Below are 230686 nucleotides of genomic sequence, written 5' to 3'. Positions count from 1 at the left end.
CGGGTTTCTTCCGTCAGCTGCTCGTCGCGTTTGGCAGCGTCTGCACTGCGCAAGTCGATCAGTGCCAGCGGCAGCGTGCCGGCGGGCTTGATCCACTGCTCCGCATTGCCGTCGGCGGCAGCGCTGAACACCGTGCGCAGCGATTCGTGGCGCATGACGAGGTCATCGAGCGCCGCGCGCAAGGCATCGGTGTTCAACGCCCCGGTGAGGCGAAGCGCGCCGCTCACATGGTAGGCCGCGCTCCGGGGATCGATCTGCCAGAGGAACCACTGGCGCTCCTGCGCGTGCGAGAGCGGCATCGGCAGCAGCCGGCGCTCGGCCGACAGCACCGGGATCGGTGCGGGCTGCGGGCGCGGACCTTGTGCCTGCAGCTGCCGGATGGCCGCTGCGCAGGCATGCAGGCGCGGCTGCTCGAACAGCATGCGCGTCGGAAAGTCGATCTGCCAATGCGCCGAGATGCGCGCGGCCGCCTGCGTCGCCGTGAGGGAGCTGCCCCCACGGTTGAAGAAGTGCGCGTCGCGTCCGAGCGGACGGTCGTCGCCCTGCTTCCAGACCTCGCGCCAGATCGCGGCGATGGCCTGCTCGACCTCATCCAGCGGTGCCTCCGGCGCCGCTTCGCTCGAGCCGCCTCGCACGAAAGCGCCGTACTGGTAGATCGCATACGCATCGGCGCTGCCGTCGATCCAGCCCGCGCGGCAGGCGCTGCGCTGCAGCTTGCCGCTCGTGGTCTTCGGCAGGCCGCCGGGGTTGAGCAGGAGCACGACCGACAGCGGCTCGCCGAACACCTCGCTGACGGCAGCGCCGAGCGCTTCGACCAGCACCTGCGGCGGCACCAGCTTCTGCATGCTGCGCGACACCTCGGCGGCAACGCCGATGCCCTCGCCGTCCGCCCCCTGCACGGCGAAGACCGCGACACGGCTCTTGCGCACCGCGTCGACCTCGGCCTCGATGAGCCGCTCGATGTCCTGCGGATAGATGTTGTGGCCGCGGACGATGATCAGGTCCTTGATCCGGCCGGTGACGTAGAGCTGGCCTTCGTGCATGAAGCCGAGGTCGCCGGTTCGCAGCCAGCGCTGGCCGTCGCGCAGGGCGAAGGTTTCGCGGGTCTCGCGTTCCTTGCCCCAGTAGCCGAGGCAGATGCTCGGGCCGCTGGTCCAGATCTCGCCGATCTTTCCGGGGGCCGCGGCCGTCAGCGACCCGGCGTCGACGATCTCGACGCGATGGCCTGGAGCCGCAAAGCCGCAGCCGACCAGCATCGAGCCCTCGTCGGCCGCCGCCCCTTCGCCTCGGGCCAGGGCATCGGTGGAGAAGGTGCGCGCCACCATGCCGCTGCCGGTCACGCCACCGGTGACGAACAGCGTACCCTCGGCCAAGCCGTAGCAGGGATAGGCCGCGCGCGGGTCGAAGCCGGCGGAAGCAAAGCGTGCGATGAATTCGGCTTCCGTGTCGGCGCGCACCGGCTCCGCACCCGTGTAGGCCACGCGCCAGCTCGACAGGTCGAGCTGTGCCAGCCGCGCATCGTTCACGCGTTCGAGGCAGAGGCGAAAGGAGAAGTCGGGCCCCCCGCTATGAGTCGCGCGATGGCGCGAGATCAGCTCGAGCCAGCGCACCGGGCGTTCGAGAAAATAACCTGGCGAGGTGAGCACCAGCGGAATGCCGTTGTAGAGCGGCAGCAGCAGTCCGCCGATCAGGCCCATGTCGTGATAGAGCGGCGCCCAGCAGACGAACTTGTCTTCTGGGCCCACGCCCATGCCGTGCGTCATCGCTGCTTCGTTGGCCATCAGGTTGCCGTGCGTCACCATGACGCCCTTCGGCGCGGAGGTCGAGCCCGAGGTGTACTGCAGGAACGCGATGTCGCCGTCGGCGGGATCGAAGGGCGCCCATGCATCGGCAAGCTCGGTATCCACCGCATCGACGGCGACGATCTCCGCGTCTCCAAACTGGCCGGAGTTCGCATTCAGCGCGCTCGAAATGGCGATGGAGGTCAGCACGCAGCGCGCCTCTGAATCGGCGGCAATGCCGGTGAGCCGCGCCAGATGCTGCGGCCGCATGGACTCGGGCGGGAACACCGGCACCGCGATCACGCCGCTGTAGAAGCAGGCCAGCATGCAGACCGCATAGTGGTCGCCGTTGTCGAGCATGACCAGAGCCCGCTCGCCCTTGGCGAACTGCTGCTGCAGCCGGGCCGCAAGGGCGCGCACGCGCCGCTCAAAGACGCCGTAGCTGATCGGGTCTTCCTGGTACTCGCCATTCACCATGCCGGCCACGGTGAGCCAAATGTCGTCAGGCCGCGTGCGTGCCAGCGCGCGCAGGTGGGCAACAAAATTCTTCGGCTGCGGGTTTGCCTTTTGCGGCATCTCGGTCATGTCGTTTCTTCCTTTGCGCGCCAAGCGAGCGCGGCTGCATAGCCGATCGGCGCCCTGAGCGCCGCGGCTTGAAAATTCGTCCATTCGGGAACGGCGCATTCGAGGGCGAACTGTCCGTTCGCGCCGGGGCGGATGCCGATCGTCTTGAGGTGTTTGGCCACGCCGACGCCGATGGCTTTGAGCACCGCTTCCTTGCCCACCCAGCGGGTGTAGAGCGCATGCAGCCGATCGGCGGCATTGCGCACTTCGCCGCATTCGCGGGTAGTGAATGCCAGCGAGGAGATGGCCTCGACGTCGACATTGGCCTTGCACGCTTCGATGTCGATGCCGATCTCGGTCACAGTCCGTGCATCGCCCAGCGCGATGAGTGCATGCGACCCGGAGTGCGAGACGTTGAACTGCGGCGCATTGCCGCCTGCACGCTCGATGAACGGCTTGCCATGCAAGCTCGCTGCAAGCGGCACCTCAACGGGCTCGCAGCCCACGCGCCCTGCAAGCAGATTGCGAAGCGCACTACGTGTTGAGGTGAAGCGCACGCGGTCGGCCGTTCTAGCGAACCTGTCGGCCTTTGCACGCTCGTCGGACGTCAGCACCCGCCGCGCCGCCGTTGCTTCGATGGTCAGGTCGAAGTCGAGGCGATACACCTCGATGCCCGCGGGCAGCGGGTCAGGCCAGGGCGTGAGATGCATGGCGATCCCGTGCGTCGACCTTGCCGAGGCGCTGCGAGAGCGCCGCCAGAAATTCCGTTTCCTGCTGGCGGATGAAGAAGTGCCCGCCGCCAAACCAGTCGAGCGAAAAGGCACCCCGCGCCTCGGCCGACCACGCGTAGATGCGCTCGGCTTCGATGTCGTCGTCGCGTCCCGCGAAGACGTGCACCGGCATCGGCAGGAGTGCCTCGCCGGCGTATCGAAAGCCTTCGCAAACGCGGTAGTCGGCGCCGAGCACGTCGAGCGTGATGCGCATCAACTCGGCGCTGGCAAACACTTCTTCCGGCGTTCCACCCTGCTTGCGCAAGTCGGCGATCAGTGAGGCGTCATCGGTCTTGTCCGCGAAGCGATCAGGATCACGCCGAGACGGCGCGGCGCTGCCCGAAGCAAGTAGCGCAACAGGCAATGCGCGCCCCATCGACCGCAATCGGCAGGCCATGCCGTAGGCGAGCAATGCGCCCATGCTGTGGCCGAAGATCGCGAACTCGCCGCGCATGGCTTCGGCCTGCTCCACGCAGAGTTGCGCAACGAGGCTGTCGAAATCCTCCACCGGGCTTTCGGCCAGCCGGCTCCCGCGGCCCGGCAGCTCCACGGGCACGACGCGGATCCAGCGCGGCAGCAGGCGGCACCAGCGCAGGTACATCGTGGCGCTGGCGCCCGCGCACGGCAGGCACAGCAGCGAGACGCTCGTCTCCACGCGCGTCAACCGGCCGCGGCTTGCGTGTTCGTCGGATTTTTTTCCTGCTGCGCCATCCACTCGCGCAGCGAGCGGGGTCGCATGTCGGTCCACGCCTCTTCGACGTAGGCGAGCACGGTCTTCTTGTCGCCCTTCACGCCGTCGACCGCGTTCCACCCCTTTGGCACGGCCTTCCAGTGGGGCCAGATGGAATACTGGTCTTCGTGGTTGACCAGAACAATGAAGGTCTCGTCTTCGCGATCGAAGCAGCTCGTCGACATGGATACGTCCTTATGCGGTTGAACAGAAAGAGCGAGCCAGAGGCCCGGTGGGCCATTTGTTCGCTCCTGCTCAACAAGACGTTTCAGTACGGGATCTGTTCACTCCGAAGCGGAAGGCGGCACCAGGCCGGCCAGCAGCCACAAGCGGGCTGCCTTGTCGTAGGCCTTGCGATGCAGAGGGTCGGCAACCAGCCAGGCCGTCATCTCGGCGCGTGCGGCCGCATCGAAGTTCTCGCGGTCGTGCTCGCGTTGCACCCATTGCCATGCGGCGCTCCAGAGGGGGTCGTCCTGCTCTTGTGTCATGCGTGAAGGGTGTGTGGCATTGCGCCGCCCGCACGATGCGAGGGCGCTAAGGCTTTTACCTTAAACCAATCACGCGCGCGTCCGGTCGCGCTCAATCATCCACGAGCAGGCGGCCGCATTCCTTGATGGCTTGCGCCGCTTCGGCGATGAGCCCGTTCACCAATCCGAGGGCGCACCCCAGGCGCAATGCAATCTCGCGCTGCGTGAGGCCTTCGAGCCGGTAGAGCTCGAACACCAGCCGCGTTCGCGCGGGCAGCGCTGCCAGCACCTTGTCGATCGCATGGATCGCCTGGCGCTCGCGCATCAGGCGGTCCGGCGCCGGGGGGCCGGCCACGTCCAGTGTCTCGACATCGATATCGAAGGTGCGGTAGCTGGCCTCGACCGTGTGGCGACGGCAGCAGTCGAGCGCGACGTTGCGCACGACCTGGCAGCAATAGCCGATGGGCCGGTCGGCCTTGCGCACGCAGGGGCCGTCAGCAATCTTGAGGTACGCGTCCTGCATCACATCGTCGGCGAGCTCCGCGGTGCGGACGATTCTTCTCGCCACGCGCAGCAGCTGCGGACGGTTCGCGATGAAGACCTCCGCGAGCGTGGGTTCGGACACATGCAGCGCCATGTCGATGGGTTCTCTCATCATGCGAGGCAGGGCGCAGGCCGCCCGGAAGAACGTCGGCAAAGGTGCAGACCTGTGAACATGAACGCGATACTCCTGAAGTGCTCAATACAAATGAGAATTATTACTACTTGTGGATACAAAAAAGCCCCATTTCCCAACCCTTTCATGCTCCATACCCAGTAGACGTTTGAACACGCCAAAGCGAGACAGCCGGCGTGAGGAATTCAGGCAACCAAACGTTCGCCGATGGGGGCGGCCTAGAATTCCGCCCCTTTCCCCGCTCCCTTGCCCATGAACATCGTCGTCAACGAAGAACTCAAAGCCTATATCGATCCATTGACTCCGGAGGAACACGAGGCGCTGGAGCGCAGCATCCTCACCGAGGGCTGCCGCGACGCGCTGGTGCTGTGGGGCGACGTGCTGGTGGACGGCCACAACCGCTATGGCATCTGCCAGAAGCACGGGCTGCCGTTCCAGACGGTGCAGAACACACGCTTCAAGACCATTGAGGACGTGCACCTCTGGATGATCGACCAGCACCTGGGCCGGCGCAGCATCTCCGATTTCTTGCGCGGCGTGCTCGCGCTCCGAAAGAAAGACATCGTCGACGAGCGCCGCGCACGCGCATTGGCCGAGACAGCTTCATCGGACGACGACGCGCCATTCGATGCCGACCCGCCCGCTGCCGGACCGTCCGCTGCTGCCAACGCTTCCGCCCTGCCCCCGCCCGCGCCTCTGAGCAGCCGCGAAGCCATTGCCCGCGCCGCGCGGTTGAGCAGCAACCAGGTGGTGATGATCGAGAAGATCCAGAAGCAGGCCTCGCCCGAACTGGTGGCAGCCGTCAAGTCCGGCGTGATCTCCATCAACACGGCAGCGGCCGTGGCCAGCCTGCCCGCCGAAGAGCAGGTCTTTGCGGCCAACGCGGGCAAGGACGAACTCAGGCAGGCCGCCAAGCGCGTTCGCGAAGCCAAACGCAAGCCCCGCGAAGAGTCGGCCGAATCCGCGGAATCGAACGCCGCCGGCCAGCCGGCAAAGCAGCCCGGCGCCGTGCAATTGCTGGAGCAGCGCGTCGCCGAACTGACGGCCGAGAACGATGCCCTGCGCAGGCAAGTCGCCGAGCTGGAAGCGCAGCTCGTGAACTGACCCGCCGGCCAGGGCGATGGGATGCTACAGCCGGATCTCGCTGATCTTCGCGCCCGAGATCGAGACGCCGGCTTCGAGGCCAACATTGGTCAGCACGAAGCCGACCACGGGCTGCTGGATCGTGTTGGTGTCGATGCTGCCGTTGGCGCCGAAGGTTGCGGCCGCCACCGTGGCATCGGCGCCGGCCGTCCAGCCCTTGCTGCTGCGGAACTTGTCGAGCGCGGCCTGCGTTGTGAACACGTAGATCACCGCCTTCGACTGCGCGCCAGCCTGGAAGCCGATCGAGCCCGCGGTGGTGCTGTAGTAGGCCTGGGTGCGTCCGCCCGCGCGCAGCGCGCCGCGGCCGTACTCGGCGCCTATGCCCATGCTGGCCCCGACCACGGCAGGAAACACCAGCACGCCCTTCGACGAGGCAACCAGTTCGCGCGAGCCCCTGGCGGAGTCGTACAGCTTGGACAATGCGGCATCGACCTGGGCATCGATCGAAGCGCGCGACGATGCGGTGCTGGCCTGGTCCTGGGGCCGCGTGGTGGTGCAGCCCACGACCGCGATGCCACCGACTGCGACGGCACACGCGAGAGCAAGGCTGCGGAAATGAATGGATCGCATGGCGCTCTCCTTTGCAAGTAAACGATAAAAGCCGAGTGCTTTCATGCCGCTCGGCGGCCTGCTGTTCGACCCATGCTAGTTCCGGAAAGTCCTCTGGGAACCGACTTGCGAAATCGGCCTACGTGAAGTCGCGCCCTCGAAGAACTCCGACAGGCGCCGGGCCGACGCAGAACGGTCCTTGCTTCAGCGCTGCTTTGCCGGCAGCTTGCCAAGCGACTCCTCGAAAGACCGGAGAAGCGCCTGCACGCGCGCCGCGCGGCCTTGGCGCATGAGCACCAACATTCAGCCGGGCTTAACGATTGATGCAGTTTCACTAAACCACGCAAGCCCCTCGAATCCCTACAGTACGGCGCATGCACACACCATCGCACCCCATGGCGCTCAACACGCCGGTCGCCCTCGTCGACCTGCCGCGCATGCAGCACAACATCGATCGCATGCAGGCGCGCATGAACGCGCTCTCCAAGCGCTTTCGACCGCACGTGAAGACCACCAAATGCACGCCGGTCGTGCGCGCGCAGCTTGCCGCGGGCGCACAGGGCATCACCGTTTCCACGCTCAAGGAAGCCGAGCAATTCTTTGCCGACGGCATCACGGACATCCTCTACGCCGTCGGCATGGCGCAGCATCGTCTGCCGCAGGCGCTTGCCTTGCGGCGCAAAGGCTGCGACCTCAAGATCATTACCGACAGCGCGGCCTCGGCCGCCGCCATCACCGAGTTCGGCCGTGCGCAAGGCGAGGCGTTCAAAGTCTGGATCGAGATCGACACCGACGGCCACCGCTCCGGCATCAAGCCCGACGAAGCGGCGCTGCTCGAGGTCGGACGCACCTTGCATGCGGGCGGCATGCGGCTGGGCGGTGTGCTCACGCATGCGGGCTCCAGCTATGACCTCGACACGCCCGAAGCGCTGGCCGCCATGGCGGAACAGGAACGCGCGCGCTGCGTGCATGCGGCCGAGCGCCTGCGCGCGGCCGGCCTGCCCTGCCCCGTGGTCAGCGTCGGCTCGACGCCCACTGCGCTGTCGGCAGAGCAACTGGACGGCGTGACCGAGGTGCGCGCCGGCGTCTACGTGCTGTTCGACCTGGTGATGAAGAACATCGGCGTCTGCGACACGTCGGACATCGCGCTCAGCGTGCTGACCACCGTGATCGGCCACCAGGCCGACAAGGGATGGGCCATCGTCGATGCGGGCTGGATGGCGATGAGCCGCGACCGCGGCACGCAGAAACAGAAGCGCGACTACGGCTACGGCCAAGTTTGCGGCATCGACGGATCGGTGCTCGACGGCTACGTGCTGAGCGGCGCCAACCAGGAGCACGGCATCCTCTCGCGCGAAGGCACGCCCGACCCCGATATTGCGGCGCGCTTTCCGATCGGCATGCAGCTTCGCATCCTGCCCAACCACGCCTGCGCCACCGGCGCGCAGTTTCCCGAGTACCACGCGCTCGCGCAAGACGGAACGCTGGCCACCTGGAGCCGGCTGCACGGCTGGTAAGAGAAACCATGAGCACAAGCATTCAACCCATTGCGCCGGCGGGCCTTGCCAAACCGGGCGGGCACTACAGCCACGCCACCGTGGCGAACGGCTTCGTCTTCGTCTCCGGGCAATTGCCCATCATGGCCGATGGCACCCGGCTGGCCGAGGCCTCCTTCGAGCAGCAGACGCGCCAGGTGCTCGACAACGTGAAGGCGGCTCTGCTGGCGGCGGGGAGCGGCATCGATCGCCTGGTGCAGGTGCGCGTCTATCTCGATGCCATCGAGAACTGGCCGGCCTTCAATGCGATCTATGCCGAGTGGGCCGGCGATGCCCGGCCCTCACGCGCCATCGTGCCGACGGGGCCGCTGCACTTCGGCTTCAAGGTCGAGGTCGAAGCCGTCGCGCTGGGCTGAACGCGCAAAAACCCCGGGCAAATCGGAGGTTCCGCAAGATCTCTCCCAATTCTTAATTGATAATGATTGCTATTTACTTTTAGAGATAGCACGTGTTGTCGACCTCAAGACTCAAGGGCACGGCGCCGGCCGGCGCCCGCCCTGCACCAGGAACCTCCTCCCTCCCTCCTTTCCGGAAAACGACCCTCAGCCTCGGTACCGGCGCCACGCTGCTGGTGTTGTGCGCCGCCACCCAAGGTGGTCGCGCCTACGCCCAGGAAGCCACCGACAAGGCCGCTGCGTTGCCGACAGTCACCGCCACCGCGGCGGAAGAAACGCCGCAGCATCTCGGCGCTAAGGTAAGCAGCGGCGCCCTCGGCGCACGCAGCCAGCTCGAGACGCCCTTCTCCACCACGGTGGTCAAGAGCGAAGACCTGGCCGAGCGCCAGGTGTCCAAGCTGGGCGACGTGTTCGCGCTCGACGCCTCGGTGTCGGACAACAGCGGCGCCTACAGCAGCTGGGCCAGCTACATCACCGTGCGGGGCCTGCCGCTGGACTGGCAGAACGGCTACCGGATGGACGGCAAGCCCTTTCTGAGCTACGCCATCACCCTGCCCTACGAGCACTTCGAGCAGATCGAACTGCTCAAGGGATCGACCGGCTTCATGTACGGCTTCGGATCCCCGGGTGGCATCGTCAACTACGTGACCAAAAGGCCGACGGATCAGCCGGTGCGAAGCATCGACGTGGGCTACAAATCGAACAGCGTGTGGAGCGAGCACGTCGACCTGGGCGGACGCTTCGGCGCCGACGACCGGTTCGGCTACCGGCTCAACGCCACGCATGAAGAAGGCAAGACCTTCAACGACGGCGGTATCCGCCGCGATTCGGTGTCGCTGGCGCTCGACGCCAGGCTGACGCGCGACCTGACCTGGAACTTCGACGCGCTGTACCAGAAGCGCAAGTCCACCGACCAGACCCCATCGATCTCCACCAGCGCCTATACGGGCAACCGCTTGCCCACCGCCGTGCGCGGCGACGATCAGCGGCTGCTGGGCCCGGGGCAGCATCTCACCACCGATCTGCAGCTCTACTCGACCGGGCTCCAGTACAAGCTGACACCCGACTGGACCTTCCGCACCAGCTACAGCCACAGCACCTCCAAGCGCAGCCGCAACGAAGGCATTCTTTATCTGCAGGATGCCAGCGGCACCTACGACGACTACCGCTCCGACACGCGCGAAGGCCATCGCTTCGACCAGTGGCAGGCCATGGCCGAAGGCAAGCTGCGCACGGGGTCGATCGAGCATCAGCTGACGCTCGGCGCGTCGTGGCAAAAGCAGGTGAACGACTACAGCAGCAACAGCATCTACCAGTGGATCGGTACCGGCAGCATCTTCGGGCAGAACACCAATGCCTACGCCAGCACGACCGACCTCACGCTCTACCGCAACAGCGACATCACGCAGCGCGCGATTTTCGCGAGTGACACCCTCAAGTTGTCGGACCACTGGTCGGTGCTGGCCGGCCTGCGCAGCACCAACTACGAACAGAGCGGCTACGGCACCGACGGCATCAAGACTTCGGCGTACGCCAAGAAAGGCGTGCTGACGCCGACGCTGGCGCTGATGTTCAAGCCCGCGCCCGACACCACGCTCTACACGAGCTATGTCGAATCGCTCGAGCAGGGCAGCTCGGTCAGCAGCCTTTATGCGAACAACGGCGAGCTGCTCAAGCCGCTCAAGAGCAAGCAGTACGAGCTGGGCATCAAGACCGGCCGCGAGCGCTGGAGCGCCACGGCCGCGCTGTTCCGCATCGAGCGCGGCGCCGAATACGCCAACAGCGCCAACGCACTGGTGCAGAACGGCCAGTCGATCTACCAGGGCCTCGAACTTGGCGCCTCCACGCGCCTGGGATCGCAGTGGCAGGTCGGCGCCAACCTGATGTTCCTCGACGCTTCGTACAGGCGCGGCAACGACAACATCGGCAACCGCGTGGCGGGCGCCCCCAATTTCGTGGCCACGGCGCAGGTGTCTTATACGGTGGCGCAGGTGCCGGGCCTCAAGCTCTCGGCCGACGCCAAATACACCGGCAGCACCATGCTCAATGCGTCCAACAAGCTGAGGCTTCCGGGCTACGCCATTGCCAACATCGGTGCGAGCTACGCCACGCGCATCAGCGGCCATGACACCACGTTCCGCGTGGCGGTGAACAACCTCACCAACAGGCGCTACTGGGAATACCAGTACGACAACTACATCAAGCCCGGCGACCCGCGCACCTTCAGCCTGAGCGCCAAGCTGGACTTCTAGGCGCCGCCGAGGCGCGCGGCCCGGCAGGATGGAAGAATGAGCCCCTCTCTCCCAACTGCCTGAGCCCGCGCTCTGGACGCCATGCCCCATTCCACTGAAACCCCGATCAGCGAAGCCGCCATCGTGGAGGCCGCCCATGCGTTGCGCGGGCGGGCGGTTCGAATGCTCGAAGAGCTCGTCGCGCATCCTTCGCTGCTCGGGCATGAACAAGGCGCGCAGGCCTTCATGGCGGAGACCTTCGCGAGCCTGGGGCTGCGCGTCCACCAGTTCGAGATCGACGAACAAAAGATCCGCCAGCATCCGGGCTACTCTCCTTCCATCGTTCCCTACCAGGGGCGCACCAACGTCGTCGGCATTCATCAGCCCGACGGGCCGCAGAAGGGACGCTCGCTGATCTTCAACGGCCACATCGACGTGGTGCCGACCGGTGCCGAAGTGCTCTGGAAGCATCCGCCTTTTCAGCCGACGATCGAGGGGGACCGGCTCTACGGCCGTGGCTCGGCCGACATGAAGGCGGGCATTGCCGCCTACACCATGGCCTATGCGGCGCTGCAGTCGCTGGGGCAGGCGCCGGCATCGCCGGTGTACTTCCAGTCGGTGGTGGAAGAAGAGTGCACGGGCAACGGCGCGCTCGCCTGCCTGGTCGAGGGTTACCGCGCCGACGCGGCCATCATTCCCGAGCCGCTCGGCGGCGTGATGACCTGCCAGATGGGCGTGTTGTGGTTCGCGCTCGAAGTGCTCGGCAAGCCAGTGCATGCCTCGGTGGCCCAGACCGGTGTCGGCGCCATCGACTTCTCGCTCTATCTTTTTTCAGAACTCAAGAAGCTCGAGCAGCACTGGAACGAGCCTGCCAATCGCTACCGCAGCTATGCGCACCACGCCCATCCGGTCAACTTCAATCTGGGAAAGATCCAGGGCGGCGAATGGGCCTCGTCGGTGCCCTCGGCCTGCCGCAGCGACATACGCATCGGTTTTTATCCCGACATGAACGTGGCCCGTGCCAAGGCCGAAGTCGAAGCCGCGCTGGCTTCGGCCTATGCCGCGCATCCGGCCCGCGAGAGCCTCAGCTACCGGCTGATCTATGAAGGCTTTCAGGCCGACGGCTTCGATCTCGACCTCGACTCGCCGATCGTGACCGAACTCTCGAAGTGCTACCAGGACATCGTCGGCGAGCCGCTCGAGCCCCGGGCCTTCACCGGCACGACCGACGCGAAGTTCTTCAACATCTATGGGCAGACCCCTGCCGTCTGCTACGGTCCGACGGGCTCCAGCATCCACGGCATCGACGAGTGGGTTTCCATCGACAGCCTGATGCAAGTGACCGCCGTGCTGGCGGTGTTCATGGCACGCTGGTGTGGCGTCAATCGGATCACCCCTCCGGCAGGAATTTGAAGTATTCGCGCGGAGGCTTCTTGTCAGGCAGGACGTAGATCACGCCAGGCGCATTGCCAAACAAAGGCTTCACGTGAGCGTCGTAGAACGCTGCGGGAACATTGATGCACCCATACGAGATACGGTGATCTTCGGCACGGGTGGAAGCAAGTCGCTCCAGCCGCCGCTCTTTCTTGTTGCTTGTTCGAACGCGATGCATGGACACTGCCGCGTCGTAGTCGATCCAGACAATGTCTTCGCCCTGCAAGTTGACGCCGGGCTCCGAGATAAAACGCCCGGCCGGCGTGGTGCGCTCTTCGGGCCGTATCTCGGACATCTTCCGCTCCCCGATTCCTGGCACTGAGTCGTCCCCCTGCGCAAGCCCCAGCAGCACGGGAGATGCGCCTTGCAAGGCACCGTCTGCGCCATAGATGAAAACGCGCGCCCTCTTCTTGTCGACGATCGCGAAAGGCAGTCCCTCGCTGTCGCGCGTGCCAACCGCTGCTTGGGCGAGCTTGCGGACGTTGGCCGGTTCTGCTTCAACACTTTGGGCTGCCTCGGCGGCACCAGAGGCTTGAAGAAAAGTTGCAGCGCAAACGACGATCAGGGAAAAGACCCACGCGTTTTTCATGAACGAAAAAGGTTTCGCGGGAGCCCTGGGGTCGACTCTGCGCGCAAGGAAAAAGAAAACACGCGGCCGCCGGGAATGGCAGCGGCCGCGTAGGCCTGCGATGGCGATTAACCCCGGTCGGCACGGGCACGGCGTACGGTCGGCCGGCGTGCAGGTGCAGGTGTGGGTGCAGGAGCGGCCGCCACAGCAGCGGTACGAACCGCTGGCGGTTGGGGGGTCACTGAAGAAGGTGTTCCGGCTTGCATCGTCGTACCGGTTTCACCCATAGGGCCGCCGGTCTGGTTTTGTTGCCCCGCCGGCATCTGCACATTGCCGGAAACCGGAGGCATGTCTGCCTTTTTCCCCGGTGCAACACCTTGCGCGATTGCCGGTGCAATTGCAAAAGCCATGGCGCTGGCCACCAGGATGCGGGACATCGAGCTTCGAATCTTCATGAGATCTCCTTGGGTTTCAAATCGACTGCGCCCACCGGGAGATTCCGGCGCAAGCGCAGTCTGAGATTGAGAACGCCTGAGGGCGCGCAAGTAACCTACAAGGCAATGCACTCCAGATTCGGTGGCTGTGACATTTGACGCACTTCAACGATCCGCTTGATCCGGCTCCCCGATTGAATTGCTACTTCGTTCATTGCAGACGAAGACTCAAGCGTAGCGCCCGCGCTATGCGCGCTTGACGAGCCGGACGATGAACAGCAGCACCACGGCACCCACGGTTGCCACGACGAGACTGCCGACAAGACCTCCGCCACTGGAGATGCCAAATGTGCTGAACATGAAGCCCCCAAAGACGGCGCCGATCACACCAACGATGAGATCACCGATGAGGCCAAAGCCGCCGCCCTTGACGAGCATGCCGGCCAACCAACCTGCAACCAGACCCACAACGAGAAACCACAACAAACTCATTTATCTACTCCCTTGATTGGGCCAATGCGGCCATGAAGCGGCAAGCGTAGTCGCCACGCGTTCGCGAAAAAACAAAGTCGCAATCAGCCTGTGATTTTTTCCTCTTGTTGAAGAACTTTTTGCTTTTTGTTTTGCAGTGCGTCACCTCGGTGGCGTCTGGCCGGTGATGTCCACCACAACCCGGCGATCCGGTTGCAGACATGTGATCAATTCGGGCGTGCGGACCGTCCCCCTGCAATTCATGGTTACGGGCTCGCGCGCACCGCTCGAGCCGACCTGCATGGGCACCCGAAGACCCGATGCCTTCAGGTAGTCGCGTACCGTGCTTGCACGGCGAAGCGCCAGCTCCTGGTTGTAGGCTTGACTGCCAAGTCGATCTGCGTGGCCGGTGATCTGCAGGCCTTGAACTTCCACCCCTTGCCGATGCAGAGCTCGGGCAAGTTCATCCAATTCAGCGCGCCCCTTGGGCAGCATGTCATTGGCAGCCGACCGGTCGAACGCGAACAGAGCATCCGCGCTCAACGTGATGCGCTTTGGCATGACGGGAGCGGGCGCGGGCGCCATTGCCACAGGAGCAGGCGGCTTCAGCATCGCTTCGCAATCCGCTCCCTTCCAGTGGAAGTCCTGGCTTTTCATGTCCTTGTCGAAGTGCACCATGTACTGGCACGTGATGAACTCGTGGCCCTTGCCCGTGCGAAAGTTGAAGATGTAGTTCCACTCGCGCGGACCGAACAGGCCCTCGCTGAAGTGCGGATAGCTGATGAGTTCGCGCACCTGGTTCTTGCTCATGCCCGGACCGATGCGGCGCAACTGCTCCACGTCGACGAACGTGCCGTCCTTGAGCCAGGCCTTGCCCATATCGGGAAAGTTCACCGAATGCTCGTCCGAGCCGGCCGTAACGGCCGGAGAGCCGTTCGTCGATGCACAGCCAGCGGCGACTGCCAGCACCACCGCCGACAGGAAGAATTGAATTGCTTGTTTCATGCGATTGCTCCTCAATGCTCGATCAATCGAACGAAAAACCGAAACCAACGCGAACGATTGCCTTGCCCCCGCCGGAGCCCCAGCCCACGCCACCATGCAAAGTGGTCTGTCCGTTGTCGGAACGCTTGAGCAGGTTGATGCCTATCGCCGCTTGGCCGTTGTAGCCGGCGACCGCGCCGCTCATGTGATAGCGGCCCGGTTCTACTGGCGTGACCACGGCCATGGCAGCGGATGCGGCGATGCCGCCCGACAGCATCTTGGTGTTGCGTTCGATGGTGTTCTGCAGGCTGTTCACCCGGTTGTCGGTGTACGCGTTTGCCGCGGCAATCCCGCTGTTCAACTGGTTCACGTTGACGGCATCGGTGCCGGCCACGCCGGGCGCGACGTTGCTGATCTTCACCGGGCCGGTCGAGCTGTTGCCGCCCATGGTCACGCTGTTGTAGTTGGTCGTGCCATCGGGGTTGGTGTCGTACTTGACCGCCGACTGGTCGATCGAGGCCACCGTGCCTTGCACCGCCTTCAGTTGAGAGACGTTCACCGCGTCACTATCGGCAGCGCCCGCGGCCACGCCCGTGATCTGGCGAAACTGGCCGCTGGCCGCGTCGCCCACCGACACCGCCCCGAGCGTGCTGGTGGTTGCTCCAATGGCTGCACGCTGCGCGGCCGTGGCGGTAGGCGGAACATAGCCTGCCACGCCTGCGGCTGTCGAAGAGATCGCGCCAGCGCCGAGCGCGACACCCCCGGCTTGGGTGACGCTCGTTCCCGCACCGATGGCCACGCCCTGAACGGCCGCGGCCGACGACTGAGTGCCCAACGCAATGGAGTCCGCCATGTGCGAAGTGGCTCCCTGTCCGATGGCAATGCCGCCGGGCGCGCTCTGCTGCACCACGGCACCGTTGCCAATGCCAACCCCGTTGTTGCCGTTGACCACCGTCTGAGGACCCACGGCCACCGACTCCGCACCGATGGCCAGCGAATCCGCGGCGCTGGAGTTCGCGTGGAAATACAGGGTGGGGGTGACGGCAAAGGACTGCAGCGCACTGGACAACTGCCGGATCGTGACGGCATCCTGTGCCTGCGTTCCGTCGGCCACATTGGTGATCTGGCGGTAGCTGGTGGCATTGCCGACGGAAACCGCACCGAGGAGCGTTCTGTCGGTGGTGTTGTAGTCGATGAGGGAGCTGCCGGCTGGAATGGTGCCCGTTGTGGGTGCGATTGCACGATCGGAGATGGAACCCGCGCCCAACGCCACTGCGCCGGCCTGGCTCGCCTGGCTCAACGCACCCAGCGCCAAGCTTTGGTCCGCAGTGGCTCTCGCGCCTGACCCATTGGCCGTCGCCAGCGCGCCCGACGCCTGCGTGTCTACGAAACCGTCGGACGCGGTCGCAAACCCGACCCCTGGGGTGTAGGTGCTGTTCAGCGGAGCACCGTTGAGCATGTAGACCCGTCCCCCCGTGGCCGTCGCATAGTTGCCGGTGGCAGTGGCCATCGACCCAACGGATGTCGCCGCGATGCCCGACGCCACCGAGTTGGCGCCGAGGGAAGTGGCTCGCACGTTGCTCGCATTCGCCAGGCGCCCCATGCTGACGGCGTAGTCATTCGTGGCCACTGCACTCTGGCCCAATGCCACCGTGGAGAACGCACTGGAAGTCGTTGCATCGCCGATGGCAACGGCACCGTTACCAGCAGAGTTAGACGCAAAGCCAATGGCGATGCCCAGCCGGACGCTCGCCGTCCCGCCAATGGCGATCGTGTTCTGGGCAAGCGATTGGGCACCAGCCCCGATAGCCACCATGCCGCCATTGCTCGCTTTGGCATTGATGCCCAGCGCAACACTGTTGTCGGTAGATGCCGTCGCGGAATAGCCCACGGCCAATGCGTTGGTGCCGGAGGCCACCGCTTGGGGGCCGATTGCGGTGGAGTTGGCGCCGGTGGCACCTGAATTCGCCAAGGTCGAATTGCCGACCAGGTTGGAGTTGGTGTGGAAGTACGGCGTCTCGTCCACGCTGATCCATTGGCCGTTCTTCCACACCGCCAGGCCTTCCTGTAGGCCGTTGACGCCCGTCGTTGCGGTGCTGTTGTAGACCACCATGCCGTCGACCGGCTGGTTACCGTTCAGGCCCCAGGTATTGCGGTCGGTCAGCGCGATGCGAGGGAGCAGAGCGCCGCGGTTGGTACTTTCGAGTTCCAGCAGGGAACCCGGATTGATGGTGATGGGGTTGTCACCGATCTTGACCTGCGCCTGCGCGGCAGATGCGGCCAGCAGCATCAGTGCAGTGCTTACCGCGCGCTTGGTCAACTGACCTCGGGTTGTGCCTGAATTAGTCCAATCTGTTCTCTGCATCGCTACCTCCTTGTTTGGGTCTCGGGTGGCCTTGTCCCGGCAATACAGCCGTAGAACTTTCTTAGGCCTCAAAACCTTTATGGTGTCGAGCGAGGTGCGAGCGAGAGGGGCTTTCGCGAGGTTTAGCGAGAATTGAGTTGAATCGATCCAAAGGAATGTGATCTAGTTATCAGATCAGAGTAGTTTGGTATTAAGAGACCAACCAATCTACACAACCCGAACGCCGTCAGCTCAGGTCCGATCGGCAGGGAAATGGCGAGGCAAGTCCATCACGAAGGTTGTGCCCACGCCGGGCTCGCTATGGCCGTCGAGCCGTCCGCCGTGTCGATCGACCACGGCGCGCACAATGGCCAGGCCGACGCCATGCGAACGCGTAGCAAACCCGCTCGATGCAGCGGCATCCATATCGCCGCCCCTTGCCGGCATCACGCCTTCCGCGTCATTGCGCAGCAATGCCTCCAAGAGCTCTGGTGACATGCCCGAGCCTTCATCGCACACGGCAATCAACACGCGTTGAGACGCTGCCTCGCCACCCACCGATACGCACAGCCGAATCGACGCGCCTGAAGGGCTGTGACGAATGGCGTTGTTCAGCAGGTTGACGACGGCGCGCGTGAGCAGCGGCGCATCCGTCCACAGCTCGACGTCTTCTTCCGTCGGCACCTCGGCAGAGAGCTTGACGCCGCGCTGCGCTGCGTGAGCCCACACCTGGTCAACCGCGTCCAGCGCGATGGCTCCTGCAGGCATCTGCACGAATCGATAGCTGTGCATGCGGGCCTTCAAGAGATCGACGAAGTCGTCGGCGAGCCGCAGCGACCGCTCGGCCTCGCGGCGCAGGCTCTCGGTCAACAGGGGCTGGTCGAGCCAGTCGGCACCGTGAGCGCGCAGATCGAGCAGGCTCAGAATGTTGACCTGCGGAGTGCGCATGTCGTGCGACATGAAGCTCAGCCACTGCTCGCGCTCCTGCTCGGCGCGCCGCTCGGCGGTGAGGTCGTGCAGCACCACCAGCCAGGACGTGTCGCCCATGCTGAGCCGGTTCAGCGCTGCAGCCTGTGCGCGCAATACCTTGCCGTCGAGCGTCGTGCGTTCGACGCCAATGCCTTCCGACCAGTGCCGCATGGCGCCGCAGTCGAAAGGATCCGCGGGCTCATCGCTGCTCGTTTGCGCAAGCAAGGCCTCGACTGTGCGGCCGCGCAACGGATCGTCCGCTTCGGCCTCGCACGCCGATTGCGCGTTCAGCAGCGCACGTGCCGCCGCATTGCTGGTTGTGATCGTGCCGTCGTCACGGCAGGCGAGTAGCGCCACCGGCATTTGCCACAAACTCATGCTGAGCAGCGTACGAATCTGCGCAATGCGGTCGATGGCGTCGTCGAGCATGAGCGTATGCGCATGCAAATCGTCCCAGGCTCGCACGGGCGCACGGCGCTCCGGATCGAAGGCACCGCTTGGCACCGCGTTGAGCGCCGCAGCGCTCTGCTGGAAAAACTGAAACAGTGCGTCCAGCCTCCGCCAGCTCCACAGCATGTAGCCCAGAACAATGCCCAGCACGGGCGCAGAAGGCGGAAGCCACAGGTGCGCCGCGCCGAAAATACCAAGGCTGAAGCCCACGCAAATTGCGACCAGCGCAAGGGCCACGGTCCACGCCTTGCGGGCAAACCGGCGAAAGAGCGCCAACGCCAGCCAGATGGGAACGGCGATCCACGCCGCCAGCCATGCTCCGTCGACAAAGTGCACAGTCGTTCCGTGGCGCAGGGCGTCGATCGCGTTGGCGTGCAGCTCGATGCTTGGAAGCGAGGTGACTGCTCCGGCGCCGGCCACCGACAATTCATCTTCCAGCCGCGAACTGGCCACCGCACCGACGAGGATCACCTTGTGGCGCAGCAGCTCTGGCGGCACCTCGCCTCGCAGCACGCTCACGTAGGGCACTGTGCGCCAGCTGCCCGCAGGCCCGGCCAGCGGAATGCCGAACTCGCCTTGCATCTGCCAGCCGCCTGAGCGCTGCCGCAAGGGCGGGCTGTCGGTATCGCGTGCCGCAGCGTGGCCCGCCATGTACGCACCCAGATAGTTTTGCAGTTTTCCTTGCCGTCCCTCACGCAAGAACATCCGGCGTGCGACGGCATCACCATCGCGAGTGATGTTGACGTGGCCGAGCGCCTTGGCGCTACGCACGAATTCAGGCAAAGGCTCCTGGAAGCCAGGTGCATCGTCGGGCGCCGTGTTGCCAGGCCCCGTGAAGTGCAGCGGCAAATACACCGGAACCCGTGCCATGGCTTGCGCCAGCAAACGGTCCTGCTCGGGGTCCACCGATGGCATGTCTAGAAACAAGTCGAGCAGCACGCCCTTGGGGTCCATGGGCGCCAGCCGCTCCAGCAGCTGCGCATGCACGCTGCGCGGCCAGGGCCAGGGGCCCAAGGCGTCGAGGCTGCGTTGATCGATGCCCACCACCAGAATGTCCGGCGACGGGGTGGCCTGCGCCCGGCTCATCACATGGTCATACACCTTGAGGTCAATTTGCGCCAGGTCGGACGAGCGCTGCAGCCACCACATCGCCGAAGGCAGCAACGCCATCATCAGCAGCCATTCGGCGTGAAAACGGCGCCACACGGTTCAGCGGTTCTTCAGTGGTGGCGCGGGAACGTCGAAGCTACCCTCGAAGACCATGGCCTCGGCGCCGGGCGTTGCGATCTCGCGGCTGCGCCAGTGATAGCGCCCCGGCACGTCGAGTGGGCCCACCAATGCGCCGCCGCCATACAGTGCGGGCTCGCTCACCAGCGCAGGCGCAAAGGCCGGCGTGCGCGCCAACTCGAAGGCATAGCGTTGGCCCGGCCGCGCGGGCCAGCTGATCTCGTAGCGGCCATCGTCCATGCGACGTACGCCGGCCTGAGCGGCGCGCACCCCGACATAGATGATGCTGTCGCCGGGCATGCCCTCGAGTTGCCGTGCATCGAACGCCGTGAGCCGCAGGTGATAGAAGCCGGGCTGCAAGTCCGTCGGCAATGCAAATTCGCCTTGCTGCGATCGCGCCTCGTAGGCCAGTTGCAGAAAGCGGTCGTCGCGCGCCAGCTGCATGCGATAGCCGGTCGCCCCTGTCACCGGCACCACGAAGGCCTGGGCACCGCCCTGCTGCGCATTTTGCGGCGGTGGCAACAACGGCTGCGCCTGCAGCGCATCCGGGCCCTCCAGCACAGTGCCGCTTGCCGCCGCGAGCAGAAGGGCCGGCCGGTCCGCGCTGGACACAGCCACCTCTCCCTCGATCACCTCCGCCGTCGTCACACCTTCTTCGTTGCGCGCGCGGAAGTACGTGCCGCGCACCGCCAGCCCCGCCGTGCGGTTGCGGATCTCGAATTCACGGCCACGCTGTTTCTCGACATGCGCCTCGACGCGCCCATCCAGCAGCTGCAACCGCGTAACGCGGCCATTGGCCACCAAGACCTGGACCGCACTGCTCGAAGGCATGACCAGGCGGCTGCCGTCGCCCAAACCCAGACTCAGAAAGGCGCCGCGATCGGTCACCACCACGTCGTTGGCCCGGACCGCAGCGCCTTGCGCCAGCGCGCGCGGCGCTGCGTTGCCTCTTTTGAGCCATGCGTTGCCTGCCAGCTCCACCACGGCTGCGACGGCAGGGCTGCCGCCAAGCAGCAGTACGTGCCCCGGCTTCAGATGCTCGGGCACCGGCACGGCATTGCCGCGCTGCAGTTCGGGCCAGCGCAGCGGCGTATTCATGTGCTGACGCGATATGTCCCACAGTGTTTCACCGGGCCGCACCACGTGAGTGGACTGTGCCCGCGCGCCCCCGGACAGGAGCGTCAAAGACAGCACAGCGAGCAACGCAAGGCTGCTGCTGCTGCTTGACCGCGGCCGCTTAGACCGGCCCGCTGGCCGCATGCTCATTGCCATGCGAGGCCTCCAGGCGATAGCCGTGTCCGTAGACGGTATGCAATTGAAGCCCATGCGCAACATTCAAACGTAGCTTGATACGCAGCCGATAGATCTGGCTGTCGAGAGCGCGGCTGGGCGTTTCGCCCTCGCGTCCGGCGCACTCCAGCAGGTGCGCGCGCGAGACCGGCCGGCCCAGGTTTCGAAACAGCGCCAGTGCCATGCGAAATTCGCTGTCGCTCAGCGCCACCCGGCGCGCCGGCTCCGCGCCTGCCGCGCCAATTCCCACGCTCGACGAGATGCGGTCGAACACCCAGGCGCCGAAGTGCTCCAGCGCGCTTGCCGCCGCGAGATGCCTCGACTTCAGAAGGCGCTGGATCCGCGCGGCCAGCTCGAGCGGGCGAAACGGCTTCACCACGTAGTCGTCGGCTCCCGTGCCAAGGGCGCTTGCCACATCGCGCTCGGAATGGCGCGAGCTCAGCATCACAACCGGAACCGTGCTTTCCCTCTGCTTGCGCAGCCAGGCCAGCAGTTCCACGCCATTGAGGTCGGGCACGTTCCAGTCCAGCACCAGCAAGTCGAAGCTTTCGGCGCGCAGCGCCTCCCGCAAGGCTTCGCCACTGCTGAAAGGCACGCACACCACCGGCTCCTCGACGATGAGCAAGCGGTGCTCGAGCATGTCGACCAGCAGGTTCATCTGGGCCGGCTCGTCTTCGAGTACAGCAATACGCATATGGATTTGGCGTGGGTGAGAAAACCAGAGCGCTCAAGACGATATGCTTTATTACTAAAGTTACATTATGTCTTGGTAAGGGGCACGAGGATGGCCGATCGATACGAAGTGGCATTGGTGCAACGAAAACATCGCACCAAGCCAACGCTGACTTGCCTGGGGCGCGTGCGCCCCTCCTCGGCTCTTGAAGGCGGCGTACTTGCTTACTGATCGCCGGCCACTTCAATGTCCACGCGGCGATTCGGCTGCAGGCAGCTCACCAGCGCCGGGGTCTTCGCGGCCCCCGGGCACTGCGCTACCGGCTGCCGGGCACCCATGCCTGCGGTGCGGATGGCGTTGCGGTCGATGCCCTGTTGCGCCAGCAGTTCACGCACGGTGTTGGCCCGTGCCAGCGACAGCGCCTCGTTGTAGCTGCCGGTGCCCAGCCGGTCCGTATGTCCGGTCACGGCGATGGAGTTCACGCGCTTGAAATTGCGCTTGATATCCGCGGCCAGGCGCTCGACCTTGGCGCGGCCTTCGGGCATCAGGTCGCCCAAGGCACCACCGTCGAAGCGGAACAAACCATCGGCGCCAAGCGTCACCTTCTGCGGCGGCGTCACCACGGCCGCAGCCATGGGAATCGGCTTGACCTGTGGCGGATCGACCAGCATTGCGCAGTCCGGGTCCTTCCAATACATGCCTTGGGTCAGCCTGTCGCCGTTGTAGCGCACCATGTACTGGCACGTGACGAACTCCGAGCCCCGGCCGGTGCGAAAGTGGAAGATGTAGTTCCACTCCTTGACCCCCGCCAGGCCCTCGCTGAAATGCGGCGAGCCGAGCAGTTCGCGGACCTGGTCCTTGCCCATGCCTGTGCGCATCATGCGCAGCGCTTCCAGGTTTGGGAAAGCGCCCTGCTTCCACTTGGCCGAATCGGGCTTCGGAAAGTCCTCGGCCTTCGGCGGTGGCGGCATGTCCTTGGCGGCACTTGCCTGAGCTTGCGGCTCGAGGGGATAGCCGGGGCTGGCGCAGCCGCTCAGTGCGAGCACGCACAGCATGGCAAGCAGGGGCGGCAGGCTGACCAGCGTCATCACCAGCAGCGTGGCGCGTTGTTGCAGTTGTTTTTCCATGATCGTTGTTCCTTGAATCAATCGAAGACCCACTCGGCACCCACAGTCGCCGCAGCGCCCGCGCGGCTCATGCCCACGCCGCCCGTCAGGCTCCAGCCGTTGTTGTCGGCAGTGCGGCGGAAGCTGATACCCACGGCGCTTTCGCCCTTGAAGGTGCCGTAGCCCACGCGCATCACCGTCTTGCCCGGCAACGACTGGCCCGGCATCTGCACGGCCATGGCAGCTGCCACACCGGCGTAGGCATTGCGGCCCACCTTGTTGATCTGGTCGCCCAGTGCATTGACGCGGTTGCTCACGCCGTTGAGCTGGTTGACGTTGACGGCATCGGTGCCCATGACGCCAGGCGCCACGTTCGAAATAACGGTTCCGTTGGGTGCCTGCCCGTTGCCCAGCACGATCTGGTTGTAGTTGGTGGTGCCGTCGACGTTCGTGCTGTAGCTGATGGCGCCGTCCTTCACTGCCTGCAACTGCCGCACGTTGACCGCATCGGTGGCTGCCGTACCGCCGGCCACGTTGGTGATCTGTCGCTCCCCGCCCGCGCTGCCGACCGACACTGCGCCCTGCGCGGAAGACACCGAGACATTCGAGAAGGCTTCGCGCTGCCCGTTCATGCCGGCTCGAGTCGCCGTGGACCCGGCACCGAGCGCCACCCCACCCGCACTGGCGACAGCGCCCGCGCCAATCGCGATGCTGTTGCCCCCGGTTGCTACGGAGTTGAGGCCCACCGCAATGCCGCCCGCGCCGTTGGCGCTGGCCCCCACGCCGCTTGCCAGCGAGTTCACACCCGTGGCGCCGTCGTTGTTGTAGTTGGCCTGCTGCACACCGCCGTCGTTGACGCTGTAGTAGTGGGTCTGGGCCGCGGTAACGGCCGTACCCAGGTTCGAGATGGCGGTGTTGGTGGCGTACAGCTGGCTGCCATTGACCGCATCGGTGCTGGTGGCGGTCAACTGCCCTGCCGCCACGTTGGTGACCTGGCGCTCGGCGCCAGCGCTGCCCACGCTCACCACACCCGTGGGCGCCGTACCCGCAAAGGTGTAGCTGGTTCCACCGATGGTCGTGCCCGATACGGCGGTGGCGGTGCCCGTGGTGCTGTCGTTGCCCAGCGCCACGCTGTTGGCCGTGGTCGCGGTGGCTCCGGTGCCAACGGCCACGCTGTTGGTTCCGCTGGCCGTGGAGCCCGAGCCCACTGCCGTGGCGTTGGTGCCCGTCGAGACGGGTGCCACGTAGACCGTCGGCGAACCGGTGATCCACATGTTGGCCGCCGTAGAGGTCGCCGTGTTCAACTGGCTCAGGTTGACTGCGTCGGTCAAAGCAGTGCCGTTCGCCACATTGGTGATCCGGTTGCTATTCATGTTCAGCGTGTCACCGGCGCCCATCGTGATGCCGCTGCTGTTGATGGTCGGCCCGCCGTTGATCGTCAGGCTGTCGGCCACCAGATCGGGCGACGTTGCCACCGTGATGGTGTTGCCGGTGTGCGTGAGCAGAATGTTCTGCCCGTTCACAAACTCCACAATGCCGCCCGGCGCCACATTGGTAGCCGTGTCGCCATTGGCCCGCAGGTTCCAACCCATGTTGGCTGTCGTGCTCACCGCGTTGAGTTGGTTCACGTTCACCGCATCCGTACCGGCCGTGCCGGCGGTCACGCCGCTGATGATGCCCGTGCCACCGGCGTTGATCGTCGTGGCGCCAAACACAGGCGAGTTGGCCATCTGCAGGTTGATCGCACCCGTGACCGGATCGGTCACCGTCTTCAGATTGCCGCCCGAGTAGCTGCCGGCCGTCGTGGCCGTGCCCTGGATCGCCAGCGTGGCGCCGAGATCCCGGTGCACCACCCCCGCGGTCGCATCGTTGCCCGTGAAGTTCAGGCCGGCAGCGGTCAGCGCATTGGTCGCACCAGTGATCTGGCCCACGTTCGCCGCGTCGGTCGGGTTGATGCCGGTCCCCACGTTGGTGATGACGTTGCTGCCCATGTTCACCGTGGTGCCCCCAACCACATTCAGGGTGCCCGTGGGGCCGCCGATGATGGTGTTGCCAGTAGCTGTCAAGTTGGTGGTGTTCACGCTGGTGAAGGTCGGCGTCATGCTGGTGGCAATCTGCACATTCGCGCCGGCTTGCGTGATGGCGATGTTGTTGCCCGCCGTGTAGGTGGCCGTGTCGCCCGGTGCAATTTTCTGCGTCGTGGTCCCCGTAACCGTGCCGGTGCCGGTTGCCGCCGTCGTCACATTCCACCCCATGTTGGCTGTCGTGCTGACTGCGTTGAGCTGGGTCACGTTGACCGCATCCGTGCCGGCCACACCGGCGGTCACGCCGCTAATGATGCCCGTGCCACCGGCGTTGATCGTCGTGGCGCCAAACACCGGCGAGTCGGCCATCTGCAAGTTGATCGCACCCGTGACCGGATCGGTCACCGTCTTCAGGTTGCCGCCCGAGTAGCTGCCCACCGCCGTGGCCGTGCCCTGGATCGCCAGCGTGGCGCCGAGATCCCGGTGCACCACCCCTGCGGTCGCATCGTTGCCCGTGAAGTTCAGGCCGGCGCTGGTCAGCGCAGTGGTGGCCGTGTTCATCTGGCTGACGTTGACCGCGTCGGTCCCGGCCACGCCGGTTGCCACATTGGTGATGACGTTGTTGCCCATGTTCACCGTGGTGCCCCCAACCACATTCAGGGTGCCCGTGGGGCCGCCGATGGTGGTGTTGCCAGTGGCCGTCAGGTTGGTGGTGTTCACACTGGTGAAGGTCGGCGTCATGCTCGTGGCAATCTGCACATTCGCACCAGCCTGCGTGATGGCGATGTTGTTGCCCGCCGTGTAGGTGGCCGTGCCGCCCGGCGCGATGTTCTGCACCGTGGTGCCCGTCGCGGTGCCAGTGCCCGTCGCCGCCGTGGTCACGAAGAAGCCCGCGTTGGCCGTTGCACTCACCGCATTGAGCTGGTTCACGTTCACCGCATCGGTACCGGCCGCGCCGGCGGTCACGCCGCTGATGATGCCCGTGCCGCCGGCGTTGATCGTCGTGGCGCCAAACACCGGCGAGTCGGCCATCTGCAGGTTGATCGCACCCGTGACCGGATCGGTCACCGTCTTCAGGTTGCCGCCCGAGTAGCTGCCCACCGCCGTGGCCGTGCCCTGGATCGCCAGCGTGGCGCCGAGATCCCGGTGCACCACCCCTGCGGTCGCATCGTTGCCCGTGAAGTTCAGGCCGGCGCTGGTCAGCGCAGTGGTGGCCGTGTTCATCTGGCTGACGTTGACCGCGTCGGTCCCGGCCACGCCGGTTGCCACATTGGTGATGACGTTGCCGCCCATGTTGACCGTGGTGCCCCCAACCACATTCAGGGTGCTCGTGGCGCCGCCGATGGTGGTGTTGCCGCTGAGCACCGTCGGGCCGGTGGCCGTCAGGCCGCCGGTCGTCACGCTGGTGAAGGTCGGCGTCATGCTCGTGGCAATCTGCACATTCGCACCAGCTTGCGTGATGGCGATGTTGTTGCCCGCCGTGTAGGTGGCCGTGCCGCCCGGTGCGATGTTCTGCGTCGTGGTGCCGGTGACCGTTCCGGTGCCCGTCGCCGCCGTCGTCACGAAGATGCCCTTGTTGGCGGTGGCGTTCACCGCATCGATGGCGCTGTTGGTGGCGAACAGTTGGCTGCCGTTGATGGCGTCCGTACTGGTGCCGCTGATGCGGCCTGCCGCCACGTTGGTGATGGTGCGCTCTCCGCCCGCGACGCCGGTGCCGACGCTGACCGTGCTCGTCGGCGTGGTGCCGGCGAAGTTGTAGGTCGTGCCTGCGATCACCGCACTGGCGGTGCCCACGGGCGCTGCGGCCACGGAGCCCGAGCCCAGTGCCACGGCACCCTCGTTGTTGGCAGTGTTCGCCTTCGTACCGATCGCCAGGCTGTTCAATCCCCAAGCAGTGGCGTCATTTCCGATTGCCGTCGATCCATCACTGATCGAATCGCTATCGGTTCCAATCGCGATGCTGTTTGCCCCCGTAGCGATGGAACCTGACCCCATGGCGGTGGCACTATTGCCATAGGCGTGCGTATTGAAACCGTAGGCGGTTGCGCGGGTGTTTTCGGCAGTGGAAGAATAGCCGACGGCGGTGCTGATAAAGGCGGAAGCAGTCGAATTCGCGCCGATTGCCACCGCGTTGGGCCCTGAGGACGTGCTCAGCAGGCCCAACGCCACCGAATTGTCGCCGCTAGCGGTGGAGTGGTTGCCGACCGCCACCGCGGCTGGACGTGACGCCAGGGCGTCGGAGCCGATCGCGATGGCTCCGGCTCCTCCGGTCGCTCCGTCGTTGTTGTAGTTGCCGTCCGGCGTTCCGCCGCTTGTGTTGGTGATGCTGACGTAATGCGTTTTGGACCCGGCCACGGTGTTGTTGAGCTGGGTCAAGTTGACTGCGTCTGTGCCTGCCACGCCCGTCCCCACGTTGGTGAGGACATTGCCTCCCATGTTCACCGTGGTCAAGGGGTTCAACGTCAGGCTGCCGCCAATGGTGGTGCCGCCAGTCAGCGTGGTGCCGCCGCTCAGCGTAGTCGGGCCGCTCAGCGTAGTCGTGCCGGTGGCCGTCAGGTTGGTGGTGTTCACGCTGGTGAAGGTCGGCGTCATGCTGGTGGCAATCTGCACATTCGCGCCGGCCTGCGTGATGGCGATGTTGTTGCCTGCCGTGTAGGTGGCCGTGCCGCCCGGTGCGATGTTCTGCGTCGTGGTGCCGGTGACCGTTCCGGTGCCCGTCGCCGCCGTCGTCACGAAGATGCCCTTGTTGGCGGTGGCGTTCACCGCATCGATGGCGCTGTTGGTGGCGAACAGCTGGCTACCGTTGATGGCGTCCGTGCTGGTGCCGGTGATGCGGCCTGCCGCCACGTTGGTGATGGTGCGCTCTCCGCCCGCGACGCCGGTGCCGACGCTGACCGTGCTCGTCGGCGTGGTGCCGGCAAAGTTGTAGGTCGTGCCTGCGATCACCGCACTGGCGGTGACCACGGGCGCTGCCGTCACCGACCCTGAGCCCAGCGCCACGGCGCCTGCGTTGCTTGCCACGGCCGTGTTGCCCAAAGCCAAGCTGCCTGGGCCCGAGGCCGTCGAGGCGTTGCCCACGGCCACCGAGCCCACGCCGGTTGCCGTATTGGCGTTGCCGATGGCGACCGCGCCTTGACCGGTTGCCGTGTTTTGGAAGCCGATGCCGACCGCGCCCTGCGCCGCCGTGCCGGCCGTGTCAACGGCCTGGCCGCCGCCGCCCACCATGTTGGTGTGGCCCATGGCGACCGCGCCGTTGCCGGTGGCCGTATTGTCCAGGCCGGAGGCGTTGGCGCCGTCGCCAGTTGCGGTGTTGGGATCACCGATGGCGACCGCACCTGCGCCGGTCGCAATATTGCCGGCACCGATGGAGACGGCGGAGCCGGTCCCCGCCACGCCCAGAGCAGTGGCCCCAGAGCCGATTGCGACATCGCCCGCCACGTCTGTGTAAGCGCCATCGCCGATGGCTACAGACTTTGCGCCCTCGGCATCCGCAATTCTGCCGATCGCAATCCCGCCGGTGTCACGGACAAATGCACCGTTGCCCAGTGCCACCCCGGAAGCTCCAAGTGCGGTTGTGTCCATACCGGCTGCGAACGAGCGGTATGAGGAAGCCGTTGTCTGAAAGCCCAGGGCAGTCGACTCCTGACCCAAAGCCTTCGCGGTGTTGCCAACCGCCGTTGCGACAGAGCCCGTAGCTTTTGCAGCGATCCCGATCGCCATCGCGTTGGTGCCAGCAGACGCTCCATCGTTGTTGTAGTTACCGAAGATGGTGACGCCGCCATCGGGGAGGCTGACGTAATGCGTCTTGGACCCCGCCACGGTACTGTTGAGCTGGGTCAGGTTGACCGCGTCCGTGCCTGCCACGCCCGTCCCCACGTTGGTGATGACGTTGCCGCCCATGTTGACCGTGGTGCCCCCAACCACATTCAGGGTGCTCGTGGCGCCGCCGATGGTGGTGTTGCCGCTGAGCACCGTCGGACCGGTGGCCGTCAGGCCGCCCGTCGTCACGCTGGTGAAGGTCGGCGTCATGCTGGTGGCAATCTGCACTTCCGCACCGTTCTGCGCAATGGCGATGTTGTTGCCCGCCGTGTAGGTGGCCGTGCCGCCGGCAGCAATGCTTTGGACGCTCGTTCCGCTCACCGTGCCCGTGCCCGTGGCGGCCGTTGTCGCTTTCCAGCCCGACGAGACGCTTAATGATTCGATCGCCTGGTTGGTGGCATAGAGCTGGCTGCCATTGATCGCGTCCGTGCTGGTACCGTTGATGCGGCCAGCCGCCACATTGGTGATGGTGCGCTCTCCGCCCGCGATGCCGGTGCCGATGCTGACCGTGCTGCCCGGGGTCGTGCCGGCAAAGTTGTAGGTGGTGCCGTTGATCGTTGTGCTGGCTGTGCCGACTGCCGCGGCCGTCACTGAGCGAGCGCCCAGTGCCACGGCATTGGCGTTGTTCACAATCGCACCGGTGCCAACGGCGAGACCTTCCGTGGCCCCCGCGATGACATTTGCCCCGTTGCCGAGGGCTGTTGCACCCGCGGCAAGAGCGGTGGCGGCTTGGCCGAGAGCCGTTATGCCGTCACCACCTTTGGCCTTGGCAGATGCGCCAATGGCAACATTTCCGTTGTCGAGGCCAGCCCAACTGGCCTCTGCGTTTTGACCGATGGCGATCGGACTGCCGCCACCCCCTGTGATGGCCAAGGCGCTCGGACCGATGGCGATCGCAGCGGCGCCGCCCGCCACGCCGCCGTCAACCGCGTATTGCGCCATGGCGGCGCCGGACATCAGCAATCCGCCCGCGAATGCCAACGCGGTGACCGTATGGCCAACTCTGAAATTCGAAGGAGCCAGCACGCCGTGCGCCGCAGCAACGGGTGCGCTCGCCGCCTGCTCGCCGCCGGACTTCTTGCCGCATGCCCGTGCCGTTTCCGGCGCCGCGACGAATGCCCCCAACGCCGCATTCCAGATCGAACGATATGTCTTGTTCATTCCATGCTCCCCTTGCTTAGTTCTTGCCGTTGATCGAAGCGCCGGCAAAGCCGAAAGTGGCTTGCCTCTGGCGTTGTTGCTGCTGCCCATTCGCCGCAAAGGCACGCGTGGTGCCTTTGCTGCCCAAAACTCGGTGGTGTTCTTTTGTCATGCGGTCCTCTTCCCAATCCGTGCGAATCGATAGCTGAAAGGGCTTGAGGCCCCGTGAGGCAGCATCGGCAGCGGCGGCGGGGAACTTTTGGTGGCCCGAAGTGCTCTGCGTTGCGTGCGAAATGGATCGTGCCGATGGGCCCCAGTGGCCGTGAGAATCGCGCGAGGTTTTGTCAGAATTGAGTTCACGCGGGTACGGAAAAGCGGACTTAATGCGCACCTTTAGGCTGTCCGCTGCGCGTATGGCCGGGGCCATTCAGTACCGGCTGCTTCTTCTGGCGGCTGGGGGACTGCTCTTGCCGAGCCTGTAGCCTTCTCCGCGAATGTGAACAAGCCGCCATTCGCAGCCGCGAGAGACGCCAAGGTTGAGCTTGTCGCGTAGCCGTGCAATGCAGGCGTTGAGCCACCGGCCCGACTCGCTGGGCGCGAGGGCGGAGGCCATGCCCAGCAGGTACTGGCGCGACAGCACCTTGTCGACGTTGTGGAAGAACTCCAGCGCAAGCTCGAATTCGAGCGGTGAAAGGCGGATTTCTTCTTCGTCCACCATGACGGATTTAGTGGACGGCTTGAAGCGATAGCCACCCCACTCGAGGCCGGGGCCGGTGGGAGCCAGGGCGTGCCGTGCCATGCAGCCTTCGAGGCCGACGTAGACATCAGAAAACGACGAGGGCGCGGCAACCAGCAGGTCGCCCTCGTCGCAGCCGAGCGATTGCAGCGGCTTCAAAAGATTCTCCCGCGTGAGAAAAAGCAGCGGCACGTCGGGCCCGACGGCGTTTCTTGCGCCGCTGATCCACCTGGGCAGATCGGCACGCCTTCGGGGCAGGCCGATGCACATGGCCGAGCAGCGGAGCGAGGCGGTGGGCAAGAACAGCAGTTCCTGCAGGTCTTCGAAGACGAGAGGCGCATGGCCGAACGCGCGGATGGTGCGGCGCATGTGTTCCCTGGTGCGAAACACGGGGTCGAGCACTCCCACGCGTTGGTGCGGTGGCTGCTTGCTGGCTGACATGGTGTGGACTCCTGTGGGCTGGCACCAAGCCCCGCGCGTAGGCGCTTTTTTCAGCGCCGCGCAGCGATGTAAGACTTAGTGCTAAAGATGGTGCCCACCGAGGGCGCGCGGCACGGCCGCGTTGCGAGAGTCCGCGAGAATTGAATTCGTGGATGAGGCGGTTCCGCGAATTTGTTCACGCCGCGGGGGTCAGGTCGGCCGCAAGTTCCTGGGATTGGGGGATGGCCGCGTGCCCACCGTGTTCGCAAAACTCCAGGCGATAGCCCTGACCATAGACGGTGTGCAGCCGAAGCCCGTTTTCGACGTCCAGGCGCAGCTTGGTGCGCAGCCGGTAGATCTGGCTGTCGAGCGCGCGGCTCGACGGCTCGCCCTCGCGCCCGACGCGCTCCAGCAGGTGAGCGCGCGACACGGGCCTGCCAAGGTTGCGAAACAGTGCCAGGGCCATGTGAAATTCGCTGTTGCTCAGCGACACCCATCGCGCGCGCTCGCCGGCCTTCAGCTGCAACTGCACACTCGACGCGCTGCGGTCGAACACCCAGTTGCCAAATCGCTCCTGCGCGCCCTTGGCGGTGGACTGAGCCGGTGCCAAGAGACGGCGCAGGCGCGCGGCCAGTTCGAGGGGGCGAAAGGGCTTGACGATGTAGTCGTCGGCGCCGGCATCGAGCGCGCACACCGCGTCTCGCTCGGAGTTGCGCGCGCTCAGCATCACGACAGGGACGGTGCTTTCGCGCTGCTTGCGCAGCCAGGCCAGCAGCTGGATGCCATCGAGGTCGGGCACGTTCCAGTCGAGCACCAGCAGATCGAAGCTTTCGGTGCGCAGGGCGCTGCGCAAGGCTTCGCCGCTGTGGAACGGCACGCACGACACGGGCTCGTCGAGGTTGTTGAAGAGGCGGTTCTCGAGCATGTCGACCAGATGGTTCATCTGGGCCGGCTCGTCTTCAAGGACAGCAATGCGCATGATGGTGTGGGCCTGAAAGGGTTGGGGAATTGGCTTTTCTGTTCATTGCGCGCTGCGGGGCACGGCTTGCAGCCACGCCTCGAATTCGCGTTTCCAGAACCTGGCTCGCGCGGTGGTGCCGTGGCCCACGGTGTCGGCACTCGCGGGGATCAAGAGGGCGCTGCCCTTCTTGACGCGCTGGATCTCGCGCTGCAGCACGCCAAGGGCCGGCGGGTTGCGCTCGTCGTCGGCCGAGTTGATGGCCAGGAGCGCGGCTTCGATCTTCTCCAGGCCGGGCGAGGGGTTGTAGTCGCGCGAGGCCTCCCACTGGTAGAGGTGGTCGTTGGCGTCGCCGCGAAACGGCGCCTTCAGTCGCTGGTCGAGCACGGCATCGGCCTTTTCGCGCGAGGGCGCGAGCTTGAACAGGCCCTGGTCGCCTCCGTTGGTGCCAATGGCGAAGAAGACGGAGGCAAAGCGCAGGCTGGGCGGCTGCTCTGTGTACTGGCCGTTCTTCCAGGCCGGATCGCCGCGGATGGAGTCGATGACCAGGCGCCGCATCATCCAGTTGCGGCCGGACATCTCGGTAGGCAGCGATGCCATGGGGGTGGCCGCATCCATGAAGCCGGGGTACTTCTGGGCCCAGATCCAGGTCTGCATGCCGCCCATGGAATTGCCCAGCACCAGCCGGAGGTGGCGGATGCCAAGGTGCTCGGTCAGCAGCCGGTACTGGGCCGCGACCATGTCGTTGTAGTTGTAGCGCGGAAACGCGGTGCGCAGCCCATCGGAGGGCTTGGACGAGGCGCCGGTACCAATGGCGTCGGGCAGGATGATGAAGTGCTTTGCCGCGTCCAGCGGCTGGCCGGGGCCGAAGAGCTCGCCGGCGAATTCAGGCGTGAGCATGCTTGCGGCGGAACCTGTGGTGCCGTGCAGGATGAGCACGGGCTCGCCGGCCGGATCGCCCACGGTGGTGTAGGCCAGGCGCAGCTCGGGCAGCGTCTCGCCGCTTTCGAAGCGAAAGTCCCGCGCCACCCAGTGGCCCTCGCGGGGCTTGGGAAAATCGGCGGCGTTGGCGCCCGGTGCCAGCAGGCATGGGAGCAGCAAGAGGCAGGCGCAACGCGCGAGCCCGGCCAGCCAGGAGGTGATGGTGCTCTTCATGAGAACGTTCTCCCTCTCGGTCAGCGATTGACCAGATTGGCGGGCGTTCTGAGCACCGCAAAGGCCCCTATCACCAGCATGCCGGCCAGCACATACATGCCGGTCTGCGTGCTGTGCGTCGTGTCCTTCAGGTAGCCGATGAGATAGGGACTCACGAAGCCGGCAAGGTTGCCCACGGAGTTGATGGCAGCAATGCCCACAGCGGCGGCAGCGCCGGAGAGGAACGACGTGGGCAGCGACCAGAAGAGCGGCGCGCAGGTCAGCACGCCGGCCGCGGCCAGCGAGAGCGCAGCCACGGAGACGATGGTGTTGTGCGAGTAAGAGGCCGCAACGACGAAGCCGACCGCGCCGAACAGGGCCGGCACGATCAGGTGCCAGCGGCGCTCACGGCGCGCGTCCGCGCTGCGCCCGACAAGGTTCATGGCGACGATCGCGCAGCCGAACGGAATTGCGCTGAAGAGCCCGATGTTGAGGTTGCCCGTGACGCCGGTGGACTTGATGAGCGTGGGCATCCAGAACGTGAGCCCGTATTGCCCCATCACAAAGCAGAAGTAGATGAGGCACATGAGCCACACGCGCTTGTCGCCAAAGATGGCGCCGATGGCGTGCTTGCTTTGCGTGCCCTTCTGGTCGGTGGCAATCTCGGACTCGAGCAGCTGCTTTTCGCCTTCGCTCAGCCACTTGGCACTGCGAATGCCGTTGTCCAGAAAGGCCAGCACCACAAGGCCCATCACCAGCGCCGGCACGGCCTCGATGATGAACATCCACTGCCAGCCGTGGAAGCCGCTGGCGCCATGGAAGAGATCCATGATCCAGCCGGACAGCGGGTTGCCGAAGATGCCGGCCACGGGAATGGCGGACATGAACAACGCAATGATCTTGGCGCGGCGCTGCGCCGGGTACCAATACGTCAGGTAGAGGATGACGCCGGGATAAAAGCCCGCCTCCGCAATGCCGAGCAAAAAGCGCATCACATAGAAGGTGGTGGGCGTCTGCACCCAGGCGAAGGCGGCCGACATGACGCCCCAGGTGATCATGATCCGGGCGATCCAGACCCGCGCGCCGACGCGGTGCAGCAAGACGTTGCTCGGCACCTCGAACAGAAAGTAGCCGATGAAGAACAGGCCTGCACCCAGGCCGAACACGGTTTCGCTGAAGCCCAGGTCCTGCGACATCTGCAGCTTGGCGAAGCCGACGTTCACGCGGTCGAGGTATGCGACCACGTAGCAGAGCATGAGCAGCGGAACGATGCGCCAAAACACTTTTGAATAGGTGCGATCGGTTTCGGCGGCGAGGCCGTCGCCCTCCCCGGCTGGCTTTGTCAACGAGACTGACGAGGTGTTCATGAGGTCTCCTGGAGTTATCGGGATCTACTTCGCTTTGTTTACGCTAACATCATGTTGTTTGCGCTAACAATTGCTATCTTCGCGGATTGTTTGCGCAAACAACCTAGGGGAAACCCTGCGCAAATTGAAATCTTTAGGCTTAAGCGACTGCGCGGGCCGGCCGCTATGCTTGGTTGGCACAGAGCCAGCGGCGACAGAACAAGAAAGCAACCGACAAATGAACGAGCAATCCGAAACCACGTCCTCCATCACCCTGGAGGAAGTGGCGCGCCTCGCGGGCGTCAGCGGCATGACTGTTTCGCGGGTGCTGCACGACCACGCCAACGTCTCCGACCAGACCCGGGCCAAGGTGCAGGCCGCCATCGCCACCCTGGGCTACGTGCCGAACAGGTTGGCGGGCGCGCTGGCCACGGCGAAGAGCCGGCTGATCGCGGTGATCGTCCCGTCGCTGAGCAACATCGTTTTTCCGGAGGTCTTGCGGGGCGCCAACGAGCGCTTTGGGGCGGCGGGCTACCAGGCGGTCATCGGTGTTTCGGACTACGACCTCGCGAAGGAGGAAGAGGTCATTGCGGCCATGCAGTCCTGGCGGCCTTCGGGCTGGATCCTGGCGGGGCTCGAACACACGCCGCGCGCGCGGCAGATCCTGCGCGAGGTGCGCAGCCCGGTGGTGGAACTGATGGACATCGACGGAGAGTCGATCGATATGTCGGTGGGCTTCTCGAACCGGGAGGCAGGCCGCGACACGGGGCGATTCTTTGCCGACATGGGGCGGCGCCGGATCGGCTACGTGGGGGGCGACCTCAGCCGCGACTTGCGCGGCGCCAAGCGCAAGGAAGGCTTCGAGCAGGGCCTTGCGGAACGCGGGCTCCAATTGCAGGGTGAATTCACAGCACCCCAGTCATCGTCTCTGCTGCTGGGCCGCGCGGGCCTCGCGCAACTGCTCCAGTCCCATCCAGACCTCGACGCCGTCTATTTCTCGAACGACGACATGGCCGTGGGCGGGCTGATGCATTGCATGGCCACGGGCATCGATGTTCCCAGCCGACTGGCGCTGGCAGGATTCAACGGACTGGAGATCGGCGAAGCCCTGCCGCTGCGGCTGACGACGGTCAAGTCACCGCGCCATCACATCGGCGAACTGGCCGCCGAACAGATCCTCGCAAGACTGGCCGGCCAGACGCCGCCGCTCAGGCACGACGTGGGCTACGAGTTCATCGCCGGGCAAACAACGTGACTTGAAGAGCCTGCGTGCGCAAGAGCGCGGCACCGCAACAATGTGAACTAGTGCACAACTGACCAGTCCTTTTGCATTCGAATCTGACGAACTCTCGCTAGATTCTCTCGCCATTTAAGACTTCCAAGCAGGATCAGAGCTCAAGCCCGGTGGATGCCCGCCGGTTCGCTTGGTGACCCATTCTGGTCGGAGGTCCTTGATGAGAAACAATGTGTTGAAAGCCTGGTGCGCCGAGTTCGCAGGCACGTTCTGGCTGACCCTGGGAGGCTGCGGCAGCAAGGTACTCGCGGCTACGGCCGTCGGATCTCTGAGGGGCGTGTGATGCGAATTGCCGTACTGGACGCCGATGGCGAGCAGCTTGCCCTCATCACGGGCATTCTTCGAACTCTCGGGCATGACTGCCATGCCTTCACCAGGGGCAGCGCGTTGCAGCACGAACTGCGGCAAGAAAGCTTCGATCTCCTGGTGCTTGACTGGCAACTGCCGGACACCACGGGTCCGGAGTTTGCGCGGTGGGCCCGCACCACGCTGAAAGAGCGCGTGCCAATGCTCCTGATGACCCAGCGGTATCAAGAGGAAGACATCGTGGAAGGGTTGGCTGCCGGCGCGGACGACATCATCGTGAGTCCGATCCGGGTGGGCGAACTCACCGCGCGAGTCCGGGCCCTGATGCGACGCGCCTACGCACAGCAGCCAACCGATGACCAGACCTGGGGCCGCTACCACTTTCTTCCCGCCCACCAGCGCGTGGAGGTCGATGGCGCGCCAGTTTTTCTGACGCAGAAGCAATACAACCTCGCGCTCCTCTTGTTCCGCAACATGGGGCGCGTGCTCTCGCGACGGTATCTGCTGGAGTCGATCTGGGGCATCAACAACCCGATGGGGCCCGAGCAGGTGTCGCGCTCGCTGGACACGCACGTCTCGCGCGTGCGCGCTGCGCTCGGGCTGCGGCCGGAGAGCGGCTACCGGCTCGCCGCCGTCTACGGCCAGGGTTATCGTTTCGAGGCCGTCGAGGTCGATGCGAGCAGTCTTGCCTGAAGGTTGGGCGGCTGCACCCTCACCCCAGCCCTCTCCCGCAAGCGGGAGAGGGAGTCGAATCCGCGCAGACCTCTAGCGGGCGTCGCTGCGCACGGTGTAGCCGCTCGCACGCCAGGTGTTGTCCTCATCGAGCCGGAACGAGACCAGTTCGCGCACGGTCTTGGTTCCCCCGACCAACGATTCGAACTCGACGCTGCTGTACATCCCTGCCGGAATAGACGATGTGCCTTGCGCTTGCTGGCGCGAGACTGTGACCCAGTAGCGAACTCCGGGAGTGCCCAGCGACTGGCGCGAGCGCGCGGTCGCCTCCGTGAAGTCCTTGCGCGAGACGCGCTGCTTGACCGCGGCGGACATGCCATCCCACACGGCCGCGGCACGCCCCTCGTCGATTTGCTGGACGGTGGCTTGCGCGGCTTTCACCAGCGCCCCGGGGTCCACGTCTTGAGCGGAAGCCGCCGTGCAGTAGGTGGCGAGCGTCAACAGGCAGGCGGCAATAGGTCTGATTTTCATGAAAGGATTCCTTTGCAGCGAATACTGCCGTCCCCTCCCCTTGCATGAGAGAGTTTTGCGAGAATTTGTCAGATTCAAAGGCAATCGGGCCCGAAAAGCGCGGACTAATGCGCACTTGCGGCGCCGTTATTTCTGGATGTCGCCCAGGCAGAGGTACTTGATCTCGACGTAGTCGTCCATGCCGTGGTGCGAGCCCTCGCGGCCCAGGCCCGACTGCTTCACGCCGCCGAAGGGCACGTGCTCGGTGGCGATCACGCCGGCATTGATGCCGACCATGCCGTATTCCAGCGCCTCGGCCACGCGAAAGATGCGGCCCACGTCGCGGGTGTAGAAGTAGCTGGCCAGCCCGAACTCGGTGTTGTTGGCGGCGTCGATGGCGTCCTGCTCGGTCTTGAAGCGGAACACGGGTGCGAAGGGGCCGAAGGTTTCCTCGCGCGCGCAGAGCATGTCGGGCGTGGCCTCGGCGATCACGGTGGGTTCGAAGAACTGGCCGCCGATCTTGCGCCCGCCCGCCAGCACCTTGCCACCCTTTGCCACGGCATCGTCGACGTGGCGCTGCACCTTGTCGATGGCCGCATCTTCGATCAGCGGGCCTTGCATCACGCCTTCGTCGAAGCCGTTGCCGACCTTGAGTGCCTTGACCTTGGCCGCGAATTTTTCGACGAAGCTGTCGTAGATGCCGTCTTGCACGTACAGCCGGTTCGCGCACACGCAGGTCTGGCCCGCGTTGCGGTATTTGCTGGCCATGGCGCCTTCAACCGCTGAATCGACATCGGCATCGTCGAACACCAGGAAGGGCGCGTTGCCGCCGAGCTCGAGGGAAAGCTTCTTGACCGTCGGCGCGCACTGGCTCATGAGGATGCGGCCGACTTCGGTGGAGCCCGTGAAGCTCAAGTGGCGCACGACGTCGCTCTCGCACAGCTCCTTGCCGATGGCGATGCTGTTCTGGCTGTCGGCCGTGAGCACGTTGAGCACGCCGGGCGGAATGCCCGCGCGCACCGCCAGCTCGGCCGCGGCCAGTGCGGTGAGCGGTGTGAGTTCTGCCGGCTTGATGACGACCGTGCAGCCGGCAGCCAATGCCGGCGCCACCTTGCGCGTGATCATCGCCAGCGGAAAATTCCACGGCGTGATGGCAGCGCACACGCCAATGGCCTGCTTCATCACCAGGAGGCGCCGGTTGTTGTCGAACTGCGGCAGCACTTCGCCGTTCACGCGCTTGGCTTCTTCGGCAAACCATTCGATGAAGCTTGCGCCGTAGGCCACCTCGCCCTTGGCCTCGGCAAAGGGCTTGCCCTGCTCGGCGGTCATCAGGCGGCCCAGGTCTTCGGTGTTGGCGACCAGCAGGTCGAACCACTTGCGCAAGACGATGCTGCGCTCCTTGCCGGTCTTGCCGCGCCAGGCGGCGAGCGCCTTGTTGGCGGCGGCAATCGCCAACGCCGCGTCCGCACGCACGAGGTTGGCGACGTCGGCCAGCTTCTGGCCGGTGGCCGGGTCGTTCACGTCGAAGCGGCTCGCGCCCTTGATCCATTCGCCGGCGATCAGCGCATCGGTCTTGAGCAGGGTCGGGTCGTTCAGCAATGCGAGGGGGGATGTCTTCGTATTCATGATGTTCTGTCGTCTTGGAAATATCAGACTGGCCAACAGCCAGCCGCATGCATCAGCGGTAGGGCACGCCGGGCAGCACGCAAAGCATCTCGTAGAGAAGATTGGCGCCCAGCAGCGCGGTGTTCCCGCTGGGGTCGTAGGGCGGGCTGACCTCCACCAGGTCGGCGCCCACCACGTTCAGGCCGCGGCAGCCGCGCACGATCTCCAGTGCCTGCGGCACGGTGAGGCCGCCGATCTCGGGCGTGCCCGTGCCACCCGCGAACGACGGATCGATGCCGTCGATGTCGAAGCTGATGTAGACCGGGTGCGTCGGGCCGATGCGCTCGCGCACCTGCGCCATGAGCGGGGCCAGCGACTGGTACCAGACCTCGTGGGCCTGCACCACGGTGAAGCCTTGCGCACGCGGCCAGTCGAAATCATCGGCCGCATAGCCGGTGCCGCGAAGACCGATCTGCCAGACTTTGTCGCAGGCCAGCAAGCCTTCTTCCACCGCGCGGCGAAACGGCGTGCCATGAGCGATGCGCTCGCCGAACATGTCGTCGTTCACGTCCGCATGCGCGTCGACATGCACCAATGCCACCGGGCCGTGCTTGCGTGCCAGCGCGCGAAGAATGGGCAGCGCAATGGTGTGGTCGCCACCCAGCGTGAGCGGTGCACAGCCGGCGGCCAGCACCGTGTCGTAGAAGGCCGAGATGATGTCGACCGACTTCTCGAGCGAATAGGTGTTGATGGGCACGTCGCCCAGGTCGGCCACGTTGAGCCGATCGAACGGCGCCGCGCCGGTGGCCATGTTGTAGGGCCGCAGCAATGCCGACTCGGCGCGTATCTGGCGCGGCCCGAAACGCGCGCCCGGCCGGTTGGAGGTGCCGATGTCCAGCGGCACACCGATGAAGGCCGCATCCAGCCCCTCGGCAGACGTTGCAACGGGAAGCCGCATCATCGTGCCCGGGCCGGCAAAGCGCGGCATGGAGTTGCCGCCGAGCGGCTGGTTCGGTGTGTCAGGAGGCATGGCGCAGGGGATTCAGCGACGCCGGCCGCGCAGCCATTCGAGCGCGAGCAGCAGCGCAGTGGTGAAGATGATGAGCAGTGTTGCCACCGCAGCAATGGTCGGCGAAATGTTCTCGCGGATGCCGGTGAACATCTGGCGCGGCAGCGTGACCTGGTCGGGCCCCGCGAGGAACAGCGTAACCACCACTTCGTCGAACGACGTGGCAAAGGCGAACAGCGCCCCCGAGATCACGCCCGGCGCAATCACTGGCAGCGTGATGCGCATGAAGGTTCTGAACGGTGTCTCGCCCAGGCTCAGCGATGCGCGCACCAAGTTGTGGTTGAAGCCGGCCAAGGTGGCGAGCACGGTGGTCAGCACGAAAGGTGCGCCCAGCGCGGCATGCACCACGATCAGACCGAAGTAGGTGTCGGCCAAGCCGATGGGCGCGAAGTAGAGGTACGTTGCAACACCCACCACCACGATGGGCACCACCATCGGCGATATCAGCACGCTCATGAGCAAGCCCTTGAAGGCAAAGCTCGTGCGCGACAGGCCCACCGCCGCCAGCGTGCCCAGCACGGTGGCCAGCACCGTGGCGGCAGGCGCGACGATGAAGCTGTTGCGCGCCGCGCGCGCCCACTCGGGCGACTCGAACAGGTTGCGATACCACTTGAGCGACCAGCCCGGGATCGGGTAGGCCAGAAACGAACTGTCCGAGAAGGACAGCGGAATCACCACGAGGATGGGTGCCAGCAAAAACGCCAGCACCGCGACGCAGCCGACGCGCACCAGCCACCAGCCGAGCTTGTCGGCGAAGGTGGCATAGGCCGGAAATTGAGGAAGCTTCAGCATGCTTTTCTTTCTTCCTTGCCGCTCAGCCGAGGCTCAGCTCGGCCTTGCCGATGCGGCGGTACACGGCATACAGCAACAGCGTGGCGACCAGCAGCACGGCGCCCAGCGCGCAGGCCATGCCCCAGTTGATTTCTACGTTGGTGTAGCGCGCGATGTAGTAGCTCAGCATCTGGTCGTCAGCACCACCGAGCAGCGCCGGCGTCACGTAGTAGCCGATGGCCAGGATGAAGACCAGCAGCGCACCGGCACCGATGCCCGGATAGGTCTGCGGCACGTACACGCGGAAGAACGCCGCCAGCGGCGAGCTGCCGAGCGAGACGGCGGCGCGCAGGTAAGTGGGCGGCACGCTCTTCATGACGCTGTAGAGCGGCAGAATCATGAACGGCAGCAGGATGTGCACCATCGCGATGATCACGCCGGTGCGGTTGAACAGCAGCGCCAACGGATGGTCGATGAGGCCGATGCCCATGAGCCCGCGATTCACCAAGCCTTCGGACTGCAGCAGCACGATCCAAGCCGCCACGCGCACCAAGATGGATGTCCAGAACGGCACCAGCACCAGGATCATCAGCACGTTGGCCTTGCGCGCCGGCAGCGTCGACAGCCACCAGGCCAGCGGATAGGCCAGCAGCAGGCAGAAGAAGGTGACCACGGCGCTGATGTTGAAGGTGCGCAGCAGAATGCCGAAAAATGCGCGCTGGTCGGTGGGCATGCGCTCCACCTCGCCCGCGACGTCGCGCCGCAGGTCGACCGAGGCGAGCAGGTAGTCGGGTGTCCAACGCGATCCGTTCTTCGCGATGGCCTGCCAGTACGGCACCTCGCCCCAGCGCGGATCGATCTCCAGCATGCGCGCCTTGATCTCGTCCGGCGTGCCGGCGATCGGCAGCGCCCGGAAGGTGCCCATCACGAGCGACCGGGCGCCCGCGATCTCGGTATTGAGGCGGCGCGCGAGTGCGCCCGCATCGGAACTGTCAGGCAGCTGGCCAAGGTCGCCCGCCATCGCGGCATAGGCCGCGGGCGCGGGCGCCTCCTTGCGGTTCCAGCCGTCGAGCGCACGCACGGTGCGCGGCAGCGCATTGGCCACCTCGGGGTTCTCGACCGCGCGCTGCAGCAGCGCCACGATGGGCACCAGCAGCGTCAGCAGCAGGAAGACCAGCAGCGGCAGCGTGAGCGCAAAGGCGCGCCATTTGCGGCGCGACTCGGCGCGCGCGAGCGCACGCCGGAGCTCGCCGGGTGGCGCCTCTACCGAGGCCAGGGGGACAGACATTGCCGCGTGCATGGCCTCTTCCTCTTGCGTGCTTACTGCGTGGCCCAGGATGCGAAGCGCTTCTCGAGCGCCTCGCCCTGGTCAGCCCAGAAGGCGACGTTGAACTGCAGCGCATCCTTGGCGTTGGCCGCCGAGGTCGGCAGATCGGCCAGCACCTTGGGGCTGAGCGCAGCCAGGGCCTTGGTGTTGGTCGGGCCGTAGGCGATGTTCTGCGCGTAGACGGTCTGGTTGGCAGGCTGCATCGCAAACTGGATGTACTTCAGCGAAGCCTCCTTGTTCGGTGCGCCCTTCGGAATCACGAGGTAGTCGAGGTCATAGATGCCGCCCGGCCAGTAGATCTTGAGGTCGCGGCCTTCGCGGTTGGCCGCGTCGATGCGGCCGTTGTACACGGTGGTCAGCACCACGTCGCCAGCGACCAGGAACTGCGGCGGCTGGGCGCCGGCTTCCCACCACTGGATGTTGGGCTTGAGTTCGGTGAGCTTCTTGAACGCGCGGTCGGCGCCTTCCTTGGTGCCCAGCACCTTGTACACATCGGCCGGCTTCACGCCGTCGGCCATGAGCGCGAACTCGAGGTTGTAGCGCGCGCCCTTGCGCATGCCGCGCTTGCCGGGGATCTTCTTCACGTCCCAGAAGTCGGCCCAGCTGGTGGGCGCGGTCTTGAGCTTCTCGCCGTTGTAGGCCATCACGGTCGACCACACGAACAGGCCAACGCCGCAGTCGGTGACCGCGGCCGGCAGGAAGTCGGCCTTGTTGCCGATCTTCGAATAGTCGAGCTTCTCGAACAGGCCTTCGTCGCAGCCGCGCGCGGCGTCGGGCGATTCGACCTCGACCACGTCCCAGGTCACCTTCTTTGTCTCGACCATGGCCTTGATCTTGGCCTGCTCGCCGTTGTATTCGACCGGGATGATCTTGGTGCCGGTCTTCTCGTAGGGCTCGTAGTAAGCCTTCTTCTGCGCGTTGGCGTTGGCGCCACCGAAGTTGACCACGGTGAGCTGCTGCTGCGCGAAGGCAGGCAGTGCGAAGCTGGCCGCGACGGTGCAGGCAAGGAGAGTCTTTTTCATGGCGGGTATCTTCCTGGGTGATGAACGGAAACGAGAAACGGGACTGGGTTCAGAGCGCATACATGCGCGCATGCGCAACGGGAAATTCGAGTGCCACCGATTCGCCGGCCTGCGGCGTGGCGGTGCCACCCACGCCGGTCAGCGGCAGCTTCACGGTGGCCTCGGCCTGGCCGCCGCCCACGCTGCAGAGCAGCCGCAGGTGATCGCCGAAGTAGATGACGCGTGCCACTATGGCGTCGAGCATGTTGGCGCCCTGCGCATCGGACTTGCGGTGCAGCACCACGCGCTCGGGGCGGATGCAGGCCTCGACGGCCGTGCCCGCGGCCGCGCCGCTGACGTTGAGCCCCTGCAGCACGCGGCCGTCGGGCAGCTTCATTTCAGCGTGCTCGCCACCGCGGCTCAGCTGGCCCTTGAGCACGGTGTTGTCGCCGACGAAACCGGCCACGAAACGGTTGGACGGCGTCTCGTAGAGCCGGCCGACGGTGTCCAGCTGCTGGATCACGCCTTCGTTGAACACAGCCACGCGGTCGCTCATGGTGAGCGCCTCGCCCTGGTCGTGCGTCACGTAGACGAAGGTCACGCCCAGTTGGCGGTGCAGGTCCTTGAGCTCGATCTGCATGTGCTCGCGCAGCTGCTTGTCGAGCGCGCCGAGCGGCTCGTCCATCAGCACCAGCTGCGGTTCGAACACCAGTGCGCGCGCCAGCGCCACGCGCTGCTGCTGGCCGCCCGAGAGCTGGCCGGGCAGGCGGTCGGTCATGCCGCGCAGCTGCACCATGTCGAGCGCGCGCTGCACGCGGCGTTGCTGCTCATCCTTGGACACCTTGCGCACGGTGAGCGGATAGGCCACGTTCTGGCCCACGCTCAGGTGCGGGAACAGCGCGTAGTTCTGGAACACCATGCCGAAGTGGCGCTTGTGCGGCGGTGTGCCGGTGATCGGCTTGCCGTCGAGCAGGATCTCGCCCGAGGTGGGCGACTCGAAGCCGGCCAGCATCATCAGCGTGGTGGTCTTGCCCGACCCCGAAGGCCCGAGCAGGCTGAGGAACTCGCCGCGGTGGATGTCCAGATCGAGCTGGCGCACCACCAGGTGTTCACCGTCGTAGGTTTTCTGGACGCGCTGGAAGCGCACCAAGGGTTCTGCTGTGGTCATGGAGGAGCTCAAGAAAAGGGACCGTTCAGCGCAGCGCGGCGAAGCTGTCCGCGAGAAGCGCCAGGCCTTCGTCCACAAGCAAGTCGGATGCCGTCAGCGGCACCAGCACGCGAATTACATTGCCGTAGGTGCCGCATGACAGCAGGATTAACCCGCGCCGCGCGGCTTCCGCCACTACTTTGCGGGTCAGCGCGGCATCGGGGCGCGCGGAATCGCCCTCTTCGAACAGCTCGATGGCCACCATGGCGCCGAGCCCGCGCACGTCGCCAATGGCGGGCTCGCCGGCCGCGATGCGGCGCAGACCGGCCGTGAGCCGTTCGCCCAGCGCCCGGCTGCGCGCCAGCAACTGCTCATCGTCGAACACCTTGAGCACCGCCAGCGCCGCGGCGCAGCCGATGGGGCTGCCGGCGTAAGTGCCGCCCAGGCCGCCGGGCGCGGGAGCGTCCATCACCTCGGCGCGGCCAACCACGCCGGAAATAGGAAAGCCGCCCGCCATCGACTTGGCGGTGGTGATCAAGTCTGGCGCCACCGGCCATTGCTCGCTGGCAAACCAGGTGCCCGTGCGGCCGGCCCCGGTCTGCACTTCGTCGGCAATGATGAGGATGCCGTGGCGGTCCGCCAGCGCGCGCAGGCCTTCCACGAAATCGTTAGGCGCCACGTAGAAACCGCCCTCCCCCTGCACCGGCTCCAGGATGAACGCCGCCACGCGTTCGGGTTCGATGTCGTTCTTGAACAAGAGCTCGACCGAAGCCAAGGCGTCGTCCACGCTGACGCCGTGCAGCGCATTCGGGTAGAGCGCATGGAACACCTCGCCCGGAAACGGGCCGAAACCGACCTTGTAGGGTGCGACCTTTCCGGTCAGGCCCAGCGTCATCATCGTGCGGCCGTGGTAACCACCCGTAAAGGCGATGACACCTGGCCGGCGCGTGTAGGCGCGGGCGATCTTCACCGCGTTCTCGACCGCCTCGGCGCCGGTGCTCAGGAAGATCGATTTCTTGGCAAACTCGCCGGGCGCCAGCGCATTCAGGCGCTCCGCAAGCTCCACGTAGGGTTCGTAGGCCAGCACCTGGAAACACGTGTGCGAATACAGATCGACCTGCGCCTTGACCGCGGCGCTGATCTCCGGATGACAGTGGCCGGTGTTGAGCACCGCAATGCCGCCGGCAAAGTCGATGTAGCGGCGGCCCTCGACGTCCCAGACCTCGGCATTGGCGGCGCGGCTGACGAAAATTTCATGGGCCTGGCCCACACCGCGTGCCACTGCCGCGCTGCGGCGGGCCATGAGGGCGGCGTTGCTGAGATGGGGTTCGCGCTGCATGGATTCGACCTGTGCCTGAATGAAGAAGCAGGCACTTTAGGTTTCAGCTCCGGCTGCAGCCATGTACAAGGGATGCGATGATTTTGAGGACTGTGCTGGTCTTGTATCCTGTACATACTTTCCTCAATATGGTGCAGATCGGCCTGCCGGGATTCTCGCGATGCTCATTCTTCACCCCGAACAGCCGACTCCGCTCGTGAGTCAGATCGTGGAGGGACTGCGCGGGCTGATCGGCGCCCAGAAACTCCGGCCCGACAGCAAACTGCCCTCCATTCGGGCCTTTGCCGCGGCCCATGGCGTCAGCGTGTTCACGGTGGTGGAGGCCTACGATCGGCTGGTTGCGCAAGGCCTTCTGGTGTCGCGGGCCAACGCGGGCTTCTTCGTCAAGCGGCGAAGCGACGACAACCCCGCCGGCAGCGGGTCCAAGGCGCCCCAGCCCGACCCGCGCTTCGATGCGCGCTGGTACCTCAGGCAGATCTTCGAGAACCGCAACCTGCCCCTCAAGCCGGGCTGCGGATGGCTGCCGCACGACTGGTTGTTCGAAGACGGCATGCGCCGCAGCCTGCGCAGCCTGGCGGCCGGCGGCACCGACATCGGCGGTTACGGTCTGCCCTTCGGGCACATGGCCCTGCGCATGGCGGTGGCCGATTCGCTCGTCGAACGGCAGATCGCGGTCGAGGCGGGCCAGGTGCTGCTCACCCAGGGCTCGAGCCAAGCGCTCGACCTGGTGGCGCGCCAGTTGCTGAAGCCCGGCGACGAGGTGCTGGTGGACGACCCCGGCTATCCCAACCTGATGTTCATGCTCCGCTTTCTGGGCGTGCACATCATTGGTGTGCCGCGCACGCCCACCGGCTATGACCTGCCCGCGCTGGAGGCGCTGCTGGCGCTGCACCGGCCCAAAGCCTTTTTCACGCAGCCGCGGCTGCAGAGCCCCACGTGCTCGCTGGCGTCGATGCCGCAGCTCGTGCGCCTGCTCCAGCTTGCGCAGGAGCATCAGTTCGCGCTGGTCGAGAACGACATCTACGCCGACATGGACGCCTCTTCGCGGCCCTCGCTGGCAAGCCTCAGCCAATTGCGCCAAGTGGTCTATGTCGGCAGCTTTTCCAAGACCATCTCACCGAACCTGCGAGTCGGCTATGTGGTGGCGCAGCCCGAACTGATGGAAGACCTGGCCCAGCTGAAGATGGTGTCGGGGCTTACCTCTTCGGACATCACCGAACGGCTGGTGTTCGGCGCCGTGACCGACGGGCGCTGGCGCAAGCACCTGAAGTCTCTGCGCGAGCGGCTCGCGCAAGCGCATTCGAACGTGGCAAGGCGATTGGAAGCCCAGGGCTTCGAGATTTTTCACGAGCCCGCGGCGGGCCTGTACCTGTGGGCGCGCCATCCGGACATCACCGATGCCGCGGATCTGTCGCGGCTCGCCGCCATGGAGGGCATCATGCTCGGCCCGGGTCAGTTGTTTTTGGTGATCCCGCGCCCCACGGGGTGGCTGCGCTTCAACGTGGCCTTCAGCGAGGACGAGCGCCTTTGGCAGTTCCTCGCGCGCAGCATCGAGGAGCGTAAAGGGGAATGAGCGAGTGAGGCAGGGCTCGAATGCGAGCCCGAAAAGACAAAAGGGTTAGCAGACGTTAATCTGCTAACCCTTGTCGGAACTGGCGGAGTGGACGGGACTCGAACCCGCGACCCCCGGCGTGACAGGCCGGTATTCTAACCAACTGAACTACCACTCCTGGTAGACAACGTTCACTCCTTGCGGAGCCAAGTGCTGACGACTTGTGCCTGCTTCACTTGCGCGAAACTGGCGACCCTACGGGGATTCGAACCCCGGTAGCCACCGTGAAAGGGTGGTGTCCTAGGCCTCTAGACGATAGGGTCAAAACCTTAGGAACCGTGCTGCGATCAGCACTTATCTTCTCGACACTTTGATGGTGGAGGTAAACGGGATCGAACCGATGACCTCTTGCATGCCATGCAAGCGCTCTCCCAGCTGAGCTATACCCCCGTGTGGGTGTCGAGCCTCAAATTATAGCCTGAAAAATCAGGCCCTTTTCAAACGCTCGATGACTTTTTCGCGAGAAAAAATTGCGAGCACTGAATCGAGGGATGGTGTCTGCGCAGTTCCCATCACGAGGACGCGAACCGGCATGGCCAACACAGGCATTTTCACAGAATGTGCGGCCAAAACTTCCTTGATGCCTGCAGCAATCGAAGTTTTTTCCCAGCTCACGCTCGCGAGCTTTTCGGCCAGCGTGGCGATGACGGGCTTCACCGCGTCGGTGATGTGCTGCGCGCGATCGGCTTCGCTCACGGTCACGTCGGCATAGAACGCCGCAGCCCAGTCGGCGAGTGCGACCGTGGTCTCGCAGCGGTCCTTGAAGAGCGCGCAGATCGCGGGCAGTCGTTCGTCGGCGGTGAGGCCGCGCTTCTGCAGTTGCGCTGCCACGAGCGGTGCGAGTTCATCGTCGGCCTTGGCCTTGATGTATTGCGCATTCACCCACGACAGCTTGGCGGCGTCCCACTGGGCGGGGCTCTTCGACAGGTGCGACCCATCGAACCAGCTCACCATCTGCTCGCGCGTGAAGAGCTCGTCGTCGCCATGGCTCCAGCCGAGGCGCGCAAGATAGTTGAGCATGGCTTCGGGCAGGTAGCCGTTCTCTTCATAGGCGGTGACGCTCACGGCGCCGCGGCGTTTGGAGAGCTTCTGGCCGTCGTCGCCAAGGATCACCGGCACATGGCCGAACGCAGGCAACGGCGCGCCAAGCGCGCGAAAGATGTTGATCTGCCACGGCGTGTTGTTGATGTGCTCGTCGCCGCGGAACACGTGCGTGATGTTCATGTCCCAGTCGTCGACCACCACCGCGAAGTTGTAGGTGGGCACACCGTCAGGCCGCAGGATGATGAGGTCATCGATCTCGCGGTTGTTGATGGTGATCTCGCCCTTGACGAGGTCGTTCCACGTCACGTCGCCTTCGGGCGGATTGCAGAAGCGCACCACCGGCGGCACGCCTTCGGGCACGGGCGGCAGCACCTTGCCGGGCTCGGGGCGCCAGCGGCGGTCATACAAGGTCTTTTCGCCGCGGGCGCGCTGCGCTTCGCGCATTTCGTCGAGCTCGGCCGGCGTGCAGTAGCAGTGGTAGGCCGTGCCGGCCGCAAGCATTTGCGCAATGACTTCGCGGTAGCGCTCCAGGCGCTGCATCTGGTAGATCGGGCCTTCGTCGTAGTCGAGGCCGAGCCAGTGCATCGACGCAAGAATCTGGTCGGTCGAGTCCTGCGTGGAGCGGGCCACGTCGGTGTCCTCGATGCGCAGCACGAACTCTCCGCCATGGTGGCGCGCATAGGCCCACGAGTAGAGCGCGGTGCGGGCCGTGCCCAGGTGAAGAAAGCCGGTGGGAGACGGAGCGATGCGGGTGCGAACTTTGCCGGTCATTGGATCGATCAGAATTTCAGGGTGCCAAGGCCGCGAAGCAAGTCGGCCTTGATGTCGTCGATGTACTCGAGACCGACCGCGACGCGAATGAGCCCCTGGCCGATGCCGGCGGCCTGGCGCTGCATTTCGGTCAGGCGGCCGTGCGACGTGGTGCCGGGGTGCGTGATGATGGTCTTGGTGTCGCCCAGGTTGGTGGCAATGCTCACCACGCGCGTGCTGTTGATCACGTGGAAGGCATTGGCACGCGCCGTCTCGGGATCGTTGCCGACCACGTCGAACGACACCACCGCCCCGCCCTGCCCCGACTGTTGGCGCATGGCCAGGTCGTGCTGCGCGTGCGAGGCAAGGCCCGGGTAGTAGACGCGTGCAATGCCGGGCTGCGTTTCGAGCCACTGGGCCACGGCCAGCGCATTGGCGCACTGCGCCTGCATGCGGATGCCGAGCGTTTCCAAGCCCTTGAGCACCACCCATGCATTGAACGGCGACAGCGCCATGCCGGCGGTGCGCACGATCGGGCCGAATACGTCGACGATGAGCTTCGACGGGCCGCAGATCGCGCCGGCCATCACGCGGCCCTGGCCGTCGAGGTACTTGGTGCCGGAATGGATGATGAGGTCGGCGCCGAGTTCGGCCGGGCGCTGCAGCGCGGGGGTGCAAAAGCAGTTGTCGACCGCGAGCAGCGCGCCTGCGCCGTGCGCCAGGTCGGCCAACGCGCGGATGTCGCACACCTCGGTCAGCGGATTGGTCGGCGTTTCGGCGAACAGGAGTTTGGTGTTGGGCTTCACGGCCGCACGCCATTCGGCCACGTCGGTCTGCGAGACAAAAGTGGTCTCGACGCCGAACTTGGCAAACTCCTTGCCGAACAGGTTCAGCGTGGAGCCGAACACCGAGCGCGAGCAGATCACGTGGTCACCCGCCCTCAGCAGGCCCATGCACATCATGAGGATCGCGCCCATGCCGGTGGAGGCGCCGATGGCGGCCTCGGTACCTTCCATCGCCGCAAGGCGCTGCTCGAAGCTGGTGACCGTGGGGTTGGAAGTGCGCGAGTAGGTAAAGCCCGCTTCGGTGCCGGCAAAGCGGCGCGCCGATGTTTCGGCATCGGGCTGCACGAATCCGCTGGTCAGGAACAGCGCTTCGGAGTGCTCGCCATGCTGGCTCGGCGCCAGGCCGGTGCGCAGCGCGAGCGTGTCGCGATGCAGTCCGGGCGGGAGGGTTCGTTCGTCGGCAGTCAATTCAGCTCTCACTCGCTGTGATTGGGAAGCGCGAGGCGCGAAGAATCTTCTTCGGTCTCTTCGATGCGGGGACGGTTGCCGTTCATGCGCGAGATCGCTTCGGTGTCGATGTCGCCAGTCACGTACACGCCGTCGAAGCAGGAGGCGTCGAAGCCGTCGAGCTTGGGGTTGAGCGAACCGATGGCGCGCTTCATGGCGTCCACATCCTGGTAGATCAGCGCGTCGCAACCGATCAGCTCGCGGATCTGCTCGATGGTGCGGTCGTGCGCCACCAGTTCGTCCTTGGTGGGCATGTCGATGCCGTAAACGTTCGGGTAGCGCACCGGAGGCGCGGCGCTGGCGAGGTAGACCTTGCGCGCGCCGGCATCGCGTGCCATCTGCACGATTTCGCGGCTGGTGGTGCCACGTACGATGGAGTCGTCGACCAGGAGCACGTTGCGGCCCTTGAACTCGCTGGCAATCACGTTGAGCTTCTGGCGCACCGACTTCTTGCGCACGCCCTGCCCCGGCATGATGAAGGTGCGGCCCACGTAGCGGTTCTTCACGAAGCCTTCGCGGTACGGCACACCCAGCAGGTGCGCGAGCTGCGTGGCGCTCGGGCGGCTCGATTCGGGAATCGGGATGATCACGTCGATCTGGTTTGGCGGCACAGTAGACACCACGCGCTTGGCCAGCGTCTCGCCCAGGTTCAGGCGCGCCTGGTACACCGAGATGCCGTCGAGCACCGAGTCCGGACGCGCCAGGTACACGAATTCGAAGATGCAGGGGTTCAGCGTGGGCGCCTCGGCGCATTGCATGGAATGCACGTTGCCCTGCAGGTCGATGAACACGGCTTCGCCCGGCGCGATGTTGCGCTCGAACACATGGCCCGAACCTTCGAGCGCCACCGATTCGCTGGCCACCATGACGGTGCCGTCAGCGCTGCGGCCCATCGACAGCGGACGGATGCCGTACGGATCGCGGAAGGCCAGGAGGCCGTGGCCGGCAATCAGCGACACCACGGCATACGAGCCGCGCAGGCGCTTGTGCATGTTCTTGACCGCGGCAAACACCTCGGCCGGATTCAGCGGCACACCGCGCGATGCGCCCTCGAGTTCGTGCGCGAGCACGTTGAGCAGCACCTCGGAGTCGCTCTCGGTGTTGGTGTGGCGATGGTCGGTGGAGAACAGCTCCGAACGCAGCGCATGTGCGTTTGTCAGGTTGCCGTTGTGCACCAGCACGATGCCGAAGGGCGCGTTGACGTAGAAGGGCTGAGCCTCTTCCTCGCTGTAGGCGTTGCCCGCCGTCGGGTAGCGCACCTGGCCCAGGCCCACGCTGCCCGGCAGCCCGCGCATGTTGCGCGTGCGGAACACGTCGCGCACCATGCCCTTGGCCTTGTGCATGAAGAACTTGCGTTCGAGCAGGGTGACGATGCCGGCCGCGTCCTGGCCGCGATGCTGCAGCAGCAGCAAGGCGTCATAGAGCAGCTGATTGACGGGTGCGTTGCTGACAACGCCGACGATTCCACACATGAACGATTCCTCTCAGGGCAGGTAGCTTGCCAACTTTTCAGGCAGCGCGGGTTTCAGGCCCTGCAATGCCGCATCGAGAACAATGGCGCTGCGCGATTCGTGCCACCAGGCACTGTCGCTCAACGCCAGCAAATGAACAATGACCGCCAGCACGAGCAGGGCAACCGCACCCCGCGCCGCTCCAAAGGCCCCACCCAATAGCCGGTCCACCGGCCTGAGGCCGACAGCCGCAATCAACTTTCGCGTCAGCGCCGCCACCAGGCCCACGCCGAACGCCACCGCCACGAACACCAGCACGAAGGCCAGCGGATAGCGCCAGGTGGCCTGCGGGTCGCCAAACGGCAGCCATGCCGCCACACCCGACGCCAGCCACTGGGCGGCAATGAATGCAGCCACCCAACCCGCCAGCGAAATCACTTCGAACACCAGGCCTCGCCAGAGGCCGAACAGCATCGACACGACGATGAGCGCGACGGCGATCCAATCGAGCAGGGCCACGGCAACGGGCGATGGCTACTACAACGTGAGGATGGCGGCCGACAAAGACAAGCCCTTGACCTTCTCCGCGGCCTTGTCCGCCTCGGCGCGCGAGCTGAACGGACCGACACGCACACGCGTGCGCTGTTCGCCGTCGGACGTCTTGGCCACGTTCACATAGGTCTTGAGGCCCGCCTTCTCGAGCTTCTGCCGCACTTCGCGGGCCTTGTCGGCATCGGCGAAGGCACCGACCTGCACCACGAAGCGGCCGCCATCTTCGGCGGCGGGCTTGGTGGTGCTGGTGTTGGAAGGCTTGCCTTCGAGCAAGGCGCGCGCGCGGTTGCCGTCCTCGGCCGCAGCCGGCTTGGGCGCTGCGGGCTTGGGTTCGGGCTTGGCTTCCGCCTTGGGCTCCGGCTTTGGCTTCGGCTCGGGCTTGGGTTCGGGTTTGTGTTCCGGCTTCGGCTCGGGCTTGCGTTCCGGCTTGGCTTCAGCGGTGGGCCGCGTCTCGGCCGGAGGGGTGCTGGCGGCCGGCTTGCCGGGTGTGATCTCGGTGCCGTCGGCGGTTTCGGTGATCATGCCGCCGCTCGATGCCGAAGGGGGTGCCGCCGCCACGCGGGCGCCGCTGTCGACTGCGCCAGTCGTAGGCGCGGCGGGTGCCGGCGTTGCAGGCACTGGCAATGGCTTGACCTTGTTGCGGTCGGGAATCTCGATGGGAATGTCGACCGAGACCGGACGCGGCTGGGTGTCGAACAACAACGGAAATCCGATGACGCCAAGCAGCACCAGAACGGCCGCGCCCACCAACCGGTGCCGCGCGCGGCGGCGCATGGTTTCGACACTTTCCGCGGGGACGGCAGCTGGTGCGCTGCGTCCTTCGTTGCCTTGCGGGCCGCGCGTGCGGAACTTGAAAAACGCCATGAAGTTCGATCCCTGAAGGAGTGCAGCGAGGTGGGTGCCAGATGGTGCGGACGGCCCGGCGATCAGCCGCCGGGCAGCAGGTGTTTGGCTTGCAGCCGGGGAGTGCCGTGCTCCAGCACGCCACCCACGGTGAAGAACGATCCGAAGACCACGATTCTATCAGCGGGGTCCGCGTGCTCGATGGCCGCGCGGAGCGCTTCCATCGGTCCCGCATGCGTGCTGCCGGAGGCATCGGCGCGCGTGTTTTGCGCCTGCCAGCTCGCGAGCAGATCGCTCGCCTTGGCGGCGCGCGGCGTCGGCAGATCGGTGAAGTACCAGCGGTCGATCATCGGGCCGATGCGCGCAAGGATCGGGGCCAGGTCCTTGTCGGCCATGACACCGAACACGCCGTGCGTGGTGGGGTAGAAGCCCATCGCGTCGAGGTTCTCGGCCAGCGCCGCGACCGCATGGGCGTTGTGCGCCACGTCGAGCACCAGCGCGGGTTCGCCCGGGATGATCTGGAAGCGGCCGGGCAACTCGACCATGGCAAGCCCCGTGCGCACGGCCTGCGCGGTGATCGGCAGTTGCGGCCGCAGCGCTTCGAGCGCCGCAAGCACGCCCGCGGCATTGAGCAGCTGGTTGGCGCCGCGCAGCGCCGGATACGCCAGACCGCTGTAGCGCCGGCCGCGGCCCGACCAGCCCCACTGCTGCTTGTCGCCCGAGACATTGAAGTCGTGGCCGAAGCGCCAGAGGTCGGCGCCGATGGCCGCCGCGTGGTCGATCACGCTTTGCGGCGGCATCGGGTCGCTCACGATGGCGGGCTTGCCCGGGCGCAGGATGCCGGCCTTCTCGAAGCCGATGCTTTCGCGGTCGGGTCCGAGGTAGTCCATGTGGTCGAGGTCGATGCTGGTGATGACCGCGCAATCGGTGTCGATGATGTTGACCGCGTCGAGCCGGCCGCCGAGCCCGACCTCGAGAATGGCCACGTCCGGCTTTTCTTCGATCATGCAGCGCAGGATGCCGAGGGTGGTGAACTCGAAGTACGTCAGCGGCATGTCGCCCCGGGCCACTTCCACCGCCTCGAAGTTTGCTATTAATTTTGAAGCATCGACCGCTTCGCCCGCCAGTCGCAGCCGTTCCTCGAAGCGCACCAGGTGCGGCGACGTGAAGACCGCCGTGCGGTAGCCGGCATGCCGGAGGATCGATTCGAGCATGGCGCAGGTCGAGCCCTTGCCGTTGGTGCCGGCCACGGTGATGACCGGGCAGTCGAAGCGCAGGCCCATGCGGGCGGCCATCTCTTTGGCGCGCTCGAGGCCGAGCTCGATGTTCTTCGGATGGAGTTGCTCGGCGCGTGCGAGCCAGTCGTTAAGGGTTTCCATGGAGGCCGGCATTGTCGCCGACCCGGAATGCGCCCGGCGCCCCGCGTTTTATCGGCATCATTGGCGACCATGACAACCCTCTACGGAATACCCAACTGCGACACCGTCAAGCGCGCCCGCACCTGGCTCGACGAACACGGCGTTGCCTACACCTTCCATGATTTCAAGAAGCAGGGGGTGCCCGAGGCCGAGCTCGACCACTGGCTGAAAAAGCCGGGCTGGGAGGCTTTGGTCAACCGACGCGGCACCACCTGGCGCAAGCTCGACGAAGCCACCCGCAACGCGGTGGTCGATGCCGCTTCCGCCCGCGCCGCATTGCTGGCCAACCCTAGCCTCATCAAGCGGCCGGTGGTCAACTGGGGGGCCAAAACCGGCGTTACGACAGGGTTCGACGCCGACGCCTGGGCTGCTGTGAACGCCGTGTAAACCCCGGAACCCGTCTCGCCGGCCGGCCTCCAACCCCAATCTGCAGGAGAGAACATCATGAACAGACAAGTGTTTCGCGCCCTCACGGGCCTTTCCGTGGCCGGCCTGCTGACGGCGGGCGCCGCCGGCGTAGTCCAGGCCCAGGAGGCATGGGCGAGGGTGATTTCCGCCACCCCCGTCTACGAGACCACCGGCAGCAGCCCGAGCTACAACGTGACCTACGAGTACGGAGGCCGCCAATACACCACGCGCATGAACAGCCGGCCGGGCGCAACCATCCCGATCCAGGCCAGCGCCTATGGCGTGACGACGGCGCCGGTCGCGCCCCAGCCCCAGTTGCAGCCTTATCCGGCCGAAGCCGACAACGGCCAGCAGCAGTACCAATACCAGCAACCCCCGCAATACGCGCAACCGGGCGGATCGGCATGGGATAGCGTGGTGCCCGAGCCCGGCGTGGTGGTCTCGAACGCGCCGCCGGCACCGGTCTATGCGCAGCCGGCGCCGGTGTACCCGGCCCCCATCTACGCGCAGCCGACCTACGTCTACCCGCAACCCTACGTCTATCCGCCGGTCGGCATTTCGCTGAACCTGGGGTACTCCAGGGGCTGGAGCGGCTATCGCGGATACGGCTACCGCCACTGGCGCTGAACTGCGCGATACGGCAGTCGGGCTGGCAATGTCGGCCAAGCCCTAAAATCGAGGACTTTTCCAACCCCCAAGGGGTGCGCCGCCGCGGTGGCGCGTCCTCGACAAGCCGACCGCGCATGCGCCGGCGCCATCCAATGACGACGACTACCGACACTCTCAACAGCGCCGCAGTGGCGACCAAGGCCAACGTGTATTTCGACGGCAAGTGCGTGAGCCACAGCCTCACGCTCGCCGACGGCACGAAAAAATCAGTCGGCGTGATCCTTCCGTCCACCCTGACCTTCAAGACCGGCGCGCCCGAGATCATGGAAGGCACGTCCGGCAGCTGCGAATACCAGCTCGAAGGCACCACCGAGTGGATCGCCGCGGGCCCTGGCCAGAAGTTCAACGTGCCGGGCAATTCAAGCTTTCAGATCCGGGTGACCGGCGAGCCCTACAGCTACATCTGCCACTTCGGCTGAACCGCGAACCGGACACCCACATGTCGACCATTCTTCAAAACGTTCCCGCCGGCCAGAAGGTCGGCATTGCCTTTTCGGGCGGCCTGGACACGAGCGCCGCGCTGCACTGGATGAAGCTGAAGGGCGCGATCCCTTACGCCTACACCGCCAACCTCGGCCAACCCGACGAGCCCGACTACGACGAGATTCCCCGCAAGGCGATGCTCTACGGCGCCGAGAACGCGCGCCTGATCGATTGCCGCGCGCAGCTCGCCAACGAAGGCATTGCCGCGCTGCAGGCCGGCGCCTTCCACGTCACCACCGCCGGCGTCACCTACTTCAACACCACGCCGCTCGGCCGCGCGGTGACCGGCACCATGCTGGTGTCGGCCATGAAGGAAGACGACGTTCACATCTGGGGCGACGGCAGCACCTACAAGGGCAACGACATCGAGCGCTTCTACCGCTACGGCCTGCTCACCAACCCTGCCCTCAAGATCTACAAGCCCTGGCTCGACCAGCTGTTCATCGACGAGCTCGGCGGCCGCGCCGAGATGTCGGCCTTCATGACCAAGGCCGGCTTCGGCTACAAGATGTCGGCCGAGAAGGCCTACAGCACCGACTCCAACATGCTCGGCGCCACGCACGAGGCCAAGGACCTGGAGAACCTCGACAGCGGCATGCAGATCGTGCAGCCGATCATGGGCGTCGCGTTCTGGAAGGACGAGGTCGAGGTCAAGCGCGAAACGGTCAGCGTGCGCTTCGAGGAAGGCCGCCCCGTCGCACTGAATGGCGTGGAGTACGCGAACCTTGTCGACCTGATCCTGGAAGCCAACCGCATCGGCGGGCGCCACGGCCTGGGCATGAGCGACCAGATCGAGAACCGCATCATCGAAGCCAAGAGCCGCGGCATCTACGAGGCACCCGGCCTCGCGCTGCTGTTCATCGCCTATGAGCGCCTGGTGACCGGCATCCACAACGAAGACACGATCGAGCAGTACCGCGACAACGGCCGCAAGCTCGGCCGCCTGCTCTACCAGGGCCGCTGGTTCGACCCGCAGGCCATCATGCTGCGCGAGACGGCCCAGCGCTGGGTGGCGCGCGCCATCACCGGCGAAGTGACCGTCGAGCTGCGCCGCGGCAATGACTACTCGATTCTCAACACCGTCTCGCCCAACCTCACGTACCAGCCCGAGCGCCTGAGCATGGAAAAGGTTGCCGGCGCGTTCACGCCGCTGGACCGCATTGGCCAGCTCACGATGCGCAACCTCGACATCGTCGACACGCGCGAGAAGCTTGCGATCTACACCCGTACCGGGCTGCTGTCCCCGGGCCAGGGCACCTCGGTGCCGCGGCTCTCGAACGACGACGAGACCAAGTAAGCCGACACGCTTCTTGCAATGACAACGGGCCCCTCGGGGCCCGTTTTGCATGGTGCGCGGTGCGTGCGTGCCGGTCAGTCGCCACCGCCCCCGCCGCACCCACCACCGCAGCCGCCCCCGTCACCGCCGGAAGAATCCCCTCCTCCGCCGCCGTCACTGCTGCCGCTCGATTCGCTGCCGCCAAAGCCGTTGGCATCGCCCGAGCTGCCACCATCCGATGAGGACGACGAGTCGCCAAAGCTGGTGCCGCAATGGGCGTCGGAGCCGTTGTGCCGGTCGACGGCTTTGCAGTCGGGCACGTAGTCAAAGCCGCCCGGAATGCTGAACTTCACATCGAGCGCAAACAGGAGCGGCAAGCGCGCCGGCGTGCGCGGATCGATGCTTTCTTCCTTGCAGGCCCAGTACCAGCTGCGGCGCAGGCCGTCGTTACGCTTCGGGTCCTTGCCCAGCACTTCGGCAGGGCTGTGGTGCAGCATGCCGCCGAAGGCCGCCTTGCACCAGTTCTGGTAGCCCTGCGTGTGCAGGATGAACTCGTGCCACGCGGTGTCGACCACCTTGGACGGCATGGCGACGAACTTGCGGCCGCTGCGCAGATGGGCCATGAAAAACTGGCGCAAGCCGCGCAGCACCAGTTCGGCGTCGCGCACGCTGAGCCCGGGGTGTGCGGCGCGCAGCTTGCCGATGAGGAAGGGCGGCATGCGCGCCTCGCGGATGAACTGGCGGCGCAGGCTGGATTCCATGAAGCCCAGCGTGGCGGCAAGAAGCCATCCACCCAGGACCAGCGGGACCAGCACAAATCGGCCGCCACTTCGGAAGGTGAAGAACACCGCGACGATGGCGCCCAGCACAATGGCCCGGCGGGCCCAGATCAGGGCAGCAATTCGCCGCCGGTAATTCAAGTGCAGGAAGTCGAGATCCATCAGACGACCACCGGCTCCGGCTCCAGCCGAATGCCGAAGCGCTCGTACACGCTCGTCTGGATGGCCTTGGCCAGCGTCATCACCTCGCCGCCCGTCACAGGGTTTTCGAGCCCGCCCCGGTTCACCAGCACCAGCGCCTGTTTCTCGTAGACGCCGGCATTGCCGACCGACTTGCCCTTCCAGCCGCAGGCGTCGATGAGCCAGCCGGCCGCGAGCTTGATGCTGCCGTCGTCCATCGGGTAATGCACGATCTTGGGGTCACGCGCAATGATGTCGGCGCACTGCTCCGGCGTGACGGTCGGGTTCTTGAAGAAGCTGCCGGCATTGCCGAGCACCCGCCAGTCGGGCAGCTTGGCACGGCGAATGGCAACGATCCAGTCGAACACGTCGGTGGCGCTGGGCGTGAAGTTGCCGGCCTCCTCCATCTTGCGTTCCAGGTCGAGGTAGCCCACCACGGCCTTCCAGGGCTTGGGCAGGCGAAAGCGCACGCGGGTGATCAGCGCCCGGCCCGAGAGCCCGAAATCATTCGGCCCGCTGCGCACGTGCTTGAACACCGAGTCGCGGTAGCCGAAGGCGCATTGCGCGGCGTCCAGCGTGAAGCTGCGCCCGGTGTCCAGGTCGATGGCGTCGAGCGAATCGAAGCGATCTTGCAGTTCGACCCCGTAGGCGCCGATGTTTTGAACCGGCGCACCGCCCACCGTGCCCGGAATGAGCGCCAGGTTCTCGAGCCCCGGGTAGCCGTTTGCGAGCATCCATTGAATGGCGTCGTGCCAGACTTCGCCCGCGCCGGCCTCCACGATCCAGGCGCGCGGAGTCTCTTCGACCAGCCGCAGCCCCTTGATCTCGACCTTCAGCACCAGCGGCTTCACGTCGCCGGTGAGCACGATGTTGCTGCCCCCGCCCAATACGAAACGGGGTGCGTCGCGCCAACGGGGATCGGCCCGCAGCTCGGCCACGTCCCCCTCGCTGGCGATGCGCACCAGGTTCTGCGCGCGCGCGACGATGCCGAAGCTGTTGTACGGCTGCAGCGGGACGTTGTTCTCCACGATCATGGGAGAATTGTCGCATCCAGCACCCGCGATTCCAGGAGGAGCCCAATGCCGTCTTTCGATACCGTCTGCGAACCCAATCTGCCCGAAGTGAAGAACGCGGTCGAAAACACCGCCAAGGAAATCGCAACGCGTTTCGATTTCAAGGGCACGGCCGCCGCCGTCGAGCTCAAGGACAAGGAAATCACCATGATCGGTGACGCCGAGTTCCAGCTTGTGCAAGTGGAAGACATTCTTCGCGCCAAGCTCACCAAGCGCAGCGTCGACGTGCGTTTTCTCGACAAGGGCGACGTGCAGAAGATCGGCGGCGACAAGGTCAAGCAGGTCATCAAGGTCAAGAGCGGCATCGAGTCCGAGCAGGCCAAGAAGATCACCCGCATCATCAAGGACAGCAAGCTCAAGGTGCAGGCCGCCATCCAGGGCGATGCGGTGCGCATCACCGGCGCCAAGCGCGACGACCTGCAGGCGGCCATGGCACTCATCAAGAAAGACGTGCCCGACATGCCGCTGTCGTTCAACAACTTCCGCGACTGAGCTCCGAATGAAATCCCTGGTCGTCGCAGCGCAGCTTCTGGCTGCCGCTGCAGGGGCGCATGCGGCAAGCTCCGTCATGCTGACCGGCACCATCGGCAGCCGCGCGATCCTGATCGTCGACGGCGCGGCGCCCAAGACCGTGGCCATTGGCGAGACCTTCCAGGGCGTCAAGCTCGTGTCGCTGCAGGCCGAGCAGGCGGTGGTCGAGCTCGAGGGCAAGCGCCTCAACCTGCGCATGGACACGCCCGTGAGCATCGGCGGCGGAGGGGGAACGGGCGGCGGCAGCCGCATCGTGCTGCCTGCGGACAGCCGCGGCCATTTCATGACGCAAGGCGCCATCAACGGCCGCCCCGTCACCTTCATGCTCGACACGGGCGCCACGTCGATCGCGTTGTCGGCCGCCGATGCGCAGCGCATCGGGCTGGACTACAGCAAGGGCCAGCGCGTCCAGATGAACACCGCCAACGGCGTGTCGCAGGGCTACAAGCTGCGGCTGCAGTCGGTGCGCGTGGGCGACGTCGAGGTGTACGACATCGACGCCATCGTCTCGCCGCAGCCCATGCCCTTCGTGCTGCTGGGCAACAGCTTCATCAACCGCTTTTCGATGCGCCGGGACGCGGACCAGATGGTCTTGGAAAAGCGGTACTGAACAGCGAGCGTCAGGCCTGCGCGGCCGTGACCACGATTTCGATCTTGTAGGCCGCATTGGCCATCTTGGCCTGCACCGTCGCGCGCGGCGGCGTGTTGCCGGCGGGAATCCACGCATCCCACACTTCGTTCATGGCCGTGATGTCGTTGATGTCGGCCAGAAAGATCTGCGTCATGAGGATGCGCGACTTGTCGCTGCCGGCCTCGGCCAGCAGGCGGTCGACCATGTCCAGCACCTGCGTGGTCTGGCCTCGGATGTCCTGCGTGGTGTCGTCGGGCACCTGGCCCGCGAGGTAGACGGTGCCGTTATGCACGGCCGTTTCAGAGAGGCGCGGGCCGACGTGGAAGCGGGTGATGGATGCCATGGTTTTCTTTCTCTCAAGCTTTTTTCTTGGAGCCGAGCTTCGACTCCGTGCCGGCCGCGAGCCGGCGGATGTTTTCGCGGTGCCGCCAGATCAGCAGCAGGCTCATGATGATGATCGCAATCAGCACCGTGCGGTCGAGCGGCCACGCAATGTTGCCGCCCAGAAGGTAATACGCCGGCGCAAAGAAGGCCGCCACCAGCGACGACAGCGACGAATAGCGGAAGAACACCGCAATGATGAGCCAGGTGGCGCCGGTGGCCAGCCCCAGCCAGGGCGCAATGCCTACCAGCACGCCCGCCGCGGTAGCCACGCCTTTGCCGCCCTGGAAACCGAAGAACACCGGGTACAGATGGCCCAGGAAGGCCGCTAGGCCCGCCAGCGCGGCCACGCCCTCACCCAGCCCCCACTGCGCGCCGAAATGACGAATCAGGAACACCGGCAGCCATCCCTTGAGCGCATCGAGCAGCAAGGTGGCCAGCGCCGCGCCCTTGTTGCCCGAGCGCAGCACGTTGGTTGCACCGGGGTTGCCGCTGCCGTAGCTACGCGGGTCGGCCATGCCGAGCGACTTGCTCACGATGACCGCGAAGGACAGCGAGCCGATCAGGTAGGAGGCCACGATGGCCAGGAGGGAAGGCAAATGAAAGCTCAAGGCGGCGCTCCACGAAGGATGGATGTTCTTATTCGCTGATTCGGACAGAGGGGCATGCCGCCGATCTCAGGCCGGCGGGCCGGCTATTCTGCCAGCGCGCACTGCACTGGCTTGGCCGCCAGCAAGGTGACGCACACCTGCGGGTCGATGCCCACCAGGTAGCCGCGCCGCCCACCGTTGATCACGATTCTGGGCAGCTCAAGGATGGTCGACTCGATGTAGACCGGCATCTGGCGCCGCGTGCCGAAGGGCGAGGTGCCGCCCACCATGTAGCCGCTGTGGCGCTGCGCCACCTCGGGCTTGCAGGGCTCCACCGACTTGGCACCGATCTGCCGCGCCAGGTTCTTGGTCGACACCGTGCGGTTGCCGTGCATCAGCACGATGAGCGGCCGGGCGTCCTGGTCCTGCATTACCAGCGTCTTCACCACGGTGAACGGGTCGAAGCCCAGCACCTCGGCGCTGTGCTGCGCGCCGCCGTGCTCCAGGTACTCATACGGATGCTCGGTGAACGCGACCTTGCTCGCGCGCAGCGCCTGCGTGGCCGGGGTTTCAGAGACGTGGGCCTTCTTGATCACGCCGCCGGATCCCGGATCTCCCACCGGATCCTGTCGATCTCGGCCAGCACCTCGGGCGAGAGCGTCGTGCCGTAGGCATCGATGTCTTCGTCCAGCTGCGCCAGCGTGGTCACGCCGATGATCGTGCTTGCCACCTGCCACTTGGTGTAGCAGAAGCCCAGCGCGAGCTGCACCGGCGTCAGGCCGTTGTCGCGCGCGAGCTGGTTGTACAGGCGCGCGGCCTTCAGCGCGTCGGGGCGGCCCCAGCGTTGCTTGCGCACGGACTCGTAGCTCGAAATGCGCGCGCCCTTGGGTGCGTCCGGCCCCTCGATGCCGCTCTGGTCGTACTTGCCGGTCAAGAGGCCGAAGGCCAGCGGCGAATACGCCAGCAGCGACACGCCCAGCCGGTGCATCGTCTCGTCGAGCCCGTTCTCCAGGCCGCGGCTCGCCAGGTTGTAGACGTTCTGCACCGCGGCCACGCGCGGCAAGCCGTGCTGCTCGGCCAGCCGCACGAATTCGTGCACGCCGTAGGGCGTCTCGTTCGAGAGGCCGATGGCGCGCACCTTGCCGGCCTTCACCAGCTTGCCGAGCGCTTCGAGCTGGTCGTGGATGGGCGTCTTCGAGCTTTCCTTGGCGGGGTCGTAATAGATGTTGCCGAAGGCCGGCACGTGGCGCTCGGGCCAGTGGATCTGGTAAAGGTCGATGACGTCGGTCTTCAGCCGCTTCAGGCTCGCGTTGCACGAGGCCTCGATGTCTTCGGGCGTCATGCCGCTGCCTGCGCGCACCCAGGGCATGCCGCGCGACGGGCCGGCCACCTTGGTGGCCAGCGTGATCTTCTGGCGTGCACCGGGGTTGGCCGCAAACCAGTGGCCGATGATGGTTTCGGTGACGCTGAAGGTCTCCTGCCGCGTGGGCACCGAGTACATCTCGGCCGTGTCGATGAAATCGACGCCGCGCTCGAGCGAGCGGCTCAAAATGGCATGGGAAGTGGGTTCGTCCACCTGTTCGCCGAAGGTCATGGTGCCCAGGCAGATCGGGGTGACGTGCAGGTCGCTCTGGCCGAGTTGGATTTTTTTCATGCGCGGGATGCTACCGCCCTCCCCCGCAATGCGCTGGCCGCGGGCCAAAAAGCCGAGAGAAGGGCTGTCCTGTGCCGGACTGCGCGCCGGCGCCGGGCTCCTTATCATCGACGCCCATGTACCAAGCCCTCCGTCCCTCGCGCAGCGAATTCGTGCCCGTGCGCAACCTCAGCTACCACGTGCGCCTCTGGGGCGAGCCCTCGGCCGCACGGCCGCCGCTGGTGCTTCTGCACGGCTGGATGGACGTGGCCGCCTCCTGGCAGTTCGTGGTCGATGCGCTGGCCGAAGAGCGCTTCATCGTCGCGCCCGACTGGCGCGGCTTCGGCCTCACCGACGGCGGCGGTGTCGACAACTACTGGCTGCCCGACTACATGGCCGATCTCGAATGGCTGCTCGACCACTACGCGGGCGAAGGCGACGCGGCGCGGCCGGTCGACCTGGTCGGCCACAGCATGGGCGGCAACGTCGCCATGCACTACGCCGGCGCAAGGCCCGAGCGCATCCGCCGCCTCGTCAACCTCGAAGGCTTCGGCATGCCGGCGCGCAAGCCCGAGGAAGCGCCCGTGCGCTACGGCCAATGGATCGACGAGCTCAAGCGACTGCACCGCGGGGAGATGGCGCTGGCCGGCTATTCCGCCGTGGACGGCGTGGCGCGGCGGCTCATGAAGACCAACCCGCGACTCACCCCCGACAAGGCCAACTGGCTCGCCAGCCATTGGTCGGCATTGCAGGTGCAGGCCGACGGCAGCGAGCGCTGGCAAATCCTCGGCGACCCCGGGCACAAGATCATCAACGCCAACATCTTCCGGGTCGATGAAACCCTCGCGCTCTATGCGCGGATCTCGGCCCCCACGCTGATGGTCGAGGCCTCGGACGACAGCCTGCAGGGCTGGTGGAAAAACCGCTACACGCTGGACGAATTCCACCAGCGCCTCCAGTCCGTGCCTTCGGTGCGCATAGAGCGGCTCGACGACGCGGGCCACATGCTGCACCACGACCAGCCGCAGCGCGTGGCCGGGCTGATCGAGCAGTTCCTGGCCGGCTGAGATTCAGGGCGCTTCAGCCCCGGCGCGGCCCTGCACCGTGCGCTGTAGCGCGGCGCGTGCCAGGAGCCGCGTCGAATCGAGCGTCGGCAGCGGCGAGTTCACGTCGTTGATGATGAGCGGAATCTCGGTGCAGCCGAGAACAACCGCATCGCAGCCGTCCTCGTCCTTCATGCGCTGGATGACGCGGCGGAACGCCGTGACCGCATCGGGCGTGAAGACACCGCAGACCAGCTCTTCCATGATGATGCGGTTGATCTCTTCGCGTTCTTCCACGGTAGGCCGAACGTATTCGAGCCCTTTGGCCGAGAGCTTCTCGGGGTAGACCTCGCTCTCGACCAGCCATCGCGTGCCGGTGATGGCCAGGCGTTTGAAACCGCGCTGCGAGGCCTCGTCGGCCACGCACTGCGCGATATGCAGCCACGGCAGCGGCGAGCGTGCCTCGATGAACGGCAGCGCCTGGTGAATGGTGTTGTCGGGGCAGACCAGAAAGCTCGCGCCGATCTTCGCGAGCTTGTGGGCCGAAGCGAGCATTACCTCCCCCACGCCGCGCCAGTCGTTGCGGTAGATGTGCGCCATGTAGTCCGCGAGCGAGGGCGTGTGCATCGAGACTTCGGGGTGCGCATGCGGGCCCAGCAGCTGGGCGCCCTCCACGCAGATGGTCTGGTAGCAGAGCGCCGCGCCTTCGGCGGAGCATCCGACGATTCCGATGTGCTGGGTCATGGCGCATCCTACAAAAAAGAGCGCCGCCATGCCCGCCTGACCGCTCAGGCGTGGCTCGCCTCGCTGTCCAGATGCGCCATCTGCGCGGCGGCGTAGCGCTCGCCGGCCGCGGCGCCCTTGGGCACTGCGCGCTCGATGGCTGCGAGATCGTCCGCGCTCAAGGCAACGCCGAGCGAGCCCAGCGCTTCGTCCAGCCGCGTGCGCTGCCGCGCGCCCACCAGCGGCACGATGTCGTCGCCCTGCGCCGCCACCCATGCAATGGCAATCTGCGCGACCGTCACGCCTTTGGCGTCCGCGATCTTGCGCAGCGCATCGACCAGCGCCAGGTTACGTTCGACGTTCTCGCCCTGGAAGCGCGGGCTGTGCGTGCGGAAATCCGTTGCGCCCGCGCCCTCTTTGCTCCAATGCCCGCTGATCAGCCCGCGCGACAGCACCCCATAGGCCGTGATGCCGATGCCCAGCTCGCGGCAGGTCTCGAGAATGTCATCCTCGATGCCGCGCGAGATGAGTGAATATTCGATCTGCAAATCGGCAATCGGGTGCACGGCCGCCGCCTTGCGAATGGTGTGCGAGCCCACTTCCGAGAGCCCGATGTGCCGCACGTAGCCGGCCTTCACCATGTCGGCAATGGCGCCCACGGTGTCTTCGATCGGCACGTTGGGGTCGAGCCGCGCCGGGCGGTAAATGTCGATGTGGTCCACGCCCAGCCGTTGCAGCGAATAGACCAGGAAGTTCTTCACCGTTTCGGGCCGCGCGTCGTAGCCGCTCCAGCCGCCAGCCGGATCGCGCAGGGCACCGAATTTCACGCTGACCAGGGCCGCATCGCGCTGCGAACCCTTGAGGCCCCTGAGCGCTTCGCCGATCAGCATTTCGTTGTGGCCGCTGCCGTAGAAGTCGCCGGTGTCCAGCAGCGTGATGCCCGCGTCCATGGCGGCATGAATGGTGGCGATGCTTTCGGTGCGGTCCGAGGGGCCGTACAGCGCCGACATGCCCATGCAGCCGAGGCCGATGGCGGAGACTTTCGGGCCCGTGGCCCCGAGTTGACGTGTGTTCATTGCAGCTTCCTTTCGTTGAAGGCCGCATGCGGTTGCAAGCGGCATGGCTGTAGTCTGGAAGCAAGCGGTCCGTTCGATAATCCACCCATCACCGCACGAGCTGTGCAACAAACCGCACAATCCGCTTTCATGACCGACCCTGACCTTTCGGACCTCGGCGCCTTCGTGGCGGTGACGCGGGCGCGCAGCTTCCGCGGTGCCGCCGCGCTGCGCGGCGTGTCGCCCTCCTCGCTCAGCGAAGCCATGCGCCGGCTCGAGGCGCAGCTGGGCGTGCGGCTTTTGAACCGCACCACACGCAGCGTGACGCCCACCGAGGCCGGCCAGCGGCTGCTGGAGCGCATCGCGCCGGCGCTCGACGACATCTCGGGTGCGCTCGACACGCTCAACAGCTTTCGCGACAGCCCCACCGGCACGCTGCGGCTCAACGTGCCGACCATCGTGACGCAGCGCGTGCTGCCGCCACTGGCCAGCCGCTTCCTGGCCGCGCACCCCGGCATCACGCTCGAGGTGACGACCAACGACACTTTCATCGACGTGCTTGCGGCCGGCTTCGATGCCGGCATTCGCTACGACGAGAGCATTGCGCGAGACATGATTGCGGTGCCGCTCGGCCCGCGCGTACAGCGCTTCGTGGCCGCCGCGTCACCGCGCTACCTGGCGGCGCATGGCACGCCCAGGCACCCGACCGACCTGCTGCAGCACGCCTGCATCGGCCACCGCTTTCCCAGCGGCGTGCTCGCGGCCTGGGGCTTCGTGCGCAAGGGCAAGACCGTCCGCATCACGCCGAGCGGGCCGCTGGTGGCGTCGATGATCGATCTCGAATTGCATGCGGCCGAATCGGGCCTGGGCCTCATCTACACCTTCGACGAGTACCTGCGCCCGTCGCTCGACAGGGGCACGCTGGTGCCGGTGCTGGAGGATTGGTGGCAGAGCTTTTCAGGCCCGTTTCTCTATTACCCGAGCCGCACGCACATGCCGGCGCCGCTGCGCGCCTTTGTCGACTTTCTGAAAAACGAGGCGAAGCACTGAGGAGCAGGCACCTCAACCATCCCACGGGAGGGGAGAGAGAAAGTCAGGGGGTCCTCGGTATTGCTCCTTCCCCCTCTGGGGGAAGGCTGGATGGGGGCGGCTCCCGTATTCAGCGACGGCCTGTTTTGAACGCCGTCGTGCCCCCACCCCAACCCTCCCCCGGAAGGGGAGGGAGAAAGTCAGAAGGCCTCGGTATTGCTCCTTCCCCTTCCGGGGGAAGGCTGGGATGGGGGCGGCTCCCGCATTCGGCGATGGCCTGGTTTGAACGCCGACGTGCCGCCACGCCGCGCCTTCATTCACGCGTCGTCGTCGGCGTCGTTGCCCGTGAGGGACAGCACTTGTTCGACGAAGGCCTCGAACAGCGGCAGTGCGGCGGGCAATCCATCGAACGACTCCGCCTCGCCGGCATCGAAGAAGTGCGGCTTGTCGGCCGGCAGCGCCACCCATTCCCCGGCTTCGAACAGCAGGCCCAGATAGCCGTCTTGCGTGGGCAGGTAGACAAGCGCCGCGCGGTCGAGCACCTGCTGCCCTTGCGGTGCGGCCTCCCGGCCCCAGGCCACCCCCTGCCGAGCCAGGTGCTGGTTGATCCAGCCGTCGCACACATGCGTGTCTCGCCAATTTCCTTCGGCGTCGAAAACAGCGAGCACGGGCATGGGCGTCCTTTTGCTTGAGAGTTATTGCAGGAAGCTGGGCTTGGCATAGCCCTGGAACTTGGCGTCGACCACGGCCTTGAAGTCCTTCGAATGGTAGGCCTCCACAATGTCCTTGGCCCAGGCAGTGTTCTTGTCGGCGCTCTTCACGGCCACCACATTGAGGTAGTGGTCGGGCGTCTTCTCCAGCGCCACGGCCTCGGTGAGCTTCAGGCCCGACGAAATCGCGAAGTTGCCGTTGACGATGGCGTATTCGGTGTCGCCCAGCGAGCGCGGCAGCTGCGCGGCTTCAAGTGGAATGAACTTGAGCTTCTTCGGGTTCTCGGCCACGTCTTTTTCAGAAGCGCGCAGCGGATCGATGCCGGGCTTGATGGTGATGAGCTTGTTCTGCTCCAGCAGCACCAGCGCGCGGGCCAGGTTGCTCGGGTCGTTGGGGAGCGTGAAGCGGTCGCCCTCTTTCACTTCTGCCAGCGTCTTGCGCTTGGTCGAATACACACCCAGCGGCGCAATGGGGCCTTGCACCAGTTCGGCCAGGTCGAGCTTCTGGTCGGCCGAGAACTTCTTCAGATAGACCTGATGCTGAAAGAAGTTGGCGTCGAGCGAACCCTGCGCGAGCGCGAGGTTGGGCTGCACGTAGTCGTTGAACTCGACCAGCTTCACCTTGTAGCCCTTCTTCTCGAGGATGGGCACGATGCCGGCCTTGAGCTGGTCGATGTTGGAGCCGGCGGTGCCGCCGATGACGAGGTTCTTCTTGGCTTCCTGGGCCTGTGCCAGCGAAAGCCCGCCGAACGACAGGGCAATCACAGACAAGGCAAGGACGGAGCGGCGCAGCAGTGCGGTTTTCATGAGATCAAAAAAAGGAAGGGAACAAAAATTCAACGCTTGTCCAGCCTGCGCGCCGTGGTGTTGCCCACGAATTGCAGGATCTGTACCAGCACCACGAGCAGCGCCACGGTCAGCACCATCACGTCGGTCTGGAAGCGGTAATAGCCGTAGCGGATGGCCAGGTCGCCGATGCCGCCGCCGCCCACCACGCCGGCAATGGCCGAATAGGAAAGAAAGCTCACCGCCAGCACCGTGAGCGCCAGCACCAGGCCCGAGCGCGCCTCCACCACCAGCACGCGCCAGACGATCTGCAGCTCTGACGCGCCCATGGCGTGCGCCGCCTCGATCACCCCGCGCGGCACTTCGCGCAGGCATTGGTCGACCAGCCGCGCAAAGTACGGAATGGCCGCGAACGAGAGCGGCACCGCGGCCGCCAGCGGGCCGATGGAGGTGCCCGCAATCACGCGCGTGAACGGCACCAGTGCTACCAGCAGGATGATGAAAGGAAACGAGCGCACGGTGTTCACGATCCAGTTGAGCACCAGGAACGCCGGCTTGTTTTCGAGCGACTGGCCCGGCCCCAGCAGGAACAGCAAAATACCCAGCGGCCCGCCGATGAGCACCGCCGCCGAGAGGCCGATGGCCAGCATCAAAAAGGTCTGGCCCGTGGCAGTCCACAGCTCGGGGAGGATGGGGGCGATATTCTCAAACATAGGCCACCTCCTCCGGGTTGCGCCGCAACGACGTCGGGCGCGGCTCGACGGGTTCGCGCGCCTCGCGCTCGCGGCGGCGCACCAGTTCGTCGATCTCGCGGCCCAATGCCGTCTGGCGCTCTTCGCTCGGCGCATCGACCGCAAACTGCTCGACCAACCGGCCTTTCTCCAGGATGGCCACGTTGCGGCACAGCACCTCGACCACCGACAGCTCATGCGTCACGATGACGATGGTGACGCCGATCTTCTGGTTGATGTCGCGCAGCGTTTCGAGCAGCGCGCGCGTGGTTTCGGTGTCGAGCGCCGAGGTGGGCTCGTCGCACAGCAGCACCTGCGGCCGCGGCGCCAGCGCGCGTGCAATGGCCACGCGCTGCTTCTGGCCGCCCGAGAGCTGCGCCGGGTAGGTGTCGATCTTTTCGGCCAGGCCCACCAGGGCCAGGCATTCGCGCACGCGCGCATCGATCTCGGCGCGCGAATGGCGGCCGTGGATCTTCAGCGGAAAGGCCACGTTGTCGAACACCGTGGCGTTCTGCAGCAGGTTGAACTGCTGAAAGATCATGCCGATGTTCTGCCGCGTGTCGCGCAGCTCGCGGCGCGAGAGCGTGGTGAGGTCGCGCCCGCCGACGAAGACCTTGCCCGCATCGGGCCGCTCCAGAAGGTTGATGAGGCGCAGCAGGGTCGACTTGCCCGCGCCGCTCTTGCCGATCAGGCCGAACACGTCGCCCTGGTGGATGTCGAGCGAGAGCGACTGCACGGCGTCGAACACCTCGCCGTTGGGCAGTGCAAAAGATTTCTGCACCGATTGAAGACGGATCACGGGCTCTGCGTTGCCGCGGCCCGCGTCGGAGGAAGGGTTGCTCATAAAAAAGGCAGCGGCGGGCGTGGAGCCGACCGCGAAGGTTCGCAAAAAGGGGCCGAGTATGAAAACAAAGGCGCCGAAAGGGAACGAACAAATCGTCGCGTGCTTATTCGATAAATCACATAAGACCGCGAACGCACGGTTGAGCGATGCCATATCGATATGCGCATTGGTTCGTTCCCAAGTTCGCCCGGGAATGCCACATTCGCGCCTTCCATTTTTTGATTTCGCACCACAACATGCATACCAATTTCCGCCGCCGCACCCTCGCCCTTGCAACGCTGGCCGTTGCCCTTTTTGCCGGCAGCACCTCCGCGCTTGCGCAAGACAAGAACACCGTCAAGGTCGGCGTCTCCGTCGGCAGCGCCGAGCAGGTGTTCGAAGTGGTGAAGAAGGTGGCCGCGAAAGACGGCCTGAACATCCAGCTGGTGGTGTTCAACGACTACCAGCTGCCCAACGCAGCGCTGGCCTCTGGCGACCTGGACGCCAACGCCTTTCAGCACCAGCCCTTTCTGGACAACCAGAACAAGGCGCGCGGCTTCGACATCGTGCCCGTGGGCCTGACCATCACCGCGCCGCTGGGCTTCTATTCGCGCAAGATCAAGGCGATCGACCAACTGCCCGACGGCGCCTCGGTCGGCATCCAGAACGACCCGTCGAACGGCAATCGCGCGCTGCTGCTGTTGCAGTCCGCCGGCCTCATCACCTTGAAGCCCGAGGCCGTGAAGAACAACACCGCCACGCCGCTCGACGTGGTGAGCAACCCCAAGAAGCTCAAGCTCGTGCCGCTCGACGCCGCGCAACTGCCCCGGTCGCTCGACGACCTGGCCATTGCCGCCATCAACAACGACTACGCCGAGAAGGCCGGGCTTTCACTCAACAAGGACGCGGTCATCAAGGAGTCGGCCAAGAGCCCCTACGCCAACCTGATTGCCGTGCGCCGCGCCGACAAGGACAAGCCCTGGGCCAAGCGCTTGGTGGCGGCGTACCAGTCGGCGGAGGTGAAAAGCTTCATCGAGACGCAATTCAAGGGATCGCTGGTTCCGGCGTTCTGACCGCGCGAGGTTGACCCTTGCCCCCTGCGCGCCCGCGCCGCGCGCAGGGGGCTTTTTTCTTTTGGTGCCGTGACGCAGCCACTGTCTCAAAGCAAAAAAACCAGAATCCAAACCGGAAACAAAGCGTCCATCCAGTTCCCATAACCCATTGATTAATAATGATTATTCCAATAAGCTGAGCAGAATCTCAACCGGAATCTATGCCCCTCAAGTCCAAGCCCTTGCTGGTCTACGACCAGCCTCATCAGTTCGAACCGTTGCTCCCAACGCAAAAACTCGGCGAACTGAGCGACGTCACGCGCCGGATATTCGAGAAGTCAGCACAACTGAAAGGCTCCGCGAGTCCGCAAGCACGGGCAGCGCTGCGTGAGATTGTTCGATCGATGAACTCGTACTACTCGAACCGCATCGAGGGGCAAAGCACGCATCCCATGAACATCGAGCGAGCGCTCAGGCAAGACTTCTCCGACCAGCCGGATGTTGCCAAGCGTCAGCGTGTCGCACTGGCGCACATCGAGGCCGAGCGCCAACTGGAAGAGATTGTCGGCAGCGAAGCGGGCACGTTGAGCAGCGGCTTCCTCAAAAAGGCACATGAAAGCCTCTACAGCCGGCTCCCCGAACCAGATCGCCGTACCGACGACGGCCGGATCATCACTCCGGGAGCCCTGCGCACGCATGACGTTGCGGTGGGCCGGCACCAGCCGCCGGCGTGGCAATCGGTCCCGCAATTCCTGAAGCGAATGGACGAGGTCTACAGTAGCCTCAAGGGTGTCGATGCGGTGTTCTATACCGTCGCGGCCGCACATCACCGAATGGCCTGGACGCATCCATTTGAAGACGGAAACGGGCGCGCGGTCCGGCTTCAGACCCATTGCGCCTTGCACTTGATCAGTGGTGGCCTCTGGTCTGTCAACCGCGGCTTGGCTCGCCATCGAGATCGCTACTACGAAATGCTGGACAACGCAGACAGCGCAAGGCAAGGAGCCCTCGACGGCCGCGGCAATCTCAGTGAAAAAATGCTCAGGGAGTGGTGCCGCTACTTTCTTGAATTGTGCGAAGACCAAGTCAATTTCATGGCTTCGATGCTTGACCTGTCAAAGCTCAAAGACCGTATTCGCGCCTATTTGCTGGTACGTGGCTCCACAAGCGGCATGACGGAATACCGCGAGGAGGCGCTGCTCCCCCTGCATACGATTGCCGCGGTCGGCGCGGTCTCGCGCGGGGAATTCATCAGGATGACGGGGCTGGAGGAGCGCACGGCCCGAAAAGTGATCTCGCGGTTCATCAAGGATGGACTTCTGAAGAGCGACGGCCATCGCTCGGATCTGAACATCAGCTTTCCGCTCGAGTCGCTGAGCATCCTCTTCCCCAACCTGTACCCCGAGGCGGCAACAGCGGTTCTGGAATGAACCGCGCCAAATACGGAAACCGCCCCCATCCCAGCCTTCCCCCAACGGGGGAAGGAGCAATACAGGGGCCTTCCCGGGCGGGTCATCGGTCCATGAGAAAATGTGCGGTTTCCCCCGAACACAGTCAGGACACCCCATGGACGCAGAACAAATCAACCAAATCGGCGCAACCCTCACGGACCTGAGCGCCCGGACGGCCGATTTACGGAGGTATCTTTGACTACGATGCCAAATCCGAACGTCTGAGGACGGTCAACGCATCGCTCGAAGATCCCAACGTCTGGAACGACCCGAAGAAGGCCCAGGAGCTGGGCCGTGAGAAGAAATCGCTCGACGACGTGGTCGTGACGCTCGACCGCCTCACCAGCGGACTCTCGGACAACTCCGAGCTCTACGAGATGTCGAAGGAAGAAGGCGACATGGACGGCTTGCAGTCCATTGCCGATGACGCCGCCGCGCTCGAAGCCGACATCAAGCAGCTTGAATTCCGCCGGATGTTCAACAACCCGGCCGACCCGCTCAACGCCTTTGTCGACATCCAGGCCGGCGCGGGCGGTACCGAGGCCTGCGACTGGGCCAGCATGCTGCTGCGCCAGTACCTGAAGTACGCCGAGCGCAAGGGCTTCAAGACGCAGATCGAAGACGAAACCCCGGGCGACACCGCCGGCATCAAGGGCGCGACCATCAAGGTGGAAGGCGACTACGCCTTTGGCTTGCTGCGCACCGAAACCGGCGTGCACCGCCTGGTGCGCAAGTCGCCGTTCGACTCGTCGGGCGGGCGCCACACCAGCTTTGCCTCGATCTTTGTCTACCCGGAAATCGACGACTCCATCGAGATCGAGATCAACCCGTCAGACGTGCGCACCGACACCTTCCGCGCATCGGGCGCGGGCGGCCAGCACATCAACAAGACCGACTCGGCCGTGCGTTTGACGCACATCCCGACCGGCATCGTGGTGCAGTGCCAGGACGGCCGAAGCCAGCACAGCAACCGCGACGTGGCGTGGAAGCGCCTGCGCTCGCGCCTGTACGACCACGAGATGCGCAAGCGCCAGGAAGAGCAGCAAAAGCTCGAGGACAGCAAGACCGACGTGGGCTGGGGCCACCAGATTCGAAGCTACGTGCTGGACAACAGCCGCATCAAGGACCTGCGCACCAACGTTGAAGTGTCGGCCACGCAAAAGGTGCTCGACGGCGACCTGGACGTGTTCATCGAAGCCTCGCTGAAGCAAGGCGTGTAATCGATGAGCCTGACCCACGACAAGGCCGAAGCCTTCATCTTCGACATGGACGGCACCATGATCGACTCCATGCCCTGGCATGCGCGCTCGTGGGTGGAGTTTGTGGGCCGCCACGGGCTCAAGCTGGACGTGACCGACATTCTTGCGCGCACCACGGGCCGCACCGGCACCGAGTGCATGCGCGAGCTGTTCGAGCGCGATCTTTCAGACGCCGAATGCCAGGCCATGGTGCACGAGAAGGAAGAAATCTACCGCGCCATGTTCAGCGACAACTTCACCGAGGTGGCGGGCTTCACCGCCTTTGCCAAGGCCGCCGTGGCGCGCGGCCTGAAGGTGGCCGTGGGCACTGCGGGCGACAAGCACAACATCGAGTTTGCGATGTCGCGCCTGAAGATGGACCCGCTGCCGCTGGCCATTGTGGGCGGGGACGAAGGCTTTGCCGGCAAGCCCACGCCCGAGATTTTTCTGGAGGCCGCGCGCCGCATTGGCGTGGCGCCCGAGCGCTGCATCGTGTTTGAAGATGCGCCCTTCGGTATAGAGGCCGCACGCCGCGGCGGCATGCGTGCCGTGGCCGTGTGCAGCACCCATTCCGCCGCCGAGCTTGCCGGCCCCCATGTGATTGCCGCGGTTCGCGACTACGACGAACTCGCCCATTCCAACTTTCTGGAGACACTCGATGCTGCTGCAGCGTGACGCCCAAGGGCAACCGATTGCCATTCGCCGCGAAGACTATGCCGCTCCGGCCTTCTGGATCGACACCGTCGACCTGACCTTCGACCTGGACCCCGCCAAGACCCGCGTGCTCAACCGCATGCAACTGCGCCGCAACCCCGACGCGCCGGCCCAGCCCCTGCGCCTGGACGGCGACGAGCTGAACCTGGCGCGCGTGCTGGTCAACGGCCAGGGCGCTTCCTTCCGCATGGAAGGCGACCAGCTCGTGCTGGACGGCCTGCCGTCCGCCGAAGAAGGGGCCTTCGAGCTCGAGATCTTCACCACCTGCTGCCCCATCAAGAACACCAAGCTGATGGGCCTGTTCGTGAGCGAAGACACCTTCTTCACGCAGTGCGAGGCCGAAGGCTTCCGCCGCATCACGTATTTTCTCGACCGTCCGGACGTGATGGCGATGTACACCGTGACCCTGCGCGCCAACAAGGCCGCCTACCCGGTGCTGCTGTCGAACGGCAACCTGGTCGAGCAAGGCGAGCTGCCCGAAGGCCGCCACTTTGCCAAGTGGGTCGACCCCTTCAGGAAGCCCTGCTACCTGTTCGCGCTGGTGGCCGGCAAGCTGGTGGCGCGCGAGCAGCGCATTACCGCGCGCAACGGCAAGGAGCATTTGCTGCAGGTGTACGTGCGCGCCGGCGACCTCGACAAGACCGAGCACGCGATGAACTCGCTGGTCAACTCCGTGCTGTGGGACGAAGTGCGCTTTGGCCTGCCGCTGGACCTGGACCGCTTCATGATTGTTGCCACCAGCGACTTCAACATGGGCGCCATGGAGAACAAAGGCCTGAACATCTTCAACACGAAGTACGTTCTGGCCAACCAGGCCACCGCCACCGACGCCGACTACAGCAACATCGAAAGCGTGGTCGGCCACGAATACTTTCACAACTGGAGCGGCGACCGCGTGACGTGCCGCGACTGGTTTCAGCTTTCGCTGAAAGAAGGCCTCACCGTCTTCCGCGACCAGGAGTTCAGCCAGGACCTTTGCGCCGACGCTTCGGCCCGCGCCGTGAAGCGCATCGAAGACGTGCGCGTTCTGCGCACCGCCCAGTTTCCCGAAGACGCCGGCCCCATGGCCCACCCGGTGCGGCCAGACAGCTACATAGAAATCAGCAACTTCTACACCGTCACCATTTACGAAAAGGGTGCCGAGGTAGTCCGCATGATGCAGACGCTGGTCGGCCGCAAGGGCTTTGAAAAGGGCATCACCCTTTACTTCGAACGCCACGACGGCCACGCCGTGACCTGCGACGACTTTGCCCAAGCCATTGCCGACGCCAACCCCCATTCGGAACTGGCCCGCCTGCTGCCCCAGTTCAAGCGCTGGTACAGCCAGGCCGGCACGCCGCGCCTTGCCGCCCACGGCGTGTACGACGCGCAGAACCGCAGCTACACCCTGAGCATCGTGCAAAGCTGCCCGCCCACGCCCGGCCAGCCGAGCAAGGAACCCTTCGTCATTCCGCTGAACATGGGCTTGCTCGACGCCAGCGGGCGCGAACTGCCGCTGCAGATCGAGGGCGAGGAGCAGATCACGCACGGCACCCGCACACTGGTGCTCTCGCGCGCTGGCGAGCAGATCACCTTTGTGGGGCTGGACGCAGAGCCCGTGCCTTCCATCTTGCGCGGCTTCAGCGCGCCGGTGATTCTTGACTTTGAATACACCGACGCCCAGCTACTCACCCTGTTGGCCAACGACCCCGACCCGTTCAACCGCTGGGAAGCCGGCCAGCGCCTGGGCCTGCGCGCCGCGCTGCAGGGCATTGCTGCGCTTGCGACCGACACCACCCCGGTGCTGAACGACGCGTATCTTGACGCCATGCGCAGCGTGCTGCGCAACCCCAAGCTCGACGCCGCCTTCAAGGAGCTGGTGCTCACGCTGCCTTCGGAAACCTACATTGCCGAGCAGCTCGACGTGGTCGACCCACAGCGCGTGCACCTGGTGCGCGATGCCATGCGCGCCCAGCTGGCCACCGCCCTCTTCGCTGACTGGCAACAGGTTTACGAAGAAAACCACGATACCGGCGCCTACACGCCCGACCCCACCTCGTCGGGCCGCCGCGCGCTGGCCGGCATGGCGCTCAACTTCTTGTGCCTGGCGGCGCGCTCTTCGGGCGATACCGTGTGGCCCGGCAAGACGCTGCAGCGCTTCAAGGACGCGGGCAACATGACCGACCGCTTCAACGCGCTCAACGCGCTGGTGTCGTCGGGCCACACGCTTGCCGCACAGGCGCTCGCGCGCTTCCATGCCATCTTCAAGGATGAAGCGCTGGTCATCGACAAGTGGTTCTCGCTGCAGGCCGGTGCGAGCGACCGCGGCGGCGACATCTTGCCGCTGGTCAAGCAGCTGATGAAGCACCCCGACTTCTCCATCAAGAACCCCAACCGCGCCCGCAGCGTGATCTTCAGCTATTGCAGCGCCAACCCCGGAGCATTCCATCGCCCCGACGCGGCCGGCTACGTGTTCTGGAGCGAGCGCGTCATAGAGCTGGACGCCATCAACCCCCAGGTGGCCGCCCGCCTTGCCCGCGCGCTCGACCGCTGGAGCAAGCTGGCCGAGCCGTACCGCAGCGCCGCGCGCGAAGCCATTGCCCGCGTGGCCGCCAAGCCCGACCTGAGCAAGGACACGCATGAAGTCGTGACCCGCGCCCTGGCCGGAAACTGAAGCAACCGAACCCTACAGAACACATGGCTCAACAAAAGATTTCCCTCACCCGCTACCTCGTCGAACAACAGCGCGCCGACGGCCTCATTCCCGGCCAGCTGCGCCTGCTGCTCGAAGTGGTCGCCCGCGCCTGCAAGAGCATCAGCCAGGCCGTCAACAAGGGCGCGCTGGGCGGCGTGCTCGGCACCGCCGAAAGCGAGAACGTGCAGGGCGAGATCCAGAAGAAGCTGGACATCATCGCCAACGAAGTGCTCATTGAAGCCAACGAATGGGGCGGCCACCTCGCGGCCATGGCCAGCGAGGAAATGGACAGCATTTACGTGGTGCCCAACCGCTACCCGCAGGGCGAATACCTGCTCATGTTCGACCCGCTCGACGGCAGCAGCAACATCGACGTGAACGTGAGCATTGGCACCATCTTCAGCGTGCTGAAGAAGCCCGACGACACCCCCGGCGTGCAGGAAGCTGACTTTCTGCAGCCCGGCACCCAGCAAGTGGCCGCCGGCTACTGCATCTACGGCCCGCAGACCACCCTGGTGCTCACCGTGGGCAACGGCGTGGCCATGTTCACGCTCGACCGCGAGCAAGGCAGCTTCGTGCTCACGCAGGAAGACATCCAGATTCCGGCCGATACCAAAGAATTTGCCATCAACATGAGCAACATGCGCCACTGGGACGTGCCCATGAAGCGCTACATCGAAGAATGCCTGGCCGGCAAGGACGGCCCGCGCGGCAAGGACTTCAACATGCGCTGGATTGCCAGCATGGTGGCCGACGTGCACCGCATCCTGATGCGCGGCGGCGTGTTCATGTACCCGTGGGACAAGCGCGAGCCCGAAAAGGCCGGCAAGCTGCGCCTGATGTACGAGGCCAATCCCATGAGCTGGCTCGTCGAGCAGGCCGGCGGCGCCGCCACCAACGGCAAGCAGCGCATCCTCGACCTGCAGCCCACCAAACTGCACGAGCGCGTGAGCGTGATGTTGGGTTCGCGTAACGAAGTCGAGCGTTTGACCAAGTACCACGCCGAAAAGGCCTGAAGGTCTTGCTATAATCGCGGGCTTAGCCGGTGTAGCTCAGTCGGTAGAGCAGCTCATTCGTAATGAGAAGGTCGGGTGTTCGATTCATCTCTCCGGCACCAAATAAAAGCCCGCTATTCAAAAGATAGCGGGCTTTTTCCGTTTGGTCTCGATGCAGCGACCTTCTGACCAGCACGTCGCCGAGTCATCCATTTCACTTCGTCACCGATCGGACTTTGTACCTAGGGCTTCTACCGTCGGGCGACTAAACAGATTCCTCGTCAAAGTAATCACTGTCTAATTTAGGCACTTTGATCGTCCGGGCTGAAACCCCGACCTCGTGGTCGATCATCAATTCAGCCATACGCGGTCCATCAACGAGGACTATGCGTTCAACCGAATTGGCGAATGCAATGGCTTGCGAGGTATACCCGGACGTGGTAATGAAGACACCCTTGTTGGCCCTCTGACCGGCCAAAGCGCCATAGAAGCCTTGGATCTCAGGGCGTCCAACCGTGCTCTGCCAGCGTTTGGCTTGTACGTAGACTTTCTCCAGACCCAACTTATCCAGAGAAATGACACCGTCAATGCCCCCATCGCCTGAGCCGCCGACACGCTGAATGTCTGCACGGCTGGCGCCGTATCCCATTCGGTGAAGTAGGTCGAGAACGATCGTCTCGAAGAAAGAGGATGAAACGGAGCTGAGCGAGTCTAAGAGCTCGGCTGCAACAGATCGACGTAGCTCTGAAAGAGCTTCCCCGAGGCGATCATCAGGGCTGGCGACAGCAGACTCGGCAAAAGGAACTTGGAGCAACGAGGGGGACGCAAGCGACTCGCCGGTCGGCGACGGCCTAAGGCGAACATCCATGAATCCAATTGCCAGCTGTTCAACCTCTTTTGGCAAAAGAGTGTTCGGATGCTTTGCCACAAAGGCCCGGCCTTCATCGGTAAGCTGCCAGAATCCTCGGCGGGGACTGCTAGAAAGTCCGGCTCGCTTTAGGCGGTCGTGAGCCCAGCCAGCCCGATTCTTATAGACAAGTTGCACTCCACTTGGAAGTCGCTCTTGACGATCGGGTTCAGAGACGCCGAGTGCCAGCGCCGCCGCTTCATGCGCATCGCGAGCCAAAGCACCACTTGGCTTTGCAGCAAGAAACCGGAGGACCGGCTCGATGAATTTGTCGTAAGTGGGAACAGCCATGACGCATTCTCAACGAAGCAGTACGAGAAATCGATACTTCCCCGCCTGCGGCCCAAGCTAACCGTACACGTCACCGATCTCGGCCACGCATACCCGAGCAGGCCCAACCACCGCGCCCCTCGGTCACGCGTTTGAGTCTGGCCTCAGCGGACGCGGCTCTTGGCTAGCGATGTTTGCGCCTAACGCTCACCGACTGGTGCACCCTGCGTCTTGATCCACCGGCACTGGCTAACGCCAGGCCTGGCCGAAACATCCGCCACCTTGTTGCTCACTTATTACTCCTCCTCTTGTCGCTTCAGGATTGAGGCTCAGAGGTGTCTAGAAAGCCCCGGGTATTCATTCCCTACCGCCCATGCTCGAACTTAGCCGACAATAGAAGCGTCGAAATTTGACCAAATTCAGCAAAACTGCTACCAGGAAAACGCCATCGTGGCAAGCTCGGAACAACTCAAGGCTCTCATCAAGTCGCACATCAGTCGCGATGACGGACACTTCTATTCCGTCGCGATGCAAGTTGCTGCGCATGAAGCCAAGCTAGGCCACGGCAAGCTCGCGGAAGAACTGCGCGACATGATCGACGCCGGCAAGACTCGCCTGAGTCAAGATGCTTCCGGCAAGTTGGTACCCATATCGGGCGCTCTGAACAGCGCGAACAAGCCACGAGGCGAGCTTGCCAACCTGCTGACCGTGACGCATCCAGCCAATCGTTTGGGTGACATGGTGTTGGATGACTTGGCGGCTAAGCAGCTTGCGCGCATCATCAAAGAGCAACGCCTTCTGGCTCGCATCAAAGAGCACGGGCTGTCCCCGCGCCGGAAGCTTCTGCTGGTTGGCCCGCCGGGAACCGGCAAGACAATGACGGCTTCCGCCTTGGCCGGTGAATTGGGCATCCCTCTGTTTTTGGTGCGCCTCGATTCGTTGATTACGAAATTCATGGGTGAGACTGCTGCCAAGCTGCGGCAAGTCTTTGATGCCATTGCTGACCTTCGAGGCGTCTATTTCTTCGATGAATTCGATGCCATCGGTTCGCAGCGCGGTGCGGCCAATGACGTAGGCGAGATTCGGCGCGTACTGAATAGCTTTCTTCAGATGATTGAGCATGACCAGTCGAACAGTCTCATCATCGCTGCGACAAACCATCCCGAAGTCCTAGACAACGCCTTGTTCCGGCGCTTCGACGACGTGGTGGAATACCATCTGCCTACACCAACGCAGGCGCTTGATTTGATCCGGTCGCGTTTGGGGAGCTTTGCCCCCAAGCCTTTCAAGAAAGACGGGCTGGTTGAGCAGGCAGAGGGGCTGAGCTACGCGGAAATTTGCCGTGCTGTGAACGAGTCCATCAAGGAAGCGATCATGCATGACCAAACCAAAGTGCAACGGGTCGAGTTGGGGCGTGCGTTAGAGGAGCGTCGCCTCATCAGTGCAAAGTTGACCCAGAATAACAAGCACACGTCAAACCATGCCGGAACAAGCTCAAGATAAGCGCCCCCACCTTGTACTGACGAAAACATCCAAGGCACAGCCATTCACGGCTCCGTCAGCCGGTGGCGGAAGTTCGGCCGAAGTGCCCAAACCTGACCGAGCCCAGCATGGCGCCGGGCTTCAAGCCCAATTGCAGGCGCTCAGGCCGGTTGCTCAGCAAGCGGTAGAAGTACAGAAAGAGCAAGGACTTCAGAGCGGCTTAGGGTTGCAAATTCAGTTCGTCGGTATGCCAAATGTGGAGCTCGCATTTGAGAGCCTCGGAGATGAACGCAATCGCGACCCAGGACAGCAGATCGAAGTCTTGAGTGTCCGAGCCGAAGGCAATACGACGGTTGCCAACGTCTATGTACCCGACGGCAAACTTGACCACTTCGAAAAATACGTTGCCGAGTATCTGGCTGCCAAGACAAACAAGAAGGGTGACCTGATCGACCATGGCACGTTGCTCAACGCAATCTCATCCATTCGCAGTGCAGAACTCCGCGCACTCTGGACGGATGAACCCGAGTTGCTACCTCAGGATGTGACTGAGCAGTTTTGGTGGGAAGTTTGGTTGCCCGTTCGTGGCCGCCGGAACGAGGTGGTTGAGGATTTCCACAAGCTCGCAACCTTGGCTGAATGCCAGGTCAGCGCACACCAGATCAACTTTCCGGAACGGACGGTCGTTCTGATGTTCGGGTCACAGCAGCAGCTCTCAACCTCTGTCATGACCTTGAACTGCGTAGCCGAACTTCGCCGCGCCAAGGAAACCGCCGAGTTTTTCGACAGCATGACCCCGCCGGAGCAGCAACAGTGGGTCGATGAAACGTTGGCTCGCTTGAATGTGGCACCGGAAAACGATGTAACGCCCCGTGTTTGCCTCTTGGATTCGGGTGTGAATCGAGGGCACCCACTGCTAGCCCCTTTTCTTGCTATCGCAGACCTGCACACGGTCGACCCTACTTGGGGTGTGGACGACACCGCAAATCACGGCTCCGGCCTGGCTGGCCTCGCGGCGCTGGGCGACCTGTCAAATGCGCTGTCATCTGGTGACCCGGTTGTGGTCCATCATCGCTTGGAGTCGGTAAAGCTAACTCCCGAGCAGGGTGCCAACGGCGGCGATGCCAAGCATCATGGATACCTTTTTGCGGAGGCCGTAGCCCGCCCCGAAGTTGCTGCGCCCGCGCGACCACGGGTTTTCACCTCCGCAGTCACCTCCAGTGACGACCGTGATCGTGGCCGCCCGTCCGCGTGGTCTTCGACCGTGGACCGTCTCGCCGCTGACTACGATGGCGACGGGCAGTTTCCTCGATTGTTTGTATTGTGCGCAGGCAATACCGAAGATCAACACTCATTGAGTACCTACCCTGCCAGCTTGAGCACCAACGGCATCCGAGACCCCGGCCAAGCATGGAATGCTCTGACGGTTGGAGCCTATACAAAAAAGGTCCTCATCACTGAAGCGGATGCCCAGGGCCTTGCCTCTATTGCGCCCGAAGGTGGGCTGAGTCCATACACCAGTACATCGGCAGCCTGGAGTACGGCTTGGCCGCTGAAGCCCGAAGTAGTCTTCGAAGGCGGCAATGCTGGCAAGGATGCATTGGGCGCCGTGGGTATTCCTAGTCTTCATCTACTTACGACCAACAACCTGCCGATTGAACGCCTGTTTGCAACGACCAATGCAACCAGTGCTGCCTCCGCGCTGGGCGCTCGCCTGGCTGGGCAACTGATGGCGGCATACCCCGCTCTCCGCCCTGAGACCATCCGTGGGCTGATCGTGCATTCAGCTGAATGGACGGACGCAATGCGGGCAGCCTACTTGCCGACCAACAGGCCAGCCACAAAGACCGACCACGTGAGCTTGATTCGGCATTGCGGCTGGGGTGCTCCGCAATTGGATAGAGCACTTTGGAGCGCGGGCAACTCGCTGACTTTGGTGCTTGAAGATCAAGTGCACCCGTACCAGAAGGTCAAAGGCAAGGGCGTCGTCAGTAAAGACATGAATCTTCACTCGCTGCCCTGGCCGAAGGAACAGTTGCAGGCACTAGCTCCTGGCACCAAGGTAGAGCTGCGCATTACCTTGTCCTATTTCATCGAGCCGAATCCTTCAGCTCGCGGCACTTCGTCTAGGTTCCACTACCCGTCCCACCGCCTTCGCTTTGATGTTCAACGCCCGCTGGACGCAACAACCGAAGACTTTGTGGCTCGTATCAATGCGGCCGCCGAACGTGAGGACGATGGCGACCCAATTGACCCCAAAGATCCAAACTGGATTTTGGGGGATCGGCAGCGTCATCGAGGATCGTTGCATCAGGACATCTGGCAAGGCACCGCCGCCGAGCTGGCGAGCCGGGGCTTCATTGCGGTGTATCCGGCTAAGGGCTGGTGGCGCACCCGTCAAGCGCAGGAACGCTACGACCTGCCTGCACGCTACAGCCTTATCGTGTCCATTCGCACTCCAGAGACGAACGTGGACCTCTACACACCTATTGCTCAACAGGTCGCCACGCAAGTCGCAGTGCCTGTTGTCGTGAACACCTGATTGCCTTTTGATGGATTACCAAGAACTGAAGCTGCTGGAAGACGACCTGTGGGAGGCCGCTGACCAGCTTCGCGCCAACTCCAAGTTGACCGCCAGTGAGTATTCGATGCCCGTGCTGGGCTTGATCTTTCTGCGTCACGCGACCACTCGCTTCCACGCGCTGCTCCCCGATGTTGAAAAGGCAGTTCCTGCCCGCGCGACTGGCGCACTGAGAGAAGATCGCATCAAGCTGGGCTTTCAAGGCAAGGCCGCCATCTATCTGCCCGAGACTGCTCGCTACGACTACCTAGCTGCGCTGCCCGCGGGCACCAATGTGGGCGAAGCCATCCGCGACGCGATGATCGCTATCGAAGACTCGGTGACCGATCAGAAGGGCCAAAAGCTACTTGAGGGCGCGCTGCCCAAGGACTACCTCGGGCTTGAGCAAGACCTGCTGGCCGAGCTGCTGAAGATTTTTAACCGCCCTGCCTTACAGACCGCCACGGGCGACGTGTTTGGCCGCATCTACGAATACTTCCTGAATCAGTTTGCGCAGAGCGGTGCGCAAGAGGGCGGAGAGTTCTTTACGCCACCGAGTCTGGTTCGCATGATCGTCAATGTGATCGAGCCGGACCACGGCGTGGTGCTCGACCCAGCCTGCGGCTCGGCGGGCATGTTTGTCCAGACCGGCCATTTCATCGAGGAAGTGCGACACAAGAGCACCAACGATGTGGACATCACGTTCTACGGGCAAGAAAAAGCTGACCTGAACAGCAAGCTTGCTCGCATGAACTTGGCGGTGCACGGGCTGGAAGGCAACATCCGCATCGGCAACACCTTTTACGAAGACCACCATCAGTTGCTGGGCGCCTGCGATTTCGTGATGGCGAACCCGCCATTCAACGTGGATGGCGTTCAGGTCGCCAAGGTCAAAAACCAGGTCTGTGAGAAGCAAACTGGCAGGTTGCCATTTGGCTTGCCAGGTGTGGCGACGAAGACCAAAGGCAAGAACAACGGCGACGGCGAAACCATCTCTAACGCCAACAGCCTCTGGCTTCAATATTTCTATAGCTATTTGAACGACAGCGGACGTGCCGGGTTCGTCATGGCGTCCAGTGCCTCGGATGCCGGCAACAAGGACAAGGAAATTCGTCAGAAGCTGGTGGAGACTGGTCATGTGGACGTGATGATGTCCATCGGGCCGAAGTTCTTCTACACCCGCAGCTTGCCGTGCGCGCTGTGGTTCTTCGACAAGGGCAAGCCCGACAACTTGCGGGACACCGTGCTGATGATCGACGCACGCAATGTCTACACCGTGGTGTCGGCGCGCTCCCATGTCTTCACCGACGAACAGCTTACCAATCTGACGGCCATCACATGGTTGTACCGGGGGGAACAGGAGAAGTTCGTTGCGCTTTTGGCCTCGTACCAAGCCCAATTGGTGCACCATCTCTCCCAGTTGGCGGAGCGTCTTGCGAACGATGAGCAACAGGTCTCCGCACTAGCCAGGGCGCTTCGCAACTTTGCGCAGACTGCCGTAGACGACGCGGCCATTGCAGCGGTGCGTGAGAAGCTGGGTGAAGACCATGGCCTCACTAACGAATTGCTCCAAGCGTATCGCGCCGAAGTCCACAAGGTAGACGAGCAAGCTCACGGCTGGCGTCAAGCCTTGAACGTTGTGCTGCGTGAAGCCAGCGCGGTTCTGAAGGCATTGGCACCGCTCTCAGAGCAGAGCACTTTTGACCAGCGCAAGGCTCTGCAAGACAAAGTCGACGCAATCGGTCCTGCCTTGAAGGCCGGATCGGCTGCCTTGGAAGGACAGCACAAGGCATGGCTGAAGCTGTTGGACTTCGCCGAAAAGGCGCTGCGCGCCCGTCAATGGACGGTCTTTGATAGCGATGCCGTGCGTGAGGCCAAGAAGGCATTGCTGCCCCGCGATGTCAAGAAGCGCGAGAAGCCCACGGTACGTGATCTTGGCATGGAGGCGATCAAGCGGGCAACCTATTTCATCGCTCAGACCCATTGGCTGCTGAGCCGATTTCCATCGGGCAAATACGAAGACGTCTCCGGTCTGTGCAAGGCGGTGAGCCGCAATGACATCAAATACAACGACTATTCGTTGACACCGGGACGGTATGTGGGCGCTGCAGCTGGGATGCAAGACGATGATGATGGTGTGAAATTTGTTGGCCGCATGCGGGAGATCCACAGCGAGCTCGCGGAGTTGAACGACAAGGCTTTCGTCCTGGCAGCGGCCATCCAAGCAGGTATTTCGGAGCTCCTTGAATGAATTGGCCATTGAAGCGCCTGTCGGAGTTGTGCCTGCTTGCGGTGGATTGCGTGAACAAGACCGCTCCCATTGTCGAAGGGCCAACGTCCTTCAAGATGATCCGAACGACGAACGTCAAGCGAGGTTTTATCGACACCAAGATCGTTCGATACGTCTCAGAGAACACTTATGAGCAGTGGACTCGACGATCAAGGCCACTGTTTGGTGATGTGATCTTGACCCGAGAGGCACCAGTCGGTGAAGTTGGGCGTTGCACCTTCGCCGAGTCAGAACAGATTTTTCTCGGCCAGCGTCTTTTTCAGTATCGTCCGGACCCAGCCTTGCTGGACTGGAACTACCTTGCCTTTGCTCTGCAAAGCCCGCAAGTACAAAACAAGTTGCGAGGCTTAAGCTTCGGCGCCACTGTGCCTCATATCAAGGTTGGCGATGCCGAACACCTGGAGATTCCATGCCCCCCGCTTGTGACCCAACAGGCAATTGGCGGGTTGCTGGCAGCGTATGACGATCTTATCGAAACCAACCAGGCACGCATCTGCTTGCTGGAAGAGTCTGCTCGCCTGCTTTATCGTGAGTGGTTCGTAAGCTTTCGCTATCCCGGTCATTCCATCGGAATGTCATCTGGACTTCCTCAAGGCTGGCGAACTCAACCACTAGCAGAGATGGCGGAAGTCAATAGGGCTAGCCTCGGCGCAAAGGACAAACCGGAAGAAATTCGGTACGTTGATATTGCATCTGTTGAGACGGGTGTCGTATTGGGGGCAACGAAGATGCCCTACGTCGATGCACCTGGTCGTGCCCGCCGCCTGGTACAGCATGGTGATGTGATCTGGTCGTGCGTTCGCCCCAATCGACGCTCTTATGCACTTCTTTGGGAACCTGGCGAGGATGTGGTTGTTTCAACGGGGTTTGCCGTCCTCACTGCGAGCGGCATTCCATTTTCGTACCTTTACTTTGCGACAACGTCTGATGAGTTCGTCGCATATCTGACAAACCGAGCCACCGGTGCTGCCTACCCTGCAGTGAGTGGGAAGGACTTTGAGGAAGCACCACTGCTATGCCCAAGCTCGGAGGTTCTTCAAAGCTTTGATGAGAGGTGTCTGCCTATACTTGAGCTGCGAAGCAAGTTAATTCTTCAGAATGCACATTTGACCGAGGCACGCAACGCGTTGCTTCCGAAAATAATGTCGGGCGCGCTTGCTGTTTGACCGATAGAAGAGAGGGAAAATATGGCGAGCGCCGTCTACTCAGAAGACAACAATGTCCAGGAACCCGCAGCCAAGCTGTTCGAGGACAACCTAGATTGGCGCTCGGTCTATGCCTTCAATGCCGAGACCTTTGGCCCGACATCACTGCTTGGCCGCAAAGATGCCACCGAAGTTGTGCTGATTCGAGAGCTGGATGCCGCACTTGCCAAGCTGAACCCGAAGTTGACGGCGACATCCACCGGCCGCTCCAAGCTGATCATCGCGCGCGATCAGCTTCTTGATGCAGACCCCACCAAGACCCTGTTACAGCACAACGAGGCCAAGTGGAAGCTGATGCGCGATGGCATCACCTTGAAGTCACCTACAGGGAATGCGGCGGAGGACGTGCATGTCAGTGTCATTGACTTCAAGAATCCGACTGAGAACGAATTTCTGGTAGTGCGTGAGCTGTGGGTGCAAAGCGGCCCGTTCAGGCGACGTTGCGATCTGGTTGGTTTCGTCAACGGGCTACCGCTGGTCTTCATCGAACTCAAGCGGCATGACAAGGGTCTGAAGGCCGCGTTTGACGATAACTACACCGACTACAAGGACACGAATCCGCGCTTGTTCCATTACAACGCGCTGGTGATCGTGTCGAACGGCCTGGATGCTCGCTTCGGCTCCATCACCAGCACATGGGATCACTTCTATCGCTGGAAGCGCCTGAACGAGGATGATCCTGACCCAGCGCCGAAGCACGACGAGGCACCGCTCAAACCGGTTCTGCCGATCTTGTTGCGCGGCATGTGTACCAAGGATGCGCTGCTCGATATCTTCGAAAACTTCATCCTCTTCGACAGCAGCGAGGAAGTGACGTTGAAGGTGGTGGCCCGCAATCACCAGTACATCGGTGTGAACAAGGCCATCGCGAAGTTGAAGTCAGGTGATTCCGAAGTGCTGGCTGGCAAGCTGGGCGTGTTCTGGCATACGCAGGGCAGCGGCAAGAGCTATTCGATGGTTTTCTTCTGTCAGAAGGTGCACCGCAAGGTCTCGGCGGCCTACACCTTTGTGCTGCTGACCGACCGCAAAGAACTTGATGATCAGATTTACACGACCTTCGTCGGCTGCGGTGTCTCGACCAACAAGGGGGACAAGGCCACCGGTGCAGAAGGGCTTGAACGCTTGTTGCGGGATCAAAACCGCCGCTATGTGTTCAGCTTGATCCACAAGTTCCGCAAGCGCCCGACCGAACCTTGGACCACGCGCAGCGACATCATCGTTTTGTCGGACGAGGCACACCGCACGCAGTACGGCCGATTGGCGACGCAGATGCGTATGGCCTTGCGTAAGGCAGCGTTCTTGGCCTTTACGGGCACACCGCTCATCGACAGCAAGGAACGGCACGAGACGGAAAAGGTCTTTGGCTCCTATGTCTCGGTCTATGACTTTCAGCGCGCGGTGGCGGACGGGGCTACCTTGCCCCTGTACTACGAGAATCGTGGCGAAAAGCTGCGTCTGGTTGACCCAGACCTGAACAAGCGCATCGAAGAACGAATTGATGCGGCGCGGGCGGATGGCGAGCTAGCCGAGGAACAGGAAGAAAAGCTGTATCGGGAGCTGGCGCGGGAGTACCCGGTGTTCACGTCTGACACGCATCTGTCCAACGTGGCGACAGACTTCGTCGAGCACTACCACCAGCGTTGGCGCTTGATGGAGGCCCCCACCAAGCCAGGGAAGCCCACCAAGTACGGTGGCAACGCCAAAGCGATGCTGGTCTGCATCGACAAAGTCACCTGCGCGAAGATGGCTGACCGAATCAAAATCCAGTGGCTGAACAAGCAGTTGGAGCTGCAAGTCAAGCTCCAGAAGGAGGAAGAGGTTTACGCCAAGGCCGATAAACCTGAGCCCCCATTCGTGATTCGGCTGCGGGCGCAGATTGCCTGGATGGCTACCACGCAGATTCACCCCGTGTTCAGCCCTGAGCAAAACGAGGTGAAAGACTTCGCGGCAGAGGGCATCGACGTACGCCCATTGCGTCAAGTGATGGTCGATGGAATCGGCGGCAAGAGCATCGACGAGTGCTTCAAGGACGGCAAGCACCCTTTCCGGGTGGCAGTGGTTTGCGCCATGTGGCTTACCGGCTTTGATGTGAAGTCGTTGGCAACCTTGTACCTCGACAAGCCCATGAAGGGGCACACCTTGATGCAGGCGATTGCCCGCGTCAACCGGGTCGCGGCCAACAAGAAGAACGGTCTCATTATTGACTACAACGGCATGCTCAAAAGCCTGCGCAAGGCGCTTGCCACCTATGGGCAAGGTGACAAGGGTCCGCCTGTGGACCCGCTGTTCGATGAAGACCAGGCGCTGGCAGAGTATGCGCTGTCCATCGGCAAGGTGCAGGCCCAGCTCGCGACCTTTGGCTACGACTTGGATGCCCTGGTGCGCGCAGAAGAGGGTGAGGAAACCTGGGGTGAACTGCTGAATGCTCAGAATGCTGTAAGCACCTCACCGGAGAACAAGAAGACATTTCAAGTCTTGGCTGAAGACGTGTTCGACCGGTTTCGTGGCTTGTTTCCGAACCCTGGCGTGTTCAAGTACGAACCGCAGGAGAACGCGATTGCTGCGCTCTACAACCTGCTGCAAAAGCCGAAGCCTAAGGTGGACATCACTGCGATCATGCAAGAACTTCGCGGCGTGATTGATACGTCATTGGGGGTCGCCTCAAAGGGAATGGTGAAGCAGTCGCCCAAGCAGTACGACTTGTCTGGCATTGACTTTGAGCGCCTGCGGGCCGAGTTCGCAAAGTCACCCTACAAGGAAACCGCTGTGCTGACCTTGCAGGAGCGAATTCAGGCCAGATTGGACCGCATGATGGCCTTGAACCCAAGCCGCATCGATCTCTACAAGCGCTACCAAGAAATCATCGCAGAGTACAACCGCGACAAGGACGACGCTGAAATTCAACGTGTCTTTGATGACCTCATCAAGCTGCATGACTCCCTTGACCAAGAAGAACAACGGTATGTGCGCGAGGGCTTCAATAGCGAGAAGGAGCTAGCGGTATACGACTTGCTGTCGAAAGATAAGGTCGATATCACCAAAGGAGATATCGACAAGGTAAAAAAAGTGGCACGGGAACTCATGGTGACGGTGGAGCTGCGGCGGCGCGAGATGGGGGATTTGCGTGATCGCGCATCTGCCCAGGCGCAGGTGAAAGCAGCGATCATCGATCGGTTGCTGGCAGGTATGCCCGACGACTATTCCAGCGAAGATATTGAGTCGAGGGCTGAGGTCATATTTCAGTACGTGCAGCAAATCCAATCTGCTTTAAATGGACTGCCCCTGAAAGGGGTGGTCGAAACGCTTTGATGACAAGCCGCGTGGCTGACCTCCAGCAGCACGCCTAGCCTCGTTCGCAGTGGCCTCAATTGCTGGCCAAGGCCGCGCCCAAACGCCTCACAAGGCGGTAGAGTGAAAAGGACTGCCGCGTTGTGTAGTTAAAACAAAAGAACTACACCTTGTATGCCAATGTGGCAATGATCCGCCATAGGTAGTTCTCCGAAACAGAAGACCACAAAGCGCACGCGCCAAGTCGCCGCGGAAAGCGCATCATCGCCATGGACGGACCCTCGGTTCAGACTGTGCGAGGCAGCATGACAAGGTTCAAAAAGGTCTTCTGGATCGGCGGCGGGCTCGCCGTACTGGGTGCGCTTGCCGCGTACGCGGTGATCAACGAGCTGAAGACTTCCCGATGGCAATCGGCCCTGTGGCGCGACTTTGCCAAGGGTGCCGGCTACACCGTCGAGGCGGGTGCCAGCGATGCCGTCCGCTTTCCCCATACCGGGCCGTATGACGAGCGCATGGGCTACCACGATCTGCCGGACTTCATCCAGCGCCTGCAGCCCGAGGGCTACGTGATCACCCGCCAGGCGCGCATGTCGCCGCGGCTGATCGAGCTTCAGGAGCGCGGGCTTTTTATCCCGTATCGCGAGAAAAACCAGGCCGGCTTGACCGTGCGCGACTGCCGCAATACGGCGCTGCTGCACACCCGGGTACCCATGCGCGCGTACGAGCGCTTCGAAGAGGTGCCGCCGCTCCTGGTCAGCGCCTTGCTGTTCGTGGAAGACCGCCACCTGCTCGACGCGGAGCCGGCACAGCGCAACCCCGCGCTCGACCCGGAACGCTTTGCCAAGGCCGCGGCCGAGCAGGCGCTGCGGGTGTTCAACCCCGGAGGGTCCGCGACGGGCGGCAGCACGCTGGCCACCCAGATCGAGAAGTACCGCCATTCGCCGCACGGCCGCACCGTGTCGGTCCGCGAAAAACTGCGCCAGATGGCGTCCGCCTCGGTGCGTGCCTACCAGGACGGCGAGGACACGCTGGCGCGGCGCCGCCAGATCGTGGTCGACTACCTCGACACCGTGCCGCTGGCCGCACGCCCGGGCATGGGCGAGGTGCACGGCTTGGGCGACGGGCTGTGGACCTGGTACGGACGCGATTTCAGTGAGGTGAACCGCCTGCTGGTCGACAACGCAGAAGGGGCCGCGCCCACGCCCGAAGCACTCCAGCGGCAGGCGGAGGCTTTCAAGCAGGCCCTGTCTTTGATGATTGCGCAGCGCCGCCCGTCGCAGCACCTGCTGAGCGACGGCACGGGTTTGGCGCGGCTGACCGACAGCTATCTTCGGCTGATGGCCGAGGCGGGCTTGATTTCTTCCGTGCTGCGCGATGCGGCGCTGGCCGTGCCCCTGCAACTGCGGCCTCCACTGCCGGCCACACCCCGGCCCAACTTTGTGCAGCGCAAGGCCGCGACGGCGCTGCGCACCCACATCTCCACCCTGCTCAACGTGCCGCGCGCCTACGACCTGGAACGCCTCGACCTGGAGGCCGAGACCAGCCTGGACAGCGAGGCACAGGCGCTGGCGGCGAAGGTGCTCACCAGCCTGCGCACGCAGGCCGCGGCCAAGACGGCGGGGTTGTACGGCTCCCACCTGCTCGACCCGGGTGCCGACCCGGGCCCGCTGATCTACAGCTTTACGCTGTTCGAGCGTGGCACCCAGGCCAACCTGCTGCGCGTGCAGGCCGACAACATCGACCAGCCCTTCGACGTGAACCAGGGCGCGCGGCTGGACCTAGGCTCCACCGCCAAGCTGCGCACGCTGGTGAGCTACCTGGAGCTGGTGGCCGAGCTGCACGGCCGCTGGGGCGAGCTGAGCCCCGCCCAGCTGACGGCGCTGAAGCCGAGCCCGCGCGACCCGCTGGGCGCGTGGGCGCGGCAGTACCTGCTCCGCGCCAAGGATCGCCGTCTCACGCCCATGCTCGAGGCGGCCATGGAGCGAAAGTATTCGGCCGACCCGGGCGAGGCCTTCTTCACCGGCGGCGGCCTGCACCAGTTCGAGAATTTCGAGCGCTCGCGCAACAGCGAATGGATGACGGTGCGCGAAGGCTTCAAGCATTCGGTCAACCTGGTGTTCATTCGCCTGATGCGCGACCTGGTGCGGCACCGCATGTTCGGTGGCGCGTCGGACGCCGAGAGCATGCTGCAAGACCCTGCCGACCCGCGCCGGCGCGAGCTGCTGGCGCGCTTTGCCGACCGTGAAGGCTCGGCCTTCATGATCCGCTTCTATCGCAAGTACCAGCGCCTGCCGGCCGCCGACGCCGAAGCCCTGCTGCTGCGCGGCCTCAAGCCATCGGCGCCACGCCTGGCAAGCGCGCTGTTCACCATCGAGCCCGATGCCAGCGAAGCACGGCTCGACGAGCTGCTCACGCAGCGGCTGGGCCGCAGCGCCCCCGCGCCGCGCGCATTGCGGGCGCTGCGCACCACTTACTCCGGCTTGTCGCTTGCCGATCGCGGCTACGTGGCGCGCGTGCATCCGCTCGAGCTGTGGCTGGTCGGCTACCTGCGGCAGCACCCGGGTGCCACGCTGACCGACGTGCTGAACGCGAGCGCAGACGAACGCCAGGAGGTGTACGCCTGGCTCTTCAAGACGCGCCACAAGAGCGCGCAGGACAAGCGCCTGCGCGAGCTGGTCGAGCTCGACGCGTTCGCGCAAATCCATCGCTCGTGGCAGCGCGTGGGTTATCCGTTCGAATCGCTGACGCCGTCTTACGCAAGCGCCATTGGCGCCTCAGGCGACCGGCCGGCGGCCTTGGCCGAGCTGATGGGCATCATCGCCAACAACGGCGAAAGGCGGCCCACGCAGCGTGTGGGCGCGCTGCACTTTGCGCGCGAAACTCCCTATGAAACACGCCTTGAGCAACGCAACGCCAGCGCTGAACAGGTGCTGCCCCCCGAGGTGGCCTCGACGGTGCGCCGCGCGCTCTTCGAGGTGGTGCAAGACGGCACGGCACGGCGCCTGAAGGGCTCACTGGTAGACGCCAACGGCCGCGTCATCGAGATAGGCGGCAAGACCGGCACGGGCGACCATCGCTACGGGCACAACGGTCGCGGCGGGCGCACCGGTGCAGAGCGCAAGATCAGCCGCTCGGCCACTTTCGTTTTCATGATTGGCGACCGCTACTTCGGCACCATCATGGCCTACGTGGGCGAGCCCTATGCGGCGCGCTACCGCTTCACGAGCGCGCTGCCGACCCAGTTGCTCAAATCGCTGGGGCCGCAGCTGCTGCCGGTGCTAGAGCGCAGCGGGTGCGGTGGCGATTGATCGACGATTGGCTGGTTGATGCAAATCCGCGAACTCGCCACCGGCCTGCAGTTTCCCGAAGGGCCCGTTGCCATGGATGACGGCTCCGTGCTCTTGGTCGAAATTGCCCGCGGCACGCTCACGCGCGTGCGGCACGACGGCCTGGTGCAGGTGGTGGCCGACCTGGGCGGCGGGCCGAACGGCGCGGCCCTGGGGCCCGACGGCGCGGCGTACGCGTGCAACAACGGCGGCTTTCGCTGGCACACCGAAGCCGACGGCTGTCACCGGCCGGTGGGCCAGGCCGACGACTATTCGGGCGGGCGCATCGAGCGCGTGAACCTGGCCACGGGCCGTGCCGAGCGGCTCTACGACGCGGCGGACGGCGGCACGCTGTGCGGGCCCAACGACATCGTGTTCGACGCGCAAGGCGGCTTCTACTTCACCGATCTGGGCAAGACGCGCGAGCGCGACATGGACCGCGGCGGCGTGTTCTACGGCCACAGCGACGGGAGCGGCGCGCATGCCATCGCGCGGCCGGTGATGACGCCCAACGGCATCGCGCTGTCGCCCGACGGCCGCACCCTCTACTACGCCGAGACCGAAGGCGCACGGCTCTGGGCCTTCGACATCACGGCACCGGGGCGCGTGCGCAAGGACGGCTGGCCTTCACCGCACGGCGGCCGCATGCTGTGCGCATCGCCAGGCGGGCACTACCAGCGCTTCGACTCGATGGCGGCCGATGCACTGGGCAACCTGTGCGTGGCCACGCTGCTGCACGGCGGCATCACCATCGTCGCGCCCGACGGCAGCACCTGCGAGCACGTGCCGCTGCCCGACCGCTTCACCACCAACATCTGTTTTGGCGGGCGCGACATGCGCACGGCCTTCATCACGCTGTCGGGCAGCGGGCGGTTGATTGCCATCGACGATTGGCCTGTGCCGGGGCTTCGATTGAACTTCCAGGCTTGATGGCGCGCGCGGGCTCACCGCGCCACTTCACATCACGCCCTTCTTCGCACCCCCCGTCAGCGACGCGACCGAAGGCACGATCCATTGCCGGTCATTGAGCACCCGCCGGATGCGTTCGCGCAACCATTGATGCGCCGGGTCGGCGCGGTGACGCGGGTGCCAGGCCATACGCAAGGGTTCGGATTGCACCGCAACCGGCAGCTCGAAAACCTCCAGCCCGAGCGAAACGGCCATGCCCCGTGCGGTGCGTTCAGGAACACTGGCCACCAGATCGGTACGCGAGGCGGCAATCAGCGCCGAGAAGGTGCTCGGCACGAGCAACGCCACCTGGCGCTGCAAGCCCAACTGAGCCAGGGCCGTGTCCACCGGCGAAGGCTCGCCCTGGCGCGGCGTGACGCCGACGTGGCGCGCATCTGCATATCGCGTTGCCGTCATCGGCATTTTCTTCAGGCCCTTCCGCAGCGGATGCCCGGCGCGTACCGCGCCCACCAGTGTTTGCTCCGACAGCACCTGGGTTTCGGTTTCGGGATCGGTGCCTCGAAAGCTCCCCACATCCAGGTCGATGCGCCCTTCGCGCAGTGCGCCCGGGTCTGCGTGGGTTTCGGGGAGAAACTGGAGCGAAGCCAGCGGCATCTCGACTTCCAGCGCCTGCGACAGGCTGGCCCCGAACACCACCGCAATGCCTTCGGGCGCCCGCACGACGAAGCGACGTCGCAGGGCAGCGAGGCTTTCAGCATCCGCGGGTGCGCGCAACGCCTGGGCCTGTGCGAGCAAGGCGCGCACAGGCTCGGCCAACGCAAGGGCCCGCGGCGTCGGCACGAGCTTGCGGCCGGCGCGCACGAGGATCGGGTCGCCAAACGACTCGCGGATGCGTGCGAGGGTGTGGCTCATGGCGGGCGTGCTCAGGTGCATTCGCGCCGCAGCCGCCGTCACGCTGCCGGTGGAGAGCAGCGCATCGAGCGCGGTCAACAGGTTCAGGTCGTATGTGTTCGCCATACGAAATCATATGTTCAATACATTGCACTGTACAAAATCATTGCCGCTCTCGACACTGGCGCTCCCTGCCCTGATCGAAACGGTTCCATGAAAACCCTGCGCACTTCTTCGCCTCTGCTGCCATTCGCCATGCTCGTGCTGACGCTGATCCTCGCGGCGCTCGACCAGACCATCCTGTCCACCGCGCTGCCCGTCATTTCTCGTGAGCTCCCGGGAGGCTGGCCGCTGGCGTGGGTGTTCTCGGCCTATCTGCTGGCCGCGACGGTGGTCATTGCGCTGTACGGGCGCCTGGCCGACGTGCTCGGCAAGAAGCCGATGCTGCTGTTGGCCATCGGCTTGTTCCTGGCCGGTTCGCTGGCCTGCGGAGCGAGCCAGAATGTGCAGCAGTTGGTGCTTGCGCGCGCGCTGCAAGGCGCAGGCGGCGGCGGCCTGATGACGCTCACCATGCTGACGGTTCCGGACCTGTTCGCGCCCGACCAGCGCGGCCGCTACCAGGCGCTGCTGGGCGCTGCATACGGGGTCTCGACCATGTTCGGCCCGCTGCTGGGCGGCGCACTGGTGGAGCATCTGTCGTGGCATTGGGCTTTCTGGATGAACGTGCCACCGGCCGCGCTGGCCTGGGGGGTGCTGGCATCGACCCTGCCCTCGAAGCCGATGGCGGTGGAAGCACCAGCTGCGGAGGGACAGCAGCGCATGCGCATCGATTGGCTCGGCGCGGCGCTGCTCACGGCCGCTCTTGTCTTGCTGTTGCTCGCCACCCAGCATGGCAACCTGAACTTGCCCGAGCGCGTTTCACTTTGGCTTCTGTTGGGGCTGGGAGCCAAGTTCGCGCTGGCTTTTATCTGGCGTCAACATCGCGCCGCGCATCCCTTGCTGCCGCTTTCGCTGTTCGCCCGCCCGGCCTATGCAGCGGTCAGCTTCATCGGGATGGCCAGCGGCGTTGCGCTCTACGCCGCGGTGGTGTTCCTGCCGCAATATCTGCAGATCGGCCTGCACCTTTCGCCCACGGGCTCTGCCTGGCACTTGCTGCCCTTGATGGCGGGCATCACCGTGGCGGCCGTGACCAGCGGCAAGCTGCTGCGTGCGCAAAGGCCCGCCGTCTCGGTGGCGCGTGTGGCCTGTGTGCTGATGTTGCTGTCGTTCGGCCTGATGGTGGGCGCGCTGCGCTGGCTTCCCGGTGAACCCCTGGCGCTGTCGGCGGCGCTGCTACCCCTGGGACTCGGGCTCGGGCTGCTCTTTCCCATCGTCACGGTGGTGGCGCAGCGCGTATCGCCGGCGCAGCACATGGGCATTGCCACGGCGGCACCCATCATGCTGCGCAGCCTTGGCGGCGCCGCGGGTGTGGCACTGCTGGCCGCGCTACTCACGCACCTGATCAAGCGGGAGCTTGCCACGTCAGGCGCACTGGCACACGGCAAAGCGGCGGATGCCGTCACGATGGCGCTGGGCCACGGCCTGCAATCCGTGTTCGGCTGCGCCGCGGTGGCCGCGCTTCTTGCGCTGGTCGCTTCGAACTGGCTGGTGCGGGCACGGCCTCACGAGGGGGTTGCGAAGAACGTCCTTCTCGAACCTGCGTCGTGAAGCGTGTGCCGCGCGATCACCGCCTCTTCGTCGGTCTTGAACACCCAGGCGCTGACACGGCTCTGCGGGGTGGTCAGCCGCGTCGCACCGGCAGCGTTGGCCCGCGCATCGACATCGATACCGAGCCAGCCGCACTCTTCGAGAATGCGCTCGCGAAGCTTAGCGGCGTTCTCGCCGATGCCGCCGGTGAACACGATGGCATCGACACCGCGAAGCGCCGCGGCAAGGCTGCCAATGTGCTGCACCACCTGCTCGACAAAATGCGTGATGGCTTCAGCGGCGGCGGGCAGGTTCGATGTCTCGAGTTCGCGCATGTCGCTGGACACGCCCGAAAGCCCCAGCAGACCTGATTCGCGGAACAGCAGTTTCTCGACCGCGTCGGCCGTCATGCCGCGCGAACGCATCAGGTACAGCACGACGGCCGCGTCGAGGTGGCCGCAGCGCGTGCCCATGGTGAGGCCGTCGAGCGGAGAAAAGGTCATCGTCGTCGCGACCGACCGGCCCTGCGCCATGGCGCACATCGAAGCGCCGTTGCCCAGGTGCGCGACGATCACGCGTTGCAGCGCGAGTTGGGGCGCAAGTTGCGCGAACTGCGCCACGATCGATTCGTAGGACAAGCCATGAAAGCCGTAGCGCCGCACGCCCGCGTCGTGCAGCGCGCGCGGCAGCGCGAAGCGGCGGTTCACGTCGGGCTGCACCGCATGAAAGGCGGTGTCGAAGCACAGCACCTGCGGCACGCCGCCAAAGGCCTGCATCGCGACGCGGACGCCTGCAAGGTTGTGCGGCTGATGCAAAGGCGCGAGTGGCTCGAGCGTTGCCAGTTCGTTCAACACCGCTTCATCGGCGCGCACCGGCGCCACGAAGTTCACCCCGCCATGCACGATGCGGTGCCCGACCGCGGCAATGCGCGCCCCGCCGCCCTGCCGCGCATGCCAGTCGAGCAGCGCAGCAAGCGCACCTTGGTGCGAACGCTGGTCGCTTTTCAGCGCGGCATCGTGCAGCGTGCGGCCTTCCGCGTCGCGCACGCGCAACCGCGCCTTCGGCCCCGCGCCCAGGCCATCGGCCTCGCCCGACCATCGGGCGGCGGGCAGCGCGCCGCCGTTGTCGCAGCCGCCCGCATCGAACAGCGCCGCCTTGATCGACGACGACCCGGCGTTCAGCGTGAGCAGCAGCAGCGAATCGGCCATGGCCTACTTTAATCCGCACCGGCTCGGACGCGGTCTTTATAGCCCCAGGGCAGCGGCCCATTGCGGGAAACTGGAACAATGCAGACACCATGGACGGCCTCGATCTCATCAAAACATTCCGCGAAGTGGCGTTTCGGCGCAGCTTCTCCCGCGCAGCCATCTCGCTCGGCATGTCGAAAGCCACCGTCAGCCGCTACGTGGCCGAGCTGGAAGAGCGCAGTGGCGTGCGCCTGCTCAACCGCTCCACGCGTTCGCTGAGCCTGACGGACGCCGGCCAGGTGCTGCTCGACCGCAGCGCCGAACTGGTGAACATGGCGGAGGCCACGCTGAACGACCTGCAGGCCCATGCCTCGCATCCGCGCGGGCGCCTGCGCATGAGCGCGCCGAACGGACTCATTGCCGGCTGGCTGTCCGACGTGATCGCCGAATTCATCAGGCTCTATCCCGACGTGTACGTGAGCCTGGTGTTCACCAACAGCGAGATCGACCTGATCGAGGAAGGCATCGACATTCACCTGACGGGCGGGCGCATCGACGACATGAACCTGATCGTGCGCCGGCTGGTGCCATTCGACATGGTGGTCTGCGCAAGCCCCACCTATTGGGCCCGGCGCGGCATTCCCAGGGTGCCCGAAGACCTGGCACGCCACGACGTGCTGAGCTATTCGGCCAAGCCCACCACCCACCTGCCCTTCGAGACCGACGGCAAGGCTGTCGACGTGGCGGTGCACAGCCGCATGGAGGCCAACGACGCGGTCGCGCTCATCGAGCTGGCGCTGCGCGGCGCGGGCGTGGCCTATGTGCCGGAGCCCCTGGCGCAGTCGCACATGGAACGCGGTGCGCTGGTGCCGGTGCTGCGCGAGCACATGCCGCACGACCACTGGCTGTATGCGGCCTACTCGCAGCGCCGCCACAACAGCGCGGCCATGCGCACGATGCTCGACTTCCTGGAGCAGTCGATGGGCCCGGCCAACGAGCCGCCGGTGTTCCCGCCGATGCCGCGCGTGGAAGCGGCTGCATGCGCCCTGTCCAGGGCACCAACAGACGTCGCTCCGGCCTCCCCACCGGCCACCGCGCCGGCAGATCGAACGGACAGGCTGGTGCGCCAATCATGACGATTGCCCATGGCGGGGCCGTGTCGTGTTGCAATTGCACGTTTTCAAACGTGCACGCAACCGACGCATGACGACCTCTTCTTCTCCTTCTCTCCTGATTCGCCCACCGACGCGAGACGACTACGCGGCATGGAAGCCGCTGTGGGACGGCTACAACGCCTTCTACAAGCGCGAAGGTCCCACCGCGCTGCCTGACGAGATCACGCAGGTCACCTGGCAGCGCTTCTTCGATCCCTACGAACCGGTGCATGCGCTGGTGGCCGAGCGCGAAGGCCAGTTGGTGGGCCTGACGCACTACCTGTTTCATCGAAGCACGACGCGCATCGAGCCGAACTGCTACCTGCAGGACCTGTTCACGCTGCCTTCGGAGCGGGGCCAGGGCGTGGGGCGCCAGTTGATCGAGGGCGTGTGCGCGCACGTGAAGGGCGTGGGGGCGCATCGCCTGTACTGGCAGACGCACGTGACCAACGCGGCCGGGCGCAGGCTCTACGACAGGGTTGCCAGCCACGACGGATTCATCGTGTACGGCACCTTCGTCTGAGCGGCGCGGCTCTCTCAGTACTTGATGGTCACACCGGCTTTCACGCCGTTGTTGTTCTTGCCATCCGATAGCACGCCGCCCGTGAGCGACACGTTGCCGCCCGTGCTCGCGCCCAGCGAGTAGGTGGGCCGGGGCGTGGTGGTGTCGGTGCCTATGTAGGTGCCGCTGCCGTCGGGCCGCTGCAAGCCCACGGTGGCGCCCCTGGTGTAGGCCGAGGTTTCGGTGGAATTGACGTTGGGCGCCACGTAGATGGTGCCCTTCTCGTCGCTGTCGACAGGCACCTTCACGGGCTCGGCCATTGCAGCGGCGGCGGCCGAACAGACGGCCGCGCCAAGGCACGCAAGGATCAGTTTGCTCATGCCCCCATCCTCGGGGCAAAGCGCCGCCGTGCCTGTAGGACGCAGGCGATTTGTCACGCTTGTGGGCGGCGGCGGCGGGGCGCTTGTCTCGCCCGGGAAGGGGCGCACCGCTCATGTGCACGGGCGGCGCAATTTCTACAGTGACTCCACCGGCGAAGTGCCTGGGCCCGATGCGGGGACCGGGCGGCGCCGGTCGGCCACACCGTCACTGGGAGACACGCATGGAACCGCTCAACCTGCAGCCAAGAAACCTGACGAACCTGCTGCATGAAGAGGCGGGCATGTCGTTCATGGAGTTCGCTCTGCTTGCTTCGCTCGTGGTGGTCGTGTGTTTGCTCCTGCTGCTTGCAGCACGGCGCGCGGCCTGAAGACGCAACAGATCGGCAAAGGTGAAACCATGAACAGAATTTTCCGGACGCTCTGGAATCCCGCACGTGGCGCCTGGGTGGCTGCACCCGAAATTTCGCGCGGCCACGCTCGCTCGGCCAGCGCCGGCAGCGGCCAGCGCGCGGCCGCGTTGGTCGGCCTGCATGCGATTGCCATCGCGGTGCTCTACCTGAGCGCCTCGGCGGCACTGGCAGCCGGTGGCGCGGGCGGCCAGCCCGTCAGCACCGCACTGCACGGCGGGGCCGGCGGCAGCGACGGCAGTGGCGGCAGTGGCGCCCTCAACGATGTCTATCTGGGCTCGCGCGGGGGCGACGGCGGATCGTCGACCGACGCCGGCGTGGCGGCGGGATCCGCCGCCGACATCGGCTCCTTCGCTGGCGCCACCGCGGGCGCGGGCGGTGCGGCGGGAGCCTCGCCGGGCGCCGACGGCGCCGCGGGCGAATCGCATACCGGCGGCTTCGGCGCCGGCAACGGATATGGCGGCGGAGGCGGCGGCGGGTACTACGGCCTGGCGATGAGTTCCAGCACCATGGCGTCCTTCGGAAGCTTCACGGGAGGCCGCGGAGGTGCGGGCGGCAACGGGTTCTGGGCGGCCGGCGGCGGCGGCGCGGGAGGCTATGGATCCACGCTGATCGGGCCTCTCGGCGACTACTATGCCTCCGGCAACTCCACGGGCGGCGCGGGCGGCAAGGGTGGCGACGCCTATTCGCAAGGCGGTGGGGGCGGCAGCGGAGGCGGCGGGTTCTTCATGCGCCCGACTTCGCCGGGATTCAACTTCGGCAACAGCGGCAACATCACCGGGGGTGTGGGCGGAGCCGGCGGCTCCGAGCTGCTGCCGGCCCGGTTCAACGCCGCGGGCGGCGGCGGCGGTGCCGGCGGGCACGGCGTCACGCTGGCGGGCAGCACCGTGACGGTCAACAACTCCGGCCAGATCACCGGCGGCGCCGGTGGCGCAGGCGGTGCCGGCGGCGGCGGAGCGGGCGGCACCGGTGCGCCCGGCGGCGGCGGAGACGGCGGCATCGGGCTCCGGTCTACCGGGGCCGGCGCAACGCTCATCAACGGCGGCACCATTGCCGGTGGAACCGGCGGCATCGGCGGGGCCAACAGCAACGGCGGCGCAAGCGGCGCCAATGGGGCCGGCGGCGAGGGCGTGATGGGCGCCAACCTCTTCCTCACCAACAACGGCACCATTGCCGGCGGGCTGGGCGGCGACGGGGTCACGCGCGCATCGGCTGTCAGATTCACGGGCGGCGGCAGCAGCCTGACCGTGAACGCGGGCTCATCGCTCGTGGGCGACATCCGCATCGACAGCGGGGCTGCCGCCAGCGTGATCCCCGGCGCCGAAGGCCTGAACATGGCCAATGCCTTGCGGATCGACGGCACGGGCACCATCGACACTCACGGCTACGGCATGACGTGGTCGGGCCCCATCTCGGGCGTCGGCGGGCTCGTGAAGGATGGCGCGGGCACGCTGACGCTCGGCGCAGCCAGCACGTACACGGGCGCCACCAACGTCGCCGCGGGCACCCTGCGCGCGGGCGCGGCCAATACCTTCAGCCACGCCAGCAACTTCACGGTGGCGCCGGGCGCCACGCTCGACTTGGCCGGCCACAGCCAGACCATCGCATCGATGGCCATCGGCGGCACCGTCTCGCTGCTGAGCAGCGTGCCGGGCGCCACGCTCACGGTGCAGGGCCCCTGGGTAGGCAACGGCGGCACGCTGCGCCTGGGCACGGCCCTCGGCACGAGCAGCAGCCTGAGCGACCGGTTGATCCTGTGCGGGTGCTCGGCCGTCGCGAGCGGCACCACATTCATACAGATCACCAACCTGGGCGGCCTGGGCGCGCTGACCACCGGCAGCGGCATCGAGGTGGTGACCGCGATGGACGGGGCCACCACGACCGCACAGACCACCCGCAGCGCCTTCGTCCTCGCGGGCGGCCACGTCGACGCCGGCGCCTACGAGTACCGCCTGCATGCGGCGGACGCTGCCGGCGCGGGCGAGAACTGGTACCTGCGCTCCGGCATCATCGTCGCGCCGCCGCCGCCTCCTCCGCCCCCTCCTCCTCCGCCACCGGCACCTCCGGCGCCCCCCGCACCATCGGCACCGCCGGCATCGCCGGCACCCCCCGCGCCGCCTGCACCGCCCGCGCCACCGCCGAACGAAGGCGACCCGCTGAGCGACGATGGCAGAACGCCGTTGGCGGCAGCCGGCGTGACGGTACCCACCTACCGTGTCGAAGTGCCGCTGTACGCCGCGCTGCCGGAGCAGTTCCGCCAGGCCAACCTGGCCATGGTGGGCAACCTGCATCAGCGCGTCGGCGACGATACGGCCGCCGCCATCACCGCAACAAACGGCCAGGGCTATCGGCAGGCCTGGGCCCGCATCATCAGCATGGACCGCACCATCGGCCAGGCCGGCACCGTGAGCCCCCGCAGCGAAGGGCGACTCACGGGCTTCCAGGCGGGCGCCGACCTGTGGGCCAACCCCAGTTGGCACGTGGGCCTCTACGTGGGCGAGCTCGAAGGCCGCATGGACGTGAACGGCTTTGCGCGCGGCTTGCCGAACTACGCGGTCGGCTCCAACGAGCTGCGAAGCCAGTACCTCGGTGCCTACGCCACCTGGAAGAACGACAGCGGCCTGTACCTGGACGGCGTGCTGCAGGCCGGGCGCCACCGCTACACGGCATCGACCGCGCTGGGTTCCGCCGGTTCGGGCAAGGGCGACAGCCTGCTGGCCTCCATCGAGGTGGGCCAGGGCTTTCACATCTCGCCGGACTGGATCGTCGAGCCCCAGCTGCAGCTGGTGCACCAGCGCGTGAGCCTGGACGACGCCCACATCGTCGGTGCCCTGGTGCAGCAAGACAGCCACAGCGGCTGGCTGGTGCGCGCTGGCGTCCGCATCAAGGGCGAGATGACCACCGGCGCCGGCCCGCTGCAACCCTATGCGCGGCTGAACCTCTACCGCAGCAGCAGCGGCACGGACGTGACCCGCTTCATCGGTCCGGCGGGCTACACCGACATTGCCACACGCACCGGCGGCACCAGCACCGAGCTGGCCGCGGGCGCCACGCTGCGGCTGACGCCGGGCATGAGCCTCTATGGCGAGGTGGGCAAGCTGTGGGCCTCGGGCGGCGGGGCGCGCGTGAAGAGCGGGCTCAACGCCAGCGTGGGTCTGAAGGTGCGTTGGTAAGGGGCGCCGCCGGCTCTGCTAGCCTCGCTATGCAATCACGGCTGCCGGCGCATCGGGCATCGCCAGGGGGTTGAGCCCCGGCGCCCCGACACGCGTCAGCGTGTTGCGGTCGGTGTGATGAAACGGCTCGGCCTGCCCCTGGATCTGCATCACCGTGTCCTGGTCGTAAGACCAGGTGCCGTCGGCATTGATGGTGACGGTGATGTTCCACGCCAGCGTGGTGAAGGCATGCTCGATGAAGGGGTTGGACACGATGCCGTTCACCAGGCTGCCGCGCTCGGCGCTGAGCGTGAAGCGCGTGTCCCCGGCCTTGGCGTGGCCGCTGGCCATGGCCACCTGTCCGCGCGGAATGGCCAGCGTGTGCAGCACGGTCTCGGTGGCCGGCTCCCAGAGCCAGTAGCCCACCTGGTCGTGGTACATCTTGGTGAGGCCGGGCTTGTGGATGTAGGTGTGGTAACGCAGGCCATACAGAAGCTGGGGGCCGTTGGTCTGCGGATCGATTGGCTGCAGTTCGTAGCGCTCGACGTAGACCTGCGTCTTCGGGCCTTCGCGCTTGGGCTTGACGTCCACCCCGCGGCTGCCCTCCCAGATGCCGGCCATGGCGCGCAGCGGCCCGAGGTTGGCAAGCGTGTCGGGATCGGCGTTGGGCTCGGTGTAGATGTCTTCGGTCGGGTTCATGTGGGCTGTCGATCGTGGTGATGGCTTCGGATTCTGCTTGAGGGTGCTTGCGCCGGTTTTTCAGATCTGGCCAATCTGGCCAATGGCATGCAAGGACCGCACCGCGCCGCGCGCAGGCCCGAATGCGCCGTAGCGCACGCGCTGGCCGCTCAAGGCTTCGACGCGTTCGATCCATGCCTCAGAGGTGGCGATGCCGCCGGGCTCGTAAAGCGGCTGCGCGCCTTGCAGAAGTTGCGTCAGCCGGTGCTGCTGCTCGAGGTCCGTCGCGTCGTCGGCCAACGGCAGCGACGCGAGGCTGGCGCCGTCGGCGGTGCGATAGCCCGCGCACCAGCGGAATCCCGCGCCTTCCACTGCATCGAGATGGCTTGCCACCAGCCCATGGAGCGGGCCAACCGCCGCGAGCGCATAGCGCAGCAGCATCGCATCGGGATGGCCGCGGCGAAACGCGCCTTGCCAGCCTTCGTCGGCGTTGTGCGGTTCGGCCAGCCGCTCGTCGAGCGCGCGGTCGTGCGTGGGCAGCGGCCCGGGGCCGTGGCGCGTGATGTAGCTGCGCAGCACGCCAAGGTGCTGCACGGGCGCGTCGATGCCGGCGTCGCGCAGCACGGCTTCAACGGCGGCGGTGGAAATGGTGCTCCACGTGGTGTGCGGATGAAAGCCGCGCCACTCGTCGAGCAGCACGCCCTGTGCGCCTTCGAACAGCACGGCGCCGGGGCGCGCCAAGCGCTGGCCGATGGCGTCGGCGCTTGCGGGTGGCGACAGGCGCAAGCACGGCGCCGCCGCGTCGAGCCAGCGCTGCGCAAGCGTCGTGTCGCCGAGCAGGGCCAGTTCCTGCGCGGCCTCGGCGTGTGGAGGTGCCGCATCTGCAAACTCGCGCTGCAGCGCGATGCGCAGGGCTTCGAGCTTTTCGAGTGCGCGCGCGGGGTGCCGCATGTCGCCGTAGTGCAGGGCCGTGCCGGGCGCGGCCAACGCCTGCCGCACCGTTTCGCCGACGCCCACGCCACAGCTGCCATGCGCCGCCGCTCCCCTCACCCATTCGCGCAGGCGGCCCGCGGCCTGGTGGAACGGCGTGGTGACGCGGCAGCGCGCATCGATCAGCAAGCGAGCGAAGGCGTTGTTCACGCCCACGCGGCGCAGCGCTTCTTCCTCGACGCGCAGCGCGGTCGGGTGCACCACCACCGGGCTCGCGAGCACGGTCGCCACGCCGGCGTGAAAGCTGCCGGCGCCAAACTGCGAAAAGGTGTGGTGGCGGCCGTCGGCCAGCACCACGTTGTGGCCGGCCTGTGCGCCGCCGTTGAAGCGCACCACGGTGTGCGCCTGCAGCTCGCCGCACAGGTGGTCGGTGAAGCGGCCCTTGCCGCAGTCGCCAAAGCCCAGGCCGAGCAGCGAGACGTAGCGCGTCGGGTGTGCCGGGGAGCTCACACGGCGGTCAACCGAAGAGCCGCTTCCACCACGAGGAACGAGGCGCCGAGTCCGCTGCGGCGGGCGGTGCGCGCCGCGGTGCCAGCGGATCGAGCAGCGCGGCATAGCCATCGAGCGCATGCAGCACGCCGGCGACGCGTTGCTTCTCCATGCCGGTGGCGGCCATCACCTTGGCCAGGCCGTCGAGATGAGGCACGGCCTTCTCGGTGAGCGCCACGATGCCGGCGGCCACCGCGCAGGCGTCGTCGGGCGAGTCCATGCAGATCACGTGATCGCCGAGCAGTTCGCGCCAGCGCGGCTCGCGGCGGCGGCGGCGCTGTGCGTCGGGAATGAGGAAGAACAGGTGGCAGGTTTCGGCGGCGGCGGCAATGACTTCCTCGATCGGAATGTCCTCGTCGAGCTTTTCGCCGATGAGCCCCTCGACCTGGCGGCGCGAGACGGCGGGATACGGCAGCTCGTCGCCGGTCACGAACAGGTAGCCGCGCTTCTTGCGCTTCACCCAGCAGTCCATGTCAGTGTGCTGCGCCATCACGTAGAAAGCCAGCTCGTAGCTTTCTTCGCCGCTGCCGCCGCCCCCGCCTTCGAGATAGCTCCAGGTCAGCCACTGGTCCATGAGCGGCGCGGTCGATTCGAACTGGCCCACCTGCAGCGAAGCCTGGTCGGAATTCGCATCGCCGATGGCCATGAACATGAGCTGCGGATCGGCCACGCCGCAATCGGTCAAGAGCTTCATGAAGGTGGGCAACTCGCGGCGCGCGAGGATCTGCGGGATGTCGCCCATCGAGCCCGTGACGTCGAGCGCGAACGCAATGCCCAGCGAGTTGGGGTGGTCGGCGTTGTCGCGCGACTCGCGCACCTTGAGCCCGTGCGGGTTCATCAGCGGGTGCGTAGCGGTCTGGGTGAACACCTCGGAACCGGGCTTGGCGGCGCGGTCGGCAATGAGTGCCGTGTGAGCGGCGTGCGAGTAGTTTCCGTAGCCCATGGGTGCGTGCTCCTCTGTTTTCTTCGATGGTTGTTTTCAGGCGCCGGGCGCCGGGTCGAAATGAACGAACTGCGGCGTGCCGAAGGCTTCGTGCGATGCGGTGGACAACGCCTGCTCGATGCCGCGCGCGCCCAGCCGCTGGCATTCGGCGGCGTCCTCGCTGCATCGGCGCAGCAAGGCGGCGAGCGGCGCGGGCGTGCGGTCGCCCAAACCGGGGCTGTCATCGGGCTTGCCGCCGTGCAGCACGGCGCGCACGGTCCAGGCGCTTTGCATTAGGTCGCGCGCCGCGGCGGCGGCATGGGCGGGCCCGGACGCCTGCTGCGCGCGCGACCAGCCGACGATCAGCACGCCATGGTCGCGCGGATGCACGAGCGCATGCGCGGGCGACAGGTCGCGATGGGTCCAGCCCGCGTCGTGCACGAAGGCCAGCACCTCGAGCATGCGACGCCAGAGCCACACGGCATGCCGCGCATCGATGCCCCGCGGGTTGGCCTGCTGCAGGTTGTGCAGGCTGCCCCAGAAACCGGGCGGGTGGCGCAGTACCAGCGCCTGGCGACTACCGTCTGCAAGCCCTTCGGCCAGCCCCGTGCCCACCGGCTGCGGAAGGCGGCGCGTGAAATATGAAGCGCCCGGCATGGCGAGCGACTGCAAGCCCTGCAGCACCGCGGCTTCGCGCAGCAGCACGGCGCCGTCAGCGGATTCGCGTGCCAGCTTGACCGTGACGCGCTCCGGCAGCGCACCGAGCCGCTCGGCCAACAGCACTTCGCTGTGCTCGCCGATGGCCAGCGGTGCCAGCACGCGGTAGCGCGCGCCGCGCCATTGCAGCGTGCGCCCGGTGTCGCCGTGGTCGGCATTCGCCCGGCGCAGCGCCGCGCGAAAGCTCTCGCGCTCGACAGTTTCCTCGCCCCGCGTGATGGTGGCGCCGCAATAGTTGCAGTTGACGGTGCGCCAGCGCGCGGCACGCGGCAGCGGTGCCGAGCATTGCGGGCAGCTGAGGGCGAGCAATGAGAGCATGGCGGGCCTAGTCGTCCCTGGACGCCGTCTTGTCGGGCGCGGCCAGCACCCGGTCGATGCGGCGTCCCTCGAGTGCGGCGATCTCGAAATGCCAGCCGGCGCAGTCGATGACCTCGCCGGTCTTGGGCAGATGGCCCGAGACTGCCATCAGCAAACCCGCAACAGTGTTGTAGCGCCCGCGCTCTTCTTCAGGCAGCTCGCGAATGCCGAGCCGCGCACGCAACTCGGAAACAGGCATCAGCCCGTCGAGCTCCCACACGCCGTCGGGCCGCTCGCGCGCCCAGGCGTCGGTCAGGGTGCCGGGCTGCAGTTCGCCGGTGATGGCTTCGAGCATGTCGCGGGGGGTCATGAGGCCCTGCACCACACCGTATTCGTCGACCACGAACACGAGCCGGCCGCCACGCTCGCGGAATTGCTCGAGCAGCTCCATGCCGGTGAGCGTCTCGGGCACGAACACGGCCGGCGCGGCCTCTTGCCCGAGCACGCCGTCATGGCCGGTACCCAGGCGCAGCAGGTGCGCCACGCTGATGACGCCCACCACGTCGTCGAGCGAATGGCGGCACACCGGATACCACGAATGCACGATGTTGAGCGCACCCGCATCCGCCACTTTCTGCAGTGCCTCAGCCACGGTGTCCGACGCGTCGAGCCATTCGATGTCGGCGCGTGGAACCATGAGCGACGACAGCCGGCGGTCGTCCAGGTGGAACACGTTGCGCACCATCTGGTGCTCGTGCTGCTCGATCACGCCGGCATCCACGCCCTCTTCGAGGCTGGCCGAAATTTCTTCCTCGGTCATGGAGCGCGCGGCATTGGCGTCGATGCGCAGCAGCTTCAGCACCGCGGCGGTGGCGCTCGCGAGCAGCCACACGAAGGGCTTGGCACCCTTGGCGAGCCCCCGCATCGGGCGCGACACCCAGCGCGCCACCGGCTCGGGGTAAAGCTGGCCGATGCGCTTGGGCACCAGCTCGCCGAAGATGATGGTGAAGAAGGTGATGCCGGTCACCACCACGGCGGTGGAAACCACGCTGGCCGTGCCGCGGCCCATGCCCAGGTGCTCCATCCACACGGCGAGCGGCGCCGCGAAGGCGGCCTCTCCCACGATACCGCTGAGCATGCCGATCGAGGTGATGCCGATCTGCACGGTCGAGAGGAAATGGGTCGGCTCCTCCATCAGCTTGAGCGCGGCTTCCGCGCCAGCGTCTCCTGTCTCGGCCAGCGCTGCCAGGCGCGCGCGCCGGCTGGTTGAAAGGGCCATTTCGGACATCGCGAACAACGCATTGAGCGTGGTCAGCATGGCCAGCAGGAGAACATCCATGAACAGGGGGTGAAAATGAGGACATGGCACTTTACTTGATCGGCGACATCCAGGGCTGCGACGCCGCCCTCCAGCGACTGCTCGACAAAATCGGTTTCTCCCCCAGCCGCGACACCGTCGTCCTGCTCGGCGACCTGGTCAACCGCGGGCCCGACTCGGCCGCCGTGCTGCGGCGCGTGCACGGCTTCGGCGCCTCGGCGCTGAGCCTGCTCGGCAACCACGACCTGCACCTGCTGGGCGTGGCGCACGGTGCGCGCAAGCCCAGCCGCAAGGACACGCTGGCGGCGCTGCTCGAGGCGCCAGACAGCGAAGTCATGCTCGAGTGGGTGCGCCAGCAGCACATGGCGCTGCACATGCAGATCGATGGCGGCGACTTGCTCATGGTGCATGCCGGCGTGCTGCCGCAGTGGACGGTGGGCGACACGCTGGTGCTGGCGGCCGAGGTCGAATCGGTGCTGCGCGGCCCTGCGCTGGGCGAGTTCTTGCTCGGCATGTACGGCAACGAGCCGGCGCAGTGGAGCGACACGCTCACCGGCGGCGCGCGGCTGCGCGCCATCGTCAACGCGCTGACACGCATGCGCTTTTGCACGGCCGACGGCGTGATGGAGTTCGAGAGCAAGGACGGCATGCGCCCCGCCCCCGAAGGCTTCATGCCCTGGTTCGACGTGCCCGGTCGCAAGACCGCGAATGCCACCGTGGCCTTTGGCCATTGGTCGACGCTCGGCTGGCTTTCGCGGCCCGACCTGCTCTCCACCGACACCGGCTGCGTCTGGGGCGGCTGTCTCAGCGCGGTGCGCATTGGCGCCACGCTGGACGAGCGCGAGCTGATCCAGGTGAAGTGCGAACAGGCGCAAAAGCCCGGCTGAACCTGTCAGGCCCGCAAGCCGTCAGCTGCTGCGCGGCAGGCGGAAGCGGTCGAGTGCCATGCGCTGCCTGCCTTGCGCGTCGAAATTTTCCGGCGCAAGCCAGCGCTCGAATGCCGTGCGCAACACCGGCCATTCGCTGTCGACGATCGAGAACCACGCGGTGTCGCGGCTTCGGCCCTTGTAGACAATCGCCTGCCGGAAGATGCCTTCGAATTGAAGGCCCAGGCGCAAGGCAGCGCGCTTCGACGGCTCGTTGCAGCTGTCGCATTTCCATTCGTAGCGCCGGTAGCCGAGTTCGTCGAAAGCCAGCTTCATCAGCAGGTACTGCGCTTCGGTGGACATCGGCGTCTGCTTCAGCAGCGGAGAAAAAACGACGACGCCGACCTCGATCGTGCCGTGGGCCGGGTCGATGCGCATCAGCGCCAGCGTACCGACGGCCCGGCCGGTCTGCAGATCGATGACCGCGAAGTGCATGGGATCGGCGCTCTGCGCGGCGCGTTCGATGTAGGCCCGCGTGCTTGCCACGTCGGCGGGCCGTTCGAAGAACAGGTAGGTCCAGTCGCGATCGTCGGGTGCCAGCGCATAGGCGGCGTGGAGGTCGTCGGCGTGCCGGGCGGCATCGAGCGGTTCGAGCACGCAGTAGCGCCCCACGATGGGGCGGCGCGGCGGCTGGGAACGAGGCGTCCATTCGGGCACCAGGGGACCGATGGATTGGCCGTATTCGTTGTGGCGAGCTGACATGGGGAGGCTTTCGGAAGCAAAGGTAGCGGCAGTGCCGGGGAACGGTAAAGTACGCCCGGCGTGGCGCTACAGGAAGTACCACGCCATATTCATTTCATGGTGCCACGTTTTCGCTCATGAGCAACCTTTCCCACCTCGACGCGGCCGCACTGTTCGAATCCCCTCTGGCCCGCGATCGCGAGGCCGGCTCGATGCAGCGCCAGCTGCACGAGCGCCTGAAGCGCGCCATTCTCGACGGCAGCCTGGCGCCGGGCAGCCGGCTGCCCGGTTCGCGCGCGCTGGCCGAGGCGCTCGCTGTCTCACGCAACACCGTCACCGCAACCTACGAGCATCTGGCCGCCGAGGGCTACGTGCGGCCGGACCGCCAGGGCACGCGGGTCACTGAATTGACTTCACCGGCGTTGCCGCGGCGCTTGGGCAAATCCGCGGGCGCGCCGGCCACTGCGCGTCGCCTGGCCGGCATCAAGCCGAGCACGCCTTTCACCATTCCGGACGCGGCCCTGCGCCCGGGCGTGCCGGCGCTGTCGCACTTTCCTTCCGCAGCCTGGCGGGGGGCACTGGACCGGGCCATGCGTGCCGCCAGCCCGGCCACGCTCGGCTACGGACCTCCGCTGGGCGAGCCGCCGCTGCGCGCGGCCATCGCACGGCACCTGGCCATTGCGCGCGGTGTCCGATGCGACGCATCGCAGGTGGTCATTGCCGAAGGCGCACAGGAAGCCATCTCCTTGTGCGTGCGGCTGCTGGCGAATCCCGGTGAAACGGGTTGGGTCGAAGACCCGGGCTATCGCGGTGCGAAGGCGGCCATGCATGCCGGCGACATGCGCATCGTGCCCGTGCGGGTCGACGCAGAGGGCCTGTGCGCGAGCGCGAACGACTGGCAGAAGCACCCGCCCCGGTTGATCTACACCACGCCCTCGCACCAGTACCCGGCCGGTGCCGTGCTGAGCATCGCGCGCCGACTGGCGCTGATCGCAGAGGCGCGCCGGCACGGCGCATGGATCATCGAGGACGACTACGACAGCGAGTTCCGCCACACCGGCGAACCCATCGGAGCCATGCAGGGGCTGGTGGACGACGCCCCGGTGCTCTACATCGGCACCTTCAGCAAGACGATGTTCCCCTCGCTGCGGCTCGGCTTCCTGGTGCTGCCGCGGCAGCTCATGGCGGTGGTGCAGACGGCGCTCGGGGAAATGCTGCGCGGCGGCCATCGCCACGAACAGCTGGCCATGGCCGACTTCATCGAGAGCGGACAGTTCAGCCGGCACCTGGGCCGCATGCGGCGGCTCTACCGCGAGCGGCAGCAGGCACTGCGGCTGGCGCTGACCCGGCACCTCAAGGTGCCGCACGAGATCGACGGCGGCTACTGCGGGCTGCACCTCACGGTGCGGCTGCCGCCTCGCTTCGACGACCGGCGGATCGCCACCGAAGCGCTGCGCCATCAACTCGCGCCCGTGCCGCTGTCGAGCTTCGCGATCCAGCCGAAGGCGGCGGACAACGGCCTGGTGCTGGGCTACGGCAACACCTCGGCGGAACTCTTCGAGCCGCTGGTCAAGCGTCTGTCGCAGCTGGTGCGCGCCGCCGATCGCAGCCGCGCGTGATCGATCAGCCCTGCGCCGCGACCCCAAAGCCCGTGTCGAAGGTGGTCTTCACATCGAGCGGTTGCTTGATGAGCCCGACCTGGCGGTAGAAGTCCGCCGTGCCCTGCTGGTCGGCAACGACCTGCGCATCGATAGGCACCCACTTCTGCTGGCGGCGTTCGAACTGAAGCTTGGCCGCCTCGGGCGGAATGCCGATGATGCGCGCGAGCGCGGCCGAGTAGGCGTCGACATTGCGGTACGACCAGAGCTGCGCCTTCACCACGCGCTGCAAAAAATCCTGCAGAACCGGCCGCTTGGCGGCAATGGCGGCATCGGTGGCCGCGAGGTAGCTGAGCCCGGGCAGCAGCCCGCGCCCGCTGACGAGCACGCGCGCGTGGTGGCTGACTTCGGCCAGCGCGGTGTAGGGCTCCCAGGTGGCCCAGGCATCGACCGAGCCCTGCGTGAGTGCAAGCTTTGCATCAGCCGGCGCAAGAAAGCGGATGTTCACCTCCTCGGGCTTGAGGCCCGCCGCGGTGATGGCCTTGAGTGTCACGTAGTGGCCGATGGAGCCGCGGTTGGTGGCAATGCTCTTGCCCTTGAGGTCGGCGGCGGTCTTGAGCGGTGAATCGGGGCGCGCGAGCACCGCCGTGCCATAGGAATCCGAACGGTTCGCGCCGATGGCCTTGACACGCGTGCCGGCGGCAAGCGCGAAGACAAGCGGCGCGTCGCCGATGGGGCCGGAATCGACGGCCGCCGCATTCAGCGCTTCGGCCAGCGGCGCGGCCGCGGGGAATTCGGACCACTGGATGTCGTAGTTCAAGCCTTCGAGCCCGCCGGCCGCTTCGAGCAGCGCGCGCAGCCCGCCCTTCTGATCCCCGGCCTTGAGCACCGGGCGGCCCTGCGCATTGGCTTGGAACGAGAACGCAGGCAAGCTGATGGCCGTGGCCGCGGCGAGGCTGTGCGTCAGCAGCCGCCGGCGCGATCGATCAAGGTGTGATGAGTTCATGGGTTCTCCGTGTTCGTTGCGGGGTGAAGGAAAAAAGATCAGTGGATGAAGCCGCCCTTGACGAAGCGCACGGGCTCGGCGTCCATGCGGGCGATGAGCGCGCCCAGCCCGTCGGCGGGCAAGGCGGCGCCCTGCCCCGCCCGGGCGGGCGGGCGTTCGCTGCGGCAGACCAGGTCGTCGTCGGACCAGCCCGCTTTGCCGGGCTCGCCGCGCACGCGCAGCCAACCGTCGCGGTCGGCGATGAGCTGCGTGCCGGCAAGGCGGTCGGTTCCGGTTATCAAAGCCAGCGCCTCCCACGCGGCGGCGGACTGCGCAACGCAATCGGCGGTGGCGCTCGATGCCATCGGAGACGGCGGCACGAGCAGCACCGTCACGAGCCGCGGATCTTCAGCGGGCGCCGCGTTGCCGGCGACGATGCGCACACGCTGCCCGCGCCAGCTTGCGAGCGTGCGCGGCGGCTGCGAACCGCAGCGCACCGCCATGTCGGGCAGGCCGATGGGCTGTGGCCAATTGCCGAGCGCGCGCAAGTTCTGCCCGGCGCCCAGCGCCTTCATGTAGTCGATGAGCGCCCACGCCTCGGCCTCGTCGATCTTTTCGCCGAAGCCCGGCATCGTGGCCCCGCCATGCTGCGTATCTCGCGTGCCATGAAGAATGCGCCAGAGCAGATCACCGTCGGCACGCCGCCACAGCAAGGGGCCGTTGAGATTGGGCGGCCAGACTGCCAGCGAAGCCGCGAGCGGCCCTTCGCCCCTGCCGTCAACACCATGGCATGCGACGCAGTTCTGTTCGTACAGCACGCGGCCGCGTGCGATGGAGGCTGCTGTAAAGCCGGGCGGCGCGGAGTGAAAGCTGGTCGGCGTTGCGGGCACCAGCACCACGTGCGCCTGCGGCCATGGCGCGGCGATCAGCAGCATCGGCACCACTGCCAGAAAGTAGAAGCGCGGGCGCCGCCACAACAACGCGAGCAACAGCGCAAACAGCGCTGCGGAAACAAGGACCAGCGTCCACGCAAGGCTGCGCGCCTGGCCCAGGTCGATCAACAGGTTTTCGCCCGAGAGGCGATGCGACCATGGCCAGGCCGCTTGGCCGTGCACCTGCCGTGCGAGCCCGAGCGCATCGAGCACGCGCAGCAGCTGCAGCTGCGCGCTTTGGAGCAGGCCGATCAGCAGGTTGAGCCAATCGGCCTGCGGCGTGCTGTTCATGTCACCACGTCGCGTCGAGCCCCAGGTGCCTGAGCGCCTCGTGGCGCAGTTCTGCCAGCCGTGCATGGCCGCGATGGCGGGGATACGGCAGGTCGACCACGATCTCCGCCGCGATGCGCGCCGGCCGGTCGCTCAGCACGATCACGCGGTTGGCGAGGAACAGCGCCTCCTCCACGTCGTGCGTGACGAGCAAGGCCGAGAAACCCGCGCGCTGCCACAGGTTGACCAGCTCGCTCTGCATCGAGATGCGCGTGAGCGAATCGAGCTTGCCGAGCGGTTCGTCGAGCACAAGCAATTGCGGATCGTTGACGAGTGCGCGCGCCAATGCCACGCGCTGCGCCATGCCGCCCGAGAGCTGGTGCGGAAAGGCTTTTGCAAAGTCGGTGAGGCCGACGAGCTTGAGCGCCTCGTCGACTCGCCCGCGCTGCGCCTTGAGCACGCCGCGCGCCTGCAGGCCCAGCGCCACGTTGTCCCACACGCTGCGCCACGGGTAGAGCGTGGGGTCCTGGAACACGACGATGCGGGACGGGTCGGGCCGCGTGATGAGCGCATCGTCCTGCGTGATGCGGCCGGCCGTGGCGGGTTCGAGCCCAGCCACGAGGCGCAGCAAGGTCGACTTGCCGCAGCCGCTCGGCCCGAGCAGCGCGACGAACTCTCCCGGCTTCACCGTGAGGTCGATGTCGTCGAGCACCTGCAGCGGCCCCGCCGCCACATCGAACCAATGGCTCACACCGCGAATGTCGATGTGTGCGCCGGACTGGCGCACACCCGCTTCGGCAGCAACTGCGGCGGCTACCATTTGACGGTTCCTTTCTGCCACGACAACACGCGGTCGCGCACCTTGAAGAGCAACGTGATCAGGCCCGAGCACAGCACGGCCATCACGATCAGCGCGGCGTACATGTTCGAGTACGAGGCCCAGCCCTGCGCCCACGAAAGATAGAAGCCGAGCCCGGCCTTCACGCCCATCATCTCGGCCGTCACCAGCACCGAGAACGCCGCGCCCAGGCCCATGAAGAGGCCCACGAACACCTGCGGCAAGGCCGCCGGAATGGCCACGCGCAGCACCAGGAAACGCTCGCTCGCGCCCATGGTGCGCGCCACGTCGTAGTAGTTGCGGTTGACGCCCGCCACGCCGGACCAGGTGAGCACCGCGACCGGAAAGCCGGTGGCCAGCGCAATCAGGAACACCGCGGCCGCATAGCTCGATGGGAAGAAGAAGAATGCGAGCGGCAGCAGCGCCGAGGCCGGCACAGGCCCCAGGAAGCGCAGCACCGGATGCACCCAGTAGCCCGCGATGCGCGACCAGCCGATGGTCACGCCCGTGAGAAAGCCCGCGAGCGCGCCCAGCACGAAGCCGTGGGCGAGCAGCCGCGCCGAGTGCAACAGACTTTCGCCGAGGCGGCGCCAATCGTCGATGTAGGTTTCGACGAGGCTCTGCGGCGGCGCGAAGAACGGCGTGGGGAGCAGCGCGAGCTTGGCCGTGGCAATCTCCCAGATGGCGAAGAGCACGGGCAGTGCGACGAGCCAAGGGCCGGCGGGCCGCAGCGCCCGTGCGACGCGGCCGGCACGCGGCCCGAGCAATGCGACGGCCAGCAGCAACGCACCGATGGCAATGGCTGCGATGCCGAACTCGTCGGTATAGGCCCAGTCGCTGAAGCCCACGGCCTGGTTCGGCCAATAGATCGTGAGCAGGCCGAGGGAGAGCCATGTCGCAGCGGCGGCGAAGCCGATGCGCCATGTGGGCAGGGCCTTTTGGATACGGGGCGATGTCGATGCGGGAGCAGGCGTGCGTTCGGGCGCCGCTGCCCCCACCCTGGCCCTCCCCCGGAAGGGGAGGGAATCGAAGCCCAATGCGGGGTCGGGGGTGCTCACTGGTGCACCCTTGGCGCTGCGCGCCTTCCCGCCAAGCGGGAGCGAGCTTGCTTGGGGCGGCCCGGCGCGGCGCTCATGCCAGCGGATCGAAAGAGACATGCTCGGCGAAGCGCACCGGATCGGTGGTCTTCTTGAGCACGCCGACGCTGCGGAAATCGCGCGCATAGAACTCGACCTCGTCGCGCAGGTTCTTGCCGAGCGGATGGTGGTTGTGCGTGAGCGTGCCGAGCAGAGCGCGCAGGTCTTCCACCGGCACCTTGGGCGAATACTTGGCAAAGAGCTTCGCCGATTCGTTGGGGTTCTCCGCCACGTAGTCGGAGGCTTGCGCGATGGCGCGCACCAGCGCCGCCACGGTCGGCTTGTCCTTGCGCACCAGCTCACCGCGCGCGCCGACGATGCAGCACACCTTGTCCTTGTATTCGCCAGAGAGGTTGCTCGCAATCTCCACGAAGGCGCCCTTGTTGCGCTTCTCGATCAGGTAGACGTTCGGGTCGCCGTCGGCAATCGCGTGGATCTCGCCCTTCTGCACGGCAATGTCGAGCAGGTCGGCCGGGTACTGGCGCCAGGTCACGTCCCTGTCGGCATCGACGCCGTTCTTCGCAAGCAGGATCGAGAAGAAGTTCTTGCCCGGGCTCGCAATGTCCGACACGCCGATGATCTTGCCCTTGAGGCTGGCAATGCTGGTGGCGCCCGCCGCCTTGGCGCCCATGAGCCGCACGCATCCACCGTGCGAGCTGCCGACGATCTTCACGTCGAAGCCCGACTCCAGCGGCTTGAGCCAGCGGTGGATCATGCCCACGGCCGCATCGGCCTTGGCCGTGGCCAGCGACTCCAGCAACTGGTCGGTGGAGCCGGTGTAGTTGATCAGGTCCACCTGGAGCCCATTGCGCTCGAAGTAGCCGCGCTCCTGCGCGACGACGACGGGCGAGAGGCAGAACGCGGCGGCGTTCCAGGCGAAGGTGAGCTTGCGCGCCTGCTGCGAGAACGCCTGCGAGGCAATCAGCCCGCCCGTGGCGACCACGGCGGCGGCGCCGCCTGCGCGCAGGACACCGCGGCGTGAAAGGGATACGGTCATCGAGAACTCCGGTAGTTTTTCTTTAGAGCAGCAGTTCGGGCTCCGCTTCGACCAGGCCTTCATAAAGGCTGTCGAAGGAATGGATGGCCCCCTCCGGGCCGCCGATCTGGCTATGGGTGTGGCGCGCCGTCGCTTCGTCGATGGGTTGCGGCTTGCCGGCGGCCTCTGCCAGCAACTGCGTGTGGCAGGCGTTGTCCAGCGCGATGTACCACCAGGCGGCGGCTTCCACCGTCGGGCCCGCGGTCAGGATGCCGTGGTTCTTGAGAATGGCGCCCTTCTTGTCGCCCAGCGCGTGCGCAATGCGATCACCCTCGCTGGTGTCGACCACCATGCCGGTGAAGTCGTCGAACAGCGCCACGTCTTCATGGAACACGCAGCTGTCCTGCGTGAGGGCGTCGAGCTTGCGGCCCAGCGTGGACCAGGCCTTGCCGTAGGTCGAGTGCGTGTGCGCGGCAGCAATGATCTTCGGGTTGTGCTCGTGGATTGCCGCGTGGATGGCGAAGGCCGCCTTGTTGAGCGGCCGGTCGCCAATCACGGTCTCGCCCTTCGAATTGACCAGCAGCAGGTCGGAGACTTTGATGCGCGAGAAGTGGATGCCCAGCGGGTTGACCCAGAAGTGGTCGTGCAGCTCTGGGTCGCGCGCGGTGATGTGACCGGCCAAGCCCTGTGCAAAGCCGAAGCGCGCGAACAGGCGGAAGGCGCCCGCGAGGCGCTCTTGCCGATGGCGGCGTTCGGCCTGCACGCTGGTGCGTGGCGGGATCGGGTCGAACCAGTATTTCTGCTGCGGGTTCGGATTGAGCTTGAGCGGCTGGATCGCGTGGCGGTCGATGGAAAGAACGGCACTCATGAAGGGTTTCCTGGGTATTGGTTATTGCCCCTTCCCCCTCCGGGGGAAGGTTGGGATGGGGGCAAGCGGCGCTCGAACGGCCGCGGCGTCGTGAAGGCCGTCAGCCCCCACCCCTGCCCTCCCCCAGAGGGGGAGGGAGAAAGACGGACTCAGGCGGCCTTGCGGATGGAGGCCGCGCGCTGCGCCACCAGCTCGCGCGTACGCGGAATCAGCTCTCGGCCATAGTCGGTCGCGTCCTCCAGCGGGTCGAAGCCGCGGATCAGGAAGGTAGTGACGCCCAGGTCGTAGTAGTCGAGCAGCGCATCGGCCACCTGCTCGGGCGTGCCGACCAGCGCGGTGCTGTTGGACCGCCCGCCGATTTCCTGAGCAATGGCCGTCCACAGCCGCTTGTCGAGCCGTGAGCCCTTCTCCGCCGCGGCCAGCAGGCGCTTCGCGCCTTCGCTCTGCTGCGGGCCACCGCGGTTGTAGCCCTGCACCACGCGTAGGCGCTTGGTCTCGGCCAGGATGCGGTCGGCGCGCGCCCATGCGGCCTCTTCGGTCTCCGCGAGGATCGGACGAAACGACACCGAGAAGCGCACGCTGCGCCCGTGCTTTGCGGCTTCGGCGCGCACGCGGGTCGTGAGCTCGCGCGCCTGGTCGAGCGATTCGCCCCACAGCGCATACACATCGGCGTACTTGCCGGCCACGGGAATCGCAGCCTCCGACGCACCGCCAAAATACACCGGCACATGCGGCTTTCCGTTGCGCGTCTGCACCGGCTTCACTTCCGAGAACGCATTCTGGAAGCGGTAATACGCGCCTTCGTGGTCGAAGGGCTTCTCGCCGGTCCACACCTTGTGCAGCACCTCCAGGTATTCGTCGGTGCGGGCATAGCGCTGGTCATGATCGAGCCAATCACCGTCGCGACGCTGTTCCTCGTCGGAGCCGCCCGAGATGTAGTGCACACCGAGCCGGCCGCCAGTAAATTGGTCGAGCGACGCGAACTGCCGCGCCGCCAGCGTCGGCGCCACGAAGCCGGGGCGGTGCGCAAGCATGTAGTGGATGCGCTCGGTGACCGAGGCGGCATAGGCCACCGTCAGCGTGGCGTCGGGACCGGTGGAATGGTGCGGCACCAGCACACGATCGAAGCCCGCGTTCTCGTGCGCCTGGGCAAAGGCACGCACATAGTCGCGGTCGATGGCCGGGCCCCTGGGGGCATGGATTTCCGAGACCTTCTGGCCCTGGATCATGCCGATGAATTCAACGTCGTTCTGGCTCATGGTGTCCTCGTGTTCTTCAGGATTGAAAGCAGGGTTGTTCAGGCGGCGGGCAGGCGCAGCACGCTTTCGAAGCTGCGGTCCCACAAGGGCTTCACGTCGGCCGGGCCGTCGAGCACGCCGATCTTCAGGAAGGTGTCGGCCACCTCCTGGTGGCTGTGCACCACGGCGTCGGTGACCGGGCCCAGGCTGTAGTCGCCGCTGCGGCCGTTGAAGAGCTCGACCAGGTCGCCGACCGGCACGCGCGTCTCGGCCGACTGCGCGCGCGCATAGGCCAGGAAGTTGCCGTTGATCCATGCGAACGAGCGCTGCAGGCGCTGCAGCAGGTCGTTCAGTGCCGCGCGTCGCAGCGCATCGTCGAGTGCGCGCGGGTTGACGTAGATGGGGAAGTTGCCCGAGAGATAACCCACGCCTGTCTTGATGGTGCGCGCGCCGTACTGCGTGCGCGCAAGCTGGCCGTTGTAGCCGTAGATGGCCCAGGCATCGAGATCGCCGCGCGCAAAGGCCGAAAGCCCGTCTGCGGGCGTGAGGCTCACGGCCTGGATGTCGCTGAACGAGAGCCCTGCTTCTGCTAGCTGCTTGGCCAAGTAGTAGTGAGAAGTGGTTGCGCGCACATAGCCCACGCGCTTGCCCTTGAAGTCGGCAATGCTGCGGATCGGCGAATCCTTGCGCGCCAGCGTGGCCTGGTTGTTGAGGTCTTCATGCGTCACTGCCACCAGCTTCACGCTGGATTTCTGGCGCGCCGCGAACACCGGCGGTATCTCGCTGCCAGAGCCCAGGTCGAGCGCGTCGCCGTTGATGGCCTCGATGTGCAGCACGCCGTTGTTGAGCTCGCGCCAGTCGATCTTGTAGGGCGTATTGGCCTGGCCGGAAGCCTGCAGCAGCGGCCGCCAGAGGCCCTTGTAGGTGCCCACGCGCAGGGTCACGCCGGAAAGGTCGCGTGCCGGTGCCGCGGCCCGCGCTGCGCCAGTTGCAGCCATGGCGCTCCAGGCGGCAGCGGTCTGGAGAAGGCGGCGCCGATCGAGCGGGAATTCAGGTTTCATGCACCGGACCGTACCGGCGCACACGGCAAATGCGAACGCAGAAAAACGAGTTTGCATATGCGGGATGCGTCGTTTTCGGCGCGGCGAGGCCCCGCTAACGTGCCGGACCATGAGTGCACTCCCCTTGCGCCGCCCGCCGGCCACGAACGAAGATCCCGCCCCTGCCACCGTCGATACCGCCGTGCTGGCGCGACTGTCGGCGCAGTTCGCCGCCACGGCGGCCGACCACGACCGCAGCGGCGCCTTTCCGCGCCCGAACTTCGAGGCGCTGCAGTCGCACGGCCTCATCGGCCTGGTGGCGCCCGCGGCGTACGGCGGCGGGGGCGCCTCGCTGGCGACGGCGCGGCGCGTGATTGCGGCCGTGGCGCGCGGCGAACCGGCCACCGCGCTGATCCTGACGATGACTTACCTGCAGCACCACGCGCTCGCACGCAGCGACAGCCGCTGGCCGCTGCATCTGCGCGAACGCGTGTTGCGAGACGCAGTGGATCGCGGCGCGCTCATCAATGCGCTGCGCGTGGAGCCCGCGCTCGGTTCGCCCGCACGCGGCGGGCTGCCCGCGACGGTCGCCCGCCGCGAAGGCAGTGGCTGGAAGATCGACGGCCACAAGCTCTACACGACCGGCATCGAGGGCCTCTCGTGGCTCGCCGTGTGGGGCCGCACGGACGAACCCGCGCCGCGCACCGGCGTGTTCCTGGTGCCGCGCAATGCACCCGGCGTACGCGTGATCGCAAGCTGGGACCACCTGGGCCTGCGCGCCTCGGGCAGCCACGAGGTGGTGTTCGAGAATGTGGCGATCGACCTCGACCATGCCGTCGACCTGCGTGCCCCTGGCGACTGGGCGCCCGATGCCGGCAGCCAGACCGACATCGACGCCCATGCGACACAGCAGGCCTGGATGACGGTGCTGCTCGCAAGCCTCTACGACGCGGTGGCGCAAGCAGCGCGCGACTGGCTCGTAAGCTTCTTGAACCAGCGTGCACCCGGTAGCCTGGGTGCACCGCTCGCGAGCTTGCCGCGCGTGCAGGAACATGTCGGAGAAATCGCCGCACTGCTGCGCACCAACCGCGTGCTGCTCGACGATGCCACCCGCGCTGTGGACGAAGGCCGCGCGCAGCCGGCCACTGAAAGCGGCTTGCTCAAGTACACCGTGACGAGCAACGCGATCCGCGCGGTGGAACTTGCACTGCAGCTGAGCGGCAACCACGGCCTTACGCGGCAGAACCCGCTGGAGCGGCACTACCGCGACGTGCTGTGCAGCCGCATCCACACACCGCAGAACGACGCGATCCTGATCGCAGCGGGCGCGCGTGCATTGCTGCCCTCGGGAGCCGCCGCATGACCGTCCTGCTCATCCCCAAGGCCTCCAAGGTCTCACGCCGCAGCTGGCTCAAGCAGGGTGCTGCCCTCTCGCTGACGGCCGCCGGCGCGCTGCGCGCATGGGCGCAGCCGCAGACCACGCTGGTGCTCGGAGACCAGGCCGGCGGCCTGCGCGCGCTGTTCGAAGCCTCGAAGGCGCTGGAGGGCGTGCCCTTTGCCTACCGCTGGGCCAACTTCCAGGGTGCGGCACCTTTGTTCGAAGCGCAGCGCAGCGCGGCGGTCGACACGGCGGTGGCCGGCGACCTGCCGGTGCTGGCTGCGGCCGTGGGCCGCACACCGCTGAAGATCGTCGCCACGCGGGTGGGCAAGGCCGATGCGCTCGGCCTCGTGGTGCAGCCCGATTCGCCATTGCAGAAGGTGGCCGACCTGCGCGGCAAGACGGTGATCGTTTCGTCCGCGCGCGGCAGCATCTCGCAGTACCAGCTGTATGGCGCGCTGGAAGAAGCCGGCGTGCGGCGCGACGAGGTCACGGTGAAGTTCGTGCTGCCGACCGATGCGGCCGCGGCCTTCGCATCGAAGCAGATCGATGCCTGGGCCGTCTTCGACCCCTACTACACCATCGCGCTGCAGCAGGGCGGGCGCATCTTGCGCGACGGTCGCGGCATCAACACGGCGCTGGGCTTCATCACCGCGAGCGAGCCTTCGCTGGCCGACCCGGCCAGGCGCGCGGCCATCGTGCAGTTTCTCGACCGGCTGGCGCGCGCCGGCGAATGGGCGTTGGCCAATCCCGAGGCCTATGCGCAGGCCTACAGCCAGCTCACGCGCCTGCCGATCGAATCGGCCCGGATCATCACCGCGCGGGCCTCGGTCACCGGCCGTCCGGTGTCCGAAGCCGACATCGTCGCCTTGCAGGTGGTGGCCGACCGCTCGGCGCGCGACGGCATCCTGCCGGTGCGCGTGGACGTGCGCGCCATCACCGACGCGCAGGTCTGGAAACGTCCGGCGTGAGCGCAGTTCCTGGCATCGCGCCGCTGCGCGAGTTCGTCGGCGCGTTCGGCCGACTGCTCGATGGCGGTCCGGACGAGCCGCGCATTCTTTCCGAAGGCGGCGCATTCCTTCGCACGCTGGTGGCGCGGGACGACTGGCTGCCTGACGCCTATGCCCAACCCGACCCGACGCGCTATCAGCAGTTCCTGCTGCACGCCGACAGCACCGAGCGCTTCTCGGTCGTGAGCTTTGTCTGGGGACCGGGGCAAGCAACGCCGGTGCACGACCATACAGTGTGGGGGCTGATCGGCATGCTGCGCGGCGCCGAATACAGCCAAGGCTACGCCCTCGGGCCCGATGGCCGGGCACGGCCGCAAGGTGCCGCGGTGCGGCTCGACGCCGGCGACGTGGAGGCGGTGTCGCCGACCCTGGGCGACCTGCACCGCGTGCACAACGCGCATGCCGACCGCGTGTCGATCAGCATCCACGTGTACGGTGCCAATATCGGCGCCGTGCGGCGGCATACTTACCCGGCCGAGGGCGGACGCAAGCCCTTTGTCTCGGGCTACTCCAACACGCTTCTTCCCAACCTGTGGGACCGCTCCGCCGAACTCAGATCGACGACCTCCGCATGACGACCTCTGCCTCCGCCTTTCCCCCTGTGCCCTTTGCCGCCGTGCGCGCGCGCCTGCTCGCGCGCGGAGAAACTGCGCTGCTCGACGTGCGCGAGGAAGACCCCTTCGCGCAGGAACATCCGCTGTGGGCCGCGAACCTGCCGCTCTCGCGCATCGAGATCGAAGCTTGGCGCCGCATACCGCGGCTGGACACCTTCATCGTGCTGTACGGCGCGCATGGCGACACCGACCTGGCGCCACTGGCCGCGCGCACGCTGGCCTTGCTGGGCTACACGAACCTGCACCTGCTCGAAGGCGGTCTCGAAGGCTGGCGCGCGGCCGGCGGCGAACTGTTCCGCGACGTCAACGTGCCGAGCAAGTCCTTCGGCGAACTGGTCGAGCACGAGCGGCACACGCCTTCGCTCTCGGCAACCGAGGTGAAGGCGCTGATCGATGGCAAGGCCAACGTGGTGGTGCTGGACGCACGGCGCTTCGACGAATACCGCACGATGAGCATTCCATCGGCCACCAGCGTGCCCGGCGCGGAACTGGTGCTGCGCGTGCGAGAGCTGGCACCCGACCCCGCCACGCGGGTGATCGTCAATTGCGCGGGCCGCACGCGCAGCATCATCGGCACGCAATCGCTGGTGAATGCGGGCATTCCGAATCCCGTGGCGGCGCTGCGCAACGGCACCATCGGCTGGAAGCTCGCGGGACAGGCGCTCGACCATGGGGCGGACCGGAAGGCACCGGCCACGGTGTCCGATGCGCACCGCGCAGACGCGCAGGCCGACGCGCGGCGCGTGGCGGACAAGGCAGGCGTGCGCCGCATCGCGCTCGACGCGCTGCATACGCTGGAAGCACCGGGGCGCACGGTGTACCGCTTCGATGTGCGAACGCCGGAGGAATACGATGCAGGCCATCTGCCCGGCTTCGCAAGCGCTCCGGGCGGGCAGCTGGTGCAGGAAACCGACCATCAGGTGCCGGTGCGCGGCGCGCGCATCGTGCTGGCCGACGACGACGGCGTGCGGGCATCGATGAGCGCGTCGTGGCTTGCGCAGATGGGGTGGGAGGTCTATGTGCCGGACGCAGTGCCAGCCGCTTCGGCCTTCGCGGAGAAGGCGGCGCCGCCGCCCGCCTATCCACTGGCCGCGGTGGCCATTCGCGAGATCTCGCCCAATGACCTGGCGGCCTTGCTGAAGCAGCCGCCAGCAACGGCCGTGATCGACGTGACCACCAGCGCCAACTATGTGAAGCGGCACATTCCCGGCGCCTCGTACGCCATTCGCGCGCAGTTGGCAGAGGCCATCGGCACGGCCATTCCCCCGGCGCGGCGCTATGTGCTGACCTGCGGCAGCAGCTTGCTCGCACGCTACGCCGCGGCCGACCTGCGCCAATACCTCGACGCAAAGGGCCAACGCGATGTGGAAGTGCTGGTGCTCGCGGGCGGAAACGCGGCCTGGTTCGCGGCGGGCTTCGAAGGCGAGTCCGGTGAGACACGGCTCGCGACGCAGCGCACCGACCGCTACCGCCGGCCCTACGAAGGCACCGATGCGCCGCCGGAAGCCATGCAGGCCTACCTCGACTGGGAATACGGCCTTGTCGCGCAACTGGGGCGCGACGGGACGCACCATTTCAACGTGATCTGAGAACGCCGCAGAGCTGCGCTGCCGTCGGACGCGGCCTGCAACGGCCAGTCACATTATTTCGCGCGGGTAAAGGAGGTCATCCGACGATGCGGCAAGGCGTTTCTTGGGAATATCGATCAACTCGTCCCAGGAGCACCCCATGAGACTGCCCGTTCTCGCCCTCTCGGCCGCCGCGCTGGCCGCCGTCGTTCTCACCGGTTGCGTGGTCGCACCGGCGCAACCAGTCTATGCCGCGCCCCCGGGAGTGGCCTATGTGGCACCGACCTATGTATCGCCGGGCGTGGGCTTCGTGTGGAACTACCACCCGCGCTACGGATATGGCTGGCACCACCCGCGCTACGGGTGGCACCGCGGATGGCGTTAGCCCCCGAGTGTCAGTTGGTCTCGGCGCTCTTGAAGAGGGCCGCGACCTTGCGCTTGGTCTTGATGTTGCTCGAGATACCGCGCGCGGGCGCTGCCTTGGCGGCGGCTTCCCAGGCGGGGGTGGCGTCAGCCTGGCCCGGTTCGTAGGGCTTGTCGAAGAACGGATCGCGCGGTGCTGACGGCGCGCGGTGCGGGCGCCCGCCGCCGCGGCGCGCTTCGGCGCCCATGCTGCTGCGCTCGCGCGGCTGGTCGAGCACGTCGCGTGCGTCGCCGGCTTCGCCTTCTTCGCGCCAATGGCGACGGCCGTCGTTGATGCGGCCGCGCGGATTGTCTTCTTCGAACTCGACGGGTTCGAGCTCGATCTTCTTCTTGATCAGCTTCTCGATGTCGGCCACCAGGCGCGCATCGTTGCCGCCGCTGGCAAAGCTCACGGCCAGGCCCGACGCGCCGGCACGGCCAGTGCGGCCGATGCGGTGCACGTAGTCTTCGGCGTTGAACGGAATGTCGAAGTTGAACACCGCCGGCACGTCCTTGATGTCGAGGCCGCGGGCCGCGACGTCGGTGCACACCAGAAGGTCGACTTCGCCTGCCTTGAATGAGGCGAGCGCCTTCAGGCGTTCATCCTGGCTCTTGTCGCCATGCAGCGCGGTGGTGCGCAGGCCATCGCGCTCCAGCGAGCGTGCGAGGCGCGCGCAACCGAGCTTGCTGTTGACGAACACGAAGGCTTGCGTGATGCCGCGCTGCTTGACGATCTGCTTGAGCGCACGGCGCTTGTCGTCGTCGCTGACGCTGTAGAAGTGCTGCTCGACGGTGGACGCCGTTTCGTTCGGCCGCGCCACCTCGATGGTGACAGGGTTCTGCAGGTAGCTGCCGGCCAGCCGCTTGATCTCGGGCGAGAAAGTGGCCGAGAACAACAGCGTGGTGCGCTGCTTGGGCAAGTAGCTCAAGATGCGCTGCAGGTCGGGGAGGAAGCCGATGTCCAGCATGCGGTCGGCCTCGTCGAGCACCACGTACTCCACCTGGTTGAGCACGGCGTTCTTGGCTTCGATGTGATCGAGCAGCCGACCCGGCGTGGCCACCAGCACTTCGACGCCCTTCTTGAGCTCGAGCGTCTGAGGCTTCATGTCGATGCCGCCGAACACCACGGTGCTGCGCAGGTTGGTGTACTTGGCGTACAGCTTGACCTGCTGGGCGACCTGGTCGGCCAGTTCGCGCGTGGGCAGCAACACCAGTGCACGCACCGGGTGCCGCGCGGGTGACGTGGACGAGTTCTCGTGCTTGAGCATGCGCTGCAGCAAGGGCAGCGAAAAAGCCGCGGTCTTGCCGGTGCCGGTCTGCGCGGCCCCCATCACGTCCTGGCCCGAAAGCACGACCGGAATGGCCTGCTCCTGGATGGGAGTCATGGTCTCGTAGCCCATTTCGGCCACGGCGCGCGCCAGCGGTTCCGCCAGCGATAGATTGGAGAAGGAGCTTGTCATTAAGCCTTCTATTGTCGCACTGCCGCAAAAAATGGCAGTGACGGCGGTGTGACAACGTCCGCGATAGCGGCATTGCTACTTATTTCATAGCATTACCGCAAGCAACCACGGGCGCTTCACGCCCAGGGCGTCAAAGATTGCGTGCGTTGAAGGTATCGCAGGACTTCACGTCGCCGCTTTGGTACCCCGCGCCAAACCACCGTTGGCGCTGCGCGCTGGACCCGTGGGTGAAGCTGTCCGGCACCACGGCGCGGCCCGCGGAACGCTGCAAAGCGTCGTCACCGATCTTCTGCGCGGCATTCATTGCGGCCTCGATGTCGCCCGGGTCGAGCCACTTCTTCGACTCTTGCGAATGGTGCGCCCAGATGCCGGCAAAGCAGTCGGCCTGCAGCTCGACGCGAACGCTCAGCGCATTGTTCTGCGCCTGGCTCAGGCGGCCTCGCATGCCGTCCACCTTGGCGGTCACGCCGAGCTCGTCCTGCACGTGGTGGCCGACCTCGTGCGCAATGACATACGCCTGCGCAAATTCGCCGGGCGCGCCGAGCTGGTTCTTCAGCGTGTCGTAGAAGCCCAGGTCGATGTAGACCTTCTTGTCGCCGGGGCAGTAGAACGGCCCCATGGCCGCCTGGCCGGTGCCGCACGCCGTGGGCGTGGCGCCTCGGAACAGCACCAGCCGGGGCGCCTGGTAGGCGCCGCCGTTCTGCCGGAAGATGCCGGTCCAGACCACTTCGGTGTTCTTGAGCACGGTCGAGACGAAGGCCGCCTCGCGGTCGCTCGACGGAGGCTTGGGTGCGGGCCCCTGTTGCTGCTGCACCTGGGCCTGCTCGCCACCGCCGCCGCTCAGCATGCTGAGCACGGTCAGCGGATTGATGCCGAAGATCCAGCCCGCGACCAGCGCGACCGCGATGGTGCCGATGCCGATGCTGCGTCCGCCGATGAAACCGCCGCCACCGCCACCCTCACTGCGGCGGTCCTCGACGTTGTCGGATTGTTCGTTGCCTTCCCATCTCATCGCGGTCTCCTTGCCGGCCTTGCAGAAGTGTGCCGGAGCGTCGCTGGATGGTACTTTGTCCGTGCCGGTGCCTTGTAAGCAAAACAGGCATTTGCATGCCTGCGGGGACGCCGTCGGAAATGAGGTACGAGAAGGGTACCCCGAGGCCTGTCAAGCCTTGGGGAGCGTCACGCCGCGCTGGCCCTGGTACTTGCCGCCGCGGTCCTTGTAGCTGGTCTCGCAGACCTCGTCGCTCTCGAAGAACAGCACCTGCGCGCAGCCTTCGCCCGCATAGATCTTGGCGGGCAGCGGCGTGGTGTTGCTGAATTCGAGCGTCACGTAGCCTTCCCATTCGGGCTCGAACGGGGTCACGTTGACGATGATGCCGCAGCGCGCATAGGTGCTCTTGCCAAGGCAGATGGTGAGCACGTTGCGCGGGATGCGAAAGTACTCGACCGTGCGGGCCAGCGCAAAGCTGTTGGGCGGAATGATGCAGTAGTCGCCGTGCATGTCGACGAAGCTCTTCTCGTCGAAGTTCTTCGGGTCGACCACGGTGCTGTGGATGTTGGTGAAGACCTTGAATTCGGGCGCGCAACGGATGTCGTAGCCATAGCTCGAGGTGCCGTAACTGATGATCTTGTGGCCGGCGGCCTCGCGCACCTGGCCGGGCTCGAAGGGCTCGATCATGCCGTTCTGCTCGGCCATGCGCCGGATCCATTTGTCGCTCTTGATGCTCATATGCGGTCGCTGATTGCTGCTGCGGGGGGAATGGCGCGAATTGTGGCATGCGCCATGGCCCTGCCATCACTGCGATGAACCAATGGCTACCCCGCCTGCGAAATCACCGTGCGTTCGACCAGCCGGTCGTCGCCGAGCACGATCATCGCGAACAGCAACTCCTCGAGGCTCTCGGCGCGGATGGCCTTGCGCGCCAGCAGCGGCGTGGCCGCCGGATTGAGCACCAGAAAGTCGGCCTCGCAGCCGGGCTGCAGATTGCCGACGACGCCATCGAGCCCCAGCGCGCGCGCCGCGCCACCGGTGTGGCGCCACCAGAGCTGCGAAGGGGCGATGCTCAGCCCGGTCTTGGTTTGCCCCTCACGCCCCACGTAGTAGGCCGCCATCATCGTGTGGAAGGGGCTGAAGCTGGTGCCGCCGCCCACGTCGCTGGCCAGGCCGTAGAGATAGCCGACGCGGTCGGCCGCGTCGAAGTCGAAGAAGCCGCTCCCCAGGAACAGGTTGCTGGTCGGGCTCACGGCGGCGGCCGTCTTCGTGTCGCGCAGCAGCGCGCGGTCGGTGTCGTCCAGGTAGATGCAATGCGCGTACACGGCGCGTTCACGCATCAGCCCAAAGCCGGCATACACGTCGAGATATGAGCGCGCATCCGGATAGAGCTGGCGCACCCAAGCCACCTCGTCGCGGTTCTCGGCCACGTGCGACTGGATCCACGTGTCGGCGTATTTCGCGGCCAGCTCGCCCGCGCCGCGCATCTGGGCATCAGTGCTCGCGGGCGCGAAGCGCGGTGTGATGGCGTAGCCCAGGCGATCGACGTTGTGCCACTTGCGGATCAGCGACTCGGAGTCGATGAGGCTCTGCTCGGTCTGGTCGCGCACGCCATCGGGCGAATGCCGGTCCTGCAGCACCTTGCCGCTGATCATGCGCAGGCCGCGGCGCTGCGCGCCTTCGAAAAAGGCATCGACCGAAGCGACGTGCGAAGTCGCGAAGGTGAGTGACGTGGTCACGCCGTTGCGCAGGAGCTCGTCGAAGAACACGCCGGCCACTTCGTTCGAATACGCCGGGTCGGCAAATTTTGCTTCCGCGGGAAAGGTGTAGTTCTCGAGCCAGGGCAGGAGCCCGGGCGACGGCGCGCCGATGATGTCGGTCTGCGGAAAGTGGATGTGCATGTCCACGAAGCCCGGCGCGAGGATGCGCCCCGGCAGATGCGTCACAGCGGCATCGGGATGGCGCGGCGACACGGCGGCATGGCTGCCGGCATCGAGCACGCGCTGACGGCCGGCATTGTCGGGGCCGACGACCAGGAGGCCGTCTTCATCGAAAACCGGCAGGCCGGCGTCGTCGAATCGCAGGAGGGAGGCGCGGTAGGCTTTTTTCATCGTTGCTGCGGAGGGTAAACCAGCCCCGCAGCGCCGCAATTTCCATGCGCATATGAGTGCTATACGCCGTCCCCACTTCAATCCGGCGGCAATGCACGCGACTGGATGTCGAAGGGCACGCCGAGCGGAACCGCCGCATCGCTGTCCTTGCGCTGGGTCAGCAGCGGGTACTTCGATTCGATGAAGTAGACCCGGTCGCCCAGCACCGCGCCCGACGACGGGTCGTTGAGCCCCGCCACCACCGTCTGCAGCGCCAGCTTCGCGCCGTCGACGCGCGCCACGGTGACCTGTCCACCGTAGGGGCCGTCGCCGAAGGCATTGCTCTCGAACAGCACCAGCCGCCCGGGCTTCCAGGCTCGGATCGCGTCGACGTTCTTCATCACTCGCGGGGCCTCGATGCGGCTGACACCGCCGGCGCGGCCGTCGGTGCCGAGGTCGATGCGCAGCAGGTAGGAGGCGGCCGCCACGAGGCTCACGTACACATTTCGCCCGCTGTCGATGGCAATGCCGTTCAGGCCCCTGTAGGGGCCGGGGCCGGCCAGCGCCGGATCTTCCTTCCAGACCGTGAGCGCGGCAGCGCCCGGCGTGAACCGCAGCACGCGCGGGTGCAAGGAGTCGGTCACGTAGATGTTGCCGCGCGCGTCCTGCGCAAGGTCGTTGCAGTAGCCCGCATCGGGCATGGCATAGCTCGCGCGCGGCGCGCCCGTGGCCAGGTCGTAGCGCTTGAGTGCGCTCGGCGTCTGCGGCACCGTGGTGAAGCCAATGTTGCCCGAGCAAACCCAGAGGGCCTGATGCCTGGCATCCACCAGCACGCCCTGCCCGTTCGCCAATCCATTGGCGCCGGGCTTCACGAGCACCTCGGCCTTCGGCGCGAGACCCGGCTTCAATCTGGCCACCGCGCCTTGGCGCCAGCTGCCGACGTAGAACGAACCATCCGGCCCGATGGCGACGCTTTCCGGATACCAGTCCTCGGGCAGCGCCTGTACGGCGGGAGGTGCGGCGCTTGCCGCCATCGCGGCGAGCGCGAGCAGCGCGCCCGCCAGTCGCGTGCGCCTGCTCATTGCCACACGCGAAACACGCGCCCCGTCAATGGGCCTTCGACGCTGCGCACATAGGCCAGCGCCACGCGCGCGGCCGGTACGGTTTCGACGCCCGGAAAGAGCGCGCCATACGCGGCCGACGATTCGGTCAGCAGCGTCGGACTCACCGCATTGATGCGCAGGCCGCGCGTCAGCTCGATGGCTGCGCCTTTCACGAAACCCTCGACCGCCGCATTCACGGCAGCCGCGTTGGCTCCCCCGCGAACCGGATCGTCTGCCGCTACGCCTGTGGTCAGCGTGATCGAGCCGCCATCTGCCAGAAGGTGCTGGCCCAGCAGTGCGAGGCGCATCTGGCCGAGCAGCTTGTCCTGCAGGCCGATGTTGAAATCGGCCGGCCTCATTTCAGCGAGCGGTCCGAAAAACAGGCCACCGGCCGCCGACACGATCGCATCGACTCGCCCTACCGCCGCGTACAGCGCCTCGACACTCGCATCGCTCGTGATGTCGACCTGCCGATCGCCACGCGTGCGGCCCGCGCGCACCACCTCATGCCCGCGCTCGGCCAGCGCCTGCGCCACCGCGCTGCCCACAGCGCCGGTCGCGCCCACAACAAGAACCTTCATGCAAACCTCGCTAAAAATGAATCGTGAAGGCTTATTGTTTTGCGAATCGATAGTTTGATAAATTGCCATACGGTTCGGCAATTCGAAACTACGGGTTCTCAATATGGACAAGCTGCGCGCCATGGAGGTGTTCGTCGCAACGGTGGACGCGGGGAGCTTTGCCGCCGCTGCCGAGGCGCTCGATCTCTCGGCCGTGATGGTGGGCAAGCACATCCGCGCGCTCGAAGAGCAGCTTGGCGCCCGCCTGCTCGAACGCACCACGCGGCGCCACGCCCTGACCGAGATCGGCGCCGCCTACCTGGAGCGCTGCCGGGACGTGCTCGCGAGCGTGCACACGGCCGACGGCGTGGCGGAATCGCTGCGGGCCATGCCGCAGGGCGTGCTGCGCGTGACGGCGCCCGTTGCCTATGGCGCGCACCGCCTCACACCCGTCATTGCCGAGTACATCGCAGCCTATCCGCAGGTGAAGGTGGATCTGAGCCTGAACGACCGCGTGGTCGATCTTGCCGAAGAGGGCTTCGACTGTGGCGTGCGATCGGGCGCGGCCGTCGACGAACGGCTCATTGCGCGGCCGCTCGCATTGGCGCGCATGTTCGCGGTTGCAAGCCCGGCCTGGGTCGCGCGCCACGGCCAGCCCCGACATCCATCGGAGCTCGAAGCTTTTCCGCTCTTGGGCTTTGCGGCCTGGGGGACGAACCACTCATGGCGCTTCACGCAGGGCAGCAAGACAGTGCATGTCCCCGTGCGCGGCCCGTTTTCCACCAACAACGGGCAGGCGTTGCTGGCAGCCGCGATGGCGGGCGTGGGTGTGATCGTGCAGGCCGATGCATTGCTCGGCCCCGCGCTGGCTTCGGGCCAGGTGGTTCAGCTGCTGCCCAAGTGGGAGCTTCCGACGCGCCAAGTGCACATCATGCGACTGCCCGAAGCCCGCCCCAGCGCCAAGCTGCGCACCTTTGTCGACTTCGTCGTCGAAAGGCTGGGCTAGCTATCGCCCAACGCGCCCCTGCACGCCCTCGGCGAGCCAGTTCATCTTCAGGATCTGCTCGTCGTTCAGCTGGACGCCCTTGGCGATGACGACACGGCCCTCGTTGTCGCGCACGTCACCCGCCGCCGCGCGGAACGGCTGCAGCTTGCCCGCGGCAATGTCCTTTTGCCGCGCCAGCACCTCCTGCTGCACAGCGGAGGGCACCTTGCTGCCGAAGTCGCCGACGCGGATCATTCCGTCCTTCACGCCGCCCCAGACATTGCCGCTCTTCCAGCTGCCGTCAAGCACGGCACGGGCGCGCTGCGTGTAGTAGCCGCCCCACTCGTGCGTGACCGCGACGATCTGCGCATCGGGCGCGATCCTGCGCATGTCGGAGTGGTAGGCCACGGCCATCTTGCCGCGCTCCTGTGCCGCGGCCATGACGGCGGTGGAACCGGTGTGAAAGGCGAGCACGTCGGCGTTCTGGTTGAACAGCGCCATGGCGGCATCGCGCTCCTTCGGCGGATCGAACCACTCGTTGAGCCACACCACGACGACCTTGGCGTTCGGATTCACCGAACGCATGCCGAGCGTGAACGCGTTGATGCCCTGCAGCACCTCGGGAATCGGAAAGCCCGCCACGTAGCCCGCGATGTTCGTCTTGGTCATGCGGCCTGCCGCAATGCCCGCGAGATAGCGTCCCTCGTAGTAGCGCGCATTCGCGGTCGCCACATTGGCCGCGGCCTTGTAGCCGCTGATGGACTCGAACTTCACCTCGGGAAAGTCGCGCGCCACCTTGAGCGTCGGCTCCATGTAGCCGAAGCTGGGCGTGAAGATCAGTTGGTTGCCCTGCTGCACCAGATCGCGGATGACGCGCTCGGCGTCCGCGCCTTCGGGCACGTTCTCGACGAAGGTGGTCTTCACCTTGCCGGCCAGCGCCGCTTCCACGGCCTTGCGGCCCTCTTCATGCTGGCGCACCCAGCCGGCGTCGGTCACCGGCGTGACGTAGACGAAGCCGATCTTCAGCGGCTCTTTCGGAGCCTGCGTTTGAGAAAAGGCGGGAGATAAAAAGCAAGCGGCCATCCACGCCAGAACGGCGCGGCCCGCGAGGTTTTTGTACATGGTGGTCCTCTACATGGCCCCGGAAAAGCAAAACCCGCAGCCGGCCGGGACGCCCGGCTGCGGGGTGCGGATTTTAGTGCGCCACTGGCTGCACATGCTGGCGCACGGCTTCGAGCAGCAGCGTGGCCAGCCGGCCCACCGGCGCCTCGGCCGCGGCCTGCGCGCGATAGAGCGTGAGCGACATCTGCGGCAGCGCCGGAAGGCCCACGGCCGTGCGGTCGATGGCGCGCACGTGCGCGGGCAGCCCGAAGGGCGTGCGCACCGAGAGCCCGAGCCCCGCCGAGGTGGCGGCCCACAGCGCCGCAAGGCTGGCGCTGGTGAATGCATGGCGCCACGGCGTGCCCGCGCGATCGAGCGCGGCGGTGACGATGTCGCGCAGCGGGCATGGCGCATCGAGCAGCACCAGCGGCAGCGGCTCCTTGCTCTTGCGCGCGCCGGGGCGGCGCTCGCGCTCCTTCCACCAGGCTGCGTCGAGCGCATCGGGCGCCCGGGGGCCGATCCATTGCAAAGGCAGGCGCGCCACGCGCTCGCCGTGCGGCGTCATCTGCTCGCCGGTGTCCCACACCAGTGCAAGGTCGAGCTGCCGGAGTTCGAGCCGCTCGCGCAGTTCCGCGCTGCGCGCCACGCAGGCTTCGATGCGCACCTTGGGGTGTGCCCTTGAAAAACGGCCGAGCACGGCAGGCAGCAGCGTCTCGCCGAAGTCTTCCTGTAGGCCGAGCCGCACCCACCCCTGCAGGTCTGCACCTCGCATCGCGGCGCCGGCTTCCTCGTTGAGTTCGAGCATGCGGTGCGCATAGGCGAGCAGCGTCTCGCCCGCGTCGGTGAGCTCCAGCCCACGGCCGGCCTTGCGGAACAGCACGGTGCCGGCCTGCGCCTCGAGTTTCTTGAGCTGCGCACTCACGGCCGACGTCGAACGGCCCAGCTTGTCGGCCGCCCGCGCATAGCTGCCAAGCGCCATGCCGGTGGAAAAACTGCGCAGCACGTCGAGATCGAACATCACCTGGGACATGGATTTCTTCCTTGTTCAATCGTCCTGTTTTATTGAACGATTGACTCATTATTTTCTGATTTTCAGAACCTTTGCAACGGCGGACACTGCGCCTCGATGACGCATTCGATCTCCTCCCCGTCGTACCCACGTCGCCACCGCTGGAAAGTTCTGGCCGCGGGCGTCGCCGCCAATGCGGCGTTCTCCGTGGCCTTCAGTGGCATACCCATGACCGCTGTGCTCATGCGCACCGGCTACCAGCTCGACAACGCGACGCTCGGCCTGGTGCTCGGCCTCATGGGCCTGGGGATCGCGGTGAGCGAACTGCCATGGGGGCTCTTGACCGACCGCTGGGGAGACAGGCCCGTGCTCCTCACGGGCCTGGGCACCACCGCGGCCGCGCTGGTGGTGATGGCGCTCTGGGCCGCGCCGACCGCGCAGCACATTCCAGGTCTGGGCTGGCTCTGTGGTGGGCTGCTGCTCGTCGGGTTGCTCGGCGGCAGCGTCAACGGCGCCAGCGGCCGTGCGGTCATGACGTGGTTCGAAGCGGGCGAACGCGGGCTTGCGATGAGCATCCGCCAGACGGCCGTGCCACTGGGCGGTGGCATCGGCGCGCTGGTGCTGCCCTTCGTGGCGCTGCACTTCGGTTTTGCGGCACTCTACGGCCTGCTGGCGGTACTGTGCGCGCTGAGCGCGGCGATGAGCTGGGCCTGGGTGCACGAACCCCCGGTTGCGCCGCACGCCAAGGCCGCCGAAACATCAGGCGCACCGAAGGGCAGTGGCCCGCTGCGCGATGCGCGTGTCTGGCGGATCGTGGCCGGCATCGGCATTCTTTGTGCGCCGCAGTTCGCGGTGCTGTCTTTCGGCACGGTGTTTTTGCATGACTTCGGCCATGCGGGCCTCGCAACCATCACGGCCACGATGGTGTTCGTGCAGATCGGCGCCATGGTGATGCGCGTGTGGAGCGGCCGCTGGACCGACCGCCGGCGCAACCGCCCGGCCTACCTGCGCGCCTGCAGCGCACTCAGCGTGCTGCTGTTCGCGGGGCTCTCACTGCTGGTGCTGTGCGCGGGCGCGTACGCCGTCGATTCGTCGGCACTGCGCATTTCGCTGGTGGTGCTGCTGGCGGCGAGCGGCGTCTGCGTGTCGGCATGGCACGGCGTGGCCTACACCGAACTTGCCACGCTGGCCGGCGCGGCCCGTGCGGGCACCGCACTCGGCATGGCGAACACCAGCGTGTTCCTGGTGTGCTTTGTCACGCCCTTCTCCATCCCGCACCTGCTCGCGCTGCAAGGCTGGCCGCTGGTGTGGCTCGCGGCCAGCGCATGCGCGCTGGTGGCGATGCCGTTGCTGGTGCCGAGGCCCGGCGCTGCCGATCAGAAGCTCGCGAAAACGGCGTTGAGCCGGTCGACGTAGGCACGCTTGGCGGCCGCGTCGATGAAGCTGCCTTCGAAACTGTTGGCTGCAAGCTGCCACGCGTGCTGCACGCCGAGCCCGGTGGCCGCGAAGGTCTGCGTGAAGTTCTGGTTCATGTAACCGCCGAAATAAGCCGGATCATCCGAATTGACGGTAGCCACCAGCCCCGCGTCCAGCAGCGCGCCGAGGTTGTGCTGTGCCAGGTCGGGAAACACGCAGAGCTTGAGGTTCGACAGCGGGCACACGGTGAGCGGAATGCGGTCTTGCGCGAGCCGCTTCATCAGCGCCGGATCTTTCGCACTCTGCACGCCGTGGTCGACGCGCTCGACCTTGAGCACATCGAGCGCGCTCCACACGTAGGCCGGCGGGCCTTCTTCGCCCGCATGTGCGACAAGGTGAAAGCCAAGCTCGCGGCAGCGCGCGAACACGCGCGCAAACTTTTCGGGCGGATGGCCGACCTCGCTCGAGTCGAGCCCTACGCCAATGAACTTGTCGCGAAAGGGCAGCGCCTGCTCCAGTGTCTCGAAGGCTTCTTCTTCGCTCAGGTGGCGCAGGAAGCACAGGATGAGCGCCGCGCTCACGCCGAGCTTGGGCCCTGCATCGGCGCACGCGCGGTGCAGGCCGTTAATTACGACCTCCATCGGCACGCCACGCGCCGTGTGCGTCTGCGGGTCGAAGAACATCTCGGTGTGCACCACGTTGTCGGCCGCGGCGCGCTCAAGGTAGGCCCAGGCCATGTCGTAGAAGTCCTGCTCCTTCAGCAGCACGCTGGCGCCGGCGTAGTAAATGTCCAGGAAGCTCTGCAGGTTGGTGAAGGCATAGGCCTTGCGCAGGTCCTCGACGCTGGCGTAGGGAATGGCTACGCCGTTGCGCTGCGCGAGCGCGAAGATCAGCTCGGGTTCGAGCGAGCCTTCGATGTGCATGTGCAGCTCGGCCTTGGGCATGGCGCGCAGCAGCTCGGGCAGACGGTCGGCGGAGATCTTCTCGCCGAAGCTCTTGTCGAAGAGGGGTTGGTAATCGGTCATGGTGGGAAAATCGGCGTTGTGATTTCGCACAGCATAAGCGCAGCCGCACCCTTGGAGATGCGCCAGAACGTATACGGCCCATGCCTCACCACGCTGCTGCGTCCTCCTGCAGCGCACGCCGTGCCAGCAGGAAAGTGGCGGCATTCCAGCTCTGGCCCGCCATGCCCATTGGCGCCAGCGTGCGGCCGTGGAACCATTCGGTGAAGCGCCAGCCGCCGAGATGGTTCACATGCGCAAGGCGCGCGAGCTCGGGCCAGGCCATGTCATGCAGACCCAGGCGCGCCAGTGCCATGACCCAGAAGCCGCCGACGAAGGGCCAGATTCCGCCGTTGTGGTACTGGTGCACGACGTTCTGCTGGTGGCGTGCCATGTAGGGGCGCCACAGTTCGTGCTCGCGCGTCAGCGGATGCAGCACCACGCGCACCGGGTACGGATCGCACGCGCGTGCCGCGGCGATGGTTTTGACGATGCGGTTGGCCATCGCGGAATCGGCCAACCCGCTCTGTATGGCCAGCACGTTGCCAAACACGTCTCCCTCGTTGCCGACGAAGGAAAGATTGACGAAGCTGAGATACAGGCCCGGATCCGTTCGCCCGCGGCGCGCATAGTGCCGCAGCAGCCGGGCGCGGTGGTACTCGGGCAGGTCCTGTTGGTACGGATGGAACAGGTGGTTGAAGTGGTGCTCGGTGGCTTCGGCGTGGTCGAGCGCGAAGCGGCGCTTCACCTCGTACCAGAGCGCATTGGTGTACAGCACGTAGCCCGAGCGCGGCATGATGTCGGCCCAATCGCTGGCCTCGTTCTGCTGCAGGAGGCGGAAGTGCTGGTGCTCCTGCGCCAGCAGCCAGCCGATGGCGCGCTCCACCTCGTCGCTCCAATGCGATGCGCCGACCTTGCCATGACGCCGCACGTGGTCCACCGCAATCAGCCACCACAGCGTGGCATCGATGCAACCCAGGTACCAGAAATCGGCATCCTGCCCTTCGGGGTCGACGTATTTGGGAATCTGCCCGTTGGCCGCCTGCTGGGCCGCGAGCGCATCGAGGCTGGCCACTGCGCCCTCTTCGAGCGCGGCCACGCCGCTGCCACACATCGCCATCACGCAGATGGCGGCGTCGCGCCCGAAGATGCGCGTGTAGCGCCGCGCCACGGCCGCCTCGGTGCGGCTGGCGGCCAGGATACCGTGCGGCGTGAGGTTGCGTTCCAGGAGTTGGATCGAGGCTCGGGTGCAGTCGTCGATCAGCGCGAGATGGGATGCGTCGAGATGGGTCATTCAAAAAAAAGGGTCGCCCGCGGGCGACCCATTATTTACGCGTGCCGCAGTACGCGCTGCGATTACTTCTTGTCGCCCGGCACCTTGCCTTCGACGCCCTTGACGTAGAAGTTCACGCCCGACAGGAACTTGTCGTCGGCCACGGCGTCCTTGGCGACCACTTCCTTGCCATCCTGGCCGAGGATCGGACCCTTCCAGATCACGAAGCTGCCGTCCTTCAGGCCCTTTTTCACTTCCTCGACCTTGGCCTTGGTTTCGGCCGGCACGTCTTCGGCGATCGAGACGATGTCGATGGCGCCTTCCTTCACGCCCCACCAGCTTTGGCCGGTCGCCCACTTGCCTTCGAGCGCGTCCTTGGTGGCCTTGATGTAGTACGGGGCCCAGTTGATGGTGGCCGAGGCCAGGTGGGCCTTGGGGCCGTAGGCGGTCATGTCGGAATCCCAACCGAAGGCGCGCTTGCCTTTTTCCTGTGCGGTCTTGAGCACGGCGGGCGAGTCGGTGTTCTGGAACAGCACGTCGGCGCCGCCGTTGATGAGCGCGGTGGCGGCTTCGGTTTCCTTCGGCGGGCTGAACCATTCGTTGACCCACACCACCTTGGTGGTGATCTTGGGGTTGACCGATTGGGCGCCGAGCGTGAAGCTGTTGATGTTGCGCAGCACCTCGGGGATGGGCACCGAGCCCACCACGCCAAGCGTGTTGGTCTTGGTCATGGCACCGGCGATCACGCCGGCCATGTAGGCGCCTTCATAGGTGCGGCTGTCGTAGGTGCGCATGTTCTCGGCCGTTTTGTAGCCGGTGGCATGTTCGAACTTCACGTCCTTGCTGTCGGTGGCCACCTTGAGCATCGGCTCCATGTAGCCGAAGGTGGTACCGAAGATCAGCTTGTTGCCCTGCCCGACCATGTCGCGGAACACGCGCTCGGCGTCGGCGCCCTCGGGCACGCTTTCGACGAAGGTGGTCTTGATCTTGTCGCCGAATTCCTTCTCGAGCGCCTTGCGGCCGTTGTCGTGCGCGAAGGTCCAGCCGCCGTCTCCCACCGGGCCGATGTAGGCGAATGCGATGTTGAGCGGCGCAGCCGGTGCCGGTGCGGCGGCAGTGGGTGCCGGCGCCGGTGCGGGCGTCGCGGCCGGTGCAGCGGCTTCCTCTTTCTTGCCGCAGCCGATCAGGGCCGCCGAAGCGACCGCCGTGAGGGCGGCCAGCTTGAGCAGGGAGCGCTTGTTCAGATCATTCATTGTCGGAAATCCTCAAAAAGGACAGGTTGGCGGAAATCGAGAAGCGAGATTATGAGCCGGGGTAGAACGGCTTCCCAATCGAGGCCGGCATGTTGATGCGAATGAAGGCAGGATTGCGCGAAATCAGCGCCAGCACCACGATGGGCGCGATGTACTGCAGCATGCTGAGGAACTGCGGCGGCACGTCGACGCCGCTGCTCTGCAGATGAAAGCCGAGCATCGAGACGCCGCCGAACAGGTAGGCGCCCAGCAGCACGCGGATCGGTCGCCAGGTGGCAAAGGTGGTGAGCGCCAGCGCGATCCAGCCGCGGCCCGCCACCATGCCCTCGACCCACAGCGGCGTATAGACAGTCGACAGGTACGCGCCCGCCAGCCCGCACAGCGCGCCGCCGACGATGACCGCAAGGAAGCGGATGCGCCGCACCGGGTAGCCGAGCGCATGCGCCGATTCGGGCGACTCGCCGACGGAGCGCAGCACCAGCCCGGCGCGTGTGCGGTAGAGAAACCAGATGAGGCCAAAGGTCAGCACCACCGCAAAATAGACCATCGGGTGATGGCGGAAAAGCGCCGGCCCAATGAGCGGAATATCGCTGAGCACCGGCACCGCGTAAGACACGCTCTCCGGCAGCTTGGCCTGCACGAAGTTGATGCCCAGGAACGCAGAGAAGCCGACGCCGAAGAGGCTGAGCGCCAGGCCGGTGGCGTACTGATTGGTGTTGAGCCAGATCACCAACACGCCGAAGAACGCCGCAAGCAGCGCGCCCGCCGCCATGCCGGCCAGGAAGCCGAGCCAGGGGTTGTGCGTGATGACGACCGTCGCAAAACCTGCGATGGCGGCGCAGAGCATCATGCCCTCGGCCCCGAGGTTGACTATGCCGGCCTTTTCGTTGATCAGAAGGCCCAATGCCGCAATCGCGAGCACGGTGCCGGCGCTCAGGGTGGAGCCTAGCAAGAGTGCGTAGCTGTCCATGTCAGTGGCCTCTCGGTGCGTTGTGTTGTTCAGGGCGTGTGCACAGGCCACCGGGTACTCCCCTCCGCGAATGTCCCCCGCCTTCGGCTCCTCCTTTATTTCGCTGCGCGGAGCACCCGATGCCCTGTGCACTGGGGCACGCTGCTGGTGTACCGCCGATCAACGACCGCTCTGAATCACGCTCCCGCTGGCGGGGTGCCTTGCGCAGCGAAATAAAGGAGGAGGCCGCAGGCCGGGGGACATTCGCGGAGAAAGGTACCCCGTCGGCGGGAGCGCGCCCTGAACAAGCATGCACAGCGCTTTGATCAGAAAAACAGGTGTTCATAGCGCTCCTTCAGTAGAACGCGCAGCAGGCGCAGTGATCGGCGTGCTGGCCTGCAGCGAGGACGTCGCCCCTCCGGCCGTTGGTGCCTTGAGGGCCGCCTTGCCCCGGATGCGATAGGCGATGAGCGTGTCGCAGGCCAGCAGCGTGAAGAGCAGCAGCCCCTGGAACACCCCCGTGAGCGACTTCGGCAGGCCAAGGCGCGACTGCGCAAGCTCGCCGCCGATGTAGAACATGCTCATGAGGATGGCCGAGAACACCATCCCAACCGGATGCAGCCGGCCCACGAAGGCCACGATGATGGCCGCGAAACCGTAGCCCGCCGGCACGTACGGCGTGAGCTGGCCCAGCGGGCCCGCCACTTCGAGCGCGCCGGCCAGGCCCGCCGCGCCACCCGAAGTGAGCAGCGCGATCCATATGGCGCGCCGCGCCGAGAAGCCCGCATAGCGCGCGGCCGCGGGTGCGAGCCCGCCGACCTGCTGCGCAAAACCTGCCCGCGTGCGGAACAAAAACACCCAGAGCGCGCCGACGCCCAGCAGCGCGATGATCAGCCCGATGCTCACGCGCGAACCCTTGAAGAGCCGCGGAATCTGCGTCACCGCCTCGAAGGTCTTGGACTGCGGAAAGTTGTAGCCGTGCGGATCCTTCCAGGGGCCGAAGACCATGTAGCCGAGCAGCAGCGTGGCCACGTACACCAGCATCAGGCTCACCAGAATTTCGTTGGCATTGAACCTGTCGCGCAGGAACGCCACGATGCCGGCCCACACCATGCCGCCGACCGTGCCCGCGACCAGGATGGCCACCACGATCCACGAGCCGGTGGTCTTGTCGGCCAGCAACGCGACGCCGCCCGCGGCGATGGCGCCGAACACGAACTGGCCCTCGGCGCCGATGTTCCAGACGTTGGAGCGGAAGCACACCGCCAGCCCGAGCGCGATGATGAGCAGCGGCGTCGCCTTGATCGTCAGCTCGCCGATCGCGTAGCCGCTCTTGATGGGTTCGTAGAAGAACACCAGCAGGCCCTTGATCGGGTCCTTGCCGAGCGCGGCGAACAGCGCCACACCGATCAGCACCGTGATGAGCAGCGCAAGAATCGGCGAGGCAAAAGTCCAGAAGCGCGAAAGCTCCGGACGGGGTTCGAGCTTAAACATGGGCCGCCTCCTTCTTGTTCTTCTGTCCTTCCCAAAGACCGCTCATCCATTCGCCGATCTGCGGCAGCGTGGCGGCCGCGCGGTCGATCGACGGCGACATCCGGCCCTTGGCAATCACGTGCAGGCGGTCGCTGATGTCGAACAGCTCATCGAGCTCCTCGCTGACCACCAGCACCGCGCAGCCGGCATCGCGCAGAGCAAGGATCTCGCCGCGGATCAGCGCGGCCGCGCCCACGTCGACGCCCCAGGTCGGCTGCGAGACGATGAAGAGCTTGGGGTTGGCGTCGATCTCGCGGCCGACGATGTACTTTTGCAGGTTGCCGCCCGAGAGCGAGCGCGCCGCGGCACCGGGCCCGCCGGCCTTGACGTTGAAGCGCGTGATGATCGCCTTGGCATGCTTTTCAAGCGTGGCCGTGCGAATCCACCCGCCCTTGCCCACGGCGTTGCTGCGCGTGAGCAGCAGGTTGTGCGCGAGCCCCAGCGTGGGCACCGCGCCGCGGCCCAGCCGCTCCTCGGGCACGAAGTGCAGGCCCATGGCGCGCCGGGCGCGCGGCCGGAGCCGGCCGGCCGGCTTGTCGAACACCTGCACCATGGCCGCTTCGGCCCGTACGTCCTCGCCCGAGAGCGTGTAGAGCAGCTCCTTCTGGCCATTGCCCGACACGCCCGCAATGCCGACCACCTCGCCGGCGCGCACCTCGAACGAGATGCCGTCGAGGTCGACGCCGAACTGGTCTTCGCGCGCCAGCGTGAGCGCGTTGACCCGCAGCGCCACCGCGCCCGCATGCACCGGACGGTGCTGCAAGGGCGGCGGCTCGCTGCCGATCATCAGGCGCGAGAGCGACTCGTTGCTTTCGTTTTGCGGGTTGCACACCCCCGTGACCTTGCCGCCGCGCAGCACCGTGCAGGCCGTGCACAGCTCGCGGATCTCGTGCAGCTTGTGACTGATGTAGAGGATGCTGCAGCCTTCCGAAGCCAGCTTGTTGAGCACGCTGAAAAGCTTGACCACCGCCTGCGGCGTGAGCACCGAGGTCGGCTCGTCGAGGATCAGCAGCTTGGGGTTGGTGAGCAGCGCGCGGATGATCTCAACCCGCTGCATCTCGCCCACCGACAGCGTGTGCACCGGCCGCGAGGGGTCGATGTCCAGGCCGTATTCGCTCGCCTTGGCCGTGATGCTGCGCGCCACTTCGGCCAGCTGCAGCGACTTGTCCAGGCCTAGCCACACGTTCTCGGCCACGGTGAGCGTATCGAACAGGCTGAAGTGCTGGAACACCATGCTGATGCCCAGCGCCCTCGCCTGCTGCGGGTTGCGCAGCGCCACCGCCTGGCCGTCGAAGGTGACCGTGCCTTCGTCGGGCTTGACCGAGCCGTAGATGATCTTCATCAGCGTCGATTTGCCGGCGCCGTTCTCGCCGAGCACGGCGTGAATCTCGCCGGGTGCAACGAACAGCGAGATGTCGCTGTTTGCCACCACCGCCGGATAGCGCTTGGTGATGTTCGCGAGCTGGAGTCTGGGGGTTGTCATGCCGGGTTTCGTGGGTTTTTCTCGTTCAACAGCAACAAGCGGAAAACGCAGCTACAAGTCTAATAGCGTGCCCGCGACCATCGGCGCCCGACGGCTCCGCTCAGTGTCCTCCTACATAGGCGAACTTGAACAGGAAAACCGCCGCGATCACCCACACCATGGCATGCACTTCCCGTGCCCGCCCGGTGAACAGCTTGAGCACCGCGTAGGTGATGAAGCCGAAGGCCAGGCCGTTGGCGATCGAGTAGGTGAAAGGCATGGCCAGCGCGGTAACGACGGCCGGGATCACCTCGGTGGTGTCTTCCCACTCGAGTTCGACCAGATCGCGCAGCATCAGGCACCCCACGAAGAGCAGCGCCGGTGCGGTGGCATAGGCCGGCACCGAGCCCGCCAACGGCGAGATCATGAGGCACGCAAGGAACAGCGCCGCCACCACCACGGCCGTGAGGCCGGTGCGCCCGCCCGCCTGCACGCCGGCCGCGCTTTCCACATAGGCGGTGGTGCTCGAAGTGCCGAGCAGCGAGCCCGCGAAGATGGCACCGCTGTCGGCCAGCAGGGCCTTGTTCATGCGTTCCATCTTGCCGGGCACGAGCAGGCCGGCACGCTTGGCCACGCCCATCAGCGTGCCGGTGGCGTCGAACATTTCCACCAAAAAGAACACCAGCACCACGTTCAGGATGCCGCCCTTGAGCGCGCCCAGGATGTCCAGCTGCATGAAGGTGGGCGCGATGGAGGGTGGCGCGTCGAACACACCGTGAAACTTGTTGCCGCCGAAGAAGAACGACAGCACCGTCACCAGCATGATGCCGATCAGGATGGCGCCGCGCACCTTGAGCCGGTCGAGCACCACGATGACGAGGAAGCCCAGCGTCGCCAGCACCACCGGCGCCGAATGCAAATCGCCCAGCGTGACGAAGGTGGCCGGTGATGCCGCCACCACGCCCGCGCTCTTGAGCGCGATGAGCGCCAGGAACATGCCGATGCCCACGGTGATCGCCGTTCGCAGCGACTGCGGTATGCCTTGTATGAAAAGCTCCCGCAACCCCGTGACCGTGACGATCAGGAACAGGCAGCCCGAGATGAACACCGCGCCCAGCGCCACCTGCCATGTGTAGCCCATGCCCAGCACCACCACGTAGGCGAAGTAGGCGTTGAGCCCCATGCCCGGCGCCATGGCAATCGGGTAATTGGCATAGAGGCCCATGATCAGCGTGCCCACCGCGGCGATCAGGCAGGTGGCCACGAAGACCGAGCCCTTCGGCATGCCTGCGTCGCCGAGGATCGACGGGTTCACGAAGATGATGTAGGCCATCGTCAGGAAGGTGGTTAGACCCGCGATGACTTCGGTGCGCACCGTGGTGTTGTGCTCGGTGAGCTTGAACATTCGCTCAAGCCAGTTTGCGCTGTACGGTGGGCTGTATGGCGCGCTGCGCGGGCGCGCGGCCTCGCTGCTCCCCGAGGCACGGGAGTCGGTGACCTTGGGCACCTCTTCAAACCTGTTCATGTCGCTTGTCTCCAGCTGTTGTATTTGGCGATTGATTCATCGTTGCCCGTGCCGCGTCGCCGGCGCGGCCGAAGGCTTCAGGGCGGATCCGGGAATTCAGTCAACGCAAGACGCGACACGGGCGTCGAGGGCGTAGGCCGCAGCGACGAAGCCACGCCCTTGATGCATTCGCGCAGCCAGCGCGCGGAGCTCGACGAGTGGGTGCGCTCGTGCCAGAGCTGGTAGTACATGAGGCGCGGCAACGCCACGGGGCAATCGAGAATCTTCACCGGCAGCCGCGCCGCGAAGCGCTCGCAGTACTGGCGGCCGGTGGTGAGCACCAGCAGGCTCGAGGCCACCATGTCGGGAATGAGGCTGAAGTGCGCGCAGCGCGCCGTGATGTTGCGCTGCCGCCCGAGCTCGTCGAGCATCTGGTCGATGATGCCGCGCCCGCCCGGGTGCATGGGCGTGGGCGCGATGTGCTCGGCCGCGAGCCAGGTTTCCAGGTCCCAGCCGCGGCGCACCGCCGGATGGTCCTGGTTCACCAGCGACACCACCTCGTCGCCGAAGAGCCGTGCCATGTGCAGGTCTTCCGGGGGCTTCTGCCAGTTGCCGATCACCAAGTCGACCTGGCCGAGCGCCAGGTGGCCGTGGTAGTCCGAGTCGGGCGAGAGCGCATGGATCTCGATCTGGCACAGCGGTGCTTCGCGCTTCACGTGCGCCACCAGCATCGGCAGGAAGAGCGGGTCCATGTAGTCGCTCGCGGCAATGCGAAAGGTGGTGGCCGCCGACTGCGGCTCGAAGCCGCGCGCATCGGAGAACAGCATCTCGGCCGCGCGCAGGATGCTGGCGGCGGGTTCGATCATCCGCAGCCCCGCATCGGTCGGCACCATGCCGGAACCCGAGCGCACCAGCAGAGGGTCGCCCGACAGCTCGCGCAGGCGCTTCAGCGCGGCCGAGACGGCCGGCTGGTACATGCCCAGGCGGATGGCGGCGCGCGAGACGCTGCGGTCGGTCAGCACGGTGTGTAGAACCCTGATCAGATGAAGATCGATCTTGTCGAAGAGGGCCTGGTCACGCATGGCTTTGCCCCCTGGCAGCGGGCCGCAAACCCGGCGCGGCATGGCCGGTTCCGCGGTGTTTCGCGAAGGGGATCAGGGCGTAGGGCATGGGGAGGACTTTGGACATGCGCCAAAGTCTAGGCTTGGCTATGCAGACTGGACGGCGGTGATCGCACGAAGGATCGACTCGCTCGTGGCCGGTGCCTGGAGCGGCGGATCGACCTTGTGGCCGCCGACCGCCGACACCGCGTCGCGGATCGCGAAGAACACCGAGAACGGCAGCAGAAGCGGCGGTTCGCCAACGGCCTTGCTGCGGTGGATCGAGTCCTCGAAGTTCTGGCCTTCGAACAGGCGCACGTTGAACACCGGCGGGCAGTCGTTGGCGGTCGGAATCTTGTAGGTGCTGGGCGCGTGCGTGGTGAGCATGCCGCTTTTCGGGTGCCACACCAGCTCTTCAGTGGTGAGCCAGCCCATGCCCTGGATGAACGCGCCTTCGACCTGGCCGATGTCCACGGCCGGGTTCAGCGACTTGCCCGCGTCGTGCAGGATGTCGGCGCGCAAGAGCTTCCATTCGCCGGTGAGCGTGTCGACGATCACCTCGCTCACCGCCGCGCCATAGGCGTAGTAGTAGAACGGGCGGCCCTGCATCTTGTCCTTGTCCCAGCTGAGGCCCGGCGTGGCGTAGAAGCCGTCGGACCACAGCTGCTTGCGGTCGAGGTACGCCTCGCCCACCACGGTGCTGAAGGCCAGCGAGCGGCCGTTGACCTCGACCTTGTCGTTGGCGAAGCGCACCTCGCTCGCCTTGCCGCCGTGGCGCTCGGCCGCGCTCTCGGCCAGGCGCTCGCGGATCTGGCGCGCCGCATCCTGCGCAGCCTTGCCGTTCAGGTCGGCGCCGGTCGACGCGGCCGTGGCCGAGGTGTTGGCCACCTTGGTGGTGTCGGTCGCGGTGACGCGCACGCGCTCGAAGCTCACGCCCAGCTCGTGCGCCACCACCTGCGCCACCTTGGTGTTGAGGCCCTGCCCCATCTCGGTTCCACCATGGTTGACGAGGATCGAGCCGTCGGTGTACACGTGGACCAGCGCGCCGGCCTGGTTGAAATGCTGCACGTTGAACGAGATGCCGAACTTGAGCGGCGCCAGTGCCAGGCCGCGCTTGAGCACCGTGCTCTTTGCGTTGAAGGCGGCGATCTCTTCGCGCCGCGCGCGGTAGTCGCTGCTGGCTTCGAGGTCGGCCACCAGTTCGTGCACGATGTTGTCGGTCACGGTCTGGCGATACGGGGTGACGTTGTTCTCCGCCTTGCCGTAGAAGTTGATGCGCCGCACGTCGAGCGGATCGCGGCCCAGTGTGCGCGCCACCGAGTCCATGATGTTCTCGATGGCGATGGCGCCCTGCGGGCCGCCAAAGCCGCGGAAGGCCGTGTTGCTCTGCGTGTTGGTCTTGCCCGAGTAGCCGTGCATCGACACATTCGGCAGCCAGTAGGCGTTGTCGAAGTGGCACAGCGCACGGGTCATTACCGGGCCCGAGAGGTCGGCCGAGTGGCCGGCGCGCGAGACCATCGTGATCTCCGCGCCGAGGATGCGGCCCTCGTCGTCGTAGCCCATGTCGTATTCGTACCAGAAGCAGTGGCGACGGCCGGTGATCATGAAGTCGTCGTCGCGGTCGAGCCTGAGCTTGACCGGGCGGCGCAGCTTGCTGGCGGCCACCGCGGCCACGCAGGCAAAGAGCGCCGACTGCGATTCCTTGCCGCCGAAGCCGCCGCCCATGCGCCGGCATTCGACGTGCACCTCGTTCGACTGCAGGTGCAGCGCGTGCGCCACCAGGTGCTGCATCTCGCTCGGGTGCTGCGTGGAGCAATGGATGTGCAGCGCGCCGCCCTCCTTCGGAATGGCGTAGCTGATCTGGCCTTCGAGATAGAACTGCTCCTGCCCGCCGACATCAAGCGTGGCGCTGTGGCGGTGCGGCGCCTTGGCGATGGCGGCGCGCACGGCGGCTTCGTCGCCTTCGTTGGCCGCGCCGCCGCTGCGCACGATGTGCATCGGCGGCACCACGTACTGGCCGCGCGCATGCGCGTCCTGCGGCGTGAGCACGGGCGGCTCCGCGTCGACGGCGATGGCGTCCTTGGCCTTGGCAGCGGCACGGCGCGCGGCCTCGCGCGTTTCGGCGATCACGGCGAACACCGGCTGGCCCAGGTAGCGGATCTGGCCGCCGTCCTTCAGCGAAAGCAGAATCGGGTCGTCATGCACGATCGAGCCGCAGTCGTTGCTGCCCGGAATGTCGTCGGCGGTGAGCACCGACACGACGCCCGGCATGGCGCGGACCGCATCGAGCGACAGCGCCGTGACGCGCCCGTTGGCCGCGGGCGACAGGCCCAGCGCGCAATGCAGCGTGCCGGCAATTTCGGGAATGTCGTCGATGTAGGTGGCTTCGCCGGCCACGTGCAGGTGCGCCGACTCGTGCGGCCGGCTGATGCCGACGCGCGCGCCCTGGTCGTGCGCCAGGGTCTCAGCGCCCTGGTCGATGCGGGCGGCGGTGTTCTTGAGGTAGTCGGCAAAAGCCTCGGAGGGCTGCAGCAGGCGAGCGTCGATGGGTTTGTTCATGGTCAGACCCCTTCCGCGGCCTTGTCGGCCTTGATCGTTGTCGAATGCGGCATCGCGCTCCACACACTGGTCTCTTCGAGCGACAGCGCGTCTTCAGTGCGGGTTTCGAGCCAGAGGCGCTGGATCAGGTTCTGCGCCACCTGAAGGCGGTAGTCGGCCGAGGCGCGCATGTCCGACAGCGGCTGGAAGTCTTGCGCGAGCGCCTGCCTGGCGGCGTTCACGCTGGCCTGGGTCCATGGCTTGCCAACGAGCGCGGCTTCGGCGTTGGCTGCGCGCTTCACGATGGCGGCCATGCCGCCGAAGGCGAGACGCACGGCCTTGACCGTGTCGCTGCCCGGCTCCAACTCGATCGCAAAGCCGGCGCACAGCGCCGAGATGTCGCAGTCGAAGCGCTTGCTGATCTTGTAGGCGCGAACCTGGCGCTGCATGGCCGCGAGCGGAACCGCCAGCCCCTGCACGAACTCGCCGGGCTGCATCTGGTTCTTCATGTAGTCGACGTAGAAATCGGGCAGCGGCATGCGGCGCACGGTATTGCCGCGGCGCAGTTCGATCTCGGCGTCGAGCGACATCAGCACCGGCGGCGAATCGCCGATGGGCGAGCCGTTGGCCACGTTGCCGCCCATGGTGCCGGCATGGCGGATGGGCGGCGAGGCAAAGCGCAGCCACACGTCTTCGAGGCTGGGCACGCGCTGCACCAGGGCTTCGAAGGCCGCTTCGAGCGAGGCGCCCGCGCCGATGTAGAGCTCGCCGCCTGTGTCGCTCTGGCGGACTTCGATGGTTTTCATCTCGGCCACGTCGCCCACGTAGATGATGTCGCCCAGGTCGCGGAACTGCTTGTTCACCCACAGGCCGACGTCGGTCGAGCCCGAGAGCAGCTGGGCACCGGGTTTCTGCTCGCGCAGCGCCGCAAGATGGGCCAGGGTCTTGGGGGCATGGAAATGGTCGACGCGGGCGCCGAGCGGCGCGGCGTAGTCGAAACCATCGTTGCCGCGCAAGACCGTGAGCGCCGCCACCACGGGTTCCGTATCGAGCCGCACCGCGGGCAGGTCGAACATGCGCTGGCCCGCGTCCAGAATCGGCCGGTAGCCGGTGCAGCGGCACAGGTTGCCCGAAAGCTCGTCGGCCAGCTGCTGGCGCGTGGGCTGGGTGCCCTCGGCCTGGTGGTGCTCGTACGCCGACCACAGCGACATCACGAAGCCCGGGGTGCAAAAGCCGCATTGCGAGCCATGGCAGTCGACCATGGCCTGCTGCACCGGGTGCAGGCGGTGCACGGGATGCGGGCGCTTGTCCTGTCCCTGCACTTCGGTGGCGGCGGGGGCATTGGCGGGGCACTGGTCCTTGAGGTCCTCGACCGTGAAGAGCGCCTTGCCGTGCAAAGTGGGCAAGAACTGGATGCAGGCGTTGACCGTCTGCAACTGCAGGCCACCGATGGCGCCGGGGGCACTGGCATCCGTGGCCAGCTCTCCGATCACGACCGTGCAGGCACCGCAGTCACCCTCGTTGCAGCCTTCCTTGGTGCCGGTGCAGTGCGCGTCCTCGCGCAGCCAGTCGAGCACCGATCGGGTCGGATGGACACCGCTGACCTCGACGATCTTGCCGCGATGGAAGAAACGGACCGGTTGGATGTTTTTGGGCTCTGTGCTCATGCTTTTTGGCTCGTGGACGGCCGTTTTCCCGGCCATGCCCGGACGTTAGCCGGTTGCGCCCCGGCCCACATACCGCGTGAACCATATTGCGTATGTCGGCGCGGGTATGCGACCTAGGGAGAAACCCTGAAGAGTGAGAGCAAGTCCCGGGCCATGGCCTGTGCTGCCCGAAACCGTGTCGGCGGCAAGCTTCGGAAGCTGATCAGAAACTCGCGTTGAGATTGAACCCGAAGGTGGTCTTGGCCGTTCGATATCCCTCCGGCTTGCTGATCGGCGCCCCCATGAAGAAGTCATAGCTCAGCTTGCTCCACTGCCCGCGTACCCCGATGACGGCACCGGCCAGATGCTGCCCGAGCAAGCCGACGGTGCTCTGTCCGCCGACCTGCCCGTAATCGGCCCCCACATACAGCTCGGCACCGCTTTGCCCCATGGCCCAGCCGAGGTCATTGCGGATCAGCCAGCCGCGCTCGCCCATCAGGCTGGTCTCGCCATCGAAGCCGCGCACCGTGTAGCGCCCGCCGATGGCGAAGCGGTCCTGCGGCGTCAGCGGCGTGCGGTTCCACTGCGCGCGCATCAGGCCCGAATAGCGCAGCTTCTCATCGCCCAGCTTGAACGGCGCATTCAGGCTCAGCTCGGCCGTGTACAGCCGCATGCGCGAGGTGCCTTCCAGCGGCTCGCTGGGGTTGTTGCGGTAGGCAATCTCTTGCGGCGAGACTCTGGCGCCAAAGCCGCCCGTGCCATGCTTGTACGCCAGCGTGCCCTCCAGGGTTGCCTGGCCGATGAACTCCTTGTGGTTCAGGCCGAACTCCCAGCCGCCGATCACTTGGTGCTGCACCGGCACTTCCGTGTCTTCGATGATGCTGCGCGACTCCCTGCGAAACCCTTTGAAAGCCAGTGTCGTCTTGCGGCTCTGGTCGCGGTACACCAGGCGCGAGAGCTTCACTTCGGCGTTGTTGGACTTGCCGGCGTAGTTGATGGGGCCGTTGAAACTCGCCACGCTCTGCTGGTGCTGGCCGTTGGAAGCCGTCAAGCCCAGCATCCAGTAGCCGTACGGCAGCGAGTAGTGCACCGTCTGGCCCTCGGTGCCGTAGCTCGGCTCCGAGAGGAAATGGTTGTTGATGCTGTGGTTGGCGCTGACATAGAACAGGTCGTTCAGGCCCAGGGGGTTGTCGATGGAGACGGTGGCGCCGGCCTGGTAGCGGCCGGTGGCCTCGGTGCCGCTGTCGTCCAGGCTCAGGGTGACGCGCCACTTCTTGGATTGGACGTACTTGACCACCAGGTCGCTGTCGCCGGGCCGGGCATTCGGGGCGGTCGAGGGTTCGATCTGGATGTCGGCCTCGGCCGTGGGGGCGCGCTTGAGGTTCTCCAGGCCCTGCTCGATGTCGCGCAGGTTCAAGAGGTCGCCGGGCCGGGCGGGAATGGCGGAGCCCAGCAAGGCGCCGCTGCCCAGCAGCGTGGCCGAGGAATCGGGCGTGGTGCGGATCGCCGCGATGCGCCCCGGCACCAGCGACAGGGTCAGGGTGCCGAGGGACAGGTCCTGCGGCGCGGCCAGCACGCGGGTGGTGACGAAGCCGCGCGCGATGACGGCCTGCTGGGCGCGGGCCAGGACCATGTTGACGCCGGCCGTGCCGAGGCACCGGCCGAGCGGTGCATCGTTGCTCTCGGGACCGGACAGATCGGCGACAGCCCACTGGAAGGCCTCGGCCTGCTCGCCGACCAGGAGCACGCGGTCGATCCGAAAGCACGGGGCTTCAGAGGCCGGGATGCGCTGGGTGGGTGCGGGCGGTGCCGCCTGCAGGCGCTGGTCGACCGTGCGCTCGTTCTGCTCGCGCAGGGCGCGTTCGCGTTCCTGCTGGCGCTGCTGTTCGACGAAGGGTTGAGGGGTGGTCGGGGACTGCTGGGCAATCGCCAACAACGAAGAAGTGGCCAGAGCCAGGCCGACGGCCACGGCCATGCGCGTGCGCCGAGGCACGCCGGTGAAGCGGCGGCTCATGGTCAGCGCCTGAATTCGACCGTGCGGACGGCGGACGGTTTGCCCGAGAAGCCGCTCACGGCGCCATCGGCGCCAAAGAGGATGTCCACCGGCTCGTCTTCCTGCGTCGTCCAGTAACGCCAGCTGCTGGCGTTCAGGTCCTTGGTGTCGTTGCGCGAGGGGTAGCTGAGCGCCATCAGCACCTGGGGCCGGGTCATGCCGGGCACGACCTTGGCGGCGTAGACGGCCTTCTGCACTTCGGGGCTCCAGCCGGCGAGCGCCACCCGGGGATCGGTGGGCACCACGATCTGGCGTGCCCAGCGCAAGGCGTCGTCCTTGCTGCGGGCGGCATCGTCGCGCAGGGAGACGTAGTCGCCGCCGATGGTGCCGAAGAAGTAGGTGTCGCGCTTCATGGTGTCGAGCACCACGGGTTCGCCGGCCGGCATGATGGGGCCGCCGAGCATGTTGGTGCTGGAGACCCAGCCGTAGTCGGGGCGCAGGTTGCAGCAGGTGTAGCCGGTGATGGGCTGGGCGAGCTTGGTGGCGCAGCCGGACAGGAACAAGCAGGCGACTATCGCGATGGCGGCAGCAGCATGCGGGAAGGGGTGTGACAGCTTCATTCTCATTTTTCTATCGAACTTCGTGGCCTCAGAACCGGCCACTGTCCTTGGGGTTGTGCACGACCTGGATCAGCACATCGGGGGTGTAGGACTTGGTGCGGGAGATTTCGGCGATCTCTCCGCCTGCCGCGCCGGCGAAGACGAGAACGCCCTGTCCCTTGTAGGCGAGGTAATGGCGCCATCGGTCCGTTCCGTTGTACGTGGGAATCCAGGCCTTGCCGGTGTTGGTCACCGTTTCGGCATTGGGCTTGCCCATGACCTTGAGGGCGTCCGCGTAGCTCATGCCGATGCGAAGCTGCGCGATCGCAGTGCCCGGCACAGGCTTGCCGACGGTGGTGCGCTCTTCGTCTTCTTCTTCCGCCACCAAGGCGCGGCGGGTGGGCTCGTACAAGGGCGCGGTTCGGCAGGCGGCAAGTACGACGCACACCAACATGAGCACACAAGTTGATCGAATTTTCATCCCAAAAATTCCAAGAAAATCACACAGAGAATTAATCAGCATCCAAGGAGTCAATGGATTTTGGCCCTCGGATCCAAACCTCGTCAGGCGTTCCATCTGGGTACACCCATTTCCTCCAGTTATCTATCAACCAAGCGCGTTGCAATCCAATTGCATTGTTGCCCTTTGATTCCGAAGGAAATATCAAATAGGTCATTCCAGATTTATGGCCAGAACTCACCATCAAACCATATACCCCATCTTTTGCCGGATCGAAGATTAAAAAATCGGTATAAGCATCAGGATACCAGTCAAAAGTACCTTTTGGGCTTTTCGGAATGCGAAGCACACTGCCGCGTCGAATATACGCACCGCCGTTATCCGTTAGTTTCATCCATTCGTCCATCATCCATCCTTAAGTTGGGTTCGCCACTCAGGGCGCGATCACGTTAAACGATGGATCGGGAAGCTGGCAGTTGCCAGCAGTGGGATCGCCATTACGAACAACCTAGCTGCAATCGCAACAGGAGGAGCGAACAAACTGCACCCTCACTCTGGATATTTCAATCCCGCCCCCGCGGCTGGGTATTCATCCAGCAGTCGTCGGATCTGAATACGTAAATCTTAGGTAATTTCCTATGTGCATGTACTTCACTGCTTGGCCAATCGACAGCCGATCTATTTTTTTTACCACCACAGAATTGACGAGAGGTAAGCATGAGCCTGTCGCACTCAGACTAAGATCTGCCTCTAGTTTTATTCGTTCTGGAGTGTAGAAACAAAAGGAAAACGATCGCCCACCCACACTAACCATCACATCATCCAAAACCCCTCTGGCCTCAGCCTCAGCCTCAGCCTCATACTCGGCACGAGCGTCGAAATCGGGAGGAAATTCAATGGAAAGTTCGTCGATATCTTTCATAAAGTTCCCGGAATTTCTCCATCGACATAGGCGCCGCAAGTTGCTAATTTAGAGGCACTATTTAAAATTTGAAATGGTCTGGAACAAATAAAAAATGAAAAGGCGAAAGCGTTTCGCCCCAGCCGTCATCAAGAATCAAGCCTCTTAAAAAATCGTCGACTTCGGGCCTATATTTTGCAAAAGAAAAATCGACGTCATACCACCACGGTTTCTTCTCCTGCAATACTTCAGCGAGGTTTATGAATTTCAAATCGTTCAATTCCGCCTCGTAGTCACCAATTTGCGGCTGCATACTGGACCAGATAATCCAATCACGCTCACCGTCTTCTTTCGTCAATCTCTTATATATTTCACTCAACCCCAAAAAGGCAACAACAACAGCATCTCGAAGGCTTTTTGGATGCATGTATTTTTCCGAGAGAAAAGGATACAACTTATTTTCTCTTAACTCAATATCCACCAAAGCAACATTCAGCCCCGAAAAACCACTGAGCTCTTGATGCCGCTTTACATTCATTTCATTGGCTATTTTTTTGCTCAGAAGGAATAGGGAATTCAAGCAAAAAATAGAGGTAAAGTCCTTAAAAAAGTCCTCCACACCCTCAAATTTAGGAGGCGAATTTTCATCATAGCCGAGAGCAAAAAAAACATCTCTCATGGCTGGCGACATTAGTATTTTCATGGCCAGTCAAACCTAATTGAATTCTCACTAAGATACTTCAATCCCGTGTTGATGGCCCTTTAAATTTGAGGATCATCCAACATTCTGTTATTGATAACTCGAGGAGCCGGTGTCAAATTTTCAGGGGTTTGAATTTTCAACCCTATCCTCCCTGAAGGTGAACTTGTCCCGCGCGTTGACCGGGATTGGCATTCTCCATATCTAACCGTGAAGCGCTCGCCGAGGAGCAAAGTACATTACGTGCCCTCCCTACCCTCAGAGTCCTTCAATGTGGCCTCCATTTCCGCAACAGCGGACTGAAAAACATCAAGAACAGTATTCAAAGGAAGGATCAACTCTCCAATCGGCTTCCCTTCTCCTTCAGAATACAAAATCCTTTCGTCTTTATCGCTCAAGACTTCATGAAACACATCAATCCCCGCATCCATCAAAGACCAAGTCGAAATGACGTGCGATCGATATTCGCCTTCCTCGGTCTCCGGAAAGCTCAGATTTTTCAGATGTGCGAAGGCATCCGCGGCACTCCATTCCGAGGAAATCTCCCTTTTTCCTTCACGCAAAGAAGGAATGATGGATTTCATTCTGATCAATTCCGGCCCGAGCGTTGATCGAAAAAAATTTCCGCCGATTATTCGATTCTGCAAAACAAAGCACATGACTCCATTTCTTATCTCTTCCGTGGACCAAGTCTCTATAGGCTCGACACAAATTCCAAACAAATCCGGATTACCAAAGATCATCATTTCCCCTTATATCCAAGCGCTCGTCGCACTCTAATTGGAATGCTTTCAGGCCGCAAGGGATTACCGCCATCCGAAGTGCTGCCCGACCAATGATAGACGCCGTTTCCGTTATCAAAAAATCGGTTAATCGCACCTTCAGCGTCCACTCCGTAACGTACACCATCTCCGCCTGGCATAGAGTTGCCGAAGATATCAAGCGAATTTTTTGGCTCCGTACCTGCGACAGATGAATAGCCTGGATTTCCTGGCGTGTGCTTGGGATTGGACTCCACTGTCAAGCCGTTGGGTGCGACGATAGGACCAGCAATAGGAAGATTGCTCCCTTGACTCATGACAATGTTTCCCGGGAGGGGACCATTGTTGAGGGTCGACGTAGATGTGTTACCAGTCGCGGGATTTGACTCCCCATATCCTGGCGTCCCTTGGGCCGGAAGAGCAGTACCCGGCGTAGAAGTGCTGTTCCCTTCCGCCCCTGCGGGCGTCGGCGTTGTAGTCGGACCGCTTGGCGAAGGTTGTTGCCCTGCGCCATACCCGTCCGCGCCCACCACCGCGTTCACGGACGCCTGGATTGTCTGATACGCAACGAAGAGCATCGACATCCCAGGGTAGCGAGAGATCAACCCTTCAATGCTAGATAACGAGGGCATCGTCGGAGAGATCAGCATCCCAGTATTCGGGTCCACCCGCAACCCTCCTGCACCGGCAGCTGAGCCCGCAGCGGCACCTCCTGCTACTCCTCCGCCCACGCCTGGAGCGACGAATTGCATATTCCTAATATTCGGGTCTTGATCTTGCAAGACCCGATCACCCGTGACATCAATCGAGTTCAGGCGCACAAACTCTTCCATCCCGTTCAGGAAGTTCTCCAAAATCTGCAAATCCGCACGCTGTTGCTCCGTGAGGGAGGGATCACTGCGGAACTGTTCGATCTCGTTGCGCGCCTGCTGCGCAGGGGTCAGCGGCTGCGAGCCCGGGCTGGTCGGCGCGGGCGTAAAAAACCCATCCAATGCGTCAAGCGCCGCAAGCACGACCAATGGCCCCAACTGGATCAACTGGCCTGATGCCGTGGACGTAATCGATACCTGGGCCCCAATCTCCCGCATGGCTCGGTCGCGGTCGGTCATGCGCAGTCCGTTGGTGCTGTCCACCCCGGTTCGCACCGCCGTATTGCCGGCAAACCCCGAAATCCCGCTTTGCGTGAGGCTCAAGCGATTGACATCATTGCTGCCGATGCCGACGTTGCCCGAACTCGTCCCCGAGGTGCTGGTGCTGAAGTTGACGCTGTACCCGCTGCCTTGGAAGGTGTCGTGGTTGACCAGATCGGTCATCGTCAAACTGCCTGTCGCGAACCTGTTCCTGCCTGCATTGACCGCCGCATCGGTGCTGCTGATCACGCCGCCCACAAGGTTGGTATTGCCCGCCACGTTGACGCCGAAACCGCCGTCACCCGCAAGGAATCCGCTCTGTTGGGTCGCACTCGCGAAATTGCCGTCCCCACGCATGTTGTTGGCATAGACGCTCACGCTGCTGTCGCCGTAGCAATACCAAGCGCAGATGGTGGCGTTGAAGCCACCGCCACTGTTCTGGCTGTGATAGGTGCTGGTGTCCTGGAGGGTCTCGATTTGCAAGTTGCCGCCCACGTCGGCATTGATGCGGCTTCCCGAAACCGTGGCACCTCGAACAATGGTGTCGCCACCACTGGTGATATTCACTTGCTGGCCCGCATGGATGGTGGTGTTCGTCCACGCGCCATCGGTGCCGTTGTCCCGGCCGCTCTGACTGCCGGCCGCCACCTCGATCGTGAGGCCGTTGCTTTCCCCGAACGTGAAGCCCACGCCGATGCTGGCGTTGCTGCTGTGGCTGGTGGAACTCTGCTCCCTGGAATTGGCCGCCGCCTCGAGTGTGATGTTGTTGTCCGCCGCCAGGTTGACGTTCTTGCCGGCGCTGATCTCACTTCCGCGCACAAGAATATTGGAGTCTCGCCCGCCGCCCGTGGCGGTGATGGTGACGTTGCCGCCGGCCTGCACGCGCGAGCCAGCCGACGTATCGCTGCTTTGCGTCCGTGTGGATTCGCTGGAACTGCTGCCCAGCGTGAGGGTGCCCCCCATGCTCACGGCACCGGTCGCGCTCCCGCTGCCTGTGACTGCAGCTTGGGAAATGTCCTGGTACGCCGAGTAGCCACTAAGTGCCATGCTGGCGGCGCCCAGCGCCTGCATCCGGTCGTCCTTGGTGTCGTGCATTGCCTGGGTGGTGTCCTCCAGATTCCGCAGCATGTCGATCAGCGGCGCCTTGATGCCGAGCGTGATCCCGCTCTGAGAGAAGCTCTGCGTGCTTTCGCTGCGGCTGGTTTCGCGCGCCTCAACGATCTGTACATCGCGCGCCAAGATGTCGACGTCGCCGCCCGGGGCAATCACATCGCTGCCCACTTGGCTGTAGCGGTTGCCAGCGGTGATGATGACGTTGCCCGTGATCGCCCCCACGGTGCTGCCTACGGCGGTGCTTTCTTCGCGATTGCGGGTGGTGCGCGTGTCCTCATGGCCCCAGGTCCAACCCGAGTTCGAATCAAACATGCCGCTGTTCGATTCCTCGCGGACATACTGGCTGTCGCGCGTCTGCGTCGCGGCCTCAATGGTGATGTTGTTGCCCGCCCAGAGCTCTGTCCCCTGGTCGCTCACGACGTTCGAACCACGGATGCGGATGTCGTTGCCTGCATCCAGCACCACAGTCCTGCCGCCCAGGCTGCTGCCGATGACGCTGGTCGACCCGAAGGTGCCCCGCTCCATGCTGCTGTCGCTGCCCCAGAAGCCGCTGTCCTCGGTGCGGCGCCCCGCATTGAGCACCGATGTTGACTGTCCGGCATCGATCGTGATGTTGCGTGTGGCGGCCACCTCCAGCGCGCCCTCCGAGCTGTTGATGGTGCCCGCGCGCACGTTGACATCCCGCTGGGCGTGCAGACTGATGTCTCCGCTGGTCTCGATGCGGGTACCGACTTCTCGCGTGCTGGCTTCGGAACGGTAGTTGCCGGCGTCCCGAACCGTGGTGTCCTGCCTTGCAGTCGTGACGGTGCCAAGGTTGATGTCACGGCCCGCACCGATCTCGGTCGTGCCGTCCTTGCCGCTGTTGACGACGAGGGCGCCGATCAGGTTCACGTCGCGCCCCGCCGAAGCCACGAGCACGCCATTGGGGTCGCTCACATACAGACCCGCCACCCGGTCGACGATGGTGGCGCCGCGCAAGCTCACAGCCCCGGGCGTCAGATCCAAGGCCAACCCACTGGTGCTGGTGGTGGTGGTGGTGCGGACATTGATGTCGCGCCCAGCGTCGATTGTGAGTTGGCTGGCCGCGTCAATCGTGCCGCCAATGTTGTTCAGATCCGTCCGAGCCTTGAGATCGACGGCGCCGCCGGAGATGCGGCCGTTCAGGTTCTGGATGTTCTCCGCCGTGATGCTCACGGTCTTGCGCCCGCCGACGGTGCCGCTGTTGACGAAGTCGCCATCGAGCTTGATGTTGACCTCCTTGCCGGCCAGCAAGGCGCCCGAGCCGTCAATGTCGCCGTTCTTCACGCGCACATAGACCTGCGGCACCAGCACGCGCTGGGTGCTGCCGTCGGGCAAGGTGACGGTCTGCTCCACCAGCCAGACGATGTCGCTGGTGAGCTGGGCCATCTGCGCATCCGTGAGGGCGATGCCCGGGCGCAGGCCATACTGGCGTGCAAAGGTGACACCCGCGTCCATCAGCGCGGCGTATTGCTTGTCGTCGCTGTCGTAGCCATCCAGGTAGCGGTAGCCCGTCAGCTGCGCCACCTGCTCGCGGATCAGGCGCTGCTCGTAGTAGCCGTCGCCCAGGCGTTTGAGCGTGTTGTTCGGGTCCAGCCCCAGGTTGTTCAGCAGGTAGTCGCTGCTGAGCCAATTGCGGTAGTTGGCAAATCTCGGATCGGTCTCGATCAGGTAATGGCTGGAAGCTTCCGGATGCGTGCGGAACAGGCTGGCGGTGGGCACCGTCAGGCCAGGCAAGGTGGTACGCACGACTTGCTTGGTCCCGGAACTGGCCGCCAGGTTCACCTCGATGATCGGATGGACGATGGGGCCTGCGGCGCCGCCCGTGCCCGCCCCCGGCGCGCTCACCGGCGTGCCGGTCCCGCCTGCCACGCCCGTGGGGCCGCCGGCATTGACGCCGCTCGCGCCGGCGACGCCCTGGTTGGTGTTGCCGGGCGTCAAGGTGCCAATAGGTGTGCCGCTGCCAAACACGGTGACGTTGCCCTCCTGCCGCGCGGCGGCCAGGGTCACGGTGATAGGAACGCTGGTGTTGTAGGGAGATATCTGTTCGCCGTCACCCAGACCGGCCTGGAACAGCTGCACGCCGGTGCGCGTCTGCGCCCCTGAGACTTCGACGTTCTTGTTCGTGATCGTTCCGCCGGTGACGGTCAACGCACCACCGGCCAGGATCTGGCTCATGTCGTTGGTGCCGCTGCCTACCGCAATGTCCATCTTGCCGCCGGCGATGATGCGGGCGGGCGACGACGTCTGCAGCACCGGAGTGGTGGTCGATTCGGTATAGACCCAGGCGTAGTAGGAGCGGGCGTAGTTGTCGTAGACGTCGCGGATGAAGGCTTCGGTCGCTGCGTCGAGGCGCTTGTGCGCGTCCAGGTAAGCGGCTCGCTGCGCATCGTCGGCCGGGGTATCCGTGGCTGGCGGCGTTACACCGAAGGTGGCCCAGATCGGATCGGTGCGGGAATACCAGGCGCCGGGCTCCGTGAACTCCTCGCTGAAGTCGATGCTGATCTGGCGCGTGCCAGTGAGATCGCTGCTGTTGCGCGGCGGGTTCGCGTAGTAGGCGCCGTATCGGGATTTCGGATAGCTGGCGGACGGAACCAGAATGCCCGAGAACTGGCCGGAGACTGGCCCCGCGGCGTAGCTCGCGAAGCTCGGCCACAGATAGCCCATCAGGTGCGCGAAGTCGACCGATGGGCCCTGGACTGACACGAACACCAGCTGGCTTGGGTCATAGCGCGTCGAACTGCCGGGCAGCGCATATTCGGTGTGCTGCGTGCCATCGGAGATGGTTTGGGTGGTCCAGGTCACGCCGCCGTTGGTGTTGTTCAGGACATTCGTCTTGATGTCGATGTTGCGCGTGGCCTCGATGGTCGCGGCGTGGTTGTTCACCGTGCCGGCCGAGCCGGTGGCCTTGCCGTCGACCAACGTGCCGCCGATGAAGATGTCGCCATCGCTGAAGATCAGCGCACCGTTGCGGTTGTTCAGGGTGGTGACGCCGAGGTCCAGGCGCAGACGCGCGGCGATGGTGCCGGCCGAGGCCACGCCGTTGACCGTCTCGGCGTCGTTGTTGAGCGTACCGACGCCGATCGAGATTTGGTCGCCGTAGATGCGGCCGGTGCCCAGGTTGTTCAGCGTGGCGGCATTGATGCGCGTGGTGCCGCCGTCAATGACACCGCGGTTGGTGACCGTGCCGCTGGCGTTCAAGGTGGTGGTCTTGCCCTGGATGTCGCCGGTGGCGGTGTTGTCGATGTTCTTTGCCGAGAGCGTGAGGTCGTTGCCGGCTGCCAGCCGGCCGCTGTTGGTAATGTCACCGGTCGTGGAGAGCGTGAGATTGTTGTTGGCAACGGTCTCGCTGCCGGCCGCGAAAGTGATGTCCTGCGTGACCGCCAGGCTCATGTCGCCAAGAGACAGCAGCTTGCCATCCCATGTGACCGAGCCCGCGTCGAGCACGGCGTTGTTGCCGCCAACCAGGGTCCCGCCGGTGTTGAGCACCGACAGGGTCTTGGGCGTGCCGGGGTCTCTCACCGTGAGCGTGTCTCCGGCGGAGATCAGACCAAGGGAGTTGTCGATCAGCCCGTTGCTGGTGAGGGTGGCGTTGACATCGGCCCGGATAGCGCCGGCGTTGTTGACCAGGTTGCCGGTGCCGATGACGACGTTCTGGCCTTCGATGCCTTGGTCCGTCCCTTGGGTGTTGGTGTTGACGATGGTGCCGGCGTTCAGCGTCGTCGTCCCAATCGACCGGAGAAGGCCGCCGTTGTTGATGATGCTGCCGGCGTTGATGCCGAGATCGCCCACGGACTGCGTCTGGCCACCGCTGTTGTCGTAGCTCGCGCCGTTGGTGTCGATCGCCACCGTGGACTGGCCCAACACGATGCCGCCATTGGCGTTGGTGAACTGGCCGGTGGACGCGCCGAAGTTTCCTGCGGCGCCGATGAATCCGGCGCTGTTGTCCACGGCCCCGGTGGTCAGGCTGAGCGTGCCGCCACTGGTGATGCCGCCCTGGCCATTGAGGTACCCGGCCGCATTCGTGGTGGTGAGCGCCTGACCATTCGTGTCGATGGTCATGGCGCCGCCGCTTTGCACCAGGCCAGTGTCGTTCTGGAGCGCGCCGGACTTCAGATTGACGGTGCTCGTTGCCGCCAAGGTACCCTGGGCGCTGTTGTCCAGGGTATTGCCGCGCGTGTCCACCGACACGCTGTTGCCGAAGACCTTGCCACCGCGGTTGCTCAGCCCGCCGTTGACCAGGGTAGTGTCACCGCCGGCTTGCAGGGTGCCGCCGTTGTTGACCGTCGCGCCAGTCGTCGTGACGCTCAGGTTCCCCGTGACGGCGGCTGCGGTTCCGCCGCTGTTGTCCAGCGTGCCGGCCACGAGCGTGGTGTTGCCGTTGGCCGCCAGCATGCCGCCCACGTTGGTCGCAGCGCCGCCGATGGTGGCAGTCAGGTCCCCGACTGCGGTCGCGCTGCCGGCGTTGTTGTTCAGGCTTCCCGCCGCTATGGTGGTGTTGCCGCCCGCTCCGATCACGCCCTGGTTGCTGTTGTCCAGCAGGCCGCCCACGCTCAGGCCGAGGCTGGAGGTTCCGGCGGCACGGATCGATCCGCCCTCGTTCACCAGGCTGCCGGCCGCGATGCTCGTGTTGCCATTGCTGGCGATGGTTCCCCCGCTGTTGTTCAGGAGGCTGCCCACGGCCAGCGTAGTGGCGCCGGTGCCTGCCTGGACGATGCTGCCGCCCTGGTTGCTCAGCGAGCCGGCCGACAGGTCGATCTGTTGCGCGTAGGTGGTTCCGCCGTCCTGGTTGAAGGCCCCTGACATGGCCACCGACAGCGCGCCATTGGCGGTGATCTGTCCGCTGCTGCCGCTGTAGCTGCCGCCTGCAATGCTCAGGGTCCCGGTACCGGCGTGTTCGATCTTGCCGGCCGCGTTGGTGATGCTCGCGCCTTGCAGCGTGAGGTCCTGCCCGTTGCTTGCAATGCGGCCGCCGTCGTTGTTCAAGGCGCCCGCCACGGCGATGGTGGTGGCGCCGGTGCCGGTCTGCACGATCTCGCCGCCGTTGGTATTGGCCAGGTTCGAGACGCTGAGCTGCAGCTGGCCGGCGTTGAGTTGCCCGGCGTCGTTCACGAGCGTCTGCGCCGCATTGCTGTTGGCCGTCACGCTCAAGGTGCCGGGCGTCACGACCGAGGCCTGGCTGGTGGTGACGTTGCCTTGCGTGGCCGTGAGCGCGATGTTCGCGGCGTTGGTCTGGCTGGCCGAGAGATCGACACTCGCGCCCTGCAAGGTGGCGTTGCCGGCCGCGAGGTTGGTGCCGTGTGCCATCAGGGCGCCGCTGGTCGTGACCATTAGGTCGCCTGCCGCAGCCAGCGTGCCGTCGCTCTGGATGCCTGCGCCAAGCACGCCGGTGCTGCTCCCCTGCAAGCTGCCCGCGGTGACCGTCGCATGGCGTCCGGCCGTGATGCTGCCGTCGTTGGTCAGTGTGCCGCCGACCGCCACCGTCGCATCGTTCGTGCCGCGCAGGCTGCCGCCATTAACCAGCGAACCGGCCTGCACATTCAGGTCGGTGGCCGCACCGATGATGCCGCCGCTGCCGTTGAGGAGCTGGTTCGCCACCGCCAGCTGAACATCGGCCTGCGCCGACTGGATGCTGCCCTGGGTGTTCGAGAGAGTGCCAGTGTGGAGCGTCAGGACCTGATTGGAGACGAGCGTTCCGGCGTCATTGACGATGGCTCCGGACACGTTCGCGCTCAAGCTGCCCGCCGCCGAGATCGTTCCTCGTGTGTTCTCCAGCGTCCCGCCCACTGAAAGGGTCGCTTCGGTCGCGCTGGTCAGTACGCCGTCGGTGTTCACGAGGTCGCCGCTGGTGGCGATGTTCAGGCTGCCGGCGTTCAGCGTCCCTGCCGAGTTGTCGAAGGTGCCCAGGTTGCCGGTGAACGCGCCGGAGACGTTCAGAGTTCCGCCGTGATTGGAGAAGCTCGGCTGGCTCAGCGCCATGCTCGCGACGCTCAACGTGCCGCCGTTGTTGATCAGGTTCGCTGTTTGCAGCGTGATCGGGCCACCGGCGTAGATCTTGCCGCCGTCGTTGCGGATTGCCCCCGCGGCGGTGATGGTGCCCGGTTCGATGGGAGGCGGTGCGGGCGCCGGTGCGCTTGTGGTGGTAGTTCCGCTGGTTGTGGTTGTGGTTCCGCCGGACGAAGTCGTTCCGGTGCCGGTGGTACCACCCGACGTGGTTCCCGTGGTCGTGCCGCCCGTCCCAGCGGTCGGCGCCGGTGCGGGTTCGAGACCGATCACCCCGCCACTCGTGTTACTCACCGTTGGCGCGGCAAGGGTGAGCGCCACGCCGCTGGTCTGGCGGATGGTGCCGCCGCGGTTGTCGATGTCGCCGTCGAGGCTGGTGAGCTGGACGCCCTGGCCTTCGAGCGTGCCGCCCGTGCCATTGGTCGAGTTGGTTAGGTTGCCCTGCGTCGTGACCCGGAGGTTGCTGCCGCTGGAGATCGTGCCGCTGTTCGCAAGGCTCGCGGCCGAGAGGTTCGCATCGGCCGTGGCCTGGATCGTGCCGATGTTCTCCAAGCGCCCGGCGCTGGTGACAATGAGCTGCCCGGCTCCCGCTAAAGCGGTGGTGCCCGGTGCGGCCTGGATGCTGCCCGCGTTGCGCACGCCCAGGCCAGCCTCGGTGCCGATGAGCGTGATCTTGCCGGCGTACATGCCGCCGAGGGCGGCGACGTCCAAGGCAAAGGTGGGGGCCGTGCCGGTGCCCGCTGTCGGTGTGATCTGGCTGTGGTCGGCGCTGATCTGGTTCGCACCCGTCACGACCTTGAGCTCGGTCGCCCAGATGCCGGCATTGGCTTCGACCGCACGCGCGAGAATGGCGGCGTAGTCGGTCCGGCTGGCATCGAAGCCCGCGCCGTTGATCGTGATGGTGCCGCCGCGCACCAGAAAGCTGTCGAGGCCGCCGTACGCATTGAACTGCGGCGTGCCGGTCGTGAGGGTCGTTCTCGACGCGTTGATGAAGCCAGCGCCATCGACGTTGATGCCAGCCGGATTGGCAATGACCACTTCGGCCCGCTGTCCGCCGACTTCGATGTAGCCGCGCAGCTGGCTCGGATTGCCGCCGTTCACTTCGTTGAGAATGATGCGCGCGGCGCCTGTGGCGAGATAGGGATTGCCTTGGACAATGCCGCCGAGCTGGGTCTGCACATTCGAACGGCTGTTGTTCAGGATGGCGCCATTGGTCCCGACATTGAAATCGCTGTAGACGTTGCGCGAGACACCGGCGGCGCTCGGAGTTTGTATGTTGATCAGCGGGGTGCCATTGGGCGCCACGAGCACGGTGGGACGCAGGTTGCCGGGGACGTTGGGCGCGCCGGCGATCTGGGCCTGTCCAGGGAACGCCACCAGCACGCCGACGAGCGCCACCACCGCCGATGCTGACGCTGCACCCCCACCTCCCGTAGCCTTGGAAGCACCCTTGCCCGTGCTTTTCGCAGTCTCCTGCACCACCATCCTCAGACCGCGCTTGGCATTGAACACAATGCGGTGCAAATTCTTATTCATCTCGTTCTTCCCTGATCGCCCATGTGACAGCAACGCACGCTGCGAAAGCAATGTGCTGGGGCGCCGATGCGGGGCGCCCACATAAGGGGATTTTCGAATCCAGGGGCAGAAATAACCGTCAACAAACTGTGGCGCGCACAGATTCAGGCCGAGGACGCGGCTTATGTCACACCCTCAGTTTTTGTGATGAATGCTTAGGTTTACCGCCGGCGCATTCGGGTGTTGGGCGACTGCTACGGTTTGGGCCGGTAGCCCATGCCCACCGTCTCAGCGCACCAGATCCCACCCCATCATCAGCGCCGCAAACCCCATCAACGCCGTGCCGCCCCAGCCGAGCCAGCGCGTGCGCCGTCCCGAAGTGAACACGCCCATCACCTTCTCGCGCGTCACCAGCACCATCATGGCCGCCATGATCGGTACCGCGACCACGCCATTGATGACGGCGCTCCAGTAGAGCGCCTTCATCGGGTCGATGGGCGTGAAGTCGAGCGCGGTGCCGACGAGCGTGGCGACCGCGATGATTGCGTAGAACTCCTTGGCCTCGCGCCAATGCCGCTCAAGCCCCTCTTCCCACCCGAAGGCCTCGGCCACGGCATAGGCGGCTGAAGACGCCAGCACAGGAACGGCCAGTAGGCCGGTGGCAATGATCCCTCCGGCAAACAGCCAGAACGCGAAGTCGCCGGCCAGCGGCCGCAGCGCCTCGGCCGCTTGCGCCGCCGACGTTACGTCATGCACGCCTGCCGCAAACAGTACCGACGCCCCGACCACCATCACGAAGAACGCGATCAGGTTGGAAAAGGTCATGCCGATCCAGGTATCGAGCCGCACACGACGCAGGTCGCGCCGCACGTCGCTCTCGGTGCCGCGCTGTCCGCCCTTCAGCCGCAGCTCCTCGACTTCCTGCGAGGCCTGCCAGAAGAACAGGTAGGGCGAGATCGTGGTGCCGAGCAGCGCCACGATCATCATCCAGTAGTCCCCGCTCCACTGCAGCCGGGGCACGACCAGGTCGTGCAGCACCCGCCCCCACTCCACCTGCACCGAGAACACCGCCGCCACGTAGGCAAACAGCGTGAGCGTCAGCCACTTGAGGATGTGAGCCAGCTTCCGGTAGGGCACGAAAACCTGCAGCAGCACCGTGACCACGCCGAAGACCAGCGAATAAAAGTGCGCGCCGCCGCCCGCCACCAGTTGCATGGCCTCGCCCATGGCGGAAATGTCGGCCGCGATGTTGATGGTGTTGGCCGCCACCAGCAGCGCCACCAGCACAGCCAGGAAGCCGCGCGGCATGTGCTCGCGCATGTTGGCGGCCACCCCCTTGCCCGTGACCCGGCCGATGCGCGCCGACACCAGCTGGATCGCCACCATGAAGGGCAGCGAAAGAAACACGGTCCAGAGCAGGCCGGTGCCGAACTGCGCCCCCGCCTGCGTGTAGGTGGCGATGCCCGACGGGTCGTCGTCCGCCGCACCGGTGACGACACCGGGACCTACGTGGCGCAGAAAGGAGGGAATGCGTTTCTTCATGGGCGGCGATGGTGGCATCCGAGCCTGACCGCTGCATGAACGGGGGTCCGGCTTCACGAACGCTCCGAGAACAGTGCCGTGATCACCTGGCGCAGCCATCGATTCGCCGGGTCGGCCTCAAAGCGCTTGCTCCAGTGCAGCGACACCGTGAAGTCGCGCAGCGGAAAGGGTGGCTCGACGATGGCATAACCGCCCTCTTCCGCGAAGCCGCGCGCGATGTTGCGCGGCATCACCACGGCTAGATCGGTGGCGCGCACGATGGCCGGCAGCACCATGAAGTGCTCGGTAGTGAGGCGCAGGCGGTCTTCCAGATTCAGCAGCTGCAGGATGCGCAGCGTGTCGGCATGCGTGCGCACCGCCACGTAGTCGAGCTCGTGCAGCGCCTCGAGCAGCGCCTGCCCGCTGCGCCGCCGCTTCGCGAAGGGATGGCCCTTGCGCAGCAGCACGATGTAGCGGTCTTTCAGCAGCTGGGCGCGCTGCGTGTCCTTCACCTGGGGCAGGAAACCGAAGGCGAAGTCGACCCGGCCGCTGTCGAGCGCCGCGGCAACGTCGCCGGTGGCCAGCGGCATCGTCTCGATCCGCACGCCCGGCGCCAGTTCGCGCAGCCGTGCCATCAGCGCCGGCAGGAATCTGCCCTCGCCGATGTCGCTCATGTGGATGCGGAACAGCTTGCGCGACGTGGCCGGGTCGAAGCGCTCGGGTTCCGCGAGCGCCTGCTGCAGCATCGCCAGCGCCGCCTGCACCGGCACCGCCAGCCGCTCGGCCCGCGGCGTGGGCGCCACGCCCCCGGGGGTGCGCGTGAAGAGCGCATCGCCCAGCAGCAGGCGCAGCCGCGTGAGTCCGTGGCTGGCCGCCGGCTGCGTGAGGCCCAGGGCCTCGGCCGCACGGCTCACGCTGCGGGCCCTGAAGACCGCATCGAAGAGCCGCAGCAGGTTGAGGTCCAGCTTTTCAATATGCATGGGGTTCATGTCGCATAGCTTGCTTATTTTATTGATGTATGGCGTTGCGGCGACCACACTGCGCAACCCCCAGAACAAAAGAGACACGATGGAAGTTTCATTCAGCAAGGAAGTCGAGTTGCTGCGCCTCGGCGCCGGCGACACCTTCCACGGCGAGGGCATCCTCGCCATCACCAAGGGCTTGTTGCAGTCCGGCGTGGCCTACGTGGGCGGCTACCAGGGCGCGCCGGTGTCTCACCTGCTCGACGTGATGGTCCAGGGCAAGGCCTACATGGACGAACTCGGCGTGCATGTGGAGGCCTGCTCCAACGAGGCTTCGGCTGCGGCGATGCTCGGCGCGTCAATCCACTATCCGCTGCGCGGCGCCGTGACGTGGAAATCGATCGTCGGCACCAACGTGGCGGCCGATGCGCTCTCCAACCTGTCGTCGCCGGGCGTGACCGGCGGCGTGCTGGTGGTGGTGGGCGAGGACTACGGCGAAGGTGCCAGTGTGATCCAGGAGCGAACGCATGCGTATGCGCTCAAGTCGAGCATGTGCCTGCTCGATCCGCGGCCCGACCTGGGCGTGATGGTGCGCATGGTCGAACACGGCTTCCGGCTTTCCGAGGCCTCGAACATGCCTTGCCTGATGGAGCTGCGCATCCGCACCTGCCACGTGCGCGGCAGCTTCGAATGCAAGGACAACATCGCGCCTGCGGTGTCGACCCGCGCACTGATGAACGAGCCCGCGGGCTTCGACTACATGCGGCTCGCGCATCCGCCCGTGACCTTCCGCCATGAAAAGCTCAAGGGCGACGAGCGCATTCCGGCCGCACGGCGCTACATCGTCGAACAAGGCCTCAACGAACTGATCCCGGGCGGCCGGCATGCCGACCTCGGCATCGTGGTGCAGGGCGGGCTCTACAACGCGCTTGTCCGCAGCCTGCAGCAGCAGGGCCTCGCCGACGCATTCGGCGAGACGGACATTCCGATCCTGGTGCTCAACGTGACCTACCCGCTGGTGCCCGAACAAGTGGCCGACTTCTGCGTGGGCAAGCGCGCGGTGCTGGTGGTGGAAGAAGGCCAGCCCGAATACATCGAGCAGGACATTGCCACCCTGCTGCGCCGGCGCGACATCCAGACGCCGCTGCACGGCAAGGACTTGCTGCCTTCGGCCGGCGAATACGGCGTCGAGGTGCTCTCGGGCGGCATCGGCACGTTCGCGGCAAAGTACATTGAAGTCGGCGAAGCCTTGTCGTCGGCCGAGGCCTGGCTGGCCGGCAACAGAGAGCGTCGCGAGGCGGTGGCGCGGCAACTCTCGACGGCCTTGCCCAACCGGCCGCCGAGCTTCTGCGTCGGCTGCCCCGAACGTCCAGTGTTCTCGGCCCTGAAGCTCGCGCAGCAGGAGACCGGGCCGGTGCACATCGCGGCCGACATCGGCTGCCATGCCTTCGGCACCTTCGAGCCGTTCTCGATGGGCCACTCGATCCTCGGCTACGGCATGAGCTTGGCGAGCCGCGCGGGCGTGGCACCGATGATGAACCGCCGCACGCTGTCGATCATGGGCGACGGCGGTTTCTGGCACAACGGCCTGCTCACGGGCGTGCAAAGCGCGCTCTTCAACGACGACGACGCTGTGCTGCTGATCTTCAAGAACGGCTACACCTCGGCCACCGGCACGCAGGACATCATCTCCACCCCCGACGACGAAACCAAGGATCGCGCGGTCGACAAGCAGCAGAGCCTGGTCGACAAGAACCAGACCATCGAGGCCACGCTCACCGGCCTGGGCGTGAAGTGGATGCGCACCGTGACCACCTACGACGTGGAGCGCATGCGCAAGACGCTGACCGAGGCGCTCACCAGCGACTTCAACGGCCTCAAGGTAGTGATTGCCGAAGGTGAATGCCAGCTCGAGCGCCAGCGCCGCATCAAGCCGTGGATTGCCAGCCTCTTGAAAAAAGGCGAGCGCGTGGTGCGCGTGAAATACGGCGTCGACGAAGACGTGTGCAACGGCGACCACGCCTGCATCCGCCTCTCGGGGTGCCCCACGCTCACGCTCAAGGACAACCCCGATCCGCTGAAGGTCGACCCGGTGGCCACCGTGATCGACGGCTGCGTGGGCTGCGGCCTGTGCGGCGAGAACGCGCACGCGGCCACGCTGTGCCCGAGCTTCTATCGCGCCGAGGTGGTGCAGAACCCGAAGTGGCACGAGCGCCTGCTGCATTCGCTGCGCGCCGCGTTCGTGCGCGCCCTGCAACCCGCATGAAGGGCGAAGAAATGGAACAGAGCCGACCCATCACCCTCCTCGTCTGCGCCCTTGGCGGCGAAGGCGGCGGGGTGCTCACCGAATGGCTGGTCGACATCGCCCGCCATGCCGGCTATGCGGCGCAGAGCACGTCGATTCCGGGCGTGGCGCAGCGCACCGGCGCCACCACCTATTACATCGAGGTGTTCCCGGTGCCGCTCGCCCAGCTCGGCGGCAGGCGCCCGGTGTTCAGCCTGAGCCCGGTGCCGGGCGCGCTGGACGCCATCGTGTCGTCGGAGCTGCTCGAGACCGCGCGGCAGATCGGCAACGGCATGAGCGCGCCGCTGCGCACGCTGGTCATCAGCTCGTCGGCGCGCACCCTCACGACGGCCGAGCGCATGCAGCCCGGCGACGGCCGCGCCGATGCGCAGCAACTGCTCGACGCGGTCAAGGCCTTCAGCCGCGAACACCATGTATTCGACATGAATGCCGTGGCACGCGAGGCCGGCACGGTGGTCAGCGCGGTGATGCTCGGCGCCATTGCGGGCAGCGGCTTGTTCCCGTTCCCGCGCGCGGCCTACGAGCATGTGGTGCGCGGCGGCGACAACAGCGCACCCGAGAAACTGAACAAGATGGCCGCGGCGAGCCTGCGCGGCTTTGCCGCAGCCTTCGACGCGGTGAGCGCGCCGCGCGCACAAGCCGCCTTCGTGAGCAGCGTGATGGCCGGCGACACGCACGACGCGCCGCCGCCGGCGCGCGCTCTCTCCAGCGAACTGGCACAGCGCTTCCCGCCCGCCGTGCACGACATGCTCGCGCTCGGCCATGCACGCGTGCTCGACTACCAGGACGCCGCCTACGCCGAACTCTACGCCGCGCGGCTGGCCAAGGTGCTCGAGGCCGAGCGTGCCGCCGACCCGGCCGGCGCCCAAGGCTTTGCCGTCACCCGCGAAACCGCGCGCTGGCTGGCGCTATGGATGGCCTTCGACGACATCGTGCGCGTGGCCGCGCTCAAGGGCCGCGCCAGTCGTGCGCAGCGCGTGCGGCACGAAGTGCGCGCGGCCGACGAAGACCTCGTGAAGGTCTACGACCACTTCAAACCCGGCACGGCCGAGTTCGCCGCCCTGCTGCCGCCGAGCCTCGCGCGCCGCGTGACGGCCTGGGACCGGCGGCGCCAGGCGCGCGGCCGCGAGCCCTGGGCGCTGCCGCTCAAGGTGGGTAGCCACTCGGTGTTCGGCATGGCGTCGCTGCGGCTGCTGTCCTCGCTCAAGTGGCTGCGCCGCCGCGGCCAGCGCTTTGCCGAGGAGCAGGTGCTGATCGAACGTTGGCTCGCCGCCGTGGAAGCCGGCACGCGCGAAGCCTGGGCGCTGGGCCGCGAGCTGGCGCTGTGCGGGCGGCTCATCAAGGGCTACGGCAGCACCAACGAGCGCGGCAAGAACAACCTGCTCCACGTGATCGACGAACTCGCGGGCCGCACGGCCCTGCCGGCGCCCATGCGCGCCGACGCAATCGCCGCGGCGCGCGAAGCAGCCCTGGCCGACGAAGGCGGCAAGGCGCTCGACGCCGCGCTGGTGCGCCACGGCGCCGCGCCGCGGCCGGTGCAGGCGCAGCCGATACGCTGGATGAAGCGGCCGCCCTCCACCACTGTCTGACTGCCGATTTTCATAACAACCAAGGAGACACGAAACCATGCCCCGCTACACCCTTGCCTGGAGCCGAAGCCTGCTGGTCGCCGCCGCCTGCGCGCTGCTGCCATCCGTGCACGCACAGACGCAAGCCACCCCCTGGCCCACCAAGCCGATCAAGGTGGTCGTCAACTTCCCGCCGGGCGGCGCCGCCGACCAGATCGCACGCGCCGTCTCGCAGCCGCTGCAGGAATTCCTCAAGCAGCCGGTGGTGGTCGAGAACCGCGCGGGCGCCAACGGCAACGTCGGCGGCGAGGCCGTGGCGCGCGCGCCGGCCGACGGCTACACGCTGCTCATGAGTTCGGGCGGCATGGTGTCTGTGAATCCGCACCTGTATGCGCGCATGAGCTTCGACCCCACCAAGGACCTGATGCCGGTGGCGGCGGCCGCGCGCGTGCTGGTGTTCCTGGTGACCCGGCCTTCGCTGCCGCCCACCAACGTGCGCGAATTCATCGCCTACCTGAAGGCGAATCCGGGCAAGCTTTCCTACGGCTCGCCGGGCAACGGCAGCTCGCCGCACCTGGCGGGCGAAATGTTCAAGAGCCAGGCCGGAGTCTTCGCGCTGCACGTGCCCTACCGCGGCGCCGCGCCCGCGCTGCAAGACCTTCTGGCGGGCCAGATCGACTATGCCTTCGATCCCGGCATCGGATTGCAGCAGGTGCGCGCCGGCAAGCTCCGGCTGCTGGCGGTGGGCAGTCCGCACCGCTCGCCGCAGTTCCCCGAGGTGCCCACGCTCGACGAAGCGGGTTTGCGCGGCTTCGATGCCGACACGGTGTTTGGCTTCTATGCGCCCGCGGGCACTCCGCCCGAGGTGGTGGCGCAGCTCAATGCCCAGATCAACCGCGCGCTCGCGCTGCCGGCCGTGAAGGAACGCATCGCCGCGCTCGGCGGTGAAGCGGTGCCGGGCTCGCCTGCCGAATTCCACCAGCGTGCCGCGGCCGATTCGCAGCGCTTCGGTGCGGTGATCCGCGACCGCAAGATCAGTGCGGACTGAGCGCGCACTTCGCCCCACCACGGATTGCCGACGAAAATGAGTCCATGAGCAGCAGCAAAGAAGTTACCTACACCGCACGCGTCGAGTTCGGCGATTGCGACCCCGCCGGCATCGTCTGGTTTCCCAACTTCTTCCGCTGGATCGATGCGGCCTCGCGTCACTTCTTCGCCGAATGCGGCGTGCCGCGCTGGGAAGAAACGGCCCGGACGCTGGGCGTCATCGGCACGCCGTTGGTCGACACGCACACGCGCTTCGTCAAGGCCGCGAGCTACGGTGACACGCTGCAGGTTGCGGTGCGCATCACCGAGTGGCGCGACAAGAGCTTCGTGCAGACCTACCGCGTGGCGCGCGGCGACGACCTGATTCTCGAATGCGAAGAGGTGCGCATCTTTGCCGCGAAGCGCGAGGGCGGCGGCATTCGCGCGGTGCCGATTCCGCCATCCATTCGTGCGCTTTGCGAATAGGCCCCGGTCTTAGAATGACCCGATGAACTGGCGCACCCTTCTTCCGCTTGCCTTGCTTGCCACCGGCTGCTCGTCACCCCCCAACGAGGTGGTCCCGTTCCGCGACGGCGTCTTGCGTGCTCCCACCTACACCCACGCCGCCGACTATTGCAGCGCCAAGGGTGCAACGCCGCGCTGGCTCGGCAGGGCACCCGCCGAATCCGGCGTGCTGTTCCAGTGCAACTGAGCTTCGCGGCCCATCGCGAGGTGTCTTGAGCACCGCGCCATAGCCCTGCGCAATGCCGAGACAAAGGGTTGACGGCCCTCATGACGCAGTGCAACAATCCTGTATCTTTATTTCGGAGCCCCGTGCGTGGACAGTGCCAGTTGGATCAGTGACAAGACGCGTGCCTCGGCAGGCGTGACACATCCGGCCCTCTAGCGCAGGCTCTTTTGCGCTGCGGCCGCCGTGCACGCAGCGTGACCCGTTCGCCATTCAGGCCAACGGTTCTCCCCTCCCGAATCCCGTCGTTCTCCGTCACTGACTTATTCAGTCAGCTTGCGTGTGTCCGTGCACGAGGCCCTTCATCGCGAAGGAGCCTTGCCATGCGTCAAATCCAATCTCGTCCGCAGCAGCAACAGCAGCAGCCGGTGCAGGAATCCGTTCGCCCGCCGGCGCACGTACCCGCGCGCGCCGCGGCCACCAAGCAGGACGTCGAGAACGAAATGCTGGACCGAGCCGCCGCGCTCTGGACCACGCGGCGCATCCGCAGCTTCTTCCTGCTGCTCGAACAACCGTCGCGCACGACACAACGCTGACGCGTCGCCCCGCACCGCTCCGCTCGGCAAGCAAGAAACAAGGAGGCCTTCTCATGGACCCCGCTTCTCATTGGCGCCCCTGCGCGCCGCCCATGTTCCGACCGATCGATAACAACGAAATGCAGCGCCCCGCGCCGCAAGGGGACTCCCGCGCCTGATTGACGGACGCAGGAGGTTCTTCCCTTCGCGGCCCGCGCCGCGAAGGAAAAAAAGTGAAGAACGTCCTGAAGTCCTTTTTCGAGAGCTTTCTGCGCAGCCGCCGCATGCTGCATCATTTCGAGCGCTGGCAGACGCTGCTGGGCTCGAAGCCGGTGGGCGTGGCGTCCGCCGCCATGCCGGCCGACATCGCCAACGCACTGGCCGCCGCGTCGCACACCGATGCCGGCGAGCTGCTCTCAAGGTTCGACAGTTCGCCGCAGGGCCTTGGCGAAACCCACGCACAGGCGCTGCGCAAGCGCCTCGGCAGCAACGAGGTGCGCCACGAGCAGCCGCTGCCATGGTGGACGCATCTCTGGCAGTGCTACCGGAATCCGTTCAACCTGCTGCTGACCGTGCTGGCGCTGACCTCGTACGTGACCGAGGACATGAAGGCCACGCTCGTGATCGGCAGCATGGTGGTGCTGTCGACCGTGCTGCGCTTTCTTCAGGAGTCGCGCTCCAACAAGGCGGCCGAGCGGCTCAAGGCGATGGTGAGCAACACCGCCACCGTGCTGCGGCCCGAGCCCGATGCAGCCGCGGGGGCGCTGCGGGTCGAGGTGCCGATGCGCGACCTGGTGCCGGGCGACGTGATCGCGCTCTCGGCCGGCGACATGATCCCGGCCGACTGCCGTCTGCTGGGCGCCAAGGACCTGTTCATCAGCCAGTCCGCCCTGACCGGCGAAGCCATGCCCGTAGAGAAGTTCTCCATCGACCGTGGCGGTCCCGGAGCCGGCGTGCTCGAACGCGAGAACCTGCTCTTCATGGGCACCAACGTGATCAGCGGCACCGCCACCGCGCTCATCGTTCACACGGGCGACCGCACCTTCTTCGGCGCCCTCGCACAGCGCGTGACGGCTGCCGACAGCGGCACCAGCGCGTTCCAGGCCGGCATCAACCGCGTGAGCTGGGTGCTCATTCGCTTCATGCTGGTGATGGCGCCGCTGGTGCTGGTGATCAACGGCGTGACCAAGGGCGACTGGTGGGAGGCGGCGCTGTTCGCGCTGTCGATCGCGGTCGGCCTCACGCCCGAGATGCTGCCGATGATCGTGACCGCGACGCTCGCCAAGGGTGCGGTGGTGATGTCGCGCCAGAAGGTGATCGTGAAGCGGCTCGAAGCCATTCACAACTTCGGCGCCATGGACGTGCTGTGCACCGACAAGACCGGCACGCTGACGCAGGATCGCATCGTGCTGGAGCGCCACACCAACGCGTGGGGTGAAGTGTCGGACCACGTGCTGCAGCTCGCCTACCTGAACAGCTTTCACCAGACGGGCCTGAAGAATCTTCTGGACAAGGCTGTGCTCAACCACGCCGAGATGCAACCCGGAACGCAGTTGCAGACGGCCTGGCGCAAGATCGATGAGGTGCCTTTCGACTTTTCTCGCCGCCGCATGTCGGTGGTGGTGGAGAACGGCGGCAGCGAGCACCTGCTGATCTGCAAGGGTGCGCTGGAAGAGATCCTGTCGGTGTGTACGTCCGTCGAGCGAGGCACCGAGGTGCTGGCGCTGGATGCCGGGCTGCTCGCGCACATCCATCGCGTGGCGTCGGAGCTGAACGAGCAGGGGCTGCGCGTGGTGGCGGTTGCCAGCCAGGCGCTGAAGGCCGAAGCACGCAAGCCCGCCTACGGCGTGGCCGACGAATCGGGGCTCACGCTGCTGGGGTACGTGGCGTTTCTCGATCCGCCGAAGGAATCCACCGCCCCCGCGTTGCGCGCGCTGGCCGACCATGGCGTGGCGGTGAAGGTGCTGACGGGCGACAACGAACTGGTCACGCGCAAGGTCTGCGGCGACGTGGGCATCGAAGCCGGCCACATCGTGCTCGGCCGCGAGATCGAGGACCTGGGCGACGACGAACTGCGCGCGCTGGTCGAGCGGCACCAGGTATTCGCCAAGCTCACGCCTGCGCACAAGGAGCGCATCGTGCACGCGCTGCATGCAAACGGGCACGTGGTCGGTTTCATGGGGGACGGCATCAACGACGCACCGGCGCTGCGTGCCGCGGACATCGGCATCTCGGTAGATGGCGCAGTGGACGTGGCCAAGGAATCGGCGGACATCATCCTGCTGGAGAAGAGCCTGATGGTTCTGGAGCAAGGCGTGGTCGAGGGCCGCCGCACGTTCGCCAACATGTTGAAGTACATCAAGCTGACCGCGAGCTCGAACTTCGGCAACGTGTTCTCGGTGCTGGTGGCGAGCGCGTTCCTGCCATTCTTGCCGATGCTGCCGCTGCACCTGCTGGTGCAAAACCTGCTGTACGACGTGTCGCAGATCGCGATTCCGTTCGACAACGTCGACCCGGAGTTTCTGCGCAAACCGCAGAGTTGGAACCCCGCCGACCTGGGCCGCTTCATGGTGTTCTTCGGACCGCTGAGCTCGGTGTTCGACATCATGACCTACGCCGTCATGTGGTTCGCGTTCTCGGCCAACACGGTTGCGAACCAGACCTTGTTCCAGTCGGGCTGGTTCATCGAGGGACTGCTGTCGCAGACGCTGATCGTGCACCTGATCCGCACGCGAAAGATCCCGTTCCTGCAAAGCCGCGCCGCCTGGCCGCTCTTGGCCATGGGCGCGGCCATTGCCGTGGCCGGTATCTGGCTGCCGATGGGGCGGCTCGCGCACTACTTCCGGCTGCAGGCGCTTCCGCTGGCCTACTTTCCGTGGCTGGCGGCCATGCTGGCCGGCTATGCCGCTCTGACGCAAACGGTCAAGGGCTGGTACGCGCGGCGGTATGGGTGGCAGTGACGAGCGAGTGCTCTTGTTCTGGGACGCTTTTGTTCGGGGGTCTTTTGTTCAGGGCGCGTGCACAGGCCACCGGGTACTCCCCTCCGCGAATGTCCCCCGCCTTCGGCTCCTCCTTTATTTCGCTGCGCGGAGCACCCGATGCCCTGTGCACTGGGGCACGCTGCTGGTGTACCGCTGATCAACGACTGCTCCGAATCACGCTCCCGCTGGCGGGGTGCCTTGCGCAGCGAAATAAAGGAGGAGCCCGAAGGGCGGGGGACATTCGCGGAGCAAGGCACCCCGTCGGCGGGAGCGCCGCCCTGAACAACGCTACGCGCTGCATAAAAAAAAAGCGGCACCGCCGCGAAGCGATGCCGCCTTTCTGCAAGAACCCAAGCAGATCGAACGCTTACACGCTCATGATCGACACGGCCTTGGTGTTCAGGTAAGCCTCGAGCGCCTCAGGACCACCTTCCGAGCCGTAGCCCGAATCCTTCACGCCGCCGAACGGCATTTCGGGCGAGGGCGCGGCGGGCTGGTTGATCCACAGCATGCCGAGCTCGAGCTTCTGGCTCAACAGGTGCGCGCTCTTGATCGACTTGGTGAAGGCGTAGCCGGCCAGGCCGAACGGCAGGCGGTTGGCTTCGGCAATGGCTTCTTCGAGCGTGTCGAAGCCGCGGATCGCGGCGATGGGGCCGAAGGGTTCGTTGTTGAACACGTCGGCATCGAGCGGCACGTCGGTCAGCACGGTGGGCGCGAAGAAGTTGCCCGTGTCGCCCACGCGTTCGCCGCCGGCGGCCACGGTGGCGCCCTTCTTGCGCGCATCGTCCAGCACGTGGGCCATGGCCGTGAGGCGGCGCGCATTGGCGAGCGGGCCGAGCGTCGTGCCTTCGGCCATGCCGTCGCCGAGCTTCAGGCCTTCGGTGTACTTGACCAGCGTGCGAGCGAATTCTTCACGCAGGCTGTTGTGCACCAGGAAGCGGGTGGGCGAGATGCAAACCTGGCCCGCGTTGCGGAACTTGGCGGCGCCGGCGGCCTTGACGGCCAGCGCCACGTCGGCGTCTTCGGCCACGATGACCGGCGCGTGGCCGCCCAGTTCCATGGTGACGCGCTTCATGTGCGAGCCGGCCAGCGCGGCCAGCTGCTTGCCGACCGGCGTGGAGCCCGTGAAGGTCACCTTGCGGATGATCGGGTGCGAGATCAGGTAGTTCGAAATTTCAGCCGGGTTGCCGAACACCAGGCCCACGGTGCCGGGCGGAATGCCGGCATCGACGAAAGCCTGCAGCAGCGCGGCGGGCGATGCCGGGGTTTCCTCGGGCGCCTTCACCAGGAACGAGCAGCCGGTGGCCAGCGCCGCGCCGAGCTTGCGCACGATCTGGTTGATGGGGAAATTCCACGGCGTGAACGCGGCGACGGGGCCCAGCGGCTCCTTGATCACCAGCTGCTGCGCGGCCAGGTTGCGCGACGGCACGATGCGGCCGTAGACGCGGCGGCCTTCGTCGGCAAACCATTCGATGATGTCGGCCGCGGCCAGCGTTTCGCCCTTGGCTTCGGCCAGCGGCTTGCCTTGTTCCTGCGTGAGCAGCTTGGCGATTTCCGGGGCGCGTTCGCGGATCAGGCCGGCGGCGCGGCGCATCACGGCGGCGCGCTCGTTGGCGGGGGTGTTGCGCCACTTTTCAAAGCCGCGCTGGGCGGCGGCAAGGGCGCGATCGAGGTCGGCGATGCTGGCATGCGCCACCTTGCCGATGGCCTTGCCGGTGGCCGGGTTCACGACGTCCAGCGTCTTGCCGCCGGTGGCGTCGACCCATTCGTTGTCGATCAGCAGGCGGGTGTCGGTGTAAGTGGCGGTCATGGCGAACTTTTCCTTCGAGGACTGGATGATGGTGAAAAGGGGGAAATCTGGATGCGCGGCGCGGCACCCCGGAGGGTGCGCTTTGCGACAGCGGCGGCAATTTGCCGCCGGGTGCGTAGATTAACCCGAGTTCACGAAGCCCGCCGAAGCGGGGATTCCGGCCCCTCCCGCCGCTACAGGATCAGGAGCGCGCGGAAGTCGTTGACGTTGGTGTTCGTGGGGCCGGTCACGAACAGGTCGCCGATAGCGTCGAAGTAGCCGTAGGCGTCGTTGCGGTCGAGGTGGTCCGACAGCTTCTTGCCCGCGGCGCTGGCGCGGGCCAGCGTGTCGGGCGCAACGAAGGCGCCGGCATTGTCTTCCACGCCGTCGATGCCGTCGGTGTCGGCGGCCAGCGCCCACACCTGCGGCTGGCCCATGAGCGCGCCGGCCAGCCCCATGCAGAGCTCGCCCGCCCGGCCGCCGCGGCCCTTGGCCTGGCCGGGCTGGCGCGGGCGGATGGTGACGGTGGTTTCGCCGCCCGAAAGAATGACGCAGGGCCGCGCAAATGGCTGGCCGCGGTGCGCCACGGCGCGTGCCAATGCGGCATGCACCTTGCCGACTTCGCGCGATTCGCCTTCGATCTCGTCGCTGAGGACGTGTGCTTCGATGCCGGCCTCGCGCGCCGCCTTGGCCGCGGCTTCGAGCGACTGCTGCGGCGTGGCGATCATGTGGACCTCATGCCCTGCGAACACGGCGTCGCCCGGCTTCGGGGTTTCGAGCGCGCCGCTTTCCAGCTGGCCTCGCACCGGCGCCGGCACCTCGATGCCGTAGCGGTCGAGGATGGCCAGCGCGTCGGCGCAGGTCGTGGCGTCGGGCACCGTGGGGCCGCTTGCGATGACGGCCGCATCGTCGCCCGGCACGTCGCTGATGGTGAGCGTCACCACGCGCGCCGGCGCGCAGGCGGCCGCCAGCCGGCCGCCCTTGATGCGCGACAGGTGCTTGCGCACGCAGTTCATCTCGCCGATACCGGCGCCGCTGTCGAGCAGCTGCTTGTTGATGCGCTGCTTGTCGGCCAGCGTGAGGCCTTCGGCGGGCAGCACCAGCAGCGACGAACCGCCGCCCGAGATCAGGCACAGCACGAGGTCGTCGGCCGTGAGGCCCTGGGTCAACGCGAGGATGCGTTCGGCCGCCTGCTGCCCGGCCGCGTCAGGCACCGGGTGCGCGGCCTCGACGAGTTCGATGCGCTGCGGCACGCCTTCGGGGCGCGGCGGAATGTGGTCGTAGCGCGTGACGACCAGGCCCGACAGCGGGGCGTCGGCCGGCCAGAGGGCTTCGAGCGCCTGAACCATCGAGCCGCCGGCCTTGCCGGCGCCGAGCACCAGCGTGCGGCCCTTGGGCGGCGGCGGGAGGTGGGCGCCCAGCGTGGACAGCGGCAGCGCGCGGTCCACCGCCACGCGGTAGAGGTGTTCGAGAAAGGCGCGCGGTGCTTCGCGCGGATCGGGCACGGGGCCGAGAGAAAGGTTCGATGCGGTCATTGCTTGCTTTGTCTCCATCCGGCAATTGTGCGGCGAACGGCGGCTCGCTCTCTTGACCGCGGCCGTCTTCTCAGTTTGTCTTGGCGCCGGCCTGGAACCAGCGGCCGATCAATGCGCGTTCTTCCTCGGTAATACCGGTCGCGTTGTTCATCGGCATGATCTTGGTCACCACCACCTGCTGGTAGATGGCCTGGGCATGCGCCGCCACCTGGTCGGGCGTGTCGACCCGCACGTTCTTCATCTGCACGGCCGCGCCGTGGCACATGAAGCAGCGCTGCTCGAGCACCTTTTGCACGTCCTTGAACGCCACGGCGGGCGCTGCCGCGGCCGCCGCGGGCGCAGCCATCGGCTCGGGCTTCATCCAGACGATGGTGAGGCCCAACACCACGATGCCAATGAGTGCATACGGCAGCGGATTGCCCGCGTTGCCAAGCTTGAACCGGTGCCGCACCACGAAGAACTGGCGAATGGCCGCGCCGCCGAGCATGATCAGCAGCAGCACGATCCAGTTGTACTTGTGCGTGTAGGTAAAGCTGTAGTGGTTGCTCAGCATCGCGAACAGCACCGGCAGCGTGAAATACGTGTTGTGCACGCTGCGCTGCTTGCCGCGCTGCCCATGCACCGGGTCGACCGGCCGGCCCTCGCGCAGCGCCTGCACGTTCTTGCGCTGGCCCGGAATGATCCAGAAGAACACATTGCCGCTCATGGTCGTGGCCATCATGGCGCCCACGAGCAAAAAGGCCGCGCGCCCCGCGAACCACTGGCAGGCGAGCCAGGTTGCGAAGACGATGAAGACGGCGATCAGCACGCCGACGATGGTGTCGCCGTTCTTGCGGCGGCCGAAGATCTGGCAGATGCCGTCGTACACCATCCAGAACACGACGAAGAAAGCCAGCGCCACGCCGATGGCGGCGCCGGGCTGCCAGTCCATCTTCGACTTGTCGATCAGGTAGGTGCTCGCGTTCCACAGGTACGACATGGTGAAGAGCGCAAAGCCCGTGAGCCACGTGCTGTAGCTCTCCCAGTACGACCAGTGCAGGTGGTCCGGCAGCTTCTTGGGCGCGAGCGCGTACTTCTGCATGTTGTAGAAGCCGCCGCCGTGCACGGCCCATTGCTCGCCGCCCACGCCCTTGTCGATCGATTCGGGGTCCTGCGGCTTCTCGAGGCTGTTGTCCAGCATCACGAAGTAGAAGGAGGCGCCGATCCAGGCGATGGCGGTGATGACGTGGACCCAGCGCAGCAGCAGGTTGGCCCAGTCGAGGTAATAGCTTTCCATGTGGTGCTCTCTCTCAACCCCGTCGGCGCGTGGAGGCGCCAAGGGGTTTCTTCAGCCTGCTCACCACTGCGGGCGCTGTAAGCAGAGAAAGTGCCGCGAACGCAGGCTCCATGGAATGGGCCTCGCTCCGCTGCGGCTTGTTGTGGACCGAAAGTGTATACAGTTTTAGCAAGGGGCGGAATGCTTTTTTGGGGCGTTGCCGCCGGGAAAACCCTGTTCAGCCCAGCGACTGCAACAACTGTGCCGCCACCGCGACGGCGATCACTTCAGGCTCCTTGCCCGTGATGCCCGGCACGCCGATGGGGCAGGTGATGCGGGCCAGCTCTTCGGGCGCGAAGCCGCGCGCCTCGAGCCGGTGGCTGAACGTGGCCCATTTGGTCTTGCTGCCGATCAGGCCGATGTACGGCAGGTCGTCGTGCATGCGCAGGCGCTTCAGGCAGGCGATGACGATGTCGAGGTCTTCGGCGTGGCTGAAGCTCATGATCAGCACGCGGCTGCCCGGCGCGAGCGCGGCCACGGCGTCCTGCACGGGCTCGGAATGCTCGGTGTCGACCTGCGCCGGCAGGGCGTCGGGGAACACGCCGTCGCGGCTGTCGACCCAGCGCACGGTGAACGGCAGGCTGGCCAGCAGCCGCGCCAGCGCAGCGCCCACATGGCCGCCGCCGAACAGCGCCACCGGCTTAAGTTGCGCGACCAGTTCGCGCTGCAATGCCGGTGCATCGGCGGACCTGATGCGGCGATAAGAGAGAAACACCACGCCGCCGCAGCACTGGCCCAGGCTCGGGCCGAGCGGGTAGCGCTGGATGCCGTCGATGGCGCGCTGGCCGGCCAGCAGCTCGCGCGCTTCCTGCGTAGCCTGAAATTCGAGCTGGCCGCCGCCGATGGTTCCCGTGAGCCCTTGAGCCCACACTGCCATCCATGTGCCCGCCTCGCGCGGCGCCGAACCCTGCGTCGATTCGACGCGCACCAGCACCGCGTCTTCGCCCCCGAGACGGGCCAGCAGCTGATCGACAAAGCCGTTCATTTCCGATACCTTCGATTGCGGGTATGCACAAGACTCACGGTATAACTCGATGATGAAACGTCAGCTTACGCCGCACCGCCTTGCATTGGCGGTAACCGCACTTTCTTCCGCCCTCTGGCTCGCCGGTTGTGGCGGCCCCAAGGCCGTTCCCGGCCAATTGAGCGAAGTCAAGACCGAACCGGCCGGGCCGGCAGCCGCCATCGGCCCCGCGGCGCGCGCATCGAATGCGGCCACTGCGCGCGAGTACCGCCGCGATGCAGCGCGCCATATCTACGAAGCCAACAAATCCCGCATCTACAGCGGCCAGTTGCCGCCCATGCTCTATGCCGTGGGCACGCTGCAGGTGCATCTCGATGCCGGCGGCAAGGTGGTGTCGCTGCACTGGATGCGCGCGCCCAAGCATGCGCCCGAGGTCATCGCCGAGATCGAGCGCTTCGTGCTGCAGGCTTCGCCCTTCCCGCCGGCCACGTGCCTCGGTGCGGTCACGTGGACCGACACCTGGCTGTGGGACAAGAGCGGGCGTTTCCAGCTCGACACCCTCACCGAAGGCCAACAGTAGGCGCACTGGTTCAAGACCCGCGGTAGGTGGAGTAGCTCCACGGGCTCACGAGCAGCGGCACGTGGTAGTGCTGGTCGGTGTGCGCCACGCCGAAGTCGAGCGCCACCTTGTTCAGGAAATTGGGCTCGGGCAGCTTCACGCCGCGGGCCTTGAAATAACCCGCCACGTCGAACACCAGCCGGTAGGTGCCGACCTTGAGCGTGTCGTTGTCGTAGAGCGGCCCGTCGCTGCGGCCGTCCGAATTCAGCGTGAAGCGTTTCACCAGCGTGGCGGCATCGCCCTCTGTGGTGTAAAGCGCCACCTCCATGCCGGCCGCGGGGCCGCCGTGCATCGTGTCGAGTACGTGTGTGCTCAGGCCCATGGGGCGCTCCTTCATCAAAACAAAAATAGTGCAGGAAATTCCGGTGGACAAAAGTGTATACAATTACCGGCTTTGGGTCTATCATGAAAAACATGGAGTCCTCCACCACACGTTCGATCGTCGACGCGCTGACCAAGGCCATCGTCGAGCACCGGCTGCAACCCGGCACCAAGCTGGCTGAGCAAAAGCTGGCCGACCACTTCGGCGTGTCGCGCACGCTGGTGCGCCAAGCGCTGTTCCAGCTGTCGCAGAACAAGCTCATTCGCCTCGAACCGGCGCGCGGCGCTTTCGTGGCCGCGCCCGCGGTCGACGAGGCCAGGCAGGTGTTCAAGGTGCGGCGCATGCTCGAAGCCGAGATGACGCGCGAGTTCGTGCGCACCGTCACGCCGGCGAAGATCAAGGCCCTCAAGGAGCACGTGGCGCTCGAAAAATCGGCCGTGTCGGGCGAAGACATCTCGGGCCGCACCGAGCTGCTCGGCGACTTTCACGTGCGCATGGCCGAGCTCATGGGCAACACGGTACTGGCGCAGATCCTCGGTGAACTCATCTCGCGCTGCGCCCTCATCACGCTCATGTACCAGAGCACCAGTGCGGCCGAGCACTCCAACGACGAACACGCCGACATCGTGAAGGCGCTGGCATCCCGCGACGAGGAGCGCGCCGTGCGCCTCATGACCGAACACCTGGAACACGTCGAGGCCAACCTCACGTTCGACCGCAAGGTTCCCACCAACGACATCTCCCTGGCGCTGTCCTGATCCACCCCATGACCGTCTACGACACCACCCTGCCCTACCCGCGCGACCTCGTCGGCTATGGCCGCAATCCGCAGCACGCCCGATGGCCCGGCGGCGCGCGCATCGCGGTGCAGTTCGTCCTCAACTACGAAGAGGGCGGCGAGAACGCCACGCTGCACGGCGACGCGGGCTCCGAACAATTCCTCTCCGAGATGTTCAACCCGGCCAGCTTTCCGGACCGGCACATCAGCATGGAAGGCATCTACGAATACGGCTCGCGTGCCGGCGTGTGGCGCATCCTGCGCGAGTTCGAAAAACGTGGCCTGCCGCTCACCGTCTTCGGCGTGGGCATGGCGCTGGAACGCTACCCCGAACTGGCCGCCGCCTTCAAGGAACTGGGCCATGAGATCGCCTGCCACGGCTGGCGCTGGATCCATTACCAGAACCTGGACGAAGCCACCGAGCGCGAGCACATGCGCCTGGGCATGGAAGCCATCGAGAAGCTCACGGGCGAGCGCGCGCTGGGCTGGTACACCGGCCGCGACAGTCCGCGCACGCGCCGCCTCGTGGCCGACTACGGCGGCTTTGAATACGACAGCGACTACTACGGCGACGACCTGCCGTTCTGGATGAAGGTGCAAAAGACCGACGGCACAGTGGTGCCGCAGCTCATCGTGCCCTACACGCTCGACTGCAACGACATGCGCTTTGCGCTGCCGCAGGGCTATTCGCACGCCGACCCGTTCTTCCAGTACATGAAGGACACCTTCGACGCGCTCTATGCCGAAGGCGATCCGCAAGGCGACAACAGCCCCAAGATGATGAGCATCGGCATGCACTGCCGGCTGCTCGGGCGGCCCGGCCGCATTACCGCGCTGCAGCGCTTTCTCGATCACATCGGCCAGCACGAGAACGTGTGGGTCTGCCGGCGCCTGGACATCGCGCGCCACTGGAAGCAGGTCCACCCTTTCGAAGCGGCCGCCAAAGGAAGCTGACCATGAGCCTCACCATCGCCCAACTCAATGCCGCAGTGCCGGCCGAAGCCGTCGCGCTGCTCGACGGCATCTACGAGCACTCGCCCTGGATCGCCCAGCGCGCACTGGCCGCACGCCCCTTCCGCTCGCTCGCGCACCTCAAGCATGCGCTGGTGCAGGCGCTGGCCGCGTCGTCGGCCGATGAGCAGATCGGGCTGATTCGCGCCCACCCCGAACTCGCGGGCAAGGCCATGGTCAGCAAGACGCTCACGGCCGAATCGACCAACGAGCAAAGCAAGGCCGGCCTGACCGACTGCACGCCCGAGGAGTTTGCGAAGATCCAGCAGCTCAATGCCGACTACAACGCGAAATTCGGCTTCCCGTTCATCCTCGCGGTGCGCGGGCCGCGCGGCACGGGCCTTTCCAAGCGCGAGATCATCGACACCTTCGAGCGCCGGCTGTTCAACCACCCCGCCTTCGAACTCGGCGAGGCGCTGCGCAACATCCATCGCATTGCCGAGATCCGGCTCGACGACAAGTTCGGCGCCAACGTCTCGCTCGGCAACGACGTGTGGGACTGGCAGGAAGCGCTCTCGGTGCACACCGATCCGGGCTATGCCGAAAAGGGCCAGCTCACGGTCACCTACCTGACCGACGCGCACCGCGCCTGCGCCGCACGGATCTCGGGCCTGATGCGCGATTGCGGCTTCGACTCGGTGCACATCGACGCAGTCGGCAACGTGGTGGGCCGCTATGAAGCCGCTGGCTTCATCGAAGGTTCTGGCGCCACGCCCGACGCAAAGGCACTGCTCACCGGCTCGCACTACGACACCGTGCGCAACGGCGGCAAATACGACGGGCGCCTGGGCATCTTTGTGCCGATGGCCTGCGTGCGCGAGCTCAAGCGGCAAGGCAAGCGCCTGCCCTTCGCCTTCGAAGTCGTCGGCTTCGCGGAAGAAGAAGGCCAGCGCTACAAGGCCACCTTCCTGGGCTCGGGCGCGCTCATCGGTCATTTCGATCAACGCTGGCTCGATCAGAAAGATGCCGACGGCATCACCATGCGCGAGGCCATGCAGCAAGCGGGCCTCAAGCAGGAAGACATTCCGAAGATCCAGCGCGATCCGGCGCGCTACCTCGGCTTTGTCGAGGTGCACATCGAGCAGGGCCCCGTGCTCACCGAGCTCGACCTGCCGCTCGGCATCGTCACCTCCATCAACGGCAGCGTGCGTTACGTGGGCGAAGTGATCGGCATGGCCAGCCATGCCGGCACCACCCCCATGGACCGCCGCCGCGACGCGGCCGCCGCGGTGGCCGAGCTCATTCTGTTCACCGAACAACGTGCAGCGAAAGACGGCGACTCTGTCGGCACCGTGGGCATGCTCGAAGTGCCCAGCGGCTCGATCAACGTGGTGCCGGGCCGCTGCAAGTTCAGCCTCGACCTGCGCGCACCCAACAACGCGCAGCGCGACGCGCTGGCAACCGACGTGGTCGACGAACTGAAGGCCATCTGCGAGCGCCGCGGCGTGCGCTACGAGCTCGAAGAGACTATGCGCGCGGCCGCCGCGCCCAGTGCGCCCGACTGGCAGCAGCGCTGGGAAAAGGCCGTCGACGCGCTGGGCATACCGCTTTTCCGCATGCCCAGCGGCGCTGGCCACGACGCGATGAAGCTGCACGAGGTGATGCCGCAGGCCATGCTCTTCGTGCGCGGCATCAACTCGGGTATCAGCCACAACCCGCTCGAATCGAGCACCAACGACGACATCCAGCTCGCGGTGGAGGCCTTCCGCCACCTGCTGGACAACCTCGCTGCCGAACAAGCTCACTGAAAAGAAAAATCATGACCGACTACGCCAAGCTCGACGCCTGGATCGACGCCCACTTCGACGAAGAAGTGCAGTTTCTGCAGCAGCTGGTGCGCGTGCCCACGGACACGCCGCCCGGCAACAACGCGCCGCATGCCGAGCGCACGGCCGAGCTGCTGAAAGATTTCGGCATGGAAGCCGAGAAGCACGCGGTGCCGGAGCAGGAAGTAAAGGACTACGGCCTCGAATCGATCACCAACCTGATCGTGCGCCGTCAGTATGGGAGCGGTGGCCGAACCGTGGCGCTCAACGCGCACGGCGACGTGGTGCCGCCGGGCGACGGCTGGACGCACGACCCCTACGGTGGCGAAATTGCAGAGGGCAGCCTCTACGGCCGCGCCGCCGCCGTGAGCAAGAGCGACTTCGCGAGCTTCACCTTCGCGCTGCGCGCGCTCGAAGCCGCCGCCAGGCCGACCAAGGGCAGCGTCGAGCTGCACTTCACCTACGACGAAGAATTCGGCGGCATCCTCGGCCCGGGCTGGCTGCTCAAGCAGGGCCTGACCAAGCCCGACCTGATGATCGCGGCCGGTTTCAGCTACGAAGTGGTCACGGCGCACAACGGCTGCCTGCAGATGGAAGTGACGGTGCACGGCAAGATGGCCCACGCGGCCATTCCCACCACGGGCGTCGATGCCCTGCAGGGCGCCGTCAAGATCCTCAATGCGCTCTACGCGCAGAACACGCTCTACCAGCAGGTGACGTCGAAGGTCGAAGGCATCACGCACCCCTACCTCAACGTGGGCCGCATCGAAGGCGGCACCAACACCAACGTGGTGCCCGGCAAGGTCGTGTTCAAGCTCGACCGCCGCATGATCCCCGAAGAGAACCCCGTCGAGGTCGAGGCGACGATCCGCAAGGTGATCGCCGATGCGGCTGCGGAAAGCGCCGGCATCACGGTGGAGATCAAGCGCCTGCTGCTCGCCAATTCGATGAAGCCGCTGGCCGGCAACCAGCCGCTGGTGGATGCCATCCAGAAGCACGGCCAGGCAGTGTTCGGCGAGCCGATCAAGGCCATGGGCACCCCGCTCTACACCGACGTTCGCCTGTACGGCGAAGCCGGCATCCCTGGCGTGATCTACGGCGCCGGCCCGCGCACCGTGCTCGAGTCGCATGCCAAGCGCAGCGACGAGCGCGTGGTGCTCGAAGACCTGCGCCGCGCCACCAAGGTGATTGCGCGCACGCTGAGCGACCTGCTCGCCTGAGCTAGTGAGCGGATGTCCTCGTTTGGGGGCGTCCGACTCGGCAAGTCAATCGCCGCCTACAGCAGCGCGGCGGCTTGGACATGCAGCATGGCTGCATGACCGAACGCGCATTTTTCACACCCTCTACGCCCCCACTTGCTGCCTCCCCGCTGACCGCCGACTCCGGCGCGGTCCAGCACCGCTTCACCGATGTCGACGGGATGCGGATCTTCTACCGCGAAGCTGGCCCGGTTGACGCACCGGTGCTGCTGCTGCCGCACGGATACCCATGCTCGTCGTTCCAGTACCGCCGGCTCATGCCGGCACTGGCGGACCAATGGCGCCTCGTGGCGCCGGACTATCCCGGCTTTGGACTGAGCGACACTCCGCCCGCTGGTACTTTTGGCTTCGACTTCGATGCCTATGCAGGCTTTCTGGAAGCCTTCTGCGACAAGCTTGAACTCGATCGGTACGCGCTCTATCTGCACGACTATGGATCGCAGATCGGCTTGCGCCTGGCGATCCGCCGCCCTGAGCGCGTGACCGCGGTGATCATCCAGAACGGTGACATCTACGAAGACACGCTCGGACCCAAGTACCGGGCCATTCAGGAATACTGGCGCGATCCATCGGCCAAGCACCGCGCGGTGCTCGAAGAGGCGGTGAGCGAAGACGGTTTTCGCGCCGAGTTCGTCGGCGAGGTTTCCGAAGCACAGGCCACCCAGATTCCGCCCGACCTATGGAAGATGCACTGGCCCATGATGGACACACCGCCGCGCCACGAGCTCTCGCTCAAGCTGATGGAGGGGCTGAAGAAGAACCTCGAATGGTTCCCGCGCTATCAGGCCTATCTGCGCGAGCACCAGCCGCCGGCGCTCATTGTCTGGGGACCCAACGATGGCTATATGCCCGAGGCCTCCGCGCGGGCTTACTTGCGTGACCTTCCGAAGGCCGAGCTGGTGCTGACGGACGGCGGCCACTGGCTGCTCGAGACGCATCTCGAGCAAGTGGCTCCGGTCATCCGCCGGTTCCTGTCCGCAGTCCCTTCGCGCTGACGACAATCTCCTGCGTCACCTGGAGAAACTTCTCCACGTCGGCGGCCGAGTGGCAGTGCAGTGGCGAAACCCGCACCGTGCCTTCGAGGCCGAAGGAATCGAGCATGCGCTTCGAGTAGATGCTGCTCGCCGCACGCTCGTACACGGTGACGCCGCGCTTGCCGTACTCGACCACCGCCTGCGTGCAATCGAGATGCTCGAAGCCGATGCCGATGATCAGGTCGCGCTTCGTCAGGTCCGGGTGATCGAGGAAGACTTTCACGCCTTCGATACTGCGCAGGCCCGTGGCCTTGCCGCTCCCGTCCAGCAGCGCCGCGAGCAAGGCCCGCTCGTGCAGCTCGATGTGCGCAATGCCCGCCTCGAACAGCGCGCGGCGCTCGGTGGCGTCCGAAAAATTTCCGCCGAGCCAGCACACATAGTCCACGATCTCGGTGAGCACGGCAAACTGCCAAGGCGCGGAGCTGCCCAGGTCCCAGAAGTCGGGCTTCTTGCCCGCGAGCTTGTGATGGGGCAGCAGCGCCGCGCGGTCCGACACCCACGACAGGCCCGAGCCCCGGCAACCGAAGAACTTGTACGGCGCCATATTGATGCCGTCGACGGGCGTCTTCTCAAGGTCGATCAGGCCGTGCGGCGCATGCTGCACAGCGTCCACCACGATGTAGAGATCGGGCTTGAACTCGCGCGCGCGCCGGACGATCTGTTCCATGTCGAGCTTGGCACCCGAGATATTGGATGCATAGATCACGTTGAGCAGGCAGGTGTCCTTATCCACCAACCGCACGATCTCATCGGCATCGACGCCGCCGGTCTCGGGGTTGCTCCTGGCCACTCGCAGTTCACGGCCGGTCTTGCCCGCATAGAGGCTCATGGCGTCGAATGACGAGGGGTGCTCAAGCACGGTGGTGACCATGTTCGTGCCCGGCACGTTCTCGGCCACCGCGCGCACCATGTCGAACATCGCGCCCGATGCCGTCAGCGATGCATAGACGCTGCCGCCCCGCGCGTTGAGGATGGTGCGCACGTCGGCCGCGGCCCTGGCCTGGATCTGCTGCAGCTCGACGGCAGTGGCGTGGATGCGCTCCGCGTTGTCGGGAATGGCATCGACCTGCATGAAGCGCTCGACTGCCGCCTTCAGCCGGAACGAGCCGCCCGCGTTGTCGAAGTAGAGGCGTTCGCGCCCGTGGTGATCGTGGTCGACGTTGAGAAAGCGCTGTTTCACCTCGCGCATCAGCGCGTCGGAAAACGCCAGCCCGTTGGCGTGGTTTGTGTTTGCCGGCATCTTCACACGCCCTTGTTGTTCGGGTTCTTGTAGGCCTCGCGCACGGCGTCGGACATCGGGAAGTTGAGGTTCACGTTGCGCGGAGGAATGGGTGTCATGAACCACTTGGCATAGAGCTTGTCGATGGCGCCCGACTTCATCATCTCGGTCACGGCCTGGTCGACGATGGCCTTGAACTGAGGGTCGTCCTTGCGCATCATGATGCCGTAAGGCTCCTGGCGCAGCACGTCTTTCAGCAACTTGTAGTCGGAGGCGTTCGGCTGGTTGGCGATGAGGCCGGCCAGCTGCACGTCGTCCAGCACATAGGCCACGGCGCGGTCGCTCGCAAGCAGCAGAAAGGCGTCGGCCGTGTCCTTGCCCGCGATTTCCTGCACCTCGATGTTCTCCGTCTTGCGGAAGCCGCGCAGCAGCTGCATGGATGTGCTGCCGGCCACCGTGGCGACGGTCTTGCCCTGCAGGTCGGCGATCGAGTTGATGCCCGAGTTCTTCTTCACCGCGGCGGTGATGTTGGTGACGAAATGGCTCGGCGCAAAGTCGACCTGCTGCTGGCGCTGCACCGTGTTGGTGGTGGTCGCGCAATCGAGGTCGACCGTGCCGTTCTGAACCAGCGGAATGCGGTTGGTCGAGTTGAGCAGTGTGTAGCGCACCTCGATCTTCTGAAGGCCGAGCTTGGCCTTGATCGCATCGACCACCTTCAGGCAGATCTCGTTGGTGAAGCCGATGGGCGCGCTTTCGGCGCCGGTCTTGTAAGAGAACGGAATCTGCGTGTCGCGGCTGCCGATCTGCACCGTGCCGGTTTCCTTGATCTTGCGCAGCGTCGGGCTCTCTTGCGCGGCGGCAGCACCGCAGAGCAGCGCAATGCTGGCGCCGAGCGCGAGGGACTGTTTGAGGTTCATGGAATGTTCCTTTGAGGATGAGGCAGGAAGTACACGGGGCAAGACCGGAACGAATCTTCTGCGCACCTTCAAATTTCTAAAAGCGATTTTTTGTGATCGAATAACATGAATAAAAGTATTCAATACAAGGGCACGCACCATGATGACCTTCAAGCAGCTCGAAGCCCTGTACTGGATCGCCAAGCTCGGCGGCTTCGCCCAGGCGGCCAACCAGCTTCACACCTCGCAGTCGGCCGTGTCCAAGCGGGTGCATGAACTCGAGCTGCTGTTCGACACCGAGCTTTTCGACCGCAGCCAGCGCACCGCGCGCCTGACTGAAAAAGGCGAAGAGATGTTCGTGCTCGCGGCCAGGCTGCTCGAGCAACGCGACGCCGCCGTCGAGCAGTTCGGCAAGCCGGGCGTGGTGGAGCGCCGGCTGCGCATCGGCGTGACCGAACTGACCGCGATGACATGGCTGCCGCGGCTGGTCGGCCTGATCCAGCAGCACTATCCCAAGGTCATTCTCGAGCCCGACGTCGACGACAGCCTCCAGTTGCGCGACAAGCTCTTGGCCGACGAGCTCGACATGGTGATCGTGCCCGACACCTTTGCCGATTCGCGCATGCAGAGCAAGGCCATCGGCCAGGTGAAGAGCGCCTGGATGTGCAAGCCCGGCGTGGTGCCGGCCACCGGCCGCATGCGGCTGCACGAACTCGCGCGGCACCGCATGCTGGTGCAGGGCAAGAACTCCGGCACCGGCCGCGCCTACGACGCCTGGATGAAGGACCAAGGCGTGCAGCCTTCCGACACCATCGTAGTGAGCAATCTCGTGGCCCTGACAGGGCTCACCGTGTCGGGGCTGGGGGTGAGCTACCTTCCGCGCCAGTGCCTAGACCCGCTCGTTTCGGCCGGCATGCTCGCCGTGATCGACGTGGTGCCTGCCCTGCCGGTGGTGCGCTACGTGGCCATGCACAAGGGCGAGCATCGCAGCGCGCTCACCTCGTCCATCGTGATGCTGGCGCAGGAATGCTGCGATTTCACGCGCATGTTCCAGGCCCAGGCCGACGAAGATCCCGACGGATGAGCAGGCTGCTGGTGCACACTTGCCACTCGCGCTGTCTCCCAACCCTCGCTTCTTCCGCACATGAAACCCCGCAAGCAAACCTCGTCCACGCCCAACATCCGGGTCGCGCCCAGCGGGGTGCACGGGCTCGGTGCATTTGCGGTGCGCGACCTGCCGGCCGAGGCGTTCCTTGGCCTCTACGAAGGCCGGCGCTACACGCAGCAGGAGATCGCGGCCAAGTCGTGGAACGACCAGCTCACCTACCTGTTCACGCTCTCCAACCACGAGACGATCGACGGCGCCAAGGGCGGCAACGGCACGCGCCATCTGAATCACGCCTGCGACCCCAACTGCGAGGCGGTCGAGGAATACGACGACGCGGGCGAGCTGATGCTCAAGTTCCAGACCCTCGTGCCGGTGGACGCTGGCGACGAGCTGTTCATCGACTATTCCCTGACCGCGGACGATGGTTCGCCAGCCGAAAATTACCCCTGCCATTGCGGCTCGCCGAACTGCCGCGGGACCATGCTGGCGCCGGTGGACGCGGAGGAATGACCGCCCGCTGATTCGGCCGCATTCGAAGTCGAAGGCGCCATGGCTGCGGGCCATTGGCGCCTTTTTTGCGTCCTCCGAGCGCCTCAGGGAATGTACGGATATATGAATTGCCGCATGGACTTGATTGCACACTGTTTTTGTATACAAATAACGCACCCGATACCCGGCGCGTAATTTGCGTTGGAAAGCGGTCCCTCAATCCACATTCGCACGAGGAAAGACCCATGAGCACAGTCGTCAGCCAGGCCCCCGCGGGGGCGAGTGAAGCCGGCCATGCGCCGCATGCCGAATCCAACGCGCTGATCAAGCCCGGCTACGACCCGCGGCTGACCAACGAAGACCTGGCTCCGCTCAAGAAGCAGACCTGGGGCCAATACAACATCTTTGCGTTCTGGATGTCCGACGTGCACAGCGTGGGCGGCTACATCACGGCCGGCAGCCTGTTCGCGCTGGGCCTGTCGAGCTGGCAGGTGCTGGTGTCGCTGCTCGTGGGCATCGTGATCGTGCAGTTCTTCTGCAATCTCGTGGCCAAGCCGAGCCAGGTGACGGGCGTCCCCTACCCCGTGGTGTGCCGCGCCTCGTTCGGCGTGCTGGGCGCCAACATCCCGGCCATCATCCGCGGGCTGATCGCGGTGGCCTGGTACGGCGTGCAGACCTATCTCGCATCGGCCGCCTTCATGGTGCTGGCGCTGCACATGTTCCCGAACCTCGCGCCGTATGCCGATGTGGCGCAGCACGGCTTCGCGGGCCTTTCGACGCTGGGCTGGGTGGCGTTCATGATCATGTGGGTGCTGCAGGCCTTCGTGTTCTGGCACGGCATGGAAGCCATCCGCAAGTTCATCGACTGGGCCGGCCCCGCCGTGTACGTGGTGATGGCCGTGCTGTGCGGCTGGCTGGTGTGGAAGGCGGGCTGGAGCAAGATCGACCTGAACCTGGGCGGCATCAAGTTCCAGGGCTGGGACGCGCTGCCGGTGATGCTCTCGGCCATTGCGCTGGTGGTGAGCTACTTCAGCGGCCCGATGCTCAACTTTGGCGACTTCTCGCGCTACGGCAAGAGCTTCGACGCGGTGAAGAAGGGCAACTTCTGGGGCTTGCCGATCAACTTCGTGTTCTTCTCGCTCTTGACCGTGATCACCACGGCCGCCACGCTGCCGGTGTTCGGCGAACTGATCACCGATCCGGTGCACACCGTGGGCAAGATCGACAGCACCACCGCCGTGGTGCTGGGCGCGCTGACCTTCATGATCGCCACCATCGGCATCAACATCGTCGCCAACTTCGTCTCGCCGGCCTTCGACTTCTCGAACGTGGCGCCGCAGCACATCAGCTGGCGCACGGGCGGCATGATCGCGGCGGTGGGTTCGGTGTTTCTGACGCCGTGGAACCTTTACAACAGCCCCGAAGTCATTCACTACACGCTTGACGTGCTGGGCTCGTTCATCGGCCCGCTGTTCGGCATTTTGATTGCCGACTTCTACATCGTTCGCAAGCAGCGCATCGACGTGGACGCGCTCTACACCATGAGCAAGCAGGGCAAATACTGGTACAGCGGCGGCTACAACCCGAAGGCGATCCAGGCGCTGATCCCTTCCGCGCTGGTGCCGATTCTTTGCGTGATGGTGCCGGCGCTGCGTGGTGGCGCGAACTATGCGTGGTTCATCGGCATGGGCCTGGGCTTCGTGCTCTACGCGCTGCTGAACCGCAACAACAAGACTTGAAATACCGAAAGAGAAAGGCCGCACCGTGCGCATCAAGATCATCAACCCCAACACCACTTGGAGCATGACCGAGAAGATCGGTGCCTGCGCCCGTGCGGTGGCGCACGCCGGCACCGAGATCGTCGCCGTCAGCCCGGCCATGGGGCCGATCTCCATCGAGAGCCACTACGACGAGGCGCTGGCCGTACCCGGCCTGCTGCAGGAGATTGCGGCCGGCGAGCGCAACGGCTTCGACGGCTATGTGATTGCCTGCTTCGGCGACCCGGGCCTGAAGGCCGCACGCGAACTGGCGCGCGGCCCGGTGGTGGGCATTGCCGAGGCGGCGATGCACATGGCCAGCATGGTGGGCAGCCGCTTCAGCGTGGTGACCACGCTGGGCCGCACGATGGGGCAGGCCTGGCACCTGGCCGAGATCTACGGCATGGAGCGCTTCTGCGCCAACGTGCGCGCCTGCGAGCTGTCGGTGCTCGAACTGGAAGAGCCCGGTTCGCGTGCGCGCGAACGCATCGTGGACGAGTGCCGGCGCGCGCTCGAAGAAGACGGCTCCGACTGCATCGTGCTCGGCTGTGCCGGCATGACAGACCTGTGCGAGCACATCAGCGGCCTGCTCGGCGTGCCGGTGATCGACGGCGTGGCCGCGGGCACCAAGCTCGTCGAATCGCTGGTCGCGTTGAAGCTGCAGACCAGCAAGCGCGGAGAACTCGCGCACCCGCTGCCCAAGCGCATGACGGGCGCGCTCGAAGGCTTCACCCTGGCCGGCCAATAAGAAGAGCAAGAAGAACGGCGCGGGCGCGCCGGCAATGCCGCTGAGCCACAATCCGCCATGCCCCGCGCCAGCTCCAAATCTCCCGCCTCCCCTGCCACCGCCGCTCCTGCCGACAACGGCGCGGCTGCCGCCGACAAGGGCAGCTCCATCGAGAGCATTGCGCAGGACATTGCCACCGCCATCGTCGAGAAGCGCCTGCCGCCCGGCACCTGGCTGCGCGAGGAAGCGCTGGGCCGCGTCTATTCGGTGAGCCGCACCAAGATTCGCGCGGCGTTGCTCATGTTGTCGAAGGACAAACTCATCGAGATGATTCCCGACAAGGGCGCGTTCGTCTGCCAGCCGACGGTGCAGGAGGCGCGCGAGGTGTTCGCGGTGCGCCGCATCCTCGAAAGCGAAGTGGTGCGCCTTTTCATCGCCAATGCACGCCCACGCGACTACCAGGTGCTGGAGCAGCACATTCGCTTCGAGCGCACCGCGCTGCGCCAGACCACCACCACGGGCACCGTGCGCGAGAAAGTGCTGGGCGATTTTCACGTGGCGCTGGCCGAGGCCACGGGCAACAAGACGCTGGCCGAGCTGGTGCGCGAGCTGGTGGCGCGCAGTTCGCTGATCGCCATGCTCTACCACTCGTCGAACGACCCGCACTGCTCTTCGGATGAGCACTCCGATTTCCTGCGCATCTGTCGCAAGGGCGACGCGGAAGGCGCCGTGGCCTGCATGACCGAGCACCTGGAGCGCATCGAGGCCAGCCTGGAGCTCGGCACCGAGAAGCCCGACCGCCAGCTCGACCTGGTGAAAGCGCTGCTCGCCTAGTCTGGGGAGGGTCTGCGTTTTTTCAGCTCGCGCGAAGAGGAGCCAGTGGGCGCGACAGCCGTGGTCCCCAGGCATTCCGCATTTGCGATCAGGCCGCGCAGAAACACCATGATCAGCCGTCCCGAGGGATCCGAACGAGTGGTCGTCCTCTGCAGTGCCAGCCCATGCGACAGGGCCATGAACGCAGCGGCCAGTTCGTCCGGTGCGGCAGGAGGCGTGCGCCCGAGCTTGTTGAACAGCTGGCCGATCACGCCGCCAATCTCGGACCGGTGCTTGTCCCACACCTTCTGGTACTCCGCAGCAAAGGTTTGACTGCGGTTGGCATGCAGCTGCAGTTCGATGGAAAGCATGCACCAATCGGCATCGTGATTGAGCGTGGAAGCCCAGGCTTCCAGTTCGGCAAGCATCTGCTCGGGCTTTTGCCGGTCGTTACCCATGACCGTGGAAAGCTGTGTCGCTTCCCCTTCCATATGCCGTCGCAATAACTCCAGCAGGACGTCTTCCTTGCTCGAAAAGTTCGAATAGAAGGCGCCTTGGGAGTAACCCGCCTTGTCCGCAATGTCGCGGATCGACGCGCCTCCATAGCCGTTCGACACAAACAGGTGCTGCGCGGTTTCGATCAATCGCTCGCGCGTCTGCGCCCGGCTTTCCTCGCGGGTCAGGCGCTTTCTTGCTGTCGTCGGGCTCATGCCTCAAAAGATATCACATGAACTTTGGATATCGACTGGCGGGCACCTGCGTCCCCGGGGCCCAGGCCGGAAACCAAGGATTCAAATATCACTTGATATTTCAAAAGGGCGTAGGTACATTCAAAACTCGTTTGATTTTTGAAATTCAATTGATATGGAAAAAACCAAGGCCTTGAGGTCCGCGTTTGTCACCGGCGCTACCGGCCTTCTCGGCAACAACCTTGTGCGCGAGCTGGTCGCGCGAGGCGTCTCCGTCAAGGCCCTTGTTCGCTCGAAGGCCAAGGGCCAGCAACAGTTTGCAGGGGTGAAAGGCGTCGAGTTGGTGGTGGGCGACATGGCGGACGTACGCGCTTTCTCGAACGCACTCCGTGGATGCGACGTGGTGTTCCACACCGCCGCGTTCTTTCGGGACAACTTCAAGGGCGGCAGCCACTGGGAAGAACTCAAGCGCATCAATGTGGACGGCACGCAGCAGCTCATCGAGCGGGCATACGACGCCGGCATCCGGCGCTTCGTTCAGACCTCATCCATTGCGGTGCTGAACGGCGAGCCGGGCATGCCCATCGACGAAACCTGTCTGCGTGACCTGGCAGATGCCGACGACGACTACTACCGCAGCAAGATACTGGCCGATCAGGTCGTATCGGCCTTTCTTGCGGCGCACCAGGACATGCACGCGAGCTTTGTCTTGCCAGGATGGATGTGGGGGCCGGCTGATATCGGCCCCACCTCGTCAGGACAATTTGTCAACGACGTGGTGCTTGGAAAACTACCCGGGCTGCTGCCTGGCAGCTTTTCCGTTGTCGATGCCCGCGACGTCGCAAGGGCGCAGATTTCGGCCGCGGAGCACGGGCAGCGTGGCGAACGCTACCTGGCTGCCGGCCGCCACATGACGATGCAGGAATTGGTGCCCCTGGTGGGGAAGATCGCGGGCATCAAGACGCCGACACGCAATTTGCCCTTTCCGCTCCTGTATCTCTTGGCGGCGGCACAGGAACTCTACGCGCGGATCAGCGGCAAGCCCATCTTGCTCAGTCTGGCCACTGTGCGGTTGATGCGCAAGGAGGCGGGGCGCAGCCATTTCAATCACACGAAGAGCGAGCAAATGCTTCAACTGAAGTTTCGCCCGATCGAGCAAACCGTTGCCGATACGGTCGCTTGGTATCGCGGGAATGGCTGGCTGCCAAGTGCGTCGACCCGATAGCTCCGAGCAGACCGCTTCTTCGCCCTGGCAACGGGCGTGAGCCACCAAACCCAACCAAAGGAAAGACCGTGACGAACAGATTGATCTTGAAACTCTTGACGGCCTTCAGCGCTGTTTTTCTTGTCGCGGCGGCGCCGCACGAATCCGCGGCGCAGGGCATCCCTTCGGCCAGGGCCGCGGACAGCATGGCCGAGTTCTGCAGGAAAGGACAGGCCGAGTACCCGGGAGGCATCGCTCGCATGCATCCTTCGTTCAAATTCAACATCTGTTGGTGGCTCGAGGATGCCGGAATCGAAGCGAGCACGTTCGACGAAATCGTTGCAACGCTGCCAGAACATGCCGGGCCGTCGCAGCCGGTCTGGCAAGCGATTTTCAGCAAGCCCGCTCAGGTGCATCTGGAACGAGCGCGCGCGGCCGAAGAGCGGAGCCACAGCGCGGCCGCATCGGCCGAATACAAGAAGGCCGCTTTCTATCTGCGGATGAACCGGCTCCCCAAGCGTGTACCCACCGCGGATCTGCAGGCGACCGAACGAGCCTATGCGGTCCTGGGAAAGCCGCTCCAACGGATCGCGTTCAAGACCGGAGAGAAAGAATTCATCGGCTACTTCCGAGCGCCGTCGACACGACGCAGCGGCAACGAGAAGCTGCCGGTTCTGGTGGTTCTGGGCGGCCTCGACAACCTGAAGACGGAGATGATCCGGCACAGCGACTACTTCATTGGTCGCGGGTTCGCCACCCTCATTGTCGAAAACCCAGACACTGGGGAGAACCAGCTTGGATTCCGTCCGGAGTCCTCCGTGATGTTTGACGCCGTGGCCGACTACATCAAGACCCGCAGCGACCTGGACTCAGCCCGAGTGGCGGTCTACGGCTGGAGCATGGGAGGCTATCTGGGAACGCTTGGCGGGCTGAGAAATGACTTCTACAAAGCGATTGTCAACATAGGCGGCCCTAGCGATTCGAGCTTTGGACAAGTGCATTGCAAGACGGCTCCTGCATGGATCGTCGCGCCCTACACCGCGTTTGCGAACATGAATCCGCAGACGACACCCCGTCAAGCGATGTGCGAGTACTACGAAGCATTCCAACTCTCACGTCAATTGAAGACGCCCACTGCGGTGCAGTCGCGCAAGCCCATTCTCATGGTGAACGGCGCTCGCGAAGACCTCGTCTCCAGAGACGAACCTGCATCTCTTTCGGCTCTTGGCTTCAATGTGACGCAACTGGTATTTGGGGATGATGGTCACACTGCAGAATCGAACATGCGAGAGCACTTCGAGTTCACCGCGAACTGGCTCATGCGGCGACTGAAGATGGAAAACTGACCTGACCACTGGAAGGCACGTCGCCTGCGATGCGGGTTTTCCTGCATCCAGTTTGCGGCATAAATTGTATACAGTTTGGCGTACACACATTGTGGACGCCACGACAACCGCGCCGTCCACGCACGTTCCCCTTGCCGCGCCAGGAGACACACGATGACCGCCGAGACCTCTTCCCCTGTTCAGACAGTCCATCCGGTAGACCAGCGCCTGCCCTCGGGCAAGCTCGCGGCCCTGGGCCTGCAACATGTGCTGGTGATGTACGCGGGCGCCGTGGCGGTGCCGCTGATTGTCGGCCGCGCGCTCAAGCTGTCGCCCGACGAGGTGGCGCTGCTGATCTCGGCCGACCTGTTCTGCTGCGGCATTGCCACGTTAATCCAGGCACTGGGCGCCACGCAGTGGTTCGGCATCAAGCTGCCGGTGATGATGGGCGTCACCTTCGCATCGGTCGCGCCGATGGTGGCCATTGCCAACGCCAACCCCGGGCAGAACGGCGCGCAGTTGCTGTTCGGCGCCATCATCGGCGCGGGCATCGTGTCGATACTGATCGCACCGCTGGTGAGCCGCATGCTGCGTTTCTTTCCGCCGGTGGTCACGGGCACCATCATCGCGGTCATCGGCATCAGCCTGATGCGCGTGGGCATCAACTGGATCTTCGGCAATCCGGTGGGGCCGACCGCACCGGCGCTGGTCGATCCGGTTTATGCGAAGTGGTTGGCCGAGGTGACCTCGCCGGGCAGCTCGATTCCCGCAGTGCCCAAGGGTTTTGCCATCATGCCGACGGTGCCCAACCCCAAGTACGCAGACCTTTCGGGCTTCGGCGTGGCGGCGCTGGTGCTGGTGTCCATCCTGCTGATCGTCAAGTACGCCAAGGGCTTCATCGCCAACATCTCGGTGCTGCTGGGGATCGTGATCGGCGCGGTGGTGGCCTCGGCGACGGGGCTCATGACGTACGAGAAGGTCGGCAAGGCGGCCTGGGTGGACGTGGTGCTGCCCTTCCACTTCGGCATGCCGCAGTTCGACCCGATCCTCATTCTTACGATGACGCTCATCATGATCGTGGTGATGATCGAGTCGACCGGCATGTTTCTCGCGCTCGGCGAGATGACCGACCGCAAGATCGGCCAGAAGGACCTGCGCGCGGGCTGCGCACCGACGGCCTCGGCACGCTGATCGGCGGCATCTTCAACACCTTTCCGTACACCAGCTTTTCGCAGAACGTGGGCCTGGTGGCCGTCACGGGCATCAAGAGCCGCTATGTCTGCGTGGCCGGCGGCGTGATCCTGGTCGTGCTCGGGCTGCTGCCCAAGATGGCCGCGCTGATCGAGTCGCTGCCCACCGTGGTGCTGGGCGGCGCGGGCCTGGTGATGTTCGGCATGGTGGCCGCCACGGGCATCCGCATTCTTTCGGGCGTGGACTTCAAGGGCAATCGGCACAACGCGATGATCGTCGCGGTGTCGATCGGCATCGGCATGATTCCGCTCATCGCACCCAACTTCAAGCAGTGGATGCCGCATGCGATCCACTCGCTGATCGAGTCGGGCATTCTGCTGGCATCGATCAGCGCGGTGCTGCTGAACCTGTTCCTCAATGGTGCGAAGCACGACGAGCAGGCCGTGATCGACGCGGCCAAGCAGGCCGAGGCGCACTAGAAGCCCAACTAGAAGCCCGTCAGATCATCGCCAGCGGCGTCTTGCGCCGAGGCGGCGGATAGAGACGTTCGAGTTCGGCGAGCGTAGCCGCATCGAGCTTCAGGGAAGCGGCGGCAAGGTTCTCCTGAAGATGCGCGCTGCGCACCGCCTTCGGAATCGCAACCACGCCGGGCCGCGAAATTACCGCGGCCAGCGCAAGCTGCGCGGCGGTCATGCCGAGCCGGCCCGCCAGCGCTCCCAGTGCATCGTCCCCTGCCAGTGCGCCCTGATCGATCGGGCTGTAGGCCATCAGCGGCATGCCGTGTTCGCGCAGCCACGGCAGCAGGTTGAATTCGGGGCCGCGTTCACCCAGAGACAAATACACCTGGTCGGCCGCGCAACCGGGTCCGTCGCCGACGACCTGCGCCAGCTCTTCCATGTCGTCGATGTCGAAATTGCTCACACCCCAATGGCTGATGCGCCCATTGGCCACCAGCGCCTGCAGCGCATCGACCGTTTCGCGCAGCGGATGGCTGCCGCGCCAGTGCAGCAGGTACAGGTCGATGGCGTCGAGCCCGAGGCGCTTCAGGCTGCGCTCGCAAGCGTCGGGCGTGCCGCGCCGGCTCGCGTTGTGCGGATAGACCTTGCTGACGATGAAGAGCTCGTCGCGGCGCACGTCGCCGGCGCGCAGAGCTTCGGCCAGCGCCTGGCCCAGCACTGTTTCAGCTCCGCCCTCGCCGTACATCTCGGCGGTGTCGATCAGCCGGTAGCCCATGGCGATGGCTTCGCGCACGGCGGCAACCTCGGCCGCATGGCGGCCCGGGGCCTCGCCCATGCGCCAGGTGCCGAGGCCGAGCACCGGCATCTCGCCGCCGGCCGGGAATGAAAGGGTTCGCATGGGCGGGATGGTACGGCGGCCACGTCGGCCAACTCGGGGATCAGGGCAAAATTCCGGTCGCGGCCCGGTCGACCCCGCCATCTTTCATGCCTCCCACGACTCCCCTCCGCCCCGAACCGCCGATGGCCAGCGCCTACCGCGGCCGCTACCGCACGCTGTACGCCTGGGTTGCCGCCGTGGCCGTGGCGCTGCTGCTGATCGGCGCGGCGGGCCAATGGGCCGCGAGCCGCGAGGCGAGCTTCCAGGCCGACTCGATCCGGCGCGCGATGGAAGTCCACGCGCTGGGCCTGCGCGATGCCGCCGGAAAGTACGGCTACCTCCCGCGCACCGCGGGCATGCACCCGGACGTCTTCGGCGTGCTGGCCCACCCCCGGGATCCCGCGGCGCAGCAGCGCGCCAACCGCTACATCGAGGAAGTGAACCGCCACGCGGGCTCGGACGCGCTCTACCTGATCGACCTGGAAGGCCTCACGCTGGCGGCGAGCAACTGGGCAACGCCGCAGAGCTTTGTCGGCGAGTCCTATGCCAACCGGCCCTACTTCATCGACGCGCGCGCGGGCCGCAGCGGCCTCTTCTACGGCGTGGGCCAGACCACCGGCGAGCCGGGGCTATTCATGTCCTCGCCGGTGCGCTCCGAGGCCGGCGCCGTGCTGGGCGTGCTGACGGTCAAGATCAGCCTTCGCCAGCTCCAGGAAGCCTGGGCCTTCGCACGCGAACCGATCCTGCTGACCGACGCGCGCGGCATCGTGTTTCTGAGCTCGGTGCCGGCGTGGATGTACCAGGCCACGCGGCCCCTCGGCGCCGCCGACCTGGACGGTATGAATCGCGACCAGCAGTACGGCGCCCGCGCCGGCTTCCCGCCGCTGCCATGGACGGTGGAGCGCGAGGAAGGGCAGCCGGGCTACCTCGTGCGCATCAATATCGGCGGCAAGACGCGCCGCTTTCTTGCGGTCGACGAGCCGCTGCCCGACCTGGGCTGGACGCTGACGGTGATGGCCGACCATTCGGAGGTCACTCGCGCACGCGAGCGCACCTGGATGCTGGGCCTGCTGTGCGCGGGCGTGCTGCTGCTGGGCGGGCTGTACTGGCAGCTGCGCGAACGCCGCTTCGCCGAGCAGCGCGATGCGCGGCGCGACCTGGAGCTGCGCGTGCGCGAGCGCACGCACGAACTCGACGAGGCCCACGCCTTCCGCAAGGCGATGGAAGACTCGCTGCTGGTGGGCATGCGCGCGCGCGACCTCGAAGGCCGCATCATCTACGTCAACCCCGCCTTCTGCGAGATGACCGGCTATGGCGCCGACGAACTTCTCGGCCGGCTTCCGCCGTACCCCTACTGGCACCCCGACGACGTGGCGCAGCACTGGCAACACTACGACGCCATGATGAGCGGACAGCCCACGCGCTCCGGTTTCGAATCGCGCCTGCGGCATCGCGACGGGCACGAGGTGATCACCATGGTCTACACCGCGCCGCTCATCGACGCCGACGGCGAACACAGCGGCTGGATGAGCTCGGTGGTGGACATCACCGAGCAGAAGCGCGCAGAACTGCGCCAGCGCCAGAACGACGAGCAGTTGCAGCATGCCCAGCGCCTCGCCAGCCTGGGCGAGATGGCTTCGACGCTGGCCCACGAACTGAACCAGCCGCTGATGGCGCTGAGCAACTTCGCGAGCGCCGCCAAGGCCTTTGCAGTGCAAGGCAACCAGTCGCTGCTGGTCAGCAGCCTCGACGAGACCATGGCCCAGGCCCAGCGCAGCGCCGAGATCGTGCGGCGCATCCGCGGCTTCGTGCGGCAGCGCACCGTCGGCACCGAGGATTGCGCGGTGGCGGCGCTGGTCACCAACGCGCTGGCGCTGCTGCAGGGGGAGATGCGGATGCGTCAGGCGCGCGCCGAGGTTCGCATCCCGGCGGGGCTGCCCGAGGTGCGCGGCGACCGTGTGCTGCTGGAACAGGTCCTGCTGAACCTGCTGTCCAACAGCCTGCATGCCATGCAGGCCACGCCACCGGAACAGCGCCTCGTGGAGATCGAGGCCGAGGTGCGGGAAGGACGCATGCACATCCGCGTGGCCGACCGCGGGCCAGGCATCGACGCTGCGCTGGCCGAGCAAGTGTTCGCCCCCTTCTTCACTACCAAGACCGGCGGGCTGGGGCTGGGCCTGAACATTTGCCGCACCATCGTCGAGGCCCATCGCGGCCGGCTGTCCTTTGCCAATCGGGCCGGTGGTGGCACAGTTTTCACTCTCGAACTGGAAATCTCTCCCCCGTGACCGCTCTTGCCAACAACCTGTGCGTGGTGGACGACGACGAGGCCGTGCGCCGCTCGCTGGGCCTGTTGCTGCTGTCGCGCGGCTACGCGGTGCAGACCTTTGCCTCGGGCGAGGCCTTTCTGGCCGGCGCCGACCTGCAGCGTGCAGGCTGCGTGATCCTGGACCTGCGCATGGAGGGCGTGAGCGGGCTGCAGGTGTTCGATGCACTGCGCGCGCAGGACAGCCCGCTGGTCACGATCTTCCTGTCCGGCCATGGCGACATTCCCATGGCTGTCGAGGCGGTGCAGAACGGCGCCTTCGGCTGGCTCGAAAAACCCTGCAACGACGAGCGCTTGCTCGACAGCATCGCCAAGGCCCTGCAGAAGGCCGAGGAGATCGCCCTGCGCCGGCAGGCCCGGCAGGCGGCAGAGGCGCTGTGGGCCAAGCTCACGCCGCGCGAGATGCAGGTGGCCCGGCTGGTGGCCGAGGGCAAGCCCAACAAGCAGATCGCCCTGGAACTCGCACCGCTGGAGCAGCGCACGGTGGAAACCCACCGCGCCCACGTGTTCGCCAAGCTGGGGCTGGCGAACAGCCACCAGTTGGACCGGTTCCTGCGGGAACACGCTCTCTAGCGCCTCTCCACCGCGGCCGCTCATCGCGCCCGTAAGTCTTTCTAGGTATTTACCCTTGCGTACCGATACGTAGCCCTGCGGCGGCCGGCTACGGACGACAGCACGGTGGCGGCCGGACAGACTCGGCGGCACGGCTTCGCGTGGTTTCGCGGCAGGCCGCAGCCAGAGACAAGGACCCCTATTCCATGACCGCCATCACAAGTGCGAGCACCGCCGGCGCCTCCAGCCCCGACGCGACCGCCGCCAACAACACCGCCTACACCTTTGAAGAAAAGCGCAAACGCATCTTCGCCATCTTTGCCGCCTCATCCGGCAACCTGGTGGAGTGGTTCGACTTCTACGTCTACGCGTTCTGCGCCATCTATTTCGCGCCGGCGTTCTTCCCCAAGTCGGACCCGACCGTGCAACTGCTGAACACCGCCGGCGTGTTCGCCGCCGGTTTTCTCATGCGCCCGATCGGCGGCTGGCTGTTCGGCCGCCTGGCCGACCGCAAGGGCCGCAAGACCTCGATGGTGACCTCGGTCGTCATGATGTGCGTGGGCTCGCTCGTCATCGCCTGCTTGCCGACCTATGCGCAGATCGGCGCCGCCGCGCCCGCGCTGCTGCTGGCTGCGCGGCTGCTGCAAGGCCTGTCGGTCGGTGGCGAATATGGCACCACCGCCACCTACATGAGCGAAGTGGCGATGCGCGGCCAGCGCGGCTTCTTCTCGTCGTTCCAGTACGTCACGCTGATCGGCGGGCAGCTGCTGGCGGTGGTTGTCGTGGTGGTGCTGCAGCAGGTGCTCGACGAAGCCGAGCTCAAGAGCTGGGGCTGGCGCATTCCCTTCGTCATCGGCGCCATCGCCGCGGTGGTCGCCCTCATGCTGCGGCGCACGCTGACCGAAACCGCCAGCACCAAGACCCGCGCCGCCAAGGGCGCGGGCACGATGCGCGAACTGTTCACGAACCACAAGCGCGCCTTCTTCGTGGTGCTGGGCTACACGGCCGGCGGCTCGCTGATCTTCTACACCTTCACCACCTACATGCAGAAGTACCTGGTGAACTCCGCCGGCATGTCGATCAAGACCGCCAGCAACGTGATGACCGCCTGCCTGTTCATCTACATGTGCATGCAGCCGCTGTTCGGCGCACTGTCGGACCGCATCGGCCGCCGCAGCAACATGCTGCTGTTCGGTGCTCTGGGCGCGCTGATGACGGTGCCGGTGCTGAGCAACCTGCAGAGCGTCGGCAGCCCGCTGGTGGCCGGCATGCTGATCACCCTCGCACTGGCAGTCGTCAGCTTCTACACCTCGATCAGCGGGATCGTGAAGGCAGAGATGTTCCCGCCCGAGATTCGTGCGCTGGGCGTGGGCCTGTCGTACGCGATAGGCAATGCCATCTTCGGCGGCAGCGCGGAATACGTGGCGCTGGGGCTGAAGTCGATCGGGCACGAGTCGTACTTCTACTGGTACGTGACGGCGATGATGGGGGTGGCGTTCCTGGTGAGCCTGCTGCTGCCGAAGCAGGCGACCTACCTGCATCACGACAAGTAGGCAGGGCGCGGGACCGCCTCGCTGAACTCCTCCTGCACAGATACGCTGATGTTTTCCAGAAGGGCTTCGAGCCGCTCTCCGCCAAGGCCTCGAACAAGGCCATCGCTGGTCGACGACTATCGAGCGAAGATCGAGAACCTGCTCGCCCCCCTCGACACCATTGACTTCGACACCGCGCTGCCACCGATGCGGCGCCAACCCGGGAGATCAGAAGCCCGGGGTTCGCCTTCTTTCATCGGTCGGTCTCACGGAACCAGTAAGTTCTCTTCCGTGTGGCGTTGAGGGGAATGATCGGTTTTTGCGCGCCGAGACCTGATTTTCCGTCTGCACCCGAGCCGCCGCCACCGCCAATCAGGAATGGCAACTGCCGATTCGTGCCGTTGACGCTGACCGTGACGATGCCGAACACCGGCGACGGCGCCAGCCCTCCGCCGTCGAGCAGCTTGGAGGTCGCACTGCCGGTCAGGAAGTTGATGCCGTAGCTGCGCGCGGAACCCAGGTTGGCTTGGCAACTTGTGGTGCTCGGGACAATGGGCTGGTTGGTGCCGAAGTAGACGGTGCCACCGACAGTGGTCGGTGCATTCACGCCCTTTTCACCCGAGCCGCTCAGGGTCCTGTAGAACCCGCTCAAGGTGCCGGCGTACGGGACGGAATCGGTGACGTGAAACAGCGCGGTGGGCTCTGCGTCCGCCGTGCTGCTGGTGTCATCGCGCACGGGTGTCCAGCTGGACGCATTTCCCCCCACGTTGGTGTCCTTGACCATGTAGAAGCGGTTCACGATGCTGGTGGCCCCCTGGGTCAGCAGCGGGTGCTCCCGGTCGCCAGTGATGTTCAGCAGCACGTCGTAGTTCTTCGTCAGCACCACATCGGGCGGAAAGAAGAACTTGCGCTTGGTCGTCCCAGTTCCGCCCAGCGCGGCAATCTGCGTCGCCTGCCAGGTGCTCAAGTCGCCACTGCCAGTCGGCTGGAGATCCACGCGCCAGATATTGCCGCCAGTGTCGGCAGCGTAGAGCCGATCGATGTAGCCGTCGAAGTCGCGGTCCACCAGCGTGACGTCGCCCGGAATCGCGTAGTTCATGCTCGCCAGTTTGCAGGGGTTGCCGGTGCAGGTCGTGCCGCTACCGCCTGGGCCGGCTTGCCAGAGCATGGTGCCGGTGACCGCGTCGACGATGAAGATTCCCCGGCCCATGGTGTCGGCCGCGGGCGGTTCGGCGTCTTCATTGGGATCATAGCCAGCACCGAAGATCAGCACCGGGTTCGTGCGGCCCTTGATCATTGCCACCTTCGGCTGCGACCAGGTCTGCCCGAGTTCCCCGAAGCCGGTGTCGGAATTGCTGCGCTTCCACATGAACTTCGGGTTGGCCGGATCGCTGACGTCCAATGCATAGAGCAGCCGACCGCCGCGGCGCGCCGACAGGAAGATGTAAGCCTTGCCCGTGACGCTGTTCTGATAGACGCCCGGCGCGCCGTCGAAGAAATAGGTCTTCGGGGAGCCGGTGGAGGAGCTGCCCAGTTTAAGGGCCGGACTGTTCTGATAGAGCCGCTGAAGGCCCGAGTAGAACTCCGAGGGCACGAAGCTCCACAGCTCGCCGCCCGGGGCCACGCTCGCGGTGGCGCCGGTGGCGTCCTTCACGGTAATGGCGCACGTCGTCGATAACGTACAGCTGCCCTTGGGCTTGCTGCTGTCGGTGGGATTGTTGGGCTGGTTGCCATTGATGGCGCGGAACATGCCGTCATTCGCGCCGTAGAACACCACCACGCCGGTCGTGCCGCCATAGTCGATCACCGCGGGCCGTGAGTGCAGCACGTCGCCGTGCACCGAACCGCGAATCGTGATGCTGGAATCTGGCAGGGTGTTGCCCTCAGTCCCTGCGACGGAGTCGCCCGCCGCGAACGTATCGTCGCCGCGCGCCCAGTTGATCAGGTTGACGGCCGTTATCGAACTCGACGCCGAAATTCCGAGCGCCGTGGATGTGAGGTTCGTGTTGCCGGCCTTGAACGGCATCGTGCTCAATGCAGCATCGGCGGTGCACCCGGTGCCCACGCAGGTGTACACGTTGCGCGCCGTCGTCGCGCTTGCGGTCGACGTCGGGGGGTAGCTGTCTTTCAGGTACTTGAGGCGAATCTGCTGCCCGACGCCGCCCTTTTCGACGACCTGTCCGTCTGCCCAGTCGTAGCCGTCCTTGGCGCCTTGCGCCCGGAAGGCGTTAAGCCAGAAGCCGCCCTTGGAGTCGGGAAGCGAACTGATGTCCTTGGACGTCCAGAAGCTGACCGCCGAGGGCGAGATGAACCCCGTGCCCGCTGCGCTCAGCGCCCGGTTGGCATTGGTGCCTGCGGAATAGGTACCCCATGAGGCGTCGGCGAGAAACAGCTGCGGCGCGGTCGGGTCGGTGATGTCCACGCCGAACTGGTATTGCTTGAGATTGCCCATCCAACGCGGGTTGTCGCTGCCGTCGGGGCGAAACATGCCCATGTAGATCTGGTTGACGTAGGTGCCCTGCGTATTGGCGCTCACCGGCAGTACCGGCGCCGCGAACACGCTGTTGACGGCCTGCACTTCGCTGAACACCTGCCCGATGGCGTTGGCCAGTGCGCTGACGTCGCCCAGCCTCACAATGAAGTACTTGCCGCCGCCCTGGTTGGCCATGCTGACCATGAGCTGCTCGTAGTCCGGGTTGCTGCCATCGCTCAGGATGATGGTGTAGGTAGTGATGGCCGGATACGGCGTCGTGAGGTTGGGCGAAGTCCCCGTGTACATGAAGTTGGCCCACTCGTCGGAGTAGTCGCTCTTGTACTTGGCTGCAGCCGTGGCGTACGGAGAGATCGGCGACTTCCAGCTCGGCAGCGCCACCTGGGTGGGAAGCGCGGTCAGGGCTCCGGCCGTCTGCAAGGCCGATCCGCCCACGTTGCCGCTGTCCTGCGGTTTCTGGTTGTTGGTGGCGAGCGTGATGTAGAGAAGGAAATTCCTGGCGCAGGCTTGCTGGTTCGTCAGCCCCGGGTAGGTGGTGCCAGACAGGCCGGTCTTGCCCTGGTAGAAGGCCCAGGCTTCTTGCATGGCCTGAGCAGTCTGGTTGTTGTTCGACTTATCGCGGGCGAGGCTCAACGCCGCGACCCTCGTTAGCATCTTGTCGACACCCTTGCCGTCGGCACCGTTGCCGTCCATCAGCAGCAGAGAGCTCGGCGCCGGCGATGCAGCGGGCAAGACGAAAGTGCTGCCGTTGGTTCCCCCGTCGGGGAAGTACATCAGGCCCAGGCTGATGTTGCCGTTCAGAGAGGCGTCGGTGGCAACGGACTTGATGGCGCTGTACAGCCCGCACTGCTCGAAGCCCAGGTTCTTCGACGGATCGTTCACTGTCAAGTCAGAACAGGTGAAGCTCGAACTCGCACTCGCTGCGGCCGAGTTGTCGAGAAGCAGCAGCAGATTGGGGGCGCCGCCGCTGGCTGTGCCCTGATAGATGTCGATGTCGTCGGCCCGCGCGCCGGCGCTTGCCAGCGCAAGCAACGTCAGGGCACCCAACCGCCAAAAGTTCGAAGGCTTCTTCATGTCCGACTCCCGTTTGATCAGCATGCCGCACCCACTGCGACGCGCACTGCAATGCCTTGGTGAGTCGGGGCGTTCGCAGCGCCACCGGCGGGCGGGGTAGCGCTTGCACTGACGTCCCAGTTGGAGTTCGAGCACAACGAATTGCCACCGGCGCTGCTGCCAGCAATGCCTGTGTTCTGCGAGGCGCCGCTCACATAGCAGGGCTGGTCGCTGGGTTGGGTCGCATCCAGTTCGCTGAGCTTGATGGGCTTGATGCCGGTACAAACCGGTGCGGCCACGGCTGCGCTGTAGGTGGAGCCGGTCTGGCCGCTGTTGTTGATGTCCACCGCAGTGGTGCTGGCTACCGGCATCGAAGTGAAGTCGCTGCTGATCGTCCCTTCGATCGCCTGCGTCGCGGCCGCATTGGCCTCGCTCTCGGTCTGCATGTTGCCGACCACCTTGGTGTTGACGTTGGTGACCTTGACGGCCGAAACCACCATGAGCGTCAGCACCACAAGGAAGATCATGGAGACGAGCAAGGTTGCACCTGTTTGGCCCCGTGCGCGGGAGCAGGCATTTTTCGAACGGTTCATGGTGTTTCTCTCTGGCCCGAGCTGTTGTAGAGGCGGGCAACCGTGCTGTAGACGTGCCGCTTGATGCGGTCGTTGAACGGGCCGGCCGTCGGCGTCGCCAGGCCGAGGTTGTAGGTCCGGGAGTCGGTCCAGCCGCTGCTGGACTCGGTGTTGCGCGCCAGCACGTGGATGCGGATCGCCATCACGTTGGCCCAGTTGGTCGCGGCCACCGTCCAGTCGTAAGACGGCGTCGTTTGCGGGCATACGGCCACGGCGACTTCCGCCGCGGGAGGGCTACCCGGGTTGCTGGTGTAGCAGTCGGGTGAGCCATTGGCATCCATGTCGATGCCGTAGTCGAGCTGCAGGTTCTCGATCCCTTCCACCAGCGGTGTGATGGTCATCGCTCCATTGACGTATTCGGCCATCTTGAGCGTGGGCGTGGTGTCAGTGCCGCACACGTTGCAGGTGCTCACGAAGTACACGTGCTGCACGATCTTGCGCACCGGCGCGAGCTTGGTCGAAAGGCAATCCTTCTGCATCAGGTTGAAACTCGACGCCGAAGAGCCGGCCGCCGCTACGAAGGGCAGCAAGTCGGTCGAGCAGGCGGAGATCTGCAGGTAGCGCTCGCCGCTGGCCGCGGTGGCCACGTTCACGGCAGTCGTGCTGACGCGCGTGACGACCAGCATGGCGGTGCCGGACATGACGTGGTCGAGGCAAGTCGGCTCGCTGCCCAGCGCGTAGACCGGCAAAGGAACGTTGGAGGTGCCCGGGCTCGTCGTCGCCGAGTAGCCCAAGTCGGCAATGCTCGACGGGCAGGCCACGGGCGTCACGGTCGCGAAAGCCGTGCTCGAGGTTGCGCCCACAAAGCCGGCGAGTTGTATGTCGTCAGTGAGCACCTGCAATGCGTAGCGCCCGTTGTCGATCTGGCGCGAAGACTTGTCGAGTTCCGACCGGGAGCTGACGGTTGACACCAGCAGGCTGCTCAGGCCGATCAGAAGGAAGAGGCCGAGGGTGATGGCCACCATCAACTCGACCAGCGTGAAGCCCCGGCTGCACCGTCTTCGATGGAACATGGTTGGCTTTCTCACGACAGCGCCCCGATCCGGACCTTGGTGGTGACGACCCGGTGCAGTTTCTCGTCGCTGTAGGCGCCGCTTCCGCAAGGGAACGCGGTGGCGCCATCTGCAAGGGTCGGCGCGGCCGTCTTGACGAGGCCTTGCCACGACACGGCGATCATGTAGATGTTGTTCGCGGCGTCGTCGAGCGTCACGCAGCCGATGGCGCCGATCATGGCGCCGACATTGGTACTCGCCTGGCCGGGCGTGGCGGCCGGCTGGATCTCGGCCTGCCCCTTGAGCATGTTGTCCCAGGCCGCCAGATCGGCCACGGCCCGCGCCTGCTGCTGCGCATTGCCCGCGGCGCAGCTGGCAGCCCCGGTGTTCCCGGTGCCGGTGCCCAATTTCACGCCGGTCGCTCCGTTGGAGTAGCACGTCGCAACCTTCCGGTTGGCATTGAGGCGGTCCGACATGTCCTGCACGAGCTGAAGGGCCTGGACTCGCTGGTAGGACTCCATTTCGGCCGTGCTCGAACGACTGCTCACCCCCACGAGGCCGAGCAGCCCGAACAGCAGGATGACGAGCGAGACCAGCACCTCGATCAGCGCGATCCCTTGCTGGGGTGCGGCCATCCAAGGCAGGTGGCCATAAGTACGATGCGACATCAACAGGCTCCCGTGCTGCTGCTCGGCACGCCGCTCAGGCCGATGGAGACACAGCGCGAACTCACGCCGCTCACCTCGGGCGACGGCGCGATGGTGAATTTGGTGCTCGTTGTCACGGTGCGGCCATCCTTGCCATAGGTGATGGCGCCCAAGCCCTGCGAATCGGTGATCGAGAGGTTCTTGTAGGCTTCCTGGTTGTGGAACGTGAGAGTGCCGTCGCTCACTCTCCAGCCGCCGTCCCAGTCGGTACCGACCTTCTGCAGGGACACGCTGGTGTTGCGGGTGACAGCCTGGCTCCGGGCGAGCGTGATGGCGGCCATCAGGTCGAAGGAGACATTGCGGATTCGCTGGTTGGCGATGAATGCGCTGAAGGACGGCAACGCGAGGCCGGCCAGGATCGCCATGACCGTGATGGTGGTAACCAGTTCAATCAGCGTGAAGCCCCGCGCGCGGAGCTTTGGACGGCGGCCTACCAGCATCCCGCGACTCCGCTGGAGCCCGACGCGGTTTTCGTGCCCGCTTCATCGATGGTCAGCGTTCCGCAGGCGGTGTCGCGCGCCAACTGGCTGCCGATCGGCGTTGCAGTGACCGTGAAGCCAGGTAGCGTGGTTCCAGTCTTGAGGGGCGTCGTGACTGTGTAGTTGGACGACACGTGGGAGGGAACGCTCGAATTCAGCGTGGCAAGGTCAGCGGCATAGGTCCGCGCGTCCAGCAGGTAACGCTGCTGCAGGCTGCTGACCTCAAGCATGTAACCCTGGGCCGCCGACCTGTTGGAGCGAACGATGTAGTTGGTGTACGACGGATAAGCGATGGCCGCGAGGATGCCGACGATCGCCACCGTCACCATCAGTTCGATCAGCGTGAAACCGCGCACCCCTGCCGGCCCAGGCTGGGGGCCGGACAAGCTGACACGCATTGATGCCGTCTTCGATTTTCGTGAAAACTGATACATAAGACACGGCCATTTGCCGCCCGATCTCAAATTGAACCGGAAGCAGGGTCGTTTAAATGTGACTATATGTGAGGAATGTGAAAATGTCACATCAATTCATACTAGTTGCGCGAGCGCGACGCCCCAGACCTGAGGCCCACGGGGGACAAACTATGGGCCGGAAGACACGCAAGTCGTTGATCAGCATGGCTGCAGGAAGTGCCCAAAACCCAAGTCATGCACTACCCCTTCAGCCCAAAGAGTTCCGGCCTACTGCACTTGTCCGGAGACGCCAAGAGCCTGAAAGGACAGTGCCTCCCAGCTGCCGTCGCTCGTTACCACCTCTTCGTTGCGACAGACGTGATTTCACCGCCAGCGCACAAATCCGTCCACCACCGTCTGAGTCCCACTCCGCCTGGCTGCCATGGTTGCGACCGTGGTCCGTCAGCGTGGATAGTGCGCTATCGCCGTCATAGGCAAAGCGTTTGCCCTATTGGTCCGCGCGGATTCAGAATGCACACGTCTCAATCAAATAACCGGAGACTCCCCATGAGCCAGACGCAAGCGGAATCCAAGTGCCCCGTCCACCATGCGGTGGGCCGCGGCCATGTCAATCGTGACTGGTGGCCCAATCAGTTGCGGGTCGACCTGCTTCACCAACACTCCTCCAAGTCCGATCCGATGGGCAAGGACTTCGACTACGCAAAGGAGTTCAAGAGCCTCGACTACGAGTCGCTGAAGAAGGATCTCCGTGCGCTGATGACCGACTCGCAGGACTGGTGGCCGGCGGACTTCGGGCACTACGGGCCTCTGTTCATCCGCATGGCCTGGCACAGTGCCGGCACCTACCGTACCGGCGACGGTCGTGGCGGCGGTGGCCGGGGCCAGCAACGCTTTGCGCCGCTCAACAGCTGGCCCGACAACGTCAACCTCGACAAGGCTCGGCGCCTCTTGTGGCCGATCAAGCAGAAGTACGGCCGCAAGATCTCGTGGGCCGACCTGATGATCCTGACCGGCAACGTGGCCCTGGAATCCATGGGCTTCAAGACCTTCGGCTTCGGCGGCGGCCGCCCGGACACGTGGGAACCCGATCAGGACGTCTACTGGGGCAACGAGACCACCTGGCTCGAAGACAAGAGGTACACCGGAGACCGCGACTTGGAGAACCCTCTCGCGGCTGTGCAGATGGGCCTGATCTATGTCAACCCCGAAGGCCCGAACGGCAACGCCGACCCGGTCTCGGCGGCTCGGGATATCCGTGAGACTTTCGCCCGCATGGCGATGAACGACGAGGAAACCGTCGCCTTGATTGCCGGCGGCCACACCTTCGGCAAGACCCACGGCGCTGGTCCGGCGGACCTGGTCGGCTCGGTCCCCGAAGCAACCGACCTGGAAGAAATGGGCATGGGCTGGAAGAGCACCCACGCCAGCGGCATCGCCGGCGATGCGATCAGCAGTGGCCTCGAAGTCACATGGACGCAGACGCCGACGCAATGGAGCAACCACTTTTTCGAGAACCTGTTCAAGTTCGAGTGGGAAGCGGTCAAGAGCCCGGCGGGCGCGGGACAGTGGCAGGCCAAGGGCGCTGCGGCGGACATTCCGGATGCGCACGACAAGTCGAAGACGCGCTTGCCGACCATGCTGACCACCGACCTCTCGCTGCGCTTCGACCCAGCCTACGAAAAGATCTCCCGGCGCTTCCTCGAGCACCCCGAGCAGTTCGCCGACGCGTTTGCGCGAGCCTGGTTCAAGCTGACGCATCGCGACATGGGTCCACGCTCGCGCTACCTGGGCCCGGAAGTGCCCGCCGAAGAGCTGATCTGGCAAGACCCGATCCCGAAGGTCGACCATCCCCTGATCGACGACAAGGACGCCGCGGCGCTCAAGGCCAAGATCCTGGCCTCGGGCCTGTCGGTGTCCGACCTGGTGCTGACGGGCTGGGCCTCGGCCGCCACCTTCCGCGGCTCCGACATGCGCGGCGGCACCGACGGCGGCCGCATCCGCCTGGCGCCACAGAAGGACTGGGAAGTCAACGAGCCGGCCAAGCTGGCCAAGGTGCTCCAGACGCTGGAGGGCATCCAGGGCGAATTCAACAAGGCGCAATCCGGCGGCAAGAAGGTCTCGATGGCCGACCTGATCGTGCTGGCTGGCTGCGCCGCCGTCGAGCAGGGCGCCAAGAACGCCGGTCATAGCGTGACGGTGCCCTTCACCCCCGGCCGCATGGATGCGTCGCAGGAGCAAACCGACGTGGAAGCCATGAAGGTGCTCGAGCCCGTGGCCGACGGTTTCCGCAACTACCTGAAGAAGGACTACGCGGTTCCTGCCGACGCGCTGCTGATCGACAAGGCCCAACTGCTGACGCTGACGGCGCCCGAGATGACGGTGCTGGTGGGCGGCATGCGCGCGCTGGGCGCCAACGTCGGTGCCACCAAGCACGGCATCTTCAGCCAGAAAGAGCACGCGCTGACCAACGAGTTCTTCGTGCGCCTGCTCGACCTGAACACGACCTGGAAGGCTGTGCCCGGCGAAAACAACCTCTACGAGGGAGTTGGACGCAATTCGGGCGAGCGCAAGGGCAGTGCGACGCGCGTGGACCTGGCCATCGGGTCCAATTCAGTGCTGCGCGCCCTGGCCGAGGTCTACGGCAGCTCGGACGCAGAGGAGAAGTTTGTGAAGGACTTTGTTGCAGCGTGGACCAAGGTGATGAACCTTGGCCGCTTCGACAGGGTCTAGACAATCCTCGCGGTTGCCGATTTGATGTAGCTGGAAGCAGTCGCCGCTCGAACGCGGGTTCTCGGCGACGCATCGCTGCAACGCCATGGTGTCCCGCGTGTCCGGACACGGGCCTGTTTGCAATTAGCGCCGTACGCCCATGCAGCGAGGCGCAGGAGACAACCATGACGGCCAGCTACGTGGAAATACAAGGCGCCCAGGCGGATATCGACCTCTGGGATGGGTTGATCACGGATCAAAACGCCCTCATCGGCGTCATGATGCAGAAGATGTCCCAAGCCGGATGCGCCGATGCGGCATGGTTCGACGAGCGAATCACCGAGGCGGAAAGTATCGAGAATCGCCTGGTCGTCGGACTCGACCGCGCCCAGCGCCGGCTTCGGGCATTGATCTAGACATCCCCCCGCGGGCATCAGCGAGCCCGGGAATACCCTCTGACTCCTCGGAAGTCATCTTGCCTACATTGTTTGTATGCAAGACAAGGCCTTGCTTGCATGCATGCAAACCCAGACAAGACAGACAGCAACCATCTTGAAAACCTTGAAGTCAAGCCGAAGCGAAGTCCTTGCGCCAAGGAGTCTTGGTGCGGGCGATAGCGTTGAGCGTGATGAGCAGCTTGCGCATGCACGCCACGAGGGCTACCTTCTTGGGCTTGCCTGCGGCAACGAGGCGGGTGTAGCAATCCTTGATGGCGGGATTGAAGCGTGTGGCAACCAGGGCTGCGACGTAGAGCACACGACGCACGCTGGCACGGCCACCGAAGATATGGCGCTGACCCCTGAGGGTGCCGGAATCGCGGTTCAGGGGTGCCAGTCCGACCAAGCTGGTGATCTGCTTGCGAGTGAGCAGTCCGAGTTCTGGCAGTTCGGCGATCAGCGTACTGGCGGTGGTCGGACCCACGCCCTTGACCGACTGCAGCAGGCCAGAGAGGTCGGCGTGGCGCTCCTTGAGGGTGCGTTGCAGGTCGTCGTCGATGTCGGCGAGTTGCTTGAGCAGCAACTCGATCACCGCCTGGATGCTGGGCTTGGCGCGCGAGTGGGCCACACCCAGGCGCTGGCGCTCTGCCACCAGCATGACCACGAGCTGGCGGCGTCTGGCCACGAGCGCTGCGAGTTCGCGTTGCTCCATGCTGGCCAGCGGCCTGGGCTGATGGCCGCGAGCGTGAAGGACTGCAGCGAACTCGGCCAGCACGGCAGCGTCGATGCGATCGGTCTTGGCCAGTTTGCCCATTGCTCGTGCGAAATCACGCGCCTGGCGCGGATTGAGCACCGACACAGGCAGGCCCGCAGCCGCCAGTGCCACCGCACAGGCCTGCTCATAGCCGCCCGTGGCCTCCAGCACGATCAAGGTGATGGATTTGCGCGCCAGCCATCGCAGCAGCTTGGCGTGCCCAGCTTCATTGTTGGTGAACGAATGACTCGATGCATCCGAGCAGGCCACCTCCACGGTGTCCTTGGCCACATCGATACCTACAAACAAGGGTTGGCTCATGGTGTTCTCCGGCTCCCAGCCTTACGGATGCGAAATGAGATCAATCAACCATTCGGGATGACGCAGAACGAGGCAGCCGCGGTACGCCTTGAGCTGTCGTTGGAGCTTGTTCGCTCGCAGGAGACACAAGCTGCACCGCGGCCAGCCAACCGGATCGGCATGCAGTTCACCAACCGGTCTGCACGCTGAAGTTTGAACCAATCGAAAGATATAAGGAGACTCCATGCCTCGCTTTGCCAAATCCCTCTTCGGCCAGGTCGTCATCGCGCTGGTGCTCGGCGTGTTGGCCGGCCTCTTCGTGCCGGAATTCGCCGTCAAACTCAAGCCGCTCGGCGACAGCTTCATCAAGCTGATCAAGATGATCATCCCGGTGCTGGTGTTCTGCGTGGTGGTGCACGGCATCGCGGGCGCAGGCGACCTGAAGCGCGTGGGCCGGGTCGGCGTGAAGGCGCTGATCTACTTCGAGGTGCTGACCACCATCGCGCTGGCAATGGGCCTGGTGCTGGCCTTCGTGTTCCAGCCTGGCGTGGGCATGAACGTGGACCCTGGCAAGCTGGACGCCAACGCCATGAGCGCCTATGCCTCGAACGCCGACAAGCTCACGAGCGGCGGCACGGTCGAGTTCCTGATGAAGCTCATTCCCACCACGGTGGTCAACGCCTTCGCCACCGGCGACGTGCTGCAGGTGCTGCTGTTCGCGGTGCTGTTCGGCTGCGCGCTGTCGCTGCTGGGCGATCGCGGCAAGCCGGTGGGCGCGGTGGTGGACGCGCTGTCGCTGGTGCTGTTCAAGATCATGGGCATCATCATCAAGCTGGCGCCGCTCGGCGTGCTGGGCGCCATTGCCTTCACCGTGGGCAAATACGGCATCGGCTCGCTCAAGCAGCTCGGCATGCTGGTCGCCCTCTTCTACGGCGCGGTGCTGATCTTCGTGTTCGTGGTGCTCGGGCTGGTCATGCGCTTCTCGGGCTTCAGCCTGTGGAAGCTGCTGCGCTACCTGCGCGAAGAGCTCGCCATCGTCTTCGCCACCACCTCGTCGGACAGCGTGCTGCCGCAGATCATGGCCAAGCTGCGCCGCATGGGCATCCGCGACTCGACGGTGGGGCTGGTGATTCCCACCGGCTACTCGTTCAACCTGGACGCCTTCTCGATCTACATCACGCTGGCGGCCGTGTTCATCGCGCAGGCCACCAACACGCCGATCTCGATGGCCGACCTGCTGACCATCCTGGCCATTGCGCTGGTCACCTCCAAGGGCGCGCACGGCGTGCCGGGCTCGGCTATCGTGGTGTTGGCCGCCACGCTGCATGCCATTCCCGCCATTCCCGCCATCGGGCTGGTGCTGGTGCTTTCGGTCGACTGGTTCATGGGCATCGCCCGCGCGTTGGGCAACCTGATCGGCAACTGCGTGGCCACGGTGGCCATCGCCGCGTGGGAAGGCGACATCGACCGCGAGCGTGCCCATGCCGTGCTCAACGGTACCGATTCGCCCGACGACGAGCCGCTGGCCGAGCCCGAACTTCCGGCGGCGCCTTTGGGCGCGGGCGTCGGCGGTCACTGAAGCCGATGAGCACCGACGTCACTCCCACGTCCATCGCGGAGCGCGTGGTCGAGGCCATCCTGGCGCAAAAGCTCGCACCCGGCGAACGGCTTGGCGAGCAGGCGCTGGCCGAGAACTTCGCGGTCAGCCGGACCATGGTGCGCGAAGCGCTCATGCAGCTGCAGGCACGCGGCTTCGTCGAGGTGCAATCGCGCCGCGGCTGGTACGTGGTGGAGCCTTCGGCCGAAGAAGCGCGCGATGCCTTCTCGGCGCGGCGGATCGTCGAAGCCGGCATCCTGGCCGAAAGCGAAGGCCGGCCGCTGCAAAACGTGATTCGCAAGCTGCGCGACCACATTGCCGACGAGCGGCGCGCCATCGAGGCCGCCGACGCCGCCACCCGCGCCTTCCTGCTGGCCGACTTTCATGTCTGCCTGGCCGAGCAGATGGGGCACCAGTTGTTGGTCGACGTGCTGCGCGACCTGACGGCCCGCACCACGCTGGCCGCCACGCTCTACCAGTCGAAGCACGAAGCCGGGCAGTCTTGCGCGGAGCATGGCGCCATCGTCGCCGCGCTGGAGGCCGGCGACACGGCCAGGGCGCGCACGCTGATGATCGAACACATCGGCAATGTCGAACGCTCTCTCGAGGTGGAAACCGCGGCCGAGCCCGACGCTCCGGCCCGGCTGCGCGCCACCCTGGCGCCGGTGGCGCTGCCGCGCGCCCGGCGCTGAAGCCCGCCGCGGCGGCCGGCGGCCCGGCCCGCCGGCCGCCGCGGCAAGGACAAGTGCATGCCGACCGACATGGGCGCGTGTTCCGGCTCGGCTACAGTCCGAATCACCTATGAATTCACCCCAACTCCAGCGCGGCGTGTTCCTCGCCCTGCTCGCCGTCGTCACTGTGGCCTTCCTCTGGGTGCTGATGCCGTTCTTCGGCGCGGTGCTGTGGGGCGTTGCGCTGGCGATCCTGTTCACACCGCTCTACAAGCGGCTGCTCAAGAGAATGCCCGGCTGGCACAACGCCGCGGCGCTCTCGACGCTGGCCATCTGCCTCTTCATCGTGATTCTTCCGCTGGCCATGGTCGGGGTGTCGCTGGTGCAGGAAATCGTACAGGTCACGCAGAACATCCGCTCGGGGCAGATCAATTTCGCGGCCTACTTCCAGCAGATCCTCAACGCCGTGCCGCAATGGCTGCTGAGCATCTTCGACCGCTTCAACCTCGGCGACATGGAGGCCTGGCAGGCCCGCATTTCCGCAGGCGCCGCGCAGGGTAGCCAGCTCATCGCAGGCCAGGCGCTCACCATCGGGCAGAACACCTTCGACTTCGTCATCAGCTTCTTCGTGATGCTGTACCTGCTGTATTTCCTGGTGCGCGACGGCGCGGGGCTGTCGAAGATGATGCGGGAGGCTGTGCCGCTGGCCAAGCCGCACACCCACTACCTGCTCAACAAGTTCACCACCGTGATCCGCGCGACTGTGAAGGGCAACGTGGCGGTGGCTATTGCGCAGGGCGCCATCGGTGGAATTGCGTTCTGGCTGCTGGGCGTGCAGGGCGCGCTGCTGTGGGCCGTGCTGATGGCCTTTCTCTCGCTGCTGCCCGCGGTAGGCGCGGCGCTCATCTGGGGCCCGGTGGCCATCTATTACCTTGCCACGGGCCATTTCTGGCAGGGCGGCATCCTGATCTTCATCGGCGTGTTCGTGATCGGGCTGGTCGACAACATCCTGCGCCCGGTGCTGGTGGGCAAGGACACGCAGATGCCCGACTACATCGTGCTGATGTCGACCATCGGCGGCATGGCGATCTTCGGCATCAACGGCTTCGTGATCGGGCCGGTGATCGCGGCGCTGTTCATGGCGGCGTGGAGCCTGTTCGTGGAGTCGGGCCAGCTCGAAACCAGCCCTGGCGACGACAAGAACAACGGCTGAAACAAGCCCTTGAAGGCCGCCCAGGCGAGGCGGCCCGGGCACCGCGGCAGGTGCGCCCCGCGCCTGCCGCGTGCATTTCGCGCGTGCGTTTTCGCATTCCGTCGCATGGCGCTGGCGAGCGCGTGCCGGCTGCGAGATCGTCGAGGCCTCCAACTTCCAGAAGAGGTCTTGTCGATGAACTTTTTACTGCCCCGACCGGGTGCGCGCGCCCTGTGCGCCGCCGCGCTCATTTCCCCGCTGGCCTGTCTGGCCGCCGATCTGAGCCTGAACGTCGCCGACGGCCCAGCCACCGAAGCCACGCTCTACGTGGCGCTGTACAACGACGCCGCCAGCTATGCCGACAGCAAGGCCGTGGCCTCGCAGACCGCGCCGATGCAGGGCGGCAAGGCCCGTCTCGTGTTCACGGGACTGGCGCCCGGGCGCTACGCGCTGCGAGCGTTCGCCGACGAGAACGGCAATGGCAAGCTCGACACCAACCTCATAGGCATGCCGACTGAGCGCTACGGCTTCTCGAACGACGCAAAGGGCAACCGCGCCGCGCCGGCCTTCGAAGCCGCGGCGATCAGCGTCGAGGCCGACCTGCAGACCGTCATTCACCTGCGCTGAAAAGGCACTGCCATGGAACGACGCGAACTCCTGCGCCTGCTGGCTTCGGCCGGCGCCCTGCCCCTCTTGGCACCACTGACACCGCTGGCCCGCGCGGCCGGCACTGCCAACGACTGGCAAGCCCAGTTCGAAGGCGCCGCCGCGCCCTGGAAGACCGGCTTCACCACGCCCCCGGACGACCTGCCGCTGACCCGAGCCACGGTGCGCGGGCGCTTCCCCGACGCCGTGGCCGGCACGCTGTTTCGCATCGGCCCGGCCGGCCACGACCTGGGCGGCGAGCGCTATCACCACTGGTTCGATGGCGACGGCATGGTGCACCGCTTCGTGATCGACGGGGCCGACGTGCGGCACCAGGGCCGCTACGTCGCCACGCCCAAGCGCGTGGCCGAGGTGCGGGCCGGGCGCCGGCTGTTCGAGGCCTTCGGCACCATGCCGCCGGGCGTCGAGCCGCCTACCTCCGCCGACAGCATCAACGTCGCCAACACCAGCGTGCTGCCGATGCAGGGCGAGGTGCTGGCGCTGTGGGAAGGCGGCTCGGCCACGCGCGTCGACGCGCGCACGCTGGACACGCTGGGCGTGAAGACCTGGCGCGCCGACCTCGCGGGCATGCCGTTCTCGGCCCATCCCAAGGTCGATCCGGACGGCACGGTGTGGAACTTTGGCGTGAGTTCCGGCCAGGGCCTGCTGGCGCTTTACGAGATTGCGCCCGAAGGCACGCTGCGGCGCGCAGCCGTGGTGCCGGTGGCCGACATGCCGATGATCCATGACTTCGCCGTGACCGAGCGGCACCTGGTGTTCCTGATGCCGCCGCTGGTCTACGACGGCAAGCGCAAGGAGGCCGGCGCGAGCTTTCTCGACGCCCACGTCTGGCGGCCGGAACTCGGCATGCGCGCGCTGGTCGTCGACAAGCAGAACTGGGAGCGGCGTCAGATGCTCGCGCTGCCGGCCGGCTTCCTGTTCCATGTGGGCAATGCCTGGCAAGAAGGCACGCCGCGCGGCACGCTCGTGCACATCGATTACGTGCGTTCGGACAACGCCGATTCGGTGTTCACGAGCAACCGCGAAGTGATGCGCGCGCGCCGCGTGAAGAGCACGGATCCGCGGCTGACCGTCGCCACGCTGAACCTCGGCACTGGCCAGGCCACACAGCAGGCGCTGGCGCAGGAAGCCGAGTTTCCGCGCATCGATCCGCGCCGCGTGGGCCTGCGCCATCGCCATGTGGTGCATGCCACACAGACGCGCCTCGACGTGCCGGGCTTCGGCGCGATCGCGCGAACCGATGTCGAAAGCGGTCGCAGCCAGCGCTTCAGCTACGGCACCCAGGCCATGGTGGAAGAGCATGTCTTCGTGCCGGACGGCACCAGGCCCGGCTGGGTGCTGGGCACCGTGCTCGATTTCGGCCGGCAGAAGACGGTGCTGTCTTGCTTCGCGGCCGACCACCTGGCGGCGGGACCGGTGGCGCAGGCCACGCTGCCCTACGCCCTGCCGCTGGGCCTGCACGGCGCGTTCGTGCCGGCCTGACCAAGAACGGCGGGGCACGGTCAGCCGGCCCACCACCCTTCGGCAAACCGCCCCTGCAGGAAGGCCACGAAGCCCGATACCTTGCCGGGCACCAGCTTGGGCGAGGGAAAGACGGCGTGGATTTCCTGCTCGGGCAGCTTATGGTCGCCGAGCACTTCGAGCACCTTGCCCGAAGCCAGCGACTCGCTCGCCACGTAGCGCGGCATGAGCGCAATGCCCAGGCCGTCGCGTGCCGCGGCCAGCACCGCGGAAAGGTTGTTGGAGCGGAAGCGGCCCGAAACGGGCACCGTCACCGGATCGCCCTTGGGCGTGTGCATGCGCCAGAACTCGTCGCCCACCACGCTGCTGTAGACGAGGGCCACGTGCGCGCTCAGGTCCTGCGCGCGCTTGGGCGTGCCGTGCTTCTTCAGGTAGCCCGGCGCCGCAACCATGGCCCAGGGGTTGGTGCCGAGATAGCGCGCGCCCAGCGAGGAATCGGCCAGCTTGCCCATGCGGATGGCCACGTCGATGCCCTGCGCGATGAGGTCGACGTACCGGTCCTCGAAGCTCAGGTCGAGCTGCACCTGCGGATGCCGGCGCATGTACTCCAGCGCCAGCGGCACCACCACCCGGCGGCCGAAAGCCACCGAAGTGCCCACGCGCAGCAGCCCCTGCGCCTGGTTCTGCCGCAGCTGCACGATGCTCTCGGCCTCCTCGGCCTCGCGCACGATGTTCTTGCACTTCTCGTAGTAGAGCGCGCCCGGCTCGGTAAGGCTCACGCCGCGCGTGTTGCGGTTGAGCAGCCGCACCTTCAGGCGCGCCTCGGTGGCCGCGACCTGCTTGGTCACGGTGGGCTGCGTGGTGTGGAACTCGAGCGCCGCCTTCGAGAAGCTGCCGGTCTCGACCACGCGCACGAACATTTCCATTGCCAGCAATCGGTCCATGACCGGATCGTACTGACTTATTCCGCTGTGGAATAGGTTTTATGGCCCGCAGCCGTCTTCTTCGAATGGCCTCTGCTTCATAAAGTGGACGCCACTAAGGAGACAGTCCCATGGCAAAAATGAAAGCGGTCCAGGCCGCCGTGCTGGTGATGGAAAAAGAAGGCGTGACGCAGGCCTTCGGCGTGCCCGGCGCGGCCATCAACCCGATGTATTCCGCGCTGCGCCAGCGCGGCAGCATCGGCCACATCCTCGCGCGCCACGTCGAGGGCGCCTCGCACATGGCCGAGGGCTACACGCGTGCCGTGGCCGGCAACATCGGCGTGTGCATCGGCACCTCGGGGCCCGCGGGCACCGACATGATCACGGGCCTCTATTCGGCCTGGGCCGATTCGATTCCCATCCTCTGCATCACCGGCCAGGCGCCGCGCGCACGGCTCTACAAGGAAGACTTCCAGGCGGTCGACATCGAGTCGATCTCCAAGCCGGTCACCAAGTGGTCGGTCACGGTGCGGGAACCCGGCCAGGTGCCGCAGGTGTTCCAGCAGGCTTTCCACCTGATGCGCTCGGGCCGCCCGGGCCCGGTGCTGATCGACCTGCCCTTCGACGTGCAGATGGCCGAGATCGAGTTCGACATCGACAGCTACGAACCGCTCACCCCCTACAAGCCGGCCGCCACGCGGGCCCAGATCGAGAAGGCCATCGGCATGCTCAACGCGGCCGAGCGCCCGCTGATCGTGGCCGGCGGCGGCGTCATCAACGCCGATGCGTCCGACCTGCTCGTGCGCTTTGCCGAAGCCACCGGCGTGCCGGTGATTCCCACGCTGATGGGCTGGGGTTCGATCCCCGACGACCACCCGCTGATGGCCGGCATGTGCGGCCTGCAGACCAGCCACCGCTATGGCAATGCGACCATGCTGGCGAGCGACTTCGTGCTGGGCATCGGCAACCGCTGGGCCAACCGGCACACGGGCTCAGTCGACGTCTACACCAAGGGCCGCACCTTCGTGCACGTGGACATCGAGCCCACGCAGATCGGCCGCGTGTTCACGCCCGACTTCGGCATCGTCTCGGACGCCAAGGCCGCGCTCGCGCTCTTCGTCCAGGTCGCCGAGGAGATGAAGGCCGCCGGCAAGCTCACCGACCGCCGCACCTGGGCCAAGTCGTGCATCGAGCGCAAGAAGACCATGCTGCGAAAGACCAACTTCGCCGACGTGCCGATGAAGCCGCAGCGCGTGTACCAGTGCATGAACAACAACTTCAGCAACGACACCTGCTATGTGAGCACCATCGGGCTCTCGCAGATCGCGGCCGCGCAGTTCTTGCACGTGTACAACCCGCGCCACTGGATCAACTGCGGCCAGGCCGGCCCGCTGGGCTGGACCATTCCGGCCGCGCTGGGCGTGCGCGCCGCCGACCCGACGCGCAAGATCGTCGCGCTCTCGGGCGACTACGACTTCCAGTTCATGATCGAAGAACTCGCGGTGGGCGCGCAGTTCAAGCTGCCGTACATCCACATCGTGGTCAACAACTCCTACCTCGGCCTCATCCGCCAGGCGCAGCGCGGCTTCGAGATGGACTACTGCGTGCAGCTCGCGTTCGACAACATCAATGCGGGGCCTGACGCCGGCATCGAGAGCAGCTACGGCGTCGATCACCTGAAGGTCGTCGAAGGCCTGGGCTGCAAGGCGATCCGGGTGAACAAGCAGGAAGAGATTGCGCCGGCCATCCAGCGCGCCGAAGCGCTGATGGCCGAGTTCAGCGTGCCGGTCGTCATCGAAGTGATGCTGGAGCGCGTGACCAACATCGCGATGGGCACCGAGATCGACAACATCACCGAGTTCGAGCCCCTGGCCGAGCACCCGGCCGATGCGCCGACCGCCGTCGCGGCCGAGATGCTGGACTGAGCAGGGAGACACGCACCATGCCCAAGTTCGCAGCCAACCTCACGATGCTCTTCACCGAGCTGCCGTTCATGCAACGTTTCGAAGCCGCCGCCAAGGCGGGTTTCGAGGCGGTGGAATATCTGTTTCCCTACCCCTTCGAGAAGAAGGAACTCGCCGCGGCCCTGCGCGCCAACGGCCTGCAGCAAGTCCTGCACAACCTGCCGGCCGGCGACTGGGACAAGGGCGAGCGCGGCATCGCCTGCCATCCGGACCGCACCGGCGAGTTCCGCGAAGGCATCGCGATGGCCATCGACTACGCCACAGCCTTGGGCTGCCCGCAGCTCAACTGCCTGGTCGGCAAGGTGCCGGCGGGCGTGAGCACCGAGGCCGCGCATAAGACCGTGGTCGAGAACCTGCGCCTTGCCGCCGGTGAACTCGAAGCGGCCGGCCTGCGGCTTTTGATCGAGCCCATCAACACCTTCGACATCCCGGGCTTCTTCTTGACGCGCACCGACCAGGCGCTGGCGCTGATCGACGAGGTGGGCTCTTCCAACTTGCGGGTGCAGTACGACATCTATCACGCGCAGCGCATGGAAGGCGAGCTCGGCAACACGCTGTCGAAAAACCTCGCGCACATCGGCCACATCCAACTGGCCGACAACCCCGGGCGCGGCGAGCCGGGCACGGGCGAAATCAACTACCCGTGGCTCTTCAGGCACATCGATTCGATCGGCTACGACGGCTGGATCGGCTGCGAATACAAGCCGCGCACGAATACGGTCGACGGTCTCGGATGGCGCCGGGCCCTGACCCAGCAGAAGTGAACGAAGAAGACAACAGCATCCAAGGAAACTGAAGACATGTCGCAATCTCAAAAAATCGGATTCATCGGCCTCGGCATCATGGGCGCACCCATGGCCGGCCATCTGCTCGACGCGGGGCACCAGCTTTTCGTGAACACCCAGGGCAACACGCCCGAGCCCTTCATCTCGAAGGCAACCATCTGCGCCTCGGCGGCCGAGGTGGCGCGCCGGGCCGATGTGATCTTCATCATGGTGCCCGACACGCCCGACGTGGAGAAAGTGCTGTTCGGCGAGCCCGGCACGGTGGGCGTGGCCGAAGGCCTGAAGGACTCGCGCGGCAAGATCGTGGTCGACTGCAGTTCCATCGATCCGATTGCCACCAAGGGCTTTGCCAAGCGCATCATCGCGCTCGGCTGCGGCTACATCGACGCGCCGGTCTCGGGCGGCGAAGTGGGCGCCAAGGCGGCGAGTCTCACCATCATGTGCGGCGGTGACGAAGGCACCTTCGGCCATGTGCGGCCGCTGCTCGAGAAGATGGGCAAGAACGTCACGCTGGTGGGCAACGTGGGTGACGGCCAGGTCTGCAAGGTGGCCAACCAGATCATCGTGGCGCTGAACATCGCGGCTGTGGGCGAGGCGCTGCTGTTCGCCTCCAAGGCGGGGGCCGATCCGGCCAAGGTGCGGCAGGCGCTGATGGGCGGTTTCGCGAGCTCGCGCATCCTCGAAGTGCACGGCGAACGCATGATCAAGCGCACCTTCGCCCCGGGCTTCCGCATTTCGCTGCACCAGAAGGACCTGAACCTGGCGCTGCAAAGCGCCCGGGCGCTGGGCGTGGCCTTGCCGCAGACGGCCGGCGCGGCGCAGCTCATGAACGCCTGCGCGGCGCTGGGCCATGGCCAGCAGGACCATTCCGCGCTGGTGCGCGCGCTCGAAGCGCTCGCCCAGCACACGGTGACCCCGGACTGAGCCTGCGGCTCAGGTCTTCGCGGCCTCGAGCGATTCCTTGAGGTTGCGGCGGCGCCATGCCCAGGTCTTCACGGCCTGCGGCAGGATGCCGAGGCACGAGGCGTAGTAGGTCACCTTGAAGCCCCAGAAGCGCGGGCCGATGGGCGTGTTGCGGAACAGGTCGCCCGCCAGGATGGACAAGAGCGCCTCCTGCATGCGCCAGATGTTGCGCGGCGCCATGAACAGCCGGCGGATGGCCGGCGAGGTGATGCGGTAGATGAACCACGAGAACATCTTTGGTCCGTGCTTCATCACCTTCTCGTAATGCCGGAAAGCGCGTTCGGCCTCCTTCGCCTCGCCCTTCAGCCAGTGGTCGGCCGCGGTGGCGGCCTCGAAGCCGCTGTTCATCGCCAGGTACACGCCTGAGGAAAACATCGGGTCGACGAAGGCGTAGGCGTCGCCCACCATCATGAAGCGGTCGCCGCGGCAGAACTTGCTGTCGTAGGCGTAATTGCCGGTGGAGGTGGCGCCTTCCATCAGCGTGGCGTTCTTCAGGCGCTCGGCCAGCTTGGGCGCGAGCGCAATGGTTTCCATCAGGAACTCTTCGAGCGAGCCTTTGCGGCGCTTGAAATAGGCGGGCGATGCCACCGCGCCGACGCTCACGGTACCGTCCTTCAGCGGGATGTACCAGAACCAGCCGTGGTCGAACCAGAACAGCGTGATGTTGCCCTCGAAGCGGCCGGGCCTGCGCTGGGCATTGGCAAAGTGGCCATAGAGCGCCGCGCTCGCATGCTTGCGGTTGCGCTGCTTGGCGTCGAACTGGTTCGACAGCAGCGTGTCGCGCCCGCTCGCGTCGATCACGAAGCGCGGGCGCCAGCTGGTTTCGGTGCCGTCGTCGGCCTTCACCTTGACCAGCAGACGGTTGTCGGGGCTGCCCTTGCCGGCGTCCATGTCGACGCCGGTGACCCGCTGCCCCTCGAAAGTTCGCGCGCCGCGCTTGCCGGCATGGCGGAACAGCAGTTCGTCGAATTCCGAGCGGCGCACGTGCACGGCATACGGAAAGCTCTTGTCCATCGCCTCGGCGAAGTGAAAGTGGCTGCTGTGGTCGTGCCAGGGCGAGACGAACTCCGCACCGTGCTTGCGCAGGCCGATGGCCTCGACCTCGGCGCGGACGCCCAGCCGGTCGAACAGCGGCATGTTCATGGGCAGCAGCGACTCGCCGATGTGAAAGCGCGGGTGCTGCGCCTTCTCGATCAGCACCACGTCGTGGCCCTTGTCCGCAAGCAGCGCGGCCACGGTCGAGCCCGAAGGCCCGCCGCCGATGACCACGACGTCGGGGTCGGTGGTGGTGAAAGCTCCGGGTGTCATGCGCTGCCCCTCCGTTGTCTTTGTGTGTGTCTTGGTTGACGATGGCCGGGCGCTTGGGCTGCACGGCGTTGCATTGCCTCGTGCAACCTAAGTTGACGTTGGCTAACACTTTCGGAGTTTAGCGAACCGGCGCCCCCTACCGAATTGGCTATGGATTCAGGCGTTTTCGGCATTCCCCCTCTCTGAACAGGCCCCGCTTTTGCGGTAGCCTCATTGCCCGTCAGAAACAAGGAGACTTTTCATGGCTGCACCTCTCTCGCCCGCAGAAGAAGCTCTTCGCGAAGCAGCGCGCGAATACCACCGCTCGCCCGTCAGGGGCAAGATCTCGATCACGCCGACCAAGCCCTTGCTGAACCAGCGCGACCTGTCGCTGGCCTATTCGCCGGGCGTGGCCTACCCCTGCCTGGACATCGCGGCCGATCCGTCGCTGGCGGCCGACTTCACCGCGCGTGGCAACCTAGTGGGCGTGGTCACCAACGGCACGGCTGTGCTGGGCCTGGGCAACATCGGCCCGCTGGCCGCCAAGCCGGTGATGGAAGGCAAGGGCTGCCTGTTCAAGAAATTCGCCGGCATCGACGTGTTCGACATCGAACTGGCCGAAAACGACCCCGACAAGCTGGTCGACATCATCGCGGCGCTGGAGCCCACGCTGGGCGGCATCAACCTCGAGGACATCAAGGCGCCCGAGTGCTTCTACATCGAGAAGAAGCTGCGCGAGCGCATGAACATCCCGGTCTTCCACGATGACCAGCACGGCACGGCCATCATCTCGGCCGCGGCGCTCATCAACGGCCTGGAACTGGTCGGCAAGAAGATCGAAGAGGTGAAAGTCGCCGTCTCGGGCGCCGGCGCGGCCGCCATTGCCTGCCTGGACGTGATGGTGGGCCTGGGCGTCAAGCCCGCCAACATCTACGCCTGCGACTCCAAGGGCCTGATCTACATGGGCCGCGCGGGCGGCTTCGACGAATCCAAGGCGCGCTACGCCCAGAAAGACACCGGCGCCCGCACCCTGGCCGACGTGGTCAAGGACGCCGATGTGTTCCTGGGCTGCTCCGCGCCCGGCGTGATGAGTGCCGACATGGTGAAGACCATGGCCGGCCAGCCGATCATCCTGGCGCTGGCCAACCCTGAGCCCGAAATCCGCCCCGAGCTCGCCAAGGCCGTGCGGCCCGACTGCATCATTGCCACCGGCCGCTCGGACTACCCGAACCAGGTCAACAATGTGCTGTGCTTCCCGTACATCTTCCGCGGCGCGCTCGACTGCGGCGCCAGCAAGATCACGGAAGAAATGAAGCTGGCCTGCGTGCGCGAGATCGCCGAG

Annotated in this window: 189 protein-coding genes, 4 tRNA genes and 2 pseudogenes (2 of these 195 cut by a window edge); 80 read left to right on the top strand and 115 right to left on the bottom strand. The window is 65.5% G+C overall.

What is annotated here, in order from left to right:
* The 6 genes from BLR24_RS08870 to BLR24_RS08845 all read right to left on the bottom strand — a co-directional run.
* Positions 1 to 2366, bottom strand: the beginning of a protein-coding gene (locus tag BLR24_RS08870) for a non-ribosomal peptide synthetase (protein WP_093015772.1). Its footprint begins 2932 nt before the window's first position; only the first 2366 of its 5298 coding nucleotides appear in the window; the start codon lies at positions 2364 to 2366; its stop codon lies beyond the left edge, outside the window.
* Positions 2363 to 3055, bottom strand: coding sequence for a 4'-phosphopantetheinyl transferase family protein (locus BLR24_RS08865; RefSeq protein WP_093015769.1), 693 nt, complete (start codon positions 3053 to 3055; stop codon positions 2363 to 2365). The genes BLR24_RS08870 and BLR24_RS08865 overlap by 4 nt, the downstream gene beginning before the upstream one ends.
* Positions 3033 to 3770, bottom strand: a complete 738-nt coding sequence (locus BLR24_RS08860) for a thioesterase II family protein (protein ID WP_093016315.1) — start codon at positions 3768 to 3770, stop codon at positions 3033 to 3035. The genes BLR24_RS08865 and BLR24_RS08860 overlap by 23 nt, the downstream gene beginning before the upstream one ends.
* A 5-nt stretch (positions 3771 to 3775) precedes the next feature.
* On the bottom strand, positions 3776 to 4030 hold the full coding sequence (locus tag BLR24_RS08855) for an MbtH family protein (RefSeq protein ID WP_093015766.1): 255 nt from the start codon (positions 4028 to 4030) through the stop codon (positions 3776 to 3778).
* Positions 4031 to 4129: 99 nt separating this feature from the next.
* Positions 4130 to 4333 (bottom strand): DUF4880 domain-containing protein, encoded by a 204-nt coding sequence (locus BLR24_RS08850; protein ID WP_093015762.1) that lies wholly within the window; start codon positions 4331 to 4333, stop codon positions 4130 to 4132.
* 91 nt (positions 4334 to 4424) lie between these two features.
* The gene (locus tag BLR24_RS08845; protein ID WP_093015759.1) at positions 4425 to 4970 is read right to left on the bottom strand and encodes a sigma-70 family RNA polymerase sigma factor; all 546 of its coding nucleotides are present in this window, start codon (positions 4968 to 4970) and stop codon (positions 4425 to 4427) included.
* 270 nt (positions 4971 to 5240) lie between these two features.
* Here BLR24_RS08845 and BLR24_RS08840 point away from each other — a divergent pair, with 270 nt between their 5' ends.
* Entirely contained in the window at positions 5241 to 6092 is an 852-nt protein-coding gene (locus BLR24_RS08840; protein ID WP_093015756.1) for a ParB N-terminal domain-containing protein, read from the top strand.
* A 24-nt stretch (positions 6093 to 6116) separates the two neighbouring features.
* On the opposite strand, the gene BLR24_RS08835 is transcribed toward BLR24_RS08840, so the two are convergent.
* Positions 6117 to 6701, bottom strand: coding sequence for a BPSL1445 family SYLF domain-containing lipoprotein (locus tag BLR24_RS08835; protein WP_093015753.1), 585 nt, complete (start codon positions 6699 to 6701; stop codon positions 6117 to 6119).
* Positions 6702 to 7054: 353 nt separating this feature from the next.
* On the opposite strand from BLR24_RS08835, the gene BLR24_RS08830 reads away from it, so the two are divergent.
* The 4 genes from BLR24_RS08830 (at position 7055) to BLR24_RS08815 (ending at position 12275) form a co-directional block, all read left to right on the top strand.
* Positions 7055 to 8197 carry a DSD1 family PLP-dependent enzyme gene (locus BLR24_RS08830; RefSeq protein WP_093015750.1) on the top strand — a complete coding sequence of 381 codons (1143 nt, stop codon included), beginning with the start codon at positions 7055 to 7057 and terminating at the stop codon, positions 8195 to 8197.
* 8 nt (positions 8198 to 8205) lie between these two features.
* Positions 8206 to 8592 (top strand): RidA family protein, encoded by a 387-nt coding sequence (locus BLR24_RS08825; protein WP_093015747.1) that lies wholly within the window; start codon positions 8206 to 8208, stop codon positions 8590 to 8592.
* A 218-nt stretch (positions 8593 to 8810) separates the two neighbouring features.
* Positions 8811 to 10883, top strand: coding sequence for a TonB-dependent siderophore receptor (locus BLR24_RS08820; protein WP_254787226.1), 2073 nt, complete (start codon positions 8811 to 8813; stop codon positions 10881 to 10883).
* Between the two features lie 81 nt (positions 10884 to 10964).
* On the top strand, positions 10965 to 12275 hold the full coding sequence (locus BLR24_RS08815; RefSeq protein ID WP_093015744.1) for an ArgE/DapE family deacylase: 1311 nt from the start codon (positions 10965 to 10967) through the stop codon (positions 12273 to 12275).
* Here BLR24_RS08815 and BLR24_RS08810 read toward each other — a convergent pair.
* The 15 genes from BLR24_RS08810 to BLR24_RS08750 all read right to left on the bottom strand — a co-directional run bounded on the left by BLR24_RS08810 (position 12253) and on the right by BLR24_RS08750 (position 34410).
* Positions 12253 to 12885, bottom strand: a complete 633-nt coding sequence (locus tag BLR24_RS08810) for a L,D-transpeptidase (RefSeq protein ID WP_175543227.1) — start codon at positions 12883 to 12885, stop codon at positions 12253 to 12255. The two genes, BLR24_RS08815 and BLR24_RS08810, sit on opposite strands and share 23 nt — an antisense overlap.
* A 107-nt stretch (positions 12886 to 12992) precedes the next feature.
* Complete coding sequence (locus BLR24_RS30385) at positions 12993 to 13319, bottom strand: proteophosphoglycan ppg4 (RefSeq protein ID WP_139188745.1); 327 nt, start codon at positions 13317 to 13319, stop codon at positions 12993 to 12995.
* A gap of 225 nt (positions 13320 to 13544) precedes the next feature.
* Positions 13545 to 13790, bottom strand: a complete 246-nt coding sequence (locus tag BLR24_RS08805; RefSeq protein ID WP_093015741.1) for a GlsB/YeaQ/YmgE family stress response membrane protein — start codon at positions 13788 to 13790, stop codon at positions 13545 to 13547.
* A 141-nt stretch (positions 13791 to 13931) separates the two neighbouring features.
* Positions 13932 to 14774 (bottom strand): outer membrane protein assembly factor BamE domain-containing protein, encoded by an 843-nt coding sequence (gene bamE / locus BLR24_RS08800; protein ID WP_093015738.1) that lies wholly within the window; start codon positions 14772 to 14774, stop codon positions 13932 to 13934.
* Positions 14775 to 14796: 22 nt separating this feature from the next.
* Entirely contained in the window at positions 14797 to 17118 is a 2322-nt protein-coding gene (locus BLR24_RS08795) for a YadA family autotransporter adhesin (protein ID WP_093015735.1), read from the bottom strand.
* Between the two features lie 231 nt (positions 17119 to 17349).
* Entirely contained in the window at positions 17350 to 19722 is a 2373-nt protein-coding gene (locus tag BLR24_RS08790; RefSeq protein WP_093015732.1) for a CHASE2 domain-containing protein, read from the bottom strand.
* A gap of 3 nt (positions 19723 to 19725) precedes the next feature.
* A complete protein-coding gene (locus BLR24_RS08785) occupies positions 19726 to 21003 on the bottom strand; it encodes a FecR family protein (RefSeq protein WP_302848496.1) in 1278 nt (425 codons plus the stop codon).
* Complete coding sequence (locus tag BLR24_RS08780) at positions 20981 to 21727, bottom strand: response regulator transcription factor (RefSeq protein ID WP_093015729.1); 747 nt, start codon at positions 21725 to 21727, stop codon at positions 20981 to 20983. Before BLR24_RS08780 ends, BLR24_RS08785 begins: the two co-directional genes overlap by 23 nt.
* A 203-nt stretch (positions 21728 to 21930) precedes the next feature.
* On the bottom strand, positions 21931 to 22833 hold the full coding sequence (locus BLR24_RS08775) for an OmpA family protein (protein WP_093015726.1): 903 nt from the start codon (positions 22831 to 22833) through the stop codon (positions 21931 to 21933).
* Positions 22834 to 22850: 17 nt separating this feature from the next.
* Positions 22851 to 29816, bottom strand: coding sequence for an ESPR-type extended signal peptide-containing protein (locus BLR24_RS30880; protein ID WP_217636304.1), 6966 nt, complete (start codon positions 29814 to 29816; stop codon positions 22851 to 22853).
* Positions 29817 to 29832: 16 nt separating this feature from the next.
* Complete coding sequence (locus BLR24_RS31185; RefSeq protein WP_302848488.1) at positions 29833 to 29967, bottom strand: hypothetical protein; 135 nt, start codon at positions 29965 to 29967, stop codon at positions 29833 to 29835.
* Between the two features lie 255 nt (positions 29968 to 30222).
* Positions 30223 to 30972: a winged helix-turn-helix domain-containing protein gene (locus BLR24_RS08765; RefSeq protein WP_093015720.1), complete on the bottom strand. Its 750-nt coding sequence runs from the start codon at positions 30970 to 30972 to the stop codon at positions 30223 to 30225.
* A 175-nt stretch (positions 30973 to 31147) separates the two neighbouring features.
* Complete coding sequence (locus BLR24_RS08760) at positions 31148 to 31930, bottom strand: response regulator transcription factor (RefSeq protein ID WP_093015717.1); 783 nt, start codon at positions 31928 to 31930, stop codon at positions 31148 to 31150.
* Positions 31931 to 31972: 42 nt separating this feature from the next.
* A complete protein-coding gene (locus BLR24_RS08755; RefSeq protein WP_093015714.1) occupies positions 31973 to 33064 on the bottom strand; it encodes an alpha/beta fold hydrolase in 1092 nt (363 codons plus the stop codon).
* Between the two features lie 20 nt (positions 33065 to 33084).
* Positions 33085 to 34410, bottom strand: a complete 1326-nt coding sequence (locus BLR24_RS08750; protein WP_093015711.1) for an MFS transporter — start codon at positions 34408 to 34410, stop codon at positions 33085 to 33087.
* Positions 34411 to 34627: 217 nt separating this feature from the next.
* Here BLR24_RS08750 and BLR24_RS08745 point away from each other — a divergent pair, with 217 nt between their 5' ends.
* The 3 genes and pseudogenes from BLR24_RS08745 to BLR24_RS08740 all read left to right on the top strand — a co-directional run bounded on the left by BLR24_RS08745 (position 34628) and on the right by BLR24_RS08740 (position 36682).
* Positions 34628 to 35644 (top strand): LacI family DNA-binding transcriptional regulator, encoded by a 1017-nt coding sequence (locus BLR24_RS08745; protein WP_093015708.1) that lies wholly within the window; start codon positions 34628 to 34630, stop codon positions 35642 to 35644.
* A 199-nt stretch (positions 35645 to 35843) separates the two neighbouring features.
* Positions 35844 to 35936 (top strand): annotated as a pseudogene (locus tag BLR24_RS31020) (aquaporin); the annotation flags it as partial.
* 29 nt (positions 35937 to 35965) lie between these two features.
* Complete coding sequence (locus BLR24_RS08740) at positions 35966 to 36682, top strand: response regulator transcription factor (protein ID WP_093015705.1); 717 nt, start codon at positions 35966 to 35968, stop codon at positions 36680 to 36682.
* 72 nt (positions 36683 to 36754) lie between these two features.
* On the opposite strand, the gene BLR24_RS08735 is transcribed toward BLR24_RS08740, so the two are convergent.
* From BLR24_RS08735 to gabT, 8 genes are all read right to left on the bottom strand, one after another.
* Positions 36755 to 37192, bottom strand: a complete 438-nt coding sequence (locus BLR24_RS08735) for a DUF4019 domain-containing protein (protein ID WP_093015702.1) — start codon at positions 37190 to 37192, stop codon at positions 36755 to 36757.
* A 126-nt stretch (positions 37193 to 37318) separates the two neighbouring features.
* Entirely contained in the window at positions 37319 to 38797 is a 1479-nt protein-coding gene (locus BLR24_RS08730) for an NAD-dependent succinate-semialdehyde dehydrogenase (protein WP_093015699.1), read from the bottom strand.
* A 52-nt stretch (positions 38798 to 38849) separates the two neighbouring features.
* Complete coding sequence (gene speB, locus BLR24_RS08725; protein ID WP_093015696.1) at positions 38850 to 39806, bottom strand: agmatinase; 957 nt, start codon at positions 39804 to 39806, stop codon at positions 38850 to 38852.
* A 12-nt stretch (positions 39807 to 39818) separates the two neighbouring features.
* Positions 39819 to 40637 carry an ABC transporter permease gene (locus BLR24_RS08720; RefSeq protein ID WP_093015693.1) on the bottom strand — a complete coding sequence of 273 codons (819 nt, stop codon included), beginning with the start codon at positions 40635 to 40637 and terminating at the stop codon, positions 39819 to 39821.
* A gap of 22 nt (positions 40638 to 40659) precedes the next feature.
* Positions 40660 to 41904, bottom strand: a complete 1245-nt coding sequence (locus BLR24_RS08715; protein WP_254787214.1) for an ABC transporter permease — start codon at positions 41902 to 41904, stop codon at positions 40660 to 40662.
* 32 nt (positions 41905 to 41936) lie between these two features.
* Positions 41937 to 42965 (bottom strand): ABC transporter substrate-binding protein, encoded by a 1029-nt coding sequence (locus BLR24_RS08710; protein WP_093015687.1) that lies wholly within the window; start codon positions 42963 to 42965, stop codon positions 41937 to 41939.
* A gap of 49 nt (positions 42966 to 43014) precedes the next feature.
* Positions 43015 to 44112 (bottom strand): ABC transporter ATP-binding protein, encoded by a 1098-nt coding sequence (locus BLR24_RS08705; protein WP_093015684.1) that lies wholly within the window; start codon positions 44110 to 44112, stop codon positions 43015 to 43017.
* Between the two features lie 25 nt (positions 44113 to 44137).
* On the bottom strand, positions 44138 to 45430 hold the full coding sequence (gene gabT, locus BLR24_RS08700) for a 4-aminobutyrate--2-oxoglutarate transaminase (protein WP_093015681.1): 1293 nt from the start codon (positions 45428 to 45430) through the stop codon (positions 44138 to 44140).
* Between the two features lie 160 nt (positions 45431 to 45590).
* Here gabT and BLR24_RS08695 point away from each other — a divergent pair, with 160 nt between their 5' ends.
* Positions 45591 to 47003 carry an aminotransferase-like domain-containing protein gene (locus BLR24_RS08695; protein ID WP_093015678.1) on the top strand — a complete coding sequence of 471 codons (1413 nt, stop codon included), beginning with the start codon at positions 45591 to 45593 and terminating at the stop codon, positions 47001 to 47003.
* Positions 47004 to 47083: 80 nt separating this feature from the next.
* On the opposite strand, the gene BLR24_RS08690 is transcribed toward BLR24_RS08695, so the two are convergent.
* The 9 genes from BLR24_RS08690 to folC all read right to left on the bottom strand — a co-directional run bounded on the left by BLR24_RS08690 (position 47084) and on the right by folC (position 54365).
* A tRNA-Asp gene (locus BLR24_RS08690) sits at positions 47084 to 47160 on the bottom strand.
* 69 nt (positions 47161 to 47229) lie between these two features.
* Positions 47230 to 47305 (bottom strand) — tRNA-Glu (locus BLR24_RS08685).
* Between the two features lie 51 nt (positions 47306 to 47356).
* Positions 47357 to 47432: transfer RNA gene (locus BLR24_RS08680), tRNA-Ala, on the bottom strand.
* Between the two features lie 36 nt (positions 47433 to 47468).
* The gene (gene gltX, locus BLR24_RS08675) at positions 47469 to 48857 is read right to left on the bottom strand and encodes a glutamate--tRNA ligase (protein WP_093015675.1); all 1389 of its coding nucleotides are present in this window, start codon (positions 48855 to 48857) and stop codon (positions 47469 to 47471) included.
* A gap of 8 nt (positions 48858 to 48865) precedes the next feature.
* Positions 48866 to 50089, bottom strand: a complete 1224-nt coding sequence (locus tag BLR24_RS08670) for an O-succinylhomoserine sulfhydrylase (RefSeq protein ID WP_093015672.1) — start codon at positions 50087 to 50089, stop codon at positions 48866 to 48868.
* A gap of 8 nt (positions 50090 to 50097) precedes the next feature.
* Positions 50098 to 51600 carry an amidophosphoribosyltransferase gene (gene purF / locus BLR24_RS08665; protein WP_055803300.1) on the bottom strand — a complete coding sequence of 501 codons (1503 nt, stop codon included), beginning with the start codon at positions 51598 to 51600 and terminating at the stop codon, positions 50098 to 50100.
* Positions 51601 to 51612: 12 nt separating this feature from the next.
* The gene (locus tag BLR24_RS08660) at positions 51613 to 52098 is read right to left on the bottom strand and encodes a CvpA family protein (protein ID WP_093015669.1); all 486 of its coding nucleotides are present in this window, start codon (positions 52096 to 52098) and stop codon (positions 51613 to 51615) included.
* 18 nt (positions 52099 to 52116) lie between these two features.
* Positions 52117 to 52995, bottom strand: a complete 879-nt coding sequence (locus BLR24_RS08655) for an SPOR domain-containing protein (protein ID WP_093015666.1) — start codon at positions 52993 to 52995, stop codon at positions 52117 to 52119.
* Between the two features lie 62 nt (positions 52996 to 53057).
* On the bottom strand, positions 53058 to 54365 hold the full coding sequence (gene folC, locus BLR24_RS08650; RefSeq protein ID WP_093015664.1) for a bifunctional tetrahydrofolate synthase/dihydrofolate synthase: 1308 nt from the start codon (positions 54363 to 54365) through the stop codon (positions 53058 to 53060).
* A gap of 57 nt (positions 54366 to 54422) precedes the next feature.
* Here folC and BLR24_RS08645 point away from each other — a divergent pair, with 57 nt between their 5' ends.
* From BLR24_RS08645 to argG, 4 genes are all read left to right on the top strand, one after another.
* Entirely contained in the window at positions 54423 to 54779 is a 357-nt protein-coding gene (locus BLR24_RS08645; RefSeq protein ID WP_093015660.1) for an ArsC family reductase, read from the top strand.
* Between the two features lie 57 nt (positions 54780 to 54836).
* Entirely contained in the window at positions 54837 to 55427 is a 591-nt protein-coding gene (locus BLR24_RS08640) for a hypothetical protein (RefSeq protein ID WP_093015657.1), read from the top strand.
* A gap of 134 nt (positions 55428 to 55561) precedes the next feature.
* Positions 55562 to 55888: a pyrimidine/purine nucleoside phosphorylase gene (locus BLR24_RS08635; RefSeq protein WP_093015655.1), complete on the top strand. Its 327-nt coding sequence runs from the start codon at positions 55562 to 55564 to the stop codon at positions 55886 to 55888.
* A gap of 20 nt (positions 55889 to 55908) precedes the next feature.
* On the top strand, positions 55909 to 57249 hold the full coding sequence (argG, locus tag BLR24_RS08630) for an argininosuccinate synthase (RefSeq protein ID WP_093015652.1): 1341 nt from the start codon (positions 55909 to 55911) through the stop codon (positions 57247 to 57249).
* Between the two features lie 74 nt (positions 57250 to 57323).
* On the opposite strand, the gene BLR24_RS30655 is transcribed toward argG, so the two are convergent.
* A complete protein-coding gene (locus BLR24_RS30655; protein WP_093015649.1) occupies positions 57324 to 58169 on the bottom strand; it encodes a glycine-rich domain-containing protein in 846 nt (281 codons plus the stop codon).
* Positions 58169 to 59221, bottom strand: coding sequence for a UDP-N-acetylmuramate dehydrogenase (gene murB, locus BLR24_RS08620; RefSeq protein WP_093015646.1), 1053 nt, complete (start codon positions 59219 to 59221; stop codon positions 58169 to 58171). Before murB ends, BLR24_RS30655 begins: the two co-directional genes overlap by 1 nt.
* Positions 59222 to 59266: 45 nt before the next feature.
* Between murB and BLR24_RS08615 the strand changes: the two genes are divergently transcribed.
* Together BLR24_RS08615 and BLR24_RS08610 are read left to right on the top strand one after the other, a co-directional pair.
* Positions 59267 to 59752, top strand: coding sequence for a YajQ family cyclic di-GMP-binding protein (locus BLR24_RS08615; RefSeq protein WP_015866547.1), 486 nt, complete (start codon positions 59267 to 59269; stop codon positions 59750 to 59752).
* Positions 59753 to 59759: 7 nt separating this feature from the next.
* Complete coding sequence (locus BLR24_RS08610; RefSeq protein WP_093015643.1) at positions 59760 to 60401, top strand: retropepsin-like aspartic protease family protein; 642 nt, start codon at positions 59760 to 59762, stop codon at positions 60399 to 60401.
* A 10-nt stretch (positions 60402 to 60411) separates the two neighbouring features.
* Here BLR24_RS08610 and BLR24_RS08605 read toward each other — a convergent pair whose 3' ends face one another.
* From BLR24_RS08605 to BLR24_RS08590, 4 genes are all read right to left on the bottom strand, one after another.
* Positions 60412 to 60765, bottom strand: coding sequence for a RidA family protein (locus BLR24_RS08605; RefSeq protein ID WP_093015640.1), 354 nt, complete (start codon positions 60763 to 60765; stop codon positions 60412 to 60414).
* Between the two features lie 13 nt (positions 60766 to 60778).
* On the bottom strand, positions 60779 to 61414 hold the full coding sequence (gene plsY / locus BLR24_RS08600; protein ID WP_093015637.1) for a glycerol-3-phosphate 1-O-acyltransferase PlsY: 636 nt from the start codon (positions 61412 to 61414) through the stop codon (positions 60779 to 60781).
* An 83-nt stretch (positions 61415 to 61497) separates the two neighbouring features.
* Positions 61498 to 61989 carry an aminoacyl-tRNA deacylase gene (locus BLR24_RS08595; protein ID WP_093015634.1) on the bottom strand — a complete coding sequence of 164 codons (492 nt, stop codon included), beginning with the start codon at positions 61987 to 61989 and terminating at the stop codon, positions 61498 to 61500.
* On the bottom strand, positions 61986 to 63047 hold the full coding sequence (locus BLR24_RS08590; RefSeq protein ID WP_093015631.1) for an aldo/keto reductase: 1062 nt from the start codon (positions 63045 to 63047) through the stop codon (positions 61986 to 61988). Before BLR24_RS08590 ends, BLR24_RS08595 begins: the two co-directional genes overlap by 4 nt.
* Positions 63048 to 63163: 116 nt before the next feature.
* Between BLR24_RS08590 and BLR24_RS08585 the strand changes: the two genes are divergently transcribed.
* On the top strand, positions 63164 to 64093 hold the full coding sequence (locus BLR24_RS08585) for an alpha/beta fold hydrolase (RefSeq protein ID WP_093015628.1): 930 nt from the start codon (positions 63164 to 63166) through the stop codon (positions 64091 to 64093).
* Between the two features lie 3 nt (positions 64094 to 64096).
* Here the strand turns inward: BLR24_RS08585 and BLR24_RS08580 are convergent, their stop codons facing one another.
* Positions 64097 to 64813, bottom strand: coding sequence for an aspartate/glutamate racemase family protein (locus BLR24_RS08580; RefSeq protein WP_093015624.1), 717 nt, complete (start codon positions 64811 to 64813; stop codon positions 64097 to 64099).
* 44 nt (positions 64814 to 64857) lie between these two features.
* The gene (locus BLR24_RS08575; RefSeq protein WP_093015621.1) at positions 64858 to 65868 is read right to left on the bottom strand and encodes an aldo/keto reductase; all 1011 of its coding nucleotides are present in this window, start codon (positions 65866 to 65868) and stop codon (positions 64858 to 64860) included.
* 129 nt (positions 65869 to 65997) lie between these two features.
* Here BLR24_RS08575 and BLR24_RS08570 point away from each other — a divergent pair, with 129 nt between their 5' ends.
* Positions 65998 to 66897 (top strand): LysR family transcriptional regulator, encoded by a 900-nt coding sequence (locus BLR24_RS08570; RefSeq protein ID WP_093015618.1) that lies wholly within the window; start codon positions 65998 to 66000, stop codon positions 66895 to 66897.
* A 296-nt stretch (positions 66898 to 67193) separates the two neighbouring features.
* On the opposite strand, the gene BLR24_RS08565 is transcribed toward BLR24_RS08570, so the two are convergent.
* From BLR24_RS08565 to BLR24_RS08550, 4 genes are read right to left on the bottom strand one after another with little or no spacing between them, the layout of a single operon-like run.
* On the bottom strand, positions 67194 to 67550 hold the full coding sequence (locus BLR24_RS08565; RefSeq protein WP_093015615.1) for a hypothetical protein: 357 nt from the start codon (positions 67548 to 67550) through the stop codon (positions 67194 to 67196).
* A gap of 21 nt (positions 67551 to 67571) precedes the next feature.
* On the bottom strand, positions 67572 to 68393 hold the full coding sequence (locus tag BLR24_RS08560) for a MetQ/NlpA family ABC transporter substrate-binding protein (protein ID WP_093015612.1): 822 nt from the start codon (positions 68391 to 68393) through the stop codon (positions 67572 to 67574).
* A gap of 29 nt (positions 68394 to 68422) precedes the next feature.
* A complete protein-coding gene (locus tag BLR24_RS08555; protein ID WP_055803217.1) occupies positions 68423 to 69085 on the bottom strand; it encodes a methionine ABC transporter permease in 663 nt (220 codons plus the stop codon).
* On the bottom strand, positions 69078 to 69947 hold the full coding sequence (locus tag BLR24_RS08550) for a methionine ABC transporter ATP-binding protein (RefSeq protein ID WP_093015609.1): 870 nt from the start codon (positions 69945 to 69947) through the stop codon (positions 69078 to 69080). Before BLR24_RS08550 ends, BLR24_RS08555 begins: the two co-directional genes overlap by 8 nt.
* Before the next feature lie 236 nt (positions 69948 to 70183).
* Between BLR24_RS08550 and BLR24_RS08545 the strand changes: the two genes are divergently transcribed.
* The 7 genes from BLR24_RS08545 to BLR24_RS08515 all read left to right on the top strand — a co-directional run bounded on the left by BLR24_RS08545 (position 70184) and on the right by BLR24_RS08515 (position 78172).
* Positions 70184 to 70999, top strand: a complete 816-nt coding sequence (locus BLR24_RS08545; RefSeq protein ID WP_093016309.1) for a MetQ/NlpA family ABC transporter substrate-binding protein — start codon at positions 70184 to 70186, stop codon at positions 70997 to 70999.
* A gap of 221 nt (positions 71000 to 71220) precedes the next feature.
* Positions 71221 to 72408: a Fic family protein gene (locus BLR24_RS08540; protein ID WP_254787213.1), complete on the top strand. Its 1188-nt coding sequence runs from the start codon at positions 71221 to 71223 to the stop codon at positions 72406 to 72408.
* 136 nt (positions 72409 to 72544) lie between these two features.
* Positions 72545 to 73649, top strand: a protein-coding gene (gene prfB / locus BLR24_RS08535) for a peptide chain release factor 2 (RefSeq protein WP_139188741.1) whose coding sequence is annotated in 2 segments (ribosomal slippage) — positions 72545 to 72625 and positions 72627 to 73649 — 1104 coding nt in all. Because the reading frame shifts where the segments join, the coding sequence is not laid out codon by codon here.
* Positions 73650 to 73652: 3 nt separating this feature from the next.
* Positions 73653 to 74342 (top strand): HAD family hydrolase, encoded by a 690-nt coding sequence (locus tag BLR24_RS08530; protein ID WP_093015603.1) that lies wholly within the window; start codon positions 73653 to 73655, stop codon positions 74340 to 74342.
* A complete protein-coding gene (pepN, locus tag BLR24_RS08525; RefSeq protein WP_093015598.1) occupies positions 74326 to 77034 on the top strand; it encodes an aminopeptidase N in 2709 nt (902 codons plus the stop codon). Before BLR24_RS08530 ends, pepN begins: the two co-directional genes overlap by 17 nt.
* Positions 77035 to 77057: 23 nt before the next feature.
* Positions 77058 to 78071 (top strand): class 1 fructose-bisphosphatase, encoded by a 1014-nt coding sequence (locus BLR24_RS08520; protein ID WP_093015596.1) that lies wholly within the window; start codon positions 77058 to 77060, stop codon positions 78069 to 78071.
* Between the two features lie 25 nt (positions 78072 to 78096).
* Positions 78097 to 78172, top strand: a tRNA-Thr gene (locus tag BLR24_RS08515).
* Positions 78173 to 78315: 143 nt separating this feature from the next.
* On the opposite strand, the gene BLR24_RS08510 is transcribed toward BLR24_RS08515, so the two are convergent.
* Entirely contained in the window at positions 78316 to 79248 is a 933-nt protein-coding gene (locus BLR24_RS08510; RefSeq protein ID WP_093015593.1) for a restriction endonuclease, read from the bottom strand.
* Positions 79249 to 79677: 429 nt separating this feature from the next.
* On the opposite strand from BLR24_RS08510, the gene BLR24_RS08505 reads away from it, so the two are divergent.
* From BLR24_RS08505 to BLR24_RS08475, 7 genes are all read left to right on the top strand, one after another.
* Positions 79678 to 80730 (top strand): AAA family ATPase, encoded by a 1053-nt coding sequence (locus tag BLR24_RS08505; RefSeq protein WP_093015590.1) that lies wholly within the window; start codon positions 79678 to 79680, stop codon positions 80728 to 80730.
* Positions 80708 to 83251 (top strand): S8 family peptidase, encoded by a 2544-nt coding sequence (locus BLR24_RS08500; protein WP_093015587.1) that lies wholly within the window; start codon positions 80708 to 80710, stop codon positions 83249 to 83251. The genes BLR24_RS08505 and BLR24_RS08500 overlap by 23 nt, the downstream gene beginning before the upstream one ends.
* A gap of 10 nt (positions 83252 to 83261) precedes the next feature.
* Positions 83262 to 85520 (top strand): type I restriction-modification system subunit M, encoded by a 2259-nt coding sequence (locus BLR24_RS08495; protein WP_093015584.1) that lies wholly within the window; start codon positions 83262 to 83264, stop codon positions 85518 to 85520.
* Positions 85517 to 86725, top strand: coding sequence for a restriction endonuclease subunit S (locus BLR24_RS08490; RefSeq protein ID WP_093015581.1), 1209 nt, complete (start codon positions 85517 to 85519; stop codon positions 86723 to 86725). Before BLR24_RS08495 ends, BLR24_RS08490 begins: the two co-directional genes overlap by 4 nt.
* A 21-nt stretch (positions 86726 to 86746) precedes the next feature.
* Positions 86747 to 90073: a type I restriction endonuclease subunit R gene (locus tag BLR24_RS08485; protein WP_093015578.1), complete on the top strand. Its 3327-nt coding sequence runs from the start codon at positions 86747 to 86749 to the stop codon at positions 90071 to 90073.
* A gap of 284 nt (positions 90074 to 90357) precedes the next feature.
* Positions 90358 to 93360, top strand: a complete 3003-nt coding sequence (locus BLR24_RS08480) for a transglycosylase domain-containing protein (protein WP_093015575.1) — start codon at positions 90358 to 90360, stop codon at positions 93358 to 93360.
* A gap of 18 nt (positions 93361 to 93378) precedes the next feature.
* Positions 93379 to 94308 carry an SMP-30/gluconolactonase/LRE family protein gene (locus BLR24_RS08475; RefSeq protein WP_093015572.1) on the top strand — a complete coding sequence of 310 codons (930 nt, stop codon included), beginning with the start codon at positions 93379 to 93381 and terminating at the stop codon, positions 94306 to 94308.
* 27 nt (positions 94309 to 94335) lie between these two features.
* Here the strand turns inward: BLR24_RS08475 and BLR24_RS08470 are convergent, their stop codons facing one another.
* On the bottom strand, positions 94336 to 95304 hold the full coding sequence (locus BLR24_RS08470; protein WP_093015569.1) for a LysR family transcriptional regulator: 969 nt from the start codon (positions 95302 to 95304) through the stop codon (positions 94336 to 94338).
* Positions 95305 to 95391: 87 nt separating this feature from the next.
* On the opposite strand from BLR24_RS08470, the gene BLR24_RS08465 reads away from it, so the two are divergent.
* A complete protein-coding gene (locus tag BLR24_RS08465) occupies positions 95392 to 96885 on the top strand; it encodes an MFS transporter (RefSeq protein WP_093015566.1) in 1494 nt (497 codons plus the stop codon).
* On the opposite strand, the gene BLR24_RS08460 is transcribed toward BLR24_RS08465, so the two are convergent.
* Positions 96840 to 98072 carry an acetate/propionate family kinase gene (locus tag BLR24_RS08460; protein WP_093015563.1) on the bottom strand — a complete coding sequence of 411 codons (1233 nt, stop codon included), beginning with the start codon at positions 98070 to 98072 and terminating at the stop codon, positions 96840 to 96842. The genes BLR24_RS08465 and BLR24_RS08460 overlap by 46 nt on opposite strands.
* A gap of 89 nt (positions 98073 to 98161) precedes the next feature.
* Between BLR24_RS08460 and BLR24_RS08455 the strand changes: the two genes are divergently transcribed.
* On the top strand, positions 98162 to 99187 hold the full coding sequence (locus tag BLR24_RS08455; protein ID WP_093015560.1) for a LysR family transcriptional regulator: 1026 nt from the start codon (positions 98162 to 98164) through the stop codon (positions 99185 to 99187).
* A 67-nt stretch (positions 99188 to 99254) separates the two neighbouring features.
* Positions 99255 to 99728, top strand: a complete 474-nt coding sequence (locus BLR24_RS08450) for a GNAT family N-acetyltransferase (protein ID WP_093015557.1) — start codon at positions 99255 to 99257, stop codon at positions 99726 to 99728.
* 14 nt (positions 99729 to 99742) lie between these two features.
* Here the strand turns inward: BLR24_RS08450 and BLR24_RS08445 are convergent, their stop codons facing one another.
* Positions 99743 to 100087 carry a hypothetical protein gene (locus BLR24_RS08445; protein WP_093015555.1) on the bottom strand — a complete coding sequence of 115 codons (345 nt, stop codon included), beginning with the start codon at positions 100085 to 100087 and terminating at the stop codon, positions 99743 to 99745.
* 221 nt (positions 100088 to 100308) lie between these two features.
* Between BLR24_RS08445 and BLR24_RS30650 the strand changes: the two genes are divergently transcribed.
* Together BLR24_RS30650 and BLR24_RS08440 are read left to right on the top strand one after the other, a co-directional pair.
* Positions 100309 to 100455, top strand: coding sequence for a hypothetical protein (locus BLR24_RS30650; RefSeq protein ID WP_175543225.1), 147 nt, complete (start codon positions 100309 to 100311; stop codon positions 100453 to 100455).
* A 29-nt stretch (positions 100456 to 100484) separates the two neighbouring features.
* Positions 100485 to 103667: an autotransporter outer membrane beta-barrel domain-containing protein gene (locus BLR24_RS08440; protein WP_093016307.1), complete on the top strand. Its 3183-nt coding sequence runs from the start codon at positions 100485 to 100487 to the stop codon at positions 103665 to 103667.
* A 27-nt stretch (positions 103668 to 103694) separates the two neighbouring features.
* On the opposite strand, the gene BLR24_RS08435 is transcribed toward BLR24_RS08440, so the two are convergent.
* From BLR24_RS08435 to BLR24_RS08415, 5 genes are read right to left on the bottom strand one after another with little or no spacing between them, the layout of a single operon-like run.
* A complete protein-coding gene (locus tag BLR24_RS08435; protein ID WP_093015552.1) occupies positions 103695 to 104345 on the bottom strand; it encodes an FABP family protein in 651 nt (216 codons plus the stop codon).
* Positions 104346 to 104405: 60 nt separating this feature from the next.
* Complete coding sequence (locus BLR24_RS08430) at positions 104406 to 105764, bottom strand: adenylosuccinate synthetase (RefSeq protein WP_254787212.1); 1359 nt, start codon at positions 105762 to 105764, stop codon at positions 104406 to 104408.
* Between the two features lie 7 nt (positions 105765 to 105771).
* Positions 105772 to 106746 carry a hypothetical protein gene (locus tag BLR24_RS08425; RefSeq protein WP_093015546.1) on the bottom strand — a complete coding sequence of 325 codons (975 nt, stop codon included), beginning with the start codon at positions 106744 to 106746 and terminating at the stop codon, positions 105772 to 105774.
* A 36-nt stretch (positions 106747 to 106782) separates the two neighbouring features.
* Positions 106783 to 107760, bottom strand: coding sequence for a serine/threonine-protein kinase (locus BLR24_RS08420; protein ID WP_093015543.1), 978 nt, complete (start codon positions 107758 to 107760; stop codon positions 106783 to 106785).
* Between the two features lie 7 nt (positions 107761 to 107767).
* The gene (locus BLR24_RS08415; RefSeq protein ID WP_093015540.1) at positions 107768 to 109078 is read right to left on the bottom strand and encodes a hemolysin family protein; all 1311 of its coding nucleotides are present in this window, start codon (positions 109076 to 109078) and stop codon (positions 107768 to 107770) included.
* A gap of 23 nt (positions 109079 to 109101) precedes the next feature.
* Between BLR24_RS08415 and BLR24_RS08410 the strand changes: the two genes are divergently transcribed.
* Positions 109102 to 109944, top strand: coding sequence for a symmetrical bis(5'-nucleosyl)-tetraphosphatase (locus BLR24_RS08410; RefSeq protein ID WP_093015538.1), 843 nt, complete (start codon positions 109102 to 109104; stop codon positions 109942 to 109944).
* Positions 109945 to 109965: 21 nt separating this feature from the next.
* Here the strand turns inward: BLR24_RS08410 and BLR24_RS08405 are convergent, their stop codons facing one another.
* Entirely contained in the window at positions 109966 to 110685 is a 720-nt protein-coding gene (locus BLR24_RS08405; RefSeq protein ID WP_093015535.1) for a GNAT family N-acetyltransferase, read from the bottom strand.
* A 116-nt stretch (positions 110686 to 110801) separates the two neighbouring features.
* Between BLR24_RS08405 and BLR24_RS08400 the strand changes: the two genes are divergently transcribed.
* A complete protein-coding gene (locus BLR24_RS08400) occupies positions 110802 to 112283 on the top strand; it encodes a MocR-like pyridoxine biosynthesis transcription factor PdxR (RefSeq protein WP_093015532.1) in 1482 nt (493 codons plus the stop codon).
* A gap of 4 nt (positions 112284 to 112287) precedes the next feature.
* On the opposite strand, the gene BLR24_RS08395 is transcribed toward BLR24_RS08400, so the two are convergent.
* The 8 genes from BLR24_RS08395 to BLR24_RS08360 form a co-directional block, all read right to left on the bottom strand.
* Entirely contained in the window at positions 112288 to 113268 is a 981-nt protein-coding gene (locus BLR24_RS08395; protein ID WP_093015528.1) for an ABC transporter substrate-binding protein, read from the bottom strand.
* A gap of 38 nt (positions 113269 to 113306) precedes the next feature.
* The gene (locus BLR24_RS08390) at positions 113307 to 114470 is read right to left on the bottom strand and encodes a c-type cytochrome (protein WP_093015525.1); all 1164 of its coding nucleotides are present in this window, start codon (positions 114468 to 114470) and stop codon (positions 113307 to 113309) included.
* A gap of 1 nt (position 114471) precedes the next feature.
* Positions 114472 to 115269 carry an ABC transporter ATP-binding protein gene (locus tag BLR24_RS08385; protein WP_093015522.1) on the bottom strand — a complete coding sequence of 266 codons (798 nt, stop codon included), beginning with the start codon at positions 115267 to 115269 and terminating at the stop codon, positions 114472 to 114474.
* Complete coding sequence (locus BLR24_RS08380; protein ID WP_254787225.1) at positions 115263 to 116219, bottom strand: ABC transporter permease; 957 nt, start codon at positions 116217 to 116219, stop codon at positions 115263 to 115265. The genes BLR24_RS08385 and BLR24_RS08380 overlap by 7 nt, the downstream gene beginning before the upstream one ends.
* Before the next feature lie 199 nt (positions 116220 to 116418).
* On the bottom strand, positions 116419 to 117420 hold the full coding sequence (locus tag BLR24_RS08375) for an ABC transporter substrate-binding protein (protein ID WP_093015516.1): 1002 nt from the start codon (positions 117418 to 117420) through the stop codon (positions 116419 to 116421).
* 22 nt (positions 117421 to 117442) lie between these two features.
* Positions 117443 to 118267 carry a class II aldolase/adducin family protein gene (locus tag BLR24_RS08370; protein ID WP_093015513.1) on the bottom strand — a complete coding sequence of 275 codons (825 nt, stop codon included), beginning with the start codon at positions 118265 to 118267 and terminating at the stop codon, positions 117443 to 117445.
* A 149-nt stretch (positions 118268 to 118416) separates the two neighbouring features.
* On the bottom strand, positions 118417 to 119526 hold the full coding sequence (locus BLR24_RS08365; protein WP_093015510.1) for an LLM class flavin-dependent oxidoreductase: 1110 nt from the start codon (positions 119524 to 119526) through the stop codon (positions 118417 to 118419).
* 38 nt (positions 119527 to 119564) lie between these two features.
* Entirely contained in the window at positions 119565 to 120566 is a 1002-nt protein-coding gene (locus BLR24_RS08360; RefSeq protein WP_093015507.1) for an ABC transporter substrate-binding protein, read from the bottom strand.
* Between the two features lie 109 nt (positions 120567 to 120675).
* On the opposite strand from BLR24_RS08360, the gene BLR24_RS08355 reads away from it, so the two are divergent.
* The 5 genes from BLR24_RS08355 to BLR24_RS08335 all read left to right on the top strand — a co-directional run bounded on the left by BLR24_RS08355 (position 120676) and on the right by BLR24_RS08335 (position 125500).
* Positions 120676 to 121908 carry an acyl-CoA dehydrogenase family protein gene (locus tag BLR24_RS08355; protein WP_093015504.1) on the top strand — a complete coding sequence of 411 codons (1233 nt, stop codon included), beginning with the start codon at positions 120676 to 120678 and terminating at the stop codon, positions 121906 to 121908.
* On the top strand, positions 121905 to 122894 hold the full coding sequence (locus tag BLR24_RS08350; RefSeq protein WP_093015500.1) for an ABC transporter substrate-binding protein: 990 nt from the start codon (positions 121905 to 121907) through the stop codon (positions 122892 to 122894). The genes BLR24_RS08355 and BLR24_RS08350 overlap by 4 nt, the downstream gene beginning before the upstream one ends.
* Complete coding sequence (locus tag BLR24_RS08345) at positions 122891 to 123508, top strand: cysteine dioxygenase family protein (RefSeq protein WP_093015497.1); 618 nt, start codon at positions 122891 to 122893, stop codon at positions 123506 to 123508. The genes BLR24_RS08350 and BLR24_RS08345 overlap by 4 nt, the downstream gene beginning before the upstream one ends.
* Entirely contained in the window at positions 123505 to 125136 is a 1632-nt protein-coding gene (locus BLR24_RS08340; RefSeq protein WP_093015494.1) for a rhodanese-related sulfurtransferase, read from the top strand. Before BLR24_RS08345 ends, BLR24_RS08340 begins: the two co-directional genes overlap by 4 nt.
* Before the next feature lie 139 nt (positions 125137 to 125275).
* Positions 125276 to 125500 carry a hypothetical protein gene (locus BLR24_RS08335; RefSeq protein ID WP_093015491.1) on the top strand — a complete coding sequence of 75 codons (225 nt, stop codon included), beginning with the start codon at positions 125276 to 125278 and terminating at the stop codon, positions 125498 to 125500.
* A 10-nt stretch (positions 125501 to 125510) separates the two neighbouring features.
* On the opposite strand, the gene BLR24_RS08330 is transcribed toward BLR24_RS08335, so the two are convergent.
* The 6 genes from BLR24_RS08330 to BLR24_RS08305 form a co-directional block, all read right to left on the bottom strand.
* The gene (locus tag BLR24_RS08330) at positions 125511 to 126977 is read right to left on the bottom strand and encodes a DEAD/DEAH box helicase (protein WP_093015488.1); all 1467 of its coding nucleotides are present in this window, start codon (positions 126975 to 126977) and stop codon (positions 125511 to 125513) included.
* A gap of 130 nt (positions 126978 to 127107) precedes the next feature.
* Positions 127108 to 127989 carry a KPN_02809 family neutral zinc metallopeptidase gene (locus BLR24_RS08325; protein WP_093015485.1) on the bottom strand — a complete coding sequence of 294 codons (882 nt, stop codon included), beginning with the start codon at positions 127987 to 127989 and terminating at the stop codon, positions 127108 to 127110.
* Positions 127990 to 128139: 150 nt separating this feature from the next.
* Positions 128140 to 128706 (bottom strand): dCTP deaminase, encoded by a 567-nt coding sequence (dcd, locus tag BLR24_RS08320; protein WP_055794919.1) that lies wholly within the window; start codon positions 128704 to 128706, stop codon positions 128140 to 128142.
* Positions 128707 to 128792: 86 nt separating this feature from the next.
* Complete coding sequence (gene guaD, locus BLR24_RS08315) at positions 128793 to 130079, bottom strand: guanine deaminase (RefSeq protein ID WP_093015482.1); 1287 nt, start codon at positions 130077 to 130079, stop codon at positions 128793 to 128795.
* Between the two features lie 77 nt (positions 130080 to 130156).
* Positions 130157 to 131140, bottom strand: coding sequence for an NHL repeat-containing protein (locus BLR24_RS08310; RefSeq protein ID WP_093015479.1), 984 nt, complete (start codon positions 131138 to 131140; stop codon positions 130157 to 130159).
* Positions 131137 to 131742 (bottom strand): short chain dehydrogenase, encoded by a 606-nt coding sequence (locus tag BLR24_RS08305; RefSeq protein WP_093015475.1) that lies wholly within the window; start codon positions 131740 to 131742, stop codon positions 131137 to 131139. Before BLR24_RS08305 ends, BLR24_RS08310 begins: the two co-directional genes overlap by 4 nt.
* Positions 131743 to 131845: 103 nt before the next feature.
* On the opposite strand from BLR24_RS08305, the gene BLR24_RS08300 reads away from it, so the two are divergent.
* Positions 131846 to 132727, top strand: a complete 882-nt coding sequence (locus BLR24_RS08300; protein ID WP_093015472.1) for a LysR family transcriptional regulator — start codon at positions 131846 to 131848, stop codon at positions 132725 to 132727.
* Here BLR24_RS08300 and BLR24_RS08295 read toward each other — a convergent pair whose 3' ends face one another.
* Positions 132728 to 133828, bottom strand: coding sequence for a BMP family ABC transporter substrate-binding protein (locus tag BLR24_RS08295; RefSeq protein WP_093015469.1), 1101 nt, complete (start codon positions 133826 to 133828; stop codon positions 132728 to 132730).
* 73 nt (positions 133829 to 133901) lie between these two features.
* The gene (locus BLR24_RS08290; protein ID WP_093015466.1) at positions 133902 to 134837 is read right to left on the bottom strand and encodes a LysR substrate-binding domain-containing protein; all 936 of its coding nucleotides are present in this window, start codon (positions 134835 to 134837) and stop codon (positions 133902 to 133904) included.
* Between the two features lie 96 nt (positions 134838 to 134933).
* On the opposite strand from BLR24_RS08290, the gene BLR24_RS08285 reads away from it, so the two are divergent.
* Positions 134934 to 136232, top strand: a complete 1299-nt coding sequence (locus BLR24_RS08285; protein WP_093015463.1) for an MFS transporter — start codon at positions 134934 to 134936, stop codon at positions 136230 to 136232.
* Here BLR24_RS08285 and BLR24_RS08280 read toward each other — a convergent pair.
* The 20 genes from BLR24_RS08280 to BLR24_RS08190 all read right to left on the bottom strand — a co-directional run bounded on the left by BLR24_RS08280 (position 136193) and on the right by BLR24_RS08190 (position 168194).
* Complete coding sequence (locus tag BLR24_RS08280; protein WP_093015461.1) at positions 136193 to 137257, bottom strand: adenosine deaminase; 1065 nt, start codon at positions 137255 to 137257, stop codon at positions 136193 to 136195. The two genes, BLR24_RS08285 and BLR24_RS08280, sit on opposite strands and share 40 nt — an antisense overlap.
* An 85-nt stretch (positions 137258 to 137342) precedes the next feature.
* Complete coding sequence (locus tag BLR24_RS08275) at positions 137343 to 138527, bottom strand: amylo-alpha-1,6-glucosidase (RefSeq protein WP_093015458.1); 1185 nt, start codon at positions 138525 to 138527, stop codon at positions 137343 to 137345.
* A 62-nt stretch (positions 138528 to 138589) separates the two neighbouring features.
* Positions 138590 to 139759, bottom strand: coding sequence for a BMP family ABC transporter substrate-binding protein (locus BLR24_RS08270; RefSeq protein ID WP_093015455.1), 1170 nt, complete (start codon positions 139757 to 139759; stop codon positions 138590 to 138592).
* A gap of 49 nt (positions 139760 to 139808) precedes the next feature.
* The gene (locus BLR24_RS08265; RefSeq protein ID WP_093016305.1) at positions 139809 to 140729 is read right to left on the bottom strand and encodes an ABC transporter permease; all 921 of its coding nucleotides are present in this window, start codon (positions 140727 to 140729) and stop codon (positions 139809 to 139811) included.
* 321 nt (positions 140730 to 141050) lie between these two features.
* Positions 141051 to 142202 (bottom strand): ABC transporter permease, encoded by a 1152-nt coding sequence (locus BLR24_RS08260; protein WP_093015452.1) that lies wholly within the window; start codon positions 142200 to 142202, stop codon positions 141051 to 141053.
* On the bottom strand, positions 142195 to 143724 hold the full coding sequence (locus BLR24_RS08255; RefSeq protein WP_093015449.1) for an ABC transporter ATP-binding protein: 1530 nt from the start codon (positions 143722 to 143724) through the stop codon (positions 142195 to 142197). Before BLR24_RS08255 ends, BLR24_RS08260 begins: the two co-directional genes overlap by 8 nt.
* A 100-nt stretch (positions 143725 to 143824) precedes the next feature.
* Positions 143825 to 145108, bottom strand: coding sequence for an NCS2 family permease (locus BLR24_RS08250; RefSeq protein WP_175543234.1), 1284 nt, complete (start codon positions 145106 to 145108; stop codon positions 143825 to 143827).
* A gap of 197 nt (positions 145109 to 145305) precedes the next feature.
* Positions 145306 to 146289 carry a LysR family transcriptional regulator gene (locus BLR24_RS08245; protein WP_055794873.1) on the bottom strand — a complete coding sequence of 328 codons (984 nt, stop codon included), beginning with the start codon at positions 146287 to 146289 and terminating at the stop codon, positions 145306 to 145308.
* Between the two features lie 126 nt (positions 146290 to 146415).
* Positions 146416 to 148866, bottom strand: coding sequence for a xanthine dehydrogenase molybdopterin binding subunit (gene xdhB, locus BLR24_RS08240; RefSeq protein ID WP_093015443.1), 2451 nt, complete (start codon positions 148864 to 148866; stop codon positions 146416 to 146418).
* Between the two features lie 2 nt (positions 148867 to 148868).
* Positions 148869 to 150512 carry a xanthine dehydrogenase small subunit gene (gene xdhA, locus BLR24_RS08235; protein WP_093015439.1) on the bottom strand — a complete coding sequence of 548 codons (1644 nt, stop codon included), beginning with the start codon at positions 150510 to 150512 and terminating at the stop codon, positions 148869 to 148871.
* Between the two features lie 202 nt (positions 150513 to 150714).
* Positions 150715 to 152466, bottom strand: coding sequence for a ShlB/FhaC/HecB family hemolysin secretion/activation protein (locus BLR24_RS08230; protein ID WP_093016303.1), 1752 nt, complete (start codon positions 152464 to 152466; stop codon positions 150715 to 150717).
* Positions 152467 to 152507: 41 nt separating this feature from the next.
* On the bottom strand, positions 152508 to 153104 hold the full coding sequence (locus BLR24_RS08225; RefSeq protein WP_093015436.1) for a hypothetical protein: 597 nt from the start codon (positions 153102 to 153104) through the stop codon (positions 152508 to 152510).
* 28 nt (positions 153105 to 153132) lie between these two features.
* Positions 153133 to 153495, bottom strand: coding sequence for a hypothetical protein (locus tag BLR24_RS08220; protein ID WP_139188740.1), 363 nt, complete (start codon positions 153493 to 153495; stop codon positions 153133 to 153135).
* 100 nt (positions 153496 to 153595) lie between these two features.
* Positions 153596 to 153949, bottom strand: coding sequence for an Imm45 family immunity protein (gene imm45 / locus BLR24_RS08215; protein WP_175543224.1), 354 nt, complete (start codon positions 153947 to 153949; stop codon positions 153596 to 153598).
* A gap of 183 nt (positions 153950 to 154132) precedes the next feature.
* Positions 154133 to 154465: a hypothetical protein gene (locus tag BLR24_RS30365; protein ID WP_139188739.1), complete on the bottom strand. Its 333-nt coding sequence runs from the start codon at positions 154463 to 154465 to the stop codon at positions 154133 to 154135.
* A gap of 61 nt (positions 154466 to 154526) precedes the next feature.
* Positions 154527 to 155147: a hypothetical protein gene (locus BLR24_RS08210; RefSeq protein WP_093015427.1), complete on the bottom strand. Its 621-nt coding sequence runs from the start codon at positions 155145 to 155147 to the stop codon at positions 154527 to 154529.
* A 236-nt stretch (positions 155148 to 155383) separates the two neighbouring features.
* The gene (locus BLR24_RS08205; RefSeq protein ID WP_254787224.1) at positions 155384 to 155887 is read right to left on the bottom strand and encodes an Imm42 family immunity protein; all 504 of its coding nucleotides are present in this window, start codon (positions 155885 to 155887) and stop codon (positions 155384 to 155386) included.
* Positions 155887 to 165705 carry a hemagglutinin repeat-containing protein gene (locus BLR24_RS08200; RefSeq protein WP_093015422.1) on the bottom strand — a complete coding sequence of 3273 codons (9819 nt, stop codon included), beginning with the start codon at positions 165703 to 165705 and terminating at the stop codon, positions 155887 to 155889. Before BLR24_RS08200 ends, BLR24_RS08205 begins: the two co-directional genes overlap by 1 nt.
* A gap of 267 nt (positions 165706 to 165972) precedes the next feature.
* On the bottom strand, positions 165973 to 167226 hold the full coding sequence (locus BLR24_RS08195) for an NRAMP family divalent metal transporter (protein ID WP_254787211.1): 1254 nt from the start codon (positions 167224 to 167226) through the stop codon (positions 165973 to 165975).
* 53 nt (positions 167227 to 167279) lie between these two features.
* On the bottom strand, positions 167280 to 168194 hold the full coding sequence (locus BLR24_RS08190; RefSeq protein WP_093015416.1) for a LysR family transcriptional regulator: 915 nt from the start codon (positions 168192 to 168194) through the stop codon (positions 167280 to 167282).
* 79 nt (positions 168195 to 168273) lie between these two features.
* On the opposite strand from BLR24_RS08190, the gene BLR24_RS08185 reads away from it, so the two are divergent.
* From BLR24_RS08185 to mgtA, 7 genes are all read left to right on the top strand, one after another.
* Positions 168274 to 170433: a thiamine pyrophosphate-dependent enzyme gene (locus BLR24_RS08185; protein WP_093016301.1), complete on the top strand. Its 2160-nt coding sequence runs from the start codon at positions 168274 to 168276 to the stop codon at positions 170431 to 170433.
* 11 nt (positions 170434 to 170444) lie between these two features.
* On the top strand, positions 170445 to 172061 hold the full coding sequence (locus BLR24_RS08180; protein ID WP_093016299.1) for an indolepyruvate oxidoreductase subunit beta family protein: 1617 nt from the start codon (positions 170445 to 170447) through the stop codon (positions 172059 to 172061).
* Positions 172062 to 172098: 37 nt separating this feature from the next.
* A complete protein-coding gene (locus BLR24_RS08175; protein ID WP_093015414.1) occupies positions 172099 to 173088 on the top strand; it encodes a Bug family tripartite tricarboxylate transporter substrate binding protein in 990 nt (329 codons plus the stop codon).
* Positions 173089 to 173132: 44 nt separating this feature from the next.
* Complete coding sequence (locus BLR24_RS08170; protein ID WP_093015411.1) at positions 173133 to 173552, top strand: acyl-CoA thioesterase; 420 nt, start codon at positions 173133 to 173135, stop codon at positions 173550 to 173552.
* A gap of 22 nt (positions 173553 to 173574) precedes the next feature.
* On the top strand, positions 173575 to 173778 hold the full coding sequence (locus tag BLR24_RS08165) for a hypothetical protein (RefSeq protein WP_093015408.1): 204 nt from the start codon (positions 173575 to 173577) through the stop codon (positions 173776 to 173778).
* Between the two features lie 359 nt (positions 173779 to 174137).
* Complete coding sequence (locus tag BLR24_RS08160) at positions 174138 to 174350, top strand: hypothetical protein (RefSeq protein ID WP_093015405.1); 213 nt, start codon at positions 174138 to 174140, stop codon at positions 174348 to 174350.
* Positions 174351 to 174562: 212 nt separating this feature from the next.
* Complete coding sequence (gene mgtA / locus BLR24_RS08155; protein ID WP_093015402.1) at positions 174563 to 177289, top strand: magnesium-translocating P-type ATPase; 2727 nt, start codon at positions 174563 to 174565, stop codon at positions 177287 to 177289.
* A 388-nt stretch (positions 177290 to 177677) separates the two neighbouring features.
* Here mgtA and BLR24_RS08150 read toward each other — a convergent pair whose 3' ends face one another.
* The 4 genes from BLR24_RS08150 to xdhC all read right to left on the bottom strand — a co-directional run bounded on the left by BLR24_RS08150 (position 177678) and on the right by xdhC (position 182934).
* Positions 177678 to 179120, bottom strand: coding sequence for an NAD-dependent succinate-semialdehyde dehydrogenase (locus BLR24_RS08150; RefSeq protein WP_093015399.1), 1443 nt, complete (start codon positions 179118 to 179120; stop codon positions 177678 to 177680).
* Positions 179121 to 179293: 173 nt separating this feature from the next.
* On the bottom strand, positions 179294 to 180634 hold the full coding sequence (locus tag BLR24_RS08145; protein ID WP_093015396.1) for a glycerate kinase type-2 family protein: 1341 nt from the start codon (positions 180632 to 180634) through the stop codon (positions 179294 to 179296).
* A 70-nt stretch (positions 180635 to 180704) separates the two neighbouring features.
* The gene (locus BLR24_RS08140; RefSeq protein WP_093015393.1) at positions 180705 to 181910 is read right to left on the bottom strand and encodes a urate hydroxylase PuuD; all 1206 of its coding nucleotides are present in this window, start codon (positions 181908 to 181910) and stop codon (positions 180705 to 180707) included.
* 217 nt (positions 181911 to 182127) lie between these two features.
* On the bottom strand, positions 182128 to 182934 hold the full coding sequence (gene xdhC, locus BLR24_RS08135) for a xanthine dehydrogenase accessory protein XdhC (protein ID WP_093015390.1): 807 nt from the start codon (positions 182932 to 182934) through the stop codon (positions 182128 to 182130).
* Positions 182935 to 182986: 52 nt separating this feature from the next.
* Here xdhC and BLR24_RS08130 point away from each other — a divergent pair, with 52 nt between their 5' ends.
* Positions 182987 to 183493, top strand: a complete 507-nt coding sequence (locus BLR24_RS08130) for a hypothetical protein (RefSeq protein WP_093016297.1) — start codon at positions 182987 to 182989, stop codon at positions 183491 to 183493.
* A 10-nt stretch (positions 183494 to 183503) separates the two neighbouring features.
* Here the strand turns inward: BLR24_RS08130 and uraH are convergent, their stop codons facing one another.
* Complete coding sequence (uraH, locus tag BLR24_RS08125; protein WP_093016295.1) at positions 183504 to 183854, bottom strand: hydroxyisourate hydrolase; 351 nt, start codon at positions 183852 to 183854, stop codon at positions 183504 to 183506.
* Between the two features lie 83 nt (positions 183855 to 183937).
* Here uraH and BLR24_RS08120 point away from each other — a divergent pair, with 83 nt between their 5' ends.
* From BLR24_RS08120 to BLR24_RS08100, 5 genes are all read left to right on the top strand, one after another.
* Positions 183938 to 184612, top strand: a complete 675-nt coding sequence (locus tag BLR24_RS08120; RefSeq protein WP_093015387.1) for a GntR family transcriptional regulator — start codon at positions 183938 to 183940, stop codon at positions 184610 to 184612.
* Positions 184613 to 184620: 8 nt separating this feature from the next.
* The gene (gene puuE / locus BLR24_RS08115) at positions 184621 to 185586 is read left to right on the top strand and encodes an allantoinase PuuE (RefSeq protein WP_093015384.1); all 966 of its coding nucleotides are present in this window, start codon (positions 184621 to 184623) and stop codon (positions 185584 to 185586) included.
* A gap of 2 nt (positions 185587 to 185588) precedes the next feature.
* On the top strand, positions 185589 to 187391 hold the full coding sequence (gene uraD, locus BLR24_RS08110; RefSeq protein WP_093015381.1) for a 2-oxo-4-hydroxy-4-carboxy-5-ureidoimidazoline decarboxylase: 1803 nt from the start codon (positions 185589 to 185591) through the stop codon (positions 187389 to 187391).
* An 11-nt stretch (positions 187392 to 187402) separates the two neighbouring features.
* On the top strand, positions 187403 to 188629 hold the full coding sequence (locus BLR24_RS08105) for a M20 family metallopeptidase (protein ID WP_093015379.1): 1227 nt from the start codon (positions 187403 to 187405) through the stop codon (positions 188627 to 188629).
* Positions 188630 to 188724: 95 nt separating this feature from the next.
* Positions 188725 to 189663: an alpha/beta fold hydrolase gene (locus BLR24_RS08100; protein ID WP_093016291.1), complete on the top strand. Its 939-nt coding sequence runs from the start codon at positions 188725 to 188727 to the stop codon at positions 189661 to 189663.
* Here the strand turns inward: BLR24_RS08100 and BLR24_RS08095 are convergent.
* On the bottom strand, positions 189626 to 190942 hold the full coding sequence (locus tag BLR24_RS08095) for an aminotransferase class V-fold PLP-dependent enzyme (RefSeq protein WP_093016293.1): 1317 nt from the start codon (positions 190940 to 190942) through the stop codon (positions 189626 to 189628). The two genes, BLR24_RS08100 and BLR24_RS08095, sit on opposite strands and share 38 nt — an antisense overlap.
* A 2-nt stretch (positions 190943 to 190944) precedes the next feature.
* Positions 190945 to 191838: an amino acid ABC transporter substrate-binding protein gene (locus BLR24_RS08090; RefSeq protein WP_093015376.1), complete on the bottom strand. Its 894-nt coding sequence runs from the start codon at positions 191836 to 191838 to the stop codon at positions 190945 to 190947.
* A gap of 142 nt (positions 191839 to 191980) precedes the next feature.
* Between BLR24_RS08090 and BLR24_RS08085 the strand changes: the two genes are divergently transcribed.
* The 5 genes from BLR24_RS08085 (at position 191981) to BLR24_RS08065 (ending at position 196732) form a co-directional block, all read left to right on the top strand.
* Positions 191981 to 192901, top strand: coding sequence for a LysR family transcriptional regulator (locus BLR24_RS08085; protein WP_093016289.1), 921 nt, complete (start codon positions 191981 to 191983; stop codon positions 192899 to 192901).
* Positions 192902 to 192961: 60 nt separating this feature from the next.
* A complete protein-coding gene (locus tag BLR24_RS08080; protein ID WP_093015373.1) occupies positions 192962 to 193435 on the top strand; it encodes an SET domain-containing protein in 474 nt (157 codons plus the stop codon).
* Between the two features lie 224 nt (positions 193436 to 193659).
* Positions 193660 to 195153, top strand: a complete 1494-nt coding sequence (locus BLR24_RS08075) for an NCS1 family nucleobase:cation symporter-1 (RefSeq protein ID WP_093015370.1) — start codon at positions 193660 to 193662, stop codon at positions 195151 to 195153.
* A gap of 25 nt (positions 195154 to 195178) precedes the next feature.
* A complete protein-coding gene (locus BLR24_RS08070; RefSeq protein WP_093015367.1) occupies positions 195179 to 195919 on the top strand; it encodes an aspartate/glutamate racemase family protein in 741 nt (246 codons plus the stop codon).
* Positions 195920 to 195976: 57 nt separating this feature from the next.
* Positions 195977 to 196732, top strand: coding sequence for a GntR family transcriptional regulator (locus tag BLR24_RS08065; protein WP_093015363.1), 756 nt, complete (start codon positions 195977 to 195979; stop codon positions 196730 to 196732).
* Here the strand turns inward: BLR24_RS08065 and BLR24_RS08060 are convergent.
* Positions 196729 to 197421 (bottom strand): TetR/AcrR family transcriptional regulator, encoded by a 693-nt coding sequence (locus BLR24_RS08060; RefSeq protein WP_093015360.1) that lies wholly within the window; start codon positions 197419 to 197421, stop codon positions 196729 to 196731. The two genes, BLR24_RS08065 and BLR24_RS08060, sit on opposite strands and share 4 nt — an antisense overlap.
* Before the next feature lie 154 nt (positions 197422 to 197575).
* Here BLR24_RS08060 and BLR24_RS08055 point away from each other — a divergent pair, with 154 nt between their 5' ends.
* The 3 genes and pseudogenes from BLR24_RS08055 (at position 197576) to BLR24_RS08045 (ending at position 201599) form a co-directional block, all read left to right on the top strand.
* Positions 197576 to 198625, top strand: a complete 1050-nt coding sequence (locus BLR24_RS08055) for an SDR family oxidoreductase (protein WP_093015357.1) — start codon at positions 197576 to 197578, stop codon at positions 198623 to 198625.
* A 68-nt stretch (positions 198626 to 198693) separates the two neighbouring features.
* Positions 198694 to 199950 carry an alpha/beta hydrolase family protein gene (locus BLR24_RS08050; RefSeq protein ID WP_093015354.1) on the top strand — a complete coding sequence of 419 codons (1257 nt, stop codon included), beginning with the start codon at positions 198694 to 198696 and terminating at the stop codon, positions 199948 to 199950.
* Positions 199951 to 200103: 153 nt separating this feature from the next.
* A pseudogene (locus tag BLR24_RS08045) lies at positions 200104 to 201599 on the top strand (nucleobase:cation symporter-2 family protein).
* A 19-nt stretch (positions 201600 to 201618) separates the two neighbouring features.
* Here BLR24_RS08045 and BLR24_RS08040 read toward each other — a convergent pair.
* The gene (locus tag BLR24_RS08040) at positions 201619 to 202476 is read right to left on the bottom strand and encodes an aldo/keto reductase (protein ID WP_093015351.1); all 858 of its coding nucleotides are present in this window, start codon (positions 202474 to 202476) and stop codon (positions 201619 to 201621) included.
* Positions 202477 to 202562: 86 nt separating this feature from the next.
* Between BLR24_RS08040 and BLR24_RS08035 the strand changes: the two genes are divergently transcribed.
* The 3 genes from BLR24_RS08035 to BLR24_RS08025 all read left to right on the top strand — a co-directional run bounded on the left by BLR24_RS08035 (position 202563) and on the right by BLR24_RS08025 (position 206886).
* Complete coding sequence (locus BLR24_RS08035; RefSeq protein WP_093015348.1) at positions 202563 to 204743, top strand: sensor histidine kinase; 2181 nt, start codon at positions 202563 to 202565, stop codon at positions 204741 to 204743.
* A complete protein-coding gene (locus BLR24_RS08030; protein WP_093015344.1) occupies positions 204740 to 205354 on the top strand; it encodes a response regulator transcription factor in 615 nt (204 codons plus the stop codon). The genes BLR24_RS08035 and BLR24_RS08030 overlap by 4 nt, the downstream gene beginning before the upstream one ends.
* A 185-nt stretch (positions 205355 to 205539) precedes the next feature.
* Entirely contained in the window at positions 205540 to 206886 is a 1347-nt protein-coding gene (locus BLR24_RS08025) for an MFS family transporter (RefSeq protein ID WP_093015341.1), read from the top strand.
* Between the two features lie 232 nt (positions 206887 to 207118).
* On the opposite strand, the gene BLR24_RS08020 is transcribed toward BLR24_RS08025, so the two are convergent.
* The 6 genes from BLR24_RS08020 to BLR24_RS07995 are packed head-to-tail and all read right to left on the bottom strand — an operon-like array spanning position 207119 to position 213617.
* Positions 207119 to 210430: a pilus assembly protein gene (locus BLR24_RS08020; protein ID WP_093016287.1), complete on the bottom strand. Its 3312-nt coding sequence runs from the start codon at positions 210428 to 210430 to the stop codon at positions 207119 to 207121.
* 17 nt (positions 210431 to 210447) lie between these two features.
* Complete coding sequence (locus BLR24_RS08015; RefSeq protein ID WP_093015338.1) at positions 210448 to 211002, bottom strand: pilus assembly PilX family protein; 555 nt, start codon at positions 211000 to 211002, stop codon at positions 210448 to 210450.
* On the bottom strand, positions 210999 to 212054 hold the full coding sequence (locus tag BLR24_RS08010) for a PilW family protein (RefSeq protein WP_093015335.1): 1056 nt from the start codon (positions 212052 to 212054) through the stop codon (positions 210999 to 211001). Before BLR24_RS08010 ends, BLR24_RS08015 begins: the two co-directional genes overlap by 4 nt.
* Before the next feature lie 11 nt (positions 212055 to 212065).
* Positions 212066 to 212701 (bottom strand): type IV pilus modification protein PilV, encoded by a 636-nt coding sequence (pilV, locus tag BLR24_RS08005; protein WP_093015332.1) that lies wholly within the window; start codon positions 212699 to 212701, stop codon positions 212066 to 212068.
* Positions 212701 to 213180, bottom strand: a complete 480-nt coding sequence (locus BLR24_RS08000; protein WP_093015329.1) for a GspH/FimT family pseudopilin — start codon at positions 213178 to 213180, stop codon at positions 212701 to 212703. The genes pilV and BLR24_RS08000 overlap by 1 nt, the downstream gene beginning before the upstream one ends.
* Positions 213171 to 213617, bottom strand: coding sequence for a type IV pilin protein (locus BLR24_RS07995; RefSeq protein ID WP_093015327.1), 447 nt, complete (start codon positions 213615 to 213617; stop codon positions 213171 to 213173). The genes BLR24_RS08000 and BLR24_RS07995 overlap by 10 nt, the downstream gene beginning before the upstream one ends.
* Before the next feature lie 564 nt (positions 213618 to 214181).
* Here BLR24_RS07995 and katG point away from each other — a divergent pair.
* Positions 214182 to 216365 carry a catalase/peroxidase HPI gene (katG, locus tag BLR24_RS07990; protein WP_093015324.1) on the top strand — a complete coding sequence of 728 codons (2184 nt, stop codon included), beginning with the start codon at positions 214182 to 214184 and terminating at the stop codon, positions 216363 to 216365.
* Between the two features lie 164 nt (positions 216366 to 216529).
* Positions 216530 to 216760, top strand: coding sequence for a hypothetical protein (locus tag BLR24_RS07985; RefSeq protein ID WP_093015321.1), 231 nt, complete (start codon positions 216530 to 216532; stop codon positions 216758 to 216760).
* Between the two features lie 151 nt (positions 216761 to 216911).
* Here the strand turns inward: BLR24_RS07985 and BLR24_RS07980 are convergent, their stop codons facing one another.
* A complete protein-coding gene (locus tag BLR24_RS07980) occupies positions 216912 to 217856 on the bottom strand; it encodes an IS110 family transposase (protein ID WP_093015318.1) in 945 nt (314 codons plus the stop codon).
* 223 nt (positions 217857 to 218079) lie between these two features.
* On the opposite strand from BLR24_RS07980, the gene BLR24_RS07975 reads away from it, so the two are divergent.
* The 5 genes from BLR24_RS07975 (at position 218080) to BLR24_RS07955 (ending at position 223443) form a co-directional block, all read left to right on the top strand.
* Positions 218080 to 219414, top strand: a complete 1335-nt coding sequence (locus BLR24_RS07975) for a C4-dicarboxylate transporter DctA (protein ID WP_093015315.1) — start codon at positions 218080 to 218082, stop codon at positions 219412 to 219414.
* Positions 219415 to 219419: 5 nt separating this feature from the next.
* Positions 219420 to 220124 (top strand): GntR family transcriptional regulator, encoded by a 705-nt coding sequence (locus BLR24_RS07970; RefSeq protein WP_093015312.1) that lies wholly within the window; start codon positions 219420 to 219422, stop codon positions 220122 to 220124.
* 109 nt (positions 220125 to 220233) lie between these two features.
* Entirely contained in the window at positions 220234 to 221316 is a 1083-nt protein-coding gene (locus BLR24_RS07965; RefSeq protein WP_093015309.1) for an AI-2E family transporter, read from the top strand.
* Between the two features lie 174 nt (positions 221317 to 221490).
* Positions 221491 to 221922 (top strand): DUF2141 domain-containing protein, encoded by a 432-nt coding sequence (locus tag BLR24_RS07960; protein WP_093015306.1) that lies wholly within the window; start codon positions 221491 to 221493, stop codon positions 221920 to 221922.
* A 12-nt stretch (positions 221923 to 221934) separates the two neighbouring features.
* Positions 221935 to 223443: a carotenoid oxygenase family protein gene (locus tag BLR24_RS07955; RefSeq protein ID WP_093015304.1), complete on the top strand. Its 1509-nt coding sequence runs from the start codon at positions 221935 to 221937 to the stop codon at positions 223441 to 223443.
* A 20-nt stretch (positions 223444 to 223463) separates the two neighbouring features.
* On the opposite strand, the gene BLR24_RS07950 is transcribed toward BLR24_RS07955, so the two are convergent.
* The gene (locus BLR24_RS07950; protein ID WP_093015301.1) at positions 223464 to 224366 is read right to left on the bottom strand and encodes a LysR family transcriptional regulator; all 903 of its coding nucleotides are present in this window, start codon (positions 224364 to 224366) and stop codon (positions 223464 to 223466) included.
* 110 nt (positions 224367 to 224476) lie between these two features.
* On the opposite strand from BLR24_RS07950, the gene gcl reads away from it, so the two are divergent.
* Genes gcl through BLR24_RS07935 form a run of 3 tightly spaced genes read left to right on the top strand, consistent with a single transcriptional unit; the run spans position 224477 to position 228018 of the window.
* Positions 224477 to 226270: a glyoxylate carboligase gene (gene gcl, locus BLR24_RS07945; protein ID WP_093015298.1), complete on the top strand. Its 1794-nt coding sequence runs from the start codon at positions 224477 to 224479 to the stop codon at positions 226268 to 226270.
* A gap of 17 nt (positions 226271 to 226287) precedes the next feature.
* Positions 226288 to 227073 (top strand): hydroxypyruvate isomerase, encoded by a 786-nt coding sequence (gene hyi / locus BLR24_RS07940; protein WP_093015295.1) that lies wholly within the window; start codon positions 226288 to 226290, stop codon positions 227071 to 227073.
* Positions 227074 to 227109: 36 nt separating this feature from the next.
* Positions 227110 to 228018, top strand: coding sequence for a 2-hydroxy-3-oxopropionate reductase (locus BLR24_RS07935; RefSeq protein ID WP_093015292.1), 909 nt, complete (start codon positions 227110 to 227112; stop codon positions 228016 to 228018).
* Between the two features lie 9 nt (positions 228019 to 228027).
* Here the strand turns inward: BLR24_RS07935 and BLR24_RS07930 are convergent, their stop codons facing one another.
* Positions 228028 to 229365, bottom strand: a complete 1338-nt coding sequence (locus tag BLR24_RS07930) for an NAD(P)/FAD-dependent oxidoreductase (protein ID WP_093015289.1) — start codon at positions 229363 to 229365, stop codon at positions 228028 to 228030.
* A gap of 241 nt (positions 229366 to 229606) precedes the next feature.
* Between BLR24_RS07930 and BLR24_RS07925 the strand changes: the two genes are divergently transcribed.
* Positions 229607 to 230686: the 5' portion of an NADP-dependent malic enzyme gene (locus BLR24_RS07925; protein WP_093015287.1), read on the top strand. It continues 1224 nt past the right edge of the window; the window shows 1080 of its 2304 coding nt (coding positions 1–1080); its start codon is at positions 229607 to 229609; its stop codon lies off the right edge, out of view.

Origin of the sequence: Variovorax sp. OV700, from assembly GCF_900099805.1 — a bacterium.
Taxonomy (GTDB): Bacteria; Pseudomonadota; Gammaproteobacteria; order Burkholderiales; family Burkholderiaceae_C; genus Variovorax.
This window is presented reverse-complemented; position numbering and strand designations above follow the sequence as displayed.

Excerpts from the sequence above, each read along its gene's own strand:
- BLR24_RS08865 (WP_093015769.1), bottom strand. The coding sequence starts at position 3,055 with ATGCATCTCACGCCCTGGCCTGACCCGCTGCCCGCGGGCATCGAGGTG.
- BLR24_RS08855 (WP_093015766.1), bottom strand. The coding sequence starts at position 4,030 with ATGTCGACGAGCTGCTTCGATCGCGAAGACGAGACCTTCATTGTTCTG.
- BLR24_RS08850 (WP_093015762.1), bottom strand. The coding sequence starts at position 4,333 with ATGACACAAGAGCAGGACGACCCCCTCTGGAGCGCCGCATGGCAATGG.
- BLR24_RS08845 (WP_093015759.1), bottom strand. The coding sequence starts at position 4,970 with ATGATGAGAGAACCCATCGACATGGCGCTGCATGTGTCCGAACCCACG.
- BLR24_RS08840 (WP_093015756.1), top strand. The coding sequence starts at position 5,241 with ATGAACATCGTCGTCAACGAAGAACTCAAAGCCTATATCGATCCATTG.
- BLR24_RS08835 (WP_093015753.1), bottom strand. The coding sequence starts at position 6,701 with ATGCGATCCATTCATTTCCGCAGCCTTGCTCTCGCGTGTGCCGTCGCA.
- BLR24_RS08830 (WP_093015750.1), top strand. The coding sequence starts at position 7,055 with ATGCACACACCATCGCACCCCATGGCGCTCAACACGCCGGTCGCCCTC.
- BLR24_RS08825 (WP_093015747.1), top strand. The coding sequence starts at position 8,206 with ATGAGCACAAGCATTCAACCCATTGCGCCGGCGGGCCTTGCCAAACCG.
- BLR24_RS08815 (WP_093015744.1), top strand. The coding sequence starts at position 10,965 with ATGCCCCATTCCACTGAAACCCCGATCAGCGAAGCCGCCATCGTGGAG.
- BLR24_RS08810 (WP_175543227.1), bottom strand. The coding sequence starts at position 12,885 with ATGAAAAACGCGTGGGTCTTTTCCCTGATCGTCGTTTGCGCTGCAACT.
- BLR24_RS30385 (WP_139188745.1), bottom strand. The coding sequence starts at position 13,319 with ATGAAGATTCGAAGCTCGATGTCCCGCATCCTGGTGGCCAGCGCCATG.
- BLR24_RS08805 (WP_093015741.1), bottom strand. The coding sequence starts at position 13,790 with ATGAGTTTGTTGTGGTTTCTCGTTGTGGGTCTGGTTGCAGGTTGGTTG.
- bamE (WP_093015738.1), bottom strand. The coding sequence starts at position 14,774 with ATGAAACAAGCAATTCAATTCTTCCTGTCGGCGGTGGTGCTGGCAGTC.
- BLR24_RS08795 (WP_093015735.1), bottom strand. The coding sequence starts at position 17,118 with ATGCAGAGAACAGATTGGACTAATTCAGGCACAACCCGAGGTCAGTTG.
- BLR24_RS08785 (WP_302848496.1), bottom strand. The coding sequence starts at position 21,003 with ATGCGGCCAGCGGGCCGGTCTAAGCGGCCGCGGTCAAGCAGCAGCAGC.
- BLR24_RS08780 (WP_093015729.1), bottom strand. The coding sequence starts at position 21,727 with ATGCGTATTGCTGTACTCGAAGACGAGCCGGCCCAGATGAACCTGCTG.
- BLR24_RS08775 (WP_093015726.1), bottom strand. The coding sequence starts at position 22,833 with ATGGAAAAACAACTGCAACAACGCGCCACGCTGCTGGTGATGACGCTG.
- BLR24_RS30880 (WP_217636304.1), bottom strand. The coding sequence starts at position 29,816 with ATGAACAAGACATATCGTTCGATCTGGAATGCGGCGTTGGGGGCATTC.
- BLR24_RS31185 (WP_302848488.1), bottom strand. The coding sequence starts at position 29,967 with ATGACAAAAGAACACCACCGAGTTTTGGGCAGCAAAGGCACCACGCGT.
- BLR24_RS08765 (WP_093015720.1), bottom strand. The coding sequence starts at position 30,972 with ATGTCAGCCAGCAAGCAGCCACCGCACCAACGCGTGGGAGTGCTCGAC.
- BLR24_RS08760 (WP_093015717.1), bottom strand. The coding sequence starts at position 31,930 with ATGCGCATTGCTGTCCTTGAAGACGAGCCGGCCCAGATGAACCATCTG.
- BLR24_RS08755 (WP_093015714.1), bottom strand. The coding sequence starts at position 33,064 with ATGAAGAGCACCATCACCTCCTGGCTGGCCGGGCTCGCGCGTTGCGCC.
- BLR24_RS08750 (WP_093015711.1), bottom strand. The coding sequence starts at position 34,410 with ATGAACACCTCGTCAGTCTCGTTGACAAAGCCAGCCGGGGAGGGCGAC.
- BLR24_RS08745 (WP_093015708.1), top strand. The coding sequence starts at position 34,628 with ATGAACGAGCAATCCGAAACCACGTCCTCCATCACCCTGGAGGAAGTG.
- BLR24_RS08740 (WP_093015705.1), top strand. The coding sequence starts at position 35,966 with ATGCGAATTGCCGTACTGGACGCCGATGGCGAGCAGCTTGCCCTCATC.
- BLR24_RS08735 (WP_093015702.1), bottom strand. The coding sequence starts at position 37,192 with ATGAAAATCAGACCTATTGCCGCCTGCCTGTTGACGCTCGCCACCTAC.
- BLR24_RS08730 (WP_093015699.1), bottom strand. The coding sequence starts at position 38,797 with ATGAATACGAAGACATCCCCCCTCGCATTGCTGAACGACCCGACCCTG.
- speB (WP_093015696.1), bottom strand. The coding sequence starts at position 39,806 with ATGCCTCCTGACACACCGAACCAGCCGCTCGGCGGCAACTCCATGCCG.
- BLR24_RS08720 (WP_093015693.1), bottom strand. The coding sequence starts at position 40,637 with ATGCTGAAGCTTCCTCAATTTCCGGCCTATGCCACCTTCGCCGACAAG.
- BLR24_RS08715 (WP_254787214.1), bottom strand. The coding sequence starts at position 41,904 with ATGTCTGTCCCCCTGGCCTCGGTAGAGGCGCCACCCGGCGAGCTCCGG.
- BLR24_RS08710 (WP_093015687.1), bottom strand. The coding sequence starts at position 42,965 with ATGAAAAAGACTCTCCTTGCCTGCACCGTCGCGGCCAGCTTCGCACTG.
- BLR24_RS08705 (WP_093015684.1), bottom strand. The coding sequence starts at position 44,112 with ATGACCACAGCAGAACCCTTGGTGCGCTTCCAGCGCGTCCAGAAAACC.
- gabT (WP_093015681.1), bottom strand. The coding sequence starts at position 45,430 with ATGCAGCGCGAACCCCATCTCAGCAACGCCGCCCTCATGGCCCGCCGC.
- BLR24_RS08695 (WP_093015678.1), top strand. The coding sequence starts at position 45,591 with ATGCTCATTCTTCACCCCGAACAGCCGACTCCGCTCGTGAGTCAGATC.
- gltX (WP_093015675.1), bottom strand. The coding sequence starts at position 48,857 with ATGACCGGCAAAGTTCGCACCCGCATCGCTCCGTCTCCCACCGGCTTT.
- purF (WP_055803300.1), bottom strand. The coding sequence starts at position 51,600 with ATGTGTGGAATCGTCGGCGTTGTCAGCAACGCACCCGTCAATCAGCTG.
- BLR24_RS08655 (WP_093015666.1), bottom strand. The coding sequence starts at position 52,995 with ATGGCGTTTTTCAAGTTCCGCACGCGCGGCCCGCAAGGCAACGAAGGA.
- folC (WP_093015664.1), bottom strand. The coding sequence starts at position 54,365 with ATGCCGGCCTCCATGGAAACCCTTAACGACTGGCTCGCACGCGCCGAG.
- BLR24_RS08645 (WP_093015660.1), top strand. The coding sequence starts at position 54,423 with ATGACAACCCTCTACGGAATACCCAACTGCGACACCGTCAAGCGCGCC.
- BLR24_RS08640 (WP_093015657.1), top strand. The coding sequence starts at position 54,837 with ATGAACAGACAAGTGTTTCGCGCCCTCACGGGCCTTTCCGTGGCCGGC.
- BLR24_RS08635 (WP_093015655.1), top strand. The coding sequence starts at position 55,562 with ATGACGACGACTACCGACACTCTCAACAGCGCCGCAGTGGCGACCAAG.
- argG (WP_093015652.1), top strand. The coding sequence starts at position 55,909 with ATGTCGACCATTCTTCAAAACGTTCCCGCCGGCCAGAAGGTCGGCATT.
- BLR24_RS30655 (WP_093015649.1), bottom strand. The coding sequence starts at position 58,169 with ATGGATCTCGACTTCCTGCACTTGAATTACCGGCGGCGAATTGCTGCC.
- murB (WP_093015646.1), bottom strand. The coding sequence starts at position 59,221 with ATGATCGTGGAGAACAACGTCCCGCTGCAGCCGTACAACAGCTTCGGC.
- BLR24_RS08615 (WP_015866547.1), top strand. The coding sequence starts at position 59,267 with ATGCCGTCTTTCGATACCGTCTGCGAACCCAATCTGCCCGAAGTGAAG.
- BLR24_RS08610 (WP_093015643.1), top strand. The coding sequence starts at position 59,760 with ATGAAATCCCTGGTCGTCGCAGCGCAGCTTCTGGCTGCCGCTGCAGGG.
- BLR24_RS08605 (WP_093015640.1), bottom strand. The coding sequence starts at position 60,765 with ATGGCATCCATCACCCGCTTCCACGTCGGCCCGCGCCTCTCTGAAACG.
- BLR24_RS08590 (WP_093015631.1), bottom strand. The coding sequence starts at position 63,047 with ATGAAAAAAATCCAACTCGGCCAGAGCGACCTGCACGTCACCCCGATC.
- BLR24_RS08585 (WP_093015628.1), top strand. The coding sequence starts at position 63,164 with ATGTACCAAGCCCTCCGTCCCTCGCGCAGCGAATTCGTGCCCGTGCGC.
- BLR24_RS08580 (WP_093015624.1), bottom strand. The coding sequence starts at position 64,813 with ATGACCCAGCACATCGGAATCGTCGGATGCTCCGCCGAAGGCGCGGCG.
- BLR24_RS08575 (WP_093015621.1), bottom strand. The coding sequence starts at position 65,868 with ATGAACACACGTCAACTCGGGGCCACGGGCCCGAAAGTCTCCGCCATC.
- BLR24_RS08570 (WP_093015618.1), top strand. The coding sequence starts at position 65,998 with ATGACCGACCCTGACCTTTCGGACCTCGGCGCCTTCGTGGCGGTGACG.
- BLR24_RS08565 (WP_093015615.1), bottom strand. The coding sequence starts at position 67,550 with ATGCCCGTGCTCGCTGTTTTCGACGCCGAAGGAAATTGGCGAGACACG.
- BLR24_RS08560 (WP_093015612.1), bottom strand. The coding sequence starts at position 68,393 with ATGAAAACCGCACTGCTGCGCCGCTCCGTCCTTGCCTTGTCTGTGATT.
- BLR24_RS08555 (WP_055803217.1), bottom strand. The coding sequence starts at position 69,085 with ATGTTTGAGAATATCGCCCCCATCCTCCCCGAGCTGTGGACTGCCACG.
- BLR24_RS08550 (WP_093015609.1), bottom strand. The coding sequence starts at position 69,947 with ATGAGCAACCCTTCCTCCGACGCGGGCCGCGGCAACGCAGAGCCCGTG.
- BLR24_RS08545 (WP_093016309.1), top strand. The coding sequence starts at position 70,184 with ATGCATACCAATTTCCGCCGCCGCACCCTCGCCCTTGCAACGCTGGCC.
- BLR24_RS08530 (WP_093015603.1), top strand. The coding sequence starts at position 73,653 with ATGAGCCTGACCCACGACAAGGCCGAAGCCTTCATCTTCGACATGGAC.
- pepN (WP_093015598.1), top strand. The coding sequence starts at position 74,326 with ATGCTGCTGCAGCGTGACGCCCAAGGGCAACCGATTGCCATTCGCCGC.
- BLR24_RS08520 (WP_093015596.1), top strand. The coding sequence starts at position 77,058 with ATGGCTCAACAAAAGATTTCCCTCACCCGCTACCTCGTCGAACAACAG.
- BLR24_RS08510 (WP_093015593.1), bottom strand. The coding sequence starts at position 79,248 with ATGGCTGTTCCCACTTACGACAAATTCATCGAGCCGGTCCTCCGGTTT.
- BLR24_RS08500 (WP_093015587.1), top strand. The coding sequence starts at position 80,708 with ATGCCGGAACAAGCTCAAGATAAGCGCCCCCACCTTGTACTGACGAAA.
- BLR24_RS08495 (WP_093015584.1), top strand. The coding sequence starts at position 83,262 with ATGGATTACCAAGAACTGAAGCTGCTGGAAGACGACCTGTGGGAGGCC.
- BLR24_RS08490 (WP_093015581.1), top strand. The coding sequence starts at position 85,517 with ATGAATTGGCCATTGAAGCGCCTGTCGGAGTTGTGCCTGCTTGCGGTG.
- BLR24_RS08485 (WP_093015578.1), top strand. The coding sequence starts at position 86,747 with ATGGCGAGCGCCGTCTACTCAGAAGACAACAATGTCCAGGAACCCGCA.
- BLR24_RS08480 (WP_093015575.1), top strand. The coding sequence starts at position 90,358 with ATGACAAGGTTCAAAAAGGTCTTCTGGATCGGCGGCGGGCTCGCCGTA.
- BLR24_RS08475 (WP_093015572.1), top strand. The coding sequence starts at position 93,379 with ATGCAAATCCGCGAACTCGCCACCGGCCTGCAGTTTCCCGAAGGGCCC.
- BLR24_RS08470 (WP_093015569.1), bottom strand. The coding sequence starts at position 95,304 with ATGGCGAACACATACGACCTGAACCTGTTGACCGCGCTCGATGCGCTG.
- BLR24_RS08465 (WP_093015566.1), top strand. The coding sequence starts at position 95,392 with ATGAAAACCCTGCGCACTTCTTCGCCTCTGCTGCCATTCGCCATGCTC.
- BLR24_RS08460 (WP_093015563.1), bottom strand. The coding sequence starts at position 98,072 with ATGGCCGATTCGCTGCTGCTGCTCACGCTGAACGCCGGGTCGTCGTCG.
- BLR24_RS08455 (WP_093015560.1), top strand. The coding sequence starts at position 98,162 with ATGGACGGCCTCGATCTCATCAAAACATTCCGCGAAGTGGCGTTTCGG.
- BLR24_RS08450 (WP_093015557.1), top strand. The coding sequence starts at position 99,255 with ATGACGACCTCTTCTTCTCCTTCTCTCCTGATTCGCCCACCGACGCGA.
- BLR24_RS08445 (WP_093015555.1), bottom strand. The coding sequence starts at position 100,087 with ATGAGCAAACTGATCCTTGCGTGCCTTGGCGCGGCCGTCTGTTCGGCC.
- BLR24_RS30650 (WP_175543225.1), top strand. The coding sequence starts at position 100,309 with ATGGAACCGCTCAACCTGCAGCCAAGAAACCTGACGAACCTGCTGCAT.
- BLR24_RS08440 (WP_093016307.1), top strand. The coding sequence starts at position 100,485 with ATGAACAGAATTTTCCGGACGCTCTGGAATCCCGCACGTGGCGCCTGG.
- BLR24_RS08435 (WP_093015552.1), bottom strand. The coding sequence starts at position 104,345 with ATGAACCCGACCGAAGACATCTACACCGAGCCCAACGCCGATCCCGAC.
- BLR24_RS08425 (WP_093015546.1), bottom strand. The coding sequence starts at position 106,746 with ATGGGCTACGGAAACTACTCGCACGCCGCTCACACGGCACTCATTGCC.
- BLR24_RS08420 (WP_093015543.1), bottom strand. The coding sequence starts at position 107,760 with ATGCTCTCATTGCTCGCCCTCAGCTGCCCGCAATGCTCGGCACCGCTG.
- BLR24_RS08415 (WP_093015540.1), bottom strand. The coding sequence starts at position 109,078 with ATGGATGTTCTCCTGCTGGCCATGCTGACCACGCTCAATGCGTTGTTC.
- BLR24_RS08410 (WP_093015538.1), top strand. The coding sequence starts at position 109,102 with ATGGCACTTTACTTGATCGGCGACATCCAGGGCTGCGACGCCGCCCTC.
- BLR24_RS08405 (WP_093015535.1), bottom strand. The coding sequence starts at position 110,685 with ATGTCAGCTCGCCACAACGAATACGGCCAATCCATCGGTCCCCTGGTG.
- BLR24_RS08400 (WP_093015532.1), top strand. The coding sequence starts at position 110,802 with ATGAGCAACCTTTCCCACCTCGACGCGGCCGCACTGTTCGAATCCCCT.
- BLR24_RS08395 (WP_093015528.1), bottom strand. The coding sequence starts at position 113,268 with ATGAACTCATCACACCTTGATCGATCGCGCCGGCGGCTGCTGACGCAC.
- BLR24_RS08390 (WP_093015525.1), bottom strand. The coding sequence starts at position 114,470 with ATGAACAGCACGCCGCAGGCCGATTGGCTCAACCTGCTGATCGGCCTG.
- BLR24_RS08385 (WP_093015522.1), bottom strand. The coding sequence starts at position 115,269 with ATGGTAGCCGCCGCAGTTGCTGCCGAAGCGGGTGTGCGCCAGTCCGGC.
- BLR24_RS08375 (WP_093015516.1), bottom strand. The coding sequence starts at position 117,420 with ATGACCGTATCCCTTTCACGCCGCGGTGTCCTGCGCGCAGGCGGCGCC.
- BLR24_RS08370 (WP_093015513.1), bottom strand. The coding sequence starts at position 118,267 with ATGAGTGCCGTTCTTTCCATCGACCGCCACGCGATCCAGCCGCTCAAG.
- BLR24_RS08365 (WP_093015510.1), bottom strand. The coding sequence starts at position 119,526 with ATGAGCCAGAACGACGTTGAATTCATCGGCATGATCCAGGGCCAGAAG.
- BLR24_RS08360 (WP_093015507.1), bottom strand. The coding sequence starts at position 120,566 with ATGAAACCTGAATTCCCGCTCGATCGGCGCCGCCTTCTCCAGACCGCT.
- BLR24_RS08355 (WP_093015504.1), top strand. The coding sequence starts at position 120,676 with ATGAGTGCACTCCCCTTGCGCCGCCCGCCGGCCACGAACGAAGATCCC.
- BLR24_RS08350 (WP_093015500.1), top strand. The coding sequence starts at position 121,905 with ATGACCGTCCTGCTCATCCCCAAGGCCTCCAAGGTCTCACGCCGCAGC.
- BLR24_RS08340 (WP_093015494.1), top strand. The coding sequence starts at position 123,505 with ATGACGACCTCTGCCTCCGCCTTTCCCCCTGTGCCCTTTGCCGCCGTG.
- BLR24_RS08335 (WP_093015491.1), top strand. The coding sequence starts at position 125,276 with ATGAGACTGCCCGTTCTCGCCCTCTCGGCCGCCGCGCTGGCCGCCGTC.
- BLR24_RS08330 (WP_093015488.1), bottom strand. The coding sequence starts at position 126,977 with ATGACAAGCTCCTTCTCCAATCTATCGCTGGCGGAACCGCTGGCGCGC.
- BLR24_RS08325 (WP_093015485.1), bottom strand. The coding sequence starts at position 127,989 with ATGAGATGGGAAGGCAACGAACAATCCGACAACGTCGAGGACCGCCGC.
- dcd (WP_055794919.1), bottom strand. The coding sequence starts at position 128,706 with ATGAGCATCAAGAGCGACAAATGGATCCGGCGCATGGCCGAGCAGAAC.
- guaD (WP_093015482.1), bottom strand. The coding sequence starts at position 130,079 with ATGAAAAAAGCCTACCGCGCCTCCCTCCTGCGATTCGACGACGCCGGC.
- BLR24_RS08310 (WP_093015479.1), bottom strand. The coding sequence starts at position 131,140 with ATGAGCAGGCGCACGCGACTGGCGGGCGCGCTGCTCGCGCTCGCCGCG.
- BLR24_RS08305 (WP_093015475.1), bottom strand. The coding sequence starts at position 131,742 with ATGAAGGTTCTTGTTGTGGGCGCGACCGGCGCTGTGGGCAGCGCGGTG.
- BLR24_RS08300 (WP_093015472.1), top strand. The coding sequence starts at position 131,846 with ATGGACAAGCTGCGCGCCATGGAGGTGTTCGTCGCAACGGTGGACGCG.
- BLR24_RS08295 (WP_093015469.1), bottom strand. The coding sequence starts at position 133,828 with ATGTACAAAAACCTCGCGGGCCGCGCCGTTCTGGCGTGGATGGCCGCT.
- BLR24_RS08290 (WP_093015466.1), bottom strand. The coding sequence starts at position 134,837 with ATGTCCCAGGTGATGTTCGATCTCGACGTGCTGCGCAGTTTTTCCACC.
- BLR24_RS08285 (WP_093015463.1), top strand. The coding sequence starts at position 134,934 with ATGACGCATTCGATCTCCTCCCCGTCGTACCCACGTCGCCACCGCTGG.
- BLR24_RS08280 (WP_093015461.1), bottom strand. The coding sequence starts at position 137,257 with ATGACCGATTACCAACCCCTCTTCGACAAGAGCTTCGGCGAGAAGATC.
- BLR24_RS08275 (WP_093015458.1), bottom strand. The coding sequence starts at position 138,527 with ATGACCCATCTCGACGCATCCCATCTCGCGCTGATCGACGACTGCACC.
- BLR24_RS08270 (WP_093015455.1), bottom strand. The coding sequence starts at position 139,759 with ATGAATGATCTGAACAAGCGCTCCCTGCTCAAGCTGGCCGCCCTCACG.
- BLR24_RS08265 (WP_093016305.1), bottom strand. The coding sequence starts at position 140,729 with ATGGACAGCTACGCACTCTTGCTAGGCTCCACCCTGAGCGCCGGCACC.
- BLR24_RS08260 (WP_093015452.1), bottom strand. The coding sequence starts at position 142,202 with ATGTTTAAGCTCGAACCCCGTCCGGAGCTTTCGCGCTTCTGGACTTTT.
- BLR24_RS08255 (WP_093015449.1), bottom strand. The coding sequence starts at position 143,724 with ATGACAACCCCCAGACTCCAGCTCGCGAACATCACCAAGCGCTATCCG.
- BLR24_RS08250 (WP_175543234.1), bottom strand. The coding sequence starts at position 145,108 with ATGTTCAAGCTCACCGAGCACAACACCACGGTGCGCACCGAAGTCATC.
- BLR24_RS08245 (WP_055794873.1), bottom strand. The coding sequence starts at position 146,289 with ATGCGTGACCAGGCCCTCTTCGACAAGATCGATCTTCATCTGATCAGG.
- xdhB (WP_093015443.1), bottom strand. The coding sequence starts at position 148,866 with ATGAACAAACCCATCGACGCTCGCCTGCTGCAGCCCTCCGAGGCTTTT.
- xdhA (WP_093015439.1), bottom strand. The coding sequence starts at position 150,512 with ATGAGCACAGAGCCCAAAAACATCCAACCGGTCCGTTTCTTCCATCGC.
- BLR24_RS08230 (WP_093016303.1), bottom strand. The coding sequence starts at position 152,466 with ATGGCCGTGGCCGTCGGCCTGGCTCTGGCCACTTCTTCGTTGTTGGCG.
- BLR24_RS08225 (WP_093015436.1), bottom strand. The coding sequence starts at position 153,104 with ATGAAGCTGTCACACCCCTTCCCGCATGCTGCTGCCGCCATCGCGATA.
- imm45 (WP_175543224.1), bottom strand. The coding sequence starts at position 153,949 with ATGGACGAATGGATGAAACTAACGGATAACGGCGGTGCGTATATTCGA.
- BLR24_RS30365 (WP_139188739.1), bottom strand. The coding sequence starts at position 154,465 with ATGAAAGATATCGACGAACTTTCCATTGAATTTCCTCCCGATTTCGAC.
- BLR24_RS08210 (WP_093015427.1), bottom strand. The coding sequence starts at position 155,147 with ATGAAAATACTAATGTCGCCAGCCATGAGAGATGTTTTTTTTGCTCTC.
- BLR24_RS08205 (WP_254787224.1), bottom strand. The coding sequence starts at position 155,887 with ATGATCTTTGGTAATCCGGATTTGTTTGGAATTTGTGTCGAGCCTATA.
- BLR24_RS08200 (WP_093015422.1), bottom strand. The coding sequence starts at position 165,705 with ATGAATAAGAATTTGCACCGCATTGTGTTCAATGCCAAGCGCGGTCTG.
- BLR24_RS08195 (WP_254787211.1), bottom strand. The coding sequence starts at position 167,226 with ATGAAGAAACGCATTCCCTCCTTTCTGCGCCACGTAGGTCCCGGTGTC.
- BLR24_RS08190 (WP_093015416.1), bottom strand. The coding sequence starts at position 168,194 with ATGAACCCCATGCATATTGAAAAGCTGGACCTCAACCTGCTGCGGCTC.
- BLR24_RS08185 (WP_093016301.1), top strand. The coding sequence starts at position 168,274 with ATGGAAGTTTCATTCAGCAAGGAAGTCGAGTTGCTGCGCCTCGGCGCC.
- BLR24_RS08180 (WP_093016299.1), top strand. The coding sequence starts at position 170,445 with ATGGAACAGAGCCGACCCATCACCCTCCTCGTCTGCGCCCTTGGCGGC.
- BLR24_RS08175 (WP_093015414.1), top strand. The coding sequence starts at position 172,099 with ATGCCCCGCTACACCCTTGCCTGGAGCCGAAGCCTGCTGGTCGCCGCC.
- BLR24_RS08170 (WP_093015411.1), top strand. The coding sequence starts at position 173,133 with ATGAGCAGCAGCAAAGAAGTTACCTACACCGCACGCGTCGAGTTCGGC.
- BLR24_RS08165 (WP_093015408.1), top strand. The coding sequence starts at position 173,575 with ATGAACTGGCGCACCCTTCTTCCGCTTGCCTTGCTTGCCACCGGCTGC.
- BLR24_RS08160 (WP_093015405.1), top strand. The coding sequence starts at position 174,138 with ATGCGTCAAATCCAATCTCGTCCGCAGCAGCAACAGCAGCAGCCGGTG.
- BLR24_RS08150 (WP_093015399.1), bottom strand. The coding sequence starts at position 179,120 with ATGACCGCCACTTACACCGACACCCGCCTGCTGATCGACAACGAATGG.
- BLR24_RS08145 (WP_093015396.1), bottom strand. The coding sequence starts at position 180,634 with ATGACCGCATCGAACCTTTCTCTCGGCCCCGTGCCCGATCCGCGCGAA.
- BLR24_RS08140 (WP_093015393.1), bottom strand. The coding sequence starts at position 181,910 with ATGGAAAGCTATTACCTCGACTGGGCCAACCTGCTGCTGCGCTGGGTC.
- xdhC (WP_093015390.1), bottom strand. The coding sequence starts at position 182,934 with ATGAACGGCTTTGTCGATCAGCTGCTGGCCCGTCTCGGGGGCGAAGAC.
- BLR24_RS08130 (WP_093016297.1), top strand. The coding sequence starts at position 182,987 with ATGAAACGTCAGCTTACGCCGCACCGCCTTGCATTGGCGGTAACCGCA.
- uraH (WP_093016295.1), bottom strand. The coding sequence starts at position 183,854 with ATGGGCCTGAGCACACACGTACTCGACACGATGCACGGCGGCCCCGCG.
- BLR24_RS08120 (WP_093015387.1), top strand. The coding sequence starts at position 183,938 with ATGAAAAACATGGAGTCCTCCACCACACGTTCGATCGTCGACGCGCTG.
- puuE (WP_093015384.1), top strand. The coding sequence starts at position 184,621 with ATGACCGTCTACGACACCACCCTGCCCTACCCGCGCGACCTCGTCGGC.
- uraD (WP_093015381.1), top strand. The coding sequence starts at position 185,589 with ATGAGCCTCACCATCGCCCAACTCAATGCCGCAGTGCCGGCCGAAGCC.
- BLR24_RS08105 (WP_093015379.1), top strand. The coding sequence starts at position 187,403 with ATGACCGACTACGCCAAGCTCGACGCCTGGATCGACGCCCACTTCGAC.
- BLR24_RS08100 (WP_093016291.1), top strand. The coding sequence starts at position 188,725 with ATGACCGAACGCGCATTTTTCACACCCTCTACGCCCCCACTTGCTGCC.
- BLR24_RS08095 (WP_093016293.1), bottom strand. The coding sequence starts at position 190,942 with ATGCCGGCAAACACAAACCACGCCAACGGGCTGGCGTTTTCCGACGCG.
- BLR24_RS08090 (WP_093015376.1), bottom strand. The coding sequence starts at position 191,838 with ATGAACCTCAAACAGTCCCTCGCGCTCGGCGCCAGCATTGCGCTGCTC.
- BLR24_RS08085 (WP_093016289.1), top strand. The coding sequence starts at position 191,981 with ATGACCTTCAAGCAGCTCGAAGCCCTGTACTGGATCGCCAAGCTCGGC.
- BLR24_RS08080 (WP_093015373.1), top strand. The coding sequence starts at position 192,962 with ATGAAACCCCGCAAGCAAACCTCGTCCACGCCCAACATCCGGGTCGCG.
- BLR24_RS08075 (WP_093015370.1), top strand. The coding sequence starts at position 193,660 with ATGAGCACAGTCGTCAGCCAGGCCCCCGCGGGGGCGAGTGAAGCCGGC.
- BLR24_RS08065 (WP_093015363.1), top strand. The coding sequence starts at position 195,977 with ATGCCCCGCGCCAGCTCCAAATCTCCCGCCTCCCCTGCCACCGCCGCT.
- BLR24_RS08060 (WP_093015360.1), bottom strand. The coding sequence starts at position 197,421 with ATGAGCCCGACGACAGCAAGAAAGCGCCTGACCCGCGAGGAAAGCCGG.
- BLR24_RS08055 (WP_093015357.1), top strand. The coding sequence starts at position 197,576 with ATGGAAAAAACCAAGGCCTTGAGGTCCGCGTTTGTCACCGGCGCTACC.
- BLR24_RS08040 (WP_093015351.1), bottom strand. The coding sequence starts at position 202,476 with ATGCGAACCCTTTCATTCCCGGCCGGCGGCGAGATGCCGGTGCTCGGC.
- BLR24_RS08035 (WP_093015348.1), top strand. The coding sequence starts at position 202,563 with ATGCCTCCCACGACTCCCCTCCGCCCCGAACCGCCGATGGCCAGCGCC.
- BLR24_RS08025 (WP_093015341.1), top strand. The coding sequence starts at position 205,540 with ATGACCGCCATCACAAGTGCGAGCACCGCCGGCGCCTCCAGCCCCGAC.
- BLR24_RS08020 (WP_093016287.1), bottom strand. The coding sequence starts at position 210,430 with ATGAAGAAGCCTTCGAACTTTTGGCGGTTGGGTGCCCTGACGTTGCTT.
- BLR24_RS08015 (WP_093015338.1), bottom strand. The coding sequence starts at position 211,002 with ATGAACCGTTCGAAAAATGCCTGCTCCCGCGCACGGGGCCAAACAGGT.
- BLR24_RS08010 (WP_093015335.1), bottom strand. The coding sequence starts at position 212,054 with ATGTTCCATCGAAGACGGTGCAGCCGGGGCTTCACGCTGGTCGAGTTG.
- pilV (WP_093015332.1), bottom strand. The coding sequence starts at position 212,701 with ATGTCGCATCGTACTTATGGCCACCTGCCTTGGATGGCCGCACCCCAG.
- BLR24_RS08000 (WP_093015329.1), bottom strand. The coding sequence starts at position 213,180 with ATGCTGGTAGGCCGCCGTCCAAAGCTCCGCGCGCGGGGCTTCACGCTG.
- BLR24_RS07995 (WP_093015327.1), bottom strand. The coding sequence starts at position 213,617 with ATGCGTGTCAGCTTGTCCGGCCCCCAGCCTGGGCCGGCAGGGGTGCGC.
- katG (WP_093015324.1), top strand. The coding sequence starts at position 214,182 with ATGAGCCAGACGCAAGCGGAATCCAAGTGCCCCGTCCACCATGCGGTG.
- BLR24_RS07985 (WP_093015321.1), top strand. The coding sequence starts at position 216,530 with ATGACGGCCAGCTACGTGGAAATACAAGGCGCCCAGGCGGATATCGAC.
- BLR24_RS07980 (WP_093015318.1), bottom strand. The coding sequence starts at position 217,856 with ATGAGCCAACCCTTGTTTGTAGGTATCGATGTGGCCAAGGACACCGTG.
- BLR24_RS07975 (WP_093015315.1), top strand. The coding sequence starts at position 218,080 with ATGCCTCGCTTTGCCAAATCCCTCTTCGGCCAGGTCGTCATCGCGCTG.
- BLR24_RS07970 (WP_093015312.1), top strand. The coding sequence starts at position 219,420 with ATGAGCACCGACGTCACTCCCACGTCCATCGCGGAGCGCGTGGTCGAG.
- BLR24_RS07965 (WP_093015309.1), top strand. The coding sequence starts at position 220,234 with ATGAATTCACCCCAACTCCAGCGCGGCGTGTTCCTCGCCCTGCTCGCC.
- BLR24_RS07960 (WP_093015306.1), top strand. The coding sequence starts at position 221,491 with ATGAACTTTTTACTGCCCCGACCGGGTGCGCGCGCCCTGTGCGCCGCC.
- BLR24_RS07955 (WP_093015304.1), top strand. The coding sequence starts at position 221,935 with ATGGAACGACGCGAACTCCTGCGCCTGCTGGCTTCGGCCGGCGCCCTG.
- BLR24_RS07950 (WP_093015301.1), bottom strand. The coding sequence starts at position 224,366 with ATGGACCGATTGCTGGCAATGGAAATGTTCGTGCGCGTGGTCGAGACC.
- gcl (WP_093015298.1), top strand. The coding sequence starts at position 224,477 with ATGGCAAAAATGAAAGCGGTCCAGGCCGCCGTGCTGGTGATGGAAAAA.
- hyi (WP_093015295.1), top strand. The coding sequence starts at position 226,288 with ATGCCCAAGTTCGCAGCCAACCTCACGATGCTCTTCACCGAGCTGCCG.
- BLR24_RS07935 (WP_093015292.1), top strand. The coding sequence starts at position 227,110 with ATGTCGCAATCTCAAAAAATCGGATTCATCGGCCTCGGCATCATGGGC.
- BLR24_RS07930 (WP_093015289.1), bottom strand. The coding sequence starts at position 229,365 with ATGACACCCGGAGCTTTCACCACCACCGACCCCGACGTCGTGGTCATC.